This window comes from Jatrophihabitans sp. GAS493, from assembly GCF_900230215.1.
Lineage (GTDB): Bacteria > Actinomycetota > Actinomycetes > Mycobacteriales > Jatrophihabitantaceae > MT45.
The window spans coordinates 229,251-459,936 of sequence record NZ_LT907982.1; the positions used below are offsets into that span (position 1 = coordinate 229,251).

Below are 230,686 nucleotides of genomic sequence, written 5' to 3' on the forward strand. Positions count from 1 at the left end.
CAGCCCACAGAGATAGATGGACGCCTTGCCGGGTTCGATGGGTTCAAACCGTCGCAGACTCCGGGTGGCGGAGTCGTAGATATGCAGCGTCACCGTGTCAGTTTAGGTGCTCTGCGTACCCGCGGGTCCCGGTTCTTGGCCGATTGACAATCTTCTCCCGGTCAGAACGCCGGCATCGGGACCTGCACGCCGCTGCAGCTAAACGCGTCGGGGGTCAGACCCGAGGTGAGCCAGGCGCCGTTCTGGTAGGTCGCGCTGGCCGACATCGGGCGGATGGCCAGCGGCTGCTTCACCTTTCCGGTCGCGCGATCGCGCGCAAATCCGGCGGTGACCAGGCAGATGCGCAGCGAACGTGCGGTCGGGCTCAGCTCGGTGACCGAGATCGGGGTGAAGGGCATCGGGCCTGGGTAGGTCTTCGATAACTCCGGGCCGAGCACTGCGGGCATCTGCTTCGCGAAGGCGGCCGTCATCAACTCGTCGAGGGCGGGGGTGGTCACCTTGCCGGCATTGACGGTCTGGGCGGCGGCCAGCGCCCAACTTCGCCAGGCGACGACCGAGGCATCGTCCTCATAGGGCGACGCCGAGTCCGATGCCTCGGTGCCCGGGCTGTTGTCGGCCGCGGTGCCCGCGTCGGCGGCGTCTGGATCGGTGACATCGGTGGCCGATAGGCCGTGCTGGTCCAGCGTCACCGTCTCCGGCCCACCGCCGCTGCAGGAAGTGACGAGGGAGCAGACGGCAAGACCCGCGGCGAGGGTGCTCACTAGTTGCCGACGCATCCGCCCATCGTGCCCGCGCGACGCGATAACGTCGAACCGTGACCCCACTTCACCCGGAATCCATAGCCGTCCACGCCGGGCGGCCGGCGCCCACCGCGAAGGCGCCGCTGAATGTCGGCATCGAGCTCTCGGCGACGTTCCATCACGGTCCTGATGACAACTACTACCTCCGTCACGAGACGCATGCCGGCATCCGGGCGTTGGAGCAGGCCCTCGGCGAGCTGGAGGGTGGAGACGCGCTGGTCTTTAGCTCAGGGATGGCAGCGACCACCGCGGTGATCGAGGGCTTGCTGCCGGTTGGATCGGTGGTGGTGACCGGCTGGACGCAGTACACGGGCTCGACCGTGCTGCTGGGCGAGCAGGAGCGGTTGGGGCGACTGACGGTGCGCTCGGTCGCGACCGACGACACGGCCGCCGTCCTCGCCGCCCTCGACGGGGCATCGCTGCTCTGGCTTGAGACCCCGAGCAACCCGATGCTCGCCATCGTCGACCTCCCGGTGCTGGTGGAGGCGGCGCATGCGGCCGGGGCGATCGTGGTGGTCGACTCGACGTTCAACACGCCGCTGGTGCTGCGGCCGCTGGACTACGGCGCGGACATCGTGATGCACTCGGCGACGAAGTATCTCGCCGGCCACTCGGACCTGCTGATGGGCGCGCTGATCACCCGCGGCGGCGAATTGGGGACAGCGCTGCGTGCGCGGCGGGACCTGACCGGCGCGCTCCCCGGCGGCCTGGAGACCTACCTTGCGCTGCGCGGCCTGCGCACCCTTCCCCTTCGGATGGAGCGGGCCCAGTCCAATGCGATGGAGTTGGCGACCCGGTTGAGCTCCCATCCGGCGGTGTCCCGGGTGCGCTACCCGGGGCTGGAGAGCGATCCGTTCCATGCCCGTGCGTCGCAGTTGCACGCCGGTTTCGGCGCGATGATTTCGTTCGACGTGCGTGGCGGCGCCGACGCCGCGACCCGCGTCTGTGAATCGGTCCGGCTGATCTCACATGCGACCAGCCTCGGCGGAGTCGAGTCACTGATCGAGCGGCGGGCGATGCATGCGATGGATGCCGCCCGCGATGTGCCCGCTTCGTTGCTGCGGTTCTCGGTCGGGATCGAGCACGTCGAAGATCTCTGGGACGACCTCAGTCAGGCGCTACGGCAGGTCTGACGAATTGGCGCGGGCCGCCCGCTACGAGTTCGCCGCCAACGCCTTGAGCTCGGCCAGTGTGGAGACCTGTGGAGTAGAACCGATGACCTTGCCCAGTCGCACAGCATCGATCTTTGCGGCCCAGACGAGCACGGCTTCCGAGGGTTTCAGGCCCGCTTCGCGCGCTTCGAGCAACACGGCAGCCCAACCCACCGAAGCCTGCGCCGCAGCCAGACCCCCACTTGCCTGCTGAAGATAGTGAGCAGCATCGTCGTCGTCGCAGTACCAGAGGAACCCGAAAGGGACGCTTCCTATCACTGGCACATAACACACCGGCTTGTCGGTGGCGGCCTGGTATCGATTTGGCCCAGACACGACCCTGAGCTGCATGTCGTCGGAGAGCTGCCTTGAAACTCGCCTCGCCTGCTCAACCATTTCCCAGTACCTCCCCGAAGATCTGCCATTGATTGTTGTCGTCCAGGAATGTGCGTGTCACGCGATACGACAGTCCTCGCTCAAGAATCATCTCTCGCTCCCCACTAAACGCCGAGAGCCGATCGACGTAGATCCCGTGCGTGCCGACGGGCAGTCGAAGGTGCAGGATTCCCTCGGCGAATCCGAAGGCCGGCGTGCCAAGTGAGACAGACGTGTAGCCACGATCGGTGACGAGCTTACCCACGAGGTCCGCCGGCTCGGCTGGAAGATGACCCAGTCGCATGCCCCGAGTTACCACGATTGGCTCGTGCACCTCGGTTCCTTGAAGTGCACGGTCGATCTCGTGAATCGAGGCGTCCACTCCCTCTTTCGGTCGCTCCAGGCCACGTAACGCCGCGTTGATATCTACCGAGGTCAGCCGGTGCGGCGGCTGATGTGTGTAGAACGCCAATGCCCTCTTCTCAGCCGGGCTGAGGGACTTTACGTATTCATCCCAGTGCTCACGTCCGTACGCTGCCGCAGTTGTGTCACTGTCGAGATGCGCGGCGCCCTGCTGAAGCTCCAGCTTCGCCACGTGGGCCTTCTCATCGTTCGGCAGGGCCCCGAAGTCGACGTCGGATATCCGGTCCTGTTGGCCCAGCATCTGGCTATCGGGAGCACCTACGTGCCGTGTCGATATCTCGTGGTCGATGGCCGATGGCAGCGCCGGATGGAAGTCCCTCGCGTCGCCGGCCGCAGCCGGACTGGAATCGCCGGCCTGATGTCCACCTGCCTCTGGTGACCCGCGACCGCCCTCGTCAGGCACGTGAGCCGGCGGTTCGTGGGCCGGAACCTCAAGATGGGAGTGTGAGACGGTCAGCTCGCCCGGCTTCGCGTGGGCGAGTTTCTCCATCAGCGCCGTCAGCTCGGCAGTGGTGGGCACCTTCATCCCAAGCTGGGCGGCCCGGCGGGCCATCATCAGATCAGTCAGCTGATCGAGCGTTGGGAGTGACACGAACTTTGTCGCCGACAGGGGATCGACCGTCAGCCGGACCGCGGTCCGGGCCAGATCAGCGGCAATATCCGCGGAGCGCGCAGCCTTCCCCACCGACTCGGCCGAGTCGGTGGCCTCCCCGGCGATGCGAGCGACCTTCGCGGCATCCGCTGCCGCCGATGCCTCACCGGCACCTGGCGCGAGGAGACTGGCCACATTGAAGGCGGCGCCACCAGCGGCCCGCGACGGGTCAGTTCTCCACAGGTCGTAGGCGACCACGCCCTTCCCGAGCGAGGCCAATCGGTCCCGTTCACCATGATCGCCATAGATCGCTGAGCCGAGAATCGGCGAGGCCACCAACGACAACTGCGCGAGACCCTCCCACGAGGACTTGAACTTCGCCCAGTCGAACGGGTTCAGCAGACCAGCCACACCGCTCAGCGTTCCAACGAAGCCGTCGACGGCGAATCCCTTGGCGAACCGGCCCAGGTCGGTCAGCGCCGCCTTCGGGCAGGAGTCCTTGCGGGAGACCTTGGAACCCCACGGCGTCGGCGCGCTGTCGGGGATGATCGCGTATCCGTAAGAATCACAGTCCTGGCCTCCATCATTCGCGTGCCAGCGTCGACAGCTGAAGAGCGCCTCTATCGCGTTCGCACAGCGACGCTCAGCGGCCTCCAACAGCACGACGGCCGCATTCACTCCATGAACAAGGCGATTGTTCTCATCGACATTCGCCTGATCGTGATTCCACTCTGCGTCTTTGGACGTGCGCCCCTCGAACGCCTCGGCCTGTCGGCGCAGCGATACGAGGGTGCCCGCGATCGGGCGCACCTCATCTGCATAGTTCTGCAGAGCTCGACCGACGATCGCCAGATCCGCGCCGAACGCCTCGGTCCCGGCCACGACCGGCACCATCGCCGCGAGCAGCGTGGCACTGTCAGGACCCAGGTAAAACTCGGCGAGCCCACGCCAACTGGCGCGTACATCCTGACCAGCCCGGCGGATATGCCCGCTATCAATCGTCACCGCCGAAGCCGAGGACTCCAGGGTCGCCAACTGCCCCGAAAATTCAGGAATTGCCGCTGCGGCAATTCTCGATACCACCACGTTCCCCCCAAGCATTGCCTGATCACTCCCATGCGCCGGCATCGTCAGCCAAATCGCTGAGTCGTCTAGCCGCTCGCAGTGTTGGCGATGAGCGAGTGCGCATCTGCGGCCATCTGATGATCACCGAGTTCGTACGCTCTCGTCGCCGCCACCGCGCCGTTCACCGCCCCGTTGATCCGTCTCGTCGCCTCCGTCAGTTCCGGAGCGCGCGCGGCGAGGAAATCCGACAGCGCCTGTACCACGATCTGGCTACCGCTCGACGACGCGGCTCTCTCCAGGTCTCCCCACATGGAATTGATTGATGTGGACAAATCACCGGCACGCTGACAGACCAGGTTCAACACGGATTCAACCCCGCCCGGATCGATCCTCCATGAAGTCATCTCAGATTGACTCGACGGCGATCTTCGCCTGGGCGATCGTCTGCGCCGCGGTTGTGTCGTTACGTTGCATGGTCGTTCGTAGCAGCGAGACGATCTGCCTGGTCTGGGCGGCGGCCCGTCGCCATTGGAGTTCCTTCCCCTGATACAGCTCCGACACACCGTCGGCCTGAAAGTCCGCCATCGCGGCCTGCACCTGCCGGTCGCGGGCGTCGAGCACCGTCTCCAGTCTCGAGATCACGGCCGTCAAATTCGCTTGCGTCTGGGCCGAAGCCGCTGTGTCGTAACTGCGTCGATCAGTAGTGCTCATCACAACTCTCCGATTAATGTTGGTGATCCCTGCTCATCCATCAGCGGTTACCGAAACGCGCCGCGTCGAAATCAGTCGTCAGCTGGACTGTCCGAGCATCTTCAGCCATCTGTTGATCGCCCTGGCTGAAGCTTCTCGCCGCTCCCGTCTGGCCGTGAAGAATCCCGCTGAGCGACGTGTTCAGCTCCCGAGCAATCTGGTCGGCGTGCAGCTTGAATGCGTCGAAGCCGGCCCGTCCGGCACCATTGAACCGACCCTCCAGCGGCTCACCGGCCACCACCAGCGCGCGGACCAACGTGCCCAGGTCCTGACTCGCCCCGGCCGTCTGCTGCCGCAGTGAGGAGAGCGTCTGGGCCCCCATGTCGAACTTCATTTACCCCTCCAAATACAGGTGATACGCGATCTGTTGGTCGACCGTCTGAAGGTCGATGCCGCGCTGTGTGGACGAGTATTGCACCGATCACCGACATCTCTGGAAGTTATCCACAGGTGGTACCGGAAGGCGTTCGCGAGGGCTGAGAATAGTGCTCAGCAACGCACGCGCCGATGGCATGCGCGGAGAAGTAGCAATGATTGGAGGCGGATTCCATGCCCGGGTTCACGCGAATACATAGAGTCGAGTCTGATCGGCGGATTCAGCCGCTGTCTTCCGAACTCCTGGCCGCGGCCGTTCACAGTGCAGACTCGGGCGCCGACCTGCACCTGGTCACCGGTCCTCGGACGCGACTCACGGAGGCAGCATTCCGTATCGTCACCGATGCCGGCCGCTGGGTCATACGCGACGACGCCACTGCATTTGACGGAGGAACCGGTGAATCATTGCGCTGGACGGGTACGCATTTCGAGGGCGCCAACGCAATCGCAATGAACTGGCTGCAGCCGCTGGATCCACAGATCCGGGTGGGAACTCAGGTGATTCTGTCGGTCTCCCTGCAGTATCGGTTCCGCGCGAAGACACGAATAGGGGCCGCCGCCGACTCGCTGACGACCAAACTCACCGGATCGGGGCTTCTCGGCTGGGGGGCCTGTGAACCAGTCACGGAGCCCTGGAGTGAGGAGAGGCTGACGTCTTACGCGCAGTTGCGGATCCCGGACCTGACTGAAGTAACTGCAGTCGGAGCCGACGCGACCACGACCATCTCGATCACCGGTGATGACCAGGGTCTGTCGGAGAATGCCTCGCTTTTGTTGGGGCTATCGGAGAGAGGCAACGTGCGCAGCCGTGTGCGCGCAGCGATGGTCGATCTGGTAGACGGCTATCCGGTTTCGTTCGCCATCGCCCATCGACGATTGGGTCCATGCGATCTACTCACCAGCGGCCGCCTAGCGACGGCGCCGGAGCCGATCTGCATCGCATTCGGTCCGCGAGCCGTCCACACCATCGGCGCGGAAGCACTCGAGACGGCAGCGATGCAGCCACCGGCTCGGGTTGGTCGCGCACGGGTGCCCGGTCTCGTCTTCGGCCTCGGTGGCAGCGGACGTTCCGGTTGGGATGCGCTCGCCGCGTTGATCGAAGGTCTTGGTGCTGAACGCATCGCCGTCGCCGCTCCAGACCTGGCAGCTATGCCAGCGAGGGAGCCCGTCCATGACCGCTGAAGCCGACCGTCCGCTGCTGGAGGCGATCCGCATACGACGCGGACGCCTGGAGCACACCTTTCTGCATGGGGCCGCCCCAACGAACCGGGCCGGATCCCGATGGCTGCGTCAACTCGTGAGCTCGTTGACGCTGGTCGCGGTGATCTGCTCTGGCTGCGTGGCGACGTCCTACGTCCGCCAGCACGGCCACCGCCTGACGTCGTTGTCGCCGCACACCACCACCGGGCAGCGCGAAGAGGTGTTGGCCTGATGCTGACCTGGTCGCGAGTCACCGTCCGGTCGCAGGCCCGACGCGCTAACGTTGCCATCCCAGCGGACGAGCCGATAGACGCGTTTCTGCCCCAACTGGCCGAGCTGCTCGACGAGACCACGGCCTCGCCGGAAGAGACTCCGATGGACGGAGTCCGACGGCTGGTACTGACGACCTCCCTGGGGCACCGATTGGACTCGGAGTCCACGCTCAGCTCGTCTCAGGTGTCCGACGGCGACCTGCTCTACCTGATCGCCGAGCAGAAAGCACCTCCGGTGCCTACGGTCTGGGACGTCTCCGAGGCGGTCGGACTTGACCGGCTGGAGCGGACCGATCTCTGGAGCGCGGCCCATGCGGCGCGAGCCGTGGTGCTCCTAACAGGCGTCGCCGCCGCGGGTCTGGCGTTCCAGGTGACCCTGCGCGCGTCACTGGTCACGACCGGCGCGGTTGGTTTCGCGGCGCTGATCGCGTGGGGTCTCGTGCCGATAGCCACTCGTCGCGGACAGCCGGTGAGTGCCTCGGCGCTCGCGCTGGTCGGTGGGATCTTCGCGATCGCCGCGGTCATCGCCCTCGATTTGTGGCACCGGGCCGGATGGCCCGCTGAGCTCGGCGCCGCGGGGCTCGCAGCGACGCTCAGCGGCTGCGTGGTGAGCGCCCTGCTCAAGTTCGGTCGCGTCCCGCTGTTCGGCGGCCTGCTGGCCTCGACCCTCTGCGGCGGTTGGCTGGCCGCCTGCCTCAGCGGGTTGGGCTACGCACGAGCATCGGCGCTGCTCGTCTGCGCCTCCGCGCTGCTGCTCCCTTTCCTGCCCGGGTGGGCCATGCACCTCACCGGCCTTCATCGTCTCGACGATCGGCGGCGGGCTGGGGCAGGCGCACCGGCGGACGACGAGGCTGCGCTATTCACTTCACTCGGTGAGGCACACGCGCTATTGGCGGTCTTCGTGCTGCTCTGCTCGGCGGCGATGCTGGCCGGAGGTATCTCGCTGGTTGTATGGGGTCGTCCGTGGGCACTCGTTCTGGTAGCCGCAACGGGGGCCAGCGCCGCGCTGCGGGCGAGAATGTTCCCTTCGGCGATAGAGGTCGCGGCGCTGATCGGGGTTGCGGTGTCGGCGGCTGCGTCCCTCCTCGTCGCGTGGGCCCTTCGCAATGCCGCCCCGCCGCTTGTTCCAAGCCTTGCCTCGACGACTGTGCTGTTCGCGACGCTCGGCTGCTCCCTCTGGTCACCCACTCCCCAGAGCCGAGCTCGTATCCGCCTGGTATGCGACCGGTTGGAACGACTGGCGCCACTGGCTCTACTGCCGGCGGCCGTCGGCGTCTTCGACCTGTACGCACGACTGCTGAAGGTGTTCTGATGTCGACTCACCGCGCCGAATCACGTAGAGCCCAGCCTGTGCCGCTCTGCGATTGGTCGCAACTCCGCGCACCACGTTCGGCACACCTCTTGCTCGACGCCGCACGCCGTTCGGGTCGGCGGCCCAGTCTCGGAACGACGGATGCGACGCAGTTGGTCGACCTGCACAGCTGCCTTGTCACGAGACTCCCCACCGCGCGCCGGATCGTCCTCGCCGGTACCGAACCCGGCTGCGGGGTCTCCACGGTCGCTGCGGTCATCACCTCGCTTCTCGGCGTGGTCCGCTCTGCGCCCCTGCTCACTGTCGACGCCAGCGCCCACTCCGATCACGTTCGGCTTGATGTTCTGCTTGCCGGCGATCCCTGGCCGGCGCTCACCCTTCAGCGCTTCGTGTCGGACGGTGCGCCGGCCAACGCCGCTGATGCTCACCAACGGCTCATCAGGATCGGCCACCATTCCTGGCTGCTCCCGCAGTCGACGGCCGCCCCCGGCCCGGTGCTGGACGCCGAGACAATTGAACGTGCGATCAGCCCGATCGAGGATCGCTTCGACCTGACCATCCTTGATCTGGGCCGGGCGACAACGCGGGAGCTTGCGGCCGGCCGGCTAGCAAACCTGCTCCCGAGTGCCGACGTGGTCGGTCTCGTGGTCGGCGCTGACGCAGCGGCGTCGACACGGGTTCTTCTCGACGCGCAGGCCGGCCGGGACCCCGGCTCGTGGGCGGCCCGCACCATCCTGGTGACCAACCAGGTGCGTCCGGGTCGCCGCCTCGGACCGGGGCGCGAGCAGCTCACCCTCCGACACGACCCAGCGCTACGTTCTACGTCTACGGTCCCGTCCGATCTCAAGGCGGGCACTCGCGCGTCCGCGGTGCGGATCGCCGCAGCTCTGCTCAGACGGGCCGCAACGACAACCCGCGGCGCCGCGGCCGGAGGTAACGGAGATGAGGCAGGTGCCGCGGTCGTCAGGCCTACGACGGCCTTGGAAAGCGGATGGTCAATGGCCGGGTGCAACTCGTGACATCGCGAATCGTAAGTCGACCGGCTCGTAGGGTGCCTCCAACGCAGACGCGCGCCGCCGTGACCATTGCGGCGCCACCGACGCTGCCTGAGGCCCGGGCCGGCTCCCCGGCGATTCAGCTGCTGCTGCCGATCGTCGGTGCCGTCTCGTCGATGACGATGATGATCACGCTGCGCCGAAGCCCGCTGATGGTCGCGGCCGGGGTGCTGATGATGAGCGCCGCCGTCCTCGGAGCGGGCGCGATGCTGGCCAGCCAACGCGGGCAGGCAGCGCGCACCTGCCGCACGCTTCGCAGCCGCTACCTCGACTACCTGGACGAGGTGCGCGCCCAGCTTCAAGACGAGGAGTCGCAGCATCGAGCCGCCGCACTGACGTCGCACCCCGACCCGTCCGTCCTGGCCGAGTTGATCCGCTCCCCCTCCCGGCTCTGGGAGCGACGGCGCGCCGATCCAGATTTCCTCCGCCTCCGCATCGGCGTCGGAGAGGTGCCCTGGCGCGATATTGAGGTACGTGACGAGTCATCGCCACTTCAGCCGACCGACCCCTTCATGACCGGGGAGGCACGCACTCTCGCCGAACGATTCCACCGACGCGCCGGGATGCCGATCGCGATCGACCTCGACTCCGCCGGCGACGTTGCACTTGTCGGTAGCCGACGGGCGACGCTTCGAGCCGCACGCGGCCTGGCCAGCCAGCTGATGAGCCTCCACTCGCCGCACGACGTGAGCATCGCGCTCGCCTGTCCCCCTGAACACGCTCAGGATTGGGGGTGGCTGCTCTGGGCGCCGCATGCCGCAGCGACGTGCGTGGCGAACCCGGTCAGCGAACCCCGAACATCTGAGAGTCTCAGGGAGTTGGCGCAACTTCTCGACGACGATCTGAAGCGGCGAGCCGAGCTGGTCGAGCAGACCCGTTACAGCCTCTCCTCGATCGAGCCGGCGGTCATCGGTCAGCGGCTACTCATCTTCGCCGACCGGCCGCGCGCTGCGAACAACTCCGCGACGCTCGATGACGTCGCGGAGTTCGCACGACTTCCGCTCCCCGACGCCACCCTCGACCTTCCCACGGCTGGGATCACCTTGATTCACCTACTCCCCGACCATCTGGGGGAACCAGAGACCGTGCGAGTTCGCATAACGGTCGGCGACGATGGATCGGTCGTCGTCGAGGACCTACGCGCCAAGCCGGCCAAGCACAGCCCAGTGAGCGGCGCGGCCGGACCCGGCTACGAGCGCGTGACCGGAGTACTGGACGACGTATCGCCCGCCCGGGCCGAGGCGTTGGCTCGCTACCTGGCTCCACTGCGACCCGACTCGGCGAACTTGGGGGTGGCGAATCCATTGATCGACCCGCCGGACAACGCAGCGATACTCGGCGTTGACGACCTGAGCCTGCCGAATGCCTGGAAGCCGCGAAGCCCTCGTGATTTCTTGCGAGTTCCGATTGGCACAGACGACAGCGGCGGCGCCGTCATGCTCGATCTGAAGGAGTCCGCCCAGCTGGGAATGGGACCGCACGGCCTCTGCGTCGGGGCCACCGGCTCCGGCAAGAGCGAGCTGTTGCGCACCCTGATCGCCGCTCTCGCCGTCACACATCCACCCGACGATCTCGCCCTGTTGCTGGTGGACTACAAGGGCGGCGCGGCATTCGCGCCACTGGCGCGGTTACCGCACGTCTGCGGGCTGATCACCAACCTCTCCGATGACCAGGGCCTGATCGAGCGAGCTCACGCCAGTCTGGCCGGCGAGGTGCTACGACGCCAGACCGCCCTTAAGCGGGCCGGCGACCTCGCCGACATCGGCCAGTACCGACAACTTCGAGCGGCATCACGCCCCGACCTACCGTCGCTGCCCCACCTGCTCGTGGTGATCGACGAATTCGCGGAACTCCTCGCCGCGCAGGAGGAGTTCGTCGACCTCTTCCTGACGATCGGTCGGATCGGACGTTCGATCGGTATCCACCTACTGCTGGCCAGCCAGCGGATCGAGACGGGGCGGCTTCGCGGCCTCGAGACGTACCTCTCCTACCGACTCGCCCTACGTACCTTCTCCGAGGCAGAGTCCACCATGGTCCTCGACTCCCCGGACGCGTACCGACTCCCGCCCGTTCCGGGCTTCGGCTGGCTGAAGGTCGACAGCAGCGTCTACACCCGATTCCGCGCCGCCTACGTCTCCGGCCGGGCCGCAGAACGAGCCTCGCCGCAGCCCGCGGCTGACCCCGCGGCTGCTCGCCCCATCCTGCACCTGCCCTTCTACGCCGGACTTGCGACGGGCAACGGCACTTCGCACGACGACGTCGCGATCGTCGAACGGCGCACCGTCGAAGCGACGCTGCTGGACTCGGTGGCCGAAGCGATCGAGAGGCTAGGCGGCCAGCCGGTCGATCCAATCTGGCTGCCTCCGCTGCCGGGCATGCTGACTCTTGATCAGGTGATCGGGCGGCCGGCCGCCGTACCAGGACGTGGCCTTCAGACCACCGGCCTCGCCCGACCCGCTCCGTCCGAACTCAGAGCGGTGATCGGGCTGGTGGACGACCCGCGTCAGCAGCGGCAGTACCCGTGGAGTCTCGACCTCACGGCTGCCGGTGGCCACGTGGCCATCGTCGGCGGCCCACAATCGGGCAAGTCGAACCTGCTGCGCGCCATCGCCGTCTCACTCGCCCTGACATACACGCCGGAGGAGGTTTCGCTCTATGGCTTGGATCTCGGCAGCGGCGGGCTCTCCAGACTCCGCCAGCTGCCCCATGTCGGCGGTGTCGCAACCCGCAACGATCGCGAGCGACTCAACAGAACGGTGGCCGAACTGCGCCGCATGATCGACGAACGGCAGGAGATCTTCCGGGTGCACTCGATCGACTCGGTGGAGCAGTTGCGCGCCGAGCGGGCGGCCGGACGGCCACCGAGTCTGCCGGCGTCCGACCTGGTGCTGCTCATCGACGACGCCGGCGCCCTGCGCAGCGACCTGGAGTCGCTCGAGCCCGCAGTCACCGATCTGATCACCCGGGGCTCCGGCGTCGGGCTTCACGTGATCGCAGCGGTGACCCGCTGGAACGAGCTGCGGATGGGCGACCAGGCCGCGTATGGCACCCGAATCGAACTGCGCTTGAACGAGCCGGGCGACTCAGTCGTCAGTCGCCGCCTGGCCGATGCGATCCGCCCCGACCAACGCGGCCGGGTTGTCACCGAGCAACATCGCGGCGCCACCGATTTCGGCCACCCGACGACCGCACAGCCCCTCTACGCGCAGGCCGCACTGGCCCGAACCGACGCCCAGGCGTCGGCGACGGGCCTCCTCCAAGCGCTTGAGGAGGCAGGGCGGGCCAGCGCCGCTGCCTGGCCCGGACGTCGAGCTGAGCAGATCCGGGTGCTGCCACCGATGGTTCGCCCGGAGGAGCTTCCGGACTTCATCGACGAACCTGACCTGATTCCGATCGGAGTCAGCGAGACGACGCTCGAGCCGGCGCTGCTGGACCTCTTCGATGTGGATCAGCATCTGCTGGTGCTCGGCGATACCCGATCGGGGAAGACGACACTGCTGCGAGCGATCGCCGGCGCCGTTACCGATCGCAGATCGGAGCAGGAGCTGGTTGTCGCCGTCGTCAACCAGCGCCGGGGGTTGTCGGGCGCCGTCTCCGAGGCCCACCTCGGCGGGTACGCAAGCTCCGCGGCCCAAGCTGAGGGGCTCGCCCACTCGATCGCCGCCGAATTGGCCCGGCGCTCGGCCAACCTCGACGACCCTACATCCGGCGGCGCCCCGGGCACGGATCGCGGCGCTCCACTGATCGTGCTCATCGTCGACGACTACGAGCTGCTCACCGCGGCCGGCAGCCAGCCGCTGGGCCCACTGCTGCCTTACCTGCCGGCGGCGCGTGATCTTGGTCTGCACGTCGTACTCGCCCGGCCGGTGGCCGGGGCGTCGCGGGGTATCTGGGATGGCTTCGTACAGGGCCTGCGCGACGGTGGAGCCGTTGGTCTGCTGATGGACGGCGACCGATCCGAAGGGCAGCTCTTCCCCGGGACCTACCCATCGCGCCAACCGCCCGGACGGGGCCTGCTGGTGCGCCGGGGTGAGGCACCACAGCTGGTGCAGACCGCCCTCCATCCGTCTGCGCGACCGGTGGGGCGCGCGCGATGAGCGAGATCGTTCTCCTCACCGACACCGCACCACAGCCGGAGCACATCGTGTCGGCCCTGCGTGCGGTGAACGGGGCGTACCCCGGGCTGCGGGCCGGCGTCGAGCCGCTACCGGGACAGTTGCACGGCCTGTTGCATCTCGTCACCCCGGACGGGGATAAGGCGGTGACAATCGATGCCGCCCGCTTCGTCCCGGTGCCGGGCGAGGCGAAACGCCTACTCGGCGTGGAATGCTCAGAACCCGCGTGGTGGACCGAGGTCCGCGCCGGCGCAGGGCCTGAGTCCGGCGCCATCCAACAGCTCTTCGCCACCACCCTGGCCGAGGCGCTCGGGGGCGACGCCGTGATCGCGTAAGAATCCCCCCGGCCGGAGGATCAGGGCGACTGGGAGATGAGAGCGTTCGCGATTGCCGCGATCCCCTCGCCGCGCCCCGTCAATCCCAGCCCGTCCGTGGTCGTCGCGCTGAGCGACACCGCGGCCCCGTCCAGGGCGTCGCTCAATGCGCGCTGCGCCTCGTCTCGGCGCGGACCGATCTTCGGACGGTTCCCGATCACCTGCACAGCCACATTGCCGATGCTCCAGCCGCCCGCCTGCAGCAGGCGAAGCACCTCGGCCAGCAGCGTCGCCCCGGATGCGCCCGCGAACTCCGGGCGGTCCACCCCGAATATGGAGCCCAGGTCGCCGAGCCCGGCCGCCGAGAGGAGCGCGTCGCAGATCGCGTGCGCGGCTACGTCACCGTCGGAGTGCCCGGCACACCCATCCACCCCCGGCCACAGGACGCCGGCGATCCAACACGGACGCCCAACCTCGGTCGGGTGGACGTCCACGCCGACTCCGACTCGAAACGGCACGCTCATCGGACCCCCCGCGGCGAACCAGAGCGCTGTGGGGAATCAACGCGCGGCTGCGAATCAACGCGCGGCGGCGAATCGCCGTGCGGCGGCGCATCGCCGTGCGGCGGCGCATCAACGCGCTGCGATGTCGGCCCAAGGCCAGCCCGTCGGGCCACCAACGCCTCAGCGACGAAGAGGTCCCACGGATGGGTGATCTTGAACGCCTCGTCGGAGCCGTCGACGACCACAACCCGGCCGCCGTCGGCCTCCACGAGGGCCGCGTCATCGGTGACGGTGACCGCATGCAGGTGAGCGGCGGCCAGCGCGCTCCGGCTGAAACCCTGAGGGGTCTGGACCGCCCGCAGGTCGGCCCGGTCAACGGTGGCGACGACCTCGCTACCGCGGACCCGCTTGATGGTGTCGGAGACCGGCCGCACCGGAATCACCGCCTCCGCACCGTCCCGTAGCTCACTCAGCACCCGATCGATCACCGCCGTCGGCACGAACGGCCGGGCCACGTCGTGCACCAGCACGACATCGACATCCGGCTGCAGGGCGGCGAGCCCCGCCTGCACCGAATCCTGCCTGGCCTCGCCGCCGGCCACCACCGTCGCTGCCGGGCTCAGCCGCGCGACCTCGGCGAGACGATCAGCGGGGGCGACCACAACGAGGTCACGCACCGCAACGTGCCCGACGAAGGGCACCAGCGCATGCTCGATCAGGGTCTGGCCGCCCACCCGGGCGAAGGCCTTCGGCTCGGCCGCCCCGAGGCGACGTCCAGCGCCGGCGGCAACGAAAATGGCGGCAACGATCATCAGATCGTCACCGCCATCTTCGTAAGTGCTTCGGTCGAAACTAAACCGCTTCGGCTACGGCCTCGGCCAGTACCTCGTCGAGCACCAGCTCGGCCTTGTCTTCGTTGGTGCCTTCGGCCAGTGCCAGCTCGCTCACCAGGATCTGGCGCGCCTTGGCCAGCATGCGCTTCTCACCGGCGGAGAGGCCGCGGTCCTTGTCACGGCGCCACAGGTCACGAACGACCTCGGCGACCTTGTTGACGTCACCGGAGGCGAGCTTCTCGCCGTTGGCCTTGTACCGGCGCGACCAGTTGGTCGGCTCCTCGGTGTGCGGCGCGCGAAGCACCTCGAACACCCGGTCCAGACCCTCCTGGCCTACTACGTCACGCACACCGACAATCTCGGCATTGTCTGCAGGAACGAGAACTGTCAGATCACCCTGGGCCACTTTGAGTACCAGGTAAATCTTCACCTCGCCCTTGATCGTTCGCTCTTCGATTGCCTCGATTTTCGCTGCCCCGTGATGCGGGTAGACAACGGTCTCGCCGACTTTATACGTCATGTGCGCGTGCCCCTTTCAAGACTTCAAGGGTAACACGCGCCACATAACTACTGGGGCTGAACGAATTACACCCCAGTCATGCCGGTGCCTCACCCGCGGTCGGGGACGCGTCCGGGTGCGGGCAATGCAACGCTGATCAGAGCCGGACGATGGGGCGTCACAGCGAGTCGCTACTCTGTCAACGTCGCAACATTGAAGATGGATTGCACTGGATGCCCCGGTCAGGTCCCAAGTCGGATCCTGGGTTCACCAGTTCGCACGTTTCAGGAGGCCGCAAGATGAGTGCTCTGCCGAGTGGTCCGCGCCGACTAGGCTTCGCGGCCGCACTCAGCGCGGTCGTGCTGTTGAGCGGATGTGCCGCCGGACAGCGCAGCGGCACCGCGCAGGAGGTCCCGGTAGTCGACGGAACGGGCTCAAGCATCGGTGACTGCACCAACCTCACCAAGAGTTGCATCACGCTCAGCGCGGTCTCCATCGTGGCTCCTGAGAGCAAGAGCTACGCCAAGGGTTCATCCGCCGAGATCCAGCTCATCATCGCCAACTCCGGCCACCAGGATGACACGCTAACCAGCGTCACCTCTGACTCCGCCGCCACCGTTTACCTGTACAAGAACGCGGCCACGGCGAGCGCCGCGGCCGGCCTGGCCGCGCTGCAGTCCGGCGCGACCGACTCGGCCACCCCGACCAGCTCGGCACCAACCAGCTCAGCACCAGCCGAGAGCTCGGCCAGCGACTCGGCAGGCTCCTCCGCGGCCTCCGGTTCAGCGTCGGGGTCGGCCACCGGTTCGCCCAGTGTTGACTCGGCCGCCGCCCAGTCCGCCGCCGCGGCCAAGCTCTCCGAGGCAGTTGCGGCGGCCGCACCGCTGAGCTCGCTGGACATCGCGGCCGGAAGTCGAGTCAGCATCGGCTATGGCGGGGACGCCTCCAACGTCCTGATCGCCGGCGGGCTCAAGGAAGAGCTCTTCCCGGCTCAGGCGATCAAGGTCACCTTCACGTTCGCCAGCGCGGGGACGTTGACCCTGTCGGTCCCAGTTCACCTCATTGAGGTCCCGGCGACGCCGCCGACGGTGAACGTCGCCCCGAGCGGCGAGTAGCCGTCCGGTCGACCACCCGCAGTCCGGTCGGTGGACAGCGATCCCGCCGATCTCGACACACCCACCGGCCAGACCGGCACTGAAGCGAATTGTCAGACCCTCGCCGTAGGTTGAGCGCGTGACCAAGCCAGCCAGCCAGCGCCGCCCCACTGCCCCGGGTTTCCACTGCACCGAGTGCGGCGCGACCTCGCTACGCTGGCTCGGCCGCTGTGGTGAATGCCAGGCCTGGGGCACCGTCATCGAGGTTGGCGCCTCCAGCAAAGCTCCAGCCACCCAGCGCAGCGCCGTGCAGCGTCCGGCCCAACCGATCGGCGACCTCGATCCCGAGCAGGCTCGGGCCCGCCCGACCGGCGTCGACGAGCTCGATCGGGTGCTCGGCGGCGGGCTCGTTCCGGGCTCGGTCGTGCTCTTGGCCGGTGAGCCCGGAGTCGGGAAGTCCACCCTGCTGCTCGAAGTGGCCCACCAGTACGCGGCTGCGGGTGGCAAGCCCGCGCTGATCGTCACCGGGGAGGAGTCACCGGCTCAGGTGCGACTGCGGGCCGAGCGCACCGGCGCCGTCCACCCAGCGCTCTTCCTGGCCGCTGAGAACGACCTCGGCGCTCTGCTCACCCACGTAGACCAGGTCGATCCGGGCTTGCTCGTGGTCGACTCGGTGCAGACGATCTCCACCGACACCGTCGACAGTGCGGCCGGCGGCGTGCCGCAGATCCGCGCCGTCACGGCCGGGCTCATCGCCGTAGCCAAGTCTCGCGGGATCGCCACCATCATCGTCGGCCACGTGACCAAGGACGGATCGATTGCCGGGCCCCGGGTCCTCGAGCACCTGGTCGACGTCGTACTGCACTTCGAAGGTGACCGGCACTCGGCCCTTCGGTTGATCCGCGCCACCAAGAATCGCTTCGGCGCGGCCGATGAGGTCGGCTGCTTCGAGATGCAGGAGAGCGGCGTAGTGGGGCTGGCCGACCCATCCGGCCTCTTCCTCTCCGACCGCTCCCACTCGGTCGCCGGAACCTGTGTCACCGTCAGCATCGAGGGTCGACGACCAATGGTCACCGAGGTCCAGGCCCTGGTTACGCGGGCCCTTCAGAACCCGAAGCGAGCCGTGACGAATCTGGATTCCAGCCGGGTCGGCATGCTGGTCGCCGTGCTCGGCAAACACGGAAACGTGCCCATCCACGACCACGACGTCTACGCCTCCACCGTCGGCGGTATCAGCGCCACCGAGCCCGCCGCCGACCTCGCGATTGCCATGGCGATCGCCTCGGCCTCCCGGATGCTGCCGCTGCCGGCCACCTTCTGCGCGATGGGTGAGGTCTCCCTCTCCGGCGATGTGCGACGCGTGGCCGGCATCGAACAGCGGTTGAGCGAGGCGTCCCGGCTCGGCTTCACCACGGCGCTGGTGCCGCTCGGGCACAATTCGGACGTCGTCGCGCCGTCCTCGGTCAAGGGCATCCGCACGCTGGCCGTCGCCACCATCGCCGACGCGTTGCGCGCGCTGGAGCGGCATGGCGGCCGTCAGCACACCGCCCGAACCCCGGTGCTGCGTCCGATACGTGGGGGCGCCTAGGCGACGAATCAGCGCGCAACCGGTGTGCCCGGGCCGATTTTCAGGTGCGCGCCTAGCTACACTCTGTACTAACCCCCGAACCTGCTCGCACCGACGGAAGCGATGCACTCGGGGCAGGAATCGAACGGGGAGTCGTTGACAACAACTGAGCAGGACGTTGCGCTGCGCGCTGTCCTCTCCACCGTGGCCCCGGGCACCTCGCTGCGCGACGGGCTGGAACGCATCCTGCGCGGCAATACCGGCGCGCTCATCGTGCTGGGTTGGGACCGCACCGTCGAGTCGCTCTGCACCGGCGGGTTCCCGCTCGACGTCGACTTCTCCGCCACCCGCCTGCGTGAACTCTGCAAGATGGACGGCGCGGTGGTTCTCACCGGCGATGGGCAGCGAATCACCCAGGCCGCCACGCACCTGATGCCCGACCCGGCGGTGCACACCGAAGAGTCCGGCACCCGGCACCGCACCGCGCAGCGAGTGGCCGTCCAGACTGGGTACCCGGTCATCTCGGTCTCCCAGTCGATGCGGATCATCAGCCTCTACCTCGGCTACCGGCGGTACGTGCTGGAGAGCTCCGGCGAACTCCTCACGCGGGCCAACCAGGCGATCGCGACGCTCGAGCGGTACAAATCAAGGCTGGACGAGGTCTCCAACACGCTCTCGGCCCTGGAGATCGAGGACTTGGTCACCGTCCGCGACGCGACCGTCGTCTCGCAGCGCATCGAGATGGTGCGCCGAATCGCCGACGAAATCACCGGCTACGCCGTCGAGCTGGGCACCGACGGGCGCCTGCTCACCCTCCAGCTGGAGGAGCTGATGGCCGGAGTCGAGTCCGACCGCGAGCTCATCGCCCGCGACTACGTCCCGGCGGTCCGCCTGAGCCGGGTCGGCGAGGCGGTCACCAGCGAGCTCGACAGCCTCTCCAGCATTGACCTGCTCGACCTCGGGCTGGTCGCCCGCGCCCTCGGCTTCGGATCGAGCTCCGAGATGCTGGACTCTCCCGCCACCCCGCGGGGTTACCGACTACTGGCCCGCGTGCCCCGGCTCCCCTCGGCCGTCGTCGACCGGGTGGTCGAGAAGTTCGGGGACCTGCAGAAGCTGCTCGCGGCCACCGTCGAAGATCTGCAGACCGTCGACGGCGTTGGCGAGGCACGGGCCCGCAGCGTCCGCGAAGCAATTTCACGGCTGGCCGATGCGTCGATCATCGACCGCTACCAGTAGCGACATACTCCCGGCCCCACCAGCAACAGACGCCACGAAGCCCGCTGACGCCTGCCTCAGACGAGCTTGAACGTCGCTGGGGTGCCCTGAACGCCGCCCAGCGAGGCCCGCAGCGTGTACGTGCCGGCCGCGACATGCTGCCGGACCCCGACACACCCCGGCTGCGATGACAGGCCGGTCCAGGTGATCGACCGGGCAATCGGCATGTTCACGGCCAGCGTCTGCACGCTGCTCCCCGGGATGATCTGGCAGTCGTGGCTGCCCCAGACCCGCGACGCCCCGTTGTAGACGACCAGCTCGATCTGGGTGTCGGAGAGATCCTTGCTGCAGGGCACCGGTCCGATGTTGGTCACCTGCATGTAGAGCACCGGCTGGGCCGAGACCGGGTAGGAGGGCGCGCCGGTGCCGGCCCGGATCGTGAGCGAGCTCTGCGGGCACGGAGCCACCACCGCCACCGTGGACGCCTTCGGCGACGGTGAGGCGTTCGGCGCGCTTGAGGACGGCCCGCTTGAGGACGGCTCGGTTGAGGACGGGGCGACCGCCGCCCCCGTGGAGGCCGCCGGCGTCGACGTCTTGGACGCCGTCGAGGAGGAGTCGGAGCCGCGGAGGGAGAGGACCAGAAACACCGTCACGAGGGCGAGGACGACGATCGACAGCAGGATCAGACGACGCCGCCAGTAGATGGCTGATGGGCGCGAGCCGACGGGATGAAACATTTGCCGGTCACGCTATCGCACCTTTATGGGCATGCGAGCATCGACATGTCATGGACTTCGCCACCGCCGTCACCGCATGGTTCAAACAAGCGGCCCGGGACCTGCCGTGGCGCTCGCCGGACGCCTCGGCGTGGGGCGTGCTGGTGAGTGAGGTCATGCTGCAGCAGACGCCGGTGAATCGGGTCCTTCCCGCCTATCAGGCGTGGTTGACCCGCTGGCCGGAACCGGCCGCGCTGGCCGCCGACTCACCGGGTGAGGCGGTGCGTATGTGGGCCAAGCTCGGCTACCCGCGACGCGCCCTGCGGCTGCATGCGTGTGCCGTCGAGCTGGTGGAGCGCTTCGGCGGGCAGGTCCCCGACGACGTCGACGCGCTGCTGAGCCTGCCCGGGGTCGGGGAGTACACGGCACGGGCAGTCGCTACCTTCGCCTTCGGCCAGCGCCACCCCGTGGTGGACACGAACGTGCGGCGGGTGGTGGCCCGTGCGGTGAGCGGGCAGGGTGAGGCGGGTTCGCCCTCGACCCGGCGCGACCTGGCCGCGGTCGAGGCGTTGCTGCCGGCGACGCTGCCCGCCGCGGCCCAGTTCAGCGCCGGGGCCATGGAGCTCGGGGCGCTGGTCTGCACGGCCCGCACGCCGCGCTGCAGCGAGTGTCCGGTCGCCACCCAGTGCCGGTGGCGGCTGGCCGGGTATCCGAGCTACACGGGGCCGCAGCGGCGGGCTCAGCGCTTCGCCGGCACCGACCGGCAGGTGCGCGGGCTGCTCCTCGACGTGCTCCGTGGCGCCGACGGGCCGGTGCCGGCGAGCGCGCTGGACATCAGCTGGCCCGACTCAGCCCAGCGGGCCCGCGCTCTGGACACGCTGATCGTCGACGGCCTGGTGGATCCGCTTCCGGACGGGCGCTTCGGCCTCCCCGGCCACCGCTGACGCCAGCCGCGCCGCCGCTACCCGCGAAGCTCCTGCACATTGCGTACCCAGGCCCCCAAACTGCAGGACCTTCACCCGCCACCCCGAAATGCAGAACGGTCCTGCCCTTCAGGCGCCTGAGCGCCCGACTGGCAGGACCGTTCTTGCGGCATTGCGCCGTCGTAGTCTGGTCTATCGCGCTACGGCTCCGCGATGACCTCGCCCATGGGCGGGATGTCGGGCAGGATCGACGGCTTCAGCTCGCCCCGGAAGGTGAACTTGGCCTCCTTGCCCTCGCCCTCGGCGTCGACGACCACGATCTGTCCCGCGGTCAGCTCGCCGAAGAGGATCCGCTCGCTGAGCGCGTCCTCGATCTCGCGCTGGATGGTGCGACGCAGCGGCCGCGCACCCAACACCGGGTCGTAGCCCTTCTCAGCCAGCAGTTCCTTCGCCGCCGGCGTGAGCTCCAGGCCCATGTCCTTGTTCTTCAGCTGCGCGTCCAGACGGTTCAGCATCAGGTCGACGATCTTGATGATCTCGTCCTTGCTGAGCTGGTGGAAGACGATGATGTCGTCGATGCGGTTGAGGAACTCAGGACGGAAGTGCTGCTTGAGCTCGTCGTTCACCTTCAACTTCATCCGCTCGTAGCTGGAGGCGTCACCGTGGTCACCGGCGAAGCCGAGCGAGACCGCCTTCGAGACGTCGCGCGTCCCGAGGTTGGTGGTCAGGATCAGCACCGTGTTCTTGAAGTCCACGATCCGTCCCTGGCCATCGGTCAGGCGGCCGTCCTCGAGCACCTGCAGCAGCGTGTTGAAGACGTCCGGGTGAGCCTTCTCGACCTCGTCGAAGAGAACCACCGAGAACGGCTTGCGGCGCACCTTCTCCGTCAGCTGGCCACCCTCGTCGTAGCCGACGTAGCCGGGAGGCGCACCGACCAGGCGGGACACCGTGTACCGGTCGTGGAACTCGGACATGTCGAGCTGGATGAGGGCGTCGGCGTCGCCGAAGAGGAACTCGGCCAGCGTCTTGGAGAGCTCGGTCTTACCGACACCCGACGGGCCGGCGAAGATGAACGAGCCACCGGGACGCTTCGGGTCCTTCAGGCCGGCCCGGGTACGCCGGATGGCCTGCGAGACGGCCTTGATGGCCTGCTCCTGGCCGATGACCCGCTTGTGCAGCTCATCCTCCATGCGCAGCAGCCGGGCGGTCTCCTCCTCGGTGAGCTTGAAGACCGGGATGCCGGTCCAGAGCGCCAGCACTTCGGCGATCTGCTCGTCATCGACCTCGGAGACGACGTCGAGGTCACCGGCCTTCCACTCAGCTTCGCGCTGAGCCTTCTCGCCGATGAGCGTCTTCTCGTTGTCCCGCAGTGAGGCCGCCTTCTCGAAGTCCTGCGAATCGATCGCGGACTCCTTCTCGCGGCGCACGTCGGCGATCCGCTCGTCGAACTCGCGCAGGTCCGGCGGCGCGGTCATCCGGCGGATTCGCATCCGGGAGCCGGCCTCGTCGATCAGGTCGATCGCCTTGTCGGGCAGGAACCGGTCGCTGATGTAGCGATCGGCCAGACCGGCGGCGGCGACCAGAGCGGCGTCGGTGATGGAGACCCGGTGGTGGGCCTCGTAGCGGTCCCGCAGGCCCTTGAGGATCTCGATGGTGTGGGCCACCGTCGGCTCACCGACCTGCACCGGCTGGAAGCGGCGCTCCAGCGCGGCATCCTTCTCGAAGTGCTTGCGGTACTCATCCAGCGTGGTCGCACCGATGGTCTGCAGCTCGCCCCGAGCCAGCATCGGCTTGAGGATGGAGGCGGCGTCGATGGCGCCTTCGGCCGCACCGGCCCCGACCAGCGTGTGGATCTCGTCGATGAACATGACGATGTCACCGCGGGTGCGGATCTCCTTGAGGACCTTCTTCAGGCGCTCTTCGAAGTCACCGCGGTAGCGGGAACCGGCGACCAGCGAACCGAGGTCGAGGGTGTAGAGCTGCTTGTCCTTCAGCGTCTCCGGAACCTCGCCCTTGACGATCGCCTGGGCCAGGCCCTCGACGACCGCGGTCTTGCCGACGCCGGGCTCGCCGATGAGCACCGGGTTGTTCTTGGTGCGGCGGCTGAGCACCTGCATGACGCGCTCGATCTCCTTGCCGCGACCGATCACCGGGTCGAGCTTCCCCTCGCGGGCAGCCTGGGTGAGGTTGCGGCCGAACTGGTCGAGCACCAGTGACGTTGACGGGGTGGCCTCGGCGGCGGTGCCGGCTGGCTCCTTGCTCTGGTAGCCGTTGAGGAGCTGGATGACCTGCTGGCGGACCCGGTTGAGGTCAGCCCCCAGCTTCACCAGGACCTGAGCGGCGACGCCCTCGCCCTCGCGGATGAGGCCGAGCAGGATGTGCTCGGTGCCGATGTAGTTGTGGCCCAGCTGCAGCGCCTCGCGCAGGGAAAGTTCAAGAACCTTCTTGGCGCGCGGCGTGAACGGGATGTGCCCGCTGGGCGCCTGCTGGCCCTGGCCAATGATCTCTTCAACCTGCTGGCGGACGGCCTCAAGCGAGATGCCGAGTGACTCGAGAGCCTTGGCGGCTACGCCCTCGCCCTCGTGAATCAGGCCGAGCAGGATGTGCTCGGTGCCGATGTAGTTGTGATTGAGCATCCGGGCTTCTTCTTGAGCCAGGACGACAACCCGCCGCGCGCGGTCAGTGAACCTCTCGAACATGTACAGCTCCTTCCGCGCTGTGAGGTACGGACCGCCAAACACCCCGGCAGCCCGGCAGTGGAGAACCACTTACCTTGACTCTAGCGCCGTCGTCGGACGCTTTGGCGTCCAGGCGGCAAGTCGTTACCTAATGCCGGTGGGCTGTACACGCTGGTGCGGTTGTCGTATCCGTGAAGCCGACCGCACGAAAGGTCGGCTTCGTAGTGGACAACGATCCCACGCTCGGATTGTTTCCGAAGCTCAGTCCGCTGCCAGCGAACGTATCGGCAGGACGGCCGGCAAACTTAGCCCGCAGCTCAGGCCGGGAGGGTGCCCGGATAGGACAGATCGTCACCGAGGTGCTTGATCCGGTTCTGCTCGTCGACGTGCACGACCTTGGGCACGTAGGCCTTCGCCTCGACATCCTCGAGCACCGCGTAGCTGATCAGGATCACCAGGTCACCGGGATGTACCAGGTGGGCCGCGGCGCCGTTGATGCCGATGACACCCGAACCGCGCTCACCCTCGATCGTGTACGTCTCCAGCCGGGCGCCGTTGGTGATGTCGACGATCGTGACCTGCTCGCCCGGCAGCAGGTCGGCGGCATCCAGCAGATCGGCGTCGACCGTCACCGAGCCCACGTAATGCAGGTCGGCCTGGGTCACCGTCGCGCGGTGGATCTTGCTCTTCAACATTGTTCGAAACATCGTCAACCTCCGCCGAACACGCTAGGCGGCATAGCGGCGAAGGCCTATGGGAGATTGATCACGGACGTGCATCGGCAACGCCAAACTCACCCGACAGCCCCCGCGATCGACTGACCGGCGACCCGGCCAGCAAGTGAAGAGGAAAGCCATGACCACCATCTCGCTCGCCGATGTCCCCGGCGCTCCCAGCGGCTCCCCCAGCCTGCCGGCCTACCTGGCCACGCCACCGGGCGCCGGACCGTGGCCCGGGGTGGTGGCGATCCACGAGGCGTTCGGGCTGGACGACGTGATGCGGCGACAGGCCGATCGGATGGCCGCCGCCGGCTACCTCACCGTCGCTCCGGACCTCTTCACCGCAGGCAACAGAGCCCTCTGCGTGGCCCGCACGATGGCCGCGATCCGCAAGCACGAGAGCCCCGCCCTGGCTGACATCGAGGCGGCCCGGGCGTGGCTAGCCGGCCAGCGTGACTGCACCGGGAAGATCGGCGTCATCGGGTTCTGCATGGGCGGCGCCTTCGCTCTGGTCGTGGCGACCCGCGGTTTCGACGTGGCCAGTGACAACTACGGTGCCCTGCCCAAGAATCCAGCCCGGGCCCTGACCGGTGCCTGCCCGATCATCGGCAGCTATGGGAGCCGGGACGCGCTGGCCGGGCAGGCCAAGAAGCTGGAGTCGGCGCTGACCGAAGCCGGGGTCGAGCATCGGGTGGACCTCTACCCAGGCGCCGGGCACTCATTCCTCAACGACGCACCGAACGGCCCCCAGCTGCTGCGTCCGATGCTCAAGGTGCTGAACATCGGCCCGCACCCGGAATCGTCGACGCTGGCCTGGAGCCGAATCGACGAGTTCTTCGCCCGGCATCTCAAGGTTCAGGCACCCGAGGATGACCCGCTCGGCGGCTAGTGCTCAGTGAGCGGCGTTGTAGGCCTCGAAGACACTAGCCGGGATCCGTCCGCGGTCACTCACCGTGTGCCCGTTGGCCCGGGCCCAGACCCGAACCGCCTGCGTCTGCTCCCGGTCGACCTGAGCCGGTCCGCGGCCATTGCGACTCGGCGCGACGGCGGGACGGGCGCTGCGCCCGGCGCGCCGCGCGTGCCCGACAAAGTTAGCGAGCGCGTCGCGCAGCAGCGCGGAATTCTCCGCCGATAAATCAATCTCGTAGGCCGAACCGTCGAGACCGAAAGATACCGTCTCGACCGCATCACTTCCGTCGATGTCATCGACGAGGGTGACGTTCACTCTTCGCGCCATTTCCGGTCCTCTCCTTGATGCCTGAAATTCACCTTAGCCGAGCATTCCGGAAATGAGCAAACGCTACAAATTGGCTAACGGTTTGAGCAATGGAAAGAGAATCGTCTCCCGGATGCCGCGCCCGGTGAGCAGCATTACCAGCCTATCTACGCCCATTCCCATTCCCCCGGTCGGCGGCATGCCGTATTCCAAGGCCCGCAGGAAATCCTCGTCCAGCTCCATCGCCTCGGGATCGCCATTGGCCGCCGCAAGCGACTGTTCGACGAGACGGCGGCGCTGCTCCACCGGGTCGGCGAGCTCCGAGTAGGCCGGGGCCACCTCCATGCCGCCGATAATCAGGTCCCAGGCCTCAGCCAGGCGCGGGTCGCTGCGGTGCGGCCGAGCCAGTGGGCGCACCGAGGCGGGATAGTCACGCACAAACGTCGGCTGGATGAGTGTGTGTTCAACTAATTTCTCGTACAGTTCCAAAACTATTTCCCCGGCGTCCCACTCCGGCTTCAATGCAACGGACAACCGCTCGGCGTGAGAACGCAGTACAGCCGCTTCGGTGTCAACGTCTACGGAGTCTTGGACCGCATCTGACACCAATTCGTGAATCGTGACGGTGCGCCATGCACCGGCGAGATCGATCTCGACGCCGTCGGCGGTCACCGGAACCGCCACGTCCGCCGCCGCCGCGGCATTTTGAATGAGCGTGCGGGTCAACTCGGCCATCGTGTCGTAGTCGCCGTACGCCTCATACGCTTCTAACATTGTGAACTCAGGAGAATGGGTGGAGTCGACTCCCTCATTTCGGAAAGTCCGGCCAATCTCATAGACGCGGTCGATCCCGCCGACCACGCAACGCTTCAAGAATAGCTCGGTCGCGATTCGCAGTGACATATCAAGATCGAACGCGTTGAGGTGGGTGTGGAACGGACGAGCCGCCGCTCCCCCGTGCACGCTCTGCAGGATCGGCGTCTCGACCTCGAGGTACTGCCGCTCGTGCAGCGTCTCGCGGATGGAACGGATGACCGCGGCCCGGGTCGAGACGATCTGGCGGGCCTCCGGGCGCACGATGAGATCCACGTAGCGCTGCCGAACCCGGGTCTCCTCCGACAGCGGCTTGTGGGCGACGGGCAGCGGACGCAATGCCTTGGCGGTGATCCGCCACTCGTCGGCCAGTACCGAAAGCTCGCCGCTACGGGAGGTGATCACCTCGCCGTGGACGAAGAGCAGGTCACCGAGGTCGACGTCGGCCTTGAAGTCGGCCAGTCGCTGCTCGCCGACGTTGGCCAGCGAGAACATCACCTGCAGTTCGACCCCACCCTCGCGCAGCGTCGCGAAGCAGAGCTTCCCCCCGGTGCGTACGAAGATGACCCGGCCGGTGACCCCGACCTGCTCGCCGGTGGCCGTGTCCGGCGGCAGCTCCGGATGCGCGGCCCGTACCGCGGCCAGCGATGTCGTCCGGGCGACGTTCACCGGGTAGGGGGCGTGCTGCGGATCGGCGATCAGCCGGTCGTACTTCTCCCGTCGGACCCGCACCTGCTCCGGCGCGTCGTCCAGCACGTCGTCGATGGCGGGCGAATCAGAGGAGGGCGAATCGGAGAAGCGGGCATCAGAGGAGCGGGAACTGTCGGCTGGCGGCGTCGCGGCGGTCACGGGCCTAAGCCTATCGAGCGGTCGGAAGCCGATATGCCAGACGAGCGTGGGCCGGGTACCGGCCGAGCGGAGGCTGACGAATGTCACGTCCGATACTGCGGCCCCGACACTGGCCCCGTAGCGGCGGAGCCGACAATCTTGAGCTATGACGACCCCAACGGCCGATCGGCTGTCCTCTGGCATCGAACTCACCGGATTGGTGAAGTCCTTCAAGTCCCCGCAGGGACCGGTCCACGCGGTTCGGGGGGTGGATCTGCAGATCGCGCCCGGCGAGACGGTGGCGCTGCTCGGCCCGAACGGGGCCGGCAAGTCGACCACCATCGACATGCTGCTCGGACTGCTCCCCCCGGATTCGGGAACGGTGACCCTCTTCGGGATGACGCCGGCCGCTGCGATCAAGGCCGGAGCGATCGGGGCGATGCTGCAGAGCGGCGCCGTGCTGAACGACCTCTCGGTACGGGAACTCATCGACATGATGGCCTCGCTCTACCCGAATCCGCTCCCGCTGAAGGAGACCCTGGAACTGGCCAACATCACCGACATCGCCGACCGCAAGACGAACAAGCTCTCGGGCGGGCAGACCCAGCGCGTCCGCTTCGCCGTCGCCCTGGTCAGCAACCCGGACCTCCTCGTCCTCGACGAGCCGACGGTCGCCCTGGACGTCGAGGCCCGACGTGACTTCTGGGCGACGATGCGTGGCTTCACCGAACGCGGCAAGACCGTCGTCTTCGCCACTCACTACCTGGAGGAGGCCGACGCCTACGCCGACCGGATCGTGCTGATGGCCCGCGGTCAGATCGTCGCCGACGGCGCAGCCACCGAACTCAAGGCCAAGGTCGGATCCCGCACCATCCGGGTCACCCTCCCGGACGCCGATCTGACCGCGCTCCGCACACTCCCCGGTGTGAGCAGCGCCGAACAGCATGGTGACGCGGTGCTGCTCAGCTGCGCCGACTCCGACAGCGCACTGCGGGCACTCCTCAGCGGCTACCCGGCCGCCCGAGACATCGAGGTGACCGGCGCCGGCCTGGAGCAGGCCTTCCTGCAGCTCACCGGCGACGAGGAAACCGACGTCCAGCCCGGCATCGAATCGAGTGGAGCAGCCCGATGAACACGACCTACGCGAAGTACGAGTTCCTCCGCCTCTTCCGCAACAAGCGGTTCTTCATCTTCTCCATCGGGATCCCGCTCGCGCTCTTCCTCACCATCGGCGGCTCCAACAAGGACCAGTCGCTGGATCAGGGGGCGTTCAGCATCAGCTTTCTCCTTTATTACATGGTCGGAATGGCCGGCTACGGCGCCACCATCGCCGCGCTCGCCGGGGGCGCCCGAATTGCGGCTGAACGCAGCGTCGGCTGGAACCGGCAGCTGCGGCTAACTCCCTTGACACCGCGCAACTACTTCCAGGTCAAGGTGCTCACCGGCTACTTCATGGCCCTGCTGAGCATCCTGCTGGTCTACATCGCCGGCATCGCCCTCGGCGTGCGGATCACCCCGGTCGGGGATTGGTTTCAGATGACCGGGCTGATGCTGGTCGCGCTGATTCCCTTTCTGGCTATGGGGATCGTCTTCGGACATCTGCTCACCGTCGACTCGATCGGGCCGGCCCTGGGGGGTAGCTCCGCGCTCTTCGGCTTCCTGGGCGGGCAGTGGACCCCGTTGCCGACCAGCGGTCCGCTGCACGTGATCGCCGAATGCATCCCCTCGTACTGGATGACCCAGGCCAGCCACGTCGGCATCGGCGGTGCCGGCTGGCCGGCCAAGGGCTGGTTGGTGGTCGCCATCTGGGCCGTGGCGATGACCGCGGTCGCCGTGCAGGTCTACCGACGCGACACGCAGCGCGTCTGAGGCGGATTGACCTAGGCTCACAGGACGATGACGAGAATGACGAAGGCGGCGCCCCAGCCGGAGACGCTGCGCCCCGGTCTGGCCGAAGAGGAACACCAGATCACCAGCAAAATGTGGCGATCCGGTTGGCAGCGTTTCGTCTTTCCGTCGTTCTGGCTGGTCTACCTGGCGCAGGTGGCGAGCGGGATCAACAAGCATTCGACGGGGGCCGCGGCCTTCCTCGGCTACGTGCTGATCTTCGCCTTCGCCGCCTGCTACCTGCTGGCGATGACCTCGGGCTGGAGCGGGCAGACCCGCCGCTTCTGGATCCTGTACCTGATCGCGGTCATCATCGCCGTCATCGAGTTGCCACTGGCGCACGAGGATGCCTTCGTCTGTGTGGTCTATCTGGCCGTGCTGGCGGTGGCCAGCGCCCATCGTTATGCGCTGGGCATCGTGGCTGCCCTCACCGTCGCCACCATCGTGGCGCCGGCGCTGGTGCCGTCCTGGAACGCCGGGCTCAACTTCTCCACCGGCGTGATCGTGGGGCTCGTGTCGATGGCGATGTTCGGGTTCTTCAACATCGTGCGGGCGAACATCGCCTTGAGTGAGGCCCGCGCCGAGGTGGCGCGCCTCGCGGCCGAGAACGAACGCTCGCGAATTGCCCGGGATCTGCATGATCTTCTCGGTCATTCGCTCACCACCATCACCGTCAAGGCCAGCCTGGCCCGCCGGCTCTCCAGCATCGATCCGGCCCGCGCCGCCCAGGAGATCAAAGAGGTCGAGGAGCTCTCCCGGCGCGCGCTGGCCGACGTCCGCACCGCTGTGTCGGGCTACCACGACGTCACCCTGATCGGCGAGATCGCCAGTGCCCGGGAGGTGCTTCGGGCGGCCGGCGTCGACGCGACGCTCCCCGGCGCGGTCGACGTGGTCGACCCGTCGCTACAGGAGCTCTTCGGCTGGGTGACCCGGGAAGGCGTGACGAACATCGTGCGGCACTCCCGGGCCGAGCGCTGTGAGATCTCGCTCGGCCCGAACTGGATCGACATCTGCGATAACGGCAAGGGCGGGCTGTCCGGCGCCGGGAACGGACTCAGCGGGCTGCGCGAACGGGTCGAGGCGGCCGGTGGGTTCGTCACGATCGGCAGCGCGACCGCGCTCGTCGGCTTCAGGCTGCGCGTCGATGTCCCACTGGACTCTGAATTGGTACCCAGTTGATCAGACTTCTCGTCGCCGATGACCAGGGAATGATCCGGGCCGCACTGGTGGCACTACTGGAGTTGGAGGAGGACTTCGTCGTCGTCGTCCAGGTCGGCCGCGGTGACGAAGTCGTGGCCGCCGCCCGCAGCAGCGCGGCTGACGTGGCCCTGCTCGACATCGAGATGCCCGGACTCGATGGGCTGGCGGCGGCCGCCGCGCTGGCTCAGCAGCTGCCTGACTGTCGGGTCCTGATCCTCACCACCTTCGGCCGCCCTGGCTACCTGCGCCGGGCGATGGAGGCCGGCGTTCTCGGCTTCCTCGTGAAGGACGCCCCGGCCGAGCAGCTGGCCGATGCGGTCCGCCGGGTGTCGAATGGGGAGCGGGTGGTTGACCCGGCGCTCGCCGCGGCGACCCTGGCCGGCGGCGCCTCACCGCTGACCGGACGCGAACGGGACGTCCTGGTGGCGGCCCGGGACGGGGCCACCGTGGCCGATATTGCGGCGAAGCTCTTCCTCTCGCAGGGCACCGTGCGCAACTATCTGTCGGCGGCGATCGCCAAGACGGATACCCGAAACCGGGTGGAGGCGGTCAGACGGGCTGAGCAGCGGGGTTGGTTGTGAGACGACCCGCCAAACCGGGCGATTTCACGCTGCCAATTTCTTCGCCGAGCGTGTACGTTGCGTACAGCACGAGCCTCTTGAGCTAAGACAGGCTGGATATCGAGGCTGGATGTGCCAGAACGGTTGGGGGATCGATCTGATGAAGTCTTTTTCTGCTGCCCGAATTCTGCCGGCGGATCGTAGGGCGAATCGCCCACGGGTTGACCCGGGCCGACCGAGCGCGCGATCGGTTGCCTCGCGGGCAGTCGGGCTGGTCACCACCTCGGCCGTGATCGCCGGGCTCGGCGCCGCCTACGCGGCCCCGGCCAGCGCGGCGGCGACGCCGCCGGCCTTCGTCCAGCAGGTGAGCACCCACCTGACGAACAAGACCAGCGTGACAATGACCCCGACCGCCACCCTGGGGGACGGGAATCGACTCATCGTCGAGGTCGGCGTGTGGAGCGCCGCCAACGCGACGGCCAGCACCATCACCGACAGCGCGGGGAACGTCTACCGCGAACTGGTGCACACCACCGCTGCCGACCACACCGAGATGAGCGTCTGGACGGCACCGATCACCGCCGGCGCCGGCACGAAGCCGGTGATCACCGTCAAGGCGACCGGCACGGCCGATATCGGAGCGGTGGCCCTCGAGTACTCCGGCCTGGCCGCCGCCGGGGCGACTGCGGTCGATCAGTCGGCGACCAAGAACGGCCTCACCACCGCGGCCGCCACGGTGAGCTCCAGCGCGACCCCGGCCGTCACCGGAAGCAACGAATTCGCCCTTGGTTTCTATGTTGATTCCGGCTTCGGCGCCACCCTTGGAGCCGGTGCCGGTTTCACCCAGCGGGCCAACGTCTCGCCCAACGGCGACATGCAGATGCTGGTCGAGGACGCCCCGGTGGCGATCGCCAGCACCCCGGCCGCAGCGACCGCCGCCGGCAAGAACACCTACTGGCAGATGGCGACCATCGTCTTCAACCCGGCCCAGACCGGGCCGGCGACGGCGCCGTCGGCCCCCACCGGCCTGATCGCCACGGCGGGCGACAGCTCGGCCAGCCTCAGCTGGGGCGCGCCGAACAACGGTGGCAGCCCGATAACCTCGTACACCGTCACGCCGAAACAGGGCACCACGGCGCTGACCCCGATCAGCATCACCGGCACCCCGACCACGGCGACCATCCCCGGGCTCACCAACGGCCAGCAGTACTCCTTCGACGTCACCGCCACCAACAGCGTCGGCACCGGCCCGGCCGCGACGTCGAACGCGGTCACTCCGGTGGCCGCCCCGGGCGGTAGCTGGGCCCCGCTGCGGACCTGGCCGATCATGCCGCTGGCCACTCACCTGCTCTACAACGGCAAGACGATCTCCTGGGACGGCTGGCAGCAGCCGCAGCCGAGCGTCGTCTGGGACCCGGCCAACCCGACGGTCTTCACCACCATCAACCCACCGGACAGCATCTTCTGCGACGGAGCCGCCTCCCTTCCGGACGGGCGGCTGCTGGTGATCGGCGGCTACGGAGGCCTGTCGACCGGCCAGCTCGGCATCGTCGACACGAACATCTTCGATCCGGCGTCCAACACCTGGTCACGGGTGGCCGACATGAACTATCCGCGCTGGTACCCGACGGTCACCGAACTCGCTGATGGTCGTTACCTCGCGGTCAGCGGCAACAGCAGCGACACGATGACCTGGGCCGATACACCCGAGGTGTACGACCCGGCGAGCAACACCTGGACGCTCCTGCCGGGCGTCAACACCTCCTCCGTGCACGAGGAGGAGTACCCGTTCAGCTACGAGGTGCCCAGCGGTGACGTCTTCGTGATGGGTCCGGAGGAGGACAACTCGCACCTGCTCAACGTCGCCAACCAGACCTGGACCAACGTCGGGTCCAGTGGACTCTTCAACGGCTCGTCAGTGATGTACCGCCCGGGCAAGATCCTCTACAGCGGCGGCGCACCGCTGATCGACGCGCAGGTCGGCTCGAAGAACAACACCGCGGTGGTCGACCTGAACGCGGCCACGCCGACCTGGCGCCAGACGGCTCCGATGGCCTACAACCGGATCTACCACAACCTGACGATGCTGGCCGACGGGACAGTCCTGGCCGTCGGTGGCTCGGCGACCAGCGATCAGACGGTGATCACCACCGGTGTGCTGCCGACCGAGATCTGGAACCCGACCACCGAGACGTGGACCACCGGCGCGTCGATGGCCGCGGCCCGCAACTACCACTCGACGTCGGTGCTGCTGCCCGACGCGACGGTCCTGGTCAGTGGCGGCGGCCACTCCGAAGGCCTGCAGAACCCGGGGCAGTACTCGTCGCAGATCTACTCACCGGCCTACCTGTCCCAAGGCCCCCGGCCGACGATCACCTCGGCTTCGGCCTCGGCCACCTACGGCGATCCGATCACGGTGAACACGCCGGACGCGGCGTCGATCACCGCGGTGAACCTGGTGTCGCTGGGGGCGGACACCCACCAGATCGACATGAACCAGCACTTCGTCCCGCTCAACTTCACCGCCGGTAGCGGCTCCCTGAACGTCACCGCGCCGGCCTCGGGCACCATCGCCCCGCCCGGCTACTACATGCTCTTCATCCTGAAGAACGGCGTGCCCTCGATAGCGAAGTTCGTGCATATCGGCGCCGCCACCGCACAGACGGTCCCCGGCACCGTCACCGGCACCGTCGCCGTCGCCGGCAACAAGACGGCCAGCGTGCAGTGGAACGCCCCGACCGACGGGGGCGCCCCGATCACCTCCTACCAGGTCACGCCGTACATCGGGACGACCGCCCAGGACCCGGTCCTGGTCAGCGGCGGAAACCCGGTCGCCACCTCGACGACGGTCACCGGCCTGAGCAACGGCACCACGTACACCTTCAAGGTGGCGGCGACCAACGCCGTCGGAACCGGCCCCAGCTCGACGGCCTCCAACGCCGTCACCCCGGCGAGCGCGCCGGCCGCGGCCTTCGTCCAGAAGGCCACCGGCAGTACCGGCGCCGCCACCAGCGTCTCGGTCACACCGGGGGCCAATGTTGCCGTCGGCGATCGGATGCTGGTGCAGGTCTCGGTCTGGAACGCCGCGCACACCACCGCCTCCGGAGTGACCGACTCTGCTGGGAACGTCTATACCGAGTTGACTCATAAGGTCGCCTCCGACGGCACCGAGATGAGCGTGTGGAGCGCGCCGGTCACCGCTGGCGGGGTGAGACCCTCGATCACCGCCACCGTCGGCTCGACGGCCGACATCGGGATCACCGCGCTGGAGTACTCCGGGCTCTCGACTGCGGCCGGTAGCGGCTCGCTCGACACCAGCGCGCAGGCGACGGGCACGACCTCGGGTGCCGCTTCGGTGAGCTCCGGGGCGACCGCCGCCGCGTCCTCCAGCGGCGAGCTAGCGGTCGGCTTCTACGCCGACTCCGGGTTCGGCTCGACCCTGGTCGCGGGCTCCGGCTGGACCCAGCGGGCCAACGTCTCGCCGAACAACAGCATGCAGCTGCTGGCTCAGGATCAGAGCGTGGCGGCCGGGGCGACCGCGAACTCGACGTCGACCACCGGCGCCAACACGATCTGGCTGGCGGCGACGCTGGTCTTCAAGTCCGCCGTCTCCACGCCGCCGACCGCTCCGGCGGCGCCGACGGCGGTCTCCGCGATCCCCGGGAACAGCCGGGCCACGGTGAGCTGGACCGCCCCGAACAACGGCGGCAGCCCGATCACCGGCTATACGGTCACGCCCTACATCGCTTCGGCCGCGCAGCCCTCGACACCCGTCGCGGCGGGGAGCACGTCGACGACGATCAACTCCCTCATCAACGGGACGTCGTACACCTTCCGGGTCACCGCGACCAACGCCATCGGCACGTCACTGCCGTCGTCGGCCTCGAACTCGGTGGTCCCGACCGCGGTCGTGGCGCCGGCTTTCGTCCAGCAGACGAGCGCCCAGTCAGCCGCTAAGACATCGCTGACGGTGACGCCGTCGAGCAGCATCTCGGCCGGCAATCGGCTCATCGTCCAGGTCGGCGTGTGGAGTGCCGACGGCGCCACCACCTCCGCAGTCAAGGATGCCGCCGGCAACACCTACTCCGAACTGCTCCACTTCACGGCCTCGGACGGGACCGAGATGAGTGTCTGGAGCGCTCCGGTGACGGCGGGCAGCGGCACCAAGCCGGTGATCACCGCGACCACCACCAAGAAGGCGGACATCGGCGTCGGCTTCTCCGAGTACTCCGGATTGGCTGCGACGAGCCCCGTGGACGTGACCGCGCAGGCCGCCGGAACCACCACGGCGAACCAGGCGGTGAGCTCCGGCGCGACGCCGGCGACCACCCAGAACGGGCTGGCCATCGGCTTCTACGCCGACTCCGGGTTCTCGACCACGCCGACGGCTGACCCCGGCTACACGGCTCGGGTGAATCTGGCCAAGAATGGCAACATGGACCTACTCACCGAGGATGCCTCGGTCGCCGCGGGGGCGACCCCGGGCGCGAGCGCCGGTACGCAGGCCAAGACGATCTGGCTGATGGCCACCATCGTCTTCAAGAGCGCCTGAGCCCGCCGGTTGGAGTCGATCGCTGCGGCCTATCGAGGTCGACAGAACAGCCTTAATTTCCTGCGCCTTCTGCTGGCCGTGACCGTGCTTCTCGCCCACCAGGTCGAGCTCGGCGGGTTCGGGTCGGATCAGGCCTCACCCGAGATTCGAGCCGGGCGTTGGGCGGTGGCCGGCTTCTTCGCGATCTCCGGCTTCCTCATCACCAACAGCCGTCGCCGGCGGTCGTTCGGGTCCTACCTGCGCCACCGGTTCCTCCGGATCTATCCGGCGTTCCTGGTCTGCCTCATCCTCACTGCGGTCATCTTCGCGCCGCTGGCCCAGGTGATCGGGCCGGGTCGGGTCGAGTGGGGATCGGCCGGGCACTACGTGCTGGACAACCTGGCCCTGAACATCAACCAGTACGACATCCGGCACACTCTGGACTCGGTGCCGTTCCCGCAGGCCTGGGACGGCTCGCTCTGGACGCTCTACTTCGAGTTCGCCTGCTACCTGATGATCGGCCTGCTCCTCTTCGCCCCGCTGCGGCTGCACCGGCACCTGGTGCTGGTCGCCTTCGTCCTGCTGCTGATTGTGGCCAGCGCTCACGTAGCCGGTGGCCGGTTCATCAACTACACGGAGCTGGCGACCCTGGGTACGGCGTTCTTCGCCGGGGCGCTGGCCGCGCTGTGGAGTGACCGGCTGCGGCTGGGCTGGCCGATCGCCGCTGTGGCGGCGGTGGCCTGCGGGGTGGCGATGGCTGTCGATCGCCTCGACACCCTCGGTGCCATCCCGCTGACCTATCTGCTGCTCTGGCTCGGCGCCCGGCTGCGGCTGGACCGGGTGGGTGCGCGCAACGACATCTCCTACGGCATCTACATCTATGCCTTTCCGCTGCAGCAACTGCTGGTGCTGCTCACCGTGCAGCATCTCGGCTACCCGATCTCCAGCCTGCTGGCGATGCTACTCACCGTCCCGGTTGCCGCCGCCAGTTGGTTCGCAGTGGAGCGTCCGGCGCTGCGGCTGGCGCAGCGGTCCGACCGCTGGTTCGCCGGCCGCGCCGGGTGGGATGGTGAACCAGCGGAGGACCGAGGACGGACTTCGGGGCGTGTTCAGACGTTCCGGCACGAGCAGACGCCGAGCGCTACGTTGGAGGCGTGACCTTCCCGGGAGTGCCGCATGCGCGGCTGGCCGCGGCCGATCGCCACCGCTTGGCGGCCACCTTCGATGACGCCGCCGATGTCTACGACCGGGCCCGCCCCGGATTTCCGGCGGTGGCGCTGGATTGGATCCTCCCGGCCGGAGCAGGCGAGGTGCTGGACCTGGGGGCCGGCACCGGGAAGCTGACCCGCTCGCTGGTGGCCCGGGGACTCACGGTGACCGCGATCGACCCGTCGCCGAACATGCTGGCCCGACTGCGCGAACACCTGCCGACCATCGACTCACGGTTGGGCAGTGCGGAGGCGATCGATCTGCCCGATGCCAGCATGGACGCGGTGCTGGTCGGGTCGGCCTTCCACTGGTTCGACCGCCCGGCGGCCGACGCCGAGATCGCGAGGGTGCTGCGTCCCGGCGGCGTCGCCGGATTGCTGTGGAACCGTCGCGACCCGGCCTCGTCGAGCTTCAACGCCTTCGACGCGGCGAGCGTGGCGGCCAGCCACAGCATGGGACGGGCGGTGGAGCACCTGCGGCCGGAGCGCAACAGCTCAGTCGAACTGGATCGTCACTTCTTCGGCCCCACCGAGCGGGGCGACTTCGAGCACAGCCAGGAACTGAGCATCGACGGGGTACTGGAACTCATCAGTTCCCGCTCCTACGTCATCGCGATGCACGACGATGATCGCCGTGACCTGCTGGCGACCATCCGCCGCCGCATCGAGGCCGAGGTGCCGGCCGGGGAACTGATCGAGGTCGGATACACGACGATCGCGCTGCGCGCCGAGCGGGCGATCCCAGCCGGCTGAGCCGCCGGCGCGGTTGGTACCTCAGGCGTTGCGTTCGTAGATGAGCCGCAGGCCGAGCAGGGTCAGGTCGGGCTCGAAGCGGGTGATCGTCTCGGAATTGTCGGTCATCAGCGGGGCCAGCCCTCCGGTCGCGATCACCTCGACCGACTCCGGGGCGTCGGGCACCAACTCGCGGCTCAGCCGACGCACCAATCCGTCGACCTGACCGGCGAATCCATAGAGAATTCCGGACTGAAGTGCCTCGACGGTGCTCTTGCCGATCGGCGAGCGGGGCAGCACCAGCTCCACCTTGCGCAGCTGCGCGGCGCGGGCGGCCAGCGCGTCCAGGGAGATCTCGATGCCGGGGGCCAGCGCCCCACCCATGAACTCGCCCTTGGCACTGACCACGTCGAAGTTGGTGGTGGTGCCGAAGTCGACGACGATCGCCGGGCCGTGCACGAGGTGGAATGCCGCCAGCGTGTTGACGATCCGGTCGGCGCCGACCTCCTTGGGGTTCTCGTACTGCAGGCTGACGCCGGTGCGCACGCCAGGCTCGACGAGTACCGTGGGCAGGCCCGGGTAGTAGCGCTCCAGCATGACGCGTAGTTCGCGCATGGCGGCTGGGACCGTGGAGCAGGCCGCGACCCCGTCAACGGTGTGCTCGGCCAGCAGACCGCGGAAGGTGAGGGCAAGCTCGTCGGCGGTGCTGCGGGCATCGGTCTTGATGCGCCAGGAGTGGTCGAGCTTCTCCCCGTCGAAGATGCCGAGCACCGTGTTGGTGTTGCCGATGTCAATCGCAAGCAGCATGTGCCGCACCGTTCTCTCTGCGCTCGTGGCCGGTTCTGGTCGTTGAAGACCCGAAGCAGCCAGGACCGGAAGGGGTTAGCTCAGGTCAGGCCGATGTCTAGGCCGATGTCTAGGCCGATGTCTAGGCCGATGTCGAGGCCGATGTCGAGGACCGGCGCGGAGTGCGTCAGTGCCCCGACGGCAAGATAGTCGACGCCGGTCTCGGCCACTTCGCGGGCCCCGGCCAGAGTGAGGCCACCCGACGCTTCCAGCTTCACGTCCGGGAATTCGGTGGCGAAGCGAACCACCTCGCGCAGCTGGGCCGGCGGCATGTTGTCCAGCAGCACCAGCTGGGCGCCCGCCGCGATGGCCTCCCGGGCCTGCTCGACGGTGTCCACCTCGACCTCGATCGAGAGCTCCGGGTAGGCCTCCCGGACGAGCTCGAAGGCCGCCACGACGCCACCGGCGGCCGCGACGTGGTTGTCCTTGACCAGCGCCGCGTCCGATAGCGACATGCGGTGGTTGACCCCGCCGCCGCAGCGCACCGCGTACTTCTCCAGAGCCCGCAGGCCCGGCATCGTCTTGCGGGTGTCGCGGATCTGCGCCCCGGTGCCGGCCACCGCGTCGACCCACTGCCGGGTCAGCGACGCCACGCCCGAGAGGTGGCAGAGCAGATTGAGGGCGGTCCGCTCCGCGGTGAGGATGTCACGCACCGGCCCACTCACCGTGGCCAGCACCTCGCCCGCGGTGACGCTGCTGCCATCGACGGTGCCGAACTCCACCCGCAGCCGCCCCTCACCGACGACGTCGAAGGCCCAGGCCGCGACCGGAAGACCGGCCACCACACCGGCCGATCGGGGCACCAGATCGGCTGAGGCCACCTGCGTCGGCGCAATGATCGAGTTGGTCGTCACATCGCCGTCGGCGCCGATGTCCTCCTCCAGCGCCCGGGTGATCACCTCGTCGACTCGCCACGGTTCAAGGCCGGCCGACTCGACGACGGCACGGACGCTGGGATCGACGAACGTCATCGGGTGAACTCCGTAGTAAGGGTCGGGGTGGGCTGGGGGTCGGCGAGCATCTCCGGGAAGATGTTGCCGCCCCCGGTCGCGGTGGCTTCGGTGCGGTCGACGAGCGTGGTGTCCAGGTGACCGCGCCAATGCTCGTCATCGCGCTCGGCGAAGTCCTCGCGCCAGTGCGAACCGCGGGTCTCCTCGCGCAGCTGGGCCGCCTCGACCAGCGCGGTGGCGACGGTGAAGAGGTTCGTCGCCTCCCAATGCTCGGTGCCCGGCTCGTCGCAGCTGTGCGCACCCAGCTCGGCCAAGCCCCGCGCCGCCGCGTCGAGGCCCTTGGCGTCACGTAGCACCCCGGCGTGCTCGCTCATGATCTGCTGCAGCGCCGGGCGAACTTCGGCCGCCAGTACCGCCGCCGGCGCGCCGGCGGCCACGGTCTCCGGGGCCGGCGCCGGCTCGACCAGCGTCTCAACCAGCGTGGCCGCGATCCGCCGCCCGAAGACCAGCCCCTCGAGCAGGGAGTTCGAGGCCAGCCGGTTCGCCCCATGCACGCCGGTGCAGGCCGTCTCTCCGCAGGCGTAGAGGCCGGGCACGGTCGAGCGTCCGAGCAGGTCGGTGTGCACGCCGCCGGAGGCGTAATGGGCCGCCGGCACCACCGGGATCAGGTCCTGCGCCGGGTCGATGCCCAGCGATCCGAGGGTGGCATAGATGGTCGGGAAACGGACTCGCCACTTCTCGGTACCGAAGTGCCGCGCGTCCAGCCACATGTGGTCGGCGCCGGTCTCATGCATCCGTCGCAGGATCGCCTTGGCCACCACGTCGCGGGGCGCCAGATCAGCCAGTTCGTGCTGCCCCTGCATGAAGCGCACTCCAGCGTCGTCGACCAGGAAGGCGCCCTCGCCGCGGACCGCCTCGCTGACCAGCGGCTGCTGCCCCCGTGACCGGGCGCCGAGCCAGGCGACCGTGGGATGGAACTGAACGAACTCCAGGTCGCGGACGACGGCGCCGGCGCGGATGGCAGCGGCGACCCCGTCACCGGTCGCGACACTCGGGTTGGTGGTGGACGCGTAGACCTGCCCGAAGCCGCCGGTGGCGAGGACGACAGCCCGGGCCCGTACCGAGCCGACACCGTCACGCTGCCCCTCCCCCATCACGTGCAGGGTGACACCGGCCACCGAACCATCCGAGGTTTTCAGCAGATCCAGCACCAGCGCATGCTCGATGGCCTCGACGCCCGAGGCGCCCAGGACGCGGGCGACCAGCGCCCGTTCGATCTCGGCGCCGGTCGCATCCCCGCCGGCATGGACGATCCGGTCGCGGTGGTGGCCGCCTTCCCGGGTCAGCGAGATGGCACCATCCTGGGCCAGGTCGAAGCGGGCGCCGAGCGCGGCCAGGTCCCGCACCGCCGCCGGCCCTTCCCGCACCAGGACGCGCACCGCGTCCTCGTCACAGATGCCCGCCCCCGCGACCAGCGTGTCGGTGAGGTGCTGCTCCGGAGTGTCGCCGGTGCCGAGCGCCGCGGCGATTCCCCCCTGGGCCCAGCGGGTCGATCCGGCGGAGAGCACATCCTTGGTGACCAGCATGATCCGAAGGCTCGAATGGCGGGCGATCTGCAGGGCGGTGGTGAGCCCGGCAATTCCGGAGCCGACGATGACGACGTCGGTCTCAGCAGTCCAACCCTGCTCGGCCGAAGCCAGCCGGCGCGGCACGCCGACCGACGAGGTGGCGCTCCTCATGACTGAGCCTGCTCAGCACCGCTCGCTGCGGCCTCGACCCGCAGCCCGTCGATCTGGATGTTGTCGATGAGGCGGGTGGCCCCCAGTTTGGCCGCGACCAGCAATCGGGCCGCCTCGCCGGCCCGTGGCTGGCCGAGGTCACTGCCGCGCAGCGCAAGGTAGTCGGGGGTGACGCCGGCCGCAGCGAGGACGCGCTGAGCGGCGGAGACGACGGCTCGTTCGCCGGCGGCCGCCGCGTCACGTCCGGCCTCCAGCGCGCCGCAGAGGGCGAGCGACTGCGCGCGCTCGGCGGCGGAGAGGAAGACGTTGCGGCTGGAGAGGGCCAGCCCGTCCGCCTCCCTGACCGTCGGGACACCGACGATCCGCGGGCCGAGGTCCAGGTCGGCCACCATGCGGCGGATCAGCGTCAGTTGCTGGTAGTCCTTCTCCCCGAAATAGGCCCGATCGGGGCGAATGACGCTGAGGAACTTGGCGACGACCGTCAGCATGCCGTCGAAGTGGCCGGGGCGGGCGGCTCCCTCCAGCACCTGACCGAGGGGTCCGGAGTTGATCGTGACCTCGACCTCACCGGCGGTGTAGACATCGGTGAGCCCGGGGGCCCACAGCAGGTCGACGCCATGTGCCTGGGCGATCGCGACGTCGGCGTCGAGCGTGCGCGGGTAGCGGTTGAGGTCGGCCGGGTCACCGAACTGGAGCGGGTTGATGAAGACGGTGGCCACCACCGAGTCACACTCGGCGCGGGCGGCGTCCATCAGCGCGGCGTGCCCGTCGTGCAGTGCGCCCATGGTGAGCACCACGCCGACGGTGCCGCTCTCGCCGTACTGCTGGGCGCCCGACCGCTGGGCACCCGGGAGCTTGGCGCGGGCGGCGAGGAAGTCGGCCCGGCTGCGGACAAAGTTCACTGGTTCGCTCATGACTCGTCCAGTATCGCGGTTACCGCCGTGAACGCGTCGCCCCGTAGCTGTCCGGCGGCGCTGGCCCGTTCCGCCGTACGCCGGGCCATTGCGATGTAGGCCGCGACGGTCTGCGGAGCCTGGGCGCGCAGCGTGGTCAGATGGGTGGCGACGGTGGCCACGTCGCCCCGGGACACCGGACCGGTGAGGGCACCATCGCGCAGCCGCAGCACGTTATCCAGTGCGGCGCTGAGCAGCGGAGCGAGCAACCGGGGTGACTGCTCCACTCCAGCTGCGTCGAGAAGATCCAGCGAATCATTGACGATGGTGACCAGATAATTGGCGCCGATGCTAAGCGCGGCGTGGTACATCGGCCGGGCGAGTTCCGGGACCCAGACCGGTTCGCCGCCGATCTGAACGACGAGGGCTTCGGCGACCGGGCGCATCTCCTCGGCCGAAGTGACACCGAAGGCGGCTCCCTCCAGGCGGTCCAGGTCCTCCGGGCGGCCGGCGAACGTCATCACCGGATGCAGGGCCAGCGGCACGACACCCCGGGCGGCGGCGGCGTCGAGCACGCTGATGCCGTAGGCACCGGAGGTATGCGCGACCAGCGCTCCCGGGCGCCAGGCGTTGGTGGTAGCGAGCCCGGTGACGAGCGGACGGAGCGCGTCGTCGGGGACAGCGAGCAGGACAAGGTCGGCGTCGGCCACGACCTCGTCCGGGGGCAGTATCGGCACTCCGGGCAGTAGCCGACGAGCGTAGGCCTGTGAGCGGTCGGAGACGCCGCTGGCCGCAACCACCTCGTGGCCGGCCCGGATCAGCGCGGCCCCGAGCACCGACCCCACCCGGCCGGTGCCGACGACGCCGACCCGCAGACGTGGTGGCGCAGAAGTCACTGTTCGAACGTCCTCAGTAGTAGCAGTTCAATGCTCGGTGTGGTGCTGGAGTCACGCTGGTGGAGATGCCGCGTCCGGGTGTTGCGATGTTGATCGGCGGCAGCCTCGCGCGACACGGCTGATCGCCTCAATGCAGTGGTCGAGCCTACGCGGCCAGCCTCGGCGCGGCGCGTTGACCGCGATGCCACCCGCGCTCGATGCTCCCAAACGCCGCGGGGAAACGCCGGAACTCTGTGGCGCACCTAACTCGCTCCAGCCTCGTGTTCGGTGGCGCACCCGTCAGTTGGCCGGCCGTCGCCGCCAGCACCGACGGGCTCGGTGCCGATCGGTATGGGGGGTGGGTGGTGTTGGGTGTTTCGGACGGGTTGTTGGGTCGGGTCGATCCAGGGTGGTGGGATCCACCAGGGGACGCCGTCGTTGATGTAGACCTGCCAGCCCATCATCTGGAACGTCCGGTGGTGGAATCCGCAGAGCAGGCAGGTGTTGGCGACTGCGGTGATGCCGCCGTCTTGCCAGGGTGTGACGTGGTGGGCCTGCGTCCAGGTCGCGGGCATGGTGCAGCCGGGGAAACAACAACCACGGTCTCGGGCGAACAACGCCAGCCGCATCGTGGGGGTGGCGCAGCGTTTCGTTCGTCCGACGTCCAGCACTCCACCGGTGCGGCTCAGGGTCGTGGTGATGATTTCGGTCTGATCAGCTAAGCCCAGCGCCTCGTCCACCGAGATCAGGTCCCCGTGCGGGGTGCACGCGTAACCCTCGCCGGTCCGCAGTTGCTCGTCGCTCATAGTGATCAGCAGCGTCGTCGGCACCCCGCCGCTGGGTGGGAGTCCACCGTCGGCCAGCAGCCGGAGGGAGGAGTCCAGCAACGCGTCATGACGGCGTTGCGCCGGGGTCCGGGAGTCACGTTCCACCACCCCGTCACCGACACCGCCGCTGTCGCCGGCCGCGCCGCCCGTCGTGCCGGTCTGGCCGGCACCGGCATCGGTGTCGCTGGCCGGGGCGGGGGTCGCGGGGGTGGGTGCGCTGAGACAGTCGAGGACAGCTTCCAACGCAGCGCCGCAGGCCGGGGTCAGTGCCCCGGTCGGGATGACCATCCCATCCGGGCGCCGGGCCAACGTGAACCCCCGGTTCTGCTGCTGCCGGGTGTCAGACGGTTCGGTGCCGTCAGGGTCGAGATGGGCCACGATCCGGGTGGCGAGTTTCGCGAGGTCTCGGGGGGTGAACCAGCGGGCCTGGGCCACCAGCTCGGCCTGGACCCGGGCCCCGTGGGCGAAGTCCAGGTCCTCGCTCAACCCGTCCAGCGTGGTGGTGATGACCTTCGCATGCCCGGCCGAGATCACCCCCGTCTTCTGCGCGGCCGCGGTCTCACCGAACACCGGTTCCAGTTGTTCCCCGGTCAGACCGGTCCGCGGACCGAGGTCCTGCGCCGCTCTGACCCGGGCCTTCGCCTCCCCTGGATCGACCCGCAACACCCCCACCAACAACGCCTGCGGGGACGCGAACCCATATTCGCCGGCGAGTCCTCGTCCCATCACCGCCGACAGCAGCAGATGCTCCACCGCGACCTCCCGGCGGCGGTGCGTCTCCCACCCCTGCACCAGTTCCAGCAGCTCGGTGGAGGTCAGCGACGGCAACGGGGCGTCGAGCAGGGTGTCGACCGCCGCCGTGACCGCCTCCAACAGGGCAGCCACTTTCGGTGATGCGTCGACTTCAGGCCCTCCAACCATGCCCCCGACACTACTCGAACACGTGAGCGATGACAACCCGAATCATCAACAAAACTAAGGTGATTCGAGCCGCTCGGGATGGCTGGAGTGGTCCCGCCGCGAACCTACAACACCCCACCGACAATCTCAGACCTCTATCCACAGGCTCCGACCACGATCTTCACGCCGGAGCCCGTCGGTCGAATCGCCGGGGCTCGGCCAAGTATTGGTCGTCGCGCCAATTCGTCACCGACGGTGACGGTCGGCTAAGTTCGTGGCGTGATTACAGACCTTCGCCCGGTCAGCGAATAGGCCCAGAGATGACCTCACCTGCGCAGGTGGTCGCGGCCAGCTCCGACGCCGCAGACCTACACGCAACCGCCACCGCGCTGCTGCTCGAACTGCAGACTCAGCTCGGCGCTCTCGCCGCCACGGCGACCGTCGCCACCGAGCGCGGGCGACGTCCCTTCCGACCCCCAGCCGATTGGGGGCCCCGGCTCGGCGAATTGGCCTACGGCCTGTATCTGCTCGCGGATCAGACCGGCGTCGACGTCGAGGCGGAGATCCGCCTCACCGCCGATGCCCTCGTCCGTCGCGCGCAGCGCAGCGGTCCCGAGACCGGCTGGCCCTTCACATCCGCGTAGCGCTGCCCGCGCAGGACTGCCCGCGCAGGACTACGCGGGAGCGATCTCCGGCGAGACGATCGCCGCCAGCAACCGTGCGCACCGCTGGATCATCGCATCGGCCGATTCTCGCGGGTGGTCGATCCACCACGTGATCAATGCATGGATGATGTTGATCCACGCGCCGGTGAGCGCTGAGGCGTCCAGTGAACTGCGGTTGCCCCTCGCCCGCAGGAACCGTTCGGTCCCGATGGCCGCCAGCGCCGCCGTCCGAGCCTGGTACGCCCGAGCTCGGCTCTGGAGCAGGCCGCCCGCCGGCAGCGACGGATCGAAGACCAGACGCCACGCGCTCGGGTAGGGCTCGAGCGCCTCGAAGATCGCCCGCATGGTCCCCAGCAGCGAGCTGATCGACGGATCCTCGCGCTTCATGGTCTGCTCGATGCGCTCGATCAAATCGTCGGAGACCTGGGCCAGACAGCGCAGGTAGAGCTGGTCCTTCGAACCGAAGTACTGGTAAATGAGCGGCTTCGAGATGCCGGCCCGATCGGCGATATCTACGATCGCCGCGGCCGCGTACCCATTGGCGGCGAAGACGTCGATCGCCGCGAGCAGGATCTGCGCTTCGCGTTCGGCCCGCGGAACGCCCTTCGTCCCGATCGAGTTGGTTCGCGTTGCGCGTGCGACGATGATCGCCGAACTCCGCGCAGTCTCCCGGGCACCAGGACCGGACCCAATGCCGCTGACCGTGGACACGAAACGCAGCTTACCGTAGGTTAACTGACCATAGAGTCAGTTCCCGGCGACCCCGAAGCGCACCCGAGAGGAAGACGACCTGCATGCCTGAGCAGCTGCGCGACCCACTCGTCTTCGCCATCCCATTCTTCATACTTTTCATGGTCATCGAGGTCGTCTCGATGCGCTTTCTGGATGACGAGGATGATCGCTTCGTCGGCTATGAACGGCGTGACAGCCGCACCAACATCGCGATCGGACTCGGCTCCCTGGTGATCAATGGCGCCGCTCGATTCGCCGCGCTGCTGCTCTATTCAGTGCTCTATGCGATCACGCCGCTGCGGATCGATCCGCACAACTGGTGGAGCTGGGTGGTCGTCCTGCTCGGGGTGGACCTCATCTGGTACAGCTACCACCGGGCCTCCCATCGGGTCCGGCTGCTCTGGGCCGGCCACCAGGTGCATCACAACAGCCAGCGCTTCAACCTGTCGACGGCGGTCCGACAGAAGTGGAACCCATGGTTCGAGCTGCTCTGCTGGGTACCCCTCCCGCTGCTCGGCGTCCCGCCGTGGATGATCTTCTTCAGCTTCTCGATCAACCTGATCTTCCAGTTCTTCGTCCATACCGAACGGATCGGACGGCTACCCAAGCCGGTTGAGTACGTCTTCAACACGCCGTCGCACCACCGGGTGCATCACGCCAGCGACCCCGAGTATCTGGATCGGAACTACGGCGGCATCCTGATCGTCTGGGACCGGATGTTCGGCAGCTACGCCGAGGAGCAGCGCCGGCCGACCTACGGCCTCACCAAGAACATCGATAGTTTCAACCCACTGCGACTGCAGTATTACGAATACGGCGCGATCGTCTCCGACGTTCGGCGGGCCCAAAGCTGGCGCGAGCGAATCGGTTACGTCGTCGCGCCGCCCGGCTGGACGCCCGCCGCGACAACCGCGCCGGAGGCTACCGTCGACCCGGCCGACGGGCGGGTGGCACCTCCGATGTCGAGCAGCGCACCCAAGTAGGCGCGCAGGCTGTCGGCATCCGGCAGCTCCAGCGTCGACGGTGAGATGACCAGCGAGATGGCCAACCGGAACGTCCACTCGGTGATTACTCGGGCATCTGTGCGCGCCGGCAGCTCGCCGACACTCACCAGCAGTTCGATGTGTGGGGTGAGCGCGTTGAGACAGAGGTTGATCATCGGTCCGGAGTTAACGGTGAACCACGGAAGAACAACCTCCGGATTCTCGCGCAGCCCTTTCTGCAGCAGCGGGTGCTGCCGGCCGAACTGAACGCTGAAGACCACCGCATCGACGAATCGCTCCCGCGGGCTTCCCGGCGTGGTGAGCACCGACTGGGCGATCGCGAAGTAGCGGCTGAGTTCGCGGTGCACGAGGGCACCGATGATGGCCTGCTGGTCACCGAGGTACTTGTACACGGTGGGGCGCGAGTAACCCGAACGCTCAGCGATCGCGGCGTGCAGCCGGGTGCTGTAGCCGCTGTCCATCAGGCATTGGTAGGCGGCATCGAGGATGCGAGCCCGAATCTGGTCATCAGCGCTCGCCGACTCCGCACGACCCCGCGCTGGCGATGCAGCTGCACTCGGCGTGGGCGCACCACCTTGAACAACCACTCGCCCACCCCTGTAGCTCAAAACTTCCCCCGGTTGCCTGACTCTACCGTTCAGCGCGACACGGCGGTCGGCTCTCGATACCGTTGTTCGCCACACTCTATTTACCCTTGACGCTCCGTCTCACATAGGTTTACGGTTCGGTGGTAAACGAAAATTTCCCCCGCTTCAACGTGGTCCCCCGGCCCCGCTGGCGCGTCAAATCACTCGGCCCCGGCGGGCCAACGGAGGACGAGTTCACTGATGAGTGCGCCAGCGAAGAGCTCCGCGAAGCTCACCGACAAGCAGGTCGTCGCCTCCCGCCTGCTCGGCGGATCGGTCAAGCGTTCCTACGATCCGGCGATCGACATCGACTGGAAGGCGCCGCTGGATCCGGAACGCTTCTTCCTGCCGCCAGGCATGAGCACCCTCTACGGCACGCCGCTGTGGGACGGGATGAGCCAGCAGCAGCGCATCGAGCTGACCCGCCAGGAGCTGGCCAACATCCTGAGCGTCGGGATCTGGTTCGAGAACATCCTGATCCAGGGCCTGGCTCGGATGATCCTGCACAACGACCCGACCGCCCCCCATGTTCACTACGCCCTCACCGAGATGGGCGACGAGACCCGGCACATGGTGATGTTCGGCCGCGTCATCGAGACCATCGGGGCGAAGCCGTACCCGCTCTCGAAGCCGCAACTGGCCGTGGTGAGCCAAATGCCCCGGGGCCTGCGCGGCACCATGCTGTGGGTCGCGGCGCTGGTTGGCGAGGAGATCTTCGACACCCTGCAGCGCGAGATGGTCGCCGACCCGCAGCTGCAGCCGATCGTCTCCCAACTAATGCGCATTCACGTCACGGAGGAGGCGCGCCACATCCGATACGCCCGGGAGGGTGTAATGCGGCGCCTCAACGAGGCCAGCCGCTTCGATCGGGCCACAGTGGCCCGGATGAGCGGTCTCGGTGGCCCGTTGATGGCCTACGCCTTCACCAACCCGGAGATCTACCGGCGGGTCGGCCTCGACCCCAAGGTCGCCCGGGCGCAGGCGCTGGCCAACCCGCTGCACATCGCGAACAAGAAGCGCGGCTTCGCCAGCCTCGGCAAATTCCTGATGGAGAACGGGGTGCTCTCCCCTATCGCCCAGCGTTCCTGGCGACGTAGCGGCTTCCTCGACTGACCGGAGCGCGGCTCTTCAGCCCCCCGCTCGACTCAGCTCAGGAGTCGTGGCCCAGGACGCGGTTCAAGACCTCGCTGTCTTCGCCGTCGGCGCGGCGGCGGCGACCGGCGGCCGGCTTCGGCGCCGCGGCGATCTCCTCAGCGTTCGGACGACGGCGCCCCACGTAGCTGCTCGCGGGCGGCTCATCCGGCAGCAGGTCGGGGCTGGAGAAGACGCCGATGCGTGGCATATCGGCGAACGGATCCCAGCTCGCGCTCGGCTTGACCGGCTCAGGCCCAGTGGATTCGGGCCTGCCTGATTCGGGCTTACTCGATTCGGGCCTGCCTGATTCGAGCCTGCCTGATTCGGGTCGAGTCGCCTGCGGGTCAACGCTTCCGAGGGTTGAAGAGTCGGGTTTGGTGGCCTCAGCTCCGTTACTCACCGTCTTGGCCCCCGCAGTCGGCGAGACCGCGGTGCCGTTCGGCCAGGTGATCCCGCTGAACGCAGACGACGCGGCGGCCGGCGCCGGACTCGGGTTCGGGCTGCTCGTCGCGGGCGCCGGAGCTGCCGGACGGTAGAGCGGGGCGGCCGGCGGCACAGGAGCCGGAGCCGGAGCCGGAGAGACAGGGGCTGGCGGCGCATAGGCGGTCGGTGGCTCGGCGGCGGACGGATCGTTCGTCACGACTGGTGGTCGCTTCGCCGCGTCATAGGCCGGTAGCCAGGTCGTCGCGTTCGAGGCGGCGGAGAGCGGCTGATCCGTCGCCGAAGCCACTTCAGCCGCCGGTTGGGCCGGCTGGCTCTGCGGGGCCTGCGTGATCGCGGCTGGCTTGGCCCAGTCGGCCGCCGGGGCCCCGAACGGATCATCGCGGGCGACGGCCAGGCGACGCACCTCTTCGTGCAGCGATTGGATATCCGAGCCGATCACCCGCGTGGTCTCGATGCGCTCCAGCCGCAGCTGCCCGTCGAACTTCTCGTTCATCTCGCCCCGGAGACCGGAGACCTCGCCGCGCAGATCGGCCAATTCCGAGCGGAGCACTCGTTCGATCTCCCGGCGCAGCATCACCTCGAGCTGCATCTCGTAGCGTTCGCGGAAATCGTCGATCATGGCCAACTGCGCACTCGGATCAGTGCCGTCGGCGTCATCATGTGCGTCCGAGTGGTGGCGGGGGTCCATCGTGGCGATGTAGCCGGTGGCGATACCCCAGAGCCCGATTACGATGCCGATCGACATCATCTTCTGCGACTTCCCGAGCACCACCAGGGCCAGGCCGACGGCGCCCAGCAGCAGCGCGACCGCCATGCCTACCGTGCGCAGAGTCCGCCGCGAGCGCGAGATCGGAGCGGCCGGCATGGGTCGATCCTACCGGCAGCAGCGACCCCACCAGAAGCCGCGAAATCAGCCCCAGCTCAGCTTTTGGGGTCGTTCGGGATAATCGCCGACCGCTCGAGGAGGAGTCCAGCACCCAGCAGGAGCGCCGAGGCGGCCAGGCCGAAGGCGCTCACCGTCGCGTCGTGACGCGCCGCCGACACCGTCGAGACGATCGGCAGCACCCGCAGCAGCATGGCCGCAAAGGCGCCGCCGACCGCGGCTGCCCCCAGCGCTGAGGCCTTTCCCAGGGCGGCGCAGCGAGCGATCGCGATGGCCGTCATCACCTTGGCGTCGGCCTCGTGATTGATCACGTCCCGCACCCGCTTGGCGATGGCGAACTCGACGATCGCCAGCGCGATGAGCGGGATCGGCACGAAGTAGCTCAACGGAGCCAGCGACCCGTAGGTACCGCGCAGCGCGAGTCGGACAACGCCCAAGACCAGCACGAACGGGATAGCCAGATCGAGCACCGAAGTACGGCGGATCACGGCGCACCGACCAGGAGATCCAGTTCGGGACGCGGCCGCACGCCGCGGACCTCATCGACATCCAGATCGTCCAGCAGGCGGGCAACCGGCCCTTCGGGCAACTGGGCGTCGGCGTCGGCGTCCAGCCAGGGCACCAGCACGAAGGCACGCTGGGCGGCAAACGGATGCGGCAGCCGCAGTTGCGGGTCGTCGCTGCGCACCTCGTCGACCGCGATCACGTCGACGTCCAGTGTGCGCGGCCCCCAGTGCACTTCCCGGCTGCGGTCAGCGGCCCGCTCGCAGTCCTGCGCCCGGCGCAGCCATTCCTGCGCATCAGCCCGCGAATCATCAACGATTACCACCGCGTTCAGGAAATTCTGCTGCTCGACGCCACCCCAGGCCGGGGTCTCATAGACGCCGGAGGTGGCGACGATCCACTCCGCCAGCGCAGCGACCGCGCCACGCAGATACCCGAGGCTGTCACCGATGTTCGACCCGATCGAGAGTACGGCCCGACTCAAATCCGACCCTCCCGTCGAGGCGGCACGCCCGTCATCGAACACGCCGAATGGTCACCGAAACATCAGCAAAAGTAAGCGGGATCGGCGCCTGCGGCTTGTGCACGGTGACGGTCGCCGCCTCGACTCGCGGATCGGCCAGGCAGACGTCGGCCAGCCGCTGGGCCAGCCGCTCCAGCAGGTTCACCGGCTCGCCGGAGATCACTGCGGCCAGACCCTCGGCCAACTCCCCGTAGTGCACGGTGTCGCCCACTTCGTCGCTCGTCGCGGCGGGCGCGGTGTCGAGTTCGAGGACGACATCCACCACAAAATCCTGCCCGTCGCGTCGCTCGAAATCGAAGACGCCGTGGTGTCCACGCACTCGCAGCCCGGTCAGCGTGATCAGATCAGCCATCTCGTCACTTCCCCGCTCGTTCAATCGCCGCCACCACGGTGGCCGCGTCCACGGCGGCCCGAACCTGATGCACCCGGACGGCCCAGGCACCGCGCAGAGCGGCGTACGCGGTGATAGCTGTGGTGGCGTCCTCCCGCTCCGCGACGGGACGCGATCGGCTGGCGCCGGCGGGATCCGGCCGACCATCGCCGAGCAGAGACCCGAGGAAGGACTTGCGGGAGGCGCCGACGAGCACCGGGAATCCGAGCGCCTGCAGCTGCCCGAGCTCGGCCAGCAGCCGCCAATCGTGCTCGGGCTTCTTGGCGAAACCGAGGCCGGGGTCGAGGATCAGTTGAGTGGCGTCGACGCCTGCGGCCAGGGCGGCATCGATGCGCTGCCCGAGTTCGCTCAGCACATCGGCGACCACGTCGTCATAACTGGCCAGCGTGCGCATCACGGTGCTGTGCCCGCGCCAGTGCATGAGAATCCACGGGCAGCCCGAGTCGCGAACTACCCGAGCCATATCGGGATCGCCGAGCCCCCCGGAGACGTCGTTGACCACCAGGGCGCCGGCGGCCAACGCCGCCTGGGCCACCGAAGCCCGCATCGTGTCGATGGAGACCGCGATGCCTCGTTCGGCCAGCGCTCGGATCACCGGTACCACCCGCTCGGTCTCAGCCTCGACGGCAACCCGCTCCGCGCCCGGGCGGGTGGACTCGCCGCCGACATCGATCAGCTCAGCGCCGTCGCGCCACATCTGCTCGGCCCAGCTGATGGCGTCGTCAATGGTGCGGTACCGACCGCCGTCGCTGAAGGAATCCGGGGTGACGTTCAGGACGCCGAGCACCGCCATCCGGTCGGCACGACGAGGCAGCACTGCGTTCATTCCAGCAACCGGTCCGTCCAGTTCGGTGTCGGGCGAGAGTGTCGGGCGAGAGTGTCGGGCGAGAGTTCAAAGCGGGCGAGTCGAGCGGGTGAGGCGAGCGGGTGAGGCGAGCGGGGCAGGCGAATCGGTGATGCGAGCGATCAGCGTCCGAGAATCAGGCTCATGGCTTCGGCGCGGGTGCGCGAGTCGCTCTGAAATATGCCACGCACGGCGGAGGTCAGCGTCCGTGCCCCCGGTTTGCGCACGCCCCGCATGGCCATGCAGAGGTGCTCGGCCTCCAGCACGACGATGACCCCACGTGGCTGCAGCCGGGACATCACCGCGTCCGCGACCTGCGAGGTGAGGCGCTCCTGCACCTGCGGGCGTTTGGCGTAGAGATCGACGACCCGGGCCAGCTTGGAGAGACCGGTGATCCGGCCGGAGGCCCCCGGGATGTACCCGACGGCGGCGGTGCCGTGCCAGGGCACCAGATGGTGCTCACAGGTCGAGTAGAGCGGGATGTCCTTCACCAGGACCAGCTCGTCGTGGTGCTCGTCGAACTGCGTCTCCAGCACATCGTCCGGATTCAGATGCAGTCCGCCGTAGATCTCGGTGAACGACCGGGCGACTCGCTCGGGCGTGCGCTCCAGACCGGGACGGTCCGGATTCTCGCCGATCGCGAGCAGCAACTCGCGGACAGCCGCCTCAGCCCGGGCCAGGTCGATGCCGCCGGGCTCACCATCGGGTTCGGTCATTTCGACTCGGCGGAGCCGCCATCGGGGTTCTGAGCCGGCGGATCCGGGAAGGCCGTCGGCGGGTGCCATTCGTACGGGTTCGGCGGCGGCAGCGGGGCCGAATTCGGCGGCGGGTAAGCGCCGGCCGGGTAGCCGGCGGGCGGCGGGTAGCCCGCCGGAGACGGCGCCACCTCGGGGGCCTGATGCGCCCCCGGAGTGCGTGAACCGTTGGCTCCGTGGGCCCGCGTTCCGTTGGCGGTGGCCTTGGCCAGCAGCACCTCGCGGGTCGGGATCTCGACCGGCGGCTTGTCACTCGGCGTGCGCTTGCCGAAGGCGGTGAAGGAGTTGTGCGGCGGACGCTTGCGGACCGGGGCGAGGATGCGGTCGAGATCTTCCTTGTTCAGCGTCTCCCGCTCGACCAGTTCCAGCACCATCTGGTCGAGGAGGTCGCGGTACTGAACCAGGATCTCCCACGCCTCGTCGTGCGCCGCCTCGATGATGTCGCGCACCTCGACGTCGATCTCTGAGGCGATCTCCTCGGAGTAGTCGCGCTGGTGACCGTAGTCGCGCCCCATGAACGGCTCGGCATCGCCGGTGCCGTACTTCACGGCACCGAGCTTAGAGCTCATGCCGTACTCGGTGACCATGGCCCGGGCCAGCGCGGTCGCCTTTTCGATGTCGTTGGAGGCGCCGGTGGTCGGCTCGTGGAAGACGAGCTCCTCAGCGGCCCGACCGCCGAGACCGTAGACGAGCTGGTCGAGCATCTCCGAGCGCGTCTGGGTGAAGCGGTCCTCCAGTGGGAGCACCAGCGTGTGCCCGAGGGAGCGTCCGCGCGGCAGGATGGTCAGCTTGTGAACCGGGTCGAGGTTCGGCATCGCCCAGGCGGTGAGCGCGTGGCCGGCCTCGTGGTAGGCCGTCACCCGCTTCTCCTTGTCGCTCATAGCCCGGGTCTTGCGCTCCGGGCCGGCGATGACGCGGTCGATCGCCTCTTCCAGGGATGCGGTGGTGATCAGCCGGTCGTTGGTGCGCGCGGTGAGCAGCGCCGACTCGTTGATTACGTTGGCCAGGTCGGCCCCGGTGAAGCCCGGGGTACGCCGGGCGATGACCGAGAGGTCGACGTCCGGGGCGAACGGCTTGCCCTTGGCGTGCACCGCGAGAACGGCCTTGCGCCCCTCGATGTCCGGGGCGCCGACGGCGATCTGGCGGTCGAAGCGGCCCGGACGCAGGAGCGCCGGGTCGAGGATGTCGGGGCGGTTGGTGGCCGCGATCATGATGACGCCGCCCTTGACGTCGAAGCCGTCCATCTCGACCAGCATCTGGTTGAGGGTCTGCTCACGCTCGTCATGGCCGCCGCCCATGCCGGCGCCACGGTGGCGCCCGACCGCGTCGATCTCGTCGACGAAGATGATGGCCGGCGCGTTGGTCTTGGCCTGTTCGAAGAGGTCACGCACCCGCGAGGCGCCGACGCCGACGAACATCTCGACGAAGTCCGACCCGGAGATGGAGTAGAAGGGCACCCCGGCCTCGCCGGCGACTGCGCGGGCCAGCAGCGTCTTGCCGGTTCCGGGCGGGCCGTAGAGGAGCACACCCTTCGGGATCTTGGCCCCGAGGGCCTGGTAGCGCGCCGGGTTCTGCAGGAAGTCCTTGATCTCGTCGAGCTCTTCGATCGCCTCATCGGCGCCGGCTACATCGGCGAAGGTGGTCTTCGGGGTGTCCTTGCTGACCAGCTTCGCCTTGCTCTTGCCGAAACTCATCACCCGGTTGCCGCCGCCCTGGACCTGGCTCATCACCCAGAACAGGATGCCGCCGATCAGCAGGATGGGAAGGAAGCTGCCGAGCAGGCTCAACCAGATGTTGCTCTGGCTCACCTTGGTCGTGTAGCCGCCACTCGGCCCGCTGGCCGGGACGTGCTTGAGCAGCGCGTCATAGACCGAGGCCGAGGCGTCGGACGGGTAGTACGCCTGCACCTTGCTGTGGCCGTCGATCGGGGTCTTCAGATCGAGGTCGATGTACTGCTCTTTGTCGTGCTGGGTGGCCTTGACGACTTGATCGGTGTTGATCGCGTTCAAGGCCTGGGCGGTGGTGACCGACTTGTAGTCGTCGCCGCTGGATAGCGCGGAGGACAGCACGAAGTAAGCGATGACGGCTAGCGGAATCCACAGCCAGAAGGACCTGACCAGTCGCTTACGGTTCATTTGCAAACACCCATATACCTAGTCGGGAGTCTGGCCTCCCGCGCTCCTCCTGCTCAAGCCTGGATTTCCCGCGAATTCACCTGTCGACGGTACACGGCAGGGGTCTACGTCCGTGATCTGCGCTTACCGACGCCTTACCATCTGTCGTCCAAACGCTTCGCTCTGTCGCACAGTTCCTGCTAATTGTGCCCTGGGGCCGCGTTACGCGCTGGGCGAACGGGTCAGCCGCCGTAGACCGACGGCGCGAGCCGACCGATGTAGGGCAGATCCCGGTAGCGCTCGTTGTAGTCCAGGCCGTAGCCGACCACGAAATCGTTGGGGATGTCGAAGCCGACATAGCGCACCGGCACCTCGACCTTGATGGCGTCCGGTTTACGGAGCAGGGTGACGATCTCCACCGACGCCGGGTTGCGGCTGTGCAGGTTCTTCAGAAGCCAGGAGAGGGTCAGCCCGGAGTCGATGATGTCCTCGACGATGAGCACATGCTGGCCCGAGATGTCGCGGTCGAGGTCCTTGAGGATGCGCACGACGCCCGAGGAAGTGGTCGACGAGCCGTAGGAGCTCACCGCCATGAACTCCATCGTCGAAGGCCGTTGCAGAGCCCGGGCCAGATCGGACATGAACATGACCGCGCCCTTCAGCACGCCCACCAGTAGTGGCTCCCGATCGCTGTAGTCAGCGTCGATCTCGGCCGCCAACTCCGCGATCTTGGCCGATATGGCGTCGGCGCTGAGCAGTTCGGCCTCGACGTCGTCATCCAGAACGGACACTGGTCACTCTTCTCTCGGCATCAGCCGTCGGGTTCCGTCGGAGCCGGTCGAGGCCCGACGTCACCGTGCGGGGGAATCAGCTCCAGCCTGCCAGACGACCGAACGACCGCGAATCCGCCCGGCAGATCCACCGCGCCCTGCCCGCGCCAGTTCGACACGAGCGCCTCGACGTCAGCCGTCTGGGCGGCACTGAGCGCGGCGGCCGGGCTCGCGTTGGCCACCCAGAGTCGGATCACCCGGGTCCGGATCGCCTTCGGCAGCACGCGCAGCTCGGGCACCTCCAGCGACGAGGCACGCTCGCCGGACGCTCGCGCTCCGCCGGCGGTGGCGGCAAGGGCCGACTCGGCGAGCTCGTCGAGGGCGTCCAGGTCGTCCTGCAGCAGGGTGGCCGTGCGGGCCAGCGCTTCGGCTACGCCACCCTGCAGCGCCTCCTCCAGCTGCGGCAGAAGCCGGCGCAGCCGCACCCGCTGGTAGGCCAGGTCGTCGTTGTGCGGATCCTGCCAGGGCGTCAGTCCGAGCGCCTCGCAGGCGGCCTGGGTCACCTCACGGCGCAACCCGAGCAGCGGGCGCAGGTACTCACCCCGCGCCTCCCGCATGCCGGCGATCGAACGCGGCCCTGAGCCGCGACCGAGGCCCAGCAGCACCGTCTCGGCCTGATCGTCGAGGGTGTGGCCGAGCAGGATCTTGGCCCCATGCGCCGCGGCGACGCCGTCCAGTGCCCGGTATCGGGCGCTGCGTGCATCGGCCTCCGGTCCGTGTCGGCGGGCGACCCGAACCGGGAGCACCACCACCGGGTCCAATCCGAGGTCGTAGCCGAACTGGGCGACCCGTGCCGCCTGCTCGCCGGATCCCGGCTGCAATCCGTGATCCACCGTCACCAGCCCGGCGTTGCCCCGCCGGCGCGTTTCGAAGGCGAGTGCGGCGGCCAGGCTGAGCGAATCGGATCCACCGGAACAGGCAACAAAAACCGGCTGATTCTCACTCGAGAGATCAATTCGTCGCAGCGTCGCCCGGACGGCTAGACGCACCTTGGCCACGGCCACCGCGGGACCCATCAGCCGTGGACGCGAGCGATCCAGTCGGCCGGAACGGCGATCTCGGCCTTGGTCGGCAGCGTCTGCGGCGAGGACCAGATGGCATTGAAATCCTCGATGCCGACCCGATTCACCACCGTCCGGACGAAGGCCGAGCCGTTGACGTACTGGCGGGTCTTCGCGTCCAGGCCCAGCAGCTTGCGCAGCAGTTTGTCGAACGGATTGCCGCCCTTGCGCCGCTGCCCGAAGCGCTCCTCGATCAGGCGCTGGCTGGGGATGACGTCCGGGGAGACGGCGTTCATCACGTATTCGGCATGCCCCTCGACCAAGGACATGAAGCCGGTGACCCGATCGAGCACGGCCCGCTGCTCTGGAGTGGCCAGCAGGCTCATCACACCGGCCCCGTCGCCCTGCCCGCGGGCCATCTTGGAGAGTTCGGTGAGCGCGCTGCTGACCCGCTCCCGCAGCGCGTTCGGGTCGGTGTCGATGGTCTCCGACAGCGCGCTCACCTCGGCCAGCATGTGCTGGCGCATCCATGGCACGGCGGTGAACTGGACCCGATGGGTCACCTCGTGCAGGCAGACCCAGAGCCGGAAATCGCTGGGGTCGACGTTGAGCTGGCGCTCGGTGGCGACCAGGTTCGGCGCCACCAGCATCAGCTGGCCCCCGGGGTCGGCGAAGAACTCGAACTGTCCGAGCACCTTGCTCGACAGGAACGCGACGATTGCCCCCGCCTGCGTGCCGGTGACCCGGGCGCCGATGGCCTGCCCGACCCGTCCGACCGGATTGGCGTCGGTGAGCTTCTCGACCAGCGGGGTCATAACGGTCTGCATGCCGCGGACGTTGACGTCGATCCAGCCGGCCCGGTCGACGACGGTGGTGCGGGCGCTCACCGGTGGCTCGACCAGCCGAGTCAGCTCGGCGACATGGGCCGCGGCCGTGTGGGTGGCCCGGTAGAGCTCGGCCACGGCCGCCTCGGCGGTGGCCCGATCGACGCTCGGCGGGGCGGGGCTGAGGCGCTTGGCCGTCGCGGCGGCGAGGTCCCAGTCGATGAGCGATCCCATGCGGCCACGGTACTCACCCGGCGGCGAGCCTGAACGGCCCCTCGGGGTGCGGTTCACGAGGTTGGACCTATAGGACATTAAGTCCGCTCTGGGCGAAGTAAAGCTCCAGTTGCTGAGGTGCCGATTCGACGAGAGAATCGTTCTCTCAGGGCCGCACAACCCCCCTACGCCGCCCCTGCCAGGAGAAGCCGTGCTCGAACCGCCGATGCCTGAGCCTTCGCTCAAGCCAGCAGTCTCGATTGCGCTCCCGGAAATATCGACCGGAGCTTCACCGACCGCTACCGCGGGCGCACCCGCCGGCGTCCCCGGAACCGAGACGGACTCGGCCTCGCCCCGCTCGCGACTCAAGGGACTGCGCCGCGGACGGGGCCAGTCGGAGGAGGCCGGCAGCGATTCGACGGGCGAAACCACGTCCCGTCTCAGCCTCGGTTCGGCTCGGCAGGGACGCAAGGCGGCCGCTGAGCGTCAGCGCGCGCTGCAGGAGGCGTGGGACCGCGAAACGCGGGTTCGCGAAATGGTGGAGGCTGAGACGGCGGAGCGTCAGGCCGCCCTGGCCGCCGGCGCCACCCGACCGCCGGCCCAGCATCGAGCACCCGAGCCGGAGCCGGAACCGGTCGTCGCCCGCGCACAGAAGTCCCCGGCTGACTTGGAGAAGGCGGCGGCGCGGGCCCGCCGGCTCGCCGAGCTGGACGCACTGGCCGCCGGACGCTCGGCCGGCGCAACGATCGAGGTGTCTCCCGCTCCACTGACCCCTCCGGCCGCACTGACCCCTCCGGCCGCACTGACCCCTCCGGCCCCGCTGGCCGCTGTGACCCCTCCGGCTCCACTGACCCCTCCGGCTCCGTCTGTGCCGCCAGCTCCGTCCCCGGCCACCAAGGGGCACGACGCCCTCCTGCAGGAGGCGCTCGCCCAGGACGCCGCCCGCCGCGCGGCACCGGCCGACGCTGCCCTGGCCGATCGCTCAGCGCGGGAGGCTGAGCGTGCGGCCGGGGCGGCGCGGGAGATCGCCCAGCAGGAACAGGCCGAGCAGGAACGCGCCGCGGTGCTGCAGGCCGAGCGAGCGGCTGAGGTCCTCCTCGAGGAGCAGCGGATGGCGCACGCCCGCGAAGTAGCCGAGCGCGAAGCCGCAGCGGCGGCCCAACTAGCGGCCGAGGCGGCGGCCCGACTGCGGGCCGAGGCGCAGGCCAGACTAGAGGCCGAATCCCGCGAAGCCGAAGCTCGGGCTCGTGAGCTGGCCGAAGTGCAGGCCCGGGAAGCCGAGGCCCGCGAAGCACTGGCCCGCGAAGCACAGGCCCGCGAACTGGCCGCCCAGGAGTCCGCGCGCCGGGAGGCGGAGGCTCGCCACGAGGAAGCCGAGCGCGAGGAAGCCCAGCGGCAGGAGCTCCAGCGCCAACGCGAGGCTGAGCTGGCCCGCGAGGCGGCACGAGAAGCCGAAGCGCGGGCGGAAGCCGAAGCCCGGGCAGAAGCCGAAGCCCGCGCAGAAGAGGCGGCCCGCGCGGCAGAGGTGGTAGCGGCCCAGCTCGAGACATCCGGCAGTGCCGAGACACTGGCCCTGCAGGCCGCGATCCAAGAGGCCGAAGCGCGCGCCGCGGCCGCCGTCGAGGCTGCCCGAGCCGAGGCCGCCGAGCGCGAAGCCGCCGGCATTGAGGCGGCACTGGCCGAGGCGGCGGCCCGCGTCTGGGGCGCTCGTGAGGCGGCGCTGCGGGAATCCGAGGGACGACGGGGCGCCGAACTGAACGCAGAGGCGCTGCGGGACGAGATGTCCCACGAGCGCCGGGCCCGGGAAGCCGCCGAGCAGGAGGCCGTCTGGGCCCGCCGCTCGGCCGAACTGGAGATCCGTGCCCGCCAACTGGCCGAACGGGAGGCGGAGGCCGCGCTGAAGGAGGGCGGACGCCGAGTCGACGTCGCGCCCAACGTCTATGGGAGCCAGGCCTTCGACGAGCCGACCTGGCGCGAGTCGGTTCAGGCCCGCTCCGAGGCGAACACCGCCCACTCCTCGCTGCCGCGCGAGGAGTCGATCGCCACCAAGTTCGCGCAGTCCAAGCTGGCCGCCGCCGGCGGCTACACGCTGCCCAGCGTCACCAGCACGATCGCCGGGCGCCGCTCCACCGAGGACGGCGGCGCGCACGCGGCTGTGACCGCAGGCGGTCAGCACGCGAGCCAGAGCGATCCGGTCGCCGCACTGGTGGCGGCCGCTCCCCCGGCGGTGGTGAACTCAGTTCCCGTTGCCTACGGGCCGCCGGTCAATCCACCGCCGCCCATCGGTGCCGAGCCGGCCGCGTCGACGTACTCCACCTCCGGTGCGATGCCGGAGCCCAGCTACGAGCCCCCCGGCTACGGAACGGTGAGCCGCTCGGGCGCCACGCCGATCGAGGCGGATCCGGTGCGTGAGTCGGGAGAATCGTGGGGCGATTACGACGCCCGCCGCCGCACCACGCCGTACGCCACCCCGGTGCGCCCCGTCTCGGGGAAGGCAATCGCCGCGCTGCTGCTGGCAATACCGGGAATCTTCCTACTTTCCCTGCCCTTCGCTCGCTCAGCCTCGAAGGAGATACGCCGCGGTGCCCGCCGCGGACGAGTCCTGGCCCAGGCTGCCACACTCCTCTCGCTGGTCTGGATCGGCGTCGCCGGCTACGCCGGTTACACCTACTACCAGCAGAACTACGCGAACGGGCTCCGCAGCGCGGACGGCGAGATCATCCGATCCGGGGCGATGGATCCGAAGCAACTGCGAGCCGGCGACTGCCTGAACCTCGCCCCCTCGATCACCGTGGCCAAGACGGTTCCCGCAGTGCCCTGCAGTGAGGCCCACAACGCCCAGGTGTTCGCGCTGACGCCGCTTCCGGCTACCACGAACTTCGCCGGTTCGGCCGCGGTGAATCAGGTCGCCGTCAAGGCCTGCGCGCCGAAGCGGGCCGGCTACGTCGGAAAGCGCAAGACGCCGCTCACCCTTTCGGCGCTCTCGCCGGACGCGCTGCAGTGGACGGCCGGCTGGCACGCAGCGGCGTGCGTGCTGATTTCCGGGCACACTGTGACTGGCGACGTACGTAACGCCCGCTGAGTTAGCCCGGCCGGGAGGTAGCTTTGCCCAGACGCAGGGACGGCCTCACCCCCGCAACGGCACCGGATTCACCGCTCGCCGCGCCGCTGCTCACGTCCCGAGACGTCGAGATCTTCGAGCTTGCGCCCTATGACGCTTACGAGGCCTTGCCACAGACGCCCGAACGTCTGGATGTCGGGACCAGCGTGCCGCGACGGCGGACCTACCTCGCAGTCGCAGCCCTGGCCGTCGCCGTGCTGGTCGCGGGGAGTCTCTACGCCGCACTGCACCGGCCGGCGGCGCAACTGACGCTGCAGCACAAACTCATCACCAACGCCTCAGGGGTGCTGGAACAGGCTGAGAAGCTCACCACCACCCAGGTCGCGCTCCGCCATGGGGTCTCGTCGGCCGACACCCGCTGCTACCTGGCCCATTCGACGCAGCCCGGCCAGGGGAGCAGTGAGATCGACCCATACGCCTACTGCGGGCCGGTGCTCTTCATCCAGGGCAACGCCGGGTCGGAGTACCTGACCTACCGGCTTGAGTCGAGTCCGTCCGGTAGCGGGGTGGGCCTCAACGTCACCGCGGCAGATCTGACCTCCTCCCAGCCACAAGCGCTGCCTTCCTCGGTGCAGCGCCCGGACCATCGGCGCCCACCCGATGGGGACGGTGGTCTGAAGCCGCCGCCCACACCGTTCGCGGAGAACGGCAGCCTGGCCATCGGGGTCGATCAGCTGACCCTGCCGGAGGTGGCTGGACAGCCGACGATGGGTGGACGCTCCGGCGCCTACACGCTGGCTCGGGCCGGCTACGTGTCGAGCTATGGCAGTGGCGACTTCGCCCGGCAGGCGGCCCCCGGTCAGCGGTTGCTCGGATTCGAGATCGACAGCCTCGGCCTGCTCGACGGCTACGCCGGCGACGAACTCACACCCGATCGGATCGGCATCTCCATCGACGGCAGCCCGATCATGGCCATCGCCAGCGACCAGCAGACGACCTTCGGCGTGGTGTCGGTGCCCAGCGGTGCCACCGATGTGGAGCTCGTCCTCACCGGTGACGACCTCATCCAGACCATCTCGCTACCGGACGGAAAGTTAGGCGCGAGCAACGTCGCCGTCCTCGGCCGGCGCAATCGCGTGCAGGCCTTCGGGGTGGACTCGACGGTGCCGGTCTCGATTCTGCGAAACGGCCGAACCACTCAGGTTCCATTGCGGATTCTCGAGCTGCAGACCGAGTTGGCCTACACCGGGGTCGGTGGCCGGCGCGCCGCGCCCGGGATGGCCGAGTTGGACGTCTACGTGCAGTACAGCCTCCCCGATCTCCCCGATCCGACCGGCACGACGACACTGCCACCAGACCTGCTCAGCCTCACCCTCCCCGGCGGGAAGGTGCAGCACGCGCCGACCCAGGTACACAATCCCTACGACGTCGCGGTCGGCGCCTTCCAGGTGCCGGCCGACGTCACCTCGGCCACCCTGGCCATCTCCGGCCACGCAGCGGCTCCCGGCGGCGGCACGATGAGCCTGGCCCGCCCCCTGACGATTCCGCTGACCTTCCCGCCCGGATAGGGGGCGTCAGCTGCAGCCGCAGCCCGCGAGAGCCGCCGCGACCGCGTCCAGCGCCGCCTCAGCCGACACCGTGTCGGCCGCCGTCGGGCCGACCTGATCGGCCATCAAGGCGAAGATGAGCTGCCGCCCGCTGGCATCGTGAACCACCCCAGCCAGCGCCGACACCGACGTGAGCGTGCCCGTCTTGGCCCGCACGACCCCGGCACCGGACTGCGACGAGGTGAGGTACCGATCGGCCAGCGTCCCGTCCCACCCGGCGACCGGCAGCCCGGCCAGCACATCATGCAGCGCGGCCCGGGCCGGATCGGGCGACGTCGTCACCTGCAGGATCGCCGTCAGTTGAGCCGGGGAGAGACGGTCGCTGCGGGCGAGCCCGCTCCCATCGCGCAGCGCGCCGGTGATGTTCACCCCGAGCTGGCCCAGCACCCGGGCCACCGCGACGGCGGCTCCGGCGAAGGAGGCCGGTTTGTCGGTGGCCAGGGCGACCTGGCGCGCCAGCTGTTCGGCGATGACGTTGTCGGAGTCGATGAGGGCCTGCTCGACCAGCTCGCTCAGGGGTGGCGACTGCACGGTGGCCAGGGTCCGGGCACCGGCTGGGGCCACGCCGCTGGTCACGGCGCTGGCCGGCAATCCGAGCGCGCTGGCCAGCGCCTTACCGGCCGCGGCCGCGGGGTCTGCGCTGCGGATGACTGACGTCGGAGTGTCGCGCCCACCGTCCACCATCAACGCGGTGATGGGGGCGCCGTAGCTGGTCGGCACGTCACTGGCGTCCCAGTCCGGCGAGACGGCCGGTCCGCTGAACAGCGACGTGTCGTCGATGATCGAGGTGACGTTCAAGTCGATCTGCGCCTTCAGCTGGGCCGCCAGGTCGCTGATCCGCGCTGCGTCCGGGTAGGCACTCGCCGCGCCCCCCTTCGCCCCGCTGAGCGTCGGGTCGCCCGCACCGACCAGCACCACACTCCCGGGCCGGGGCCCGGCCACGACCCGGGTGATGATCCGGGCGTTGGGATCCTTCACCGACAGCAGCGCGGTCGTGGTCGCCAGCTTCGCCGTCGAGGCCGGCGAGGTCGAGGTGGCCGCGCCCTTGCTGAGGAGCACGGCCCCGGTGCCGGCGTCGCGCACCTGCGCCAGCACCCGGGTGCCCAGCCGCGGGTCGGCGAGCGGGGCGGCCAGCACGGCGGCGACCCCCCGCAGCGTTGCCGGCGGGGCCGGGACCGGCGTCGCGGTGGGGGCCGGCGCGGTTCCGGCGGCCACCACCTCGGCGGGTAGGGGCGGCGCGGTGGCGACCACGGTGACGGCGCTCAGCCGGGCGGCCACGAAATAGCCGGCTACGCCCAGTACGCAGGCAGAGAGCATGATGAGAAGCACACCGAGCCCGGTCCGGGTTCTGCCAGCTCGCATAATGGGCCAGACTAATGGTCGATGCCGCAACGCCGCGGCCCGCCTCGACCCGCCGAGGCCTGTCTCAGGGAGTACACACGTGGAGTTCGACGTCCTTATCGAAATTCCCAAGGGAAGCCGGAACAAGTACGAGGTAGACCACGAGACCGGCCGCATCCGTCTGGACCGCACCCTCTTCACCTCGACCCAGTACCCGGCCGACTACGGCTACATCGAGGACACCCTCGGCCAGGACGGCGATCCGCTGGACGCGCTGGTCATCCTGCAGGGTGACCCGCTCTTCCCGGGCACGCTGGTGAAGTGCCGGGCGATCGGGATGTTCCGGATGACCGATGAGAAGGGCCCGGACGACAAGGTGCTGGCGGTGCCGTCGAGCGACCCGCGTCTGGAGCACCTGCGCGACATCCACCACGTGCCGGAGTTCGACCGCCTGGAGATCCAGCACTTCTTCGAGGTCTACAAGGACCTGGAGCCGGGCAAGAGCGTCGAGGGCGCCTCCTGGGTCGGGCGCAAGGAGGCCGAGGACGAGATCGCGCTGTCGATCAAGCGGCTGAAGGACAACCCCGACGCGATCGCGCACTGACCCCATTTACCACCACGCTTTTGGCACAGCGGCCGGGATAATCCCTGCAGGTGTGCCAAAAGCGAGGGGTTACTCGACGGCCGTCGCGCTGATCGCCCGGTAGGACAGGTAGGCGCCCGGTCCGCTCTTGGCGCAGGTCAGGCCGTCGCCGGAGCGGCGTTCGACCCGCACCGTGATGTCGATGAGCCCGTGCGGTCCGGCGACCCGGGCCACCGCGGCCCCCTCCCGCACCGGCGTGGCGCTGATCAGTCGTAACTGATCGATCTCGCGCAGCGCCAGGTGCTCGTAGGCGAAGGCCATCGCGGCCTGGGCTTGTGGGGTGAAGCCGACGCGGCCGCGCAGCAGCGCTCCGATCACCTCACCGCTGTCGGCGGCATCGGCGAACTCGGCTGCGGCGAAGGGGAGCACCCGGCCGTAGAGCATCCCGGACGGGAGCACCAGCACGTTGGCCGCGAAACGCTCGCCACCGACATGGCTGCACTCCCAGACGCGCCCCGGACGGGCAGCGGCCAGCGCCGCGGCGACCGGCCGCCCCCGCAGGGCGCAGCAGGCATCGTGCTTGCTGTGCGCACAGACGAGGTAGATGGGACTGGGATCGGCGACTCCGCCGGAGCCGTCGAGGGGCACCTCCAGCATCTCGCGATCGTCGGCGAACTCGCCCCAGCGCAGCACCTCCCGGCCCGGTCGGGCGTCGACGTAGGCCCATTTGCGCGGCCCGCCGGCCGGCGTACGTCCGGGACGGCGGATCGCCAGCAGGCGGGCCCCGGCGGCGTCGGTGCGGCGGTACAGCGACTGGGCCAAGTCGCGGTCGAAGTGTGACTCGGTCAAGCCCGAGTGCCCCCACGGGCCGGGCTGCTCAACCAGCAGCAGTCGGTAGGCCGGAAACGCGGTCCCAAGCATCGGGTCGCCCCGGAGCTGGGCCCGCAGCGCGCAGCGGTCGAGCGTCTCCCGAGGTCGGGGCGCAGTGTGATGAGCGGCGGTCATGCCCGCGGTGCAGGCTGGCCCGGCGCCGGTACGACCACTGCTTCACGGAGCAGGCGCCGAGCCACCACCAACTGCTCGTCGGCATCCAGACCGGGCAGTTCAGCCGGGGTGAAGGCATTGCCGGTGAGGACCCACTTCACCGCCGCCTCGGCCGACAGGGGGAGCGAGATGCTCCGATCGATGAGCTGCAGCCGGACCGCATCGGCCTCGCTGCTGGCCCGGGCCCGCAGGGCTGGGCGCAGCTGCAGGGGGGTTTCGGCGGTGAGGGCGTCGGCGGCGGCGAGTTGGGCCAGCGGCGCCAGCGGCGCCGGACGCATCGCCCGGGTCAGGTCAGCGTCCAGCACCTTCGCCACGTCGGCGGCATCGGCCCCTTCGAGCCACTGCTGGAGGGCGAGCACCGTCGCCCGCAACGGCGGGGCCAGTGTCTCCGGGTCACCGAGGTCGCGGCCCATCGGCAGTGAGGCCCGCAGCGACTCCTCGCGCCGAGCAGCGGCGAGCAACGCCGTTACGAGCGAGGCTCGAGTCACCGGGTGCACGCCCACCGTCAAGTGGATCGAGGTGTCTCCGAGGGCGCTCGCCGAATGCAGGAAACCCCGTGGAAGATAAAGGGAATCCCCCGGTTCCAGCACCGTGTCGATGATCGGTTCCTCGCGACTGCGCTCGGCGACCGCGTCCTTGCGCTGCTCCCAGGGCTGATCCGGCAGCGGGTCGCGGAGCACCGGCTCGTGGATACGCCAGCGCTTGCGGCCACTGATCTGCAGCACGAAGACGTCATGGACGTCGTAGTGGGCGGCGAAGCCCTGGTTCTGCGGCGGGGTGATGTAGGCGTTGATCTGCACCGGATGCCCGAGTTCCGCGGCCAGCGACGAGCCGAAGTCGACCAGCGGCGGCCAGGTGCGGTGCAGCGCCTGCAGGACCAGGGTGGCACCGCCGGCCAGCTGCTCCAAGACCCGGTCATCGGCCACCTGATCCGGGGCGGTGGCCCCGGCTCCCCCACTACGCGTAAAGCGCTTCGAGTCGAGCACAGAGCCGTCCTTGGCCATCCGCAGGAACGGCGTGCGCAGCCCACGTCGGGAGACGAGCTCGTCCACCGCGGCGGCGTCGAAGAGGTCCCCGAAGCTGCGGGGCAACTCCCGGCCGAGGGTGAGCAGCGGACGGTTTCCCCAATGATTTTCGGCGAATTCGTCGTTGCTCAGGGCAATGCAGCGGGCCAGCATGTTGGGCGAACCCGAACCGACGAGGTCGGTCGCCGCCTGCGCGGCCGACCCGTCGGCGTGGGCATTCTCAGTCACCTGCGGCAGGTCAGATCGGCTCAGGAGTCGGCGCCACCGTCAGCGCCACCATCGCCACCGGCCGCGCCACCATCGGCCCCACCGTCGTGGAATCCGGCGCCGCCGTCACCGCCCGCGTCGGCCGCACCATCCGCGCCACCGTCGCCGGAGTCGGCGCCACCGTCAGCGCCACCATCGCCACCGGCCGCGCCACCATCGGCCCCACCGTCGTGGAATCCGGCGCCGCCGTCACCGCCCGCGTCGGCCGCACCATCTGCGCCACCGTCGCCGCCTGCCCCGCCGTCCGCTCCGCCGTCGGCCGTGGTGATGTCGTCGTCGTTGATGCTCATCTGCGCTCCTGGGAGAGAGTCCGGGCCGGCGAGATCCGGCCGCACCTTCCAACTTAGTGCGCCGTCAACCCGCCGCACAGGCACCCCCTCCGACGGCTCCGCCGAGCTCGACCGGTCACCGCACCGGTTCAACGCAGAAGTCAACGCCGCAGGAGTTCCTCGACGTCCCGGCGATCAGGACGCGATCGGACGCGCAGCCCGATGCAGGGCGACGATGCCGCCGGTGAGGTTGCGCCACTGCACCTCGCCCCAGCCGGCGGCCGCCACCTTCTGGGCCAGTGCCGTCTGGTCGGGCCAGCTGCGGATCGACTCGGCCAGGTACACGTAGGCGTCCGGATTGGAGGAGACACGGCGGGCGATCGCGGGGAGTGATCGCATCAGATAGTTCATGTAAATATGACGAAACGGCGAGAAGACGGGGCGACTGAACTCGCAGATCACCAGCCGCCCACCCGGACGAACCACCCGCGCCAGCTCCCGCAGTGCCTGATCGACGTCGGCGACATTGCGCAGTCCGAAGGAGATCGTGGCGGCGTCGAAGACTTCGTCGGCGAATGGGAGATGCAGCGCGTCACCGGCGATGAAGGGCACCGAATCCCGGCGTGAGCGCCCGGCCATCAGCATCCCGATCGAGAAGTCGCAGGCGATCGCGGTGGCCCCGGAGCGGGCCAGCTCGACTGTCGAGACCCCGGTTCCGGCGGCGAGATCGAGGACCCGGTTCTCCGGTCGCAGATCCAGCGCCTGCCGGGTGCGGCGGCGCCAGTAGCGATCCAGGCCGCCCGACAGCACGGTGTTGGTGATGTCGTAGCGGCGGGCGACGCCGTCGAACATCGTCGCCACTTCATGGGGCTGCTTATCCAGGGTTGCGCGCGTCATCGTGCCATCTATTCTGCCCGACGCCCCTGGGCCTGCCCCAGCCGGACGGTCCCGAAGACCACCAGCGCGAAGCAGAGCAGATAGGTCACGATGTGCACCACGCCCGTCGGGACGGCCTGGTGCAGCAGTAGCACCCCGAGCAGCACGGCCACCACCGGTGCGGTCGACTCATTGGCCGGGAAGCTCGCGGCCAGCGGCCCGACCTGGAACGCGATCTGTAGCACGATCATCGACAGCACGCCGACCAACATGACACCGAAGAGCGGCACCAGCCCGCGGGGCGAGAAGAGCTCGTCCCGCCCGCCGTCGTGGTAGACGCTGGTGGTGGCATTGAGCAGCACGCCCACCAGGCCGTAGCCAGCCCCGGAGACGCCCCCGTAGACACCCGCCCGCACCACAGCGCTGCGACCACGGGCCACGAGGAAGGCGATCGCCCCCAGCGCCAGCGCAATCAGAATGGTGACCAGCGCCAGCCCGGTGGGCAGGGGTCGGCCGATTCCCGGGTCACCGACCAGGGCGGTGAAGACGCCGAGACCGATGAGGATGGCCAGGCAGGAACGGTAATCCGCTCGCGTCGGCCGCGGACCGCCGAGCAGCCACCCCACCGGCAGCGAGACGGGCACGGCGAGCACCAGCAGCGGCGAGATCAGCACCACCGGCCCGGTGGCCAGCGCGATGATCTGCAGCAGCAGCCCGCAGGTGTCACCCCCGACCGAGGCGAGCCAGCGCGGGTTTCGCAGCAGACCGACCAGGCGACGGGCGTCTATCTCACCGGCGCCGGTGTTGACGGCGGAGTGCTGGACGGCGTTGGAGGCACCGTAGGCCAGGGCAGCGCCGATCGCGCAGGGAACAGCTACGGCCAGCGACACCCGGCAACGTTATCGTTAGCTGGCGGCGCTGACCGGGAGCAGCGTGCGCTCGGCGGGATTGAGCGCGGTCGAGGCGAAGTGCGAGTGCACCCGGCTGTCCACCGGGTCATCGGCCGGGTCGGTGTGCACCACCAGGTGGCGGTACAGCGTGTCCCGCTGGGCCGGAATGCGCCCGGCGCTTCGGATCAGATCGATCAGCTCGTTGAGGTTCGAGCGGTGCCGGGCACCGGCCGAGGAGACGACGTTCTCCTCCAGCATCACCGAACCGAGGTCGTCGGCGCCGTAATGCAGCGTCAACTGCCCGATGTCCTTGCCGGTGGTCAGCCAGGAACCCTGCAGGTGATTGACATTGTCGAAGAAGAGGCGGGCCACCGCGATCATCCGCAGATACTCCAGCGACGTGGCTTGGGTGCGTCCCTTGAGGTGGTTGTTCTCGGCCTGGTAGGTCCAGGGGATGAAGGAACGGAAGCCACCGGTGCGGTCCTGCACATCGCGGATCATCCGCAGGTGCTCGATGCGCTCGGCGTTCGTCTCGCCGGTGCCCATCATGAAGGTCGCGGTGGACTCGACACCGAGACCGTGCGCGGTCTCCATAACCTCGAGCCACTTCTCGCCTGACTCCTTCAGCGGCGCGATGGCGGTGCGGGGACGGGCGACCAGGATCTCGGCCCCGGCGCCGGCGAAGGAGGCCAACCCGGCGGCGTGCAGCCGGGTGATCACCTCATCGATCGGCAGGTTCGAGGTACGCGAGATGTGCATGACCTCGGACGCGCCCAGCGAGTGCAGGGTAAGCGTCGGGTATTCGCGGGCGATGGCCGAGAAGGTCTCCTCGTACCACTCCATACCCAGCTCCGGTGAGTGGCCGCCCTGCAGCATGATCTGGGTGGCGCCCAGGTCGACCGCCTCGCCGCAGCGGCGCAGGATCTCCTCCTGCGGGTGGGTCCACCCCTCGGCGTGCTTGGGTGCGCGGTAGAAGGCGCAGAACTTGCAGGCAGTCAGGCATACGTTCGTGTAGTTGATGTTGCGATCGATGATGTACGTCGCGATGTTGTCCGGGTAGCGCCGCCGGCGAACGGCGTCGGCCGCCTCACCGAGGGCGTGCAGCGGCGCATCGGTGTAGAGGTACAGGGCCTCCTCCGGGCTGATCCGCCCGCCGTCGGCACCACGCTGCAGGAGCTCAGATATCTCACGCGTCATGGGCGTCAGCTTACTTTGCCGCCCGCACCGAAACCGAGGGCGGACTCCAGAGGTAGGGCGTGGTCGTGGTGACCGCCTCGAAGCCCAACCGCAGCAGGATCGGCCGGCTGTCGTCGGAGGCATCGACCTGCAGGTATCGCAGCCCGTCGGCCTGGGCCAGCTGCGCCCGGCGGCCCACCAGGGCCCGGTAGATTCCACGCCCGCGCCAGGCGGCCAGCGTCGACCCACCCCAGAGCGCACCGAAGGCCGTCCCCGGGTTACGCACCAGCCAGGCGGCGCTGACCAGCTCGGCCGAGTCCGTCTCGGCGACCAGGACGGTGATGAGCTCGGGGTCGCTGCGGACCCGGCTGATGAGGTCGTCGGCCAGCCAGCTCCAGTCGGCCGCCCAGACCTCGGACTCCATCGCGGCGATGCGGCGCAGGTCCTGGTCGGAGTCGACCTCGCGCAGGCGCACGCCGCTCGGCAGGACGGGCTCGGTCGCGATCTGCGCGACCGAGCCGATCACCACGGTCTCGCGCGGTTCGGCGACGAACCCGGAGCGGGTCAGGCGCTGCGCCAGATCCGGTGGCCAGTCGTGGCCGTGGGTCTTCCACTCGAACTTCTCGCCCCGTTCGGCATAGAACGCGACCGTCCGCCCGATCAGCGCGTCCAGCTCGTCGGAGCTCAGCGACGACAGTGACCGGTAGCTGACGAAGCCGGCGTGCGGGGTCGTGCAACGAAGCAGCGGACCGTCCCAGCTGGCGCTCCAGCCGGCCGGGAGCCGGCGGGCCAGGGAGAGACGTACCTCGGCGTCGTAGGCGGCCAGCATTACTGCAGGCTAGCGGCCGAGGCTAGAGGCTGTGTCGGGGACGACGAGCTTCGGCGCCACGGCGACGGCGCCCGGCTAGGGTCAGCGCGGTGCCACCGATGAGCAGCGCTGCGGCGACCAGCGAGAGCCTGCTGGTCGGACTACCGGTGCTGGCCAGGGTGGTGTCGGTGGCGACGCCGTCGGTGTCGGTGATGGAGAGCGCGTCGACGTCCTGGGTCGGATCGGCCGAGGCGGAGTCCGTCGGGTCGGTTGAAGCCGGGTCAGTTGTCGTCGGGTCACTTGTCGTCGGGTCGGTTGAAGCCGGGTCGCTGGACGGGGCACCCGTGGTCGGGTCGGCCGAGGTCGGACCGCCCGTGGTCGGGTCGGCCGAGGTCGGGTCGCTCGAAGTGATCGGTGCTCCGCCGGCCGGGTCTGACGCCGGAGACGTGCTCGGTGCCGTCGTCGGCGCTGGGCTGGTGCTCCCTCCGGCCGTCGCCTTCAGCAGCACGGTGCCGATGCAGGAGTCGTCCTCGCCGTCACAGACGCCGTCGATCCCGTCGGCGATCGTGTAGTAGCTCAGCTCGGACGCCTGCGCGGGCTGCAGCGCCTTCACCGTGATCTGCAGCGTCACGCTGCCGCCGGCCGGGATGGTGGCCGGGTACCAGACGAAGTAGCTGGGATCCTCGAGATCGACATCGTGCGGCGCGCTGGAGTCGGTGACGAGGAAGCTGTCGGGGTCGCCCAGGAAGAACGCCATCACGGCATTGGTGGCTGGATCCGGACCATCGTTGCGGAGCGTTGCGGTAAGCGTGGTCGTCGAGCCAACGGCCACCGTCGCCGAGCTCGGTGTCACGCTCTGGTGCAGCGTGGCGTTGCCGACTACCTCGTAGGGTGCGTTGACGGTGTTGTCGGCCGGCTTGGGGTCGCTGCCACCGACCGGCGCTACCACCGCGTGGATCGAACCGGTGGCGCCGATGGCGGCTGACGCGGCGACTTGCAGCCCGACATCGATGTCGGTGCTGCCGTGCAGCGTGCCAAGGGTGCAGGTATAGACGTTGGCCGCCTTCGTGCAGGTGGCGGCGTCGCCGTTGGTATCGACTTCGTAGATGGCTGCGCCGGCCTGGACAGTGAGCGTGAGCGTCGCACCGTAGCTGCTAGGGCCGTCCAGCTGCAAGGAAACGTCGGCGATCGCGCCGCCGCGCTGAACCAACGCCGAACTCGAGCCGCCACCGGCGGGAATGCTCAGCTTCAGGTCCGGTGTCGCCGCGTCGGCCGGGGCGGCCGCGGCCAGCCCGCCAGCGAGAGAAAGACCCACGAAAGACGCAGCGATGACCGACTTGATCAAGTTATGCTCCCCAGCATTCTGAAATGACTGGGCGAACATTAACACCGTTCTTACCGGACACCTACGAGATCAGCGTCACGGCGAGCCGTCTGTAGTCACACGCAGTCACACGGTCGCGATCCGCGGAATTTACGCCGAATAAGCCGCAGTTCAGACGCTTACATGCAGTACGGAATTTAGGTCTTCCGCGGCCTGCGCCGCGGCGCTGTTCGCGACCGCGGAGACGCCGCCCAGACCGAAGTACGAGTGGTTCAACGTCGGGAATTCCCGGCTGATGACCTCGACACCGTCACGCCGGAGTGCGTCGGCGTAGAAGTTGCCTTCGGTTCGCAGGACGTCCAGCGTTGCCGTGTGAATGACGGCCGGGGCGACCCCGGAGAGGTCGGCACAGCGGATCGGCGAGACCCGCCAGTCAGCGGCCGAGGCCGCGTCGACGTAGTGCGTCGCGAAGTTGGCCATCCCCTGCAGGGTGAGGCCGGAGCCGCTGCGAACGGTGCGGCGTGACATGTACTGCTGGTTGATCGCGGCGTCGCCGTAGCGACCGGCGGCGTCGGTCACCGGGTAGAGCAGCAACTGGGCGTCCAGGCGCTGACCGGCATCGCGGCGGGCGATCGCCACCGATGCCGCCAGCTGTCCACCGGCACTGTCTCCGGCCACGATCAGCGGCGCACCTTCGCCGCCGAGCTCACCCTGGTGCGCGGCGGCCCATTCGGTCGCGGCGACCGCATCGTCGAAGGCCGCCGGGAAGGGGTTCTCCGGGGCCAGGCGGTAGCCGACCGAGACGACGACCGCGTCGACCTGCGCACAGATCCGGCGGGCGTGGCCGAGGTGGGTGTCGATGTCGCCGATGACCCAGCCGCCACCGTGGAAGTAGACGACCGTCGGCCGAACACCGGCGTGCTCCGGCGTGCTCACCGGGCGCAGCACCCGGATCGACAATGGGCCACCCGGTCCATCGATCTGCTGGTCGGTCTCCGAGGCCGGCAGCAGGGCCGCCCCCATCTCGCTCAGGGCCAGCGCGTTGTTGCGGCGGCTGCGCTCCCGTACCTCGGCCACCGTCGTCGGCTCGGCCTCGGACTCGGTGCGCAGCAGCCACCCGGCGATATCCGGGTCGACAACGAGGGCGGGGTCACGGGCTTCGGTCAAGGTAGGGCCTTTCATAGTGCCGTCAGTGTGGTTACTGGAGCGGCCGTCGTCGTCGTGCAGTTGGGGCGTAACGGGATCTCCGTCGCACCTTCGGGGCTAGGCCATATTTGGCTATGCCCTATTTTCGGTCAATTTAGATCTCGGCGAAAGTCGGAGTGACCGGAGCGTCGATGGCACCCGCCAGCGCGGCGCGCCGGGCGAACTCGATCACTCCGTCGATCTGACGATCACCCAGCGAGAAGTCCAAGGTTCGGAAGTAATGGGAAAGCGTATCGGCATCGAATACCTCCCAGCGAGCCGCTTGTGCGGCGATCTGTGCCACATGCCGCAGCGCTTCGTCACGACTGGCAACAAAACTGGCGTGTACGTCCTTCACCAGACCCGGGTTGGAGTCAGCAAAATCACGTCGCGCCGCCCAGACTGCGAAGACCATGGGCAGCCCGGTCCACTCCCGCCAGGCACTCCCCAGGTCGTGTACGGCCAGCCCGCGACGGGGCGCGTCATAGGTCGCCCTCAGCGCCGTGTCACCGATCAGGACGGCGGCGTCGGCCTCGAGCAGCATCGTCGTCAGGTCGGGTGGGCAGACGAAATACTCGGGGTTCACGCCGTACACCTCGCGCAGCCACATCTGGGCCAGCAGCACCGAGGTTCGGGAGGTCGAGCCGAGGGCCACCCGGCGGCCGTCCAGGTGCTCCAGCGGCACCTGCGAGACCAGGTTCACCGAGAGCACCGGCCCGTCCGAGCCGACCGCGAGGTCGGGGAGCAGGACCAACTCGTCGGCGTGGCGCAGATACTCGACCAGCGAGATGGGGCCGATATCCAACTGGCCGCCAACCAGCAGCTCGTTCAGGTGATCGGGGGTGTCTTTCGTCAGCTCGACGTCGAGCAGGGCACCGGACTGGACCAGACCCCAGTAGATGGGCAGGCAGTTCAGAAACTGAATGTGCCCGACCCGCGGTCGCCCTCCGTTGGTGCTCTCGTGGCCAGTCACGCTTTCCGAGCCTACTCGGGCCAGGTAACGCATCGACTCGCTTACGCCCGCTCCAGCAGGCGCCGCTGCACCTCGAGCCGGGCGCTGCGGCCCCCCAGCCGCCTCCGCTGAGCCAACAGCGCGGGCAACCAGCGCAGAAACGAGAGGTAGGCCCTGACCCGCCGGGCCGCCTTGGGCCGGGACTCGAAGAGCCCCACCGACAGGGTCGTCAGCGGATAGCGCGCGATCGCCCGCACCGCCATGCCGGCCGACCCGCAGCGCACCAGCGTGGCCAGCCGGTTCCGCTCCGTATAGAAGGTGTGCAGCAGCGATCCGGAGCCCGCGGTCGCCGAATGCTGGTGAACCACCACCGCCCTCGGGACGTAGCGCACCGACCAACCGGCCAGGTGCAGACGCCAGGAGAGATCGACATCCTCGTAGTACATGAAGAATCGCGGGTCGATGCCGCCGACCGCCCGCACCGCCTCGACCCGTAGCGCCAAGGCCGCTCCGCAGCCGTACATGAGCTCCACCGGCTCGTCCCAGCGGCCGTCGTCGGGCTGGCCGAAGGCCCGGTCATGGGCATAGCCGGCCGCCGTCACCAGACCGCCGGCGCTGTTCATCCGGCCGTCGGGGAGCAGCAATTTGCTCGACGTCGCCGCCACTCTCGGCTCTGCGTACAGAGGCGCCAGCAAGGCCGGCAGCCACCCGGGGCGCACGGCGGCATCGTTGTTGAGCAGCACCACATAGGGCGTGCTGATCAGGGTCAGGGCGTGCGCCACCCCGCCGGCGAATCCGGTGTTGGTGGGCAGCCGCACACTCTGCACCTGGGGGTAGTCGGAAGCCAGTAGATCAGTGGTCGAGTCGATCGATGCGTTGTCGACGACCAGGATCTTCGCGCCGCAATCAAGCACCGAGTCCAGGCATTCGGCCAGTAGGTGGGCGCCGTTCCACGTGACGATCACCACGGTCGCGTCGCTGGGCCGGACGGGCGGAGCGGCAGAGGCGTCGCTACTCAGGGGGCACCGCCGACCGGGGTGGGTCAGGGTCCGGCCCCCGTCGCTGGGACTCCCCCGCCAGCTGCATGAGCTGGGTGCGCTCCTCGAGGGCCACGTACTCCCAGTAGCGGCGCCCCCGCCGGGCGGCCGAGAAGAATCGGCGCCGCAGGAAGGAGCTCACCGGCGATGCACCGGTACGCCACGGGTCGTCCACCCCGGGGACGAATCGCAGTGAGCCGGCCTCCAGATCGAAGTTGTACCAGCGCTGAATCTTCTGAAACGCCTGCTGCTGGGGGTTCGTCACCGCCAATTGGGTCGCGATGCCGGCGAAGAGGCCACCCGGTGTGTAGAGCTCGGGGTGGAAATTCTCGAACGTCAGCTCCTCCGGGCGCCGCCAGAACGGCCACTCGTGCGGGTAACGCGGCCAGCACATGGTGCGGAAAGTGCGCGGCGCATGAAAGCGTTCGGGCGCCACCAGTCGACCGTGGTTCAGCGGCAGCGACCACTCACAGAAGGCGGCCGAGGGGTCAAGGGCCAGCGCAGCATCGAAGGCCTGCAGGTACAGGCGGCGGTCGATCGCCTGCGGCATGTGCGAGGCGTAGAGCAGGTGCGGGGCGCCCAGGTAGTTCAGGGCCAGGTAGCTGGCGTGCTGCGCCTCGTCGAAGGTGCTGCTGTTTCGGCGCCAGAGGGCCAGGTCATGGCAGGCATAGGAGTGCAGGCGGCCACCCTCGACGAAGGTCTCCGGGGGCACCGGCCGCAGCGGGCGATAGTCGTCGTCGGACTGGATGAAGACGTCGGCCAGCGGCCCGCGGCTGACGAAGGCGCGACGCAGATACGCATTGCGGGCCGAGTGGGCGGCCGGCAGCCGGTCGCGCTCGGCGTCGGAGAGGAGTTCGGTCTCATCGACGATCGACACCGACGGCCCGCCGACTCCAGCCACCGCCCGGCGCAGCAGCGGAACGGACGTCGACGGGCTGAGGACCACCGCCTCCCGAACCCAGGGCATGAAATGCCCCACATAGCTGAGGGTCTCGGCCAGGATCTCCGGCCGGTTGGAGAGGTAGGCGATCTGATCCGGCTGATCGGGGCGATCGGGGATGGCCGCTGGCTCCATGGCATCCGACCCTAGCCGATTGGCGGCACCCTTCGGCTTCGGCTCGTCTGGCTCGTTCGGCACAGCTGGCTCGTTCGGCACAGCTGGGGCAGCCATCAGTCGCGCCGGCCGCGGAGCATCTTGCCGAGCCGGTTGAAGCCTCGGCGCAGCAGCAGCCCGACCCCGCCGGCCCGCACGTACTCGCGGGCCAGTGCCACCTCGCCCCGCCACCCGCCCGGACCCGGTGTCGGCGCCCGAACCGTGTCGAAGGGTCGGGCCAGATAGCCGCGGATCTGCCCGTCAAGCAGATCGGAGGCCCGCTTGGGGCAGCGACAGAACTCGACCAACGGCGCCAGTGCGGTCTCCCACACGTATCCGCGTCCGACCGATCGAGAGGCCTCAGCGCACACCGCTCGCCGGGCTGGGTCCGCGATCAGCTCGCTCAGCGCCGTGGCCAGCGCCTCGACGTCCCGGGGCGGCACCGCCGCGCCCAGCCCCCGAGCGGCGATCAGCTCAGCGAAGACGTCGCCCTCGGTCGAGACGATCGGCAGCCCCGCCCACAGGTAGTCGAGGATCCGGGTGCGGAAGGAGAACGCCGTCTCGACGTGGTCGAGATGGGTCGAGACCCCGATATCCGCCTCGAGCAGGAAACTGCCGCGCTCGTCGTAGGGGATCCACTCCTCGACGAAGAAGACGTACTTGCCAACGAGATCGAGACGCTCGGCCAGCGCCCGGGCCTCGGTTGCGGTCCGCAGCGACGGGTTGCCAGGGCTTGGATGCTTCACCCCCAGAAAGACCAGCCGCACCGTGTCGTGCTCGTGCCGGATGCGATCCACCGCTTCGATGAGCGTCTGCGGATCGAACCAGTTGTAGAGCCCACCGCCCCAGAGCAGCACGACGTCATCCGGGCCGATGCCGTCGATCACACCACGCAGCGCCGGCCGCTGGCGCTGCGGTGGCTGCGGGCTGATGCCGAACGGAACCACCCCGACCAGCGAGGTGAGCGCCAGGTCGTCGTCGTAGGAGCGCGGGTTGATCCGTCCGAGCGAGGCCAGGGCGCCGAGCCAGAAGTCGCGTTGACGGGAACTCGCAGCCAGGAAGAAGTCCCCCCGGACGAGCAACTGGTTGAGTTTGGCGGTCGCGTTGTGCACCATCGCGCCCCGTTCGGCCAGGGTGTGGCCGCGAGAACTCTCCAGATTCTCCAGGTGATACGGGTCGTAGAGGTCGGCCACCACGATGGCGTCGGAGGCGGCGATGGCACCGAAGGAGTCGAGGAGATTGCCCTGGGTGATCCAGATGTCGGTGCGGGTCGCCAGCTCGGAGATCCCACCGGCATCGACTCCCCGGACGGCGAATCGCCGGTCGGATTCGCGAGTGCAGCCGGCGACGGTCACCAGTTCGACATCGTGCTCGGCCGATAGCGCCCCGGCGATGTTCCAGGCCCGGATCGCCGGTCCAGCCATCCGCTGGCCGAGGACGTCGGCGGTGGCGACGACGACGCGCTGCCGGGCTCCTCCGCTTGGGCCGGGCTCGCTCCGCTGGGTCGAATCAGGCACAGGAAACCCTAGCCCACCGGTCATCGTCAGGACCCGAAGACGCGACGGAGGCGGGCCAGCGTTCGGCCCGCGACCAGACCCAGGCCGCCCTCGTGGCGCAGGGTGGAGGCTCGCATCAGTTGACGCCCGAGCGCGCTGGTCGGGATCACCGGCTGTCGGGCCAGCCGGCGCAGATCTCCGTCGGCGTCGGCCGCGCGCTTGGCTTCGGCGCAGAAGCGCACCAGTGGGGCCAGCGCGACCGGCCAGGTGAAGCGCTCGCGCATCGCGACCGCGTTGGCGGCGGCGGTGGCGGCGAACTCGGGGTCGTAGAGCACTCGGCTGATGGCGTCCGCGAGACCCGCGACGTCACCGGCCTCGACCCGCACCCCGAGTTCGGCGGTGGCGACCAGCTCTCCGAAACTGTCGCCGCCGGTCGAGACGATCGGCAGACCGGCCCAGAGGTAGTCGAGGATCCGGGTGCGGAAGGAGAAGGAGGTCTCCACGTGCATCAGGTGAGTGCTCACGCCGGCGTCGGCGTCGAGCAGGAAGTTGGCCCGCTCGTCGTAGGGCACCCACCCTTCGTTGAAGAAGACGTGCCGGTCGGTGAGGCCGAGGGAATCGGAGAGCTCGCGCGCATCCCAGGCCATCTGCATCTGCGGCACCCCCGGATTCGGATGCTTCATACCGAGGAAGAAGAGGCGTACATCCGCATGCTGGTGACTCACCTGCTGGACCGCCCGGATGAGGGTGAGCGGGTCGAACCAGTTGTAGACACCGCCGGCCCAGAGCAGCACCTTGTCGTGCTCGCCGATCCCGGCAACCCCCCGGATTCCGGGTCCGGTGCGCGCCGGTGGCTCCTCGGCCAGCCCGAACGGGCAGATCGCGAGGAGCGATTCCAGGGTGGCGTCCCGGTCGTAGTTGGCCGGGTTGATCCGCCCCATGGCCGCCAGCTGCCCGAGCCAGAGGTGCCGCTGCTGCTCGCTGGCGCAGAGGAAGAAGTCGCCCCGGACGAGCTGATCGTTGAAGATCCGGGTTGTCAGGTCCAGCGCGGCGGTGCGCGCCAGCCGGGGCAGCTCAGCCGTCTGCTCCAGTTGCTCGAACTGCATCGGGTCGTAGAGGTCGATGACGAGGATCTGCTCCGAACGCAGCAGCCAGGGCGCGTCACGGGTTACGAAGCCCTGGACGATGAGGATCTCAGCCTCGGCCACCCCGGCCTGCAGCTCGTCCCAGCCGAACCTTCGGCAGCGGAACTCGGCCCGCTCGATCTCGCAGGTGGAGGTGGAGACGAGCGTCACGTCGTGTCCCTCGGCGGCGAGAACGGCCGCCACGTTCACCGCCCGGATCGCCGGGCCGGCCATCGTCGCGGTGAGCACATCGGAGGTGATGATGGCGATGCGTCGTCCTACGGTCACGCCTGAAACCCTAGTATCTAAAGGCGTGCCATCCCCCACAGATTCGCTGACCGACCTGGAACTTGCCGCGGAGTTGGTCCGCGAGGCCGGCGCTCTGGCCGCGCAGATGCGTCGTGAGGGACTGGTCACCGAACACAAGACCTCCATCTCCGACGTCGTCTCGGCCGCCGATATCGCCGCTGAGAAGCTCGTGGTGAAGCGCTTGCGCGATGAACGCCCGCAGGACGGCATCGTCGGCGAGGAGGGGGCCAACCACCCGGGTGAGCGGACCTGGTTCATCGACCCGGTGGACGGAACGTACAACTTTTTATGGGGTCTTCCGTACTGGTGCTCGGCGCTGGCGCTGGCGGACTCCGGCGATGCGCTGCTCGGCGCGGTCTATCACCCGACCGCCGATGAACTGTGGCTGGGCGGCGTGGATCATCCGACGACGCTGAACGGGCAGCCGTTGCCCAAGTTGCGCAACCAGCCGCTGGCGGCGATCTCGGTGGCCAGTTACATCCACCCCGAGACCCTGCCCAACGACCGCACCCGGCTGCCGCTGCTGCGAGCCATCGGCGGCGCGGCGACGATGCGTTCGCTCGGCTCAGGCTCGGTGGAACTGGCGTCGGTGGCCGCTGGGCGCCTTGGGGCCTGGGTCCAGCACGACTCGAAGGACTGGGACTGGCTGCCCGGCGTGGCGTTGGTTCAGGCGGCCGGCGGGGCGACGAACGTCGTGGAACTGGACGGGCACCGCTGGCACATCGCCGGGTCCCGGCAGGCCGTGGACGAGATCACCGGCCTGATTCTGGGTTGAGCCGCTCGCTCCCGGCATCGCCGTCAGCATCGTCGTGAGCATCGTCGTAAGCACCGCCGTCTTGGGCCGGCTCATCTTCGCTGCTCTCGAATTCGCCGGTGTCGAATTCGCCGCTCTCGGCGTCGGGGTCGAGTTCAACGGCGCGCGCCTGCTTCTTCTCCAGCCTGGTCTGGATGTTCTCCTCGATCGTCGCCGCGAACATGGCCCGGGGCCGGGCGAGCAGTACGAATGAGACCGGGATGGAGAGCACGGCGGCGATGAGCGCGCCGAGTAGCCCCTTCACACCGACTAGCCAGAGCAGACCGAAGAGCACGGCGAAGATCAGCACCCGAAGCAGGGTGTAGAGCCACATCGCTCCCAGGCGCTTCACCGGTGCGTCACGCCCAGATGGCCTGCGGCGCGGCGCGGCGCTCGGCCAGCGACACCGGCCCGTCGTATTCGCGGATGACCTCGTAGCGGGTGTTGCGCTCCTTGGGCGTGAAACCCGCGTCACGGATGAGGTCGAGCAGGTCGTCGCGGGTGAGCTTGTCGGGCGTGCCGAAGTTGTCGGCGTCGTGGGTGATCTTGTACTCGACCACCGAACCGTCCATGTCATCGGCGCCGTAGTTCAGAGCCAGCTGCGACGTGGAGAGGCCGTGCATCACCCAGAAAACCTTGACGTGCGGGAAGTTGTCGAGCATCAGCCGGGAGACGGCGAACGTCTTCAGCACGTCGGCCGGCTGGGCCATCGACAGGTGGCTGAGGCGGTTGTTGTCATTGTGGAAGCGCAACGGGATGAAGACCTGGAAGCCGCCGGTCTCATCCTGCAGTTCGCGCAGCCGCAGCACGTGGTCGACCCGGTGCCGGGGCTCCTCGATGTGGCCGTAGAGCATCGTGGCCGGCGTCTTCAAACCCTTTTGGTGGGCCAGACGGTGAATGCGCGACCAGTCTTCCCAGTGCGTGTTGTGGTCGACGACCTGTTTGCGCACCTCCCAGTCGAAGATCTCCGCGCCGCCACCGGTGAGCGACTCCAGACCGGCGTCGATGAGTTCGTCGAGGATCTCGTCGGCACTCAGGCCCGAGATCGACTCGAAGTAGTGCACCTCGGTGGCGGTGAAGGCCTTCAGCGCGACGTCCGGCAGCGCGGCCTTCAGCTCCCGAAGCACCCGCGGGTAGTACTTCCACGGCAGCGTCGGGTGCAGCCCGTTGACGATGTGCAGTTCGGTGAGCCCGTCGCCCTGCATGGCGACGGCCTTCTCGACGGCCTCCTCGACGCGCATCGTGTAGGCGTCCTTCTGCCCGGGCTTGCGCTCGAAGCTGCAGTAGGCGCAGGAGGCGGTACAGACGTTGGTGAGATTCAGATGGCGGTTGACGTTGAAGAAGGTGACGTCACCGTTCTTCTGCTGCCGTACCTGGTGGGCTAATCCACCTAGCCACGCCAGATCATCGCTGTCGTAGAGGTCCTCGCCGTCCTGCCGGGTGAGTCGCTCGCCGTTGTTCACCTTGTCGGTGAGTTCATCCTTGCGCAGTTGCGTCATCGCCATGGGTCGAGGGTACGCGACCGGCGAAAGCCGGCCCCGGGGCGACGAGACCGCTGAGAGCCCCGTCGCTCCCGCGAATCTAGGCCGCGACCAGCGGCGTGACCTGGAGCGCACAGGCCCGAAGCACGAAGGGCGCGGCGAGTGACGTCTGCTGGTTGGGCGGCGTCACCTTGATGGTGTCTGAGAGGGGTGCGTTGCAGGACGTGGCGTCGGTCAACTTCGAGGTTGCGGCAGCGTTCGGAGCCAGAAGAACCGGGGCATCGACGGCACCCGAACCCTCGGACTTCGTTCCGATCTGAGATCCGGCCGCATAAGGTGAGACATCCGGGAAGCCGACGAGCGAGCAGGTCGAGGTCGAGACGTTCGTGAGCGTGATCGCCGCGAAGACCTGCTGACCACCGCCGCCGAGGTCATCCACCGAGAGCTTCAGCGCCGAAGTCGCGCAGGCCGCCGCTACCGGGGCACTCGGGGTGGCGGGCACATCGGTCGGCGAAACGGTTGAGGTGGGCGTACCAGGGGACGTGGGCGAACCGGTGGCGGTCGCCGGCGCAGACGCGGTGGCCGTGGCCGTCGGGCTGTTCACGATCGAGGTCGCCGAGAGGTCGTCCGAGGAGGATTCTCCGGCCCCGGCGGTCGAGGTCGCGTCCGCGCACCCCACGGCGCCGACCAGTACGATGCTCAGCGCGGCCAGCGTAGGCAGGAGCCGGCGGCGGGCGGCGTTCATCAGTCTCATGTGGCTGTCCACTTCACTAGTTGATTCGCAGATCGGTCGACCACGGCATGCTCGACAGCGATGAGCGTGGATCCGAGCTCAGCTGGGACCACAGGCTCCTCCAGGCCGAGACGCCGGGCATTGAGTAACAGCTTCCACCGGCCTGGGCGCAGGCTGTGAGCTCGGTGAGGACGCCGCCGAAGGAGACCTTCGGGTGGCCGCCGACCACACCGGTCAGCGAGATATACTTCCATTGCGCCGCCATCGTGGTGTTGTAGATCTGCGGCAGGGCACGCATCCTGGTCGGGCTGAGGCCGCCGCTCATCTGATACAACCCAGCCGCGGTCCAGCCGTTGTTGCACTTGCCGTTGATCACGGTCCAGTTGCAGCCGTCCGCAGACCCATTGAAGACGAATGGTGCACTTCCACCGGCGAGGAATCCCTGCACCCAGGCCAGCGAGTTGGCCGGCGTGCCCCGAAACCCGGGTTCGATGTCATCGGCCCCGGCGATGGTCAACCGGCTGTAGCCGGCGGCGTGCGCCGCGACCGGGGCGATGACCTTCTGAGCCCACTCGACGCCCATGGCGTAGCTGACCGAGACATCGTTGTTCGTGCCGATCGCGATCGTCGCCGGTGCCGAATACTGCTGGGCGCTGGCGTACCCGTCGACGTACGCATTCATCGCGGTGACCAATTGGGCGTAGGTCACGCGGATGCTGGTAGCTGAGAGGCCGACAATGCCGCCTCCGCGTTGGCCGCCGATGTCTAGGAGAGTTGTGTACTCGTGGCCGCCCGGATTGTGCTGCGCATCAGTTATTCCGGCGGCCTGCCAGAATGCCACGTCCGACGCAGAACCGGTGAGATTGCGTACGTATCGACTGGTCGAGACCGGTGGCGAGGTGGTCTGAACCGGCGGCAGCGCGTTCACACAGGCCAGTAGTTTGTTGGGTGCTCCCGGTCCCACATTGATGGCGTAAACACAGACGTTCGGCAGGCCCGTCACCGCGATGATCCCGTTGAAGCCATGGGCGGCACTGAAACCTGGGAACGTCACGGCAAGATCAGGTCGGCTGACGTTGGCCACCAGAGCCTTACCGACGGGTCCGGCGTAAGCGGCGATTGTCAACGGAGTGTCGGCGTTGGGGTCGATCGCCCATCCGGTGACCTGGATTCCGCCAGTTACCTGGCGAACGGAATCGACCGACCCGAACGGGAGGTCCGAAAGCACGACACGAATGCACCTGATCTGCACAGGCTTATAGATCGGATTGAGCGGTATTGCATACGCACAGACGTTGTAGGTACCGGCGGTTGCTGGCACGGTCGCACTGAACCCGTGCATTGACCCAACGTTGAAGGCCGAGGCGACGTCCGGTCGCGCTGCTCCGGTGGTAAGTCTCCGACCGCTGCTGTTGACGTAAATGTCGACGTGGGTAGCCGCATCAGAACTGAAGTCGTACGCCCAGCCGGAGACGTAGATGCCGCCTGGCGTCATCCTTGCAATATCAAGCGAAGCTCGCCCGAAGGGCACTACGACCGTCTGACAGGTGAGCGTGGTATGAGCAGCTGGATTTCGGACGCCGATGGCGTACGCGCAGACGGAGTAGGTGCCGGGCGTCGCGGCAAAGGTGGCCCCGAACCCGTGGGCACCGGCGATCCGAAACGCCGCATTCACATCGGCGCGGAGATTGTTGGCCGTAATGCGATGCCCTGCACCGTTGATGTAGACGTCCACGAATATCGACGAGGAGGGCGCCGCCGGATCGAAGGCCCAGCCGCCTATGCGGATTCCGTTGCCCTGCCCGGCGTCAAGGACGTCAACACGTCCCGCCGGAACTGAAGCCGCTGAGGCCGGCGTGGCCAGCACTGCGGTGAGGCCGGCAATGAGCAACACGATGCAGGTGCCGATGGACAGACGGCGACCTAGTCGCCAATTCTTGGTGTTCAGGGGGATTGCCTCGCAGATCTGTTTAAAATTCGAACCTGGCCGCCGCGGCGCGTGGCCGAGCGGCGGTGCTCCTGGTGCTCGTGTGACTAAAGTGAATTGTGATCCCTACTGGTACGTACGGCAAACCGAAGAGTCGGCGTCTGACCCCGTAGCCAGGTTGCGGCTGGATTAAGTATCCGTACTTCGACCCGAAGTCGGCAAAACCGGGAGGTTCGTTCGATAGCTGAGCGACGCCAGGCGATGACCCACAGCGAGGCCCAACCTCCTACCCATCGGCGCTCGGACCAGCGATCTGAGCGCACATGTCGCTTCATTTCACCTCGCGCCAAGCACGCGAGCGTCGATCTCAAACCGCCGATCGCGCGGCCTGGGGTCAGGTCCGCTCACGCGCGGTCCCGCACACGGAATGAGCTGCCGACGGCGCGGGGGCCTACGCCTTGTCGACGCCGGACTTGGCCAACCGCCGAGCCTTGGCGACCCCGAAGTTCACCATCCCGCGAACCCCGCCCTCGCTGTACCGCTGGCGGGCGTAATGGAGGTTGCGAGCCACAGGACCTGCGGAACTCAGCGACGGCGATCGGGTGAGCCCCCGTCGTTTGGCTGCAACAATCCCGAAGTCCGCTGCACGACTGGCTTGACGGCAGAACTGTACGAGCGGTGCGAGCGTGCGGTCCCAGTGGAAGTTCACCCGCACGCGAGCCACATTTGCTCGGCAGGCAGCCACAAACTCCTCGTCGAAGAGCGCCCGTTCCAGCGCCTCCGCCAAGCCGTCTACGTCTCGCTCGTCCACAGCGACACCGAGACCTTCGGCCACAATCATCCGCCCGAAGGCATCGCCACCCGTAGCCACCATCGGCAGGCCAGCCCAGAGGTAGTCGAGCATTCGGGTGCGGAATGAGAAGGTCGTCTCGACGTGCAACATGTGCGTACTGACGCCCACATCAGCTTCCAGAAGGTAGTTCTGGCGGTCGTCGTAATCGACCCAGTCCTCATTGAAGAATACAAACTTCCCGGTCAGACCCAAATCATCCGAGAGCGTGCGGGCGTCCCAGGCCATGCTCATCTCCGGCACGTTCGGGTTCGGGTGCTTCATCCCGAGGAAGAAGAGCCGGACGTCGGCGTGCTCGTGTCGAAGCCGATCGACGGCCTTGATGAGGGTGATTGGGTCGAACCAGTTGTAGACCCCACCCGCCCAGATGATGACCTTGTCGGTAACCGAGATCCCGGGCACCACGCCGCGCAGCGCCGGGCGCGTATGAATCGGGTCGGTGGCCGATAGCCCGAACGGGCAGACCGCTAGCAGCGACGCAAGACTCGAGTCACGGTCGTAATTGCGTGGATTCAGACGTCCGACTCCAGCAAGCTGCCCCAGCCAGAAGTGCCTCTGCTCCTCGCTTGCGCACATGAAGAAGTCACCTCGCGCAAGATCGCGATTGATAACGTTCGTGGTTCCCTCGATCACCGCATCACGATCACCCGGCTCGTTCTTGGTTTGTTCGAGCTGCTCTAGATGCATCGGGTCGTAGATGTCCACGACAAGGACCTTGTCGGTATCCGCAATCCACGGTGCCACGGCGACGACAAAGCCCTGATAGACGACGATGTCGCACCAGTCGACGATCTGGCGGAGCTGCATATCATTCGCGAAGAGGCACTCGATTCCTTCGCGAGTCAGATCGCAGCGGGTCGTCGACACCAGCTTTACGTCGTTCTCGTGAGACAGCTCCTCCGCGATGTGAAGCGCGCGAATCGCCGGGCCGGCCATCCGATCAGCCAGGGTGTCCGCCGTCACGATGGCGACCCGCCGACGGCGGGCCCACATGTCGTTGAGACCGAAGATCTCAGTCGCGGCCAGCCAGCGTCGGTGGAAGCCGGGCAGCCCATAGGTGGATTGCAACAACCCGCTCACCAGACCCGGAATGGCCATGTCGCTAACCACTCGTCGGCTCTGGATCTCAACGCGCTCGGCCTCGATCTCCTCAAGATTGGTGGCGAGGTAGTCGATCGCGTGTACGGCGCTCATGGTGAGCTTGTTGACCGAGAGGTTCGGCTCGTCATCGCCTACCGGATTGACCTCAAGATCCAGGGCGGAGTTGTCCTCACCCCCGAGCAGCATCGCATTGTGCAGGGTCATCAACAGCGCCGGCGCGAGGGCCCGTTCAAGCCCTGGGCCATCCAGGTTCTTGTAAACCATGAGCAGTCCATTGCGCTCCAACAGGTAGCGCTCACGATAGTTCGCAAACTTCGCGATTGCCGCATGGTGCTTGTGGTAGACGAGCGAGGTGGGTACATACCGAACTCGATAACCGAGCATATTCAGGCGCCAGCCCAGATCTACGTCCTCGAAGAACATGAAGAAGCGTTCATCGAAGCCACCGACCTCACGAAAGACCGATGTCCGGAAAACGGTCGCCGAGCCAGTCGAGAAGAGCACATCCCGCGGGGTGTTGTACGCCTGCGAGTCCGGCTCCTCCGCCTCCAGCTTGTAACCCTGACCAAGGAAGTTGACGTTCCCGCCCACGTAGTCGACGTGGGTTCCGTCCCAGTCCAGAACCTTGCACGCGACAGCACCGACCGTCTGGTCCAGGGAGAGGGTCCGCACCGCCTCGCTTAACCAGTCGCGATCGGGTTTGGCGTCACTGTTAATCAGCGCGACGAACTCACCGGACGCATGCTTGATGCCGAGATTGCAGCCGCCGGCGAATCCGGTGTTCTTCTCAGACTCGATGAGCAGAATGTCCGGGTGCGCCGAACGAATCAGCGGCACGCTGTCATCGCCGGAGTTGTTATCCACGACGATGACTTCGAGCCGTTCCGTCGGCCAATTGAGGTCGCCCAGACGGCTAAGGCACTCGTTCGTGTCCGCCGGACCGCGATAATTCACGATGACGACGGAGACCACGCCCGTGCGAACGGCGGGGGACGACGAGGCCGGAATGCTCATAATGTCTGCTTTGGTCCTTCGTATCGGGGCTGCTGCCAATGGCCGCCCAACTCAACCAGACCGCCGGATTCGTGCGGTGCGCGCATGAGGACGTCGAATCGCTTCGCGCCGCGGAGAAAGTCATAGGTGTGCGTCGTTGTGTAGTCGGCGACCGAGACGTTCAGGTCGAAGGTCCCCGCTTGCAATCGCAACGAATCGAAGACCAGGTCCACATAGCCTTCGCCCTCAAGCCTATCCGGCACCATATTGCCGTCGCGACTGTGGTGGGCCCACACGTAGACGCCCTCGAGTGTCTCGATGGAAAATCCGAAGACCGGCTTGTCGATCGGCTCTGTCGTTGAGAAATGAGTTCGCAGGGTCACTTTGTCCCCCGGGTAGAATCGAGTAGTCGCGCGACCCTCTGCGTCGAGTAGTTCGGTGTTGGTAAGAACCACCTCGCCACTGCCCCAGCGCGTCGCACCCGTCTCGAGTTCGACGCGTTCTTCATGGCCGTCATCGACGTACTTGTCGACGATCGCGCCGGCGTCTCCGACGTCCAGCAACCGGCCATGCTCGAGCCAGGCGACCTTGTCACAGAGAGTGCGCATCGAACCCATCGCGTGGCTCACGATGACAACCGTCTTTCCGGCCCGGCGAAATTCGGCGAACTTCTCCATACATTTCTCTTGGAACATTTGATCGCCGACGGCCAATACCTCATCGACCAACAAAACGTCCGGATCAATGTTGATCGCGACCGAGAACCCAAGACGGACATACATGCCCGAGGAGTAGTTCTTGACTGGTTGATCGATGAAGGTCTCAATTCCGGCGAAATCGACGATCGCGTCGAACTTGCGTTCGATCTCGGACTTCCGCATACCGAGGATTGCGCCGTTGAGATAGACGTTCTCTCGTCCGGACATCTCGGGATGGAACCCGGATCCGAGTTCCAGCAACGCCGCCAGACTCCCGACCGAACGGATTGATCCGGTGTCGGGAGTGAGGATCTTCGCTATGCACTTCAGTAGCGTGGATTTACCAGACCCGTTCTCCCCGACCAGGCCGAAGGTCGAACCTGTCGGTATCTCGAACGAAACATCCTTCAGCGCCCAGAACTCGTCGAAGCGGGCCCGCTTACCACGCATGAGTGCGGCCTTCAGCGATTGGTTGCGCTCCCGATACAGGCGGAACCGTTTGGAAACGTCTTCGACCACGATTGCGTTGTCGTTCGTCATGGGACTAGAGCTCCTCGGCCATGCGAGCGGTGTGGCGTCGGAAGAACATGTAGCCGGCGACGAACAGGATCACGGACACCGTGATGATGTAGCCGAGGGTCTCGACCGCCGGCATGCGGCCGTCGTAGATCGTGTTCCGGAACGCCTCGGCGAACTTGGTGATCGGGTTCCACTCGATCACTCCGACGAGAATCGGGTGTTCTGCGCGGTGCGCTTGCGCCAGCGTGATGCTGTAAACGATCGGGGCCGCGTAGAACAGGAGGTTCAGAAGGATCGCGACAAAATGCTGCGTATCACGGAAGAACACATTGGCCACAGCCAAGAAGAATGCGATACCGGTGGCGAACAGGAAGAGCAGACCCATGAGGACGATGGTTACGGGCAGGAACAGAAACGGCTCGCCACCGAAGAGGAAAGTGGCGACCACCAACACGGTCATCTCGAAGCAGAAGGTGAACAGCAGCGCGAGTGAATTCGAGAGAACCAGCGCTTCGCGCGGGAAGTAAACCTTTTGAATCAGGTTGGCGTTGCCGACGATCGAGCCCATTCCAGACATCAGTACGTTCAGAACGAAGATCCAGGGGAGCAATCCGCAGGAGAGCCAGAGGAAAAAATAGTCCAGCCCGGACGGGTCGCCAGGTAGGGGACGATTGCCCCGCATGATGGTGCCGAAGACGATCGAATAGGTGAACATCAAGGCGATCGGATTGACGAGCGACCAAACCTGCCCAAGCGCCGTGCGCTTGTACTTCCCCTTGATCTCGCGTTGGGTCAAATTGCGGATGAGATCGCCAGAGGACTTCAGATCCGTCAGAGCAGTCACGAAGCGAGCCCTCGGACAACGTAGCTGGTCACGACTGTGCAGCCTACCTTGGATGACGACGCGATCGGGTCGGTCTGCTTGGGTCGTCCACAGGAACTGTTGCGCACAGGTACCTAATAACCACGAATCTTGCGGCGCAGGGATCGCACTGCCCGACTCGTCACACTCGTGCTGGCCAATCGCTTGTTGGCCGCACGGAGCTGCTGGCGCACCTCGTCCCGCTCCGCGACGGCTTGATCGTGGGCGCGCTGGACCTCGGTCCGCACCGCCTGCAACGAGAGCAGCTCCGATCGGGCCAGCGCCTCCTGCTCGCTGAGTTCAGCGAAGGCCGCACGCAACGCCACCAGTTCCTTCTTGGCACTGTGCAGTTCGGTCGACAGGTCGTCGATACGCAGCGCCTGTTCGGTGTCAAGGCGAGTTGCGTCATCCGGCACTGCCCGCAACACGAACTGATAGGTGGTTGCCTCCGGATCGCCACGCAGCTTCGCCACGACGGCCGGATCTATCTCGGACTCGACGATCGCGACCTCGGTCTCGAAGAGCTCAGCCTGAGTGCGGCGCAGTTCGGTGAGGACGAACCCGGCGTCGGTGAGGAACTGGACCAGCGTCTTCCGGGTGAAGAATCGGGTATGTGTGTCGTCAAGGATGCCCACCCGCGTGTAGTCGAACTTCCCCTGCAGCAGCGCCATCCGGATATCGCCGTGCGCAATATTCGGGGTCGATATGATGACGCTGCCACCGGGAGCCAACAACGGTCTTGCCTGTCGTAGCACCGGCAGCGGGTCGCGCAGATGCTCCAAAACATCTCCGAAGATGACGACGTCGAAGCTACCGGCGCCGAACTCCTCGACCAGGTCTGTCCGCTCTAGGTCACCGATCACAACCCGATCCAGATGCTTCGCGGCCTCTTCTCCCGTCACCGGGTCGACCTCGAATCCGGAGACCCTGTTGCCCAACGCCTGAAGCACGGTCCCTAGGTAGCCCGTGTCACAGCCCACATCGAGCACACGCTTGTTCGACCCGACCAGTTCGACCATGAAAGTGTGACTCGAACCGGGCCACTTCACGAGCTCCTCATCGATGTCGTACTTGGACAGTGCCACTGGCTTGTCTCTTCTCGCTAAGTCGTCGTCGTGCTAATCCCGGAATAACTCGATTCTAATCGCTGGAACGGGCGGAGCTAGCTCCGGCGCAACCGAGCCGTCAGACGGCGCAGGCGCAGCAGGGCAGCCCGCTTACCTTCGATCAGACGCTGCTCCTTGTTACTGACCAAGAAGAGGTCATGACCGTCCGGAACCGAACTCTCCCCGAGTTCAGTGGGCTCGTCATTCTCGGCAGCCAGTTGCTCCTCGGAGATCACGTTCTCTTCCGGTTCGGGGAAGCCTTCAGCGAAGAGCGCCCGGCGGCCCGGTTCATCCAGATTGCGGGGAACGCGACGAAGAGTAACGAAGAACTCCATGTCATCGACGGCCGTAGGGGTGATCGACTCGATCGTGTAGTCGAACAGGCCGAGGTCGGCCAACGTCCGCATCTGCTGAACGAAGGTGATGGGCGTGAAGAGCCAGACATGGCAGTCGACGTAGGACTCGTCCTTCGTCGACCGGTCTAGCATCATTCGCGCGTAGGCCAGATCATGAATCGTCGCTTCCGGGCCGGGCGGCCCGTGACGCCAGGTGTCCCGAGGGGTGACCGTCACTGCGGAACTGTAGTGGTCGAACACCGCCCGCACCGATGGACGGGCATCACCGTGGTGGCGGGCGAGCATCATGTCACCGACAGTGGTCGGCGGCCGACGGGCATCGAAGCAGTAGCGGCGGTCAGGTACGGCGAGTGAGATGATTCCGTCATCACGGAGGATCTCGCTCACGTCGGCGAGCCAGCCGATGACGTCAGGCACGTGCTCGATGACATGCGAGGCCACGACCCAGTCGAAGGGCGCGGCATCGCCGACGGCCTCGGATATCTTGCGCGTCTTGCCCTCTTCGATCAGCGCAAAGTCAACATCGACGATCTCGTCAAGCGGCACGCCACCGCACGATTCGTAGTAGTCACGTAGTCCCTGGGCCAGATGCACGTCCACATAGAGAACGTTGGTCTTGTCTTTGGTGGCGATAGGCGTGTGAAGCGGCCCGATCTCCAGGCCACGACCAGTTTCGGTGTTCAGACTGCGGAGGACTCGGGTACGTCGATCGGTCATCGGCACCCATCTCAGGTCGTAGGTAGCTCGCGCAAGGTAGGTGGTCCGTGCAAGTCAGTCACCATCCAATACATGTCAGCAGAGCGTACACACTCGATCCGGTTCCGCAACGGTCCCGACCCGTGCGACCTGACTTTGCGCCGGCCACCAAGGTTCTTCGCCCCTCCAGCTCCAATCCGGCAGTCCGTCGCACCACGCACTAAGATGTAGTTGGGTGCGCGCCCATTGACATGCCGGTCGATACACTCGTGCGCATGACCCTCGACACCGACCTTGAACGAGAGGTCCGTGAACTCAGACACACGATCCTGACGCTCCGCGATCATGCCATCGGGGCCGAGGCACAGGTTGCCCAAAGCGAGAAGCGGACGCAGGAAGCCACGCGGCTCCAGTCGGCGGCCGAGGCCCGAGCTGCCGAGGCCGAGCTGCGACGCGCCGAGGCCGAGGCCGCTGTCCGGGCGGACGCGCGACGCGCGGCGGAGGCAGAAGTGCAGCGCGATGAAGCAGAACGTGGGCGGCGAGAAGCGCAGCTGGAAAGGGACGGCTTCCAGCGGGAGTTAACGCAGATTCGGGCGTCGAGGAGTTGGCGGCTGGCTAGATTCGCGTCGAGCGCGGCGGCGAAGTTACGGGGCACTCCCGGTTCAACGAAATGAACGAACCGCAGCAATCGCCGGATTCCCCGCTTTTCTCGCTGATCGTGGTCGCGGACTGCTTCGATTCGCAAGCACGCGCCGCCTTGATCAAGTCTCTACGCGATCAGGACTTCGCGGAATGGGAACTGATCGTCGTGGCTGGCGCGGACGACTCGCGATCGAATTTTGATCCGGAGTTCTCTGGGGACAACCGTGTCGTCGTGATCGACCACCCCGGCGACTCGAGCACACTCCGAGCCGCCAACCTGGGTATCGCGGCGGCGTCTGGCGAGTTCGTGATCATCCTCGACCGCGCAGGCGCGCTGGCCCCGGGGACTCTCGCCTGCCTAGCCTCCGCGGTGACCGTCGACGCCACTATCGACCTTCTGTACACCGACGAGGACTATCAGGGCCCCGAGGGAACGCTAACCTTCAAGAAGCCGGAGTGGTCGCCTGAGCGTCTCAGGTCGCAGTGGTACTGCGGCGAGCTGTCGGCTCTGCGGAGCAGCCTGGTGCGCGATCTGGGAGGTCTGCGTGACGAATTCCAAGGCGCGGAGCTCTACGACCTAACCCTGCGGGTTAGCGAAAAGGCACGAACGGTGCATCACGTTCAGCGAGCACTCTTCCATCACTCGTCCGAGCGGCACGCCCCAACGCCCGACCAGTGGTACGCCGGTCGAAGGGCGGTTCAGGCTCAGCTAGACCGAGCGGGCATCGACGCTACCGTCGAGCTCAATCAGTTGCCGGGTACCTACCGGGTGGATCGCAGATTCCCGGCGGCGCGCCGAGTCAGCATCATCATCCCGACGATCGGGGTCAGCGCACTGGTGTGGGGAGAACGCCGGACGTTCGTTGTGGAGGCAGTGCGGTCGGTTCTAGCTAAGACTGACCACGACAACATCGAGATCGTAGTCGTCCACGATGCACCGACCCCCGCGCCGGTGCTCGCGGAGCTGCGTGACGTTGCGGGCGACCGCCTGGTTCTCGTCCCCTTCGATGCTCCGTTCAATTTCAGTCGCAAGATCAATGCCGGTTTCGTCGCCTCCACCGGTGACCGCATCGTGCTTCTCAATGACGATGTCCAGGTCCGCTCAGATCGATGGTTGGAGGCGCTGCTTGCCCCGTTGGAATCCGACGACGTTGGTATGACGGGAGCGAAGCTCTATTTCGCGAACAATCAGATCCAACACGTCGGACACCATTATCTGGGCGGAAACTACGGTCACCCCTTCATTCTCGACGACGCCGACACCGTAGGACCGTTCGCCGAGACCATCATCGACCGCGAGGCCTCTGGGGTCACTGCGGCCTGCGCCGGCCTTCGGCGGGAGGTATTCGAAGAAGTCGGCGGTCTCACCGAACTCCTGCCGCTCAACTACAACGATGTCGATCTGTCGTACAAGATCCGTCATCAGGGATACCGGATTCTCTACATAGCCCAGGTGGAGCTCTACCATTTCGAATCCCAGACACGCGAATCCGCGATCCAACAACGGGAGCGCGAGTTGGTGCATTCCCGTTGGGGAACAGCATCCGACGATCCGTACCTTCCGGCCGCACCGTAGATGGCCGGTCGAGGGGCGCTCCGCTCGATACAACTTCGAGAAGTGTCCGGTAAACATGGGCGCAGGCCGGCCAGAATCACTTGATACTGGGCTGGCGCCGACTAGGCCTAGCCGCTCGAATCAGGTACTCCAGCGGGTATTCTCGCTCGTAGCCTGAGTCGACGATCGCGCCGTGGCCGCGACCAGGCAGCGAAGGAGTGACCCGTGACCACCAGTGCAGTGATTGAGAATCCACGCGCGAAGCGTCTGCTTTCGATGATCGACGTGACCAGCGGAGACGGTCTCGAGATCGGACCACTGTTCCAGCCATTGGTTCCACGGGAGTTCCCGAACATCCGATTCGTAGACATCTACGACGGCGACGAGCTTCGCAGTCGCTACAAGCACGACCCGAACGTCCGCGAGGACGACATCGTCGACCCCGACTTCGTCATCATGACCGAGAATGGTCCGCAGACGCTCGTGGAGGCGGTCGGGGACGCGGGGCCGTTCGACTGGGCAGTCGCCTCGCATGTTGCTGAACACGTCCCCGACCTGATCGGCTGGCTCGGCGAGATCGGCGAGCTACTCGTCGACAACGGGCTGCTGCTGCTCGTCGTGCCGGATTGCCGGTTCACCTTCGATGCCTGTAGGCCGCGAACCACGGTCGGCCAGATGCTTCAGGCGCATCACGACCGTGACCAGATACCCTCCGTGCGCGCTGTGTTCGACCATTTCAGTTCGGTTGTGACTGTGAACGCGGCCGCGATCTGGCAGGGCACGCCTCCTGATCCCGAAGCCGTCTGTTCAGAGGAGGAGTTCGCGCAAGCACAGGCCAACTTGAGCTTGACCGGTCAGTACGTCGACAGCCACGTCTGGCTCTTCACACCCGAGACGATCGTGCGTCAACTCGCGACCTTGAGCCGCCTCGGCGACATGCCGTTCGTGGTCGAGAGTGTGGCCAACACGGAATTCTGCGATCACGAGTTCCCGGTTTTGCTTCGGCGAATCCCCCGCGCACTGAGCCCACAAGAGATGATCTCGGCGCGGAAGGCCGGCGTCCAGACGTGGACGGATCTGGATCCGGCCGAAGTTGCCCGCGCACACGGCTTCGGCCTTGAGGACGACAGCACGCCTGAAGGTTCAGCGGCCGCCGAACCTTTGGCGGACGACAGCCAGATGGAGGTCAGCGACAAGGAGAGGCGGCTGATTGAGCGGAAGAGAAGCGTCCTGCTTGCTCTGCGTCGCGCCAAGGGACTGCTCCGCCGGCACTGACCGGGCCGCCTCCAGTTCGTCGCCTACTGACCGTTCGCCGTGTCGGCCGACTGCACGCGTCCCTCGAACTTCGTCTCGATCACGACGGTGGTCTTGGTACTGCGGACACCAGGGACGTCATTGACCGCCCGCATCGCCACCCCGAGGCCGCCGATGTCGGCTACCCGCACCTTGGCGATGTAGGACTCGTCGCCGGCCACGAGCCAGAGGTCCTCGACCTGAACCACATCGGAGAGGGCGCTGGCGATGGCATCGACGTTCGCGTTGTCCGACATGTTCACCCCGATGAGCGCGCTCATCGAATAGCCGAGCGACTCCGGCGCGACGGCGGCGTGGTAGCCGGTGATCACCCCGTTGCTCTCCAGCTTCGAGACCCGCTCGTGCACCGCCGGTGCGGAGAGACCGACGACCCGGGCCAGCTCGGCGTAGGTCGCGCGGGCATTGCTGCGCAGCGCGTCCAGGAGTTGCCGGTCGGTCGTATCCACAACCGTGAGCCTATTTCCTCGCCCCGGCCGACGCTGAATCCCCGTGATCCCGGCGCGCCGCGCCGAGTTCACCGGACCAGCGGGTGATCAGATCGTGCTCCACCCCGATGGCGTCGAGGACCTTCGCCGCGATGAAGTCGACCAGCTGCTGGACGCTCTGCGGGGCGCCGTAGAAGCCGGGGCTGGCCGGGAGCAGGATGGCACCGGCGTCGTGCAGGGTGAGCAGGTGCTGCAGCGTCGACCGGGTGTACGGGGTCTCCCGGGGCACGATCACCAGCGGGCGCCGCTCCTTCAGCGTGACGTCCGCGGCCCGCTGCAGCAGGTCCTTGGAGAGACCGATGGCGATCCCGGCGACGGCGGCGGTGCTGGCCGGAACCACCACCATCCCCCGGGTCAGGTACGACCCGCTGGCCGGACCCGCCCCCAGGTCGGCGGCCGACCAGTAGCGCACGCCCTGGGTGTCACGCCCCAGCCAGCTGCCCAGATCGTCCTGCCAGTAGGCGTCACGGAAGCTCAGCCCGACCTCGTCGATGAGGGTGAGGCGGGCGGCCCGGGAGACCACCAGGTCGACCTCCTCGCCGGCGTCGAGCAGCCCGGTGAGTACGGCCCTGGCGTAAGGCGTCCCGGACGCCCCGGAGACGCCGACGACCCAAGGACGCCGCGGGCTCTCAGACGACATGGCTAAACACCTAAGCCATTGACGATCAGATCGGCGAGGGCGAAGACGAACAGGCCGATACCGATGACCCCGTTGGCGGTGAAGAACGCTCGATTCACCCGGGACAGGTCGGCGGCCTTCACGATCGCGTGCTCGTAGATCAAGATGCCCGCGGTGATCGCCACCCCGACGTACCAGAGCACGCCCATCCCGGCCGCCGCCCCGAACCAGACGAAACCGGCCACGGTGAAGACGTGCACCACCGACGAGGCGGCCAGCGCCGTACCGACGCCGAAGCGGGCCGGCACCGAGCGAACTCCACTGCGCAGGTCGGACTCGACGTCCTGGCAGGCGTAGATCAGGTCGAAGCCGCCGATCCAGGTGCCGACCGCGATTCCCAGCGCGCACGCGGCCCAGGAGGCCGAACCGGTGACCGCGATCCAGGCCCCGACCGGCGCCACGAATTGGGCCAGCGCCAGCAGCGCCTGCGGATAGTCGGTGAAGCGCTTTCCGAACGAGTAGAGCACCAGCAGGAAGATGGCCACCGGCGCCAGCAGCAGACAGAGCCAGGAGAGGGCCGCCGCGCTGGCCAGGAAGACCACGAGAGCGATCACGCTGCCGGTCCAGGCGGTGCGCACGCTCACCACTCCGGTGACCAGTTCCCGCTTGGCGGTACGGGGATTGAGCGCGTCGTAGTGCCGGTCCAGGATGCGGTTGGCGCTCATCGCCACCGTGCGGGCCGAGACCATCGCGATGGTGATCAGCACCAGCTCGCCCCAGTGCACGGTGCCGGTCTCCTGCCACATCGCGGTGAGCGCGGCGATGTAGGCGAAGGGCAGCGCGAAGACCGAATGCTCGATCATCACAAGCCGGAGGAAGTCCTTTATTTTATTGCGGTTCTCCGGCTCCGGAGTCTGCGCGAGCTCCACCTGCGAGTCGCTCATCGAGTGCTCTCCCCGACGCCCTGCTCCCCGACGCCCCGCCCGATCCGCAGCGACGCCCAGCGTGCCTCGACCGCGGTGAGGGTGTCGGCGTCGAGCACGCACTCGTCAGGCCATCCCCCATCGCGCCGGTACCCCTCGGTGGCGAGTTTGCGGGTGGCGTCGATCCCCAGCTTTCCGCCGAAGAACTGCTCGTAGGCGGCATGGTCGAGGTGATCCACCGGGCCCACACTGTGCAGCACGTCGTGGGCGTAGTCGACGTTGCCGAAGGCCCGCCAGGCCACCTCGTTGTAGTCGTGCACGTCGCAGTCGGCGTCCACCACCACGATCAGCTTCGACAGTGACAGCAGCCCGGCCCCCCAGATCGCATTCATCACCTTCTGCGCGTGCTTGGGGAAGCGCTTGTCGATCGAGACGATGCAGCAGTTGTGGAAGACCCCAGCCACCGGTAGGTCGTAGTCGACGATCTCGGGGACGGTCATCTTGATCAGCGGCAGGAAGATGCGCTCGGTGGCCTTCCCCATCGGCCCGTCCTCCTGCGGCGGCCGGCCGACGATGATCGACTGGTAGATCGGCTTGCTGCGCATCGTCATAGTCTCGACGTGCATGAACGGAAACGGCTCGACCGGGGTGTAGAAACCGGTGTGGTCGCCGAAGGGCCCCTCGGGCAGCCTCTTGCCGGGCTCGACCCACCCCTCCAGCACCACCTGGGACGCCGCCGGCACCTGCAGCGGGACGTCCAGGCAGTCCACCAGCTCGACCCGCTGCTGGCCGAGGAAGCCGGCGAAGAGGTACTCGTCGATATCCGACGGCAGCGGCGCGGAGGCGGCGTAGGTCACCGCGGGCGGGCAGCCGAAGGCGATCGCCACCGGCAGTCGCTCGCCCCGCCGCTCGGCGATCGCCGCGTGCGAGGTGGAGTCTTTGTGGATCTGCCAGTGCAGCCCGACGGTCTGGGCATCGTGCTGCTGCAGCCGGTACATGCCGAGGTTGCGGGCGCCGGTCTCCGGGTGCTTGGTGTGGGTGAGCCCGAGGTTGAGAAAGACCCCGCCGTCATCGGGCCAGGAGAGAATCCCGGGGAGCATGTTCAGATCGACGTCCTTGCCGCGCAGCACGATCTCCTGCGCCGGGGCGGCCTTGACCCGCCGCGGCGGAGCGGCCCGTAGCTGGCCGACCTTCCCCAGCGCGTCGCGCAGCCCGCTGATGCCGTGGGGCAGCTCGGGCTTCAGCAGTTCAGCGATCCGCTGCCCCAGCTCGTCCAGGGAGTCGACGCCGAGCGCCTTGGCCATTCGACGGTGCGTGCCGAAGAGGTTGATCGCCAGCGGCATGCTGCCCCGGGTCGGATTTTCGAAGAGCAGCGCCGGCCCCTGCTCGCGGACGACCCGCTGCACAATCGCCGTCACCTCCAGGTGCGGATCGACCGGAGTCGACACCCGGGCCAGGTCGGAGTCACGTTCCAGGGCGGTCAGGAAGTCCTGCAGATCAGCGAAGCTCACCGGGTTGATTATCCTCACCCGCAAAAAGTCCTACTCTTGACGCATGCTCGTACGCCTCGGTGGCATCTTCAGCCTCATCGGTCTGCTCATCTGGATCTATGCGGTGATCGACTCGATCACGGCCCCGGCCGAGCGAATCCGGCTCCTGCCCAAGGCCGTCTGGGTCTTGATCGTGCTCCTCTTCTCGGTGGTCGGCTCGGTGCTCTGGTTCGTCTTCGGGCGCCCGTACTCGGTAGCCGGCGTCGGTGGCGCGACCCGAGGCCGCGGGGGTGCGGCGACCGCAGCCGGCCCGAGCCCCGCCTCCTTCGTGCCGCCGACGCTGCGTAAGCGCAGCTCACCGATGGACTCACCGCGTGGCATCGCCCCGGACGACGACGTCGATTTCCTGCGCAAGATCGATGAGGACCTGCGCCGTGGCGACGGTAACCCAGGCTCGGCGGGCGGCTCGGCGAGCAGCGAGTAGCGCCCTGTGTCGCAGATCCTGCTGGTCGAGGACGACTTTGCCATTCGCACCGCCCTGGTGCGCGCGCTGCGCGAGCTGGGGCACGCGGTGACCGCCGTCGACACCGGCATCGCCGCCCTCTCGGCCACCGTCGAACAGCGCCCCGAGGTGGTGCTGCTGGACCTCGGGCTGCCCGACGTGGACGGTGCCGACGTCCTCTCCATGCTCCGCGCGGTGAGCGACGTGCCCGTCATCATCGCCACCGCCCGCGACGACGAGAACGAGATCGTCCGGCTGCTGGACCTCGGCGCCGATGACTACGTGATCAAGCCCTTCACCGCGAGCCAGATCACCGCGCGGGTGCGGGCGGTACTTCGCCGAAGCGGAAAGACCGAAGAGGATTCGGTGCTGCAGCTGGGTGATCTGGTGATCGACACGCTCAGCCACGAGGTCAGCGTCGACGGCAAGGTGGTGGACCTGGCCCGCAAGGAGTACGACCTGCTGCTGGTGCTGGCCCGCCGCCCGGGCGAGGTGGTGACCAAGCGGGAACTCCTCTCCGAGGTGTGGCAGCTGGCCTGGGGCGGGTCGGACCGGACGGTGGACGTGCATCTCTCCTGGCTGCGCCGCAAGCTCGGCGAGACGGCTGCGCAGCCCCGCTTCATCCACAGTGTGCGGGGCGTCGGGGTCCGTCTGGTCGCCGCCGGACCCGACAGCTCGCCGTGACCGGCTCCACCATGCGGCGGCGCATCCTGCTGCTCGTCGTCGGCGTGATCGCGCTGGTGCTGGTCTGCGCCGCGGTGCCGCTGGCCATTCTCATCCGCTCCTCGGTCGGCGCCCGGGCCGGGCAGGCGGCGGTTACCCAGGCCAACGACGTGGCCCGCAACATTCGTTTCAGTTCCCGCAATACCGCGACCTTGCAGAGTTATCTGGACAATCTCAACGCCCAGAACCCGTCGTTGAAGACGTCGGTGACCCTCCCTGACGGCACCGTGCTCGGCGAGGCTCCGCCGGCCGGGGCGGAGCTGGGCCCGCCGGTCGCGGCCAACTCGACGCTCAGCGCAACCCCGAGCGGTTCCCCGGGCTCGGCGACCGCGACCCCCTCCGGCGGCTATGGCAACTTCCCCGGCGGCCCCCCGGTCAATCGCGACCCGGGCGGCGGAGGTGACGGGCAGGCTCAGCTGCGCCCGGCCGGCGCCGGGCAGGTGGCGACGACGGTGGTGGCGACCACCGACGGCCGCTACCTGGTGCAGGTCTATATCTCCGACGCCGACCGCTACAACGGCTTCTACCGATGGTGGGCCCTGCTGGCCGGGGTCGGCGTCCTGCTACTGCTGGTCGGCGCCGGAGTGGCCGAGCTCTTCACCCGGCGCATCGTGCGCCCACTCACCGACACCGCGCAGACGGCCAACCGCATCGGGGCCGGCGACCTCACCGCGCGCGCCCCCACCGACGGGCCGCGCGAGATCGCCGCGGTCGGGGTGGCGCTGAATGCCCTGGCCGACCGGATCGACGCCCTCATCGCCGAGGAGCGCGAGACGGTGGCCGACCTCTCACATCGGCTGCGAACCCCGCTGACCGCGCTGCGTCTGGACGCCGAATCGCTGCAGAATCCAGCGGAGGCCGACCGGATCGGCGAGGATGTCAGCGCCTTCGAACGCACCCTCACGGCGGTCATCCGGGCGGCCCGGCGGCCCCAGCGCGAGGGGCGGATAGCCTCGGCGAACCTCACCCCGGTGGTGGCCGAGCGGGTCGAGTTCTGGTCGGCCCTGGCCGAGGACCAGGGACGCACGCACGTCGTCGACATCCCAGAACAGCCCGTCTTTGTCAGGGCATCCACCGAGGACCTGGCCGCGGCGGTGGATGCGCTGCTGGAGAACGTCATCGCCCACACGCCGGAGGGCACCTCCTTCTCGGTGCAGCTGATCATCAGCGCCGACGAGGCCGCGCTGGTGATCGCCGACGACGGGCCGGGACTGCCGGCCGACGCTCCCGTCCGCGGCCGCAGTGACCGCGGCTCGACCGGCCTCGGCCTGGATATCGCACGGCGCTCGGCGGAGGCCGGTGGCGGGTCGATGGAGATCGGCCGCTCGCCCAGCGGGGGCGCGTCGATCACCCTGCACTACGTCCGCGCCGCCACCGCCTGAACGGTGTCACTCCCGGATAGCGCGGTCGAGCTTCGGCCGGAGAGCTTCGGCCAAGCCGCGGGAGAAGTAGCTCGACATATGAGAGCCATCGATCCAGAGCAGAATGCCGTCAATCTCGGGCTGGCATATCGAATGCGGGCAGAAGTATTCCGACAGGTCGATAGTACTGGTGCCGGGTACGGCCTCGGCGGCACTCGGTACGAGATCGTGACTGAGACCGTCAGCCTCAGTGAACTGGCAGGCCTTGAACGACGCCTTGGTCGTCACGCAGATAGGGAGGTCACCGGCGCCGCCGAAGTGGGGTTGCGGGATGTCGCGGAACGCGATGATCTTCGGCCCGAGCGCGGCGACCGCCTGCCACCCGCGAATCAGCGACTCACCTGAACTGTTGGCTGATCCGTCGCTGACGGTGCTCTGGGCGGAAGTCAGTACGTACGCAGGTTTGATATCGCGGATCTGGTCCAAGACCTGCTTATTCCAATCCTCACACACCGGCCCGGCATATCCGCCCTGGATGAGCGGGCAACCCGAGCGCAAGAAGGTGATGAGTGTCATATGGTGTTCGCTGGCCCACGGCAGGATTGCCGGGAGCCATTGAGTGGTGTGAGAGTCTCCTGCTGCAACGATCACCGGCCCAGAGCCCTTAAGTAGGTCGCAGCGCGTCATGCCAGCCGAAGTGGGGTGCTGGCAACTGCGATAGGGCCAGTCCTGAGACGCGGTCAACGGACTGGGTACGGCGGCAAGCACCGTCGAATCAATTACCTGAGGACAAGCCGCGCTGGCTCGTTGCTCCGAAATCGCGGCGAAACAGGCCGCCTGCGCGGTAGTCGACTCCAGAAATCGCTGACTCGACTGCCCGCTCCGGGCGATCACCTGGTCGTAGTGCCGAAGCCCACCGCTGGCTACGAGCAGCACAGCGACCTGCGCCGCGACGATGAACATGAGAGTTCGGCGGCGCCGCATCCACACCCTGGCCGGTGCGAGCGACAGGCGCCGATGCCCGCCGCGGGTCCGCGCGGCATTCGATCGTCGGAACCGGTCCTCCACGAAGCGCTTCATCAGCCAGGACAGCCCGAGAATCACCAGCAGCAACAGTACTTTCGCCGCGCCGCTGAGCTCCGATCCGTTCACGAAGACGCCGGTGGTGAGGATCAGCAACGGCCAGTGGATGAGATACATCGAATAGGAGATGTCGCCGATCCATTGCACGGGTCCCGCAGCGAGATAACGGATCGGACTCCACGCCGCGGAGGAGGACGACGCGAGGATGACAAGCGCCGCTCCACCGACCGGTATCAAGGCCCGCCAGCCGGGGAATAGGGTCACGGCATTGAAGGTGGCGAGCGTGTAGGCGATCAAGGCCAGCCCGATCCACCCCGCGATCGCCTGAGCGGCGCGGTTCATCGTCATCTGCCGGCCGACGACGAAGGTCAATGCCCCGCAGGACAACTCCCAGAAGCGAGTGCCAGTGTTGAAATAGGCGACGCTGGCATTCACGTCCGTCTCGTGGATCGAGTACACCAGGCTCAAGGTGGTCAACGCGCCAAAGCAGACGAGCAATCGCACCGTGCGCCCGCGTGGGGTCAGCCTCGGACTGCCGCCGGCTGCAAAGAACACCACCAATGGCCAGACGGCGTAGAACTGTTCCTCAACGGACAGTGACCAGAAGTGCTGCACTGCACTGCCGGTGGTCGAGCCGAGATAATCGGTGGAGTTGGCCGCCAACTGCCAGTTCTCGACGAACAACGCGCTGGCCAGGATGTCCTTGAGGTTCTTGGTCCAGACGACCAGCGTCAACGTTGCCATGACCATGACCGCGCAAAGCAGGAGGACGACCAGCGCCGCCGGCAGGATGCGCGTCAGCCTGCGGGCGTAGAACTCGCGCATGGTCGCACCTAGTCGAGCACCGCTGTCTTCTCGGATCCGCAGAATCGACTTGGTCATCAGATAACCGGAGATCACGAAGAAGACATCCACGCCTGCGTATCCACCAGGCATGCTGTGCGGCCAGAAATGGTAGAAGATCACCGACAGGACGGCGATCGCGCGCAGCGCTTGTATCTGTGGCTGACGGCCACCGGACGGGGCGACTACGGCTTCAGAAGCAGACGGTGCAACCCGTGGACGGTGCCGCTGAACCACTCACGCTCCTACTACATCCAATCGAAGATCTCTCGACGCTGAGCCGGCGACTCACCCGAAGAACGATCTGGGGCGGTGCAAGTCCAGAGGAACAATACCGGAGGCACCGCGGTCATGCCTGCCGACGGCGCCGATGGCCACAGTCGGAATCTCGTCTGGGCGCCCAGCGGGCGCATCTGCACTCTTAAGAGAGGCTTGACCTTGGGCTGAGGCTGGCGTGAGCCTGGCGACGGCATTGTCATTGCTATGAACCAGCCGACCAGCAACTCCACCAGCTCACGCACTGCCACCACGCAGACTTCGAGCCTGCTGCGCCGCTCAGCTCTGGCCGTCGGCGGGGTGACCGTCGCCGGCGTCTCGCTCACCGTCGCCCTGATCAGCGGGGTCGCCGCCGGGGCAACCCCCAGCTCGACGACGGTCCCCACACTGAGCACCGCGACGACATCCTCCAGCTCCTCGACCTCGACGAGCTCGGCGGCGACCACGTCGGCCGGCACCACCGCCGCCGCCACTCCGGCCGTCAACTCCGCCACCGCCACTCCAACGACGACCGCCACTCCAACGCCGACCGCCACCCCGACTCCCGTTGCCACGGTGGCCCCGGCCACCGCGGCGCCAGTCGCCCGGTCGAACGGGTCGTGAACAGGATGACGACCACGGAGCCGGGAATCATCCGCGAGTTTCAGGGAAACACCTACCGCACCCGGGCCTGGAGCTGCGACGTCCGGGTCGTCGTCGAAGACCCGTCGGTGCTGCACCGGGTGGCCGAAGACGTCGATGCCCTGCTGAACCGGGTGGATCTCGCCGCCAGTCGTTTCCGTAGCGACTCGGCGCTGACCGTCGCCAACGCGCAGGCCGGCCGCCCCACCTTCGTCCCGCGGCTGCTGTCGGACCTGATCGGCATCGCCCTGCATGCCTCACTCGCCACCGACGGCGCCGTTGACCCGACCGTGCACGCAGGGCTGCTCGACATCGGCTATGACCGCGACATCACCGAGCTCCCGACCGCTCGTGACGCGCTCAGCGGCCGGATCGAGCCGGTGGCCACCCCGCCGGCACCGGCCGCCCGGCCCACCGATTGCGGGAGCTCGCGCCTTCACGACTGGCGCAACGTCAACCTGAACCGGGAAGTCGGCCTACTGCGGATGCCGGCCGATGTCGCCCTTGATCTCGGGGCCACCGCCAAGGCGCGCACCGCCGACCTGGCCGCCGGGGATGCCGCCATCCGTTATCGCACCGGCGTTCTGGTCGAGATCGGCGGCGACATCGCCGTCGCCGGCGACCGGGACGGCGGCTGGGTCGTCGAGGTGAGCGAGACCGGCGCCGCCGGTGACCGCGATGGCAGGCAGACTTCGCAGGCCATCACCCTGCACCGCGGCGCAGTGGCCACCTCGACGACCATGCGGCGCCGCTGGCTGCACCACGGGGTGCCGGTGCACCACATCATCGACCCACGGACCGGCGCTCCGGCCGACGGGCCGTGGCGGACAGTGACCGTGGTCGCCGAGTCCGCGCTGGAGGCCAACACCGCGAGCACCGCGGCGATCGTCAAGGGCAGCGACGCCTTGGGGTGGCTCGTCGCCAATGGCTACGCCGCTCGTCTGGTCGATCGCATCGGCGGCGTGCAGACGACTCCGGGCTGGCCGCTGGAGTCGAGCGCACTCACCGATGACGACCGCCGGGTGGCGTCATGACGATCTGGTACACCGCTCGCGGGGCGGGGCTGGCCGCCCTCGTGATGCTCACCCTCGCAACTGCCGCCGGGGCCCTCGTCTCGGCCCCGATCCGGACGGCCTCGACGCGGGTGCTGGTGCAGTACCTGCATCGCGCGGCCGCGACCACCGGGCTCGCCCTGATCGCCGTGCACATCGGGGCGATCCTCGCCGACTCCTACGCCGGTGTCGGGTGGCTGGGCGCGCTGATCCCGTTCGCCTCCAGCTACCGGCCCGGTCTGGTCGGGCTGGGGTCAATCGCCGGCTACCTCTTCGTGCTGGTCGCGGCGACCGGGGCTGCCCGCGGGCGATTGACTCGATCTCCGGCCGCAATCCGGCGCTGGCGCGCAGTCCACGTCACCGCGTACCTGGCCTGGGCGGTGAGTGCCCTGCACGGCTTCACCATCGGCAGTGACTCCGACCTGGCGTGGACCCGCTGGCTCTACCTCGGCTGCGTCAGCGCCGTCGGCCTCTGCCTCGCCGCCCGGCTCGCCTACCGCACCCGTCCCCGCCGCCCCGCTGCGTCGCGCCTCGTCGTTTCCCCCACAAAAGTAAAGGAGTTCGCATCATGACGCTGCTCGCATCCCGGCCGGAGACGGCCGCTTCAGTGATACCGGTGAGCTCGATCGGCGCGCCGCGGCTGCTTCGCGGCCTCGACCGCTTCGAGAGCATCTCACTCGCCGACCACGCCGCGCTGCACGGGCCGCTGCCGATGCTGGACCGGATCCAGCTCGTCTCCGCCTGCCGCCAGGTCAACCTCACCGGACGCGGCGGGGCTGGATTCCCCTTTGCCGATAAGGTGAATTCGCTGCGCACCGGGGCGGCCGCAGTCGTTGTGGTGAACGGCAGCGAGAGTGAGCCGGCCAGCTGGAAGGACCGCGCGCTGATGCGCCGCACGCCTCATCTGGTGCTCGACGGCGCCGTCGTCACCGCTCACGCCATCGGGGCGCGGGAGATCATCGTCGCCTGCCACGACGCCCTGGCCGCCCAGCGACTCAACGCCGCGATCGCGGAGCGGCGGGCGATGACCGGCCGGCACGGTCGTGCGGCCTCGATCCGCGTGCAGACCACCCGCAGTGGCTTCGTCGGTGGCGAGGCCGGTGCCCTGATGCAGACGCTCAACGCCGCCCCGGGCATCCCGACCGGCCGCAGGGTGCTGCCCACGATGGCCGGCGTGGCCGGAGCGCCGACGCTGGCCAGCAACGTCGAGACCTTCGCCCAGATTGCCATCCTGGCCCGGATGGGCTCCCACCACTTCGGCGAGACCGGGGCCCAGAGCGAGCCCGGAACGATGCTGCTCACCGTCGGAGGCTCAGTAGCCCACTCCGGCGTGCTGGAGGTCCCGACCGGGACGCCGCTATCCATCGTGCTGGCCGCCAGCGGTGCGAGCCAGCACCTGCAGGGCGTGATCCTCGGCGGCTACCACGGCAGCTGGCACCAGCCGATCGGCTCCATTCGACTCTCCCGTGCAGGCGTGCACGCCGCCGGCGGCTCCCTCGGCGCCGGCGTCGTGCTCGCCGTCGACGACACGACCTGCGCCCTCGGCGAACTGCAGCGAGTCACCAACTGGCTGGCCGAGCAGTCGGCCCGTCAGTGCGGCCCCTGCCGGTTCGGCCTGCCCGCTCTGGCCGCCGACGTCGCCGCCATCGCTCACGGCGACCAGCGGGGGGCCGAGGCGGCGCTGCGGCACGCCCGGGGCGTCACCGGCCGCGGCGCCTGCGCCCATCCCGACGGCACCGCTCGCTTCGTCGTCTCGGCCCTGCACGCCCTCCACGACGAGAGCGACGCGCATCTGCGAAACGGTGGCTGCGGCCGTCCGGTGACCGGGGTGCTGCCGCTATGAACCCGGCTAACGGCGCAGGCCGGCGCCTCGTCATCGACTGGACGCGCTGCGACGGACACGGTCTCTGCGCCGCACTGTCGGGCGGCGCCATCACCCTCGACGAGTGGGGTTACCCAATGCTGCCCATTCACAGCTTGAACCCAGCCGGCGGCCATGCCGGAGCAATCATCCAGCGGGATGCTAGGACGCTGCGCAGAATCGTTTCGCTCTGTCCGTCGCTGGCCCTGCGTCTGGAGACCGACGACGCCACAAGGAGATACCGATGAAGCCAGCCGCCCGCCGTTCCCCAGGGGGACCACGATGACCACGCTGCAGAGCTATCCGGCAGCCGTCTGCGCCCCCACCCGGACGGTGGACGTCGAGATCGTCGTTCCGGTCTACAACGAGGAGTCGAGCCTGCCGAGCAGCGTTCGCCGCCTGGCGGCCTACCTGGCTACCGACGCCTTCCCGTTCAGCTGGCAGATCACCATCGCCGACAACGCCAGCACCGACTCGACCTGGCAGTGCGCGATCGACCTCACCTACGAGCTGGACCACGTGCAGGCCGTGCACCTCGAACAGAAGGGTCGGGGCCGTGCGCTCAAGCAGACCTGGTCGGCCAGCACGGCCCGAGTCGTGGCCTACATGGATGTCGACCTCTCCACCGACCTGGACGGCCTGCTGCCGCTCGTCGCCCCGCTGCTGTCCGGACACAGCGACATGGCGATCGGCAGCCGGCTGGCCCGCTCAGCCCGGGTCATCCGCGGCCCGAAGCGGGAGTTCATCTCGCGCAGCTACAACCTGATCCTGCGCACCACCCTGCAGGCTCAGTTCAGTGACGCCCAGTGCGGCTTCAAAGCATTGCGGACCGAGGCCGCCCAGGCGCTGCTGCCGCACGTCGAGGACACCGCCTGGTTCTTCGACACCGAACTGCTCGTGCTCGCCGAGCGCAGCGGGCTGCGGATCGCCGAGGTGCCGGTGGACTGGGTCGACGATCCGGATAGCCGGGTCGACATCGTCGCCACCGCCGCCGCCGACCTCAAGGGCGTGGCCCGGATGGCGCGGGGAATCGGTCGCGGCACACTGCCGCTGCGTGATCTGCGTCAGCAGCTCGGACGCAATCCCCTTCCCGTTGCCGGTGTTCCCGCCTCACTGGCTACCCAGACGGTGCGCTTCGCCGCCGTCGGGGTGGCATCGACGCTGGCCTACCTGCTGCTCTTTCTCGTGCTGCGGGGCCCGCTGGGAGCGCAGCCGGCCAACCTGCTCGCCCTGCTGGTGACCGCGATCGCCAACACCTCGGCCAACCGGCGCTTCACCTTCGGCGTCCGCGGCTCCGGTGCGGCCCGGCACCAACTTCAGGGGCTGCTCGTCTTCGCGCTCGGTCTAGCTCTGACCAGCGGCTGCCTGCACCTGCTCTCCGTCGTCGCTCCGAACGCCGGACGCGCGACCGAACTCTTCGTCCTGCTTATGGCCAACCTGGCCGCGACCGTGCTGCGATTCGTGCTGTTTCGCATGTGGGTCTTCACCCGAAAGGAAATGGCGTGACCACACTTCTCGACTCCTCCTCTGACGTGGTCATACCACCACCCGGGGATGAGAACTCGCCGACAATCAAGGCTGAATCGCCGGTTCGGCGCCGCCTCGGGGTCGCCGCCCTGCTGATCGCCACCGCCGTCCTGTACATCTGGAACCTCGGCGCCTCCGGCTACGCGAACGAGTTCTACGCCTCAGCCGTCCAGGCCGGCACCAAGAGCTGGAAGGCGTTCCTCTTCGGATCCTCCGACTGGGGCAACTCGATCACCGTCGACAAGCCCCCGGCATCACTCTGGCCGATGGAGCTCGCCGGACGCATCTTCGGCTTCAATTCCTGGAGCATGCTGGTTCCCGAAGCGCTGATGGGTGTGGCTGCGGTGGGATTGCTCTACCTCACCGTCAAGCGTTGGTTCGGGACCACCGCCGGCTTCATCGCCGGGACGCTCTTCGCGCTCACCCCGGTGGCGGTGCTGATGTTCCGCTTCAACAACCCGGACGCCATGCTCACCCTGCTGATCGTCGCCGCGGCCTACTGCGTCACCCGGGCGATGGATTCGACTCGCACCCGCTGGCTGCTGCTCTGCGGCGTGGCTCTGGGTTTCGCCTTCCTCACCAAGAGCCTGCAGGGTTTTACGGTGATTCCGGGCTTCGCCGTCATGTATCTGGTAGCCGCCCCGACGTCACTGCGACGGCGTCTGCTGCAGCTGCTGGCCGCCGGTGGGGCGCTGTTGGCCAGCGCCGGGTGGTGGATCGCCATCGTGGCCTTCTGGCCGGCCGGTAGTCGCCCCTACATCGGCGGTTCGACCAACAACAGCGCGCTGGAACTCGCCTTCGGTTACAACGGCCTGGGACGCATCACCGGCGGATCCGCCGGCAACGGTGGCGGCGCCAACTTCAGCGGCAGCACCGGGCTCTTCCGTCTCTTCAACAGCGAGATGGGGACGCAGATCTCGTGGTTGCTCCCGGCGGCGCTGATCGGATTGGTCGCAGTCTCGGCACTCTCCCGACGAGCTCCGCGCACCGACCACAGCCGGGCCGCGATGATTCTCTGGGGCGGCTGGCTGCTGGTGACCGGCATCGTGCTCAGCTTCGCCAGTGGCACGATCCACTCGTACTACACGATCGAGCTCGCTCCGGCGATCGCGGCGCTCGTCGCCATCGCGTCGGTGACGCTCTGGCGGTTGAGGGCGGAGCTGAACGCCCGGCTGACGATGGCGATCGGTGTCCTGGCCACCGGCATCTGGGGCTACGAACTACTGCAGCGTGACGCCAGCTGGCACCCTTGGATCTCCTACCTACTGGTGGTGGCAACCGTCGTCGCCGTAGCGGCGCTGCTGATCCCGGTGCAGCGGTGGAGCCGAGCGCTGGTCGTCGGATTGGTGGCCGGCCTGATCGTCCTCGGTGGCGGATCGGCGGCCTACGCAGTATCGACCGCCAGCACCGCGCATACCGGCTCCACGCCGAGTGCGGGACCGGCCGCAAGTGGTGGGTTCGGTGGCGGTGCTTCCGGGGGCGGTGGCTTCGGCGGACGGGGCGGTGGCGCCCCGACCGGCGGCACCGGCGGCGGCGGTTTCGGTGGCGGCACGGGTGGACCTGCCGGCAACGGTGGCACCCCACCGAGCGGCGCGCCGGGCGCTACCAGTGGCTCGACCGCCGGCGGCACCGCGACCGGGGGCGGCACGGGTGCGGCGAGCAGCTCGAACTCGGCGCTCGTCGCGCTGCTGAAGGCGGCCGGCACCAAGTGGTCGGCGGCGACCATCGGCTCGCAGACCGCGGCGACGCTGCAACTCAACAGTGACACCGACGTGATGCCGATCGGTGGCTTCACCGGAAGCGACAACTCACCCACCCTGGAGCAGTTCAAGGCACTCGTGGCCCAGGGCGAGATCCGCTACTTCATCGCCGGCGGCGGTGGTGGCGGTGGCTTCGGTGGCGGTCAGAGCGGAAGCAGCAGCATCACCAGCTGGGTCGAGTCGAACTTCAGCTCGAGCACGGTGGGCGGCAGCACGGTCTACGACCTGACCAAGGCGGTCACGTCGTGACCGGTCTCATCGACCATCAACCGGCCGAATACAGCGCGGAGAGCGGCACGTTCGGCCATCTGAGAGGGACGGGAGCCTCGGCGAAGGTGGGCACATCGTCGCCGAGGCCCTCCGGCCGGCTCCGCGACCGGTTCAACCCGCGGCGGCACGCCGCGCTGATCACCCTGCTCGCGGGTACCGCACTGCTCTACCTCTGGGGGCTGTCGAAGTCGGGCTGGGCCAACGAGTTCTACGCCGCGGCCGCCCAGTCGGGCAGCAAGAGCATCACCGCGTTCCTCTTCGGCTCGCTGGACCAATCCAACTTCATCACCGTCGACAAGCCCCCGGCCGCCCTCTGGGTCATGGACATCTCGGTGAAGCTCTTCGGCGTCAACTCCTGGTCGCTGCTGGTTCCCCAGGCGCTGGAGGGAGTGGCCGCGGTCGGGCTGCTCTACGCGGCAGTGAGCCGGGTCTGCGGGCGTAGGGCCGGGCTGTTGGCCGGCGCCGTACTGGCCTGCACCCCGGTGGCCACCCTGATGTTCCGCTTCAACAACCCCGACGCCCTGCTCGTCCTGCTGATGACGGCGGCCGCCTATGCAACCGTGCGAGCCATCGAGAAGGCCAGCCTGCGCTGGTTACTGCTGGTGGGGTCGCTTATCGGTTTCGCGTTCCTGACCAAGATGCTCCAAGGATTACTGGTCGTTCCGGGCTTCGCCGCCGCCTATCTGGTGGTCGCCCCGACATCGCTGCGGCGCCGTGTGCTGCACTTGCTGGCCGCCGCCGGGGCGCTGGTCATGTCAGCCGGTTGGTGGATCGTCCTGGTCCAACTCTGGCCGTCGGGGTCGCGTCCCTACATCGGTGGTACCAACACCAACTCGATCCTGGAACTCACCTTCGGCTACAACGGCATCGGCCGGCTCACCGGATCGAGCAACAACGGCAGCGTGAGCGGAACCGGTACCGGCTTCTCATCCAGCGAGACCGGTCTGACCCGCCTCTTCGGCTCGGAGATGGGGACGCAGATCAGCTGGCTCATCCCGGCCGCCCTGCTCAGCCTGGCCGCCGTCGGCTACCTCACCGCTCGACGCCGGCGCACCGACCTGCTCCGGGGCAGTCTCATCCTCTGGGGCGGCTGGCTGCTGGTCACCGGCCTGGTGCTCAGCTTCGCCAGCGGCATCATCCATCCGTACTACACGGTGGCCCTGTCGCCGTCGATCGCGGCGCTGGTCGGAATCGGGGTGACCACGCTCTGGCGCACCCGCCGCCTGGAGTTCTCCCGCTGGGCGTTGACCGCCGTCATCGCCGCCGGCGCCTGGTGGACCTTCGAGTTGCTCGGACGGGCCAGTTGGAACCCGTGGCTGCGCTGGATCGTGCTGCTCGCCGGCGCGGTGGCGGTCGCGGGCATCTTCGTCCCGCGCAGCCTGCTGGCCCGTCCGGGGCTGGTGGTGGCTCCGGCGGTGGCCGTCGCGCTGCTGGCCGGTCCACTGGCCTATTCGATTCAGACCGCTTCGACCTCGCATACCGGAGCGATCCCGTCAGCCGGCCCATCGAGCAACACCGGGTTCGGCGGCGGCTTCGGTGGCGGTCGTCCGGGTGGCGGATTCGGCGGTGCAGGCGGTGCTGGGAATGCAGGTGGTACTGGCGGTACAGGCGGTACTGGCTTTGGCGGCCAGAACGGCGGCGCCGCAGGCGGTGGCTTCGGTGGCCGCGGAATTGGTGGCGGCACCGGCGGCGGGATGGGCGGCGGATTGGGTGGTGCGACCACCGTCAGTTCGGCCCTCACCAGTGCGCTGAAGACCAACGCCGCCGACTACAAGTGGGCCGCCGCGACGACCGGCGACAACGAGGCCGCGTCCCTGGAGCTGGCCAGCGGGGAGGCGGTGATGGCCCTCGGTGGCTACAACGGGACCGACCCGGCCATCACATTGAGCGCGTTCAAGCAGTTGGTGGCCACGGGCCAGGTTCACTACTACGTGGCCGACAGCTCCGGCTTCATCGGATCGACCGACAAGTCGACCTCAACCGCCTACGCGATCCAGCAGTGGGTCACCTCGACCTACACGGCGACCACCGTCGGCGGCACCACCGTCTACGACCTCTCGCCGACCAGCTAAATCCCCCCGACCCCGACGTGGGGAGTTAAGTTCCCGGATTCCGGGAATTTAACTCCCCAAGATCGGCAGGAACGGGGCTAGTTCAGACCGGCGTAGGAGTGCAGGCCGGAGATGACGACGTTCACCACGAAGAAGTTGAAGGTCATCGCTCCGAAGCCGAGCAGGTTGATCCAGGCCGCACGCGAACCCTTCCACCCCGCGGTGGCCCGGGCGTGCAGGTAGCAGGCGTAGATGACCCAGGCGATGAAGGCCCAGGTCTCCTTCGGGTCCCAGCCCCAGTAGCGACCCCAGGCCGCCTCGGCCCAGATCGCTCCGGCGATGACGCCGCAGGTGTAGAGCGGGAAGGCGAAGGCGACCGTACGGTAGGCGACTCGATCGAGGGTCTCGGGAGCCGGCATCCGGGCACCGAGGGAGACCGGAAAGCGCACCTTCATCGGCTCTGTCGCATCGCTGAGGGCGTGAGCCGCGGCCAGCTTGTCGTAGCGATTGCGGATCAGGAAGAGGCTGGTGAGCACCGCACTGGTCAGCAGGATTCCCTCGGATGTCGCGGCGAGGGTGACGTGGATGGCCAGCCAGTACGACTGCAGGGCCGGCACCAGCGGGGCGTCCTTGGCGTACCAGACGGTGCCGGCCAGGAACATCACCAGGATCACCGGCAGCATCACGAAGAGGCCGAGGTAGCGGATCTGCGGGGCACGAGCAAGCACAGCCAGGAAGGCGAGCACCGCGATGAGCCCGGCCAGGGTGGCGAACTCGTACATGTTGCCCCACGGGATCCGGTCCGCGGCCACTCCGCGCAGGATCACCGAGCAGGCATGCAGCATCGCCCCGAGGATGGTGACCAGCACCGCGAGCTGCCCGAACCGGTCACCGGCGGAGCCGTGCCGCACTCCCGAGGCGGTGATCGAGTTCTCCGGCGGCACGACGACCGAGATACCGCGAGCAGCTGGTGTCCCGCCGGCACTCCCCGCACCGCTGGAGTCGGCACCGACCAGGCTGCGGGCGGCCATCACATTCGGCGTGGTCGAGGCGACCCGTCCACGTCGGCCGAAGGCGTACTCGGCGGCATACAGGATCATCGCCACGGAGTAGGTGGCGATCGCCGTCGTGAATAGCACGTTCGACAGGCTTGCGTAGTGTTCGTTGACCGCCACGGTCACGTCCTCTCGTCGCTCTGCGTTGCGTTAACCAGGTCGCTGCCGTCGGTGGCAGGAATCCTCTCGCCGGCCGGGCCGGAGCTCGCGCCGGTCTTCTGAGCCAGCTTGGCCAGCAGGCTGGCGAACTCGGCCGAGAAGTTGCCCGCGTCGCTGCGCGCGAGCCCACCGATGGAGATAACGGTAGGCGAGCCTGTCGATCCGCTCGCTGCGGGGGTGATCCGCAGCCAGATCCGGCGCCGGCGCACCGACAGCGAGCCGACCAGGCCGATCACCATGGCCCCGGCTGCGAAGAGCAGGTAGGTCTGCGACGGATCGTGGGAGACCTGCAGCGTCACCCAGGGCACCCAGCCGTCGAAGGTCACCTTGACGCCCTTGGCCGTGGTCGATTCACCGATTCGCAGGTTGGCCTGCCCGGTCTTGGTCAGGTCGGTCTTGTCGAGCGAACTCGTCGAGTGCGGCAGCCCGTCCGGGTGCAGGGTGCCTGTGTAGACGAAGATGCCGAGCATCGGGTCCTTCACCGTCGGCGACGCCGAGGTGTAGACGCCGGACGAGGTCTCGACCGGCGTCGGGGCGAAGAACCCCTCGACGCCGACCTCATTGGTGCCCGACTTCTGGGTCACCTCGAACGCGCCCTCCGACAGCAGGGTGGCGGCGTCGGTCGGGACGAAGTCCGCGGTGCGGTGGTAAACCGTCCCGTCCGGCATCGTCACCGTGATCGAAGGTGAGAAGCCGTGCCCGACCAGGTAGACCCGGTCGCCCTCCAGCCGTAGGGGATGGTTCACCGAGATTGCGGTGGCCTTCACCTGGGTCGAGTTGACGTTGGGCTGGTAGGTGACCGAGGCAAGGAACTTCGACGGCTGCCCGTCGGCCAGGTACTGCGCGTCGAACTTGGTGACGTTGACGCAGAACGGCGGCGGCGTCACCTTCCCCTCCGCGGCCAGCCGGCCCGGACGCGAGGAGTCGGCGAAGGCGCCGTTGCAGAACCCGGCACCCTGTTCGACCAGGTAGGAACTCTCGTAGCTGAAGAGGCGTCCGATCGCGATCAGCACCAGCGCGCAGAGCAGGGCGACGTGGAAGACGAGGTTGCCGGTCTCGCGGGTGTAGCCCTTCTCGGCCGAGAGGGTGACGACACCGCCCGGCTCCTCGCGACGCTCCACCCGCCAGCGGCGGCCAAGTGTGCGCCGGGCAGCAACGGCATACTCCTCAACCGGCAGCGCGGCCTGCAACCGGGCCGACTCGGGGAGGCGGTCGAGGTTCTTCGGCGCCTTCAACGGCCGGCTCGTCGCGTTACGCAGGTGCAGCCGAATTCGCGGGATGAGACAGCCGACCAGCGAGATGAACAGCAGCAGGTAGATCGCGGCGAACCATGGAGTGCCGAAGACGTCGAACATGCCGATACGGTCGAGGAAGGTTCCCCACGCCCCGTGGCTGGCCAGGTAGGCCTGGACTTTGACCGGGTTCAGCGGCCGCTGCGGCAGCAACGACCCCGGCACCGCGGCGACGGCGAGCAGGAAGAGCAGGATCAGCGCGGTGCGCATGCTGATCAGTCGCCGCCAGGCTCGGCGGATCACGCGGATCGGGTTCACAGGTCAGCTCCGAGCCCGGTGTTGCCGTAGGTCGCCAGCACGCTCATCCAGTGATCCCAGAGTCCGGTGACCAGCAGAATGCCCATGAGAATAAGGGCAGCCCCGCCGATCCGGCTGACGACACCGGCGTGCCGGCGGACGAAACCCAGGGCCGAGGTGGCCCAACCGAAGCCGAAGGCCACCAGCAGAAAGGGGATCCCGAGACCCACGCAGTACGCGGCGGTGAGGAAGGCACCGCGGGCCGCCGATCCCTGGCTCAGGGCCATCGACGTCACCGCGCTCAGGGTGGGGGTGAGGCAGGGCGTCCAGGCCAGACCGAAGGTGATCCCCAGTAGCGGCGCGCCGATCAGCCCGGCCCGCGGACGGGCGTGGATCTTCACCTCGCGCTGCAGGAAGGGAATCCCACCCAGGAAGACGATCCCGAGCAGGATGGTGATCGAGCCGAAGATGCGCTCGAGGGTCTGCTTGTGTACCTGGATCGACTCACCGAGCGTGCCGAAGAGCAGCCCGCCGGCCACGAACACGGCGCTGAAACCAAGGATGAATAGCGACGTTCCGATGATTGTGCGGCGGCGGACGTGCGCCTCATCGGCTCCGGTGATCCCGGCGACGTAGGCCAGGTAGCCGGGCACCAGGGGCAGCACGCAGGGTGACAGGAAACCGACCAGCCCGACGAGCGCGGCGACTCCGGCCGCGACCATCACCGGTCCGGTGTTGATCGTGTCGACGAACGTGCCGCTGGCCAGGTTCGTCACGACTCGGCTTGCAATGCGGTCAGTGTCGGCTTCAGGTCGGCCGGGAGCACGCGGACGGCGTACACGGCGGCGACCCGGTGCTGCTTGTCCAGCAGCACGGTCATGGGCAGGGCAAGGACCGGGATGTGCCCCATCTGCAGCGGCACCTTGGCCGACTGGTCGTAGACGACGGGGTAGGTGACGCCCTCGTCCTTGGCGAACTCCGTCGCGGTCGAGGTCGAGGCCTCCTTGGTGGCCACCCCGACGAAGGCGACACCGCTGGGCGCCAGCTCTTTGTAGAGGTTCGCCAGCTGCGGGGTCTCACTCTGACACGGGACGCACCAGGAAGCGTAGAAGTTGATGAGGGTGACCTTGCCGTCGGTGCTGGCCAGGTTGAAGGCGGAGCCGTCGAGCAGCTTGGCCGAGACCGCGCCGACCGGCTTACGGTCCTTCTCCGGGATGACCTGACCCTTGCTGGTGACGCCGACGAACTGGTAGCCCTTGGTCGAAGAGTCGGCCACCGCGTCCTTCCCGGTGCAGCCGGCCAGCGTGAGCGCGGTCACCAGGACAGCGGCTAGGGCGAGCAGACGGCGGGAAGGCACCTGACCAGTGTGCAAGAAGGCACGACGGATTGCGAAACCGCCCCGAAATACTGTGCTCCAGGTTGCTCTAGGCGTGTGAGAAGACTGAACGGGGGCTGTTCGCCCGGTGTGCGTGCCGGGTGCACGCGGCCGCTCTGGCTCTAGGCGCCGGCCCCGACGCCGGCCGGGAGAACCGCGGCCGGTTCGGCGTAGTCGACCTTCACGATGAGCTCGTCCATGAAGGTCAACGTCGTCACCGAGGCCAGCGAGCACTGCCGAGACCGCGGGTCGTGGGCCAGCCGCAGCCCCTCGGCATAACGGCGGGCGGCGACCACGGGCAGCTGGTGAGTCACGCAGACGGCCTCCTTGCCGTCGGCACGATCGCGAGCGGTCCGGGCCGCGGCGAGGACCCGCAGCGCCACCTGCTGGTACGGCTCACCCCAGGACGGGCGGAGCGGATTCACGAAGAGGCGCCAGTTACGGGGGTCACCGAAGAGCGAACCGAGGTTCTGACCACCGGCGACCCGGCGACCTTGCAGGGCGTTGTCGGCCTCGATGAGACGCTCGTCGATGGCCACCGGCAGCTCCAGGGCCGCAGCCAGCGGAGCGGCCGTCTGCCGGGCCCGCTCCAGCGGTGAGGAGACTAGGTAGCCGACGTCCCGTTCGGCCAGATACGCCCCGGCTAGCTTGGCCTGCGCCTGCCCGAGGTCGGAGAGTCGGAAACCCGGCAGCCGCCCGTAGAGGACCTTCTCCGGGTTGTAGACCTCGCCGTGGCGAAGCAGGTGAACGACCGCCTTAGCCATCGGCGTTGCCGCCACCCGAACCCGCGGCCGGGGCGACGAAAGGATCCAGCGCCGGGTCCAGCTCAGCTGGGTCCAGCGCAGCCGGCGCCTCGAGCGCGGTGCCTGCCGGCTGACCGGCGGCGGTGGCGTCCTGATTGCGAATGGGGGGTGCGCTCAGATGCGGGAGTTCGAGCTGTTTCAATGCTCTCCGCGCGATTACCTGCTGGTGGGTTACGGTGCGCTCCGAACGTCCACGGCCGATGAAGCTGACCGCCCAGTGCAGCAGCGTGGTGATCCGGTTCTTGAAGCCGACCAGGTACATCAGGTGGATCACCAACCAGAGCACCCACGCGATGAAGCCGGAGAACCGGAACTTACCGACGTCGGCCACCGCACGGAAGCGCGAGATGGTAGCCAAGCTGCCCTTGTCGAAGTAGTGGAACGGCTCCTTCGGCGCCTTCCCGGTGACCTTGCGGTCGATCTGCTGGGCCGCGTACTTGCCGCCCTGCATCGCCACCTGGGCCACGCCCGGATACCCCTTCAGCGACATCATGTCGCCGATGATGTAGACGTCCGGGTGGCCCGGCAGGGTGAGATCGGGCTGGACCTCGATGCGCCCGGAGCGGTCGATCGGCGCGCCTGACTGCTCGGCCAGCGTCTTGCCGAGCGATGAGGCCCGCACTCCGGCGGCCCAGACCATGCAGCGGCTCTGGATGCGGTGGTGGTCACCGTGGTCGTCGGCGATCTCGAGGCCGAGGTGGTCGACGTCGACGACCCGGGCGTTCAGCCAGACGTCGATACCCATCTTGCCGAGCTGGGAGGCGGCGGTGGCCGAGAGCTTGCTGCCGAAGGTGCTGAGCACCGAGCCCATCGCGTCGACCAGGACTACCCGGGCCGCTTTCGGATCGATGCTGCGGAAGTTGTGCTTGAGGGTGCGGTGAGCGAGTTCGGCGATCTGGCCGGCCATCTCCACGCCGGTCGGGCCGGCGCCGACGACGACGAACGTCAGCCACTCCTTACGGATCTCGGGGTCTTCTTCGAGTTCGGCCATCTCGAAGGCGTTGAAGATACGGCCGCGCACCTCGAGGGCGTCGTCGATGCTCTTCAGGCCGGGGGCGTCGTGGCTGAACTCGTCCTTGCCGAAGTAGGAGGTGAAGGCGCCTGCTGCGACGATCAGGCTGTCGTAGTCGGTGAGCCGATCCTCGCCGAAGGCCGTCGAGGTCACCGTCTTCTTGTCGATATCGATATCGGTCACGTAGCCCAGCAGCACCCGGATGTTCTTCTGCTTCGACAGGATCTCGCGAGTGGCCGGGGCAATCTCGCCCTCGGAGAGGATGCCGGTGGCTACTTGGTATAGCAACGGCTGGAAAAGATGGTGACTGGTCCGGCTGATCAGCGTCACATCCACGTTGGACTTGGCCAGTTTCTTGGCGGCGAAGAGGCCACCGAACCCAGACCCGATGATGACGACGTGGTGCCGCTTTCCGACGACTGGCTGCGCAGTGCTCATAGCTCCAGCATAAGTACCGCTGGGTGGCGGAGACGTTTCCGCGCTGTGACGTTGCAGCCAGTGAGGCTCTGAACACCGCAATGGACCGGTTGTCCAGAGGTTTCGAAGATTCTCGAATCGGGCGCGGTGACGGTGTGACCTTCGGCGCGGACAGCTCTCGCAGACCGTGGGCATCGCTACTATTCGCCTGATCGGCGTGAGGGGGTCAGATCGATTTGGCTACGCTAACAGTGCGCTTTCCAGCCGGTCGTCCGATGGCTCTAGCGGTTGCGTTCGACCCGCTCGCGACGGTCCAAACAAGCTTGGTGGAACTGTTCGGCCCACTCCGACAGGGCACCGACGACTCTACGCTCGGAAGCCAACCGCCTTGCCAAGGCCGTAGACATGCCGACGTTGCTTTCAACCATTCAGTTTGCCAACAAGCCGGGGCTTGAAAAGTTTCTTTGGCCTGACGCCGATACCGCCGGAATGCAATCACTGCACGAGCAAATCGAGCAATTGGCGATCAACGGAGATTTCGACGGCGAGTTCGGTCCTCAACTGGTCGGGTTCGCGACCCGAAACCTTGCGGTGCGAGGCCGCTCGACCTCGGACACAGTCGATCCTGACGCCCTTGCGCTACTCGTTGGAGATGTCCGGGCAAAGATTCTTCGCAGGGCAATTACCCCTTCGACTACAACCGAACTGGCGAACGATCTGGGCTACAGCCCGAGCACGATCTCCCACCATCTCAAGGCATTGACGAACGCCGAAGCTGTCGAGAGCCATCGCAGTCAATGGTTCGTGTACTACCGCCTCACCGACGTCGGCTGGCAGCTCTTGAGCCTGTACACCTGACACCCGACCGCAGCCGTCTGGCGCCGCCGCTTCTAGCCTTGCGGCGGCGCCATTCGGAGCTGATGGTCCCTCCCGCAACCCATCTGCGGCCCATCCCCGCAACAAGGAAAGCCCATCGATTGCCCGGAGTAAATGCCATTCGACGATCTTCGAATCACCCGTTCGACTACCGGAAGCGATTTCCACCAACAAAGACAAGGAATCTCCGAAACGTTGCAGGTCGTGCGAAAGATCACAGATCTAAGGTCAATCGCCGCGACAGGTAACCCGAACGCAACCCAGTGTCACGGGTGGGCATGAAGCAATGCATTCGGATGCGCCTCCGTCGGCCACGGTGACGCGCATTCGCGATACTCTTTCGAAGCGATTGGAGGACAACGAGTGGCACTAAGCATCGCAGTGGATCACCGAACTCGGGTCCACGTCGCGACGGACCTCATTGGGACCGTACAGACCAGCCTGGTAGAGCTCTTCGGACCACTTCGCGGGCGATTGCCGGAGAGCGTTCAGGAGGATGCCAGACGCCGAGCACGCCACCTCAACCTGGACGTACTGGTCTCTGCCGTCTGTTGCAATCGCAGTTCCGGCCTCGAGGAATTCCTTTGGCCTGCAGTATCGACCAAGCGCTCGAACACGCTCTCGGACCTGATCGATGAGATGGAAGCCACGCCGGCTGATGCCGTGGTGCGGGAGTTTGTCGCCCATTCAAGTGGTCGCGTGACGGCACGCGAACGTCCTTGGCTGGATTCCCCAGATGCCACCCTGCGCACCTACATATTGACGCTGCGCCGGTACGTGGCGGAGGTTCTTGAGAGCGTGTACCCGCGATTCGAAGCCCGCGTCGTCGCCGAAGCCGCCTACCTCACCGACCTCGTCCATCGAGCCGACATCGACACGAATCTGCTGGGCCTGCACCCAGATCTGGTAATTCGCAACGGTGCCGTGCGGCTCCCATCGTCAACCGTCGACGAGGAACGTACGCAATGCCCGGTCATTCTGCTGACCCCGATGATCTGCTCCGCCGCGACCTTCACCTTCAACGGTGTGGGGGACGATGACACGGGTGGTGTCCAGATGATCGGGTTTGCCACTCAGGCGCTGCAGGTCACCGGCCCCTCGCCGGCAACGCCTAGGCCGGACCCTCTCGCGACCCTGCTCGGCGACGCACGCGCCCGGATCCTGCGGGCACTCTTCGTCCCGGCCACGACCACCGAACTCGCCAACGACCTGAACTACAGCCCAAGCACCGTGTCGCATCATCTCAAAGCGCTCACCAAAGCTGGCGCGATCGAGAACCATCGGAGTCACTGGTTCGTCTACTACCGGCTCACCGACATTGGGCGGCAACTGCTCCTGCTTTACAGCTAGGGGATTCTGCGGGCGGCCGCCGGGACCGCGATACCGACCAGTCCCCGCAGCGTGCCGATCGTGAAATCCACCCAGTCGAAGGAGTCCCGCCACACCGCGATCTGCCCGTCGGCCACCACGAAGCGGCCATAGACCCAGAACCGGATGTGCAGCCGCCCAAAGGTCAGTTCGTCGTAACGGTCGGTCAACACGACACTTCCGTCGGCCGCGATGTGATGCACACGCACCGCGAAACTCATCCGCCCCGGCCGCAGCAGGAGTCGCGCCAGCCGAGCCAAGGCAGCCCGTCCATGCACGGTGGGCAGCGAGACGTTGATGTACTCGAGATCGTCGGCGACCAGGCCAAGCGCCGCGTCTACGTCGCTGCGTTCCAGCGCGTCCAGGAAGGATTGGACGACAGCGATCGCCGTCGTGCTGGTTGCCGGATCAGCGGTCACGACGGGTTGTTCGCCGCCTGGGCTGCGGCGGTGGCGGCCAGCGGCAGCGCTTCGGCGATCCGGTCGATCACATTCGCGTCATGGGCCGCCGAGACGAACCAGGCCTCGAAGGCACTCGGCGGCAGGTACACTCCGGCATCCAGCATCGCGTGAAAGAAGGCCTTGTAAATAAGGGGATTCGCATTCTGGGCGCGCTGCGCGCCGGCGAAGTCACGCACCGGTTCGTCGGTGAAGAAGATCGAGAAGAGGCTCCCCGCGTGCTGCACGCGATGCACCACCCCGGCGTCGCTGAGCGCGGCCGAGGCGAGCTTGCCGATCTGGTCGGCGGCGGCGTCGAGCTTGGCGTAGACGTCCGGGGTGCAGTTGCGCAGCGTCGCCAATCCGGAGGCGACCGCGACCGGATTGCCCGACAGCGTGCCGGCCTGGTAAACCGACCCGCTCGGCGCCAGGTGCGACATGATGCTCGCTTTGCCGCCGAAGGCCGCCGCCGGCAATCCGCCGCTCATGACCTTGCCGAAGGTGAAGAGGTCGGCCTCGACCGGGTCCAACCCGTACCAACCGGCAGCCGAGACGCGAAACCCGGTCATCACCTCGTCCGAGATGAGCAGGGCTCCATGGCGGGCAGTGATCTCCCGTAACCCGGCGTTGAAACCCGGGTCGGGGGCAACCGCGCCCATGTTCCCGGCGGCTGCCTCGGTGATGATGCAGGCGATATCGGCTCCGCCGGCGGCGAAGGCGGCCTCGACCGCGGCCAGATCGTTGTAGGGGAGCACGATCGTCTCGGCCGTCTGTGCACCGGTGACGCCGTCGGTGTCGGGCTGGGCGAAGGTCACCACGCCGGAGCCCGCCGCGGCCAGCAGCGCGTCGACGTGGCCGTGATAGCAGCCGGCGAACTTCACCACCTTGTGCCGCCCGGTGACGCCACGGGCGAGGCGGATCGCACTCATGGTCGCCTCGGTGCCGGAGTTCACCAGACGCACCTGCTCCAACGCACCTCCCGAGCCGACCGCATTTACCCGGTTGATCAACTCCTCGGCCAGCTCCACTTCGCCGAGGGTGGGAGCGCCGAAGGAGAGACCGGTGACGGCCGCCTCCCGCACCGCCTCGACGACGGCTGGATGGGCGTGCCCGAGCACCATCGGACCCCAGGAGGAGACGAGGTCGACGTAGGTCCGTCCGTCGGCGTCGGTGAGGTACGCCCCCTGCCCGCGAACCATGAAACGGGGCGTGCCGCCGACCGCTTTGAAGGCACGGACGGGCGAGTTGACTCCACCGGGGATGACCCGCTGGGCACGGTCGAAGAGTTGGGCGGAGATGGGTGCGTCGGTCACGCTGCCTACTCTGCCACCGGGGTGGCGAGCGTACGCACCATGACCACCCGATCAGCTATGTGATCCAGTCCGACCGCCCGCTCAGCCGTCCGGATCGACTCCAGGCCGGGGCTCAGCTTGCCGGCCCGCACGAAGCCGCGGGCTGCGAAGAATGGCCCGTTCCAGGCAACGTCGGCATAGGTGGTGAGGGTGAGAGCCTGGTAGCCGCAGTCCGCGGCCCAGACGCAGACGCTCTCGAGCAACGCTGAGCCGATCCCGTGGCGCATGTTCGCCGGCAGCACGGCCAGAGCCGACAGGTGCGCCCGCCCGTCAACCACTCTGAGCCGGGCAACACCGACGAGCGGGTCGCCGGCGCCCATCGTGACCAGCTCCTGGAAGGCGGCGTCGGCCGGCTCCCCGGATGGCTGCGGCAGGTAGCCGGCGACGGTGAAGAGGGCGCCCGATCGCTCGACGATCTCATCCACGGTGTCTGCGTCGTCGGCGGGGAGCACCCGGATCGGGTGATCGGCTCCCGGGCGGACGCGGAGCACGTCGATGAGACGCTCCGGATCGCGGGTCGGCACGATGATGGTGCTGTCGTCCACCAGCAGCAGGGTCACATCCTGAAAGCCACGCGGCGACCCTTCGCCGACCATTCGGCCGAGCACCCGGTAGGTGGTGGCGTCCTCCTCGGCCAGCCCGACAATGCTCGAACGCTCCAGAACGTCGGCGGCAACGCGGACCTGCGTGGTCGTCACGACCAGCGATCGGCGCGCGCTGGCGGCCCGGGTGGCGAGAACGTCCGCGCCTACGACTATCGCGAAGGCGGCGACCCAGAGGAGTACGTGCGCCCATCCGGAGCCGACGACCAGGTCGAAGATCAGCCCGCCGACGAGGAAGGCGGCCAGCACCCAGGCCGTCGCGTACCCGCGGGGGGCCTCGACATACACAACGTCCTCCGGAGCGGGCAGCGGAGGTTGGGCCGGCGACGCTTCAGGAAGCTCCGGCACTTGGGCCGGCTGCCCGTCGGGATTCACCGCAGCAGACGGGCGGCGTCCACGGCCCAGTAGGTCAGGATCGTGGATGCACCGGCGCGCTTGATCGAGGTGAGCGTCTCGAGCATGACTCGCTCGCGCTCCAGCCAGCCCCGCTCGGCGGCGGCCTCGACCATCGCGTACTCGCCGCTGACCTGGTAGGCGGCGACCGGCACCGGAGAGGCGTCAGCGACTACCCGCAGCACGTCCAGGTACGGCAGGGCCGGCTTCACCATCACCATGTCGGCCCCCTCGGCCACGTCGAGGGCAACCTCGGCCAGTGCCTCGCGGGTCGAGCGCTGATTGTCCTGCTGGTAGCTCTTGCGGTCCCCCTGCAGCGAGGAGTCGACCGCCTCACGGAAGGGCCCGTAGAAGGCGGAGGCGTACTTCGGCGCGTAGGCCAGGATTGCGGTGTCGAGGAAGCCCTCGGCGTCGAGTGCAGCTCGGACGGCGGCAACCTGGCCGTCCATCATGCCGCTGGTTCCGACCACGTGAGCGCCGGCCCGGGCCTGGGCGATCCCCATCGACGCGTACCGAAGCAGGGTGGCGTCGTTGTCCACCGCACCCGCCTCGTCGAGGACGCCGCAGTGGCCGTGGTCGGTGAACTCGTCAAGGCAGAGGTCGGCCATCAGCACGGTCTCGTCCCCGAACTCAGCGCGGAGGTTGCGGAACGCAACGTTGAGGACGCCGTCCGGGTCGTCGGCGCCGGAGCCGATCGCATCCTTGCTGGTTGGGACACCGAAGAGCATCAGGCCGCCAACGCCCGCCTCAATGGCATCGTGGGCCGCCTTGATCAGCGACTCCTGGCTGTGTTGAACGACGCCCGGCATCGAGCTGATCGCGATCGGCTCAGTGCTGGCCTCGCGGACGAACATCGGCAGGACGAGGTCGGCTGGACGCACCGAGGTCTCGGCAGTCAGGCGGCGCAGCGCGGCGGTGGCACGCAGACGACGCGGGCGAGAGACGGGAAACCCAGGAAGTACCGGCAGTTCAGTCACCGAATCAGCCTACGCCGGGCGGAGCGGGGCGGATGCTGGTTGTCGCGGACCTAACGTCGGCTCTGCCGGTCAGAACAGGGGCGGCATCGGTCCGGTGACGTGTCGACCGACTCTTTCGTCACCCGATTCGCCGATTGAGCTGACGACAACCTTGTTGCGGCCACTGTTCTTGGCTCGGTAGAGGGCGGTGTCGGCGGCTTGCAACAACTCGTCCATGGTCACACCGTGGTCAGGGAAGCAGGCCAGCCCGATAGACAGCGATAGCGTCGGGGCCGGGAGGTGCTCTGTGTCCAATTGAATGTTCCGCACCTCTTGGCGAATGCGCTCCGCCACGACGAACGCCTCATGCGCAGTAGCGCGCGGGAGTAAGGCAACGAACTCCTCGCCACCGAACCGGCCAACGCTGTCGTAGTCGCGAAGTTCGTCCCTCAATAGGTCGGCGATGGCGAGAATCGCCTGATCGCCTACCAGGTGGCCGTATCCATCATTCACTGCCTTGAAATGATCGAGGTCGAGTAGCAGCACCGCGACCGGCTCACGCTCACGTTCAGCCCGCGCGAGTTCACGGACACCAATCCGATGCCAGGTGGGCGCGTTCAGCAGCCCGGTCTTTGGATCCATAGATGCGTCGTCTTCCAACTGCCGAACCAGCGCAGCCCTCTGCAGAACGATTGTCAGCGGCACGCCGAGCGCGACAAGTGTGGGTTCGCGAAGCGCGGCGAACGCCACCAGCGCGCCGAGACACAGGGTCGCAAGTTCAATGAGGTTGTCTTCTATTGTCCCGACAAAGGTCCCAATTGGTTGCGATCCGACTGCTAGCCGAATCGCCGCAGCCACCAAAGCAGTGTTTACAAACATGAACACCAGGATCGTGGTCCCGAATGCGATCGGAAGCACAATAAACCGCGGTGCATAATCTAGAACTCGCGGGATAAACTCCAAAGTCGATTGCGCTAAGACTAATGCGATCGCAACTGACGCGCACGTGTAAATCTGGCGATACGCTGGCAGTCCGGCAGATTTCAATTGTCTGAACCAAAGGTAAAGGCGAAAAGCAACGAGAAATATTAATGCCAGACCAGGCGACAAAACAACAATGGCCGCCATCATCCAGACCGAAGTCATGTCGATGAACCGCGCGCCTCGCACCCTGTGCAGCAAGCGAGCAGCACTTCGCCCGATCTCCTCGAAGAGGAACGCAAAGACTAGGAAACTCAAGAATCTCAGGAGTTCGAGCGATGTAGGACGCATCGACGCCCAGCTCATCACCGCAAGCGTCAAGGCGATGAGATCCACCCCAACTACGAGAGCAATGACACTGCCCGAATTATTCCGTATGCCGGAATTTTGAGTCGAGGCGCGAGGGAGCCACTTCCGAGTAGCCCCAGCTCGCTTCATAATTAAACTCCACACTGTTCGCGTCGCTAGCCTAGATTAGCCCAGCGTGCGCACACTGTCACTCCCGCCTCTCGCTAAGGCATGGACGACGGAGATCATCAACCGGCGATCTTCGGCCACATGCACGGCGAACGTCGCTAAGCGAGGATCTACTGCCGTCAACACTGGAGCTCATATTCGCAACGATTAAGTGACGCCCGACACATTCACAAGGGAGCTGAATCGTGATTGCCATCTATCAAAAACAGATCACCTAACAGTAATCACACATGCATGCCCAGTCGGAAAGGAAGGTTCACGTCGTGACCGTCGTCAACTGGAGCTAGAGCACCCACCACCAACGAACCACCACACACACGAAGGAGACACCGCAATGACCGTCGTCAACTGGAGCTAGAACACCCACCACCAACGAACCACCACACACACGAAGGAGACACCGCAATGACCGTCGTCAACTGGAGCTAGAACACCCACCACCAACGAACCACCACACACACGAAGGAGACACCGCAATGACCGTCGTCAACTGGAGCTAGAACACCCACCACCAACGAACCACCACACACACGAAGGAGACACCGCAATGACCGTCGTCAACTGGAGCTAGAACACCCACCACCAACGAACCACCACACACACGAAGGAGACACCGCAATGACCGTCGTCAACTGGAGCTAGAACACCCACCACCAACGAACCACCACACACACGAAGGAGACACCGCAATGACCGTCGTCAACTGGAGCTAAGTGCTCACTGTGAGCCGAGCCCACCGTATGGCCAGCCAAATTCCGATGGCTGCTCCGACGCCCCCACTGAGCGCGACCGTTCTGTGGGCGCCGATACTCTCAGAAATTAAGCCAGCGCCCGCGATAGCCGCTCCCTGTAGCGCTATCAGGATCGAAGCCGCAAACCCCACGGCCGCGCCGCGCACCCTGCCAGGAACAGAGACCGTGAATTCCGCCATCGCGACCACGACGTAAGACGCGAGCGCGCCGGCAAGCACCCAGAGGGCGACGCTCACTGACGGATTCGACGTCAATCCGCACGGCACGGTCACGAGACCGACGGCGATGGCAGCGGGACACATCCAGGCGAGTCGTTGAACTTTGGTCAACCACCTTGTGGACAAGAAGGTCCCGACCGCAAGGCCTGTCGGCACAGCTGCCAGAAGCATGCCTACCGCCACGTCTCCCCCCTGCTCTGCCACGGCGTACGGAACCGCTATACCTTCTCGCATGGTTAACGACGCGGTTAGCCACACGAGGCCGGCCAATACACGTAGTCGCGGGTCCCCAAGCACAGCCCGTGCTCCTTGCATCGATGCTGTCAGCAGGTTGGCTCTTTCATTTCCAGCCTTGGTCGACGGATGATGACGCAACCGCGTGCGGGACTGAATAATGGCAGCCGACAGGAGGAAGCTGGCCGCGTCGACGGCGAGGCCCGTGCGGGGGCCGACAACCGCCACCACGACGCCCCCGACGGCGAAGCCCGCGACCTGGCTCAACTGATTTGAAATTGTTCGGAGCGCAGATGCGGCCGGAAAAACCTCGGCTGGCAACATCTCGGGAATCTCGGATAGCTCTGCGGTTGTGAACAATGAGCTCATCGCGGCTTCGATCGCGACGCACACAATTATCGCTGAGTCGGCCAAGCTTGGAATCGCCACGGCCAGCACGAGGACGAATCTGGCGGCGTCGCAGATCACCATTAGCCTGCGTCTCGGGTAGCGATCTGCGAGCCCGGACAGGAATAGCCCTCCTAGCACGGCAGGCAGGTAGGTCATCCCGAAGACCAACGCGGTCAGCGCTGCTGATCCCGTCCGCGAGAAGACGAGCACCGATATGGCGACACGCGTTAGCTGGTCTCCCAGCGCAGACTGCGTGTCGGCGATCCAGAGCCAGCGGAACTCCCGGACGCGCAGTGCGTCCCGAAAGGTCGGATTGCCGGTAGTCACTGTCACTGCGCCGACCTCACTCGACATCCGTCCATCGCGACTCGGGGTGGTCTCTTCCCGGATTCCGGGAAGCAGACACCCCAAGCGGCGAACTGCGACGAAGAGTTACCGGCGGCGGCTGGACTGCTTCTTGGTGGCCACCAGGGCAGCCTTCTCGCGCTCCTCGATGGCTCGCGCGGCGGCGTACTCGGCAAGTGCCTCGACAAGTGCACCGACGGTCGCCTCCTCCGGCTGGACGTCCACACGAAGTCCGAACTCGCGGGCGGTCGCTGCAGTCTGCGGACCGATAGCCGCAACCACAGTCTTCAAATGTGGTTTACCCGCAATACCCACGAGGTTACGCACCGTGGACGAGGAGGTAAAACATACCGCCTGGAAGCCACCGGACTTGATCGCGTCGCGAATCTCAGCCGCCGGCGGAGCAGCCCGGACGGTGCGGTACGCGGTGACGTCGTCGATCTCCCAGCCCCGCTCGCGCAGCCCGGCGGCCAGCGTCTCGGTGGCGATGTCGGCCCGCGGCAGCAGCACCCGGTCGATCGGATCGAGCACGTCGTCATACGGCGGGAAGTCCTGCAACAATCCTTCGCTGGACTGTTCACCGGACGGCAGCAGCTCCGGGTTGATCCCGAAGGCCCGCACCGCATCAGCCGTCGACTCGCCGACGCAGGCGATCTTCACACCGGCGAAGGCGCGCGCGTCGAGGCCGAACTCCTCGAACTTCTCCCGGACGGCCCGCACGGCATTGGTCGAGGTGAAGACGATCCACTCGTAGCGACCGGTGACCAGGCCCTTGATCGCCCGCTCCATCTGGGTCGGCGTCCGCGGCGGCTCGACGGCGATCGTCGGCACCTCGATCGGAACCGCGCCGTGCAGGCGAAGCCGGTCGCTCATGGTCGCCGCCTGCTCCTTGGTGCGCGGCACCAGCACCTTCCAGCTGTAGAGGGGACGCGACTCCCACCAGCCGAGCTTGTCGCGCTGTGCGGTGGCCTTGCCGATCGTCACCACCAGGGTGCCGGCCATCCCAACCGCGGCCAACTCCAGCTCGCCGAGGGTGCCGCTCACCGTCTGCTGACGAGTCCCGGTCGAATCACAACTAACCGTCACCGCGGTGTCCGGCTTCAGTCCGCCGGAGACCAGTCGCTCCCCGACGCTCTGCAGCTGAGCCGACGGGACACTGAGCACCAGGGTGCCCGGCGCGTGGGCCAGCGAGTCGAAGTCGACCGACTCCAGGTCGGTCAGGTCGGCTTCGGTACGTACCGAGCCGCCCGGAATGCCGGCGTAGGCGGCGGTGCCGGCGCCGACCGAGAGGCCCGGCACGATCTCGAACGCGATGCTGCTGCGCGAGACGGCGAGCACCTCCTTGACACCGCTGTCGCTGCCGAAGACGTCCCCGGCGATGAGGCGAACCACGTCGGAGCCGAGCTTCGTCTCGGTGACCACGGCCTTGGCGGCGTCGGCCGCGAGCGTCGACGCGACCCGCACCTCGCCACTGGCCAGACCCGTTATCGCAGCGGCGACGTCAGCGTCGGCGAAGACGACGTCGGCTCTACTCAAGGCGTCCACCGCATTCACGGTGAGTAGACCTGGATCGCCGGGTCCGGCACCTACGAAGGTCACACGGCCAGCAGGCTTACGCTCTCGGGTCATGAGGGGCTCCCCATCAATTTGTCAGCGCCTTCGGCGAGGAGTTCAGCGGCGAGCCGCCGCCCCACGCCATCGGCATCGGTTGCCGGACCGGTCGCAGTGAGTCGGACGGCGTCGCTGCCGTCTATCGCTGTGACCGAACCGCGTAGGAATATTTCAAGCCCGTCATCGCCGTCGACCACTTCGGCCAACGCGCCAACGGGGGACGAGCAACCTGCCTCAAGCGCCGCAAGCAGCGCTCTTTCTGCATCCACTGCCGCACGTGTATCGCTGTCGTCCATTGTCGACACCACGGCGGCCGTGGCCAAATCTCCGGCCCGTACCTCGATCGCCAGCGCGCCCTGGGCGGGGGCCGGGAGAACCTGAATCGGGTCGAGAATCTCGGTCACATCGTCGTGCCGCCCGAGCCGGCGCAGTCCGGCCATCGCCAGCACCACCGCATCGAGGTCACCGTTGGTCACCTTCGCCAGGCGAGTATCGACGTTGCCGCGCAGTCCGACGATCTCCAGACCGAGGCCGAGCGCGCGCAGCTGAGCCGCTCGACGGGGGGAACCGGTGCCGACTCGCGCCCCCGCCGGCAGCTCGCCGAGAGTCAGCCCGTCGCGGGCGACCAGCCCATCCCGAGGATCCTCACGGGACGGCACGGCGGCCACCACGACACCATCCACCGGCGCCGTCGGCAGGTCCTTGTACGAGTGCACCGCAACGTCGATCTCGCCGTTCAACAGGGCTGACCGCAGCGCCGTCACGAAGACACCGGTGCCACCGATCTGGGAGAGCGCAGCGTTGCTCACGTCGCCCTCAGTGACGATGGTGACGATCTCCACCGGCACGCCGAGGCGTTCGACGAAGAGGTTCGTCTGGGTGCGGGCCAGCGCGCTGGCCCGGGTTCCGACCCGGAGCGTCTTGGTCGCGGTCATCGCTTCTTCTCCCGCCCGGCGCGTGGTACCAGCACCGACTCGGCGGTCGCGGCGTCGAGGTCGAAGAGGTCCCGCAGCGCCTGGGCGTACTGGTCCCCGCCCGGCGTGCTGGCCAGCTCCTTGACCCGCACCGTCGGCGCATGCAGCACCTTCTCCACGGCGCGGCGCACGGCGTCACTCACCTCGCGGCGCGTCGCCTCATCCAGCGCAGGCAGCCGGGAGTCCAGCCGGAGCAGCTCCGCGCTGATCACCTCGTTCGCCCGCTCGCGCAGCGCACTCACCGTCGGGGCCACCGCCAGTTGCTGCTGCAACTTCAGGTAGGCGATCAGCTCCTGGGCCACGATGTTGTTGGCCAGCCGCACCTCGCTGTCGCTGACCAGGGCACCGTCGGCGCGCAGTGAATCCAAGTCGACGTAGGTGACGCCGGGCAGCGTCGCCACCTGCGGATCGACGTCGTGGGGTAGCGCGAGATCCAGCACCACCTGCGGATCTGCGGCGCGGGCGGCGAAGTGCTCCAGCTCAACGACGAGCCCGGTCGCCCCGGTGCAGCTGATGATCAGGTCAGCGTCGGCTATCACATCGCTCAGGTGATCGAGCGTGACTGCGCGGCCGCCGAGACTCTGGGCCAGCCGCTGGCCGCCCTCGACCGAGCGATTCGCCACGACGAAGTCGCGGACGCCGAGACGGCTCAGCGTTGCCCCGGCCAGTGCCCCCATGGAGCCGGCGCCGATGATGAGCGCCCGCTTCCCCGAGAGCGGCCCGAGCACCCGCGACGCGTTCTCCAGCGCCACCGAGACGATCGAGGCACCGGCCCGATCGATCCCGGTGTCGGTGTGCACTCGCTTGCCGACCCGCAGCCCCTGCTGCACCAGTTCATGCAGCACGGTGCGAACGGTTCCGGCGGCCGTGCCGTTGGCGTAGGCCAGCCGCAGCTGACCGAGGATCTGCGACTCGCCGACCACCATCGAGTCCAACCCGGAGGCGACCGAGAAGACGTGCTCCACCGCCGCCTCGGCGAAGTGCACGTACAGATGATCGACGAGATCAGTGACCGACAGGCCGGCGTGCCGCGCCAGCACGTTGGTTATCTCGGCCACGGCTGGGTGGAAGCGATCCACATCCGCGTAGACCTCGATGCGATTGCAGGTCGAGAGCAGCAGGACCTCGGAGATCGCCTCCGCCGCCTGCAGCTCACCGAGAATCTTCGGAGTGTCGTCCGCCGAGACGCTCGTCTTCTCCAGCACCGGCACCGGCGCGGTCTGATACGACAGCCCTACCACCAGAACGCTCATTGGCTGGCCTCCCGTCGCGGGCTCTGCTTGCGGGCACTCATAGCCCTCATGGCTAGGTGCCGATGCTCCTTCTGGTTCTCGTGGAAGGAGAGGATCTGCAGCTCAGCGGCGAGGTCGACCTTGCGCACATCGACGTGGGCCGGCACCGAGAGAACGGTGGGGGCGAAGTTGAGGATGCTGCTCACGCCGCAGGCGACGAGCCGGTCGCAGAGCTCCTGCGCGGCCGGCGCCGGGATGGCCAGCACGGCGATGTCTATGTGCTGGGTGACCACGATCTCTTCCAGATAGGCGACATCCTGCACGGTGAGCCCGCCGATCTGGGACCCGATCCGGGTCGGCGCGGCGTCCAGCAGGGCGGCGATCTGAAAGCCACGGGTCGCGAAGCCGGCGTATCCGGCCAGTGCCTGCCCGAGGTTGCCGACGCCGATCAGCGCGACCGCTCGGTGCACGGTGATGCCCAGGGTGCGGGAGATGAGTTCGGTGAGCGTCTCGACGTCATAGCCGACGCCACGGATTCCGAAGGAGCCGAGGAAGGAGAGGTCTTTACGCAGCATCGCCGAGTTCACACCGGTGGCCGTCGCCAGCTCGTCTGAGGAGAGCGTGGTGACGCCCTGTTCCTGGAAGGAGTCGAGCACCCGCAGGTACGTCGCCAACCGGGCCACGGTGGCCTCCGGGATGGAACGATCCTCCGGCGGACACTCCAAATCAGCGGTGATCGCCTCCGGCAGCTCGCCCTCGCCAACGTGCATGCGAGTGCTGCGCAGACTCTCGCGACGGATGGTCATCGACCCCTCTTGGCGGGCCGGTTCTCAGCCTCTCGCCGAGGGGGCGAAGGGGCCTTCAGAACCGGTGTGATAGAAGCAGGTTGGACGCCGGGAACGGTACGCCGCTTGTGAAAGCTTTCCCAAATCGCCGACCACTGTGATATGCGGCGGCACCCCCTCCGGCTGCTCGCGCCGAACCCCTGCCCGGAGCGGCGCCGACGGCCGAATCTCCCGGAAATTCAGGCGAAAAGCCTTAGCGAGCCGAGAGTGCGCAGCGCCACCTCGGCCGGTGTCGGCGCCGTCCCGACAGCGGGACAGTAACGACGATCACTATCAGCGCTTCACAGGTTTCTTAAGCGCCTTGCGGAACCGCTTCTCCTCCAGCCGCCAGTAGCCGTGTTCGCGCCCGTCGATGAGGATCACCGGGACGCGGTCGGAGTACTCGTCGGCCCGCGCCGGGTCGGCGTCCACGTCCAGCTCCTGGTATCCGAAACCGAGCTCGGTGCGCAGCGGCGCCAGCTGGGCACTCGCCTCTTCGCAGAGGTGGCACCCGACCCGGGTGATCAGCGTGACGTGATGATCGGCAGCACCCATTCGAGCAGGCTAGCTCAGTGAGTCGCGTCCTTGAGCAGCCGCCACTTCTGCACCTTGCCGGTGACGGTGTGGGGCAGTGTGTCGACGATCCGGACGCGGGTCGGCAGCTTGTAGCGGGCCAGCGACTTCGCGGACTTGGCGACCAGCTCCTCGACCTCGAGGGTCTCGCCTCGCGCCGGCACCACGAATGCGGCGACCGCCTCCCCCGTCTGCTCGTCCGGGATGCCGACGACGGCCACCTCGGCCACTCCGGCGACCTGACCGAGCACCCGCTCGACCTCGGCGGAGTAGACGTTGAATCCGTTGACGATGATGAGATCGCTGGTCCGCCCGACGAGCAGCAGGGCACCGCTGGACTCGATGATCGCGATGTCTCCGGTGGCGAACCACCCCTCCTCGTCCGGTCCCCCGCGCCCATCCGGCCAGTAGCCGGAGAAGAGATTCGCACCCCGCACGAAGAGCTGTCCGGGGTCCTCATCCTCGGCGTCGATGACCGAGCCGTCTGAGTTGCGCAGTTGCAGCTCCACCCCGGGCAGCGGCTTGCCGACCGATCCGGCACGCGGCGCGCCGCCGGCGTCGATGGCGTTCAGGGCCAGCACGGGGGCCGTCTCGGTGAGGCCGTACCCCTCGTAGAGGGCTATACCTATGTCGGCGTAGAGCTGAACGAGCGTGGGCGAGAGTGGCGCCGCCCCGGAGAGCGCGAACCGCACCGACTCGAAGCCCTCGGCGAAGTTCGGGTGCGCGGCCCACTGGACGAACATGCCCGGCGCCCCGACCACCGCGCTGATCCGCTCGGCCCGCATCGTGGCCAGGGTCGCCGCGGCATCGAAACGCTCGGCCAGCACCACGGTGGCCCCGACGTGCAGCGCTGCACAGAGCGCCGCATTGAGGCCGTAGATGTGAAATAGCGGCAGTGGTACGAGCACCACATCGGAGGCGGTGATCAGCTGCGGTTCGACCTCAGCAATCTGCGCCAGGTTCCCCAGCAGCGCGCGGACCGAGAGCATCGCGCCCTTCGGGTATCCGCTCGTCCCACTGGTGTACAGGACTATCGCGATGGACTCGCCGCTGCGGTCGCTCCGCGGGTCGTCATCCCGCTCGGCCGCCGCCAGAAAAGCCTCGAGCGTCCGAACCCCTCCGGCCGCCCCGTTTCCAGCCTCGGTGGCCCGCCCGGTGAGTATGACCAGTTCCACCGCCGACGTCGCCGCGGAGGCGGCCTCGGGCGACTCGGTGACGAGTAGTCGGGCCCCGGAATCGGCCAGGACGTAGTTCATCTCCACCGACGTGTAGCCCGGGTTTACCGGCACCACGACCAATCCGGCCCGCAGCGCACCGAAGTAGAGCTGCAGAAACTCCACGCGGGCACCGAGCTGCAGCACTACCCGATCACCGGCGCTCAGTCCGGCGGCCAGCATCGCCTGCGCGCAGCGGCTGGTGGCCGCGTCGAGCTCACCCCAGGTGGCTTGAGACCGGCCGTCGGAGACCGCAACCCGCTGCGGATCAATCCCGCCGATCAACCGGACCAGGTCGGAGAGCCCAGTGAATGCGGTGTCCTGGGATCGGGTCGGCGGCATCTGCACAGCCTTCCCGCCGAGCGCAACGCGCGCAAGAGCAACCAAAATTTCATCCGATAAATAAGGCGCGGGAGAGGGTTTCAGGAGACAATCAGCGAGGCCGCAGCCACCGTGCGCGAAACCTGTTCCATTACCGCAACGCCAGGTAGGGTTGCCGAGAGTAATTGACGGACTCGAGGAGGCAGCCCTGAGGGGACGACTCGGTGCCGACGACGCCTGCTGCAGGCCCCCCATTTGGGGGGAGCCGCTCCTTGCGTGATGCGACGACGCCCTTTTCGCTCACCCGCGGCCGCACCGGCACCGGCAATCCCCTCACTGCTCTGCGTTTGGAGCTAGTCCGCGCCCTGTTGTCGTCGCGCCTCGTGCTGGCACTGCCAGGGGCCGGACTCGCCGGAGCCGGCCTCCCCTCCTCCACCCATCCCGCCGCCGACCGTCCCGGCCACGTGCCCGGCCACTGGGGTATGACGGCCCGCGAGATCCGTTCGGCGGTTCCGCGGCTGCCCTTCGGTCAGGCGGCCAGCAGCGGCGCGCACGCCAAGAATGGGATTGGCCCGGACGCCGCGCTCACCGACGTCGGCGGCGGCGTCGAGGGCGTTGAGTACCCCGACCGGCAAGACGACAGCGACGAGTTCGGGCAGCCGATGGACGCCGAGCACGCCGAGACCTGGCTGCTGGTGAAACGGGCCCAGGGCGGCGACGGTGAGGCGTTCGGGGCGCTTTACGACCGCTACGTCGACTCGGTGTTTCGGTTCATCTTCTACCGGGTACATGATCAACAGCTAGCTGAAGACTTCACCAGTGAGACGTTCCTCCGGGCGCTGCGCCGGATCGGTGTCATCACCTATCAGGGTCGCGACATCGGAGCCTGGTTCATGACGATCGCGCGCAACATCGTGCTCGATCACGTCAAGTCAGCCCGCAATCGACTCGAGTTCACCACTGGGGAAATCGTCGAGGACGATCGCTCCGAGCCGAGCCCGGAGACGGCGGTGCTCACGATGCTCAGCAATGACCGGCTGATGGCCGCCGTCAACGCGCTCGGCGATGAGCAGCGCGAGTGCGTGGTACTGCGTTTCATCCAGGGCCTGTCGGTCGCCGAGACGGCGGAGATCATGGGCAAGAAGGAAGGCGCCATCAAGGCGCTGCAGCATCGAGCGGTACGAAAACTGGCCACAGACGTGGCGGGTGAGCTGACATGACATGCCAAATTTCCTGTAACTCGGCGTATCGAAACGGCAAGTACGTCGTTGTTATCAGTGGGGCGTATTTGACGGCACAGACCGTCGGGCCGGTAGGGCCCAGATGAACCAGATGCGAGAAGTGTTCCGGTTGCACCGGGATATCAGCAGATCAGAGATCGGAGGTGACTTTCGGTGCGATCAATACCGCCGTTAGGCCACTTCCCAGATCCTGAGCAGTCCGATGACCCGCAGATCACCGCGCTGCTGAGCCAGCTCCGGGCGCTCCCCCAGGGCCCGGCGATTCGTCCGGAGTTCCGCCAGGAACTCCGGACCCAGCTGGTCGCAATCACCCCTCGCATCATCGCTGAGTCACTCGACGATGCGGCCACCGAACCGCTGGCCGCCGAACCGCTGGCCACCGCGACCTCGACCCTCACCATTGACAGGTCAGCCGCTGAGTCGGCGACGGCCCAGACCGACCTGGTCTCCGACGATGGCGCCGAATCAGCCGACGGGGGCCCGACCGGTGACGGCGAATCCGCCGACGAGCTGGCTGCCCGTCGCGTTCGCCGCCGTCGCCGTTACAACATCCTCGCCGTCGCCGCCATCGTGCTGATGGCGCTCATGGCCACCACCGGTTTCCTGAGCCAGCGGGCGCTTCCGGGCGACACGCTCTACGGTCTCAAGCGGAGCACCGAGAGCCTGCATCTCGCCCTCACTCACGGTGACGAGTCCCGCGGCAAGCTCAAGCTGGAGTTCGCATCGACCCGCCTCGATGAGGTCTCCGGGCTACTCAGCCGCGACAACGCGGAGGCACTCGGCGGGCCGATGCTGTCTGACGGAACCACCCTCAGCGCAGCCGGCGGGGGCATCAGCCAGCACACCGCTCACCTCATCGACACGACGCTCAACGACGCCGACTCCGACACCCGCGAAGGTATCGCGCTGCTCACGCGGGCCGCTCTGAAGAAGAAGTCGGCGGCACCGCTCAGCGGGGTGAAGTCCTGGCTTGCCGGTCAGCTGAACCAACTCGACAAGATCGCCAGCCGCCTGCCGGCCGGAGCGCTGCGTGACCGGGCCGGGCAATCAGTCGCACTGGCCAAGCAGGTCGCCGTCCGCACCCAGCAGATCAGCACGACGGCCGACTGCAGCTGTGCCGAGACCACCGGCACCGACGCCCTCGGCCCGATCCCGTGCGCCGCTCCGGTCCTCTGTTCGACCTCGAGCTCGACTGCGACGCCCACTCCGGCGCCTCCGACCGACGGCGCCTCGCCGACCCCGACGCTGCCCGTGATTCCCGGCCTGACCCTGCCGCCGACGCCGACTCCGACCGATATCCCGGTCGTCGTGCTGCCGCCGCCGAGCGACAACGTTGCCCCGCCCACCGACGGTGCCACACCGGTTCCCAGTCCGGTGCCGACGGACGTTCCGCCGCCGCCACTACCTCCGACACCGGTGCCGACGGACGTCCCGACGCCGATGCCGCAGCCGACTCCGGTGCCGACTGACGTGCCGACGCCGGTACCGACGGACGCACCTACGCCGGAGCCCACCCCGGTGCCCACCGACACTCCGGTTCCGACGCCAGAGCCGACTCCGGTTCCGACGCCGGAGCCGACCCCTGTCGTGACCGCGACGCCGGAGCCGACTCCGGTACCCACCGACGTCCCGACGCCGGAACCGGTGATCACGCCGACGCCGTCCCCAACGGCCGGCCCGACGCCCGCGCCGACCCCGATCCTCACGCCGAGCCCGGCGCCCACACCGGTTCTCACGCCGACCCCGGCGCCCACCCGGTACGGCTACATCACCGCGCAGCTCGCGTCCGACAAGACCTCTTATGTCGTCGGTGACGCGATCACGTACACCTTGAATATCCACAACATCGGATTCGCTCCGGTGACGGTCAACTTCTCGGCCGTCGTGCCCACCAGCGTCTCCATCACCAGCGCGCCGCCCTGTCTGCCCAGCAGCGGCTCCACCTGCGGCACGGGCAGTGGCGTCGACGGGAAGTTCGCGGTCTCCAACCTGACCGTCGCGGTACATGGCACGGTGCAGTTCACCCTCACCGGCGTGGTCGGCGCGCCGGCGGATGTCAAGGCAACCGCCGACCTGGTCCCGAGCGCCGGCAGCTGCCCGGTGGGCTGCGGTGGCGGGCATGTCGCCTCGCAGGGCATCATCGCCACCGCGCCGTCCTCGCCCACCCCGGCCGCGCCCAGTCCGACGCCAACGACGGCACCGGCGCACAGCCCGACGACCGAGCCGTCGATGACGCCGTCGGCGACACCAGCAGCGACCCCGACCATGACGCCGATAGTGACACCCAAGGTGACACCGAAGCCGACGGGCGCGCCCAAGCCCACCCCGGCACCCGCGAAGCCCACGCCCACCGCGAAGCCCGCACCCTCGCCGACGCCTACGGCGAAGGCCCACTGTGTGGTCACACTCCCCGGGGGCATCTTCCGAGTCGATCTGCCCTTCCCCTGCTCGATCCTGACGTCGCTGTTCAAATAGCAGCGCAGAGATAGCCGAGCACTCAAGCCGTCTGGGCCTCGGGGCCGGCGGTGCCTACGGTGACGGCGCAAGCCAGGTTCGTCACACGCGTCACTCTGGTTCACCCATCCGGGACTCGCTAGTCTGATCCCGTGCTGATGCGATCACGGAACGTCTCATGACCGACTCAGAGGTGTTCTCCGCGGCGGCGGAGGTTGAGCAGGCCCTCGCCGTGCCGGCCGATCCGACTGCCGCGGCGTTCTTCGACGTCGACAACACCATGATGGTCGGCGCGTCGATCTTTCACTTCGCCCGGGGCCTGGCCGCTCGGGACTTCTTCGACTGGACCGATCTGCTGCGCTTCGGCCTGCGTCAGGCCCGGCTGCGGGTGCGTGGCGAGTCGAAGGACGACATGGTCTCCACCCGAGAGTCGGCGTTGGCCTTCGTCGCCGGCAAGAGCGTCGAGGAGATCGTGACTCTCGGCGAAGAGATTTACGACGAGAGCATGGCCGACAAGATCTGGTCCGGGACGAGCGCCCTGGCCCAGCTGCACCTCGATTCCGGGCAGCGCGTCTGGCTGGTCACCGCCACCCCGTTGGAGCTCGCCCGTATCATCGCCAGCCGCCTCAAGCTCACCGGTGCGTTGGGGACTGTGGCGGAGACGAAGGACGGTCTCTACACCGGTCACCTGATCGGGGACGTGCTGCACGGTGAGGCCAAGGCGGCCGCCGTCCGGGCGCTGGCGATCCGGGAGGGTCTGGACCTGAGCCGCTGTACCGCCTACTCCGACTCGATCAACGACCTGCCGATGCTCTCCCTCGTCGGCACCGCGGTGGCCGTCAACCCGGACGCCGACCTTCGAGCCGAGGCCCGCCGCCGCGGATGGCAGATCCGGGACTTCCGCACCGGGCGCAAGGCCGCCCGTATCGGTGTCCCCACCGCGCTGGGGGTGGGCGCCGTCGCCGGGGCGGTCGTGGCCGGAGCGGCCGTACGGCGGGCCTACGCCGCACCGCACAGCCCGCTGGCCCGACGCACCACGGCGACCCGGCAGGCCAGCCTGGAGTTGCTCACGGCCAGCCTCGACATGGCGGCGGCCTTGAGTTCGGCTGCGGTGCACACGACCACCCGCGCGGCCACCTCGGCGGCGAACGGGACGGCCGACCTAGCGCGGAAGTATCAGCGCCACACCGACCGGCGCTTCACCAGCAGCCGGTAGAGCGTGCTCTGGATCGTCTCGCGTACCCGGTCGGTCAACTCGAAGACGAGCATCGGATCGTCAGCGCCCTCGGGCCCGTAGTTGGCCGTCTCGATCGGTTCGCCGAACTCGATGTACCACTTGCTGGGGAACGGGATCAGCCCAAGTGGACCCAGCCAGGGGAACGTCGGAGTGATCGGGAAATACGGCAGATTGAGCAGTCGGGCCAGTGTCTTGGCGTTGCCCAGTACCGGGTGAATCTCCTCCGACCCGACGATGGAGATCGGGATGATCGGAACTCCGGCCCGTAGCGCGGCGGTGACGAAGCCGCCGCGTCCGAAGCGCTGCAGCTTGTAGCGCTCACTGAACGGCTTGCCGATGCCCTTGAAACCCTCCGGCCAGACCCCGACCAGCTCACCCTTGGCCAGCAGCCGCTCCGCGTCGGCGTTGCAGGCCAGCGTGGCACCACTCTTACGGGCCAGCGGCGCAAGCCCCGGGGTGGTGAAGATCAGGTCCGCCCCGAGCATCCGCAGGTTGCGGTGCCCGGGCGTCTCAGCGTGTACCGCGACAGTGGTGATGGCTCCGTCCAGGGCCCAGATACCGCCGGCGTGATTGGCGACGAGCAGCGCCCCGCCTTCGGCCGGGATGTTCTCGATACCGAGCACCTCGGTTCGGAACCACTTCTGATAGAGCGGCTGGAACGCCGGAACCAGGACGTTCTCCACCAGCTCGGAGTCGAAGCCGAACTCGTCGACGTCATAGTCGCCGGTGATCCGGCGCCGCAGGAAGGCCAGACCGCCCGCGATCTTGCGCTCCAACGGCGAGGTGGGAGCCTCCGCAGCCACCTCGGTGGGCGTCGGCGGTTGGGCGGAGTCGATTGACGGTGCGTCCGGCGAGAGGGGCGCCGGATCGAGACCAGATGGGTGACGGGCGGCCGAGACCTCCTGCGCCGCATCCAATGGTGCCGCAGCCGTCGGCAGCAGGATCGTCGCGTTGGGCTCAGTGGGAGCAGTGACGGCCGGACGGGCGGTCTCCCGCTCCGGAGCGGGAGCCGGGCGCTTCGCCGCGCGCGCCTTCGGGCGGCCCGGCGTCGGCTGATCGGTTACCGGCTTAGCAGTTACCGGGTTAGCAGTTACCGGGTTAGCGACGGCCGGACGGCTGCGCGCCGGGCGCTGCGGCTGTGGACGTAGCGGACGCGCAGTCGACTCCACCTTCGCCCCGCCCGGCTGGCCGGCCGGATCCGGTGCGTGAAGTTGGATGACTCTTGCCTCAGGCACGCCCGATCACTCCCATTCCTGCATGGACAAACTTGTCGATCGTCAGTTCCGCCTGCCGGACCTTCTCGCGCGAGACGATGGCCGGAACCGGCCGCCCGGTGAGGAAATCGTCGAAGGCCTGGGCGGTGGTGTGCCGGGGCGTGTATCCGAAGGTCTTCTTGAGCCGGGTGATGTCGACCTGGCGCCCGTAGACGAGGAACTGCAGCTGCTCGGGGGAGAAGTCCACCCGGCCACTGCTGCGGACCAGCCGGCTGACGAACTCGACGGCCGGTGAGGGCACCGGCAAGCCGATGCGTCCGGCCCGACGAATCGCCTGCGAAAGCACGAGTGTTCCTTCGCCGGCCACGTTGAAGACCCCCGGCCGATCACTGGTGGCAGCCAGGCGCAGCACCTCGATGGCGTCGTCTTCGTGGAGCAACTGCAGGCGCGGATCAAAACCGAGAGCCGTCGGCACGACCGGCATCGCCAGGTAGCGGGTCAGCGGGGTCTCGATCACCGGCCCGATGAAGTTCGCGAAGCGAAGCACGGTAACGGCGATGTCCGGGCGGCGGCGGCCGAAGCCGCGTACGTACCCCTCGACCTCGACGGCGTCCTTGGAGTATCCGGCGCTGGGCAGCCGGCGGGCCGGTAGATCTTCGGTGAAGACGGCCGGGTCGTGGGCGCTGGAACCGTAGACCGAGGTGGTCGACTTCACCACCAGCCGCCGCACGGTCTCCGACTTCTGGCAGGCGGCCAGCAGCTGCATCGTGCCGATGACGTTCATTTCCTTCATCGACGTGCGGCCGCCGGCCAGGTGCGGAGTCGCGGTGACCGAGGCATGCACGACCGTCTCGACCCCGGCTTGCGCGATCACCTTGGCGATCAGCGGATTGCGGATGTCGGCCCGCATGAACTCAGTGCGTCCGAGCATCGCCAGGTCAGCCTTGGATGGCGGCGTCGTATCGACGCCGATGACCCGAACGATCGAAGGATCAGCGGAGAGTTGCGCAGCCAATCGGCTGCCCAGATATCTACTGACGCCTGTTACGAGGACGACACTCGGCATGCGCTGTCTCCTGACTGAGCAGAGCGATCGAGGGCTCGTTCATATTAGGACGACACTGTTACAGGCGCGCTACGCTCAGCCATCATCGAGTGGGGGGTCACAGGCAATTGCCAGCAAGCCACCCGCTCGGCGAGAGGGCGTCGCGGTCGGAGGACGACCGCGACCGCGCACCGCCTGATTACTTCTTGTTGCGACGCTGAATGCGAGTCTTCTTCAGCAGCTTGCGGTGCTTCTTCTTGGCCATCCGCTTGCGCCGCTTCTTGATAACTGAACCCATGGAAAACCCTAACCGCGCTGAATTTCTCAGCAGTGTCGTCACCGATAGTTGATCGGCTACAGCTGGTGATAGCGGCACCGGTGAGTGCCTGCTCGCATTGATGCTCGGCTCAGCTTACCCGCCAGGCGGTGACGGGCGAACCAGTCACATTCCGGCCGCCGATGCCAAGCTCAGCCCGCTTCGATGAAGGCGGCCTGTAGGTAGTCGTGCACCGCGGCCTCGGTGACCCGGAACGAACGTCCCACTCGTACCGCGGGCAGTTCACCGCCGTGGACCATGCGGTAGACCGTCATCTTGGACACCCGCATCACGGCGGCGACCTCGGCCACGGTCAGGAACCGCACATCCGAGAGACCGTCACTGATGACTCGAGCCGAGTCTGCCTTGCGCATCTCGGAGGGCGGCGCGCCGATCTCCTGTTCCGCGCCGGAGGACTTGCGCGTTTTGGGCGCGCCGGAACCGGCCACCTTCCGCGCACCGGCACCGGTGGCAGCCTTGTGAGCTGGTGGGGTCGTGCTCATAGTTCACCTAGACCTTCGGCACGCGTCAGTGCGCTGGCTTCCCCACCAGCGAACGGGACACGCACGTGCTGGGAGAAGATTAGCGGTACTGGAGTGACTATGCGATACCTGTGAGACACCAGTTTCTCAAAACCGCACAATTCGTCACCTATCCGCGACCTAATTCACGACTGCGCAGGCAGGCGGCCTCGATCGCCGAAAGCAACGCCGCCCGCACCCCGTGGTTCTCCAGTTCGCGAATTGCGGCGATCGTCGTGCCGCCCGGGCTGGTTACCGCCTCCCGTAGCTGCACCGGGTGCTCGCCGGAGTCGCGCAGCATCACCGCCGAGCCGATCGCGGTCTGCACGATGAGCTGCGCGGAGAGCGCCCGCGGCAGGCCGAGCAGAATCCCGGCATCGATCATCGCCTCGACCAGGAAGAAGAAGTAGGCCGGTCCACTGCCGGAGAGGGCGGTGACGGCATCCAGTTGGCTCTCCGGCACGTGCACGACCTGGCCAACGGCGAGGAGCAACGCCTCAGCGACGGCCAGGTGGTCGGCATCGGCATGCGCGCCCGGGGAGATGGCGGTGATCGCCTCGTCGACGAGGGCCGGCGTGTTCGGCATACAGCGCACCACGGCGACCCCGGCGGGGAGCCCGGCCTCGAGCTTGGCCGTGGTGATACCGGCCGCCACCGAGACGATGATGTGTCGGGGTTCGGCGTACTGGTGGATATCGGCGAGGAGCGTCTCGATGTCCTGCGGCTTCACCGCCAGCACGATGGTGTCGGCGAAGGCGAACACCTCCGCGTAGTCGGTTACCTCGATGCCGTACGTGCGGGCCAGGTAGACGGCTCGCTCCGGGTACTTCTCGACGACCTGCAGCCGATCTGGCGTCAGCGTCTCGCGCAGCAGCCCGGACAGCAGCGCCTCGCCGATCTTCCCGCCCCCGAGGATGGCGACGTTGCCGCGAAGTACCGGTTTGACAGTGGACATGCTGCGACCTCCGACCGTGGCTGCCGACGGAGCGCGCGACAGCGGAATTGACGTTAGCCTGAGCCTAATCAGCAGCCGCTGCGGCGCCCGGCACTGCGATATATTCGCCAGTACGGCAGGGCGAGCGGCGAACTGGAGGAGCAAGATTAGGTCGAGCGCACGCGGAGGGCTCAACTCGAGCTGCTCACTCGCCGCATGGCGCACTGCCGGCACGCGCCAGCCGGTTCGTCGCTTCGAGTTCGACGACGCCACCCATCAGCGACACCTGGCTCGCCCGTCGGCACTGCAGCTGGCCGGTTCACCAGCCCGACTTCCGCGGGCCCTGCCCGCACGCTTCGCGGCCGCCGACGCGTCGGCGATTCGCACCGTGAGCCGACCCCGCTCCCCCGCCCGTCCGGGCGGCACGCGCACCGCGGCTCCATCGGCGCGCCGACGTCTGCGACGGCAGGCCGACGCCGCCCAGCGCCGACAACTACCCCCCGATGAGCGCGCCTGGTCGATCGCTGGACAGGTCCGCCGACAGGGCGCCCGACGCGGCGTCCGGCCACTCCCGCCGCGCGCCCGCACCCGCCGCCCGGCCCGGCGCGCGCAGCCGCCGGTAAGCCGGCCGGTCGATACGCCGATCCGGGCAGCCATGCGCTTCACCCGACCCCGGTCAGAGATCGAGGTGGGCCTACCCGGGGCGGCCTTACCGGCGCTCCGCCGTCCGGCCCATGCGCTACCGACCCCGGTCTCGAAGGCGCGGGACGCAATCACCCTGGCCTGGATACCTCGACTCACCGCGGCCACCGGGGCACTCCGGCGGCCCTCCGTGCCGCACCCTACGAACCCGACGGTGGAGACCTCCCCGATGAGCCCGACGGTGGAACCGTCCGTAGAACTTGCCGATGGGGCGGAGACACCACAGCCGGCCCAAGTCGACCGGCCGGCCGCCGCCGCGGCAATGGCCGCCCTCGCCGCCGGCCAGGGAGAGTCGAGCGTCCCGGTGCAGCGCCGGCGGCCGAATCATCGCGCGCCCAGCGGCCGACGGGCCGCGGCAAGGGCCAACAAGTCGGCCGGGTCAGCTGAGGCGACTGTGCCGGTTGAGGGAACGGGGCCGGAGGGAACGGGACCGGTTGAGGTGCTCCCCGACGAGCGGGTGAGCCGCTTCGAACCGATCACCCCGCCTCAGCTCATCGCGCCGGTCATACAACCGGTCGAGGAGCTACCGACCCCGCTGGCTACACCGGCTCTGAGCACAGCCCCGCCCCTCGGAGCTGGGCCGCCGATGCCTGCTCCGACCTACCCGACGCCCAAACCGCTGGCCGACCTGGTGCAGTTCGCCCCCTTCGCCGACCTCCCCGAGACGACCACACCGCCGGCCGCTCCCACGCGACCGCCCGCGCCGCCGGTTGAAGCGCCGCCGGCCGCACCGGAACCCCCTGCGCCGGCAGCTCGGGCGCCGCGGTCCAAGTCCCCGGCGCGCCGCCGGGCGGCCGAGCCCAACGCGTGGCTGCAGCGCCTCGCCCTGGCCGGGCTGGGCCTGGTTGTGCTCGTCCTCGGGGCAGTGCTGGTCGCCGTCGCCTTCCACGCGAACGGCGGGCCGCAGAACGGCATCAGGCCGCCGACGTCCGTGCCGTCGGCTACCACCAGCCCGAGCCCAACCCCGACCCCACCACCGACCTCCGGGCAGTCCGACGCCGCCGACTGGATCACGGCGAACCTCGCCAAGGAAAGCCGTATCACGGCCGAACCGGCCGTGGTGCCGCTACTCACCGACGCGGGCTTCAGCAGCGTCCGCAGCACCACCGACTACGCCGACCGGGGCGTCGGTGAGTACCTCGTCGCCAGCAACGCCGCACGCACGGCCAGCGGCACCGACCCGACTCTCGCCGCCGCGCTCAACGGCTCGGTGGCGCTGGCCCGCTTCGGCGACGGCGATGACCCGACCGATGTCCGGACGGTGCTGAACCGGAGCGCAGGCGCAATCGACGCCCAGCGCTCGGCCGATCAGAGTCAGCGCCGCAGTGTTGGCGCCGAACTGGCGGCCAACCCACAGGTGATCACCTCCGCGACCGTCCACTCGCAGCTGACCGACGGGATCCTCGATATCCGGGCCGCGACCGTGCTGGACCAACTGGCGGCGCAGAATCCGGTGAATCTGCTCAGCATCGACCCGGTGACCGCAGAGACACGCGCCGGTATGCCGGCGCGGCAGATCACCATCTCCACGGCCCAGACCTCAAGCCTGATCGCCGCCGTGCGGGCGCTACCGGCGGCTCTGCAGCCCACTCAGTTCATCGCCAACGCCACCGGCGGTCAGCTGGTCTGGCCGGTTGAATTCGCCCCTCAAGTCTGAGTCGGTCTGAGGCGGCCGCGAACCGAACCCCGGCCTAGGCGGGGGCCTTCACCAGATGCAATCGGCAGAAGGCCAGTGCCTCGGCGAGATCCGTCTCCCGCTCGAAGCGATCCACCGCCTTTCGAGTGTTTACCTCGACGATCACGTGGCCGGTGAAGCTACCGGCCGCGACCCGTTCGAGCACCTGCGCGCAGGGCTGCGTTCCGCGGCCGGGCACCAGATGCTCGTCCTTGTTGAGGCCGGTGCCGTCGGCAATGTGCAGGTGGGCCAGCCGGTCGCCCATCGCGTCCAGCATCGCTATCGCATCCGACTGCGAGACGGCCGAATGTGAGAGGTCCAGGGTGTAGTCGCGGTACGGATCCTCCTCGGCGGCGACGTCCCAGGAGGGCTCGTAGGCACTCATGGTGCGCCCCCGCACCCGCAGCGGAAACATGTTCTCGACCGCGAACCGGACATCCGTCTCGTTGGCCATCTGTTCTATACCGCTGTGGAAGCGCCGCGAGTAGTCACGCTGCCAGCGAAACGGCGGGTGGACGACCACGGTCTGGGCGCCCAGTAGTTCGGCCGCCGCCTTCGCCTTCTGCAGCTTCACCCACGGGTCCGGCGACCAGACCCGTTGGGTGATGATCAGACAAGGTGCGTGCACGGCCAGGATCGGCATCGAATAGTGCTCGGAGAGTCTGCGCAGCGCTGACGGGTCCTGGCTCACCGGATCGGTCCAGACCATCACCTCAACGCCGTCATACCCTAGTTTTGCTGCCAATTCGAAGGCCGCCGCAGTAGTCTCCGGATAGACCGAGGCGGTCGAGAGACCGACGCGGGAGTGTGACACGCGCAGCGCCCGCGACCTCGTCATGTCTGCAAGATTAGTCACGCCGCCCCGCGCCGGCCCAGAGCGGTCAGCCGCGGCGGCATCAGAGTTGATCGATGCGTTGCAGGATCACACCTTCACGCAGCGCCCACGGCGACAGCTTCAGTTGATCCACTCCGAGCGCGTCCATCGCGGCGGCCGCGACGACCGCGCCGGCCAGCGTCTGATGCGAGCGGCTCGCGCTGACGCCGTCCAGTTCGGCCAGGTCGGTTGAGCTCATCCGCGAGATGAAGGAGGTCACCTGACGCAGCCCGTCGCGGGTGATCACCCGTGGCGTGCGCGGTCCCGCCGACGATGGTGCCGCACCGGCCAACCGGGCCAGTGTCCGGAACGTCTTACTGGAGGCCACCACGTGATCGGCTGGCCCGGAGGCCAGCAACCGGGACGACGGCTCAGCCAGCTCGGCATCGACGAACTCACGCAGGGCCGCGATCTTCGACTTGCTGGGCGGATCGGAGGGGAACCATTCGCGGGTCAACCGCCCGGCTCCGAGCGGGACCGAGAGGGCCACGTCCGGTACCTCTCCGGCCCCGGCCCCCAACTCGAAGGAGCCGCCACCGATGTCCAGACAGATGAGTTTCCCGGCGCTCCAACCGACCCAGCGACGCACGGCCAGAAAGGTCAGCCGGGCCTCCTCGTCTCCGGAGAGGACCACCATGTCGATGCCGGCCTCGATGCGGACCCGGTCCAGTACCTCGGCCGAGTTGCGGGCGTCCCGCACGGCCGAGGTGGCGAAGGCGAGCACCTCGTCGCAGTCCAGCTCCTTGGCCTGGCGGAGCGCTCCGAGACTTGCCCCGACCAGCGCGTCCGCTCCCTCACGAACCAGATCGCCGCGTTTGTCGATATGTTCGGCCAGTCGCAGCACGCTCTTGCGGGATAGCTGCGGGGTCGGCTCGGCACCCCGGTGCGCGTCCACGACCAGCAGGTGGACGGTATTGGAGCCGACATCGAGCACGCCAAGTCGCATGCCCCGAGCCTATCCGGTGATAGTTGCCAACGTGTGGCGCCGCCGCTGCGGCAACGAGGTTGACTACTCTCGTCGATGTGCGCACTCAGCTACCCGTGATCTCTCCGGCCGTCACTCCCGAGGTTCCGCTCGACTTCGCGCGGGAGTGGATCGAATTTCAAGACCCGGCCGACGCGGCCCATTGGATCAAGGCCGACCTCACCTGGCTCTGCTCGCGTTGGACCTGCATCTTCGGCCGCGGTTGCCAGGGCGTCATCGAGGGGCGGGCCGACGACGGCTGCTGCAGCCACGGCGCCTTCTTCTCCGACGACGACGACGAGCGCCGGGTCAAGCAGTTCGCCGCGATGCTCACTCCGGACACCTGGGAGTACTACCCAGAGGGGACGAAGAAGAGCGGCAAGCTGGCCATCAGCGAGAAGGACAGCGTCGGAGACGACGAGGGGCGGCGCCGCACGCGCACCGTCGACGGCGCCTGCATCTTCCTGAATCGTCCGGGTTTTGCTGGTGGTGAGGGTTGCTCACTGCACGCCCTGGCGCTTCGGGAGGGGCTGCACCCGCTCGACACCAAACCCGAAGTCTGCTGGCAGCTTCCGGTGCGCCGGGCGCAGGACTGGGTCGACCGGCCGGACGAGACACGCATCCTCGTCTCGACGGTGAGCGAGTTCGACCGCCGCGGCTGGGGCGAGGGCGGCCACGACCTGCACTGGTACTGCACGTCCTCACCGGACGCCCACGTCGGCTCCGAGCCGCTCTACATCTCCTACGGCCCGGAGCTCACCGCGCTGATCGGCGCGCTGGCCTACCGCGAACTGGCCGCGATCTGCGAGCGGCGGTTGGCCATCGGTCTGGTCGCCGAGCACCCGGCCACCAGCAAGGCCCGGGAGCTCGGCCTCAAGGCCCAGCCCTCCCCCTGGGACTGAGCCACCGCACCCCTCAAACCGCCGGCAACCGCAAACGGCCGGCTAGACCTCGAACTTGTAGCCGAGCCCACGAACGGTGACCAGGTGCTTCGGGCTGGCCGGATCCGGTTCGACCTTGCTCCGCAGCCGCTTGACGTGCACATCGAGGGTCTTGGTGTCACCGACGTAGTCGGCACCCCAGACCCGGTCGATGAGCTGCCCGCGGGTCAGCACCCGTCCGGAGTTGCGAATGAGCAGCTCCAGCAGATCGAACTCCTTCAACGGCAGGGACACCTGATTGCCGTCGACGGTGACAGTGTGCCGCTCGATGTCGATGCGCACCGGCCCTGCCTCGAGCGCGGTGCTGACCAATTCGTCCGGCTCGCCGCCGCGGCGCAGCACGGCTCGGATGCGGGCCACCAGCTCCCGCGAGGAGAACGGTTTGGTGACGTAGTCATCGGCGCCGAGTTCGAGGCCGACCACCTTGTCGACCTCGCCGTCGCGGGCGGTCACGATGATGATCGGGACGTTCGAACGCTGCCGGATGGCCCGGCACACCTCGGTGCCCGAGAGCCCCGGAAGCATCAGGTCGAGCAGTACCAGATCGGTCCCGTCGCGCTCGAAGATCGCCAGTGCGTCCGGCCCGTTCTCGGCGACGGCAACCTCATAGCCTTCGCGCCGCAGCATGTATGAGAGCGCGTCGGAGAACGACTCCTCGTCCTCCACGACCAATACCCGCGTCACACAGATCCCTTCGTCATTTGCTCGGTGTTGATGCTGTCAACGGCTGGTTCGCCGCTGTCTTGCAGTGTTGGCAGCCGGATGGTGAAGGTCGAGCCCGCACCCTCCACGCTCCAGACAGAGATGGTGCCGCCGTGGTTGGTGGCGACGTGCTTCACGATGGCCAGCCCGAGGCCGGTACCGCCGGTGGCCCGCGACCGGGCCGGGTCCACCCGGTAGAACCGCTCGAAGACCCGCGCCAGATCGGACTCGGCCAGCCCGATGCCCTGATCGCTCACCGAGATCTCGACGCACGGCTTCGCCTCCGCGTCGCGCCCCAGCCGGGCACTGAGCGCGACCCGGGTGCCACGGGGCGAGTAGGCAATCGCGTTGTCGACCAGGTTGGCGACCGCGGTCGTCAACTGACCCTCGTTGCCCCGGACTTTCAGATCCCCGACGCTGCGCGAGATCACCTCGATGCCGGCCTGATCGGCGACGAGCCGGGTCCGGTCCTGGGCCTCGTCGAGGACGTCGGTGATGTCCACGCAGTCGCCACCGGGTAGCGGCTCGGCTCCCTGCAGCCGGGAGAGCTCGATCAGTTCGCGCACCAGGCGTCCCAGCCGGGCACCCTCGTGCTGCATGCGCCCGGCGAAGCGCTGCACCGCCTCGGGGTCGTCAGCCGCCTCCTGGACCGCCTCGGCCAGCAACGTCAATGCCCCGACCGGCGTCTTGAGCTCATGCGACACGTTCGCCACGAAGTCACGGCGGACGTCCTCCAGGCGCCGGGTCTCGGAGACGTCGTCGAGCAGCAACGCGACCGCGGCGACGCGCTCCGGCGCCTGGGCGTCCGGTAGTGGCACCGCCGTCACGCTCAGCGCAATCGGCTCCCGGCCCAGCCGGTCCAGCGGGAGGTCGATCAGCCCTGTGCTGCTCCTAGCGCCGATCATGCAGTCGCGTACCAACTGGGTGAGCTCGTCGAAGTCCAGCCGGTCGGCGTTGAGCAGCCCCATAGACCGCGCCGCCGGATTGGCCAGGATCACCTGCTCGGACCGGTTCACCACGATCACGGCGTTACTCAGCGCGTTGATCACCAGCGACGGGAGCTGATCGGCTGCGGCCGGCGTCTGGCTCACCTCGGTGACGGAGGCCGCAGTCGCCGCGGGCGCGTGCTTACGGGTCGATGCGAGGGCAAACCCGACAGCACCAACGGCCACGCCCGCTGCAAGAGCGCAGCACACAGCAACGACTACGGTGAGCAGCACACTCCGATCGTACGTCCCGGCCCGGGGCCAAAGCTCAGTCCAAGGGCGTTGTCACGTCCTGTTCATCCAACAGACGACGCTCGTTCACCGAATGTCAGGACGCCCGCGTCCGCTTGCCCCTATTCTGGAGGGGTCCGGGATTACCGAGAGGCTTGCAATGCGCGATATTTACCACGACGAGTTGGATGACATCGGCAAGACGCTGGTCAAGATGTCCCACCTCGTCGCCACCAGCATGGAACGCGCCACCAACGCGCTACTGGACGCCGACCTGGCCGGCGCCGAGCGCGTCATCTCCGACGACCCCGAGATCGACGCGCTGCGTGCCCTGACCGAGGAGCGCACCTTCCGCCTGGTCGCGCAGCAGCAGCCGGTGGCCACCGATCTGCGCGTGCTCGTCTCCGGTCTGCACCTGGTGGCCGACCTCGAGCGGATGGGCGACCTCGCCCTGCACGTGGCGAAGGTGGCCCGGATGCGTTACCCGGAGATCGCCGTGCCGGTCGAACTGCGCGACGTCATCTCGCAGATGGGCTCAGTCGCCCTCTCCCTCGTCGAGAAGGTGGCCGACGTGATCGACGGCCGCGACATCGAGCTGGCGCAGGAGATCGAGAGCGAGGACGACTCGATGGACGCGCTGCACCGCAAGCTCTTCACGCTGCTGCTCTCTCCCAACTGGTCGCACGGGGTTGAGGCGGCTATCGACATGACGCTGCTGGGCCGCTACTACGAGCGGTACGCCGATCACGCGGTGGCGGTGGCCCGGCGGGTCGTCTTCATCGTCACCGGCACCATGCCCGAGCCGCTGCACTCCAGCTCGGCCGTCTAGCCATCCGCTTCTGGCAAGGTCACCGGGAATCGCCGGTCACCTTGCCAACGGCGATTACTTCTTGCCCTGGTTGGCCACCGCTTCGATCGCCGCCGAGGCGGCATCCGGGTCGAGGTACTGCCCCGGGCCGGTCGGCATGAACGTGGTCTCGTCCAGGTCGTAGCGCAGCGGGATGCCGGTGGGCACGTTGAGCCCCACGACCGCCTCATCGGTGAGCCCGTCCAGGTGCTTGATGAGTGCCCGCAGCGAGTTGCCGTGGGCGGCGATGAGCACCGTCCCGTTGCGCAGGTCGGGCACGATCGCGTCATACCAGTAGGGCAGCATCCGGGTGACGACGTCCTTGAGGCACTCGGTGCGCGGAACGGTCTCCAGGAGGTCGCGGTAGCGCCGGTCGAAGACCTGACTGAACTCGTCGTCGTCGGCCAGCGGCGGCGGCGGCACGTCGTAGGAACGGCGCCAGAGCATGAACTGCTCCTCGCCGAACTCATCGCGGACGGCGGCCTTGTCCTTGCCCTGCAGCGCGCCGTAGTGACGCTCGTTCAGCCGCCAGGAGCGGCGCACCGGCAGCCAGTGCAGCTCAGCGGTGTCCAGCGAGATCTGCGCGGTGCGGATCGCCCGGCGCAGCAGCGAGGTGTGCACCACCTCTGGGCGCAGGCTGTGCTCCAGCAGCAGCTCACCGCCCCGCTTCGCCTCAGCCTCCCCCTTGGCGGTGAGGTCGACGTCGACCCAACCGGTGAAGAGGTTCTTCTGGTTCCAGTCGCTCTCGCCGTGGCGGAGCAGGATAAGAGTTGCGCTCATACCGACAATCTTGCCAGCCGCCCGGTTACGTCCGGACACCGCGCGCCCGGCTAGCGGGCGACGCCCCGCAGCACCATGTCGACGTTGAACTCGATCATCGCCCGGGTGACCCGCGGCTGATGGGTGAAGACGGCGAGAACGACCGGGGCGGCCAGGGCCGAGACGATCAAGTCCAGATCCACGGCCGGATCGATGCTGCCCTCGGCCACCCCGCGCTCCAGCACCGCTCGGGTCACCTCCTGCCGGGGGCGGATCAGTCGCTCCCGCATCGTGCGGTAGATCTCCGGCCGCTCGTTGCCGTCGGCCGCGACCCGACGCATGATCTGGCCGTGCAGGCTGTTGACCCAGTGCTTGCGCATCGTCTCCATCAGAAAGACGAGGTCATCCCGGACGCTGCCGCCGGGCGCCTGCACGATCGGCCCCTTGAGGCGATTGATCGCCTCCAGAGCCAGCTCATCCTTCCCCGGCCACCGCCGGTAGACGGTTGTCTTGGCGACCCCGGCCCGGGCGGCCACGCCCTCGACGGTGAGACCCGACCAGCCGATCTCAGCCAGCAGCGCCGTGGTCGCGTCCAGGATCGCCGCGTCAGCCGCCTCGCTCCTCGGCCGGCCCGGCGGCTGAACCGCGGGCACTGCTGCGGGCTTCGCGGCGGACCCTGCCACCGGCCGCGCCGTCGACTCGAGCGTCAATGCGCCACCAGCGGTTCAGCGCTCTCGCTGGGCGCAGAGCGGTGCTCGGCGAACTCGGCCCGGCTCGGGAAGAACATGAAGGCGACGGCCGCCCCGAGTAGTCCGGCCAGTCCGGCGAAGAACGAGGCGAAGTGCATCCCGTCGACGAAGGCGCTCTTGACATCGGCGACGAAGGCGCCGATCAGCGACTCGTCGTGCTGCTTCAACTCGGCGACGTCCGCCGGCGCGGATCCGGCCAGTTGGGCCCGATTCTGTAGAGCTGCGCCGGCGCTGCCGGCGAACTCGAGAGCCCCACCGATCGATTCGCTGGTGTCCTTGCGGACCAACGGGGTGACCTGCGCCGACTCGGGCAGCGTAGAGACGATCGAGACCGGCTGGTCGAGCTGGCTGGCCAGCGTGGCCGGAGTCGTCTCGCCCAGGTGGGTGCGGAACGAGACGGCCAGCAGCGAGCCGAGGAAGGCCACCCCGAGCGCTCCGGCGACCTGCCGCACGGTGTTGTTCACCGCCGAGCCGGCGCCGGCCTTCTCCCGCGGCACCGCGCTCATGATCGCGTTGGTGGCCGGCGTCATGGTCAGGCCCATCCCGGCTCCCATCGCGAACATAGCCATCTCAATGACCCACTGGGGCATCGTCTCGGTGGCGAATGAGTAGGAAATCATTGCACATCCGAAGAGCGTCAGTCCGAATCCGGTGACCAGTCTCGGTCCGAAACGGGCCGACAGGCGCGGAGCCAGCACGGAGGCGATCATCACCGCCGCCGCTACCGCGATCAGCGCCACACCGGCCGCCAGCGGGGTGTAACCGCGTACCGCCTGCAGGAAGTAGGCGAGATAGAAGGTGGAGCCCATCAGCGCGAAGAAGGTCATCGCCAGGGCGAAGGAGCCGGCCGCGAAGTGCCGGTTGGTGAAGAGCGTGACATCGATGGTCGGATGCGTGCTCCGCTTCTCCAGGTAGACGAAGAGGCCGAGTAGGGCGAGGCCGAGCAGAATCGCGCCGGAGGACTTCCAGCTCGTCCAGTCGTTGGTGTTGCCCCCCTCGATGACGCCGTAGACGAGGATCACCAGCGCCGCGATCGACAGCAGCACACCGAAGGGGTCGACCCGCTGCGGGCGGGGGTCTCGTGACTCGGGGACCAGGAAGAAGATGGCGACGACCCCGATGAGCACGATCGGCACGTTCACCAGAAAGACCGAACCCCACCAGAAGTACTTGAGCAGCGCCCCACCAGCGATCGGGCCGAGGGCGATCGCCATGCCCGAGGCCCCGGCCCAGATGCCGATCGCCTTGGGCCGCTCCTTCGGTTCGAAGACGTTCTGGATGATGGAGAGCGTCTGCGGCTGGACCGCCGCCGCGCCCACGCCCATCAGGGCCCGGAAGAGGATCAGCGTGGTCGGGGAGTTCGCGAACGAGCAGAGCGCGGAGGTGAGACCGAAGGCGGTCATGCCGAAGAAGAGCAACTTCTTGCGCCCGAAGCGGTCACCGGCGACGCCCATCGTGATGAGCAGGCCGGCGAAGACGAGTGCGTAGCTGTCCACCGCCCACTGCATCTGACTCTGCGAGGCGTCGAGATCGCCTTGGATGGTCCGTAGCGCCACATTGAGGATGGTGTTGTCCAGGATCACCACCAGCAGGCAGATGACGAGTACGGAGAGAATCAACCATCTACGTCGCTGAATTGTCTCGGCATTCACGGGGGATTCCTTCGTTCGTACCAGTGCGGTGGTATCGGGAAGAGATGTCGGAAGAGGTGTCGGGAGGAGGTGGCGACGAGGGGAGCGCGAACCGCAATTACGCTCCGGTAACGTATCGCAATTGACCAGCCTAACAGAGCCTTCCCGGCTAGTGGAGCTCGCTCTCGGCCTCGTCCCGATTCGCCTCGGCCAGCGCTCGCAGCTCCCGCACCTGGCCGAAGGCCAGCTCGCGGCCGGCCAGGTCGTGCAGCGACGTGATCGTGTCCAGCTGCTGCAGGCACTCCGGCGCCCGCCCGAGCAACCCGAATGCCTGGGCCTTCAGCCAGCTCGAGTACTCATCGGCCAGCTCCGTGGCCGCGAGCTCGTCGGCCAGTCGCAGCACCTCCTGCGGGTCGCCGGTGCGCAGGGCCAGCCGGGCCAGGAAGTCGGTGGCCCAGGCCCACTCCATCAGCTCTTCGGGCTGGGCACGCGCCATCCGCAGCGCCCCGGCCGCTGCTTCGAACTGGCCGGCGCCGAGTTCGCTGCGCCCCAGATCCAGCGCGGCCCGGGCCACGTCGGCCGGCTGCGGGTCGGGGTCGGCGAGGAGTTCGTCCAACTCCAGTCGGGCGAGCCGGGCATTGCGCACCGCCTTGGCCGTGGCCACGGCAGCGTCCTGGTAACCGGAGTGCTGGTAGCGCAGCGTCTGCGGCGGCAGCAGCCGAACCGTCAGCGGCTTCGCGTCGGCTCGCTCCAGGCGTTCATGCACCCGGCCGCGGTAGCGCAGCCCACCCCGACGGAATAGCTTCACCTCCGCCCGCGCGTCCAGGCCCCGGCTGTCCGCTCCGCCGCGGCTGCGGATCTCGACGGCGAAGGCGTCGACCTCGTCGGCCACCTGCAGCGCCGCCGTCAACGCAGCCGGGTCGACCTGCAGCGTCTCATCCGCATCGACGGCGAGAATCCACTCGGCCGTGGCGGCGTCGAGGGCGACGTTGCGCGCCCGGGCGAAGTCGTCCAGCCAGCGACCGGCGATCACGGTCGCACCGCAACCGGCCGCCACCTCCCGTGACGAATCCCGGGAGCCGGTGTCATGCACGATCACCTCGTCCACCACCCCGTGCAGCGAGGCCAGGCAGGCCGGTAGGCGCTCGGCCTCGTCGCGGACGATGAGACAGGCCGCGATCCTGGGCTCGGCCCGGCCGGCGGCCTCTCGGCCCGACCCCATCCGGTTACGCCTCGGTCGTCGGCGGCTCGTCCGCCGGGGCGCGCTGGGCGAAGTCGGCAAAAGCCTGCAGGTTGGCCAGCGACTCGCCGTTCTTGACCCGCCAGGCCCACTCGCGGCGGATCGAGGAACCGAACCCGATCTTGAGCAGGGTATTGAAGTTGTTGTCGGCGTACTCCAGCACGCTGCCCAGGATCCGGTCGATCTCCTCGGCGGTGACCGAATGCAGCGGGACGCGACCGGTTAGATACACGTCCCCGGTGTCGTCGATCGACCAGGAGACGGCATACAAACGCGCATTGTGACGCAGCAGAAAGCCATAGAACTGCTCCCGGTTCTCGTCCGGCTTGCGAACCACGAAGGCCTCGATGGAGAGCGCATGCTCGCCCACCGTGAGGATGCAGGCCGTCTTCAGCCGACGCTCGCCGGGGAGGTTGACCGCGAACTCAAGGTCGCTGATCCGCTCGAACTGCAGGCCGCCCTCGATCAGGGCCGCCTCGATGGTGGCGGCCACGGCCGACCGCTCCGCGGCCCGTCCGCCGGCCTTGGCTGAAGAGTCGCTCATCGCCGGCCGCTCATCCGATTCGCTGCGTGCGGGAGGCGAAGGAGTCGATCGCCTCGTGGTAGGCGCTCATCAGTTCGGCGGTGGTCCGCTCCCAGGAGAAGTGCTTGGCGTGCGGCCGCGATCCGGCGGCGAGTGCCGCCAACCGCGCCGGGTTGTCCAGCAGCCCGGAGAGGGCAGTGGCCCACTCCAGCGGGTCGTGACCGTCGACCAGCAGCCCCGACACACCGTGGTGTACGGCCGTGGGTAGGCCGCCGACCTCGGCCGCCAGCACCGGCGTTCCGCAGGCCTGCGACTCGAGGGCAACCAGACCGAAGGATTCGTTGTAACTGGGGACGACGGTGAGGTCGGCCGCCCGGTAGAGGTCGGCCAGCTCCTCACGTCCAGCCGGCGGGCGGAATTCGACGATGTCGGCGATGCCGAGGTCGGCGGCGAGTTTGGGGAGCCACTTCGGGTGGGCCAGTCCGGAGCCACTGGGTGCGCCGACGATCAGCGTCTTCACCGGCCGTTCGCGGTGCCGGGCGTCGAGCTGGGCCACCGCCCGTAGCAGCACGTCCGGGGCCTTCAACGGCTGGATGCGACCCACGAAGAGCAGCACCTGGGCCCGCGGATCAATTCCGAGGCGGCTCCGCGCTCCGGCCGCGCCACCGCCGGTGTCGGGGGTGAAGACCTCCAGATCCACCCCCGGCGGGACGATCGAGACCCGGGTCGGGTCGGCGTCGTACAACTCGACGAGGGCCTTCGCCTCGTCGGTGGTCGATGCGATGAGACGGTCGGACTCGGCGACCACCTGCTCCTCGCCGATGATCCGGGCCCGTGGCTCGGGCGGATCCCCTTCGGCCAGCGCCATGTTCTTGACCTTGCCCAGGGTGTGCGCGGAGTGCACGAGCGGCACGCCCCAGCGATCGCGGGCCAGCCAGCCGACCTGACCGCTGAGCCAGTAGTGCGAGTGGATCAGGTCGTACCAGCCGGAGTCGTGGAAGGCCTCGGCCCGCTGAACGGCCGCGGCGAAGGCGCACATCTGGGCCGGCAGGTCGTCCTTCCCCAGTCCCTCGAAGGGGCCGGCGACGACGTGACGGACGAGTACCCCGGGGCACATCTCCACGACCGGGAGCTGGTTGCTGGCGGTGGCCCGGGTGAAGATCTCGACCTGCACACCGGCCGCGGCCAGGCGGCGGGCCGTCTCGACGATGTAGACGTTCATGCCGCCGGCGTCGCCGCCGCCGGGGATGTCCAGCGGCGAGGTATGCACGCTGAGCATGGCAACTCGCCGCACACCGCCACCCTTCATCGGGCCCAGCGTCGATGCCGGACCCTTTGATCATGCCCGAGACCGGGTGAGTCCCGCCTGACGGATACCGGAGAATGTCCGCATGAGCAGGATTGCAGTGGTTACCGGGGCAAGCAGCGGCATCGGAGCGGCGACCGCCAAGAGGCTGGCCGCCGAGGGGTTTCAAGTCATCGCGGCGGCCCGTCGGCGGGAGCGCCTGGAGGAGCTGGCCGCCCAGAATCCCGGCATCGAAGCGGTCACGTTGGACGTGACGTCGACCGATTCGGTGGCGGCCCTGGCCGCTCGACTGGATGACGTCAGCGTGCTGGTGAACAACGCCGGCGGCGCGCTCGGCGTCGATACCGTGGCCGAGGCCGACCCGGCCGATTGGCAGCAGATGTATGAGACGAACGTCATCGGGGCACTGCGGGTGACGCAGGCCCTCATCCCGGCGCTGGAGCGTGGCGCGGGCGGCCACATCGTGCTCACCGGCTCGATCGCGGGGCACCTGGTCTACGAGGGCGGCGGCGGGTACACGGCGGCCAAGCACGCCGCATCGGCGATGGTGCAGACGCTGCGGCTGGAGCTGAACGGACGGCCGATCCGGGTCACCGAGATCGCGCCGGGGATGGTGGCGACGGAGGAGTTCTCGCTGGTCCGGCTGCGCGGGGACGCCGCCGCGGCCGCCCGGGTCTACGCCGGGGTGGACGCGCCGCTGACGGCCGACGACATCGCCGACTGCATCAGCTTCGCGGTAACCCGCCCGCCGCACGTCAACGTCGACCTGCTCGTAGTGAAGCCGATCGCCCAGGCCGCCCCGCACAAGGTCGCCCGGCGCAACTGAGTCAGAGGCCGGCCGCGGCAATGGTCCTGCACTATGTGCGCTGCGGTACCGAAGGTGCAGGAGCTTCGCCGATTAGGCTCAGGCCCGTGGCGAAATCCCCCAGGTTGGCGGCCGGACGGGCCCGCGCTCTCGGGGTCGCGACGCGGGGAACGACCAACCCGAACCGGCTGCGCCGGATGGATCGCTGGATCGGCGCCACCCTCGGCCCGTCGCTGCGTCAGCGAACCGACCCGCTGGTGATCGACCTCGGCTACGGCGCCACCCCGATCACCACCATCGAGTTGGCGGCCCGCCTGCCCGGCACGCGGGTGCTGGGCCTGGAGATCGACCCCGAGCGGGTGGCCGCAGCCCAGGCCAGTGCCGCACCGCCGGCGCTGGAGTTCGCCCGCGGCGGCTTCGAACTCGCCGGCCGCCGGCCCGATCTGGTGCGGGTGGCCAACGTGCTGCGCCAATACGACGAGCAGGCCGTCGCCGGGGCGTGGGCGGCGATGCAGGCGGCGCTGGCTCCGGGCGGGACGATCGTTGAGGGCACCTGCGACGAGATCGGCCGGTTGGCCAGCTGGGTCCGTCTGGACGCGACCGGCCCGCTCAGCCTGACCCTGGCCGCCAGCCTGGAGCATCTGGGACGGCCGAGCGATCTGGCGCCCCGGCTACCCAAGGCCCTGATCCACCGCAATGTCTCCGGCGAGGCCGTCAACGCCCTGCTCCACGAAGCGGACGCCGCCTGGGACGCCGCGGCACCGCTGGCGGTCTTCGGCGCTCGTCAGCGCTGGGTCGCGATGGCCGAGTCACTGGCCGAACGCTGGCCGCTGCTGGACCGCAGGCCCCGCTGGCGCCACGGGGAACTCACCGTCGCCTGGAGCGCGGTCGCTCCCCGTGGCACCGGCTCCGGAGGCGGCTAGCCGGTTCGCTCAGCTGGCCAGCCGCTCGCGCACCGCGCCCAGTCCGAGCGCCGCCGACTCCGGCAGGTAGGTGTGCAGGTGCGGACGCTGCCGGTCGTTCACGACGCGGGTCGAGCCGATCTCCAGCAGCAGGCGCTGTGCGTCGGCGGCGGAGGTCGCGGTGTAGGTGATCAGTTCCGAGTAACCGTGCACGAGCGCGGCACCGGCCAGATGGCTCAGCAGTTCCCGCCCGATTCCCTTGCCCTGCCACTTGTCCTCGACCAGGACGCCGGCATCGGCGGCGTCACCGGAGTGAAGGCGATCGGGTTCGGCGACGGCCATCGCCACGATGTCGCCCCGGGAGGTGACGGCCACGAAGCTGAGGCTGCTGCGAACCATCTGGTCCATCGCCAGCACCGACGGGCCCTTGCCGCCGGCCCGGAACCGGTCGAGCAGCGTGCTCGGCGAGCAGCGGGAGTGCATCGCGGCGACTGAGGAGAGCTCACGGGGGTGAACGGGGCGGATCGTCAGGGTGGTCCGCTCGACCCGAAGCAGCCACGGGTGCGGCACCAGGTCGACCAGTCCGGCGTGACGGCGAGCCGCCATGGCTGGACGCGCGAAACGATTGACCGCTACGGGGGCATTGGCTAGGCAAGTTGAGCGCATGAACAAACGCTCTCAGCGTCGCGTTACGGCGTTGTGTCCTCAGCCCAACTCTGCGTTACCGCAGCGAAAATTGAAGATGTCCAGAGGCGATGCGTGATCGGCTCGGCACGGTGCGTCTAGCGTGCGTCTAGCGATCCAATTGCAGCAGTACGCGATCATCCTCACCGAGCACCTGGACCCGGGCGATCTGCGCGATCGGCAGCTTCACGCTGGCCGTCGGGTCAGCAGTTGACTCCCCGGAGCGCTCGCTCCACCAGGCGGCCGAGAAACTGTGTCCGCTCCGGTCGGTGATGCGCAGCGTGTAGTCATACACCTCACCCGCCCTAGGGTCGGTCTCCGGCGCCGAGTTCGGCGGCGCTGGACGGTCGTAGTGGCACATCACCTCCACCCGGGTACCCCAATGCTCGGAGACCAGCCGGATCTGGGCGTGCACCGGACTGGCGACGACCTGGTCGAGGGCAACCGGGCGCGGCGCCGAAGCCCGCGGGGTCCACGGGGCGATCACGAGCACGGCGACCGCAGCCGCCGCCACGGCGAGCGCGCCGACCGCCACGGCAATCCTGCGCCGCCGACGCCGCGTTCGCTGCACCTGCCCGATCAGCGAGGCAAGCATGGTGTCGGGCAGCGGCGGCAGCTCGGGGCGTCCGGACGGGCGATCGGTGCTGGGCACCGTGTCGGCCGGCAGCCGCCCCAGCAGGCTGGGCATACCGGCCAACTCGGTGACCGCGGCCGAGCAGCGCGCACAACCACGCAGGTGCGTCTCGAAGTCACGGCGCTCCTGCGGCGAGAGAGCGCCCAGCACGTAGGCGGCATCCCAATCGGCGAAACGGTCGAAACCGCTGTCAGCTACGTCGCTCACCTAACTGGTCACCCCCATCTCCTGTAGTACGAGCCGCATCGCCCGCAGGCCATAGTGCAGCCGCGATTTCACGGTGCCCGCGGGTATCCCGGTCGCCGCCGCCACCTCGGCCGCCGTCTTACCGCGGTAATAGCACTCGACGATGACCTCACGGTGTTCGGCCGAGAGCCCGTCCAGCGCGTCGGCCACCAACCAGCGGTCCAGCGCGGCGTCGGCGTGATCTGCGGTCGGCTGCTCGGGCGGGGCGTCGGTGCTGACCTCGCGGCGCATTCGCGCGCTGCGCTGATCGTCGATCACGATGTTGCGGGCGACGGTGTAGAGCCAGGCCCCGACCGGACCGTCGCTCTGCTCCAGCACCTCCGGGCGCTTCCAGGCCCGCAGCAGCGTCTCCTGAACCACGTCCTGGGCTCGGATCGGGTCACTGGTCAGGCGGAGCGCGTAGCGCCACAGGGCGTCGGAGTACTCAGCGTGCAGCGCCCGCATCTGCTCGGCCTGCCGGTCGGCCACTCCAACTCCCGTCGCTGGCTCGCGCATGGTTGTGCTCCTCATTCCCTCCCGAATACGAGATGCGCCCGCATTTGGTTCAACCGCCGGCCGAATTGGCGGAATTCGGCTCAACCGGCCGCTGCGCCTGTGAGCTGGTGAGGAGACGCTCGCCAATTCGAACTCGGCTGAACCGTCGGCTGGGTGAACTCGTATGACCGGTGAAGGAGTACCTCATGTGTACTCCTTCGTCCGCATGCGAACACAGCACCGTTCGTCACCCCGACCCGATGGAGGACCAGCTTGACTGCCACCGAGATCAGCCGCCGAACCGTTCTACGTACCGGCGCCGCCGGTGCCCTAGGCCTCGGCGCCACCGCCGTGGTCGCCGCCTGCAGTTCCTCCGGTTCGGCGGCGGCCCCCTCCTCGGCCTCCTCTTCGGCCGCCGCTTCGACCTCCGCTTCAGACTCCGCTTCAGACTCCGCTTCAGCGTCAGCGCCGACCAGCGACGACTCCACGGCGGCCGCCTCCTCGGCCGGTGGCGGCACGCCCAGCGGGACGAAGGTCGCGGCGCTGTCGGCCGTGCCGGTGGGCGGGTCGGCCGCAGCGACGCTGGACGGAGCCCCGATCGTGCTCTGCCAGAAGACCGCCGGGACGGTGGTCGGGTTCAGCGCGATCTGCACTCACCAGGGCTGCACCGTGGCACCGAGCGGCACCAAGTACGACTGCCCTTGCCACGGATCGAGTTTCGACGCGGCCACCGGTCAGGTGCTGGGTGGTCCGGCTCAGAGTCCGCTACCCGCCCTCAAGGTGACCGTCGCCGACGGCGCGATCTACGCCGAGAAGGCCTGACGGTGGGGCCGACCGAGATCGGCGGCCTGCCGGCGCACATCCTGATCGTGCATGTCGTGATCGTCATGGTCCCGCTGGCGGCACTGCTGACCGTACTGAGCGCGGCCTGGCCGGCGGCGCGGCGCAAGCTGGGCATCCTGACCCTCATCGCTGCCCTCGCCGCGCTCATCTCGGTACCGCTCGCCACGCACGCCGGTGAGTGGCTGAAGGCCCGCGTCGGGGCGACGCCGCTGGTCGAGCGGCACGCCGACCTGGCCGATGGGCTGCTCCCGTGGGTGATCGGACTCTTCGTGGTGGCGGCCGGACAGTGGGCCTATCACCGCTTCTACGCCAACGCCCCGGCGGCGAGCAGGCGAGGAGCCGGAACCGCGATCACGGTGACGATCGCCGCGCTGGCGGTGATCGCTTCGGTGGGGGCGGTGGTCGAGGTCTATCGAATCGGTGAGTCAGGTTCGAAGGCGGTCTGGACCGGGTCCTTCAGCGCCGATCCGAAGTCGGGTAGCTAAGAGCCGAAGCCGACGACCCGCGGAGAAAACGGCGGGTCATTGCTCAGTGGCGTAGTGTGATTGCCTACGAAATCGGGGAGAGATCTCGGGAGCCGAGCCGCGCGGCGCGACCGGGGTCGGCGCGACGCGCGGTGACCGAACGCAAGACCTGACATCGAGCTCTAGCTAGTGTTATTAGCTTAATTTCGATCAGCGGTCCGCCCCCAGCCGATGTCCTCGGCCCTTATGAGATGACGGATCCCCCGTCCGTCCGTCCGAATCGAGAACTTCACAGTGAAGACATCTGTCCCCCGCAGATCAATGAGATTCCTCGTCGCGAGCGCGACCGTGCTCGTGTCCGTCGGCGCGCTCGGCTGCGCCGCCACCACCGCCACCGCCAGCACGGCCAGCACCGCCACCGCCACCGCCACCGCCACCGCCACCGCCACCGCCACCGCCACCGCCACCGCCACCGCCAGCCAGCGCTGTGCCACCGCTACCGTCTTCGTCGCCCGCGGCACCTACGAACCAGGCCTGCTCGGCAGCGTCGTCGGGGACCGCCTCGCGGCCACACTCAACTCGCGCCGAGACGGGTTCGCGTTTGAACCCGTCGACTACCCGGCCAGCTACTTCTTCGCCTCGTCGACGTTGATCGGCGCCACGGCCCTGGTCAGGGAGATCACCTCGGCCCTCACCGCCTGTCCCCACCAGCAGGTCGTCCTCTCCGGCTACTCGCAGGGCGCGGTGGTGGTCGACGACGTGCTCGGCTGGGACTTCACGCAGGCCCTCTTCGGCGGCCCGGCCTCGAGCCGACTGCCGGCTTGGGCCGCGTCTCACATCTCCGCCGTGGTGACCTTCGGCAACCCAATGGCGCTCTTCGACCGGCACATCGGCGGCCGGTACGCCAGCCGGGCCAAGGAGTACTGCGCCTCCGGCGATCCGATCTGTCAGCCATTCGGACTGAATCTGGCGGCCCACGTCTCCTATGGCAGCGACACCGGCGACGCCGCTTCGTTCATCCTGGCCCGCACCTCGATCTGACGGCGCGAACCCTGACGAGACTGCTACGAAGCGCTGCGACTGAGCAGGGCCTTGGTCACCGACGCCGAATGCGGGTCGAGCACGGTCGCCAACTCCACGTCCGATTGCTGGCTGAACGCGTTGAGGACGCTGCGCAGGCTCCGGGCCTGCTCACCGGATGCCGGCGTCTCGCTCTTCGCGGCCCAGAGAGTCATCGCGGCCAGCACCTGCATGGTGTTCGCGTCCTGAACCCGCTGAGCCCGCTCGTGCGCATCGCGCACGCCACGAGCGTAGGCACCGGGGACAGCCGTCGAGATGAGGAATCGGGCCAGCCGACCGGGCGGGAGGTTCATCGCCCCTGAGACAGTGCCGCCAATCAGCGCCCGACCAGCTGAGGCCACCGAATTACCGCCCATCAGACGCCGTGGCCGACGCCGTGGCCGACGAGCGGACTGGCGAGTGGCCTGATGAGCGGCGCCGGAAGTTCGGGGGTGAGTTCCTGCAGCCGCAGCCGGGCCAGCCTCTCCACCAACTCCGGGAGTGCGGGGGCGGGTGAACAGCAGAGCTGGACCCGGCACTCGTGCACCACATCGACGACGGCCAGTCGCGGAAGCGAGTTGTCGAATTCGGCGGTGAGCCGATCGATCACGTAGATGAAGGATTCGTCAGACACGGAAATTCATCACCTTGCTCAAAGAGGACGGGGGGACGGCGTCCTGGTCACGTTGATCCGACGAGATCGTTGCGTGCCTTCGCGGGAAGAACATACCTCCCCTGAGGCCGCGGTGGAAGCACTAAACCCCGGCCTATTCACGACAAACGGTGTTAGATCCAGGCCAATCGCCTGGACGCCACCGACCGCTCCGATGACGCATTCTGACGATCCCTTCAAGCCTGTGATACCCGCCACATTTTCGAAATTCCGTGGACTTCTAAAGCTTTCCAGGGAAACATTGTTTAGGCGGTACCTGGGGGTACAGCAAAGCAGCGCAGGGGCGGCAGCACCAGCCAGTTGTTTCGGGGGATTCGACTGGTTGACGCAGCGGTTGGTTGTTTCGGGGGATTCGACCAGCAGTTCAGGTTTCCAAACCTCGCGCGCTAGCAGCGCAAGACGCGGCCTGCGATCGACGAATGCCGATCGCAGGCCGCGTTCTGCTGTTCAGGGCCATTCTTCCGTCAGTTATTTGTTCATCGATTGAACTAGACATTCGAAGTAGAGGTCGCCGCGCTAGGGGCGGGACACCAATTCGCGAGATCGATAATTTGTCTAGTCAATGTTTTGACAGCCGTATTTTTTGACCGCCGCGACATTCGGTGATCGCAGGCTTCCGGTGGGTGCCACCCGGAGAAGTTGAAGGATTCACAGCGGCTATCGGCAATCGGCAAGCGGCTCACCCTCGACGAATGATGACCCTTTTCGACCCACGGGTGACGGTGGAGGAGGCCGCAGAGTCTGAGCTGCGGGAGAATCGGACCACCAGAGAGAGAAGCCAACATGCCGATGGTGCGGGTGCGGCGGGGCACCGTGAAGCGGTTGGTCAGTGGCAGCGTCGTCGTGACGATCGCTGTGCTCGGACTGGTAGCGATACCGCAATCCGCCGACGCCGCCGCCGCACCGATCACCCTGAGCAAGTCCGGCCCGGGCAGCGTCGTCGAGGGGGGCACCGCGACCTACCGCTTCACCGCCAGCAACCCAACGGCAGCAGCCGGCGGGGTGAACCAGTTCAATCTCTCCTTCACCGACGTGCTCGCGCCGGGCACCACCTACATCGGCGGTTCAACCACCCCAGCCCAGGAGGGCGACCCGACGATCAGCACCGATCCGGGCAGCGGCGCCCAGACGCTGACCTGGGTCAACCTCTTCGACCTGGCGCCGGCCGGCTCGGCCTCCTTCGGCTTCAGCGTGGCGATCGACAATTCAGTCTGGCCGGTCGACAGCACCTTCAGCGACACCGGAACGGCCTACGCCAGCAGCGACCCACGCGTCATCCCGTCCTTCGCGACCGGCGATCCGACGAGCGACCCTGCGGTCACCGCCTCGTCGCCGAGCACCGCCACCACCACCGTCACGGCGCTCGACGTGACCAAGGACGAGCCCAGTCCAGAGGCAAAGCTGCTGCGCGGCGTTCACGATCATCCCACCGTCTACACGCTGCAGTTCACCAACAGCAAGCTGGCCGCCACCGACAACGTCGTGGTGACCGACTATCTGCCCGCCTCACTGGAGTTCCTCGGTTGTGGCGGCGTGGACAACACCACCACCGGCCCGGAGTACCCAGGTTCCGGTGACCTGACCAGCACGCCGGCCGTCCCGTCGGACTGCCGCACAGCGACATCCGTCGAGACGGTGAGCGCGCCCGAGGGTTACCCGCCGGGCGTCTATACCAAGGTGTCCTGGAGCATCGGGGCGCTCACCCCCAATGAGGTCCTGACGATCAAGTACGCGGCCGGCATTCCGCTGCAGCAGAACACCACGGACTTCCCGGGCCCGGTGCCGTCGCCGGAGTCTCTCGGTCAGACCGCCAACCTGGACAACAACACCGGCCCGAGTACTCGCCAGAACGGCACCGCCGTCGGCCTCACCAACTATGTGAACGTCACCGGAGACTACGAGGGCACAGTGGCTGCGGGCGGCACGCCGGCGATCGACGTCACTCGAAGCCACACGGTAACCGCCAATGATTTACGGGTCATCAAGACGGTGACGCCGACCCAGTTCACCGCCGGCGGGCTGGCCACCTACGCCCTGAAGATCGACGGTAGCGAGTACACCAACAGCAGCATCGTCGTCACCGACACGCTGCCGAACGGGCTCTGCCCGCTGGACACCACCCGCAACTATGTGACCGGAGCTCCGGCCGAGTGCGCCGCCGGTGCGGTCGCGCCGTCTGTGCCGTACCAGTCGGTGACCCAGAATCCGGACGGGACCTTCACGGTCGTCTTCGATCCGATCACGGTGAATCACAACGCCAGCACCTCGATCACGTACCAGGCTCGTATGCGGTCGGTCTATACCGGTGGCTCCGCAGCCGGCCAACCAACGGTCGCCGGTGACTCATTCACCAACACTGCCACCGAGAGCGCCACCTCAACCCCGATCCTGGGCACGTCCGAGAGCGGTGAGGCCACCATCACCGACTCCAGCAGCGCAACCCTCTCCAGCCAGGGTGGGGTACTGACGAAGCTGATCCAGCCCCGCACCGCCGCACAGGACTGTTCGACCAATAGTTACGCGGACTCCGACACCCTCACCGACGCCCAGACCACCTTCATGAAGGGCGACCGGGTCTGCTTCCAGATCGAACTCGCCTACTCGACCGAGAACCCGACCCGGAACTCGATCATCAGCGACATCCTCCCGCTGGACCTGGCCTACGAGGCAGCCTCCTTCACGATTGGCCCGGGCAACAACATCCCGGCCGGCCAGATCAACTTCAGCAACGCGCCCAATGAACTCACCTGGCAACTTGGGGCGAACCAGCCCGACGGGTCGAAGGTGCTCGTCCCGGGCTCGGTCTTCGTCGCCCGGTTCAGTGCCATCGTCACCGCATCTGCCCCGGGCACAACGCTGCTGCGCACCCACAACGACGCCAAGTCACGGGCCAACAACACCGCCGGAGCGGCCGGCGCGCAGCGAGCCTCGGTCGACTTCGATATCGCCCCGGCCTCGCCCGTCGCCATCAGCAAGGGCGTCGACTCGGTCAACGGAGCCACCGCGGGTGGCGGCGGTCCGAACGTCGACCACGTGCTCGTTCAGGAGGAGGACCAGGTCGTCTTCCGGGTCGACGTGACCAACAATTCGCCGACCAGCGAACCCGGCGGTGGTGCGATTCAGAGCGTCAATGCCTGGGATGTGCTGCCGGTTGGGATCAGCTGCGCCCAGGTCAGCGCGATCACGGACGGCGGCGCGTGTACCGACCCCGGTGCGGGCGGACAACCGATTTTCGCCGACTCGGCCACCCGCAGCGCCATCGTCTGGGTCCGGCCGCCGAGCGAGGTACTCCCCCCGGGCGCCAGCGCGACTTACCGCTACACCATCACCATCCCGGACGGCATCGGAGCCGACGAGGACCTCGTCAACACCGCCTACCTGCGCTCCTACGACGCCGTGACGAACGTCCCCGGGTCGACCTCGACCTACTACCCGAAGAGCAATATCGACACCAGCGTCCCGGCGGCCGATCAGCAGGCGCCGGCGGCCAGCGACCCGTCCGATGTGTACCTGGCCCCGGTCGCGCAGACCAAGACGGTTACCTCCGCCGTCGATGAGGCCGGCAACGTCGGCGGCGAAGCGGCTCCTGGTGGCGCCTCAACCCAGGCGACCATCGGCGAACTCGTCACCTTCACGGTGAACACCGACGTTCCGGCGCACAGCACGGTCTACAACGGCATCGTGACCGACCCGCTCCCGACCGGGCTGGCCCTGGTGTCGGCGACCGCCGCCTACTCCCCCGACGCCGGGAATGTGCCGGCAAACCAAGCGCTTCCGGCCGGCGTCACCTTCAACTCGGCCACGGCCACGCTCACCCTGCCGCCCGTCTACGACAACACCGGCAGCACCGCCCGGCGGTACGCGATCACGATCCTGGCCCGCGTCACGAACGCCCCCACAGACGCCGCCGGGGCGTCCCTGACCAACACCTCCGCCTTCAGCAGCACCGCACCGCCCGGCGGCAGCGCCCCGGCTGACGTGGCGGCCAGCGCCAACGTCGTCATCGTGGAGCCGTCACCGAACATCACCAAGTCCGCGAACCCGACGAGGGTGATCGGCGGCCAGCGGGTCACCTACACCCTCACCGCGTCGAACCCCGCCGGGAGCTCGGTGCTGCACGACGGCTGGGTCGTCGACTGTCTGCCGGTCGGGCTCACCTTCGTCGCCTACGGAACGCCCGGGCAGGGCAGCACCGTTGCGGCCACCGCCGGCGATGGCGCGAACTGCGCGAGCAACACCACCCAGATCGAGTGGAACGTCGGCGATCTCGCGCCCGGCGCCTCGAGCACGCTGCCCTACACCGCGACGGTGACCGCCGACGCGACCGGCCTACAGACCTTCACCAACACAGCGACGATCACCGGCAATTCGCTGGCCGGCACCCGCCCGACCCCGGCGAACCCGGGTAACCCCGACGGACGCCCGTACAGCAAGTCGACCACCAGCAAGGTCACCGTGCTCGGGGCCGACATCACCAAATCGGTCACGCCGACCATCGCCACGATCGGCCAGACGGTGACCTACACCGTCACCCTCATCGCCAGCCCGAACATCAGCTACTTCAACGCCTCCGTGCTGGATACACTCCCGGCGGGTATCGACGGCTCCTCGGTGCAGTTGCAGACGATCCAGTGCGGCTCCTCCGACGGAACGCCGTGTGATCTCACCTCGGCCGCACCGTTGCCGGCGGTCGCGCAGAGCAACGGCACGACCAAGATCGGTTTCTACTTCGGTGATGTCATCGGTGCTCCCCGGGCCCGGGCGGTGACGATCACCTATACCGCCCGAGTCGCCGACGTCGCCGCCGCCAAGGCCGGAGCGACCCTGGTCAACAGCGCGACGGTGGCCTGGAACAGCAGCCACCAGACCCCGCCGGCCAACGCCGCCGCGACCTTCAACAAGCGGTCGGCCGCGGTGGCCACGGCCCCGGTGACGGTGGTCGAGCCGAGCATGACGATCAGCAAGACGGTGAGTGACAGCACCGTCGAGCCGGGACAGAGCGTCGACTATTCGGTGACCGCCCGAAACGCCACCGGCACCTTCGTCAGCGACGCGTACAACGTCAAGGTGGTCGATACGATCCCGGCCGGAGTTGTGGTCACCCCGGCCACCATCTCCGGCGGCGGTGTTCTGGCCGGGACGACGGCCGGGGCCGGGGGCACCATCACCTGGAGCGTCCCCGGACCCCTGGCACCCGGAGCCTCGACGTCCTTCACCTACAGCGCCGTGCTGGCTCCCTCGGCCGGGCTGAGCACCGCCGCGCAGGTCAACTCAGCGGCCGTCACCTCCTACGCCTCGCTGCCCAGCGGCGGCCGGGTCTACCCGGCCAGTCCGGCGGCGACGGCCAGCATCACCCCGGCCTTCCCGCACATCGTGGCGGCGAAGACGACTCCCGGCGGTGGCACGGCGTACATCGGTGAGCCCTTCAACTGGCAGGTGACCCTCACCAACAGCGGCGCCGGCACGGCGTACCACGTCAGCGCCGTCGACGTGATGCCGCCGAACTGGACCTACGACAACGACAGCGCCCGGGTCTCGGTCAACGGCGCCGCCGCCACCATGGTCGAACCGACCCTCAGCGGTGACCCGCAGACCCTGACCTGGAGCGATCTCGGGACGCTTGCCCCGGGCGGGTCTCTCACCATCAACTACTCCGCCGTTCCCGGCGATGACGTCGTGCTCAACCCGGGCGTCGGCTTCAACGTGAGCGACATCAACGAGGCCACTCCCGGCGCGCAGGACGCGACGGGCGCGTCCGGCAACCGGACCGCCTCCTACGGCGGCCCGTCGGTGAATGCGGTGGGGCGCATCGCCTCGGCCGATGTGACGATGACCAAGACCGCCGGGGCCAGCCCGATCGCCGGCCAGTCGGGGAGTTGGACACTGGTCGTGAAGAACGTCGGACCGGACGTCGCGGTCGGACCGTTCACCGTCACCGATCCGTTCAACTCCCCGCCACCGGCCGGCGTCAGCGCAGTCACCGCCTCCGGTGCCGGCTGGAGCTGCACCGGCGCCCCGCCGGCCAACTGTGTCCGCAGCGACCCGTCGGAGACCCTGGCCGTCGGCGCCAGCTTCCCGCCCATTACGGTCGGCTACCACGTCGCGCCGAGCGTGGCCGACGACACCGAGTTCACCAACTCGGCCACCGTGGTCAACCGCACCTACGATCCGCAGTTGGTGAACAACACCGACGAGGCGACCACCACCGTCACCGCCTCGGCTGACCTCGCGATCAGCAAGACACTGAGCGGCAGCGGGATCGTGCCGGGCGAGACGGCCACCTACAACATCGCCGTGACCAACCTCGGGCCCTCACAGTCGGCCGGGCCGTTCGTCATCACCGACACGCTGCCGACGGGCACAACGTTCGTTTCGGCCGCCGGAATCGGCTGGAACTGCGACCCGATCGCCGCAGGAACCGTCGGGGCGACCCTCACCTGTACCCACGCGACGAGCCTGCCGGTCGGTATCTCGACGCGCGGTATCTCGGTCACCGTCGGGGTCCCGGCGGCCCAGACCGGTGCCGTCACCAACACCGCCCGGATCAGCTCCACCACGACCACCGACCCGAACCCGGCCAACGACACGGCGACGGTGACGACCACGCCGACCCCCCTCGACGACCTGACGATCCAGAAGAGTCACGACGGAACGTTCGTCGACGGGACCGACCAGAGCTACACGCTCACCGTGGCCAACTTCGGCCCGTCGGATGCCGCCGATGCGACGATCATCGACACGCTGCCGGCCGGGCTGGCGTTCCTGCCGTCGGGCAACGCGGACTGGAGCTGCTCGGCGGCCGGGCAGCGGGTCACCTGTGTCCATGCCGCGCCGCTGCCCGCGGACGCTACGAGCTCGGTGACCCTCAACGTTCGCGTCGATGCCTCCGCCGTGCTGCCGATCATCAACCTGGCCGTGGTCAGCGGAACCACCCCGGACTCCAACCCGACGAACAACGCCGACGACGACAACACCGACATCACCCGCGAGGCCGACCTGGCCATCGACAAGCACCACACCGGCAGCGCGACGGCCGGGGGTGCGTTCAGCTACCTGCTGACCGTCACCAATAACGGGCCCTCGACGATCCCGGGGACGGTGACGGCCAGCGACCCGATTCCGTCCGGGATGACCTACGACGCCGCCAACCCGGCCACCGGCACCGGCTGGGTCTGCGCCTACGGAGCGGTCACCAAGGTCGTCACCTGCACGCTGGCGAGCGGCCTGGCGGCGGGAGACACGGCCCCTGACATCACGGTGAACGTCATCGTCGACCACGCCAACGGCTCCGGCACGATCGTCAACTCGGCCAGCGTCCGCAGCGACACCGACGACTCGGATCTGACCAACAACTCCGACGACGACCCGACGACGATCGTCGTGGATACCAATGTTGCATTGACGAAGACGTTGGAGACGGCGACTCCGGTACTGGCCGGCAGCGACGTCACCTTCACCCTTCAGGCCAGTAATGCCGGCCCGAGCGATGCCCGCGTGGTGGTGGTCACCGACGTGCTCCCCGACCACCTCAGCTACGTCTCGGCGACCGGCAGCGGCTGGGGCTGCGTGGCCCACGGCCAGGACGTCATCTGTACCCGGGCCGTCCTCACGGCGGACCCACCCGGCCCGACCGCACCACCGATCACGCTGGTGGCCAAGGTCGACCCCGCGACCCCGTTCGATCCGCCGGGCAGCACCACCGTGCTGGTGAACAACGCGTTCGTGAACACCGTGTCGCCGGGGACGCCGACGAACCCGGCGCCGGTACCGGTTCCGGTGATCGCGCAGGCCAATCTGGAGCTGACCAAGACTCCGAGCACCGCGACACCGGTCGCCGGTACGACCTTCCGTTGGACGCTGAGCGCCAAGAACAATGGGCCGAGCGATGCCGCCGGGCCACTCACCATCACCGACACCCTTCCGGCTTACCAGTCCTACGTCGCCAACATCGGCGGCTGGACCTGCGACGCGGGTGCGGCCCCGGCGACGCCGACCGATCGGCAGACGGTGACCTGCACGATCCCGTCCGGGCTCGCAGTCGGCGGCACGGCTCCGTCACTGGTGCTGCTGGTCCGCCTCGACGCGTCGTCACCGGCCGGGACCGTGGTCAACACCGCCGACGTCTCGTCGCCGACCCCGGATGCCAACGGCGCCCCGAGCCACGCGACGGGAACGGGAACGATCGACGTCAAGCGGACGGCGAACCTGACGATCGTCAAGTCACACTCCGGCCACGGCGTCGTCGGCGCTCCGCTCGGCTTCCTGATCCAGGTGCACAACGACGGCCCGTCGGACGCCGACCGGATCGTCGTCACCGATCCCCTGCCGGATGGTCTCTCCTACGTCTCCGGAGTCGGCACCGGGTGGACGTGTATCGGCCCGCAGGACAACGTCGTCTGCGCCCTGGCCGGGACGCTGGCCAGCGGTGAGGACGCGCCACCGCTGACCGTCACCGCGACGGTCGGCGCCGCGGCCTATGCCAGCACGACCAACATCGCGACGGTCTCCTCCGCCGACCCGGACGTGCCCGGCTCGGCGCGTGACGACGACACGGTGATCGTCGACCCGGACGCCGACCTGGCGTTGGCCAAGCGGCACACCAACGCCTTCGTCTCCGGTTCGAACGGCACGTACCAGTTGGTCGTCTCCAACGGTGGCCCGACGGCGGCGCCGGGGCCGATCACGCTGACCGACCCGCTACCGCCCGGCCTCAGCTATGTCTCGGCGACCGGGATCGGCTGGACCTGCGCCGCCCCCGGTAACACGGTGACCTGCAGGCACGCCGATCCGATCCCGGCCGGCGGTTCGTCGAGCATCACGTTGACCGTGAAGATCGACGACGCGGCGATCCCGTCCGTGCTGAACACGGCGACGGTGAGTGGCCCCGGCAGTCCGGATGCATCGGCCAGCGACACGGCTCCGGTCGCCGGCGCGGCGGTGGACGCGACCTCGACCAGCGACAACCCGGGTGGTGCGGAGTTGGCGGCCACCGGGGACCCGGTGCTCACCCAGTTGCTAGCCGCGCTGGGTCTGCTGGCTCTGGGCCTGCTGGCCGTCTGGACCGCCCGGCGCCGGACCGACTGACCGGCTGACCGGCTGACCGGCTGACCGGCTGACCGGCTGGGTCAGCCGACCGCTGCCAGTTTGCGGTGGCGCACGCCGCGGTACTCGTCGAAGAGCGTGATGATCAGCGACAACAGCAGCAGCACGAAGAGCGCCGCCGCGACGTTGACGTGCCGATCGCGCCCGAGCCAGTAGAGCAACTCGAAGATCACGGCGTTGACGACAACGATCGCGGCGAACCGTTTGATCAGCGACAGCGGTAGCCGGCCCGTCGAGGCCAGCAGTTCGGTGACCACCCCGTTGAGCACCACTACGACCACCACGACGATGGCCAGATCGATCGAGCGCAGCGACGTCGGCACGATGTTGGCGAAGATCACCAGGATCATGCTGATGAGCACGGCCTTCTCACCGGTTGCCAGGAGCCAGTCGCGCCGGTCTTCGGGGACGTTCTCCGACGGCGGTGCGTCCACCCGGACGCGGGGTCGCCAGTCGGGTGCCGGAGCCCGGCGGCGCACCTCTACGACGAAGACGGTGAGCACCACCGCGAGCAGCGCGAAGAGCACGGTGGCCAGAACGGGGTGCGCGGCGATCTCGTCGGTGGCGTCCAGCTTGGCGATGTGGATCCACCACTCCTGGGGCAACTTGATGACGACCCAGATGAAGGCGGCACCCCAGAGCAGCTGGCGATGCGACAGGCGACGCGGGTCCCAGAAGACGCGTACCGCTTCGTAGGCGATGAAGAAGTACTCGAACGTGTTGGGGAATACGAACAGCAGCCAGTTCTGGCCGGAGAGTTCGAAGGCGAGCACCCCGACGAGGCGGTAGTACCAGAGGAACTGAGCGATGCGGAAGGCGAACGGGTCGTCCCAGTTGCGCATCGTGGCGGTGTAGGCGATGACCAGGTAGTAGATGTCCAGGGCCTTGTCGTAGCTCTGGTACACGCCGAGCACCTGGGTGACGTGAAACGCCTGGAAGATCGTCTGGTCGACGCCGTCGATGATCAGGGCGGCCACGATGGCCGGCAACGGGTAGCGCGGGATGAACAGCGGCACAACCAGCCGGGCCAGCACCACCGCCAGGAATACGAGGTGCTGCGTCGAGGTCATCCGGTGAATCTAGCGGGAGGCCGCGCGTGGCTGGGCGCAGCCGGGCCCGCAGCAGCGCAACTGCGGCCGCATGACTGCGGACCGGACGTGCGCGACGACGGGCGGCGATCAGCCGTGCCGGGCCGAACTCGAGCCGGCGCACAGGTAGGCTACGACCTGCAAGTAGGGGCCCCTAGCTCAGTTGGTAGAGCAGCGGACTTTTAATCCGCGGGTCGTCGGTTCGAGCCCGACGGGGCCCACCCACCCGATAACTCAGGCCCATGTGTAGTTCTCAAGGTCGATTCTGCTGAGGCGAATCATCCGATTCGTCCCCCGCAGGGCACCGAAGGGGCACAAGCGGATCCAGCGCAGCCGCAACCGCGTGCAAGTCGTCAGCGAAGAGCCCCGCGTACACATCCAGCGTCATCGCCGCCGACGTATGCCCCAGCATCTGCTGATGCCTGTCCCGTTTCGGGTCATGCTCGGTGTCGTCCAGCTTTCGTTTCGTCGACGCCGGCGCGCATCGGTTTGTTCCTGTGGTCTTCGGGCCACAGGAGTACCTGAACCGGAATCTTCCTCGTTGCGCGGTCGGTCTTCTCCTGCGAGATGCGACTGGCTTTTGCCGCGTACGCGATGCATATTCCTGCAACGAGCAGAAACACAACGACGGCCGCCGCCACGAGCAGCGCGCGCGGCAGCGTTGATTGACGAGAGGACAGGTGAATCAGGCCCAGTCCGCCGCCGGCCATGAAAGCGACAGGGAGCAGGAAGAACAGTCCGGCCAGGGCCGGCCGAGCGTAGGTGTCAGCAACATACTTCTCGCCTAGTAGCGCAATACGCGGCGGGATGCGCACCAGGCCCATGCCGCAAAGTGTGGCATGACGGCGGATCTTCGCGCACCGCCTGGGTGATCGGCCACCCAACATTTGCTTCGGGACGAAGAGGTAGTTGGCCGAGGCGTTGCCTTTTCGCCGATAAGTCGTGCGGACGCGGCTGGTACGGCATACTCCCCGCATGACATCCACGCGACGAGCGGACTGGTCTCGTTTTGTGGCGTGGTCGCGTCGCTACTTTCTGTTCGAGGACTGGACGTGGATGGATCCCGACGTGGCCCTTCGCACGAGAGCGACTTGGCCTCGTTGGCGACGGGCGGTTCGACCGACTGGTGCAGTCGCGTTCTGGACCGCGATCGCAATCGGGTACTCGACCCAAGCGACGTGGAGGACCGCGAATCTTCCGACCCGTGCGGTGCTCCTGACCCTGGCTGCCATAGCAGGAAGTAGCGTCGTCTTCGGAATTATCGACGGATTCGTTAGACGGCACGAAGACCGAAGCCGAGCGCGGCGCCGGACAAGAGTCGTCTCCAGTGGCGTGCGCGCGGCGGATGAATAGCGAGCAACGCGAAGAAGCCCAGGATGCCGTCCCGTCATCGTCATCGTCACTCTTCGGATGGTTTGCGACTCTCGGCATCGAAGGTGCTGCGCGTAAGGGTAACGGCGTCCATCAATCTGGCATCGGAGTCACCCCACCCACCCGAAATTTGGCCGCGGGAGAGGCTCACACATGAGTGACGACGTTGGCCAGCTGCCCCGCAAGGCCTCGCACCGGCGTGCGCTGGCCAACGCGATGACGAATGTCCGCTGCCCGACCTGCCACCACGCCCGCATGGACGCGGTCAGCGAGACGGTCGCGCTCTGCGGCTGCGGCGCGCAGGCCGACCTGTCCGTCCGCTACGAGACGAAGAAGACGACCAGCGGCGTGCGGGTGCTGGCCCGGATCGAGTCCGCGACGGCACGCCGCTGAGTCGACGCCGGCGGGCTCGGCTCGCCGCGTGCTTTTCACGCGAAATTGCCGATTTTCGCGCAGAAACCGGCAATTCCCAGCGAAAAGCTGGCGGACAAGACCGGTAGCAGGCAAACGAGACAGGCCGCCGCGAGCGCGTCAGGTTGTGCTGGCCAGCCCGATCGTCGACACCGAGTGGCCCGGGAAGACGCTGCTCAGCCCACCGACGCCCAACCGCTTCTGCGCCACCTCACCGAGCACGTCGAAGGCGTTGTTCAGCCCGGGCACGTCGCCCTGATCGAGCACCGACGACGACAGCGGGGTCCACTTGCCGTGCACCTGACCACCGACGATGCCGCCGCCGAGCAGCCACATCACGCTGCCGTGACCGTGGTCGGTTCCGCCGCTGGCGTTCATCGCCACCCGCCGGCCGAACTCAGTCATCACCACGACGGTGACCTTCTTGCGCAGCGTCGGGCCGAGGTCGGTCATGAATGCGGCCAGCGTCTTCGCCGCCGACGTGAGCGACAGATCCAGCTCGTAGGCCTCGTTGGTGTGGGTGTCCCAGCCGCCGACGTCGACCGTCGCAACCTGCAGCCCGACGTTGCCGCGGATCACCGTCGCCAGGTCGGCCATCGCCGCGCCGAAGTTTCCGGACGGGTAGACCGCGCCGTTCTTGGCCCCGGCCGCCGCCTTCAGTTTGGCCGCTGTCCCGAGCGCCGAGAAAGCCATCGGCACGTCGACCCCGAGCGGCCCGCTGATACCGCGGTAGAGCCCGGCCAGGGCGGTCTCCGACTGCGTCGCAATGCCATCCCAGCCGGGGAATGAGAAGTTCTTCAGGGCGCCGAGCCCCAGGGCGGTCTCCGGACCGGCCAGCGACGCCGGAACCGAACTGCCCTCGGCCACCGCGCGAAAGGTGGTGCCCGGACCGAGCAGGGTCAGCGTGCGGTCCAGCCAACCGGTGGAGGAGGTGGCCGAACCGCCCCGGTCCAGGGTCTGCTGGGCCTGGAAGTGGCTGCGAGTGACACCCTCGGCCGACACCGCCGGGACGAAGGCCAGCTCCTTGGACGTCCAGAACGGCAGCAGCGGAGCCATCACGCTGTTGAGCGCCCAGCCGGCGCTTCCCGGCAGCGGCAGCAGCTTGGCATCAGCCGGCACCAGCGACGAGCGGACGCTGCGCAGGTAGTCAACACCGAGCGACGAGCTGGCCGGCACCAGGATCCGCAGTCCGTCGGCGGCACCGCGGAGGAAGACGTTGATCACCGTGTTGCCGTTGCTGGTGGCAGCCTCGGCGAAGGAGACCCGGGTGGTGACGAGCTGTTCGGCCAGCGCCGCGACTGAGACCAGACCGACCCCGGCCAGGAACTTGCGCCGGGTGAAGCCCTTGTCCCACAGGGCCTCCAGCGCCCGCAGGTCCTCCTTGACGGTGGCCGCCTGGCACTGCAGGTCAGCCGCGACGTGGGCGGGGTTGATGTCTGCGGCGTCAGCGGAGTGCATGGTGAGGTCCGTCCAGGATCAGCGGGATGAGGTGGATGAGGTACCAGCGCAGGTTCGACTTGGCGATCGGGGTGGAGGCCGGTTCAGCCAGGAAGGTCTGCAGCACAGCCTTGTGCGCGGCGGAGAACGTCTGGTTCGTCAGTCGCTTGGTGAGCAGATCGATGGCGGCGCCGCTGGTGGCCGGCGAGCCGCCGTAGAGCGAGGCCGGAGTCAGCTTGTTGAAGCCGTCGTACCAGGCGCCGACGAATCCGCGGTGGTAGCCCCACAGGTCCAGCAGCGATCCCGACGAGCGCCAAGCGGCGGCGACGTCGGGGTAGCCATTCGGCGGAACCCAGTCGAGCGGGACGTTGCCGACCAGGTTGCACATCCAGTGCAGCGAGTTGAGCGCGGTGCTCAGCGTGCTGGGCGTCGTGCCGAGAATCCTCAGCGTGGCAACGAGATTCTCGGTCGGCCGCCGCACCTTAGCCCCCCGGCTCGACCAGAATTCGGTCGAGCAGAAGATGGTCTTGAGCGTCGGCAGGATCTGCGTGTCGTTGGCCAGGTAGGCGGCGGCGACGGCGTTCACCAGCGCTGTCGACGGGTTGTCGGAGACGTAGCGGATGCAGAGCTTCTGGGCCAGGTGAGCCGCCGTCGCCGGGTGATGGGCCAGGTAGGTCAAGTAGGCATCGCCGGCTGCTTCGCCGCCGGCGGCCGACGTGTTGGCATGCGTGAAGTCCATGACCTTGATCGCACCGGTCCAGTGGATCGTCGATTTGTACAGGTAGTTGTTGTCTTTGTCGACGGTGCGGCCGGTGAGAATGCGGGCCGAGTTGACCACGTCCGACTCGCTGTAGTTGCCGACACCGACGGTGTGCAGTTCGAGCAACTCCCGGCCGTAGTTCTCGTTGACGATCGTCTTGTTGGACTCGGCCAGGTTGAGGTACGTGAGCATCGCGCCGTTCTTGGCCGAGGCGAGCAGCATGTCGGTGAAGGATCCGAACGCATACTTGCGCACCACGTCACGGTCCATGGTGTGCCGGCTGATCCACACCGAGTCGGAGTGGTTGGCGACGTTCAGATGATTGGCGAAGAAGTCGACCACGGTCTCGTAGAGCTGGGCCTTGCTCCAGACCTGCAGGCCGAGGGTGACCTTGCTCAGCTGGTCCATCAGGTTCCAGCCGTACTCGTTGCCGTTGCTCTTCAGCCAGGCCCGAACCTGGGTCGGATTCAGTCCGAGCAGCGTGCCCTGCGCCTGTACCGCGCCGTTACCGGCGTAGCCGGACGCGCTCTTCCCGAGGGCCACCTGGCTGCTCCACCAGGCGTCGGCCCCGGTCGCGGTGACCGTGTTGCGGGAGGCCAGGTCCGGGCCGAAGGCGAAGCGTGAGAGCAGGTGCGAGGCCGGATCCCAGACCAGCGGCGCCACCGCGGTCTTCTGGGCACCGGCGATGGCAGCAGCGGCGGTCGGGTAGACCTTCAGCGGCACCGGGGTCGCCGCGGCCTTGGCGTCGGCTGCCTTCTTCGCCGCCGCGGCCTTGTCGGCGGCGGCCTTGGCTGCCGCGGCTTTGGCAGCTGCTGCTTTCTTGGCGGCTGCAGCCTTGGCGGCGGCGGCCTTTGCTGCGGCAGCTTTCTTCGCCGCGGCCTGCGCGGCGGCCTTCTTCGCGGCAGCTTTCTTGGCGGCGGCCTTCTTGGCCGCGGCCTTCTTCGCGGCGGCTCGTCTCGCGGCTGCGGTCGTGCGGGTCGATGAGATCAGGCCAGGCATGAGTGGCGGTCACGCTTCCTTCCATGGAATGCACCCGTGAGTCCCCGTTGGTTCCCCGACCGCCAAGCGCATCCTGCGCAGCGACAGTCGTTACCTTCCCTAGTCGGCCGACGTCATCCGATCTTTAGCCACTCACCCGCCCCGGCGCTTCAGAGCGAGACGCGCTCGGACGGTAGCCGGGACCGCCCGAAGGCTCCGGCCACCAGCGCGGCGATAACCGGAATGCCGATCACCGCCAGGGTTACCGGCAGCCAGGGCACCACCAGACGCAGCTGCGGAGAGGGCGACGTCACTGCCGTATAGAAGTCAGCCGAGCCGGTCGGCGTCGGGTGACCAGCTGAACGAACCCAGGCCACTGCGGTGACGAGTCCGGCCACCGCGCCCAGCAGCGAACCGATACCGGCGATCACCCCGGCGCGCGCCATCGAGAGCACCCGCCGAGTCCGCGGACTCGCACCGATGGCCGCCAGGGTGAACAGGTCGGGCTTACTGTCCACGTTCGCCAGCGCAGTCGAGATGAGCGCAGCCCCGACCGCGAGCACCGCGGCCACCCCAACCAACGCGTAGACCAGCCAGGCGTCCGAATTCTGGAATCCGTCCTCTACCTGCAGATCGAGCCCATCAGCCTGATTGGCCAGTGCGCCCCGCGCCGCCTGCACCTCGTGGTCGGTGGCCGGGCGTGTCATCGAGGCGAGCACTCCGTACGGGATCGCGTTGATTCCCAGGGACTTGGCCATTGACGGCGGAAGCACAATATAGGACGGGTCAAACCGGGGCGTGACGGCGATCGCGGACAACTGCTTCCTATGAGTCTTCTGTTCCCCGAGGATCTGGCCCGATTGCGCGACCATCGTCGCGGTGTCAATTTCCAGCTGCGCCTTCCCGTCATGCAACAGACGCGGGCTCGTCACGACGGCTTGACCGGCGGCGAGCGCGCGTACGGCGTCCGGGTAGTCACCACCGAAGAGTGTGTCTACCCCTGAGCCGTCGTCGATGAGCACCTTGGGAAAAGACGTCGGCCCGTTCACGGCGCCACCCGGATCGTCCGGGCCCAGCGAAAACTACAGGACGGAGCACTGGGTCGCGGTCGGGGCACCGACGCTGGGGCAGCTCATATCCGGTTGAAGCACCGTCATCACTTGCCGGACGGGCAGGGTCGAGCGCAGCGTGGCGGCGATGGTCGTCGGATCGATCTGCACCTCCTTAGCGTCCGTTGCCGAGTACGCCGAGGCGTACGTGAACACGTCGTGCAGCGGGAGCCCAGCTGTATAGCTGCGACGGTTCTGGTCCTCGGTGCTGACTACGCCGATCGTCACCGCGATTGCGCCGATCATCGACGCCATCACGGCGGCCACTGCCGGCGCGGCCGACGAGCGGTTCCGCCCGGCGTCGCGTAGAGCGATCCGGGGCGACAGCGGAAGCCGACGGCCGAGCCCGGCGATGACCGCCAGCATCGCCGGCGTACAGCAGATCAGACCGAGCTCGGCCAGGCCCACCCCACTGAGGATTGCCACCGGCCCGGCCTCGGTCGAGGTGAAGCCGCCGAGCGCCAGAGCGGCTCCCAACCCGGCCAGCGCGCAGCCCAGGATCACGCTCCACTTCGAGGTGTGCAGTGCACCCCGGCGGCCGGCCAGGGTGGCGACGACGTCAGTCCGGGCCGCCGCCCGAGCGGGAAAGACAGCCGCCAGCAGCGCCGTCAACACGGCTAGAAGGGCCAACCCGGCCAGCTCATCCGGGCGAAGGTCGAAGTGACCCGGAACCCGGGACGGCAGGCCGGCGAACAATCGCAGCGCCAGCCTGCTCAATGTCACGGCCACCACCAAAGACACCACACCGGCGACCGCTCCAAGAACGATCCCGTTGGATAGAACGACATTTCGCAGCTGGCCCCGGCGTCCGCCGTTCGCCGCGATGAGGGCCAGGTCGCGTCGCTGCCGTCGGGCACCGACGGCGAACGCCGGGCCGGCCAGCAGTACCACCTCCAGCAGCGCGAGGCCGACGACGAGCGCGGCCGTTGTCGGCACGGTCCGGTCAGTGGAGGAGTCCTGAATGAGCGGGACCTGCGACTTCGGGGGCGGGTTCAGATAGACCTCGCGGGATAGCACCGCAAAACCCAACTTGTTCAGGGCCAGCACGTCGCTCCACGTCACCGGTGTCGGCGAGGCGACGAGCCAACTCGTCGGAGGGATGCGGCCCATTGAATGCGGCATCGCCGACGCGACAGCATCCGGAAGCAGATAGGCGGCTTCGGCGTGATTTGCCGTGGTGTCCTCCACGATCCCGACGACACTGAATGATTTGGCGAGGCCGGTGAGGACCATCTGCTCGCCGAGGTGCAGCCCGGTCGACTTGGCCAGCGCGACGGTGAGCGCCACTTCAGAGTCGCCGCGCGGTGCTCGTCCGCTCACCTGCCGGACGAGTCCGCGGGCCATCGGATCGGCATAGTCCATGCCGTTCACCAACGCGGTTTTGATCCCCGCGGCCGTTTTGATCTCGAGCGTGCCGGTCGTCGTCGCGATGAGCCGGCGCCCCGGGAGGTGCTGGACGAGAGTCGGGGTCTGGTCCACGAACGGCTGGCCGCCGGCCAATTGCGGGGATGACGAGACGGCGGGACTTTCGACTTCGAACCCGCTCAGCCAAGCCTGTGGACCCTGCATCACACGCCCGTCCGACCATTGGATCGCCGCTTGCGCTGAGCCGAGCTCCCGGGCAATCTTCTCAGTCGGATCTAGCTGATAGGTGCGATAGGCGATGTCGGCCATGCTCAGTGCCAGCACTGGAAGTCCGATAAGCGTCACCACCAGGGCGGTCCTCCGCTTGGAACGGGAGGCCTCCCTTCGCGCGATCCGCAGGGTGGCGCGCCAAGAGGCGACGCTCATGAACGCTCTTCGGCGAGCAACGACTCGACGCTCGGTAGCGCCGGGGTCTCATCGACGGCGATCCCGTCACGCAGAAAGACCACGCGATCGGCCCACCCGGCCAGCCGCGCGTCGTGGGTCACCAACACCCCGGCCGCTCCGGCGTCACAGCGCGCCCGGAGCAGCCGCAGCACGTCCTCACCGGTATGTGAGTCCAGCGCCCCGGTCGGTTCGTCGGCGAGAATGAGCCGTCTTTCACCCACAATTGCCCGGGCGATGGCTACTCGCTGCTGCTGCCCGCCGGACATGTCATCCGGGAATCGATCGGCCAGTTCAGCCAGGCCAACCTCACGCAGCGCGGCGACCGCCTCACGTCGGGAGCGGCGCGTCGACACCCCGTCCAACTCGCGGGGCAGCATCACATTCTCGGCCGCGGTCAGCGAAGGGATGAGGTTGAGGCTCTGAAAGACGTACCCGATCGAGCGCCGGCGCAGCGAAGCCAGCGACGACCGGCTGAGCCCGGCCAGCACCTCCCCCTCTACGATCACCTCGCCAGACGTGGGGGAATCGAGTCCACCGCAGAGGTTCAGCAGCGTCGATTTCCCCGAGCCGGACGGCCCCATCACCGCCACCAGTTCGCCGGCGAAGATGCTCAGGCTCACATCGTGCAGCGCCTTGACGACCGCATCTCCGTGACCGTGCACCCGACTCGCCGAGCGCAGCTCCAAGACCGGCGCGCTCATCGACGACCACCCTTCCGGGCCGTCGATGAGACCTGTGTCCTGGCCGACTCGCCCGGATGGGATGCCTTCGCCGCATCATTCTGCGGTCCACTCGAGGCCGCGCTCCCGGCGGAGTGACGCAGCAGCGTCGCCTCGCAGTGATCCAGCCAGCGGACCTCGGCTTCGGCCGCAAAAATAAGGGACTCAGCCACCAGCAGCCAAGAGAGGTCACCTCCGGCCGCCTCCCGCGAACGGGTGTACTCCTGTAGCGCCCGAATCGTCGAGATGCGCTGGGTCTGGATCACTGAGCGGACGTCCATACCCGGGATCCGCACGGCCAGCGCAAGCTTGATCGCCAACTCATCCCGCGGCGGCGCCTGATGGCGAACCGGGGTGGCGAACCAGTGCTGCACTTCGACCCGACCGCGGTCGGTTATTGCATAGATTCGCTGGGGATCGTCCGTATCCGACTCTGAGGAAGGCTCTGACGTCTCGACCAGCCCGTCCCGCTCAAGGCGCTGCAGGGTCGTGTAAACCTGCCCGACATTGAGCGGCCAAGTCGATGCGGTGCTCGACTCGAACTCCTGGCGAAGCTGGTAGCCGTACATCGGCTGCCGCTCGAGCAGTGTGAGCAGGGCGTAGCGAACTGACATGTTCCCCCTCCCAAGGATTTCGCACGAGAGTTCCGGACGAAGGGTCGCCCCGCGTGCATACTGAGTATGCATACCGAGTATGCGGTTCGCAAGACCCTACCGCTGACCAAGTTGCCTGCGACGTGGTCAGCGGGCGGCGAGAGTTGGCTCGGTGGAGGCCGCAGCGTCGCGCGCGGTACGGCCCCCACCGCAGTCTGGGGTGGTCTACTCCGGCTTCCGGAGCAGCTAGGGAGCGACCAGTCTGGTCTGGCCCGGTGCCACGCCGAAGCGGGCGAGGCTCACACAGGCGTTCCAACGTTCAGGGTCGAGGGCACAGAGGTCGACGTTGCGCTCCGGGCCGATGAGCTCGGCGGTGACGTCATAGCCGTTCGCGTGGCGCGAGATCTGCAGCCCGTCGCCACCGAAGTTCTGCACGCAGTGCCGCGCGATGAGCAGTAGCCGTAATTCGATATCGACGATCCGCTCGGCGGTGTCCAGCAGCTGCCGGTTCCGCGCACGACGAGCGAAGTAGTCCAGTGACCGGGGTACCCGGATCGCCATGCCCATCACGTCTCCTCACTGCCGTGACCGTGCCGCGCTACCTCTGGAAGCGGGCCTCAGATCTTTTATCGGCAGAGCATTCGGAGAGATAAGGGGATACGCCACAGCTGGCGATGACGCAGCGCAGAAACGTCGGTACCCGCAGTTAAGGTAGGGACATGAACGCGCTGTGGGGGGTGATCGTCGGGAGCCTCCTCACGGTGATGGGCCAGGGTGCGGCGGAGCTGGTCAAGGCCAGGGTCGCCACCAAGGGACGCGAGGAGGGGCGGGACCGAATCCGGCGCCGCTTCCACCTCGACGCGCTGGAGGAGCTCGAAGGCGCCGCCCTGCGGCTGCACGACGTGCTCATCGAGTATCAGTCGGTCGATGTCCCGGACGAGCTACTCGAGAAGGCGTTACGTGAATCGATGAGTGTCTTCGACGCCTGTGTACCGCGGGTCGAGTCGGACCTGGTGCGCAGCAAGATGCACATCTGGAAGAACACCGCAGTGCGCTGGGTGAATGACGACGACTCGGCGGCGGCCGAACAGCGCGCCTGGCAGGCGGCACTCACCGCCTGCGGCGAGGGGATGCGGGCGGAGCTCTGAGCTAGAACTCCGGACTAGAAACGGTCGACGACCAGGCGACGCGATACGGAGTGGGTCTTGGCGGCCTGCTCCAGGAAGAGCGCGAAATCATCGGAGACATTGATGACGTTCAGCGTCTCGGCCTTACGGTCGAGCAGCAGGATCTTCACCAGCTCGTCCGCGAAGGACTCGGTTCCGGCCAGCAGTTGGCGCGCGTCGATGGTGACGGAGGCATCACTGAGATCATCAGGTAGGTGCCCGGCGTCGACCAGCGCAGCCGCCCGGCGACGTCCACCACTGAGCTGCGGAAGTTCCAGCATTGCTGTCATTGGCTCTACTGACATCATCAACCCCCTACTCTCTGGCTATTCTAGCCTGCACGACGGTTCCGTGAAATGAAGCGACGTGTCGCTTGAGCTTCGGCACTATGCGCCCGCCGCGGAAGACTCCGCTGGCCCGCCCGCTCCACAGCTGCAGGCGCCCGCCGCGGTGGGTCCGCCGCACCAGCCCGTTCAGCCCCACCCCGCGCCCCCACTCTCCGGTCGAGGTGACATGCCGTCGCACGGCCAGCGCGATGGCGTGCCCGTCATCGCGGACGCTGGTGGCCCGCTGCAGGGCCTCCCGCAGCCCGCAACCCGCGTCAGAGACCGCGAAGATCACCTCGGCTGAGCGCTCGAACTGCTGCAGCGCGAGATATCCACCGGACTCACCACTGTGCTCCAGCACGTTGTTGGCCAGTTCGGAGACGGAGTTGTAGAGCTCGCGGGCCGTCGCCGGCTCGTCGGCGGCGAAGATGCGGAAGACCTGTTCGGCCAGCAGATCGGCGGCCTCCGCGTCCGCGCCGAACCGCTGCAGTTCGAAGAGCCGGTCACCGAGGTCGTTACGGCGCACGGCGGGGAGCCGGTGGGCGACCCCGAAGCCGTCGAATAGGTCGGCCACTCCCATCCGATGCAGGTAATGGGCGCAGCTCGCATCCAGCGGGGCGAGAAACTTCACGTCGACACCGGCCCGTACCGCGTCGTCGGTGAGCGCAGCCAGCGCAACCAACCCGAACGGATCGACGAAACGCGCCTGCCTCAGGTCGAGGAGCAACCCCGGGCCAGACGGGCGCAGATGCTGATCGAAGTCGACGTCGGTGAGGCAGCCGCCCGCACCCACCACCACATCCATCACGCCGCCAGCTCCATCACAGCTATACCCTCCCATCCACCTACGACAGAAAGGCCGCCAGCGGCAACTGTCGGTACGAACTGCTAGACAGAGCAGATGACGACGAGCACCACCGACCCACCGGCCACGGCCGGTGCCCCGCGCGAGAGCGCCGACGGACTGCGGGTGCGTGCCGAGGGTGTCCTGCGCGCGCTCGCGGGCGACTCGGCCGTCCTGCGCGACGACCAGTGGACGGCCATCGAGGCGCTGGTCCGCCACCGCCGGCGGGCACTGGTCGTGCAGCGCACCGGCTGGGGTAAGTCGGCCGTCTACTTCGTCGCCACGGCGCTGCTGCGCGCGGAGGGGGCGGGGCCGACGGTGATCGTGTCGCCGCTACTCGCGCTGATGCGCAACCAGATCGCGGCCGCCGAGCGGGCCGGCATCCGTGCGGCCACCATCAACTCAACGAACCTCGAGGATTGGGACCAGACCTACGAGGCGGTCCGACGGGGCGAGGTGGACGTCCTGCTGCTCTCCCCCGAACGGCTCAACAACCCGGATTTCCGGGACAATGTGATGCCCCAGCTGGCCACCTCCTGCGGACTGCTGGTGGTTGACGAGGCGCACTGCATCAGCGACTGGGGGCATGACTTCCGCCCTGACTTCCGGCGGCTGCGCACCCTGCTGCCCGAGCTACCGCCGGCGATCCCGGTGCTGGCCACCACGGCCACCGCTAACTCACGGGTGGTGGCCGACATCGCCGACGTCCTCGGTCTCGGCGAGGAGAGCCCGGACGTGCTGGTGCTACGGGGCAGTCTCGATCGCGAGTCGCTACACCTCGGGGTGCTTCAACTGCCCTCGACGCCGCACCGGTTGGCCTGGCTGGCCGAGCACCTGGACGAGCTCCCCGGCTCGGGGATCATCTACACGCTCACCGTGGCCGGCAGCGAGGAGGTGGCTGACTACCTTCGCGAACGCGGATTCCCCGTCGCCGCCTACTCGGGCAAGACGGAGCAGGGCGAAAGGCTGGAGGCCGAGGAGAACCTGATCGGCAATCGGGTGAAGGCCCTGGTCGCCACCTCAGCCCTCGGGATGGGCTTCGACAAACCTGATCTCGGGTTCGTCATCCATTTCGGAGCGCCGAACTCGCCGATCGCCTACTACCAGCAGGTCGGGCGAGCCGGTCGCGGCGTCGACAACGCGCAGGTGATCCTGCTGCCCGGCAGCGAGGACCGGGCAATCTGGGAGTACTTCGCCTCGGTCGGCTTCCCGCGCGAAGCGCAGGTACGCACGGTGCTCGAGACGCTGGCCGAGAACGGTGGCGCGATGAGCACGGCGGCCCTGGAGACTCGCGTCGACCTCTCCCGGTCCCGGCTGGAGACGATGCTCAAGGTGCTCGACGTGGACGGGGCGGTGCGGCGCGTCAAGGGCGGCTGGAGCGCGACCGGCCAGGTCTGGGCCTACGACGAAGAGCGCTACGCGAAGGTCAGCGCAGTGCGGCGGGACGAGCAGCAGGCGATGCTCGACTACATCGCGACGAGCGACTGCCGGCTGCAGTTCCTGCGCCACCAGCTAGACGACGAGTCGGCGACCCGCTGTGGACGCTGCGACAACTGCGGCGGCCTCACGCTCTCGGCCGAGGTAAGCGAAGCGGGCACCCAGAAGGCGAACGAGACGCTCTCCCGGCCCGGCGTGCCCATCGAACCTCGGCGGATGTGGCCCTCGGCGATGCCGACGCTCGGTATCGACCTGAAGGGAAAGATCCCAGCCGCCGAGGTGAGTGAGACCGGGCGGGCGGTCGCGCGGTACACCGACCTCGGACTCGGCCAGCGCGTCCGGGCGCTGCTGCGCGAGCCCGCGAGCGGCGAGCCGGCCGCCACCGAGGTGCCGGCCGATGTGGTGAGTGCCTGCGTGCAGGTGCTGTCGGCCTGGGACTGGTCCGAGCGCCCGCAGGCGGTGGTGCACATCGGATCGCACCGCCGATCGCAGCTGATCGCCGATCTGGCCGGCCAGCTGAGCAGAATCGGACGGCTGACCCAGCTCGGGGGCGTCGCTCATCTAGGTGAGTCGGCGACCGGCCGCTCGAACAGCGCCCAGCGGCTGAGGGCCGTCTGCGGCGCATACCAACTCAGCGAGGAGCTAGTCGATCAGCTCGCAGGCCCGCTCAACGGGGCGCCGCTACTGCTGGTGGATGACTTCACCGACACTGGCTGGACGATCACGGTCGTCACCCGGCTGCTGCGCCGGGCCGGGGCGGGAGCGGTGTATCCGCTGGTACTCGGCAGCGTCAGCTGATCGGCTTAGCTAAGCCGGCAAAAGCGCGACCAGCGCCGATGACCGGCCTGCTGGCGGCTTACCAGCGCTTCCCGCCGGTGATCTCCTTGATCGCCGGTCGCACGTCAGCCAGGTATACGGAGGCGGCGACGGCCGCGATCATCGCGATGATGTTGACCGCGGAGCCGACGAGCACCGTCAGGGCCGCCGCCACGATGAGGATCGCCAGCCAGCTCGGCTTGGTGAGCCGATCAACCGCGGGGAAGGCTGCTGCCTTACGGCTGGCACAGTCAGCAATGGCCCACGCTTGCAGCGCGAGAAGACCGATCCAGAGGACGCGGTCTAGCCAGAGCTGGATGTTGTACACGATCAGCATCGCTCCAGCGTAGCGATAAACAACTGCCCCGCATGGCGTAGGAGCCGTGCGGGGCAGTCTGGGAATCGCTGGCGGGCGGTGTTAGCCCTCCGGGGTAGCCGGAACAGCCTTGGCCGGAGCCTTCTTAGCCGGTGCCTTCTTCGCCGGTGTGACCTTTGCGGTGGCCTTCGGAGTCGTCTTGGCCGCAGTCTTCGCCGGAGCGCTCTTCTTGGCCGCCGGGGTCGTCTTCGTCGCGGTCGCCTTGGCCGGAGTGGCCTTGGCCGGGGTCGGGGTCGTCGGGGTCGTCGGGACGGCCTTCACCGGCGCCGGCGGCACGACCTCGTCACTGCGGCCGGTGAACGCGAGCACCGGGGTGATGACTTTCTCGGTCACGGTCCCGAGGAGGCTCACGGCCAGCGCCTGGCCGGCGTCGATCAGCTTCGCGACGTGTGGCTCCTGCTGCACGTCGGCCAGGATCTTCTCGGCCTGTGCGCTGATCTTGCCGGTGAACGAAGCGCCGAAGGCCTTCACCTGGTCGACGTACGGCTCGACCGTTGCCGACGCGGTGGCGGCCAGCGCCTTGGCCTGGTCGACATACGGCTCGGCGGTCGTCGTGGCCGTGGCGGCCAGCGCCTTGGACTGCTCCTTGGCCCGATCAACGTAGGGCTCGACGGTTCCGGTGGCAGTGGCGGCCAGCGCCTTGGCCTGCTCCTTCGCCTGGCCGACGTAGGGCTCAACGGTGGTCGAGGCGGTCGAGACCACGGTCGGCAGCGGCGTCGCCGCGATCAGCGACTCGCCCTTGGTGCGGGCATCGGCCAGTGCACCATTCGCCTTTCCGACGTAGCCCAGCGCCTCCCCCTGAGCCTTTCCGGCTGCCCCAACGATGCGGGACTGCGTGGTCTGGGCCGTCTGCGTGGCCGACCCGGCGTAGCTCTTCGCCGTGCTGGTGGCCGAGTCGGCGTAGGTCTTCGCGGTCTGGGTAGCGGCGTCGGCGTACGTCTTGGCCGTCTGGGCCGCGGCGTCGGCGTAGGCCTTCAGATCAGTAGCGATGGACATGTAGCTCTCCTCAATTCGGTGTGGCTGGTCGGTACGTACGGTTACGCGCTGGCCTTTTCGGCTGCGCCGTCAGGAAATCCGTGGTGCGGCAAATCGGTGTCGGGCGCTGCGGTGGTCTGTGCTGGGCGCCCGTCGGGCTCATCGTCGAGCGGCGCGTGCGCTGTGTTTGCGGCGTTCTCGCGTCGGAACGACTCGTAGATCTCCACGAGAACCTGCTTCTGACGCTCGGTCAGCCCCTCGTCGGCCAGCAGCGCGGCGACGATCTCAGGGTCGCCGTAGCGGGCCTCGAGAATGCCGGCCCGGACGTAGAGCTGCTCGGCCGAGATTCGAAGACCCTTGGCGATCTGCTGCAGAATCTCCGCGCTCGGCTTGCGCAGGCCTCGTTCGATCTGAGACAGGTACGGGTTCGAGACCCCGGTCAGACGGGCGAGCTGCCGCATGGACACCTGCGCGAGCTCGCGCTGCTCACGGATGAAGTCACCGATGGCGACTCCCCGCTTCGCCTGTTCGCGCAGGCCGTCGACGTTCATGACCCCATTGTGCTTGCAGGGTGCTAACTCTTGCAAGCGCTGCGCTAGGGTATAGGTCACAGGCGCGTCACCCTCTGTAAAAATGAGGTGCACACCTGATGAGAAGCTGAGAATAATGAAAGCGGCGAAACACGCCAGGTAGAGGCTTCAGTCGCGCTGCTAGTTTTACTCCCGCCATACCCCCCAGTCGCAGAGAACGCCGAAAGAATCTCGGAGAACAACAGATGGATAAGCTCGCCCGTTTCGCGGTAAGCAAGCGGTGGTGGATCGTCGTGGCCTGGGTCGGGCTCATCGTGGTGTTGCAGGCGCTCGCCTCAGCCGCCGGCGGATCTGACTTCAAGAACGATTTCAAACTCCCCCACACGGAGACTGCGACCGTCTCCAATCTGCTGGCCAAGGCAAACCTCGGCACCCAGAACGGCGCGAGCGGCACCGTCGTGCTGCACGCCAAGAGCGGCAAGGTCAGCGACTTCGAGTCGGCCGTGCAGCCCGCACTGCAGAAGCTCTGCACTGAGGACTACGGCGTAGCCACCATCGTCTCCCCCTTCGGCTCGATCAACTGCGCGGCGCCGACGACGGCCAGCACGCCACCGACCGCCGTCGACAAGGCGCGCGAAGCGGCGCTGACCAGCCAGGACGGAACCATCGGCCTGGTCAACATCACCTGGACTTCGCAGGATCCCGACCCGAAGAAGGTCAGCGCCCTCGCCGACGAGCTGACGAAGCTGGAGACGGCGAATCCGCAGCTGCAGGTGGAGTTCACCGGCAACGCCTTCCAGGCGCTCTCCTTCGCCAAGGCCAGTTTCCTGCCTGAGCTCGTCGGCTTCGCGGCGGCCCTCATCATCTTGGCGATCGTCTTCCGCACCGTCGGCGCGACCGTGCTACCGCTGGCCAGCGCCGTCGCCGCCCTCGGCAGCGGAACCGCGATCACCAGCCTGCTCACCCATTCGATGGCCGTGGCCGACTTCGCTACCCAGCTGCAGACGCTGATGGTGCTTGGTGTCGGCATCGACTACGCCTTATTCATCGTGACCCGACATCGACGCAACCTGACCCGCGGCATGTCGGTCGAGGATTCCATCGCCGCCTCGATCAACACCTCGGGCCGGGCTGTGCTCTTCGCCGGCACCACCGTCTGCATCGCCATCCTCGGCCTGCTGCTGCTCGGTGTCAGCTTCCTCTACGGAGTCGCGCTGGCCACCGCGATCGGTGTCGCGCTCACCATGATCGCGTCGCTCACCCTGCTGCCGGCCCTGCTCGGATTCCTCGGGCTCAAGGTGCTGCCGCGCAAGGCTCGACAGGCGGTGCGGGACGGCAACTTCCAGGAGGGGCCGCACGAGGGCTTCTGGCACCGCTGGTCGGGCATCGTCGAGCGCAACCCGCTCAAACTCGGTCTGGCCGCCTTCGTCCTGATGGCGGTGCTGGCCATTCCGTTCTTCTCGATGCAGCTGGGCAACTCCGACCAGGGCAGCGACCCGGCCGGCTCGACCACCCGCGTCGGCTATGACCTCATCGCGCAGGGCTTCGGCCCGGGATACAACTCCGTGCTGGAATTGGTGGTCAGCGGCCCCGACGCCGACAACCCGGCGTATCTGGCCAAGGTCACCACCACCCTCAAGACTCAGCCCTATGTCGCGCCAGCCAGCGTGCAGACCGTCCCGCTGGGATCTGACATCGCACTGATCAGCTTCAAGACAACCACGTCGCCGCAGGACGTGAAGACGACCGATCTGGTGAAGCATCTGCGTAGCGAGGTGCTGCCACCGCTCTACGAGGGCACCGACAACCATATCTACGTCTACGGGATCACTGCGATCTTCGTGGACTTCGCGAAGGTACTGGCCTCGAAGATGCCGCTCTTCTTCGCCGCGGTCATCGGGTTGTCGTTCCTGCTGCTGATGGTCGCCTTCCGCAGCCTCGTCGTGCCACTCACCGCGGCGGCGATGAACCTGCTGGCCGCAGCAGCCTCCTTCGGTATCGTCGTGGCGATCTTCCAGTGGGGATGGTTCTCCGACGCTCTGGCCGTGGGCAAGGGCGGTCCAATCGAACCCTTCCTACCGGTGATGTTCTTCGCCATCCTCTTCGGATTGTCCATGGACTATCAGGTGTTCCTGGTCAGTCGGATGCATGAGGAGTGGGTACACACCAAGGACAACCGGCGGGCCATCTCCGTCGGCCAGGCCGAGACCGGCGGCATCATCACCGCCGCCGCACTCATCATGATGGCCGTCTTCGGTGGCTTCATCCTGGGCGATGGCCGCATCATCAAGCTCTTCGGCTTCGGTCTGGCCTCAGCGGTCTTCCTCGATGCCTTCGTGCTGCGGACGGTGCTGGTGCCGTCGCTGATGCACATGCTGGGTCGCTCGAACTGGTACTTCCCGAAGTGGCTGGACCGGATCGTCCCGCAGCTTTCGGTGGAGCCGCCGGAGGAGCCGGTCACCGATTCCGAGAAGGAGCCGGTGTCGGTCTAACCGCCCGCTAGGCTCAGCGGTATCGAAGCCTCAGAGACAGCAACGAGCTCGCCCCCGGCACCCCGCGTGCCGGGGGCGAGCCTCGTCGTGGCACTCGGCGGCGGAGTGGGGAGCCTGGCTCGCTACGGGCTGGCCCAGAATGTGCACTCGGCCGCCGACGCGATTCCGCTGGCCACCCTGCTGACGAACCTGCTCGGCTCACTGTTGCTCGGCGTGCTCGTCGTCGCCGTGACCGAGATCTGGAGCCCGCATCCGCTGCTGCGCCCGGCACTGGGTACCGGTGTGCTCGGCGGCTTCACCACCTACTCCACGTTCGCCGTGCAGTCCCGGGGGCTACCGCTGGCGACCAGCGTCGGGTACGTCGCGGCCAGCGTTCTCGGCGGTCTGGGCTGCGCCTACCTCGGGATGTGGACGGTCCGGAGTTGCTTCGGCGCACGTCCGGAACCCGCGCCGCACGCCTCGATCCAGGACGACGTCGATCCGGACCTGCCGTGACGCTCACCCTGATCTTCCTCGGCGGTGCGCTCGGATCGGTGCTGCGCTACCTCACCGATCGTTCGGTGACCGGTTGGCGGGAGCGCGTTCGTCCGGGCGATCTCTTTCCCTACGGCACGCTGCTGGTGAATGTGATCGGGTGCTTCATCCTCGGCGTCGTCACGGCCGGATCAGTCGACGCTCACTGGGGTGGGCGCGTGGTGGCCCTGGTCGGTACCGGCCTCTGCGGCGGACTCACGACCTTCTCGACGTTCGCCGTGGAGTCGGTGCAGCTACGGCGTCACCGCCGAGCCGGCGTGATGCTGGCCTACCTGGCCGCGAGCCTGCTGCTGGGAATCGGCGCGGCCCAACTCGGCTGGCTGGTCGGCTAGTCCCGATTCAATCGCGGCCCACCTCGCAAACATCCTGCATCCTGAGCGCCATAGCCCCCGAAATGCAGGAGATTCGCGAAGCAGGGGCGGGCGCGCAGGAGACGGGCGTTAGGTCAGTGGTCAATGGCGGCGGCGAACCCGCCCACGTTCAACTCGGACTCGTCCGGGGTCGAGCGCTTCACCACGGCCAGTGCGATCGGTCCGAGTTCGTAGTGCTGGGCCGCCGTGCCGAGAAACCCGACACTGCGCCCGGCTAGCTCCACCGGAGTGCCCGGTGGCGGCAGCGTGTCCGACTCGCCGGAGAGATGCAGCAGCACCAGCCGGCGCGGCGGCCGTCCGAGGTTCTGCACCCGGGCCACCGTCTCCTGCCCGCGGTAGCAGCCCTTGTCCAGGTGCACGGCTGAGCCGATCCACCCGACCTCATGGGCGAGCGTTCGGTGATCGGTGTCGAAGCGGAGCCTGGGCTGCCGGTGCTCCACCCGCCACGCCTCCAGCGCCCAGCTACCGGCCCGCTCCCCGCCCGCCGACAGCAGGGCGTCGATCGTCTCGGCCCGGTGCACGAGCGGGACAATGACGTCATAGCGACCCTCGGCCACCTGGCGGATGAAGCCACCCTCCGGCAGCGGACGGGCGTCTGTGGTCGGCCCGACCACGTCGGGCACCGGATTCATCTTCGAGCTGGGGGCGGTCTTGGAGTCGGCCGGTGTGACCGGGACCGCGGCCACCGTGACCGGCAGCGGCAAGCCGGAGCCCGCCAGCACTACGGCGGCGTTCGGACCGATGATCGTCAGGACGCCGTAGGAGTCGGAGACGTCGGTCGGCTCGACGCGCTTCATGAAGCGCATCTTCTCCAGGTACTCCAGCGCCTCGCCGTTCATGCCGGGCTCCACGTCGAGCCAGAGCTGTTCGCCCAGCTCGGTGATCTGCCAGTGCTGCTCGACGTGTCCGTTCGGCGAGAGGATAAGCGTCTGGGTGGACTCGCCGTCGCGCAGTTGCGAGACGTGCTGGGAGCAGATCGAGTGCAACCAGCTCAGCCGGTCCGAACCCGGGATGACCAGGACACCGCGGTTGGAGCGATCGATGATGGCCGCCCCCTCGGCCAACGCGCGCTGTTCGCGCAGCGGCTCGCCGAAGTGCCACGGCACCCCAGCGTCCAGACCGGGGCTGTCGGCGGCTGAACCGGTGGGGCTGCTGACTGGAATGCTGGAAACGGTGCTCACCTAGTGTGAATCCCCCTCGTGGCTGTGTTTGTTCCCGTGCGAGTGGCCTTGGGGCGTCGAAGCTGATGGCGGGAGCGCCGGCGAGGCGTTCGGTGCGGGCTCGGAGGACTGGCAGTTGCGGCACTGGCCGAAGACCGTGAAATGCGCCCGATCGAGGGCGAATCCCTGCTCGGACTGCAGCCGCCGGGCCAGAGCGTCAACCAGATCGGCCGGCGCGTCCAGCACCGCACCACAGCTATGACAGACGACGTGGATGTGGTCGTCCTCGGCCGGACGGTAGGAGGCCGGGCCGTGTCCAAGATGGGTGTGACGAACCAACCCAATCTCTTCCAGCAGTTCCAGCGTGCGGTAGACGGTGGCCAGATCGACGTCGGGCAGGGTTTCGCTGAGCTGGTCGGGAGTGGCGTGCTCCAGCCGCCGCACCGTCTCCAGCACCTGAGCCCGCTGCTCGGTCATCCGCAGGCCGCGGGCGCGCAGCCGGCGACTCAACTCGTCGTCGGCGACCGGAGGCTGGTCGTCGTGCGGATGGGCATCGGTGCTCACCCGGCAATCTTCCCACCCAGACCGGCCCCGCCGCCCACTTCCCCGACCCACGACGTCCTGGGGAGTTAAGTTCCCGGATTCCGGGAACTTAACTCCCCAAGACGCGAGAACGGGAGATTCAGCGACGGGTCAGTTCCATCACCGGGATGACCCTGCTCGTCTTGGCCTCGTACTCGGCGAAGCCGGGGTAGAGCTTGGCCTGGCGGGCGTAGATCTCGTCGCGCGCGGGTCCCGTCACCTCGGCCGCGGTGACGTCCACCTTGTCGGTGCCGACCTCGATCGACGCCTCCGGGTGCGCCGTCAGGTTGTGGTACCAGTCGGGGTTGGTGTCGGCCCCGGCCTTGGATGCGAAGACGTAGAACTTGTCACCGTCCGCCAGGTACATCATCGGATTGAGCCTGGCCTCACCCGTCCGGGCGCCGGTGCTGTGCAGGATGAGCAGCGGGGCACCCGCGAAATTGCCGCCCACCCGTCCGCTGTTGGCTCGGAACTCGGCAATGATCGAAGTGTTGTAGTCGGCCATGTACCCATTGTGGGCGGGCCCGGAGCGGTGTCAACGCTCGTCGCGGCTGACCAGTGCACGTCGGCGGCGGTATCGGCGGACCTGCGCCAGCCCCAACGGAACCACGATCCAGACCAGCCAGGCATCCCGGAAGACCAGAAAGAGCGGGATCGACGCGCCGAAGGCGATCAAGACGCCAGCCAGCTCCCAGCACTGGTCCGGGAAGATATCGGCCGGAATGTCGTCGGAGCCGAGACCGGCCGAGGCGATGCGGTGCACCATCAACAGGAATACGGCGCTGGCCACGACCTGCAGCCCGGCGTAGAAGCCGAAGCGAATGGCGTGCGCGCCGAGGCTGTCGTGCCCCTCGGAGGTCAGCAGCCGGGTGGCGAAGGGATTGAGCACCATCACCAGCAGCCAGGTCATGTTCAGCGTGCGTAGACGCTGGTCGGTGCGCTCGGCGTACCGGAAGACGTAGTGGTGACGGCTCCAGGTCGCGGCAATCACCGTGAAGCTGATGACGAAGGCCAGGTAGTTGTCCGCGAAGCCGTGGATCGACTTCCAGAGTTGGGCCGCCGTCGCGCCGGTGGGCACCGGCAGGTCGAGGGCGAGCAGCGTCATGGCGATCGCGACGACGGCATCGGAGAAGAAGATGAGGCGATCGGCCGCCCGCTCCTCGGATCGGAGCTGCTCGCCCGGGTGCTCCGTCATTCGCCGCGGGTCGACAATCAGACGCGCCGCAGGGAGGCGTTCAGGTGCGGCGCGAAGGCCCCGGCCAACCCGGTTGACGCGTCGATCGGGGCAAGTTCGGTGGCGTAGAAGAGGTCCTCGCCGCGGAGTGCGTAGAAACGGCGTTCGCCACCGACCCGCTCGGCCGTGGGGGTGCTGGCAGAGCTCACCGACTCCAACTCCCAGTGCAGATCACCGGCCCGGCCGGCGTGCAGCAGGCTCACCCCCACGATCGTGGTGATCAGCGCCTCGATGTCGTCCTCACCCGGCCCGCAGCGCCAGAAGCCGGTCTCCCGCTGCGCCTGCCGGATCACTTCGTTGTTGTTGTCCAGCAGCCAGCTTCGTGACTGATAGGCCAGGAACGGGCGGCCGTCATGGGAGAAGGTGACCTCCTGCCCGTAGTGGAACTCGACTCCGGTCGAGGGGACGACGCCTTGGCCCGCCCCTCGCCACTGCCCGACCAACGGGAGCACGGCCAGCAGCCGGTCATGCAGCGGAGCCCCGGTGCGCAGATCGGTGGTGTCCGGGGTCGGATTCGTCGGCTCCGGCGAGTCGGCCTCGCTCATCGGCTAGCGCTGGCCGGCGAAGAGCTTGAAGAGGATGTAGAGCGACATCGCGCCGATCGCCAGGAAGGCGACGATGAGCAGGACGAGATAGGTGGCTTCCATAGTCAGTCACCTTAAAGCAAAAGGGTGCTGTGCTGATCAGGAGGTGATCAGCACAGCACCCGATTGGGAAACTGCGCAGGGACGGCCCGCTACTAGGAGAGGACCAGTACCGCCGGCACCAGGCCGGGCTCATTCGCCTCGACGTCCTGGCGAACCGAACCGTCACGGTGCAGCACCGAGAGGGTCCACTGGCCGGGGGCGGCGAAGAAGCGGAAGTCACCGGTGGCGCTGGTGACGACCTCGGCCGTGAACTCGCCGGTGCCGTCCAGCAGCCGCACGTAGGCCCCGGCCACCGGGGCGTCGTCCTTGGAGACGGTGCCGTAGATGACCGTCTCCTTGTTCAGGTCAACGTGGGCCGGCAGGGCCGGCGTCTGCGGAGGCGCGCCACACATGTCAGGCTCCCAGTTCGATCGGAACGCCGACGAGGGAGCCATACTCGGTCCACGAACCGTCGTAGTTCTTGACGTTCTCGTGGCCGAGCAACTCGTGCAGGGCGAACCAGCTGTGGCTGGAGCGCTCACCGATGCGGCAGTAGGCGATGGTCTCCTTCGAGTCGTCCAGGCCGACCTCGGCGTAGATGGCCTTGATCTGCTCGTCGGTCTTGAAGGTGCCGTCCTCGTTGGCGGTCTTGCTCCACGGGACGTTCAGTGCGGTCGGGATGTGACCGCCGCGCTGCGACTGCTCCTGCGGCAGGTGCGCGGGGGCGAGCAGCTTGCCGGAGAACTCGTCGGGCGAGCGGACGTCGATGAGGTTCTTGACGCCGATCGCGGCGACCGTCTCGTCACGGAAGGCCCGGATGGAGAGGTCCTGCTCCTGGGCCTTGTATTCGGTGGCCGGGCGGGTGACCTCGTCCTTGCTCAGCTCGCGGCCGTCCAGTTCCCACTTCTTGCGGCCACCGTCGAGCAGCTTCACGTCGTTGTGACCGTAGAGCTTGAAGTACCAGTAGGCGTAGGCGGCGAACCAGTTGTTGTTTCCGCCGTAGAGGACGACGGTGTCGTCGTTGCTGATGCCCTTGGCCGACAGCAGCGCCTCGAACTGCTCCTTGCTGACGAAGTCGCGGCGGACCTGGTCCTGCAGGTCGGTCTTCCAGTCGAGCTTCACGGCGCCGGGGATGTGCCCGCCATCGTAGGCCGAGGTGTCTTCGTCGACCTCGACGAGGACAACTCCTGCGGTGTTCAGGTTCTCTTCGGCCCAGTCGGCCGAGACGAGCGCGTCTGCGCGGCTCATGCGTTTCTCCTAGTTCGTGGTGGTTCTCAGGCTTGAGATGGATTTTTGATTGGCGTCTGTGTGGGCTGGCTGGCTGGCCCGGACGCGGTCTGGGCGACGGGCAGACCGCTGGGTGGGATCGGCTACGAGCAGAACGCTCGGGGCAATCGCGTCAGTTGGCGCGACACAGGCAGCTGCCCACGCGGCACAGGTCGACCGCGCGGCGTGAGGTGAGCATGATGCTCAGAGGGCCCATACCGAGCAGGGTAGCCGTAGCAGGGCGCATCTAGCTAATTCACGCCCGATCAGGGCTGCTGCTTCAACACCACGTCGGTGCCGGCGCCATTGAGCTGAAGCCCGTTCGGAGTCGGCGTCGTCGACGTCAGGTGCAGCCCGTAGGGCAGCGGCGGGATCTCGATGGTGCTGTTCAGCGCAGATGTGGCCAGCGGCAGAACCGCGGACGGTACATCGAGGCCACCGACCTTGAGCGAGTGCACGTCCAGTTTCAGGGTGCCGTTGACCACGTCGAAGCCGCCGGTGGCGTTGATGGTGACGCTGCCGAGCACCGGCACCGTCACCGGTGCCTGCACGACCAATTCGCTGCCCTGGGCCGACAACTTCAACCCGTTCACCTTGCTGAGTCGCTCCAGTTCGGCGTACGGCGCCACCACGTAGCCCTCCACCTCGTCGACCGGGACCTCGGTGATGCTATTGCTGCGCAGTTGGCTCAGCGGCAGCTTCGCGCCCTTGAGGTGGGCGTCCATGGAAGCACCCCTGATCTCACCCACCGTCACCGAATTGCTGGTGATCTCGATGTCCTTGTAGTCACCGCTGATGGCCTGGGTCAGGAACGGGAAGCCGTGCAGCGTGACGTCCGGGGTGTCCTGGAACTGCGAGAAGGTGGCCAGCGATTTGGAGGCGTTGTCCTGCAGAACGCTCTTGCCGACAAAATCGGCGGCCACCAGTAACAGGCCCAGTACGACGACGATGCCGATGAGCCATTTGAGTCCTCGATGCACTGCGTTAGCTCCTGATCGCCAAGAAGAGTAGGTAGCCGATCGGGCTGACGAAGCAGATCGGGATGAGCACACCGTAGACAGGACGCAGCCGCGCGTTCAGCTCGGAGGCCGGCGCACTGGCCAGCTGTATGAATCCGGTTCCGACCGCGAGCAGGCTGACCAGCAACCCCACGGCGAAGCCGAGGAACGCTCCGCGGCCACCCTGGAAATCGACCAGCGAGCGCAGCATCAGAAAGGCCAGCGCCGCGCCGGCCACCGCCCCGGTCAGCACCGCCACGAATCCGCGGGGCACCTCCGGGTCGAAGCGGGCGATCGGAAAGGTCATGTCGGTGAGGTAGCCGACGACCAGCGCGATCGCGGCGGCACCGGCCACGGCCGCGCTGACGCTGCCTCCGGAGCTCTCGTGGCGCAGCTGAATCAGCGCGACGATCGCCACCACGGCGGCGACCAGCACCGCGACGTTGGCCAGCGACTCCACCACTCGATTGCGCGCGATCCCCCGCATCAACTGGTGCGCGAAGAGCGCCGGCACGGCCAGGCCGAGGACCGGAAGCAGCGCGCCGAGCTGTCCGTGCGGCGAGACCGAGACGGCGACGTCGGCCCCGATCGCCGCGGCCGAGCCGATTATCAGGGCGCCGATGCGCCCCGGGGTGCGGGTGCCGAAGACCCAGGAGACGATCAACGCGGCCTGGGCCAGGGCGACCCCGACGAGCAGGGCGACCGCCCCGATCTCGGCCGTGACGACGAGCAGCAGGCCGAAGACCGCCGCGACGATGGCACCGGTGAGCAGCGGCAGCTCGCCCGGCCCGGCCGGCTTCGACGGGTCGAGCGCCTCCAGGTCCTTGCCCGGGGCCGTCTCCAGTTCCTTGCCGGGAGCCGTCGCCACCTCCCTGCCGGGTTCGGTCGCTGGTTTCGGCGCGATGGCGGATTCCTCACTCACGTCGGACATCGTCGCAGACGGCACCTGAGACGCCGCTCAACTTCGGCGATCGCCCCCTCAGCCGCCACCCAGCGTCTGACGGGCCCAGGCATCTATCCGGTCGACCAACTGGGCATCGGTCGCGTGCTCACCGTGCCCCATCTGCGGCTCCAGCCAGAAGTCGGCCGCGGCTGCGGCGTCAGCCAGTGCCTGGGCGTGACGTATCGGAAAGTAATGGTCATTCTCCCCGTGGACGAGTAACACCGGGCGCGGCGCGATGGCGGCGACGACGTCCACCGGCTGCTCCGGCTCATAGACCCAGCCGGAGCCGACCCGGGTCCGGCGGGTGAGCCGGGTGGCCAGCCGGCCGGTCCTGGTCATCACCGCCCAGTGCACCAGCCGCATCGGGCGGGTACCGCGCTCCCACCAGAAACCGGGCGAGCTCACCGAGACGACGGCATCCGCGTCACCGCCGAGACCAGCGTGCCGGAGCACCGACGAGGCCCCCATCGACCAGCCGATCAGCACCACCGGACTGTCCGGGCGACGCTCCCGCAGAAACTCCACGGCGGCCGCGACGTCGTGAATCTCCCGCTCACCGAGGGTCGAGTAGCCGCCCGAGCGGCCGTGGCCGCGAGCGTCGAAGGCGAGCACCGAGTTTCCCGCCCGGCCCAGCTGCTCGGCGACGGCGGTGATCTGGCGGGAGGACGAGGACCCGGTGAAACCGTGGGCCAGCACGTAGCTCAGCCCCCCGGGCGGGCCCGGACGGAAGGCCCCGGAGAGCCTCACGCCATCAGTTGTGTTGAGGCTAACGGTTTCGACTGGACCCACATTGCTATTCTGCTACTAGCTTCGCCGGGCCGGTGCCCGAGCGGAGCCGGACTCACCCAGGTTGGGTCCGCCCGGGTCGGTCAACGTTGCCCCATCCGGATCGCTCGCAGACTCGTCCGACTTCAGGAGATTCGCGTGGATCTGGTACTCCTTACCGCCGCCTCCCAGCCGACCACCGAGGTGCTTCCGGCCCTCGGCCTCCTCCCGCACGCGGTGACAGTGCTGTCGCTCGACGCCGGAGCCCTGCTGAACCAGCCTGTGGGTGATGTGATCCTGGTCGACGCCCGCCGTGACCTGGCCGCCGCCCGCGCCTTCACCCGCGTACTCACCGCGATGGGGATGAACGTCCCGGTCGTCGCCGTCCTCACCGAGGGTGGCCTCATCGCCATCTCGGCTGAGTGGGCCGTCGATGACATCGTCCTCGACACCTGCGGGCCGGCCGAGCTCGATGCCCGGCTGCGTCTGGTCGCCGACCGCAACGCACAGCTGGTGGACGCCCCGCCGGAGCACGTCAACGTCGGTGACCTGACGATCGACGAGACGACCTACACCGCCCGGCTGGCCGGACGCGCACTCGACCTCACGTACAAGGAGTTCGAGCTGCTGAAGTTCCTGGCCCAGCACCCGGGTCGCGTCTTCTCCCGTTCGCACCTGGTCCAGGAGGTGTGGGGCTACGACTACTTCGGCGGTACCCGCACCGTGGACGTCCACGTCCGCCGCCTGCGGGCCAAGCTCGGACCCGAGCACGAAGCGATGATCGGCACGGTTCGCAACGTCGGCTACAAGTTCGTCCGACCGAGTGCGGCTGGAACCGAATCCCGTAGTGCGGAGCTGGATCTATCTGAGGAGGCCGACTCAGTCGCCTTCGGAGCGATGCACCGGGCCTGACCACCGTCTGTGACCTGCGAGATGATGGTCGGCGTGATCCATGTGCAGCGCCGACCGGGGCTCGATGAACAGTTGCGCCACAGTGTCGAGAAGCTGGCCGCCGCGGTCGAGCGACGGGATGGGGCGCCACCGCTCTCCGATGACGCGCTGATGCACCTCGGTGATCCGGAGCGCGTCCATCTGATCAGTACCGACGGCAGCGCCAGCCTCACCGGCTATGCCCAGCTAAGCAGCTCTGCGCAGCTAAACAGTTCCACGCAACTAAGCAGCTCTGCGCAGCTCAACGGTGCCGCAGCCGAGGTTCTCGGCGACCGGGCCACCGTAGATGCACTGCTGGGCGAGGTGGAGTCGCTTGCGCCCAAGCTCACGGTCTGGTCGCACGGCACCCTCAGCCCGGTGGCCCCGGCGGCCGGCGAGCGGGGTTACCGCACCACGCGAATCCTCTGGCAGCTGCGCTCACCCAACGCTGAGCCGGGCCCGTCCGGACGGGTCGAGGTGCCGGCGGGAGTTGTGATCCGCCCGTTCGTCCTCGGCCAGGACGAGGAGGCACTGCTGGCGATCAACCGGGCCGCCTTCGCCGAACTACCCGATCAGGGCGGCTGGACCCTGGACGATCTCGCCGATCGCTTCGGCGCCAGCTGGTTCGACGTGAACGGATTGCTGGTCGCTGAACAGGCAGCCACGGCGGAACTGCTCGGTTTTCACTGGACGAAGGTCCACCCGGACGATGTGGGCGAGGTGTACGTCCTCGCGGTGGCCCCAGCGGCCCAGGGGATGCAACTGGGGCGGGTGCTCCTGCAGGCCGGCCTCGATCACCTTCGCCAGCGAGGTACCGACGGCGTACTGCTCTACGTCGACGACTCCAACCGCAACGCGCTGCACCTCTACGAACGCAATGGATTCAGCCGCTACAACCAGGACGTTCAGCTCCAGAAGGACTGAGCACGGGTCACCGTTGCCCGCGTTACATCGCCACTACCCGTAATGGGGGCGTCACTCAATAGTGGTCACCTGATGTTCGTCCTCTCTTCAGGCCAGGGTCTCAATAGCGGCACTCGCTGTTCACTCCTCGTTCACCTCCTCCATGCCAGCAGGTCACCTGCGGCACCTAGCGTCCGTCTCGTAAGAGATTCTCTACGAGAGGCACACACGTGAAGCTGTACCGGACTGGCGCGATCGCCGGCCTGATCGCTGGCTCGACCGCTCTCGCGGTCCTCCTGACCGCATGTAGCTCCAGCAAGAGCGACTCATCGACTGACGCCGCGGCGAACACCGCGGCCGCATCCGGTCTGCCGATCACTTGCGCGAGCGGCACCCTCAAGGGCGACGGATCGAGCGCGCAGAAGAACGCTGTGCAGGAGTGGACGGCCGACTTCAAGTCCAAGTGCTCCGGCATCACCATCAACTACCAGGGCTCGGGCTCGGGCGCCGGAATCAACGGATTCCAGTCCAAGCAGCTCGACTGGGCCGGCTCCGACGCCGCCATCAAGGGCGACGACGTCACCAAGGCCAACGCCAACTGCGCCTCCGGCGGCACCGCGATCAACATCCCGATGGTGGTCGGCCCGATCTCGATGGCCTACAACGTCTCGGGTGTCGACAAGCTGACGCTGACCCCGAAGCTGCTCGGCGAGATCTTCACCGGCAAGATCACCAGCTGGGACAACGCCGACATCAAGGCGGCCAACTCCGGCGTCTCACTGCCGAGCACCCCGATCAAGGTCATCACCCGCTCGGACAGCTCGGGCACCTCGTTCAACTTCTCCAGCTACCTCAGCCAGGTCGACCCGGCGGACTTCACCGAGGCCCCGGCCAAGCAGTGGCCGGTCAAGATCGGTGCCGGAGCCAAGGGCAGCGCCGGCGTCGCCGGTGCGGTCAAGGCCAGTGACGGCTCGATCGGTTACGTCGAGCTCTCCGCCGCTCAGGATGCCGGCGTCAAGATGGCCGCGATCGACAGCGGCGACGGCGCGGTGGAGATCAGCTCCGATGCGGCCAGCAAGTTCATGACGGCCGGCGCCACGGTGACGGGCACTGCCCCTGACCTGACGCTGAAGCTGGACTACACCCAGCACGGCGCGGGCGTCTACCCGATCGTCCTGGTGACCTACGAGATCGTCTGCACCAAGTACAACGACTCGAACATCGGGGCGATGGTGAAGGCCTTCTTCAGCTACACCTCGGGCGCGGGACAGGGTTCCCTCAACGACCTGGGCTACGCACCGCTCCCGTCGGACCTGGTCACCAAGGTCCAGTCCTCGGTATCGGCCATCAGCTAACTCCGACCGGCCGGAAGTCTCCGGCCGCCGGTACTTGCAGAACAGGTAGTTGAAGACCAACGATGTAGCAGTCCCACCGGTGACCGGTCGAGACCCTCGACACGCCGGTGGGACTGCTCATTGCGAGCCACCAGCTTCGCCGGCTCGCACGAGCCCCAAGAGGAACAGATGGTAGAGCGGGAAACAGTGACTGAGAGCGCAGACGACAAGTCTGATGACGCCGGCAGCTCCGCCAGCGGCGGCGGCGCGCACCGATCTGCTCGTCCGGAGCCCGGTCCGGTCTTCCCGCCGCGAGTCGGTGGGGAGTCAGTCATGAGCACGGGACCAATCGGCGATGAGCTGGGCGATGGCGACGAAGCCACGGCCGTCCGTTACTCGGCCGACCCGGGGCCGACTCGGCTCGCCCCGGACATCGAGGAGAGCCACCTCGAAGCGGTGCTCATCGGCGCCGAAGGCACGGCGAACACCCTCCAGGCGACCGGCGTCACCCTGGGCGGCGACGGCCGGAGCAAGGTGCGCCTCGGTGATCGGCTCTTCTCCGGTCTCGCGGCCGGCAGCGGCCTCTTCGTCGTCCTGCTGATCGGCCTGGTCGCAGCCTTTCTCATCGTCAAGGCCGTCCCGGCCATCGCGGCCGACAAGGCCAACTTCCTCACCTCCACGAAGTGGGACCTCAGCACGCCCGGCCACTTCGAGTTCGGCATCGCCTCGCTGCTCTGGGTCACCATCATCATCTCGCTCGAGGCGATGGTCATCGCGGTGCCGATCGCCGTCTGCATCGCGCTCTACGTCTCGCACTACGCCCCGAAGCGGATAGCCAGCGGCGTCGCCTTCGTGGTGAACCTGCTGGCCGCGGTTCCCTCGATCATCTACGGCCTCTGGGGCTTCACCGTCTTCGCTCCGGCCATGGAGCCGGTGCAGCGGGCGTTCTACCACCTGGGCGGTGTCATCCCGCTCTTCAAGTACGCCTCCGGTGACCCGTTCACCATCTTCATCGGCGGAATCGTGCTGGCGATCATGATCCTGCCGATCATCACCGCGGTCAGCCGGGACGTCTTCGAACGCACCCCGCGGGCCAACATCGAGGCCGCCCTGGCGCTGGGGGCCACCCGCTGGGAGATGATCCGGATGGCCGTGCTCCCCTACGGTCGGGCCGGCGTCACCAGCGGCGCCATGCTCGGCCTCGGCCGCGCGCTCGGCGAGACCATCGCGGTGCTGCTCATCCTGCACGTCCCGTCGACCTTCTCCTTCTCGATCATGCAGGGTGGACTCACCTTCGCCTCCCGCATCGCCCTGGACGCCGGCGAGATGAGCGCCGCGCAGGCCCCGGCCTACATAGCCGCCGGCCTGGTGCTCTTCGTGCTGACCTTTGTCGTCAACGCGGCCGCCCGGGCCATCGTCAACCGTAAGAAGGACTTCGTATGACCACGGCAACCGTCTCGTCACTGCAGTCAGCGCCCGGGCTGGGGCGTCGCAAGGCGAAGAACAACATCGCCACCGCGGTGATCACCGGCTCCTTCCTGCTCGCCCTGATCCCGCTGGTCTGGCTGCTCTGGACGGTTATCAGCAAGGGCTACTCGGTGATCATCCAGCAGGGCTGGTTCACCGAGGATCAGTCCGGCATCACCAACCGCCGCGCGGGGGGCGGCGTCCTGCACGCCGTCATCGGCACCCTGCAGCAGGTCGCGGTCGCCTCGATCATCGCCATCCCGATCTCGATCATGGTCGCGATCTACCTGATCGAGTACGGCAGCAACAGCCGGCTGGCGACCTGGGCCAGCTTCATGATCGACATCCTCACCGGTATTCCGTCGATCGTGGCGGCGCTGTTCATCTACGCCGTCTTCGTCACCAGCTTCGGCGGGGTGCAGCAGGGCTTCTACGTCTCGCTGGCCCTGGTGATGCTGATGATCCCGGTGGTGGTCCGCTCCACCGAGGAGATGCTGAAGCTCGTCCCCAATGAGCTGCGGGAGGCCTCCTACGCGCTCGGGGTGCCGAAGTGGAAGACGATCGTTCGGATCGTGCTGCCGACCGCGCTGTCGGGCATCGTCACCGGCGTCATGCTCGGTGTCGCCCGGATCGCCGGTGAGACCGCACCACTGCTCGTGCTCGTCGGGTACTCCCAGACCACCAACTGGGACCTCTTCTCCGGCTCGCAGGGATCGCTGCCCGGCATGATCAACGACCAAGCCCCGAACTACACCCTCCCGCACCCGGCCGACCGGATGTGGGGTGCGGCCCTGACGCTCATCCTCATCGTGATGGGCCTCAACCTGCTCGCTCGCTTCTTCACCCGCTTCAGCAAGATCACCAACTAAATGCCGCACGTCCGGCCCCTTAACTCGACCCCGATTTCCCACTCGCACAGGAGTAATCACTGATGGCCAAGCGCATCGACGCCAAGAACCTGAACATCTACTACGGCAAGTTCCTGGCCGTCAGCGACGTCAACTTCACCATCGCGCCCCGTTCGGTCACCGCCTTCATCGGGCCGTCCGGCTGTGGCAAGTCGACGGTGCTGCGCACCATCAACCGGATGCACGAAGTGATCTCCGGGGCCCGGGTCGAGGGCGAGATCCTGCTCGACGGCGACAACATGTACGCCTCCTCGGTCGACCCGGTGGACGTGCGCCGCACCATCGGGATGGTCTTCCAGCGCCCGAACCCGTTCCCGACCATGTCCATCGCCGACAACGTCGTCGCCGGGCTGAAGCTGCAGAGCGGGCGGATGAAGAAGTCCGACCTGGAGAACGTGGTGGAGAAGTCGCTGCGTGGAGCGAACCTCTGGGAAGAGGTGAAGGACCGGCTCAACAAGCCCGGCGCCGGCCTCTCCGGTGGTCAGCAGCAGCGCCTGTGCATCGCCCGGGCCATCGCCGTCGAGCCGCAGGTGCTGCTCATGGACGAGCCCTGCTCGGCGCTGGACCCGATCTCGACGCTGGCCATCGAGGACCTGATTCAGACGCTGAAGGAGAAGTACACGATCGTCATCGTCACCCACAACATGCAGCAGGCGGCTCGGGTGAGCGAGCGCACCGCCTTCTTCAACCTCTCGGCGGTGGGCAAGCCCGGGCAGTTGGTGGAGATGGACGACACCGAGAAGATCTTCGCCAACCCCTCCGATCAGCGCACCGAGGACTACATCTCCGGTCGCTTCGGCTGAGTTCGCTGCTCAGTTGGGCCCGTCGGGTTGGTTGAGCCCGTCTGGTTGTTCGACCCCGACTGGGCGGCGGCCACCAGCCAACCCGCCTTGGCGGCCTGCCAGCCGAGCTGAACGCGTGACTGCGCGCCCACCTCGTCCATCATGCGTCGGACGTGGCGCTGGATACTCCGCTCGGACGTCTTCAGAATGCCGGCGATCGCCCGGTCGGTGAAGCCCGCGACGAGCAGGTTCATCACCCGGTTCTCGATGGCGCTGATGCCGCTGCCGGGCGGTATCGAGTGATTCACCGGCAGCGCCACGGCCCAGAGCATGTCGAAGAGCCCGACCATCGCGTCCAGCAGACCGCTCGGATGCACGATGAGCGCGGCGCCGACCTGATTCAGATGTCGATCGTCCAGGGCGACCAGCCCCAGCCGATGATCGGCGATCATCATCCGCGCCGGCACCGACCCGAAGACCCGGATATCGGAGTTGCTCTCGGCCACTTGGCGGATGCCCCAGCTCAGTTCGGAGGGGTCCAGGCCGTCTCCCTCGAAGATCATCCGGTTCAGTACGCCGCGTTTTGAGGCGTCCACGTGATTGGCCGCCAGCTCACGTGATCCGCGCAGCATCGGGTTCTTGAACGTGGTGCTGATCTGCTGCTCGGCCGCCTCGTTGACCTGATAGCCGCGGCGCTGTACCTCCTCCCAGCCGGAGACCACGTCGATGACATCGGTGGTGACTCGACTGGCGCCGCCCAGGTGATAGATACGGGCCAACGCCGCCACCTCGGCCTCCGCGCGGTGCAGATCGGCCTGACGGGCCACCAGGGCCCCACGCAGGGCCAGATCAGGCGCCACAGCGACGTAGGCCCCGGGGTAGGTGAGCGACGGGCTGGCCAGACCGCGGGCCTCCAGCTGCTGCAGCAGCTGCGCGCATTCGGCCTGAGTGGTTTCGAGGACCGCCGCCAGCTGCTCCACCTCGGCCACCGGGATGGCTACCAGCTCGCGGTAGAGCGCGGACTCCTCCTGGGTCAGACCAATGGCTGTCAGCATTGTTTACGGATCTTTTCTATTCGTAATGCTCTTGAGTAGTCGCGTTGATACACGTGGTGACGCATAAGCGTCATGTCGTATACCCGCCATGTTACTTCGTCTATTGCTGTGCCATATTTACGTCATCACCAATAGAGCACGGCGTGTCGTAATCGATCCGCCAGAGCCAGGGTGATTGTGCGGCGCTAACCCCCGAGCGCCGCCCTGCGCGTGGCTCGCCCCGGCTCCCCTGCCGGGGCGAGCACCGCCACTTTCTCATCACCCGTACGCGAAGGCCCTGTTAAATCCGGCCGATCCACTTTTAACGCCTGGATCAACCGGTGGGCGATCGACGGGACCAACGGTCCGTCGATCGATCTGCGTTTGGCAACCACGAACCAGGTACCGCAGCCGGGGGCGCAGTCACATTGACCCAACTCCCCACAGCCCATACCCTTTCCTTCGTTGACTCTTTGTCAATAGTCTGATTTCTCCGCAACGGGGCCGCGGACACAACGATTTGGCGAGGTGGATGCCGCGGTGGGCGACTATGACGTACTGGTCATCGGTTCGGGATTCGGCGGCAGCGTCACCGCGCTGCGACTGACCGAGAAGGGCTACCGGGTCGGCGTAATCGAGGCCGGTCAGCGCTTCACCCCGCACACCCTCCCCAAGACGTCCTGGGACCTGCGCAACTTCCTCTGGGCACCGAAGCTCGGTATGCGCGGCATCCAGCGCCTACACCTGCTCAAGGACGTCGTGGTGATGGCCGGCGCCGGCGTCGGCGGCGGTTCGCTGAACTACGCGAACACCCTCTACGAACCGCCCCAGCCCTTCTACGACGACCCGCAGTGGCGTGACATCACCGACTGGCGCTCCGAGCTCGCCCCGTTCTACGCCCAGGCCCGCAAGATGCTCGGCGTCACCGTCAACCCGAGCACCACCCGCTCCGACGTGCAGATGCTCCGCCTGGCCGAGCAGTTCGGTAAGGGCGACACCTTCCACATGACCCCGGTGGGCGTCTTCTTCGGCCGGGACGGCCAGAAGGAGCCCGGAAAGCGGGTCCCGGACCCGTTCTTCGGCGGCGCCGGCCCGGAGCGCACCGGCTGCATCGAGTGCGGCTCGTGCATGACCGGCTGCCGCTTCGGCGCCAAGAACACCCTCAACGAGAACTACCTCGGCCTGGCTGAACGAGCCGGCGCGCAGGTACACCCGCTCACCACGGTGACCAACGTGCGTCCGCTGCGCGGCGGCGGCTACGCGGTCGACACGGTACGCACCGGACGCTGGTTCACCCGGCGCCCCGACCGCACCTTCACCGCCGATCACGTGGTCTTCGCGGCCGGCTCCTTCGGCACCCAGACGCTGCTGCACAAGCTGAAGGCGACGACTCTGCCGAAGATCTCCGGCCGTCTGGGCTACCTGACCCGCACCAACTCCGAGGCACTGCTCGGAGCCCGAAGCAGCGAGAAGGCGGCTGACTACACCCAGGGCGTGGCCATCACCTCCTCCTGGCACCCGGACGAGAACACCCACATCGAGCCGGTGCGCTACGGCAAGGGCAGCAATCTGATGGCCCTGCTCAACACCGGACTGACGGACGGCGGCTCGCGCCCGCAGCGACTGGCCGCACTGGTCAAGCAGTTGGTCACGAGGCCGAAGATGATCCTGGCGCTGCGGCCACGGAAGTGGTCCGAGCAGGTGATCATCCTGCTGGTGATGCAGTCGCTGAACAACTCGATCACCGTGATGCGGCGCAAGTCGCGCTTCGGCTTCGGCGGCCTCACCTCGACCCAGGGCGACGGCGAGCCGAACCCGACCTGGATTCCGGTGGCGAATGAGGCGGCCCGCACCCTGGCCAAGAACATCGACGGTGAGCCCGGCGGTCTCTGGAGCGATCTGCTCAACATCCCGATGACGGCCCACTTCATCGGTGGCTGCACGATCGGGGCCTCGGCCGCGGACGGCGTCATCGATCCGTATCACCGCGTCTACGGCTACGAAGGCCTGCACGTGGTGGACGGCTCGGCACTGTCGGCCAACCTCGGCGTGAACCCGTCACTCTCGATCACCGCCCAGGCCGAGCGGGCCATGAGTCTCTGGCCCAACGCCGGCGAGCGGGATGAGCGGCCACCGCTGGGTTCGGCCTACACCCGGATCACGCCGACCTTCCCGAAGAATCCCGCGGTTCCGGCTCACGCTCCAGCCGCGCTGCGCTTCGACGCGACACCGAACCTGGCCATCGTCACCCCGACCGCCGCCAAGTCCTGAGGTCGGCTCGCGACTGGCGGCTGACGGCAGGCCCCCCGGGCATATGCTGACCGCATGAGTGAATCCGACACGAACACGTCCGAGTCCGGATCCGCGGCGGACGACGCCAAGGCGAAGTTCCGCGAAGCCCTGGACCGCAAGCGGGGCAAGCAGGCCGACCGGCAGTCGCATGCCGACGCCGAGTCGAAGGTGCACGGCGAGCACGCCGCCGCCGCCACCCAGCGCAACTTCCGTCGCAAGAGCGGCGGCTGACCGGCACCGCTCAGGCCGATTGGCCGCGGCGGGTTCGCGGTCGCCCGTCAGCTCTGCCCCGCGCTTCGTCGATATGTTCCGGCGGGGCGACGCTTCGCGGGACATGGGCACGGTTCACCGATGCGCAGCGGGACATAGAAGTGCTTCCCGCGCGAGCGGCCCGCCATCGGTTACTGAATCCTTAACTGCGGAGTGCAGCGAACAATACGACCGTAGCTGCGGGATATAGTTCGCGCATGCCGACCTACCGGATACGCCACGCCGCTGACCTCCTCGGGGTCAGCGACGACACGCTGCGACGCTGGATAGACGCCGGGCGCATCGCCACGATCGTCGTCGACGGCCGTCAGGCCATCGACGGTGCCACGCTGGCCGGATTCGCGGTTGAGCAGAACACCGCGCCGCCCCACCCCGACATCTCGGCCGCCATTCCGGCGGTGCGCGAATCGGCCCGCAACCGGTTCCTCGGCCTGGTCACCAAGGTCACCCGTGACACCGTGATGGCCCAGGTGGAGATCCAGTCCGGCGCCAATCGCATCGTGTCGTTGATGAGCCGAGAGGCGGCCGACGAGTTGGCCCTGGAACCAGGGGTCCTGGCCTACGCCAGTGTCAAGGCCACCAACGTCGTCGTAGAACTCGCCCAACTCACCACCAAAGCCGGAAAGGCCGAATAGATGCGCACCTCCGTCACCACCGTTGTCTTGCTGAGCGCCGCAACCCTGACGCTGGCCGGGTGCAGCTCCTCCTCGACCAGCAGCGGGTCGAGTGCGACCACCGCGGGCACGAGCTCGTCACCCGCGGTCACCGGCACCGTGACGGTGCTGGCCGCCGCGTCGCTCACCGAGGCCTTCACCACGCTCGGCAAGCAGTTCGAGGCCGCTCACCCCGGCACCACCGTGAAGCTCAGCTTCGGCGGTAGTTCGGCCCTGGCACTGCAGATCAACGAGGGAGCGCCGGCCGACGTCTTCGCCTCGGCCGCCACCAAGAACATGACCCAGGTCGTGACGAAGGGCGGCGCCGCGGAGGCGGACGTGAAGAACTTCGCCTCCAACGTGCTCGAGATCGCCACTCCCCCGTCGAACCCACAGAACGTCACCGGCGTCAACGACCTGGCCAAGACGAGCGTCAAGGTCGCGGTCTGCCTGCCGGCCGTCCCCTGCGGAGCGGCGGCGGTCACGCTCTTCAAGAACGCCGGGATCACCGTCAAGCCGGTCACCCAGGAGGCCGACGTGAAAGCCACGCTGGCCAAGGTCGAGTCGAACGAGGTTGACGCCGGAGTCGTCTACGTCACCGACGTACTGGCCGCCGGTACGAAGGTGAAGGGCGTCGCCATCGACCCGTCGGTGAACGTCTCCACCGAGTACCCGATCGCACCGCTGACCAAGGCGTCCAACGCCGCCGGCGCCGACGCCTTCGTCGCCTACGTCCTCTCCGACGCCGGACAGAAGGTGTTGGCCGACGGCGGATTCGCCAAGCCGTAGCCTGAAACGGATGGAGACCCTCCGCCGTCAGCTGTCGGGCCGACGCGCCGGGCGGCGCGCGGGCCCACACACGGCTCGGCGCGGTACGGCGCGGCGCAGCACTGCCCCGCCGCTGCCGCTGGGGATCGGCGCCGCGATCGCGCTGCTCTTCCTGCTGCTGCCGCTGGTTGCGATCCTCATCCGGGCGCCGTGGTCGTCACTGACCACGCTCTGGCGCAGCAGCGATGTACTCACCGCTCTGCGCCTCTCGCTGATCTGCGCCACCGCGGCCACCGGCATCTCGCTACTGCTCGGCGTGCCGCTGGCCTGGGTGCTGGCCCGGGTGCGATTTCCGGGGATCCGGCTGGTGCGCGCGCTGGTGCTGCTACCGCTGATCCTGCCGCCGGTGGTCGGCGGGGTGGCGCTGCTCTACGGGTTCGGACGAAACGGTGTCTTCGGCCGCTACCTCGACCAGTGGTTCGGGGTAACTCTGCCCTTCACCACGGCCGGCGTGATCGTCGCCGAGACGTTCGTGGCGATGCCGTTCCTGGTCGTCGCGGTGGAGGGGGCGCTGCGCTCGGCCGACGTCGGGCTGGAGGAGGCCGCGGCCACCCTCGGCGCCTCCCGGATGCGGATCTTCCGCACCGTGACGCTGCCGTTGATCGCGCCGTCGCTGCTGGCCGGGTCGGTGCTCTGCTGGGCTCGGGCCCTCGGCGAGTTCGGCGCGACCATCACCTTCGCCGGCAACTACCCCGGCACCACCCAGACGATGCCGCTGGCCGTCTACAACGCGTTGGAGTCTGACCCGGAGGCGGCGATCGCGATCAGCCTGGTGCTGCTGGCGGTGGCCGTGGCCGTGCTGGTGGCTCTGCGCGAACGCTGGCTGCATCCGGGGCTCACCTCATGAGCCTGCGGGCGGAGGTGGTCGTGCGTCGCGGACCGTTCGAGCTCGACGTCGAACTCTCAATAGAAGACGGGGAGATCCTGGCCGTGCTCGGTCCGAACGGCGCCGGGAAGACGACCCTGCTCCGCGCGCTGGCTGGTCTGGAGCCGCTACAGGCCGGGCGGATCGTCGTCGGCGCGAGCACCTACGCCGGGCCCGGCCCGGCCGACGAACGGGTCGATCTCGCGCCGGAGGATCGGCGAATAGCCTACGTTTTCCAGGACTATCGCCTCTTTCCACACCTCAATGCCCGCGACAACGTTGCCTACGGGGCGCGCTCACGGGGTGCCTCCCGGCCGCAGGCCCGCGCCGATGCCGACGGTTGGCTGCAGCGCCTGGGGATCGCTGAGGTCGCCGGCAACCGGCCGGCGAAGCTCTCCGGCGGTCAGGCACAGCGGGTGGCGCTGGCTCGGGCCCTGGCCACCGATCCCGCCCTGGTGCTACTCGACGAGCCGCTGGCCGCCCTCGATGCCCGCACCCGGGGCGAGGTGCGGGCGCTGCTCAAGTCGCAGCTACGGGCAGTCGGTGCGCCCACCGTGCTGGTGACCCACGAAGCTTTGGAGGCGATGGTGCTGGCCGATCGGCTGCTGGTGCTGGAGAACGGGCGGGTGGTTCAGCAGGGCACGCCGAGCGAGGTGGCGCGCCGCCCGGCTACCGCCTACGTCGCCAAGTTGATGGGGCTCAACCTCTACGCCGGCACCCGCTCGCCGCTCGGGCAGATCACGGTGGACGGCGGCGGCACATTCATCTGCGCCGAGGCGGGTCCCAACTCCAGTGCCGCGTCGAGCGGGCGGGTGCTGGTCGCGCTTCGTCCCAGTGCGATCACCGTGCACGCGGGGCAGCCGGTCAACGCCAGCCCGCGAAACGTCTGGCCGGCCCGGATCGGTGGCCTCGAACTGCTCGGCGACCGGGTGCGGCTGGAGACCTTCGGGTCCCCGAACGCGCTGGTCGACATCACCAGCGACGCGGTGGCCGAACTCGATGTGGCGCCCGGGCGGCAGGTCTGGCTCTCGGTGAAGGCGACGGAACTGGACGTCTACCCCGAGGCCGGCTGAGGCCTGCGACGGCGAACCTCCACCCTTTTCTGCTCTGTGGGTCACAGCGCGGAGCAGGCCCGACGGGGATCATGGTTTCAGTGACCGCAGTGCCCACCCGACACAGCCAGCTAGCCTCACCGGGGCTGCGGGTCGGTGACCCTGGCTTCCGCCGGATCGTGGTGGCCCTCTTCGTCGCCGGGGTCGCCACCTTCGCGTTGCTCTACGCGCCGCAGCCGCTCCTCCCGCTGCTGGCGGCCGACTTCGACGTCACCCCGGCCGCCGCCACCCTCACCCTCTCGCTCAGCACGCTGGCCCTCGGGATCAGCATGATCGCGGCGGCGGCCATCTCCGACCGGACCGGGCGGACCAAGTTGATGTTCGGATCACTGCTGAGCGCGTCGGCGATCGGGCTGGCCACCGCGGCCGCGCCGACGTGGGACACCCTGCTGGCGCTGCGACTGCTGGAGGGGGTCGCGCTGGCCGGGTTGCCGGCGGTGGCGATGGCCTACCTGCGCGATGAGATCCACCCGGAGGCGCACGCCCGGGCGACCGGGCTGTACATCGGCGGGACCGCACTGGGTGGCATGCTCGGACGAATTCTCTCCGGCCTGCTGGCCGACCTCGGTGGCTGGCGGCTGGCCACGGCTGGGATCGGGCTGCTCGGACTGGCCTGCGCCGTGACGGTGATCGCCCTGCTGCCACCGTCGCAGAACTTCGTCCCGCAGGCCGGGTGGAGCGCCGGCCAGTTGGGGGTGCTGCTGAGCGCGCCGATGCTCCCGCTGTATGCCGTCGGCGGGTTGATGATGGGCAGCTTCGTCGCCGTCTACAACGCCATGTCCTTCCGCCTGGCCGCCGCTCCCTACCTGCTCTCGGCGGGCGTGGCCGGGCTCGTCTTCTTCGTCTATCCGATCGGCAGCATCGGTTCGGCCCTCGCCGGCCGGGTCGCCGATCGGGTCGGCCGGGCCCAGGTGGTGCTGGCCGGGATCGGTATCACTGCGCTCGGCGTGCTGCTCACCGTCGAGTCGAGCCTGGTCTGGGTGGTGATCGGATTGGGCGTGATGACCGGCGGGTTCTTCGCCGCCCACGGGGTGGCCAGCGGCTGGGTGACGGCGCGGGCCCATCGGATCGGAGCGCCGGTCGGGATGGCGGCCTCGCTGTACCTCTTCTCCTACTACCTGGGCTCCTCGATCTTCGGCTCACTGGCCGGCGCGCGGTGGGCGGCCCAGGGCTGGTCAGGGGTGGTGGTGATGTCACTGCTGCTCATCGCGGCGAGTGCCGGCCTCGCGCTGGTGGCCGGTCGGCACTCACCGGCCAGCTAGCTGGAGACCGAGTGTTTTGCTCGTAGTTCTCCCTTGAGCACCTTGCCGCTGGCGTTGCGGGGTAGCTGGTCGACCAGCACCACGTCGCGGGGTCGTTTGTAGCGGGCCAGCTTCCCACCGCACCAGAGATCGAGGTCGGCGGTGGTCATGGCGCCAGTGGCGACGACGATCGCGATCGGCACCTCACCCCAGCGTTGGTCCGGACGCCCGATGATCGCCACGTCGTCCACCAGCGGGTGGCTGGCGATGATGTCCTCCACCTCGGCGCAGTAGATGTTCTCCCCGCCCGAGATGAGCATGTCCTTCTTGCGATCGACGACGTAGACGAAGCCCTCCTCGTCGCGGCGCACCAGGTCTCCGGAGTGGAACCAGCCGCCGTGGAAGGACTCGGCCGTCGCCACCGGATTGCGCCAGTAGCCGGCCATCAGGGTGGGGCCTCGGTAGACGATCTCCCCGACCTCGCCGGTGGGCACGTCGTTCATCTCGTCGTCCACCACCCGGATCGAGAGGGTGGAGATGGGCTTGCCGACCGAGCCGATCTTGCGGATCGCGTCGGCCCCGTCCAGGACGCAGGTCACCGGCGACATCTCGGTCTGCCCGAAGAGGGCGACGTTCTCGGCGTCCGGGAAGACCTCGGCCATCCGCTGCAGCAGCGCCGTGGTGGCCGGCGCCGCGCCCCAGGACATCGTGCGGATGCGCAGCTTGCGGGAGGTGATGTCAGGCAGCGCGCAGACGGCCTGCCACTGGGTGGGCACCAGGAAGACGCTGGTGACCCCCTCGCTCTCCAACGCATCGACCAGCACTACCGGGTCGAAGTTGCCGCTGGGCATCAGCACCGTCGGCGCGCCGGCCAGCAGGCTCGGCCCGAAGAGCCCGATGCCGGCGATGTGGAAGAGCGGTGCCGCGCAGATGTTCAGGTCGTCGTCGTGGATGAGCCCCAGCGATCGCACCAGGGTGATCGTCTGCATCTGCATGTTGAGGTGGGTGAGGACCGCTCCCTTCGGGCGGCCGGTCGTGCCGGAGGTGTACAGCAGCAGGGACGGCGAGTCATCGGGGACGTCGACCAGCGGGTGCGGCGGTGGGTTCGCCGCTATCTCCTCGTCGAGGCTGGGCAGGTGAACCCCGGACGGGACGTCGCCGACGATGAGGGTGGCCGGCGGCGCGGCCAGGTTGGCGGTGGCGGCGATCGCCACCGAGGCCAGCGACGAGTCGACGGCCAGCACGGCCGGTTCGCAGTCACTGAGGATGAACTCGATCTCGGTCGCGGTGAGGCGGAAGTTGACCGGCACCGCCATCGCCCCGAGGGTATGCGCGGCGAAGACAATCTCCAGGAATTCAGGGCGATTCAGCATCAGGATGGCCACCCGCGAACCCGGCATGACGCCGTTGCGGGCGAGCACGTCGGCGGTGCGTTCCACTCGTTCGTGCAACCGCCGCCAGGTGATGTCGGCACCGAGGAAGCGCAGCGCCACGCCGTCTGGATTCTGGTGGGCGTGCCGGGCGATCTGGTTGGGCCAGTTGTTTCGCCTGGCAATCATGGGCTGTTCGGTCGCGTTGAGCTGTCCAACACCGATGTCGGTCATGGGGAGATACTTGCACCGAAGTGGAACCGGCACCAGAGACGACCGGATCCGGTCGGATCAGTACGAACCCCAGCGGTGTGTGGCACTGATCCGACCGGACGTCGGGTGGCGATCGCGGTCTGACGAACCCGCGAGACCGCGATCGCAATAATTCCAGCAAATACAAGCTCTCTACTGCCTCTTTGCACCAGCTACGGTACTCGGAACACCACCCCCGCTACCGCGCGTAAGCGCGACACGCCGCAGATCAATCCATATCCACAGGCGTGCGTCCGGCGAGTTGAGGAGTCAGCTCGCCGCCGCCGACCGCCGGCTCCGGCTCGGGCTCTGGCTCGGATGATTGCGGATGGCGCAGGCTGCCGACGACGGCGATCGTGAGGGCAGCGACGATGACGCCGAGGCTGACCAGCGTCGGGATCTCCGGGATGGAGGTGCTGATCGTCTTGTGGGCCGCCTGCAGGAAGAGTTTGGCTCCGATGAAGGCCAGGATGAAGGCCAGCGCCTTATCCAGCAGGTAGAACTTCTCGAGCATTCCGGCCAGCAGGAAGTACAGCGCCCGCAGCCCCAGGATCGCGAATGCGTTGCTGGTGTAGACGATGAAGGCACTGTCGCTGACGGCCAGCACGGCCGGCACGCTGTCGACGGCGAAGATCAGATCGGCCGCCTCGACGGCGACGACGACCGCGAGCAGCGGAGTGCCGATGCGCTTGCCGGCCTCGACGAAGAAGAACTTGGCCCCGTGGTACTCGTCGCTGATCGGGATGACCCGCCGCAGCAGCCGGACCGCGACGCTCTTACCCGGATCGACCGCATCGTCCTCGCCACCGCGGATGAGCTTGAACGCGCTCCAGAGCAGGATGGCGCCGAAGACGAAGAGGATGGCGGTGAACTGGCTGACCACCGCGACCCCGGCGCCGAGGAAGATGCCACGGAAGACGAGCGCGCCGATGACGCCGAAGAAGAGGACGCGGTGCTGGAACTCGCGGGGCACCTTGAAGTAGCCGAAGATCAGCGCGAAGACGAAGAGATTGTCGACCGACAGGCTCTTCTCAAGCAGGTAGGCGGTGGTGAAGTCGACGGCGGGCCCGGCCCCGAGGGTGAGGCCGACGACGAGGGCGAAGATCATCGAGACGCCGACCCAGATGGCGCTCCAGATCGCGGCCTCCTTGAACTTGATCGTGTGCGCCCCGCGATGGGCGAGCAGGTCGATCGCGAGCATGACTACGACAACTGCGGCGAATGCCACCCAGGCCCAGAGCGGGACGCTCATAGCTCCTCCTACTGATCTTGGGTCGATATGGTCCGACCCGCTGTCTCCATTCTGATGTGGCGATACTGGCCCGGCCAGGGCGATTCTGGACGTTGTCGGGGGGTTAAAACTGCCGGATACCGGCAATCTGAGCCGGCGGGCTGCGCTCGCTGCTCTGTCCCGGGAAGCGTCGATCCGGCGGCAGATTCCGACGTCCGGCGGGGCAGAGCCGATCAACCCAGAGAGTGTCAGGGCAGCGGGGTGGCCGGCCAATCCAGCAGTTGAGCTCCGAGCACCGCGGCCTGCAACGCGAAGCGCTGCGTCGAACGGGTGGGGTCCTGCCCGGTCAGCTCCCGCACCCGCTCCAGCCGGTAGGTCACCGCCCGCACCGACAGGTGCAGCCGGCGGGCCGTCTGCGCGGAGTTTCCGCCCTCCTCGAAGTAGGCGGCGAGCGTCTGCAGCAGCGGCTCGGCCCCGCCCCGGGCGCTCTGCAGCGGCTCCAGCAGCGTCAGCACCAGATCCACCATCGCGGCCCGATCACGCAGAAGTACCCGAAAAACAAGGAGATCCGCCGCTGGCACGACCTTCGAGCGCAGCCCCAGCCGGGCCGCCAGCTGCAGCGATTCACGGGCCTCGTCGAAGGAGTTCAGCACCCCGGCGCCGCCCCGGCCGGGCCGTCCGACACCGATCTGCCACTGATCGAGTTCGACCCCGAGGACACGATCGACGCGCTCCAGCACCTCATCCACGGCAGCCTGGTCGGGGACGGCGAAGATGACGACGAGCTGCCCCTCCTTGCTGGCCACCATCGTCCCGGCGTCGCCCTTCGAGCCCTGCACTGCCCGCTCGACGGCCGACAGCATCCGCGACCCGTCGGTGAAGATCCGCTCCGCTCGCACCAGGGCGACCGCATGCGGGGCGGCCAGATCCAGCCCGAAACCGCTCGCCCGCTGCAGCAACCCGGCCACGTCGCCCCGTCCGGAGAGCAGGTCGTCGATGAACTCCCGGCGCTGCGCCTCCTGCTCGCGGACCAGCCCGCGCCGGGCCAGCTGGTACCCCTCAGCCAGTTCGGCGACGGCATCGTCCACGGCGTGCAGCATCACCTCGCCGGCGGTGACGACGGCAGCCGGGTCGGCAGCGGCATTGGCCACGGCCGGCAGGTGCCGCCACAGCCGCCACCCGGCCGAGAGGTACAGGTCCAGGAGCGCTCGCAGCGCCACGCCCTGACGGGCGGCCGACTCCCCGACCGGGCGGAAGCGGCTCACTTCGGCCGCGCTCAGCCGGTCGCCGCCGGCCACCGCGGCCGAGACGACCTCGAGGAAGTCACCCAGCAGCTCGACCGGCAGGCCACCGGCGTCCGCCGCCGCACCGGCGGCGACGTCGCCCAGTACGCGGGGATCGACGCTCATACCTGGCAACTCGCTCCCCGGTGGTTGTTGGCGCGTGAATCGGTCCCCATATCGGTCCCCGTATCGGTCGCCGTATGGGTCTCTGTGCCCCATTCTCGCGTCTGCGCGGCTGGTTGGCCCCAAATTTCGTACTCGAAGGCATGAATTACCTGGAAATCTGGATTTCAGTCCGATGTTTAGCGCGAGTGAGTGCAGAATCAGTCAGGTGAGCCCAGACCCCACGACGGACGATGACGCAGCGACGGCTGCCGATGCTCCGGCGACCTATCACCGCGCGGACGCCGCGGGTGCTGGTGTCGAGAGCGAATCTGTGAAGGCGGAGCGCCGCGAACTGACGGCGACCCGGGCATTTCAGGTGTACAGCGAGCGCGTGACCGCCACGGCCCGAGCGCTGCAGGAGACACCGACCGAAGAGCTGCATCGCAAGCATGAGGAGGCGGCGCACAACCGGCGCGGCCTTGAGGGTGGGCATACCCTCCGTTAAGCCCTGATCACGCTGGTTCGTGATCGTCTGCACATTGCCGACAAGTGACGGCAGGTGACGCTGAGCGCCGCTTTGTGACATGGTGCGTTCATGACCGAAGACGATGAGGTGCGCGCGGCTGACCTCCTCGAATCCATGCCGGCCGCCTTCGTCTCGGTCGATCGCGAGTGGCGGCTGACCTACCTCAACGCCGAGGCCGAGAAGTTGAGTGGGGCCGTCCGCAGCGATGTCATCGGTCATTCGCTGTGGGAGATGTTCCCGACCGCGCTCGGCACGGCATATGAGACGAGCTTCCGGCGGGCGATGGAGTCGGGGAGCCCCGAGACGTTCGAGGCGATGGGCCCGGGTAACTCCTGGTTCGAGATCCGGGCCTGGCCGACGGCATCGACCCTCTCCATCTACCTCCACGACGTCACCGAGCGGCATCGGGCTGAGGCGCTGGTCCAGCTGACGGCGCACGCCGGTGAACTGGCCAGCTACCTCGACACGGAGGCGGCGGTCACCGAACTGGCCCGGATCGTGGTGCCGAGCCTGGCCGACTGGTCGATCGTCTCCGTCATCGACTCCAATGGGGTGCTCCGCGACGTGGCCAGTTGGCACGTCGACCCGCTACTGCGCGAGGCGGTCGAGGTCTTCGCCAGCAGCCGATTCGACGGCCGAGACGAGCAGGGCCCGATGGGCCTGGCCGCGGCGTCGACGACGCCGGTCATCTCCGACGGCGGCGTGCTCGCGCTCGCGCTGGCCGCGGTTCGCTCGCCACAGGCCCGGGACGCGATCACCGCACTCGCCCCGGAATCCTCGGCCGCGCTGCCGCTGATCGCCAATGGGCGGGTGGCGGGTGTGCTGAGCATCTGCCGCGGCGCTGACCGGCCACCGCTGTCGGCCCAGGAGCTCAGCATCGCCACGAGTATCACCGCCCGCGCGGGGATGGCCCTGGACAACGCCCGCCTCTACACCGAGCAGCGGGAAACGGCCGAACGGCTGCACGAGGCCAACCGCCGGCTGCTGGAACTGGCCCGCCACGAACACACGGTGGCCCGCTCGCTGCAGGACGCCATGCTCACCCGGCTGCCCGAACCCGACCATCTGCACCTGGTCGCGCGTTACCTCACCGCCAGTGAGGGCGATCAGGTCGGCGGCGACTGGTACGACGCAGTGATCCTGCCCAGCGGCCGGACGGTGCTGATGATCGGCGATGTCGTCGGCCACGACATCGGCGCCGCCGCGATGATGGGACAGCTGCGCAACATGCTGCGCGCGCTGGCCTGGGACCGGGACGAGCCGCCCTCGCAGATCGTCAAACGCCTGGACCGGGCCATTCGCGATCTCAAGGTCTCGACACTGGCCACCATGGCGATGGTGCGGGTCGAGCAGGACGCGGAGGACGAGGCGACCGGCAACCGGACGCTGCGCTGGAGCAACGCCGGGCACCCACCGCCGGTCCTCGTACACGACGATGGCACGGTGATCGTCCTCGACGGCGCACCTGATGTGCTGCTGGGCGTCGACCCAAGACGACCCCGCCACGACCATCTCCATTCGGCGCCGCCGGATTCGACGCTGCTGCTCTACACCGACGGCCTCACCGAGCGACGCGACCGCGACCTCGACACCGGGCAGGCCGCACTGGTCACGGCACTGAAACGCCACCACCAACTCGAGCTGGACGAGATGCTCGACGCGACGATCTACGACATGGTGGGCACTCAGCCGGCCGATGACGTGGCGGTGCTGGCCGTACGCTTCCACGACCAGGATGAGCCGCGGCCCGCCGAAGCCGGCCCGTCCCACCGGTGAGAGCCGGGGCTAAGCCCGACGACGCTTGAACGTCAGAGCGCCGGCACCCGCGGCGACACCGGCCACGATGAGGAGCAGGGCCAGCATCAGCGGCAACCGCAGGTCGGTGCCGGTCAGCGCGAGACCTTCACCCCCACCGATCGGTGCGACCGCGAACTGCTGGTTCACCGGAGTCGAGGTGGCACACGCCGGATTGGCCGCAGTTGCCGGGCAATCCCCGCCGGAGCCGACCGGTGTCACCGCCGCGTTGGTCAGGAGTTGATCCCCCGGATCGGGCGCCAGGACAGTGACTGAGTACGTCACGGTGACCACGCCGCCGACCGGCAGGGCGCCGGACCAGTGCAGCTGCGGCGCTGAGTACGTCGCCCCGTGATCGGCATCGTCGTTGTAACTGGCGTCATCGAGTACAGCGGTCAGATCATCAGTAAAAGACGCGGGATCGGCTTCGGTGTAGGCGACCTGGCCGGAGTTCTTGACCGTGATCGTGTAGCTGACCGAGTCACCCACGTTGGCCGAGGTGACGGTGGTGGTCTTGGTGACGTCGTAACTCTGGACGAGCTTACTGACCAGGCAGGTCGCCGAGACCGTTCCGACCGGGCAGTTGGGTCCGACCACCGCGTTGCCGAGCTGGTGATCGCCCCGGTCGGGTGCGTTCACGGTGACGGAGTAGGCGACGACGACGCTCGCCCCGACCGGTACCGCCCCGGCCCAGCTCAGCACCGGCGCGGCATAGCGTGCCCCGTGATCGGCGTCGTTGTCGTAGGTCGCGTCATCCAGCACACCACTGAGATCATCCGTGAAAGTAGCGGGATCGGCCGCCGTGTAGGGCGCCCCGCCCGTGTTCGTCACGGTCACCTGATACGTCACCCGACCGCCGGCGCGGGCGGTCGTGCCGGGTGAGGACTTGGCGACGGTGTAGCTGCGGACCGGTATCGCCGCGGGGTGGCAGCTGGTGACCAGTACCGCCGGCGCGAGCTGAACGTTCGGCGTGGTCGGCGGTCCGGGGCAGCCGCCGAGGCGGGTCGGGGTGACGAGCGCATTGTCCAGCAGCTTGTCACCGGTGTCGGGATTGTTCACCGTGACGCTGTAGGTCACGGTGACGGTCGCCCCGACGGCGAGCGGGCCGGACCAGGAGAGCAGCGGCGCGGCATAGGTCGGGGCCGCAGCACCGCCGGAGGCGCTCGCGTCGTCGTTGTACGTGGCATCGTCGAGGACGCCGCTCAGCGAGTCGAGGAAGCCCACCGGGTCGACCGAGGTGAACTCAACCTGACCGGTGTTGCGCACGACGACGGTGTACCTGATCGTGTCGCCGAGGTCGGCCACCAGATGATCGTCGGTCTTCACCACGCTGAAGTCCTGCACCTTCACCGGCGGTGGTGCGCAGTCGGCGCCGGCCGTGGCGGACGGGCAGTTGCCGCCTGACCCGGGCGGCGTCAGCACCCCGTTCGACAGCAGGTGATCACCGGCATCCGGCGAGGCGATCCGCACCGAATAGGTCACCGTCACGCTTGCCCCGACGCCGAGCGGACCCGACCAGGAGAGGACGGGCGCGGTGTAGGTCGGGGCCGGTCCGGAGGTCGCGGTCGCGTCTTCGTTGTACTGGGCGTCATCCAGCACGCCGGTCAGATCATCAGTAAAACTAGCCGGGTTCGTCGATGGGTAGGCCTTCGTGCCGGTGTTCGTGACGGCGATCGTGTAGGTGACGGTGTCGCCCGGATCGGCCGTCGTGGTCGAGGCGGACTTCACCACCGAGAAGGTCCGCACCGGAACGCTGCTCGAGCAGCGCGGATCCACCGAGGCGGCCGGGCAGCTCCCGCCCGACGCGGGCGGGGTGACGACGCGATTCTGCAGCGACCCGTCACCGGCGTCCGGGTTCTGCACAGTGACCGAGTAGGTGACGGTCACGGTGGCTGCGACCGGCAGCGGCCCCGACCACGACAGGGTGGGAGAGGCGAATGTCGGGCTCGGGCCGGCACTGGCGGTGGCGTCGTTGTTGAACGTCGCGTCGTCGAGGACGCTGGTCAGGTCGTCGGTGAAGGAGGCCGGAGCGGCGCCCGTGTAGGCCACCTGCCCGGTGTTGGCGACGGTGACCGTGTAGGTGATCTTGGAGCCGGGAGCGGCGTTCGTGGTCGAGGCCGACTTCCGCACCGAGTACGACTTCACCGCCACCGTGGAGGTGCAGGTCGGCGCTGCGGCACCGAACGGGCAGTCGCCGCCGCTGTCCGGAGGCGTGATCACCGTGTTGACCAGGGACTGGTCGCCGTTGTCGGGGTCATCCACGGTCACCGAATAGGTCACCGTGACACTCCCGCCGATCGCGAGGGGGCCCGACCAGGTCAGGATCGGCCCGGCGAAGACAGCGGCCGGGCCACTGGAGACGGCAATGTCGTTGTCGTAGGACGCGTCGTCCAGCACGCCCGCGACATTGCCGGTGATCGAGGCCGGGTTGAGCGCGGTGTAGGCAACGGTTCCGGTGTTCGTGATGGTGACCGTGTAGCCGACGACGCTGGCCGGACCGGTTGCACTCACCGACGAGGCGATGACCGCCGAGTAGGTCTGCCCGGCGACGGCGGCCTGCGGTGCCACTGGAGCCGCCGCGGCCGGGTTCAGCGGGAGGGCCGAGGCGACCGCGGTTAGCGCGGCCAGCAGGGCAGCCGTGACGCCACGACCAGGCAGCCGGGTCTGGCGATGTCCCGCCGATGGACGGCTGGGACGACCGCTCGCCCACCGCGCCAGGTCGAACCGCACAAGCCCGAACGTAGCCCGTTACCCAAGCGTTTGGCTATCGAACCCGGAAAATCCGCGGACGTCAGTGGGGTGCAACCCCCACCGCCGCCAGGTCGGTGACGGGCAACGGGGGCCACGAACTGGGCCCCGGCGGGACAACCCGCCCGCCGCGCAGTACCAGCGTCGGGCTGATGGACTCGGCGACGATCTCGGCCACCGCGGTGGCGTCGAAGACGTTGAGGTCGCCGCGGCAGCCGACCTCCAACCCATGGCCATCCACGCCGACCACCCGGGAACCGTGAATCGAGACGATGTCGGCGACGAGTTCGAAGTCGGCGTCGTCATACATTCTCGACTGGTACGCCAGTTGGGTGGCGATCGGCGCCATCGCCGGCACGCCGTAGGGCGACCAGGCATCGCGGATGCCGTCCGAGCCGGAGATCACCGGCACCCCGGCCGCATGAAGACGCAGCACCGGTGGCGTCATCCCGACCGGACCGTCGGTCATGATGCAGATGCCGGCCTCAGCCAACCGGGCGATCACCGGAGCCACCGCGTCGCTCGTCGCGGAACCGAGTGCGTAGGCGTGACTGATCGTCACATTCCCCTGCATTCCCGAGACAATCGTGCGTTCACAGATCTGCGCTATCTCAGCCAGGCCGTCGGGTCCCTCGTCGTGGAGGTGGATGTCGATGGGTGCGTGATACTTCTCGGCCAGCCCGAAGACGACGTCCAGGTGCCCGTCGACGTCACCGTCGATGCCGTGCGGATCCAGGCCACCGACGACGTCGACCCCGCTGCGCATCGCCTCGTCCATCAAGTCGGCCACTCCCGGGTCGGCCCGGATGCCACTCTGCGGGAAGGCCACCAGTTGCAGATCGACCAGCCCGGCCAGCTTCTCGCGCACCTGCACCAGGGTCTCGACACCGCCCAGCCCAACCAGCGTGTCGACGTCGATGTGCGAGCGAATGACACCGACGCCCGCCTCGATCATCCGGGTCGCCAGGGCCAGTGAGCGGGGTAGTTGCGGCTCGGTGGCGGCAGCGCGGATCGAGCGTTCGCGGTCAATGCACTGGCGAATCGTGGCGCCGGGGAGGTGCGGCTGCCAGGGCATGCTCCAGAACGTCTTGTCCAGGTGGGCGTGCGCGTTGACGAAGGGTGGCCGCACCACGCGGCCGGCGAGGTCGAGGGTGGCCGCCGATGCGGGCACGTCCCGGGAGTCATCGAGATCGCTGGCTGGCTCGATTGCGGTGATCATCCCGTCCGTGATGTGGACGTGTCGCAGCGCTCCGTCGATGCGGGCGTTGCGAAGCACCAGATACTCGGTCATGGGTGAACTCCTTGCAGGATAAGGTCATCGGCTCGAGCGAACGGTTGCGCGGAGTAGGTCAGCATCCCGCCGGAGATGGTAGCCAGCACCGCCGGTCCGTCGTGAATGGCCCGCCGCGGATCGGTGGTATCGAGCACCGCGAGGTGGGCGGCGTGCCCGACCTCTGGACCGTGTGGAGCGCGCCCCAGGATGGCCGCCGGAGCCGTCGTGATCGCATCCAGCAGCAACGCTCGGGCCGGCGGCCCCGGCAACCGTCCGATGATCCCGGCCAGCCATGCCGCCTGGATCAGGCTGCCATTGCCATAGGGGGCGAAGTCGTTGGCGATGTTGTTATTGGTCACCGCGGTGCGCACCCCGGCCGCCGCGGCCTCGGCGATTGGGGCCAGGCTGCGGCTACCCAGTGACGCTGACTCCTCGTGCGCACCGCCCAGGTAGAGGTCGGTGGCCGGCATGACCACCAGCGCGACCCCGGCATCGGCCAGCTCGGCGAAGGCGCGCGCCCGGTCGTCGCTGCTCATCGCCGCCAGCTTGGTGACGTGACCGATGGTGACCAGTCCCTGCATCCCCAGCGTGCGCGTCCGGTCGGCCACGGCTGCGATGAGGGAGCCGGACGGGTCGTCGTCGAAGTCGAGGTGCAGGTCGACCGGCAGTCCATGCTGGTCGGCCAGGCCGAAGACCGCATCGAGGTGGGCCAGTGGATCATCCTCGACGTACGGACAGCCGGCGATGACCTGCACCGCTGCGCCGGCGGCGGCAGCGGCCATGTCGGCCCGGACGCCTCCGGAGAGTCCGTACTGCGGGAAGGCGGTGATCTGCAGATCGAGGACGTCGGCGAACTCCTGCCGGAGCCGCTGATGGAGCTCGACCAGGGCCAGGCCGCCGTCACGGTCGATCTCGGCGTGCGCCCGCACGGCGACAACCCCCTTGCGAACAAGGGTATTGACGGCTCGCCGCGCGCCGTCGAGCACCGTCTGTGCGTCGATTCGCTGCCGGACCTCGGCCATCGCGGCGATGGCACCCGCGACCCCGGCACCGGCCCCAACCCCACCGCGAGCCGACTCACCGGCGTCGAGGAGATAGGCCTTGTCCAGATGGACGTGCGCGTCGACCAGGCCGGGAACCAGCACCTGCCCCGCCACGTCCAAGACCCGCCCGGATGCGGGCGAGCCTTGGACGGAGAGGTCCCCAGCGCTGTCGGTCACCGCGGTGACGACGCCGTCGACCACAACGAGATCGACCAGGCGGCCGTTCGTCAGTCGGGCGCCGGTCACCGCGGCGAGCGAGGGGAGGGTGTTACTCACTGGTGGATGGATGGATCAAGGTATTCGTTGGTGGCGATGTCGGACGGCTTGAGTCCATCCTGGATCTTGATGTTCTTGGTGGCGAACATCGTGCCCAGCATGCTGATCGAGTTGGTGAGCCGGGTCGGGTCCATCGAGCCGAGGGTTCCGTCCGTGCCGTTGGCGACGATCTTCTCCGACAGCTGCACCTTCACCGAGTCGGCGTTGCCGTCAGCCGTGATGGGCGGGCCGTCCTTGATCTTGGCTCCGATGTCGAGGAGGGTCTGGTTGGTCGCGGCCGGATCCTTGATGTAGTCGAGCTGGGCCTTCTGCAGCAGCGGGACCAACTGCTTCAAGCAGGGCGAGAGCTTCTCCTTCTCGGCACTGCGGATCGCCACCTGCTGCGGGTAGACGTCCCACCCGGCGTCAGCAACCAGCAGGTACTTCACCGGCTTGTTCCACTGCGGCACGTTGTGCTCCCAACGGTACGGCTCGTTGCTGACGTAGCCCTGCTGCATCTCCTTGCCGCCGGCCGCGACGAAGCGGCTCGGGCTGCCGTCGAAGGAGGCGTCAAGCTGGCTCTTCTTCACGATCCCCTTGGAGACAAGGTAATCCATGTAGGTCAGGCCCTCGGTGTAGAGCACCTTGGCGTTGGTCGGCGCGACGTCGGCCCACGTCTTCACGGTGGTGAGCGTGGCCGGATCCCACATGACGATCTGCGGATCCTTGTCCAGCGGCGCCACCACACCGAGCGTCGGGAACTTGGCGAAGTCACGGACGGCGGAGTCGGTGGAGACGTAGCCGAGGGTGATCGAAGTGTCGGTGTACATCTGCGCGCTCACGGCCTGGTAGCCGATGAAGGGTCCACCGAGGCGGACCTCGACCGAGACACCGGTGTCACCGATCTTGCCCAGGTACGCACCCTTCTTGGCGTCGACCGTGCCACCCGGCCCGGCGAGCTGGTAGGCCGCGGCCCGCTCCGGGGTGGCGTACCAGTCGGTCTGGATGACGACCGTCTTCGGGCAGACCGACGCGAGCGTGCCGGCCGCGGCCGACGAGTTTCCGACCGCCGCCGAGGTGGCAGCACTGCTGCATGCCGTCAGAGCGGTTGCGGCGATCGTGACGGCACCCGCCGTAGCGATCAGTTTCCTTCGTGTGGGCATGCGTTCTCCTAGTTTTGTTGCTGGATTGGCTGGACTTGCTGTGGTCAGCTGCGCGCTGGTGAGCGCCGCGCGGTCACCCAGTGGGTGATGCGGTCGAAGAAGATGTAGAGCAGCACGCCGACGGCTGAGCTGAGCAGCAGCGCGGCGATCATCTTGTCGGTCTCCAGAGATTGCCGGTAGCTGTCGATGAGACGGCCGATGCCGGGCTCCCCCTGCCGGAAGAAGAAGTCGGCGATGATCGAGCCGACCACCGAGAGTCCGGCCGCGATCGTGCAGCCGGTGAGCGCCGTCGGCAGAGCCGCCGGCAGTTGCAGGTGACGAAGTCGCTGCAGCCGGGAGGCACGGAAGAGCGAGAACTGATCGTGCAGCGACGAGTCGACCGAGCGAATGCCGAATAAAGTATTGGTGATCACCGGGAAGATCGAGATCAGCACACAGACGATCACCCGTGCCGTGAACTCGTATCCGAACCAGAAGCCGAGCAGCGGGACGACGGCCAGGATCGGGATCGTCTGCAGAATGACGGCGTAGGGGTAGAGGGAGAGTTCGATCCAGCGGGCCTGGCTCATGAGTACGGCCAGCAGCACACCGAAGATGATCGAGAGACTCAGCCCGACGAGGGCCACCTTGGTGGTGGACCAGAGCGCGTTCAGGATCTCCGCGCGGGTCACGCTGTCGACGATGCCGGCGCGCCATACCTCGAGCGGCGAGGGCAGCAGGAACTGCCTGGTCGGGTCGAGCACGTGGTCGCTGATGAATGTCCAGATGCCGATCACCACGGCCAGGGTGATCAGCGGCGCCAGCCAGCGGCTGAGGCGGGAGCCGGTGCGGCTGGCGTGGGCGATGACCTCGACCGGGTTCAGCGAGTTGGTCGTCGGCTCATCGGGAGCGGCTGCTGCGGGGGTGGCGGCGGTTGGCATGCTGGCTGATCCCGTTGTCCCCGTGGTTCCCGTCGTCCCGATCACGCGGCCTCACCCCGCGCCAGTGAGGATGCGGCGAGCGCGTCGGATAGTTGACGGCAGAGGTCGGCGAACTCGGTCGAGTAGCGCAGCGACGCGGGGCGCGGCCGGGCGAATGGCACGCGAATATCGGCGATAACTGAGCCCGGTCGCGCCGAGAAGACAACCACCCGGTCGGCCAGGAAGACCGCCTCGGTGATGGCATGGGTGACGAAGACACCGCAGAACGGCCGCTGGGCCATCAGCTGGTCCAGCTCTTCGTTGAGCTTCTGCCGGGTGATCTCGTCCAGGGCGCCGAAGGGCTCGTCGA

The 230,686-nt window shown here is 67.8% G+C and carries 208 protein-coding genes, 1 tRNA gene and 3 pseudogenes (2 of these 212 only partly in view); 76 read left to right on the top strand and 136 right to left on the bottom strand.

Annotated features, from left to right (window positions below; translation table 11 throughout):
* Together cysS and CPH63_RS01020 are read right to left on the bottom strand one after the other, a co-directional pair.
* Nucleotides 1–93, bottom strand: the 5' portion of a protein-coding gene (gene cysS / locus CPH63_RS01015; RefSeq protein WP_096301178.1) for a cysteine--tRNA ligase. It extends 1,332 nt beyond the left edge of the window; the window shows 93 of its 1,425 coding nt (coding positions 1–93); it begins with the start codon at nt 91–93; its stop codon lies off the left edge, out of view.
* Nucleotides 94–161: 68 nt separating this feature from the next.
* Entirely contained in the window at nt 162–776 is a 615-nt protein-coding gene (locus tag CPH63_RS01020; RefSeq protein WP_096301179.1) for a hypothetical protein, read from the bottom strand.
* A 38-nt stretch (nt 777–814) separates the two neighbouring features.
* On the opposite strand from CPH63_RS01020, the gene CPH63_RS01025 reads away from it, so the two are divergent.
* Nucleotides 815–1,933, top strand: coding sequence for a PLP-dependent aspartate aminotransferase family protein (locus CPH63_RS01025; RefSeq protein WP_096301180.1), 1,119 nt, complete (start codon nt 815–817; stop codon nt 1,931–1,933).
* 21 nt (nt 1,934–1,954) lie between these two features.
* Here the strand turns inward: CPH63_RS01025 and CPH63_RS01030 are convergent, their stop codons facing one another.
* The 5 genes from CPH63_RS01030 to CPH63_RS01050 form a co-directional block, all read right to left on the bottom strand.
* A complete protein-coding gene (locus tag CPH63_RS01030; protein WP_096301181.1) occupies nt 1,955–2,347 on the bottom strand; it encodes a hypothetical protein in 393 nt (130 codons plus the stop codon).
* Complete coding sequence (locus tag CPH63_RS01035; protein WP_157749187.1) at nt 2,340–4,346, bottom strand: ADP-ribosyltransferase; 2,007 nt, start codon at nt 4,344–4,346, stop codon at nt 2,340–2,342. The genes CPH63_RS01030 and CPH63_RS01035 overlap by 8 nt, the downstream gene beginning before the upstream one ends.
* A 146-nt stretch (nt 4,347–4,492) precedes the next feature.
* The gene (locus tag CPH63_RS01040) at nt 4,493–4,810 is read right to left on the bottom strand and encodes a DUF6507 family protein (protein WP_256385810.1); all 318 of its coding nucleotides are present in this window, start codon (nt 4,808–4,810) and stop codon (nt 4,493–4,495) included.
* Nucleotide 4,811: 1 nt separating this feature from the next.
* Entirely contained in the window at nt 4,812–5,117 is a 306-nt protein-coding gene (locus tag CPH63_RS01045) for a pore-forming ESAT-6 family protein (protein ID WP_172892132.1), read from the bottom strand.
* Between the two features lie 40 nt (nt 5,118–5,157).
* Nucleotides 5,158–5,490 carry a hypothetical protein gene (locus tag CPH63_RS01050; RefSeq protein WP_096301185.1) on the bottom strand — a complete coding sequence of 111 codons (333 nt, stop codon included), beginning with the start codon at nt 5,488–5,490 and terminating at the stop codon, nt 5,158–5,160.
* 215 nt (nt 5,491–5,705) lie between these two features.
* On the opposite strand from CPH63_RS01050, the gene CPH63_RS01055 reads away from it, so the two are divergent.
* From CPH63_RS01055 to CPH63_RS01075, 6 genes are all read left to right on the top strand, one after another.
* Nucleotides 5,706–6,713, top strand: a complete 1,008-nt coding sequence (locus CPH63_RS01055; protein ID WP_096301186.1) for a DUF6177 family protein — start codon at nt 5,706–5,708, stop codon at nt 6,711–6,713.
* Complete coding sequence (locus CPH63_RS22520; protein WP_172892133.1) at nt 6,703–6,963, top strand: hypothetical protein; 261 nt, start codon at nt 6,703–6,705, stop codon at nt 6,961–6,963. The genes CPH63_RS01055 and CPH63_RS22520 overlap by 11 nt, the downstream gene beginning before the upstream one ends.
* Entirely contained in the window at nt 6,963–8,315 is a 1,353-nt protein-coding gene (locus CPH63_RS01060; protein ID WP_172892134.1) for an EsaB/YukD family protein, read from the top strand. The genes CPH63_RS22520 and CPH63_RS01060 overlap by 1 nt, the downstream gene beginning before the upstream one ends.
* 89 nt (nt 8,316–8,404) lie before the next feature.
* Nucleotides 8,405–9,334, top strand: coding sequence for a hypothetical protein (locus CPH63_RS01065; protein ID WP_172892135.1), 930 nt, complete (start codon nt 8,405–8,407; stop codon nt 9,332–9,334).
* Nucleotides 9,335–9,393: 59 nt separating this feature from the next.
* Nucleotides 9,394–13,467 carry a type VII secretion protein EccCa gene (gene eccCa / locus CPH63_RS01070; protein WP_197704515.1) on the top strand — a complete coding sequence of 1,358 codons (4,074 nt, stop codon included), beginning with the start codon at nt 9,394–9,396 and terminating at the stop codon, nt 13,465–13,467.
* A complete protein-coding gene (locus tag CPH63_RS01075; RefSeq protein ID WP_096301189.1) occupies nt 13,464–13,820 on the top strand; it encodes a hypothetical protein in 357 nt (118 codons plus the stop codon). Before eccCa ends, CPH63_RS01075 begins: the two co-directional genes overlap by 4 nt.
* Before the next feature lie 20 nt (nt 13,821–13,840).
* Here the strand turns inward: CPH63_RS01075 and ispF are convergent, their stop codons facing one another.
* The 3 genes and pseudogenes from ispF to CPH63_RS01090 all read right to left on the bottom strand — a co-directional run bounded on the left by ispF (nt 13,841) and on the right by CPH63_RS01090 (nt 15,655).
* Nucleotides 13,841–14,323 carry a 2-C-methyl-D-erythritol 2,4-cyclodiphosphate synthase gene (gene ispF / locus CPH63_RS01080; RefSeq protein WP_096301190.1) on the bottom strand — a complete coding sequence of 161 codons (483 nt, stop codon included), beginning with the start codon at nt 14,321–14,323 and terminating at the stop codon, nt 13,841–13,843.
* A gap of 140 nt (nt 14,324–14,463) precedes the next feature.
* Nucleotides 14,464–15,114: pseudogene (gene ispD / locus CPH63_RS01085) on the bottom strand (2-C-methyl-D-erythritol 4-phosphate cytidylyltransferase); the annotation flags it as partial.
* Between the two features lie 40 nt (nt 15,115–15,154).
* The gene (locus CPH63_RS01090; protein ID WP_091354039.1) at nt 15,155–15,655 is read right to left on the bottom strand and encodes a CarD family transcriptional regulator; all 501 of its coding nucleotides are present in this window, start codon (nt 15,653–15,655) and stop codon (nt 15,155–15,157) included.
* Nucleotides 15,656–15,933: 278 nt separating this feature from the next.
* Between CPH63_RS01090 and CPH63_RS01095 the strand changes: the two genes are divergently transcribed.
* The 3 genes from CPH63_RS01095 to disA all read left to right on the top strand — a co-directional run bounded on the left by CPH63_RS01095 (nt 15,934) and on the right by disA (nt 19,531).
* The gene (locus CPH63_RS01095) at nt 15,934–16,749 is read left to right on the top strand and encodes a hypothetical protein (protein ID WP_096301192.1); all 816 of its coding nucleotides are present in this window, start codon (nt 15,934–15,936) and stop codon (nt 16,747–16,749) included.
* A 118-nt stretch (nt 16,750–16,867) separates the two neighbouring features.
* Entirely contained in the window at nt 16,868–18,316 is a 1,449-nt protein-coding gene (radA, locus tag CPH63_RS01100; protein WP_096301193.1) for a DNA repair protein RadA, read from the top strand.
* A 102-nt stretch (nt 18,317–18,418) separates the two neighbouring features.
* Complete coding sequence (gene disA, locus CPH63_RS01105) at nt 18,419–19,531, top strand: DNA integrity scanning diadenylate cyclase DisA (protein WP_096301194.1); 1,113 nt, start codon at nt 18,419–18,421, stop codon at nt 19,529–19,531.
* A gap of 56 nt (nt 19,532–19,587) precedes the next feature.
* Here the strand turns inward: disA and CPH63_RS21995 are convergent, their stop codons facing one another.
* Nucleotides 19,588–20,247, bottom strand: a complete 660-nt coding sequence (locus CPH63_RS21995) for a hypothetical protein (RefSeq protein WP_157749191.1) — start codon at nt 20,245–20,247, stop codon at nt 19,588–19,590.
* Between the two features lie 50 nt (nt 20,248–20,297).
* Here CPH63_RS21995 and CPH63_RS01120 point away from each other — a divergent pair, with 50 nt between their 5' ends.
* Nucleotides 20,298–21,170, top strand: coding sequence for an A/G-specific adenine glycosylase (locus CPH63_RS01120; RefSeq protein WP_096301196.1), 873 nt, complete (start codon nt 20,298–20,300; stop codon nt 21,168–21,170).
* Between the two features lie 179 nt (nt 21,171–21,349).
* On the opposite strand, the gene CPH63_RS01125 is transcribed toward CPH63_RS01120, so the two are convergent.
* Entirely contained in the window at nt 21,350–23,848 is a 2,499-nt protein-coding gene (locus CPH63_RS01125) for an ATP-dependent Clp protease ATP-binding subunit (RefSeq protein ID WP_091361340.1), read from the bottom strand.
* Between the two features lie 296 nt (nt 23,849–24,144).
* On the bottom strand, nt 24,145–24,534 hold the full coding sequence (gene panD, locus CPH63_RS01130) for an aspartate 1-decarboxylase (protein ID WP_096301197.1): 390 nt from the start codon (nt 24,532–24,534) through the stop codon (nt 24,145–24,147).
* Nucleotides 24,535–24,682: 148 nt separating this feature from the next.
* Between panD and CPH63_RS01135 the strand changes: the two genes are divergently transcribed.
* A complete protein-coding gene (locus CPH63_RS01135) occupies nt 24,683–25,435 on the top strand; it encodes a dienelactone hydrolase family protein (RefSeq protein ID WP_096301198.1) in 753 nt (250 codons plus the stop codon).
* A gap of 3 nt (nt 25,436–25,438) precedes the next feature.
* Here the strand turns inward: CPH63_RS01135 and CPH63_RS01140 are convergent, their stop codons facing one another.
* Entirely contained in the window at nt 25,439–25,783 is a 345-nt protein-coding gene (locus CPH63_RS01140) for an Lsr2 family protein (protein WP_096301199.1), read from the bottom strand.
* Between the two features lie 63 nt (nt 25,784–25,846).
* Nucleotides 25,847–27,340, bottom strand: coding sequence for a lysine--tRNA ligase (lysS, locus tag CPH63_RS01145; RefSeq protein ID WP_371364816.1), 1,494 nt, complete (start codon nt 27,338–27,340; stop codon nt 25,847–25,849).
* A 229-nt stretch (nt 27,341–27,569) separates the two neighbouring features.
* Between lysS and CPH63_RS01150 the strand changes: the two genes are divergently transcribed.
* The 7 genes from CPH63_RS01150 (at nt 27,570) to CPH63_RS01180 (ending at nt 37,542) form a co-directional block, all read left to right on the top strand.
* Nucleotides 27,570–28,535 carry an ABC transporter ATP-binding protein gene (locus CPH63_RS01150; protein WP_096301200.1) on the top strand — a complete coding sequence of 322 codons (966 nt, stop codon included), beginning with the start codon at nt 27,570–27,572 and terminating at the stop codon, nt 28,533–28,535.
* Entirely contained in the window at nt 28,532–29,272 is a 741-nt protein-coding gene (locus tag CPH63_RS01155; protein ID WP_096301201.1) for an ABC transporter permease, read from the top strand. The genes CPH63_RS01150 and CPH63_RS01155 overlap by 4 nt, the downstream gene beginning before the upstream one ends.
* A gap of 27 nt (nt 29,273–29,299) precedes the next feature.
* Entirely contained in the window at nt 29,300–30,469 is a 1,170-nt protein-coding gene (locus CPH63_RS01160; RefSeq protein ID WP_197704516.1) for a sensor histidine kinase, read from the top strand.
* Nucleotides 30,466–31,071: a response regulator gene (locus CPH63_RS01165; RefSeq protein WP_096301202.1), complete on the top strand. Its 606-nt coding sequence runs from the start codon at nt 30,466–30,468 to the stop codon at nt 31,069–31,071. The genes CPH63_RS01160 and CPH63_RS01165 overlap by 4 nt, the downstream gene beginning before the upstream one ends.
* Nucleotides 31,072–31,210: 139 nt before the next feature.
* Nucleotides 31,211–35,602: a fibronectin type III domain-containing protein gene (locus tag CPH63_RS01170; RefSeq protein ID WP_096301203.1), complete on the top strand. Its 4,392-nt coding sequence runs from the start codon at nt 31,211–31,213 to the stop codon at nt 35,600–35,602.
* 9 nt (nt 35,603–35,611) lie between these two features.
* The gene (locus CPH63_RS01175; RefSeq protein WP_096301204.1) at nt 35,612–36,739 is read left to right on the top strand and encodes an acyltransferase; all 1,128 of its coding nucleotides are present in this window, start codon (nt 35,612–35,614) and stop codon (nt 36,737–36,739) included.
* Nucleotides 36,736–37,542 carry a class I SAM-dependent methyltransferase gene (locus CPH63_RS01180; protein ID WP_206745626.1) on the top strand — a complete coding sequence of 269 codons (807 nt, stop codon included), beginning with the start codon at nt 36,736–36,738 and terminating at the stop codon, nt 37,540–37,542. Before CPH63_RS01175 ends, CPH63_RS01180 begins: the two co-directional genes overlap by 4 nt.
* Before the next feature lie 21 nt (nt 37,543–37,563).
* Here CPH63_RS01180 and CPH63_RS01185 read toward each other — a convergent pair whose 3' ends face one another.
* From CPH63_RS01185 to CPH63_RS01210, 6 genes are all read right to left on the bottom strand, one after another.
* Nucleotides 37,564–38,328, bottom strand: a complete 765-nt coding sequence (locus CPH63_RS01185) for a type III pantothenate kinase (RefSeq protein ID WP_096301205.1) — start codon at nt 38,326–38,328, stop codon at nt 37,564–37,566.
* An 80-nt stretch (nt 38,329–38,408) separates the two neighbouring features.
* Entirely contained in the window at nt 38,409–39,338 is a 930-nt protein-coding gene (gene nadC, locus CPH63_RS01190) for a carboxylating nicotinate-nucleotide diphosphorylase (RefSeq protein WP_096301206.1), read from the bottom strand.
* Nucleotides 39,335–41,056, bottom strand: coding sequence for an L-aspartate oxidase (locus CPH63_RS01195; protein ID WP_096301207.1), 1,722 nt, complete (start codon nt 41,054–41,056; stop codon nt 39,335–39,337). The genes nadC and CPH63_RS01195 overlap by 4 nt, the downstream gene beginning before the upstream one ends.
* Nucleotides 41,053–41,970 (bottom strand): pantoate--beta-alanine ligase, encoded by a 918-nt coding sequence (panC, locus tag CPH63_RS01200; protein ID WP_096301208.1) that lies wholly within the window; start codon nt 41,968–41,970, stop codon nt 41,053–41,055. The genes CPH63_RS01195 and panC overlap by 4 nt, the downstream gene beginning before the upstream one ends.
* Nucleotides 41,967–42,845, bottom strand: a complete 879-nt coding sequence (locus tag CPH63_RS01205; RefSeq protein WP_096301209.1) for a Rossmann-like and DUF2520 domain-containing protein — start codon at nt 42,843–42,845, stop codon at nt 41,967–41,969. Before CPH63_RS01205 ends, panC begins: the two co-directional genes overlap by 4 nt.
* A 242-nt stretch (nt 42,846–43,087) precedes the next feature.
* Nucleotides 43,088–44,572 carry an HNH endonuclease signature motif containing protein gene (locus CPH63_RS01210; RefSeq protein WP_096301210.1) on the bottom strand — a complete coding sequence of 495 codons (1,485 nt, stop codon included), beginning with the start codon at nt 44,570–44,572 and terminating at the stop codon, nt 43,088–43,090.
* 299 nt (nt 44,573–44,871) lie between these two features.
* On the opposite strand from CPH63_RS01210, the gene CPH63_RS01215 reads away from it, so the two are divergent.
* The gene (locus CPH63_RS01215; protein ID WP_096301211.1) at nt 44,872–45,195 is read left to right on the top strand and encodes a hypothetical protein; all 324 of its coding nucleotides are present in this window, start codon (nt 44,872–44,874) and stop codon (nt 45,193–45,195) included.
* Nucleotides 45,196–45,225: 30 nt separating this feature from the next.
* Here CPH63_RS01215 and CPH63_RS01220 read toward each other — a convergent pair whose 3' ends face one another.
* The gene (locus tag CPH63_RS01220; RefSeq protein WP_157749193.1) at nt 45,226–45,927 is read right to left on the bottom strand and encodes a TetR/AcrR family transcriptional regulator; all 702 of its coding nucleotides are present in this window, start codon (nt 45,925–45,927) and stop codon (nt 45,226–45,228) included.
* Between the two features lie 83 nt (nt 45,928–46,010).
* Between CPH63_RS01220 and CPH63_RS01225 the strand changes: the two genes are divergently transcribed.
* Nucleotides 46,011–46,931: a sterol desaturase family protein gene (locus CPH63_RS01225; RefSeq protein ID WP_096301213.1), complete on the top strand. Its 921-nt coding sequence runs from the start codon at nt 46,011–46,013 to the stop codon at nt 46,929–46,931.
* On the opposite strand, the gene CPH63_RS01230 is transcribed toward CPH63_RS01225, so the two are convergent.
* Nucleotides 46,817–47,539, bottom strand: coding sequence for a TetR/AcrR family transcriptional regulator (locus tag CPH63_RS01230; protein ID WP_197704517.1), 723 nt, complete (start codon nt 47,537–47,539; stop codon nt 46,817–46,819). The genes CPH63_RS01225 and CPH63_RS01230 overlap by 115 nt on opposite strands.
* A 240-nt stretch (nt 47,540–47,779) precedes the next feature.
* Here CPH63_RS01230 and CPH63_RS01235 point away from each other — a divergent pair, with 240 nt between their 5' ends.
* Complete coding sequence (locus CPH63_RS01235) at nt 47,780–48,691, top strand: diiron oxygenase (protein ID WP_096301215.1); 912 nt, start codon at nt 47,780–47,782, stop codon at nt 48,689–48,691.
* A gap of 37 nt (nt 48,692–48,728) precedes the next feature.
* Here CPH63_RS01235 and CPH63_RS01240 read toward each other — a convergent pair whose 3' ends face one another.
* The 10 genes from CPH63_RS01240 to CPH63_RS01285 form a co-directional block, all read right to left on the bottom strand.
* Nucleotides 48,729–50,021 carry a DUF6779 domain-containing protein gene (locus CPH63_RS01240; RefSeq protein WP_096301216.1) on the bottom strand — a complete coding sequence of 431 codons (1,293 nt, stop codon included), beginning with the start codon at nt 50,019–50,021 and terminating at the stop codon, nt 48,729–48,731.
* A 56-nt stretch (nt 50,022–50,077) separates the two neighbouring features.
* Entirely contained in the window at nt 50,078–50,527 is a 450-nt protein-coding gene (locus CPH63_RS01245; protein WP_096301217.1) for a DUF3180 domain-containing protein, read from the bottom strand.
* Nucleotides 50,524–51,027: a 2-amino-4-hydroxy-6-hydroxymethyldihydropteridine diphosphokinase gene (gene folK / locus CPH63_RS01250; protein WP_096304863.1), complete on the bottom strand. Its 504-nt coding sequence runs from the start codon at nt 51,025–51,027 to the stop codon at nt 50,524–50,526. Before folK ends, CPH63_RS01245 begins: the two co-directional genes overlap by 4 nt.
* Before the next feature lie 31 nt (nt 51,028–51,058).
* Nucleotides 51,059–51,418 carry a dihydroneopterin aldolase gene (gene folB, locus CPH63_RS01255; protein ID WP_096301218.1) on the bottom strand — a complete coding sequence of 120 codons (360 nt, stop codon included), beginning with the start codon at nt 51,416–51,418 and terminating at the stop codon, nt 51,059–51,061.
* Between the two features lie 4 nt (nt 51,419–51,422).
* A complete protein-coding gene (folP, locus tag CPH63_RS01260) occupies nt 51,423–52,283 on the bottom strand; it encodes a dihydropteroate synthase (RefSeq protein ID WP_096301219.1) in 861 nt (286 codons plus the stop codon).
* Between the two features lie 140 nt (nt 52,284–52,423).
* Nucleotides 52,424–53,017: a GTP cyclohydrolase I FolE gene (folE, locus tag CPH63_RS01265; protein WP_096301220.1), complete on the bottom strand. Its 594-nt coding sequence runs from the start codon at nt 53,015–53,017 to the stop codon at nt 52,424–52,426.
* A complete protein-coding gene (ftsH, locus tag CPH63_RS01270) occupies nt 53,014–55,191 on the bottom strand; it encodes an ATP-dependent zinc metalloprotease FtsH (RefSeq protein ID WP_096301221.1) in 2,178 nt (725 codons plus the stop codon). The genes folE and ftsH overlap by 4 nt, the downstream gene beginning before the upstream one ends.
* A 221-nt stretch (nt 55,192–55,412) precedes the next feature.
* Complete coding sequence (gene hpt / locus CPH63_RS01275; protein ID WP_197704673.1) at nt 55,413–55,952, bottom strand: hypoxanthine phosphoribosyltransferase; 540 nt, start codon at nt 55,950–55,952, stop codon at nt 55,413–55,415.
* Between the two features lie 29 nt (nt 55,953–55,981).
* Complete coding sequence (tilS, locus tag CPH63_RS01280) at nt 55,982–57,016, bottom strand: tRNA lysidine(34) synthetase TilS (RefSeq protein WP_172892136.1); 1,035 nt, start codon at nt 57,014–57,016, stop codon at nt 55,982–55,984.
* On the bottom strand, nt 57,016–58,059 hold the full coding sequence (locus CPH63_RS01285) for a zinc-dependent metalloprotease (RefSeq protein WP_096301223.1): 1,044 nt from the start codon (nt 58,057–58,059) through the stop codon (nt 57,016–57,018). The genes tilS and CPH63_RS01285 overlap by 1 nt, the downstream gene beginning before the upstream one ends.
* Before the next feature lie 190 nt (nt 58,060–58,249).
* Between CPH63_RS01285 and CPH63_RS01290 the strand changes: the two genes are divergently transcribed.
* Together CPH63_RS01290 and CPH63_RS01295 are read left to right on the top strand one after the other, a co-directional pair.
* Nucleotides 58,250–61,120, top strand: coding sequence for a DUF4190 domain-containing protein (locus CPH63_RS01290; protein WP_096301224.1), 2,871 nt, complete (start codon nt 58,250–58,252; stop codon nt 61,118–61,120).
* Nucleotides 61,121–61,143: 23 nt separating this feature from the next.
* Nucleotides 61,144–62,667 carry a hypothetical protein gene (locus CPH63_RS01295; protein ID WP_096301225.1) on the top strand — a complete coding sequence of 508 codons (1,524 nt, stop codon included), beginning with the start codon at nt 61,144–61,146 and terminating at the stop codon, nt 62,665–62,667.
* 6 nt (nt 62,668–62,673) lie between these two features.
* On the opposite strand, the gene dacB is transcribed toward CPH63_RS01295, so the two are convergent.
* Nucleotides 62,674–64,068: a D-alanyl-D-alanine carboxypeptidase/D-alanyl-D-alanine-endopeptidase gene (gene dacB / locus CPH63_RS01300; RefSeq protein WP_172892137.1), complete on the bottom strand. Its 1,395-nt coding sequence runs from the start codon at nt 64,066–64,068 to the stop codon at nt 62,674–62,676.
* Between the two features lie 79 nt (nt 64,069–64,147).
* Here dacB and CPH63_RS01305 point away from each other — a divergent pair, with 79 nt between their 5' ends.
* Nucleotides 64,148–64,651: an inorganic diphosphatase gene (locus CPH63_RS01305; protein WP_096304865.1), complete on the top strand. Its 504-nt coding sequence runs from the start codon at nt 64,148–64,150 to the stop codon at nt 64,649–64,651.
* A gap of 69 nt (nt 64,652–64,720) precedes the next feature.
* Here the strand turns inward: CPH63_RS01305 and CPH63_RS01310 are convergent, their stop codons facing one another.
* From CPH63_RS01310 to CPH63_RS01375, 14 genes are all read right to left on the bottom strand, one after another.
* Complete coding sequence (locus CPH63_RS01310; protein WP_096301227.1) at nt 64,721–65,635, bottom strand: sucrase ferredoxin; 915 nt, start codon at nt 65,633–65,635, stop codon at nt 64,721–64,723.
* Nucleotides 65,632–66,852 (bottom strand): JmjC domain-containing protein, encoded by a 1,221-nt coding sequence (locus CPH63_RS01315; protein ID WP_096304866.1) that lies wholly within the window; start codon nt 66,850–66,852, stop codon nt 65,632–65,634. Before CPH63_RS01315 ends, CPH63_RS01310 begins: the two co-directional genes overlap by 4 nt.
* Nucleotides 66,853–66,947: 95 nt before the next feature.
* On the bottom strand, nt 66,948–67,256 hold the full coding sequence (locus CPH63_RS01320; protein ID WP_096301228.1) for a BatC protein: 309 nt from the start codon (nt 67,254–67,256) through the stop codon (nt 66,948–66,950).
* Nucleotides 67,257–67,430: 174 nt separating this feature from the next.
* Nucleotides 67,431–68,132, bottom strand: coding sequence for a demethylmenaquinone methyltransferase (locus CPH63_RS01325; protein WP_096301229.1), 702 nt, complete (start codon nt 68,130–68,132; stop codon nt 67,431–67,433).
* 8 nt (nt 68,133–68,140) lie between these two features.
* Nucleotides 68,141–69,001 (bottom strand): DMT family transporter, encoded by an 861-nt coding sequence (locus tag CPH63_RS01330; RefSeq protein ID WP_096301230.1) that lies wholly within the window; start codon nt 68,999–69,001, stop codon nt 68,141–68,143.
* 15 nt (nt 69,002–69,016) lie between these two features.
* On the bottom strand, nt 69,017–70,198 hold the full coding sequence (mqnC, locus tag CPH63_RS01335; RefSeq protein WP_096301231.1) for a cyclic dehypoxanthinyl futalosine synthase: 1,182 nt from the start codon (nt 70,196–70,198) through the stop codon (nt 69,017–69,019).
* Between the two features lie 10 nt (nt 70,199–70,208).
* On the bottom strand, nt 70,209–71,006 hold the full coding sequence (locus tag CPH63_RS01340; protein WP_096301232.1) for a GNAT family N-acetyltransferase: 798 nt from the start codon (nt 71,004–71,006) through the stop codon (nt 70,209–70,211).
* Between the two features lie 22 nt (nt 71,007–71,028).
* A complete protein-coding gene (locus CPH63_RS01345; RefSeq protein ID WP_157749194.1) occupies nt 71,029–72,330 on the bottom strand; it encodes a DUF11 domain-containing protein in 1,302 nt (433 codons plus the stop codon).
* Nucleotides 72,331–72,480: 150 nt separating this feature from the next.
* A complete protein-coding gene (locus CPH63_RS01350) occupies nt 72,481–73,491 on the bottom strand; it encodes an alpha/beta hydrolase (protein ID WP_096301234.1) in 1,011 nt (336 codons plus the stop codon).
* Nucleotides 73,492–73,609: 118 nt separating this feature from the next.
* Nucleotides 73,610–74,467, bottom strand: coding sequence for a menaquinone biosynthetic enzyme MqnA/MqnD family protein (locus tag CPH63_RS01355; RefSeq protein WP_241895772.1), 858 nt, complete (start codon nt 74,465–74,467; stop codon nt 73,610–73,612).
* Between the two features lie 41 nt (nt 74,468–74,508).
* On the bottom strand, nt 74,509–75,414 hold the full coding sequence (locus CPH63_RS01360) for a glycosyltransferase family 2 protein (protein ID WP_157749195.1): 906 nt from the start codon (nt 75,412–75,414) through the stop codon (nt 74,509–74,511).
* 43 nt (nt 75,415–75,457) lie between these two features.
* Nucleotides 75,458–76,621, bottom strand: a complete 1,164-nt coding sequence (locus CPH63_RS01365; RefSeq protein WP_096301237.1) for a hypothetical protein — start codon at nt 76,619–76,621, stop codon at nt 75,458–75,460.
* A 32-nt stretch (nt 76,622–76,653) separates the two neighbouring features.
* Entirely contained in the window at nt 76,654–78,093 is a 1,440-nt protein-coding gene (locus CPH63_RS01370) for a glycosyltransferase family 4 protein (protein WP_157749196.1), read from the bottom strand.
* Nucleotides 78,094–78,119: 26 nt separating this feature from the next.
* Nucleotides 78,120–79,484 (bottom strand): glycosyltransferase family 4 protein, encoded by a 1,365-nt coding sequence (locus CPH63_RS01375; RefSeq protein WP_157749197.1) that lies wholly within the window; start codon nt 79,482–79,484, stop codon nt 78,120–78,122.
* A gap of 25 nt (nt 79,485–79,509) precedes the next feature.
* On the opposite strand from CPH63_RS01375, the gene CPH63_RS01380 reads away from it, so the two are divergent.
* Nucleotides 79,510–80,280 carry an inositol monophosphatase family protein gene (locus CPH63_RS01380; protein WP_197704519.1) on the top strand — a complete coding sequence of 257 codons (771 nt, stop codon included), beginning with the start codon at nt 79,510–79,512 and terminating at the stop codon, nt 80,278–80,280.
* On the opposite strand, the gene CPH63_RS01385 is transcribed toward CPH63_RS01380, so the two are convergent.
* From CPH63_RS01385 to CPH63_RS01425, 9 genes are all read right to left on the bottom strand, one after another.
* Nucleotides 80,258–80,650 carry a DUF4229 domain-containing protein gene (locus CPH63_RS01385; RefSeq protein ID WP_157749198.1) on the bottom strand — a complete coding sequence of 131 codons (393 nt, stop codon included), beginning with the start codon at nt 80,648–80,650 and terminating at the stop codon, nt 80,258–80,260. The two genes, CPH63_RS01380 and CPH63_RS01385, sit on opposite strands and share 23 nt — an antisense overlap.
* 7 nt (nt 80,651–80,657) lie before the next feature.
* Nucleotides 80,658–81,797 carry an aminofutalosine synthase MqnE gene (gene mqnE / locus CPH63_RS01390; protein WP_096304868.1) on the bottom strand — a complete coding sequence of 380 codons (1,140 nt, stop codon included), beginning with the start codon at nt 81,795–81,797 and terminating at the stop codon, nt 80,658–80,660.
* A gap of 82 nt (nt 81,798–81,879) precedes the next feature.
* The gene (locus tag CPH63_RS01395; RefSeq protein WP_096301241.1) at nt 81,880–82,533 is read right to left on the bottom strand and encodes a DUF4232 domain-containing protein; all 654 of its coding nucleotides are present in this window, start codon (nt 82,531–82,533) and stop codon (nt 81,880–81,882) included.
* A 16-nt stretch (nt 82,534–82,549) separates the two neighbouring features.
* Nucleotides 82,550–84,406, bottom strand: a complete 1,857-nt coding sequence (locus CPH63_RS01400; RefSeq protein ID WP_096301242.1) for a hypothetical protein — start codon at nt 84,404–84,406, stop codon at nt 82,550–82,552.
* A 484-nt stretch (nt 84,407–84,890) separates the two neighbouring features.
* Nucleotides 84,891–87,404, bottom strand: coding sequence for a glycosyltransferase (locus tag CPH63_RS01405; RefSeq protein WP_096301243.1), 2,514 nt, complete (start codon nt 87,402–87,404; stop codon nt 84,891–84,893).
* Nucleotides 87,401–88,621 (bottom strand): ABC transporter ATP-binding protein, encoded by a 1,221-nt coding sequence (locus tag CPH63_RS01410; RefSeq protein ID WP_096301244.1) that lies wholly within the window; start codon nt 88,619–88,621, stop codon nt 87,401–87,403. The genes CPH63_RS01405 and CPH63_RS01410 overlap by 4 nt, the downstream gene beginning before the upstream one ends.
* Before the next feature lie 4 nt (nt 88,622–88,625).
* A complete protein-coding gene (locus CPH63_RS01415; protein ID WP_096301245.1) occupies nt 88,626–89,444 on the bottom strand; it encodes an ABC transporter permease in 819 nt (272 codons plus the stop codon).
* Nucleotides 89,445–89,557: 113 nt separating this feature from the next.
* Entirely contained in the window at nt 89,558–90,547 is a 990-nt protein-coding gene (locus CPH63_RS01420) for a bifunctional 2-polyprenyl-6-hydroxyphenol methylase/3-demethylubiquinol 3-O-methyltransferase UbiG (RefSeq protein ID WP_096301246.1), read from the bottom strand.
* A gap of 77 nt (nt 90,548–90,624) precedes the next feature.
* Nucleotides 90,625–91,641, bottom strand: a complete 1,017-nt coding sequence (locus CPH63_RS01425) for a methyltransferase domain-containing protein (RefSeq protein ID WP_096301247.1) — start codon at nt 91,639–91,641, stop codon at nt 90,625–90,627.
* 254 nt (nt 91,642–91,895) lie between these two features.
* Here CPH63_RS01425 and CPH63_RS01430 point away from each other — a divergent pair, with 254 nt between their 5' ends.
* The 3 genes from CPH63_RS01430 (at nt 91,896) to CPH63_RS01440 (ending at nt 95,092) form a co-directional block, all read left to right on the top strand.
* On the top strand, nt 91,896–92,294 hold the full coding sequence (locus CPH63_RS01430) for a hypothetical protein (RefSeq protein ID WP_157749199.1): 399 nt from the start codon (nt 91,896–91,898) through the stop codon (nt 92,292–92,294).
* On the top strand, nt 92,291–93,838 hold the full coding sequence (locus CPH63_RS01435) for a glycosyltransferase (protein WP_096301249.1): 1,548 nt from the start codon (nt 92,291–92,293) through the stop codon (nt 93,836–93,838). Before CPH63_RS01430 ends, CPH63_RS01435 begins: the two co-directional genes overlap by 4 nt.
* Before the next feature lie 204 nt (nt 93,839–94,042).
* A complete protein-coding gene (locus tag CPH63_RS01440) occupies nt 94,043–95,092 on the top strand; it encodes a methyltransferase domain-containing protein (protein ID WP_096301250.1) in 1,050 nt (349 codons plus the stop codon).
* A 23-nt stretch (nt 95,093–95,115) separates the two neighbouring features.
* On the opposite strand, the gene CPH63_RS01445 is transcribed toward CPH63_RS01440, so the two are convergent.
* Genes CPH63_RS01445 through CPH63_RS01460 form a run of 4 tightly spaced genes read right to left on the bottom strand, consistent with a single transcriptional unit; the run spans nt 95,116 to nt 98,669 of the window.
* The gene (locus CPH63_RS01445; RefSeq protein WP_096301251.1) at nt 95,116–95,577 is read right to left on the bottom strand and encodes an Lrp/AsnC family transcriptional regulator; all 462 of its coding nucleotides are present in this window, start codon (nt 95,575–95,577) and stop codon (nt 95,116–95,118) included.
* 10 nt (nt 95,578–95,587) lie between these two features.
* Nucleotides 95,588–96,256, bottom strand: coding sequence for a UbiX family flavin prenyltransferase (locus tag CPH63_RS01450; RefSeq protein WP_096301252.1), 669 nt, complete (start codon nt 96,254–96,256; stop codon nt 95,588–95,590).
* A gap of 2 nt (nt 96,257–96,258) precedes the next feature.
* Nucleotides 96,259–97,179, bottom strand: a complete 921-nt coding sequence (gene mqnP, locus CPH63_RS01455) for a menaquinone biosynthesis prenyltransferase MqnP (protein WP_096301253.1) — start codon at nt 97,177–97,179, stop codon at nt 96,259–96,261.
* A complete protein-coding gene (locus CPH63_RS01460; protein WP_096301254.1) occupies nt 97,176–98,669 on the bottom strand; it encodes a menaquinone biosynthesis decarboxylase in 1,494 nt (497 codons plus the stop codon). Before CPH63_RS01460 ends, mqnP begins: the two co-directional genes overlap by 4 nt.
* A gap of 43 nt (nt 98,670–98,712) precedes the next feature.
* Here CPH63_RS01460 and CPH63_RS01465 point away from each other — a divergent pair, with 43 nt between their 5' ends.
* From CPH63_RS01465 to CPH63_RS01475, 3 genes are read left to right on the top strand one after another with little or no spacing between them, the layout of a single operon-like run.
* Complete coding sequence (locus CPH63_RS01465; RefSeq protein ID WP_096301255.1) at nt 98,713–99,132, top strand: PLD nuclease N-terminal domain-containing protein; 420 nt, start codon at nt 98,713–98,715, stop codon at nt 99,130–99,132.
* Between the two features lie 6 nt (nt 99,133–99,138).
* The gene (locus CPH63_RS01470; RefSeq protein ID WP_096301256.1) at nt 99,139–99,834 is read left to right on the top strand and encodes a response regulator transcription factor; all 696 of its coding nucleotides are present in this window, start codon (nt 99,139–99,141) and stop codon (nt 99,832–99,834) included.
* Complete coding sequence (locus tag CPH63_RS01475; protein ID WP_096301257.1) at nt 99,831–101,255, top strand: HAMP domain-containing sensor histidine kinase; 1,425 nt, start codon at nt 99,831–99,833, stop codon at nt 101,253–101,255. The genes CPH63_RS01470 and CPH63_RS01475 overlap by 4 nt, the downstream gene beginning before the upstream one ends.
* Nucleotides 101,256–101,261: 6 nt before the next feature.
* Here the strand turns inward: CPH63_RS01475 and CPH63_RS01480 are convergent, their stop codons facing one another.
* Nucleotides 101,262–103,397 carry an acyltransferase family protein gene (locus CPH63_RS01480; protein WP_096301258.1) on the bottom strand — a complete coding sequence of 712 codons (2,136 nt, stop codon included), beginning with the start codon at nt 103,395–103,397 and terminating at the stop codon, nt 101,262–101,264.
* 246 nt (nt 103,398–103,643) lie between these two features.
* Here CPH63_RS01480 and CPH63_RS01485 point away from each other — a divergent pair, with 246 nt between their 5' ends.
* Genes CPH63_RS01485 through CPH63_RS01520 form a run of 8 tightly spaced genes read left to right on the top strand, consistent with a single transcriptional unit; the run spans nt 103,644 to nt 112,599 of the window.
* Nucleotides 103,644–104,039 carry a hypothetical protein gene (locus CPH63_RS01485; protein ID WP_096301259.1) on the top strand — a complete coding sequence of 132 codons (396 nt, stop codon included), beginning with the start codon at nt 103,644–103,646 and terminating at the stop codon, nt 104,037–104,039.
* A 5-nt stretch (nt 104,040–104,044) separates the two neighbouring features.
* The gene (locus tag CPH63_RS01490; RefSeq protein WP_096301260.1) at nt 104,045–105,091 is read left to right on the top strand and encodes an FAD:protein FMN transferase; all 1,047 of its coding nucleotides are present in this window, start codon (nt 104,045–104,047) and stop codon (nt 105,089–105,091) included.
* A complete protein-coding gene (locus CPH63_RS01495; RefSeq protein ID WP_096301261.1) occupies nt 105,088–105,681 on the top strand; it encodes a hypothetical protein in 594 nt (197 codons plus the stop codon). The genes CPH63_RS01490 and CPH63_RS01495 overlap by 4 nt, the downstream gene beginning before the upstream one ends.
* On the top strand, nt 105,678–106,952 hold the full coding sequence (locus CPH63_RS01500) for an NADH-ubiquinone oxidoreductase-F iron-sulfur binding region domain-containing protein (protein WP_096301262.1): 1,275 nt from the start codon (nt 105,678–105,680) through the stop codon (nt 106,950–106,952). Before CPH63_RS01495 ends, CPH63_RS01500 begins: the two co-directional genes overlap by 4 nt.
* Nucleotides 106,949–107,218 carry a ferredoxin gene (locus CPH63_RS01505; protein ID WP_096301263.1) on the top strand — a complete coding sequence of 90 codons (270 nt, stop codon included), beginning with the start codon at nt 106,949–106,951 and terminating at the stop codon, nt 107,216–107,218. Before CPH63_RS01500 ends, CPH63_RS01505 begins: the two co-directional genes overlap by 4 nt.
* A 34-nt stretch (nt 107,219–107,252) precedes the next feature.
* Entirely contained in the window at nt 107,253–108,476 is a 1,224-nt protein-coding gene (locus CPH63_RS01510) for a bifunctional glycosyltransferase family 2/GtrA family protein (RefSeq protein WP_096301264.1), read from the top strand.
* Nucleotides 108,473–110,506 carry a glycosyltransferase family 39 protein gene (locus CPH63_RS01515; protein WP_172892138.1) on the top strand — a complete coding sequence of 678 codons (2,034 nt, stop codon included), beginning with the start codon at nt 108,473–108,475 and terminating at the stop codon, nt 110,504–110,506. The genes CPH63_RS01510 and CPH63_RS01515 overlap by 4 nt, the downstream gene beginning before the upstream one ends.
* A 59-nt stretch (nt 110,507–110,565) precedes the next feature.
* On the top strand, nt 110,566–112,599 hold the full coding sequence (locus tag CPH63_RS01520) for an ArnT family glycosyltransferase (protein ID WP_371364820.1): 2,034 nt from the start codon (nt 110,566–110,568) through the stop codon (nt 112,597–112,599).
* Between the two features lie 77 nt (nt 112,600–112,676).
* Here CPH63_RS01520 and ccsB read toward each other — a convergent pair whose 3' ends face one another.
* From ccsB to CPH63_RS01550, 6 genes are all read right to left on the bottom strand, one after another.
* The gene (ccsB, locus tag CPH63_RS01525; RefSeq protein ID WP_096304871.1) at nt 112,677–113,753 is read right to left on the bottom strand and encodes a c-type cytochrome biogenesis protein CcsB; all 1,077 of its coding nucleotides are present in this window, start codon (nt 113,751–113,753) and stop codon (nt 112,677–112,679) included.
* 2 nt (nt 113,754–113,755) lie between these two features.
* Nucleotides 113,756–115,342 carry a cytochrome c biogenesis protein ResB gene (locus tag CPH63_RS01530; RefSeq protein ID WP_096301265.1) on the bottom strand — a complete coding sequence of 529 codons (1,587 nt, stop codon included), beginning with the start codon at nt 115,340–115,342 and terminating at the stop codon, nt 113,756–113,758.
* Nucleotides 115,339–116,097, bottom strand: a complete 759-nt coding sequence (locus CPH63_RS01535) for a cytochrome c biogenesis CcdA family protein (protein WP_241895774.1) — start codon at nt 116,095–116,097, stop codon at nt 115,339–115,341. Before CPH63_RS01535 ends, CPH63_RS01530 begins: the two co-directional genes overlap by 4 nt.
* On the bottom strand, nt 116,094–116,678 hold the full coding sequence (locus CPH63_RS01540; RefSeq protein WP_157749200.1) for a TlpA disulfide reductase family protein: 585 nt from the start codon (nt 116,676–116,678) through the stop codon (nt 116,094–116,096). The genes CPH63_RS01535 and CPH63_RS01540 overlap by 4 nt, the downstream gene beginning before the upstream one ends.
* Before the next feature lie 140 nt (nt 116,679–116,818).
* A complete protein-coding gene (locus CPH63_RS01545) occupies nt 116,819–117,460 on the bottom strand; it encodes a histidine phosphatase family protein (protein ID WP_096304873.1) in 642 nt (213 codons plus the stop codon).
* On the bottom strand, nt 117,453–118,949 hold the full coding sequence (locus tag CPH63_RS01550; RefSeq protein WP_096301267.1) for an NAD(P)/FAD-dependent oxidoreductase: 1,497 nt from the start codon (nt 118,947–118,949) through the stop codon (nt 117,453–117,455). The genes CPH63_RS01545 and CPH63_RS01550 overlap by 8 nt, the downstream gene beginning before the upstream one ends.
* Before the next feature lie 384 nt (nt 118,950–119,333).
* Here CPH63_RS01550 and CPH63_RS01555 point away from each other — a divergent pair, with 384 nt between their 5' ends.
* Together CPH63_RS01555 and CPH63_RS01560 are read left to right on the top strand one after the other, a co-directional pair.
* Nucleotides 119,334–119,786 (top strand): helix-turn-helix transcriptional regulator, encoded by a 453-nt coding sequence (locus CPH63_RS01555; protein ID WP_096301268.1) that lies wholly within the window; start codon nt 119,334–119,336, stop codon nt 119,784–119,786.
* Nucleotides 119,787–120,503: 717 nt separating this feature from the next.
* A complete protein-coding gene (locus tag CPH63_RS01560) occupies nt 120,504–121,154 on the top strand; it encodes a winged helix-turn-helix domain-containing protein (protein WP_157749201.1) in 651 nt (216 codons plus the stop codon).
* Here CPH63_RS01560 and CPH63_RS01565 read toward each other — a convergent pair.
* The 12 genes from CPH63_RS01565 to CPH63_RS01620 all read right to left on the bottom strand — a co-directional run bounded on the left by CPH63_RS01565 (nt 121,151) and on the right by CPH63_RS01620 (nt 135,079).
* Nucleotides 121,151–121,591 (bottom strand): limonene-1,2-epoxide hydrolase family protein, encoded by a 441-nt coding sequence (locus CPH63_RS01565; RefSeq protein WP_172892139.1) that lies wholly within the window; start codon nt 121,589–121,591, stop codon nt 121,151–121,153. The two genes, CPH63_RS01560 and CPH63_RS01565, sit on opposite strands and share 4 nt — an antisense overlap.
* Nucleotides 121,588–122,922, bottom strand: coding sequence for a glutamate-1-semialdehyde 2,1-aminomutase (gene hemL, locus CPH63_RS01570; protein WP_096301270.1), 1,335 nt, complete (start codon nt 122,920–122,922; stop codon nt 121,588–121,590). The genes CPH63_RS01565 and hemL overlap by 4 nt, the downstream gene beginning before the upstream one ends.
* A 5-nt stretch (nt 122,923–122,927) precedes the next feature.
* Nucleotides 122,928–123,911: a GNAT family N-acetyltransferase gene (locus CPH63_RS01575; protein WP_157749202.1), complete on the bottom strand. Its 984-nt coding sequence runs from the start codon at nt 123,909–123,911 to the stop codon at nt 122,928–122,930.
* A 23-nt stretch (nt 123,912–123,934) separates the two neighbouring features.
* Nucleotides 123,935–124,933, bottom strand: a complete 999-nt coding sequence (hemB, locus tag CPH63_RS01580) for a porphobilinogen synthase (RefSeq protein ID WP_096301272.1) — start codon at nt 124,931–124,933, stop codon at nt 123,935–123,937.
* Between the two features lie 69 nt (nt 124,934–125,002).
* Nucleotides 125,003–126,229 (bottom strand): GGDEF domain-containing protein, encoded by a 1,227-nt coding sequence (locus tag CPH63_RS01585; RefSeq protein WP_157749203.1) that lies wholly within the window; start codon nt 126,227–126,229, stop codon nt 125,003–125,005.
* 850 nt (nt 126,230–127,079) lie between these two features.
* A complete protein-coding gene (locus CPH63_RS01590) occupies nt 127,080–128,297 on the bottom strand; it encodes an MFS transporter (RefSeq protein ID WP_157749204.1) in 1,218 nt (405 codons plus the stop codon).
* Nucleotides 128,298–128,396: 99 nt separating this feature from the next.
* On the bottom strand, nt 128,397–129,938 hold the full coding sequence (locus CPH63_RS01595; RefSeq protein ID WP_096301275.1) for a uroporphyrinogen-III synthase: 1,542 nt from the start codon (nt 129,936–129,938) through the stop codon (nt 128,397–128,399).
* On the bottom strand, nt 129,935–130,855 hold the full coding sequence (gene hemC / locus CPH63_RS01600) for a hydroxymethylbilane synthase (protein ID WP_096301276.1): 921 nt from the start codon (nt 130,853–130,855) through the stop codon (nt 129,935–129,937). The genes CPH63_RS01595 and hemC overlap by 4 nt, the downstream gene beginning before the upstream one ends.
* The gene (locus CPH63_RS01605; protein ID WP_096301277.1) at nt 130,852–132,147 is read right to left on the bottom strand and encodes a glutamyl-tRNA reductase; all 1,296 of its coding nucleotides are present in this window, start codon (nt 132,145–132,147) and stop codon (nt 130,852–130,854) included. Before CPH63_RS01605 ends, hemC begins: the two co-directional genes overlap by 4 nt.
* Nucleotides 132,144–132,932 carry a redox-sensing transcriptional repressor Rex gene (locus tag CPH63_RS01610; protein ID WP_241895778.1) on the bottom strand — a complete coding sequence of 263 codons (789 nt, stop codon included), beginning with the start codon at nt 132,930–132,932 and terminating at the stop codon, nt 132,144–132,146. Before CPH63_RS01610 ends, CPH63_RS01605 begins: the two co-directional genes overlap by 4 nt.
* Before the next feature lie 312 nt (nt 132,933–133,244).
* Entirely contained in the window at nt 133,245–133,505 is a 261-nt protein-coding gene (locus CPH63_RS01615; protein WP_096301278.1) for a glutaredoxin family protein, read from the bottom strand.
* A 14-nt stretch (nt 133,506–133,519) separates the two neighbouring features.
* Nucleotides 133,520–135,079 (bottom strand): class I adenylate-forming enzyme family protein, encoded by a 1,560-nt coding sequence (locus CPH63_RS01620; protein WP_172892140.1) that lies wholly within the window; start codon nt 135,077–135,079, stop codon nt 133,520–133,522.
* Between the two features lie 251 nt (nt 135,080–135,330).
* Between CPH63_RS01620 and CPH63_RS01625 the strand changes: the two genes are divergently transcribed.
* The 3 genes and pseudogenes from CPH63_RS01625 to CPH63_RS01645 form a co-directional block, all read left to right on the top strand.
* Nucleotides 135,331–136,278, top strand: a complete 948-nt coding sequence (locus CPH63_RS01625; protein ID WP_241895779.1) for a sigma-70 family RNA polymerase sigma factor — start codon at nt 135,331–135,333, stop codon at nt 136,276–136,278.
* Nucleotides 136,279–136,452: 174 nt separating this feature from the next.
* On the top strand, nt 136,453–138,774 hold the full coding sequence (locus CPH63_RS22000) for a DUF5667 domain-containing protein (protein WP_157749205.1): 2,322 nt from the start codon (nt 136,453–136,455) through the stop codon (nt 138,772–138,774).
* Nucleotides 138,775–138,931: 157 nt separating this feature from the next.
* Nucleotides 138,932–139,750: pseudogene (locus tag CPH63_RS01645) on the top strand (HAD family hydrolase); the annotation flags it as partial.
* Between the two features lie 179 nt (nt 139,751–139,929).
* Here CPH63_RS01645 and CPH63_RS01650 read toward each other — a convergent pair.
* The 5 genes from CPH63_RS01650 to proC form a co-directional block, all read right to left on the bottom strand.
* Complete coding sequence (locus tag CPH63_RS01650; protein ID WP_241895780.1) at nt 139,930–141,225, bottom strand: lysophospholipid acyltransferase family protein; 1,296 nt, start codon at nt 141,223–141,225, stop codon at nt 139,930–139,932.
* The gene (locus tag CPH63_RS01655) at nt 141,218–142,270 is read right to left on the bottom strand and encodes an NAD-dependent epimerase/dehydratase family protein (RefSeq protein ID WP_096301284.1); all 1,053 of its coding nucleotides are present in this window, start codon (nt 142,268–142,270) and stop codon (nt 141,218–141,220) included. Before CPH63_RS01655 ends, CPH63_RS01650 begins: the two co-directional genes overlap by 8 nt.
* Nucleotides 142,271–142,448: 178 nt before the next feature.
* Nucleotides 142,449–142,547, bottom strand: coding sequence for a 30S ribosomal protein bS22 (locus CPH63_RS01660; RefSeq protein ID WP_018654693.1), 99 nt, complete (start codon nt 142,545–142,547; stop codon nt 142,449–142,451).
* A gap of 170 nt (nt 142,548–142,717) precedes the next feature.
* The gene (locus CPH63_RS23580; protein WP_096304877.1) at nt 142,718–142,939 is read right to left on the bottom strand and encodes a helix-turn-helix domain-containing protein; all 222 of its coding nucleotides are present in this window, start codon (nt 142,937–142,939) and stop codon (nt 142,718–142,720) included.
* A gap of 277 nt (nt 142,940–143,216) precedes the next feature.
* Nucleotides 143,217–144,041 (bottom strand): pyrroline-5-carboxylate reductase, encoded by an 825-nt coding sequence (gene proC / locus CPH63_RS01670; RefSeq protein ID WP_096301285.1) that lies wholly within the window; start codon nt 144,039–144,041, stop codon nt 143,217–143,219.
* A gap of 367 nt (nt 144,042–144,408) precedes the next feature.
* On the opposite strand from proC, the gene CPH63_RS01675 reads away from it, so the two are divergent.
* Nucleotides 144,409–146,379 carry a hypothetical protein gene (locus tag CPH63_RS01675; RefSeq protein WP_157749206.1) on the top strand — a complete coding sequence of 657 codons (1,971 nt, stop codon included), beginning with the start codon at nt 144,409–144,411 and terminating at the stop codon, nt 146,377–146,379.
* 34 nt (nt 146,380–146,413) lie between these two features.
* Here CPH63_RS01675 and CPH63_RS01680 read toward each other — a convergent pair whose 3' ends face one another.
* Both CPH63_RS01680 and CPH63_RS01685 read right to left on the bottom strand, forming a co-directional pair.
* Nucleotides 146,414–147,235 (bottom strand): sugar phosphate isomerase/epimerase, encoded by an 822-nt coding sequence (locus tag CPH63_RS01680; RefSeq protein ID WP_197704520.1) that lies wholly within the window; start codon nt 147,233–147,235, stop codon nt 146,414–146,416.
* A gap of 58 nt (nt 147,236–147,293) precedes the next feature.
* Nucleotides 147,294–148,217: a hypothetical protein gene (locus tag CPH63_RS01685; protein WP_096301287.1), complete on the bottom strand. Its 924-nt coding sequence runs from the start codon at nt 148,215–148,217 to the stop codon at nt 147,294–147,296.
* A gap of 77 nt (nt 148,218–148,294) precedes the next feature.
* Between CPH63_RS01685 and CPH63_RS01690 the strand changes: the two genes are divergently transcribed.
* Nucleotides 148,295–149,137, top strand: coding sequence for a hypothetical protein (locus tag CPH63_RS01690; RefSeq protein ID WP_096301288.1), 843 nt, complete (start codon nt 148,295–148,297; stop codon nt 149,135–149,137).
* Nucleotides 149,138–149,179: 42 nt separating this feature from the next.
* Here the strand turns inward: CPH63_RS01690 and CPH63_RS01695 are convergent, their stop codons facing one another.
* Nucleotides 149,180–149,860, bottom strand: coding sequence for a response regulator transcription factor (locus CPH63_RS01695; RefSeq protein WP_096301289.1), 681 nt, complete (start codon nt 149,858–149,860; stop codon nt 149,180–149,182).
* A complete protein-coding gene (locus tag CPH63_RS01700) occupies nt 149,857–151,050 on the bottom strand; it encodes a cell wall metabolism sensor histidine kinase WalK (protein ID WP_206745628.1) in 1,194 nt (397 codons plus the stop codon). The genes CPH63_RS01695 and CPH63_RS01700 overlap by 4 nt, the downstream gene beginning before the upstream one ends.
* Before the next feature lie 205 nt (nt 151,051–151,255).
* Between CPH63_RS01700 and phoU the strand changes: the two genes are divergently transcribed.
* Nucleotides 151,256–151,924: a phosphate signaling complex protein PhoU gene (gene phoU, locus CPH63_RS01705; protein WP_096301290.1), complete on the top strand. Its 669-nt coding sequence runs from the start codon at nt 151,256–151,258 to the stop codon at nt 151,922–151,924.
* Nucleotides 151,925–151,978: 54 nt separating this feature from the next.
* Here the strand turns inward: phoU and CPH63_RS01710 are convergent, their stop codons facing one another.
* The 6 genes from CPH63_RS01710 to mshA form a co-directional block, all read right to left on the bottom strand.
* Nucleotides 151,979–152,722, bottom strand: a complete 744-nt coding sequence (locus CPH63_RS01710; RefSeq protein ID WP_096301291.1) for a phosphoglyceromutase — start codon at nt 152,720–152,722, stop codon at nt 151,979–151,981.
* Between the two features lie 50 nt (nt 152,723–152,772).
* Nucleotides 152,773–153,354, bottom strand: coding sequence for a TetR/AcrR family transcriptional regulator (locus tag CPH63_RS01715; RefSeq protein ID WP_172892141.1), 582 nt, complete (start codon nt 153,352–153,354; stop codon nt 152,773–152,775).
* Between the two features lie 53 nt (nt 153,355–153,407).
* Nucleotides 153,408–155,069 carry an MFS transporter gene (locus CPH63_RS01720; RefSeq protein ID WP_157749207.1) on the bottom strand — a complete coding sequence of 554 codons (1,662 nt, stop codon included), beginning with the start codon at nt 155,067–155,069 and terminating at the stop codon, nt 153,408–153,410.
* 181 nt (nt 155,070–155,250) lie between these two features.
* On the bottom strand, nt 155,251–156,303 hold the full coding sequence (locus CPH63_RS01725; RefSeq protein WP_096301294.1) for a glycosyltransferase: 1,053 nt from the start codon (nt 156,301–156,303) through the stop codon (nt 155,251–155,253).
* A gap of 4 nt (nt 156,304–156,307) precedes the next feature.
* Entirely contained in the window at nt 156,308–156,865 is a 558-nt protein-coding gene (locus CPH63_RS01730) for a YbjN domain-containing protein (RefSeq protein ID WP_096301295.1), read from the bottom strand.
* Between the two features lie 10 nt (nt 156,866–156,875).
* On the bottom strand, nt 156,876–158,153 hold the full coding sequence (mshA, locus tag CPH63_RS01735; RefSeq protein ID WP_096301296.1) for a D-inositol-3-phosphate glycosyltransferase: 1,278 nt from the start codon (nt 158,151–158,153) through the stop codon (nt 156,876–156,878).
* 82 nt (nt 158,154–158,235) lie between these two features.
* On the opposite strand from mshA, the gene CPH63_RS01740 reads away from it, so the two are divergent.
* Together CPH63_RS01740 and CPH63_RS01745 are read left to right on the top strand one after the other, a co-directional pair.
* Complete coding sequence (locus tag CPH63_RS01740; RefSeq protein WP_096301297.1) at nt 158,236–158,976, top strand: SDR family NAD(P)-dependent oxidoreductase; 741 nt, start codon at nt 158,236–158,238, stop codon at nt 158,974–158,976.
* A 104-nt stretch (nt 158,977–159,080) separates the two neighbouring features.
* Nucleotides 159,081–159,878: a class I SAM-dependent methyltransferase gene (locus CPH63_RS01745; RefSeq protein ID WP_206745684.1), complete on the top strand. Its 798-nt coding sequence runs from the start codon at nt 159,081–159,083 to the stop codon at nt 159,876–159,878.
* A 9-nt stretch (nt 159,879–159,887) separates the two neighbouring features.
* Here the strand turns inward: CPH63_RS01745 and CPH63_RS01750 are convergent, their stop codons facing one another.
* The 3 genes from CPH63_RS01750 to CPH63_RS01760 all read right to left on the bottom strand — a co-directional run bounded on the left by CPH63_RS01750 (nt 159,888) and on the right by CPH63_RS01760 (nt 161,889).
* Complete coding sequence (locus tag CPH63_RS01750) at nt 159,888–160,463, bottom strand: GNAT family N-acetyltransferase (RefSeq protein ID WP_157749208.1); 576 nt, start codon at nt 160,461–160,463, stop codon at nt 159,888–159,890.
* 187 nt (nt 160,464–160,650) lie between these two features.
* Nucleotides 160,651–161,382 carry an anti-sigma factor gene (locus CPH63_RS01755; RefSeq protein ID WP_096301300.1) on the bottom strand — a complete coding sequence of 244 codons (732 nt, stop codon included), beginning with the start codon at nt 161,380–161,382 and terminating at the stop codon, nt 160,651–160,653.
* Nucleotides 161,383–161,889: a sigma-70 family RNA polymerase sigma factor gene (locus tag CPH63_RS01760; protein ID WP_371364823.1), complete on the bottom strand. Its 507-nt coding sequence runs from the start codon at nt 161,887–161,889 to the stop codon at nt 161,383–161,385.
* Nucleotides 161,890–162,168: 279 nt separating this feature from the next.
* Here CPH63_RS01760 and CPH63_RS01765 point away from each other — a divergent pair, with 279 nt between their 5' ends.
* The 3 genes from CPH63_RS01765 to CPH63_RS01775 all read left to right on the top strand — a co-directional run bounded on the left by CPH63_RS01765 (nt 162,169) and on the right by CPH63_RS01775 (nt 164,243).
* Nucleotides 162,169–162,717: a Rieske (2Fe-2S) protein gene (locus tag CPH63_RS01765; protein ID WP_206745629.1), complete on the top strand. Its 549-nt coding sequence runs from the start codon at nt 162,169–162,171 to the stop codon at nt 162,715–162,717.
* A gap of 2 nt (nt 162,718–162,719) precedes the next feature.
* The gene (locus CPH63_RS01770) at nt 162,720–163,223 is read left to right on the top strand and encodes a DUF2231 domain-containing protein (RefSeq protein WP_172892143.1); all 504 of its coding nucleotides are present in this window, start codon (nt 162,720–162,722) and stop codon (nt 163,221–163,223) included.
* A 300-nt stretch (nt 163,224–163,523) separates the two neighbouring features.
* Nucleotides 163,524–164,243: a cutinase family protein gene (locus tag CPH63_RS01775; RefSeq protein WP_096301302.1), complete on the top strand. Its 720-nt coding sequence runs from the start codon at nt 163,524–163,526 to the stop codon at nt 164,241–164,243.
* A gap of 23 nt (nt 164,244–164,266) precedes the next feature.
* Here the strand turns inward: CPH63_RS01775 and CPH63_RS01780 are convergent, their stop codons facing one another.
* Nucleotides 164,267–164,575: a hypothetical protein gene (locus CPH63_RS01780; RefSeq protein ID WP_096301303.1), complete on the bottom strand. Its 309-nt coding sequence runs from the start codon at nt 164,573–164,575 to the stop codon at nt 164,267–164,269.
* A gap of 62 nt (nt 164,576–164,637) precedes the next feature.
* Nucleotides 164,638–164,895 carry a hypothetical protein gene (locus tag CPH63_RS01785; protein WP_096301304.1) on the bottom strand — a complete coding sequence of 86 codons (258 nt, stop codon included), beginning with the start codon at nt 164,893–164,895 and terminating at the stop codon, nt 164,638–164,640.
* Nucleotides 164,896–165,717: 822 nt separating this feature from the next.
* Here CPH63_RS01785 and CPH63_RS01790 point away from each other — a divergent pair.
* The gene (locus CPH63_RS01790) at nt 165,718–174,018 is read left to right on the top strand and encodes a DUF11 domain-containing protein (RefSeq protein WP_096301305.1); all 8,301 of its coding nucleotides are present in this window, start codon (nt 165,718–165,720) and stop codon (nt 174,016–174,018) included.
* A gap of 41 nt (nt 174,019–174,059) precedes the next feature.
* Here the strand turns inward: CPH63_RS01790 and CPH63_RS01795 are convergent, their stop codons facing one another.
* The gene (locus CPH63_RS01795; protein ID WP_096301306.1) at nt 174,060–175,106 is read right to left on the bottom strand and encodes a hypothetical protein; all 1,047 of its coding nucleotides are present in this window, start codon (nt 175,104–175,106) and stop codon (nt 174,060–174,062) included.
* A gap of 166 nt (nt 175,107–175,272) precedes the next feature.
* Between CPH63_RS01795 and CPH63_RS01800 the strand changes: the two genes are divergently transcribed.
* Nucleotides 175,273–175,345 (top strand) — tRNA-Lys (locus tag CPH63_RS01800).
* Nucleotides 175,346–175,377: 32 nt separating this feature from the next.
* On the opposite strand, the pseudogene CPH63_RS23585 reads toward CPH63_RS01800, so the two are convergent.
* Together CPH63_RS23585 and CPH63_RS22005 are read right to left on the bottom strand one after the other, a co-directional pair.
* A pseudogene (locus CPH63_RS23585) lies at nt 175,378–175,539 on the bottom strand (site-specific integrase); the annotation flags it as partial.
* Between the two features lie 22 nt (nt 175,540–175,561).
* Entirely contained in the window at nt 175,562–175,948 is a 387-nt protein-coding gene (locus CPH63_RS22005) for a hypothetical protein (RefSeq protein ID WP_157749209.1), read from the bottom strand.
* A gap of 700 nt (nt 175,949–176,648) precedes the next feature.
* Here CPH63_RS22005 and CPH63_RS01810 point away from each other — a divergent pair.
* A complete protein-coding gene (locus CPH63_RS01810) occupies nt 176,649–176,888 on the top strand; it encodes a hypothetical protein (protein ID WP_096301307.1) in 240 nt (79 codons plus the stop codon).
* A 138-nt stretch (nt 176,889–177,026) separates the two neighbouring features.
* Here the strand turns inward: CPH63_RS01810 and CPH63_RS01815 are convergent, their stop codons facing one another.
* From CPH63_RS01815 to CPH63_RS01850, 7 genes are all read right to left on the bottom strand, one after another.
* Nucleotides 177,027–178,364: a DUF1501 domain-containing protein gene (locus tag CPH63_RS01815; protein ID WP_096301308.1), complete on the bottom strand. Its 1,338-nt coding sequence runs from the start codon at nt 178,362–178,364 to the stop codon at nt 177,027–177,029.
* Entirely contained in the window at nt 178,351–180,102 is a 1,752-nt protein-coding gene (locus CPH63_RS01820; RefSeq protein WP_157749210.1) for a DUF1800 domain-containing protein, read from the bottom strand. Before CPH63_RS01820 ends, CPH63_RS01815 begins: the two co-directional genes overlap by 14 nt.
* 149 nt (nt 180,103–180,251) lie before the next feature.
* A complete protein-coding gene (locus CPH63_RS01830; RefSeq protein WP_157749211.1) occupies nt 180,252–181,130 on the bottom strand; it encodes a hypothetical protein in 879 nt (292 codons plus the stop codon).
* Between the two features lie 33 nt (nt 181,131–181,163).
* Nucleotides 181,164–182,981, bottom strand: a complete 1,818-nt coding sequence (locus tag CPH63_RS01835) for an FtsX-like permease family protein (protein WP_096301311.1) — start codon at nt 182,979–182,981, stop codon at nt 181,164–181,166.
* On the bottom strand, nt 182,978–183,703 hold the full coding sequence (locus tag CPH63_RS01840) for an ABC transporter ATP-binding protein (RefSeq protein WP_096301312.1): 726 nt from the start codon (nt 183,701–183,703) through the stop codon (nt 182,978–182,980). The genes CPH63_RS01835 and CPH63_RS01840 overlap by 4 nt, the downstream gene beginning before the upstream one ends.
* A complete protein-coding gene (locus CPH63_RS01845; RefSeq protein ID WP_096301313.1) occupies nt 183,700–184,335 on the bottom strand; it encodes a PadR family transcriptional regulator in 636 nt (211 codons plus the stop codon). Before CPH63_RS01845 ends, CPH63_RS01840 begins: the two co-directional genes overlap by 4 nt.
* Before the next feature lie 225 nt (nt 184,336–184,560).
* Complete coding sequence (locus CPH63_RS01850; protein WP_157749212.1) at nt 184,561–184,875, bottom strand: hypothetical protein; 315 nt, start codon at nt 184,873–184,875, stop codon at nt 184,561–184,563.
* A 158-nt stretch (nt 184,876–185,033) separates the two neighbouring features.
* Between CPH63_RS01850 and CPH63_RS01855 the strand changes: the two genes are divergently transcribed.
* Nucleotides 185,034–185,462 (top strand): hypothetical protein, encoded by a 429-nt coding sequence (locus tag CPH63_RS01855; protein WP_096301315.1) that lies wholly within the window; start codon nt 185,034–185,036, stop codon nt 185,460–185,462.
* 14 nt (nt 185,463–185,476) lie between these two features.
* On the opposite strand, the gene CPH63_RS01860 is transcribed toward CPH63_RS01855, so the two are convergent.
* A complete protein-coding gene (locus CPH63_RS01860) occupies nt 185,477–185,770 on the bottom strand; it encodes a hypothetical protein (protein WP_197704521.1) in 294 nt (97 codons plus the stop codon).
* 25 nt (nt 185,771–185,795) lie between these two features.
* Nucleotides 185,796–186,611 (bottom strand): ATP-binding protein, encoded by an 816-nt coding sequence (locus CPH63_RS01865; protein WP_096301317.1) that lies wholly within the window; start codon nt 186,609–186,611, stop codon nt 185,796–185,798.
* 96 nt (nt 186,612–186,707) lie between these two features.
* Here CPH63_RS01865 and CPH63_RS01870 point away from each other — a divergent pair, with 96 nt between their 5' ends.
* Complete coding sequence (locus CPH63_RS01870) at nt 186,708–188,885, top strand: RecQ family ATP-dependent DNA helicase (RefSeq protein ID WP_096301318.1); 2,178 nt, start codon at nt 186,708–186,710, stop codon at nt 188,883–188,885.
* A gap of 58 nt (nt 188,886–188,943) precedes the next feature.
* On the opposite strand, the gene CPH63_RS01875 is transcribed toward CPH63_RS01870, so the two are convergent.
* From CPH63_RS01875 to CPH63_RS01885, 3 genes are all read right to left on the bottom strand, one after another.
* On the bottom strand, nt 188,944–189,240 hold the full coding sequence (locus CPH63_RS01875) for a DUF2516 family protein (protein ID WP_091353630.1): 297 nt from the start codon (nt 189,238–189,240) through the stop codon (nt 188,944–188,946).
* A gap of 81 nt (nt 189,241–189,321) precedes the next feature.
* A complete protein-coding gene (locus CPH63_RS22680; RefSeq protein ID WP_096301319.1) occupies nt 189,322–190,275 on the bottom strand; it encodes a hypothetical protein in 954 nt (317 codons plus the stop codon).
* 41 nt (nt 190,276–190,316) lie between these two features.
* Nucleotides 190,317–190,805, bottom strand: coding sequence for a helix-turn-helix domain-containing protein (locus tag CPH63_RS01885; RefSeq protein ID WP_096301320.1), 489 nt, complete (start codon nt 190,803–190,805; stop codon nt 190,317–190,319).
* Nucleotides 190,806–191,029: 224 nt separating this feature from the next.
* On the opposite strand from CPH63_RS01885, the gene CPH63_RS01890 reads away from it, so the two are divergent.
* The 3 genes from CPH63_RS01890 (at nt 191,030) to crcB (ending at nt 194,142) form a co-directional block, all read left to right on the top strand.
* Nucleotides 191,030–193,276: an MMPL family transporter gene (locus CPH63_RS01890; protein WP_096301321.1), complete on the top strand. Its 2,247-nt coding sequence runs from the start codon at nt 191,030–191,032 to the stop codon at nt 193,274–193,276.
* Nucleotides 193,277–193,363: 87 nt separating this feature from the next.
* Entirely contained in the window at nt 193,364–193,771 is a 408-nt protein-coding gene (locus tag CPH63_RS01895) for a CrcB family protein (RefSeq protein WP_197704522.1), read from the top strand.
* Nucleotides 193,768–194,142 carry a fluoride efflux transporter CrcB gene (crcB, locus tag CPH63_RS01900; protein WP_096301323.1) on the top strand — a complete coding sequence of 125 codons (375 nt, stop codon included), beginning with the start codon at nt 193,768–193,770 and terminating at the stop codon, nt 194,140–194,142. Before CPH63_RS01895 ends, crcB begins: the two co-directional genes overlap by 4 nt.
* Nucleotides 194,143–194,255: 113 nt before the next feature.
* Here crcB and CPH63_RS01905 read toward each other — a convergent pair whose 3' ends face one another.
* The 11 genes from CPH63_RS01905 to CPH63_RS01950 all read right to left on the bottom strand — a co-directional run bounded on the left by CPH63_RS01905 (nt 194,256) and on the right by CPH63_RS01950 (nt 201,737).
* Nucleotides 194,256–195,362, bottom strand: a complete 1,107-nt coding sequence (locus CPH63_RS01905; RefSeq protein ID WP_197704523.1) for a folate-binding protein YgfZ — start codon at nt 195,360–195,362, stop codon at nt 194,256–194,258.
* A complete protein-coding gene (locus CPH63_RS01910) occupies nt 195,363–195,905 on the bottom strand; it encodes a Fur family transcriptional regulator (protein ID WP_241895784.1) in 543 nt (180 codons plus the stop codon).
* Between the two features lie 118 nt (nt 195,906–196,023).
* Entirely contained in the window at nt 196,024–196,428 is a 405-nt protein-coding gene (locus CPH63_RS01915; protein ID WP_096301324.1) for a nitroreductase family deazaflavin-dependent oxidoreductase, read from the bottom strand.
* Between the two features lie 30 nt (nt 196,429–196,458).
* Nucleotides 196,459–197,118, bottom strand: a complete 660-nt coding sequence (locus tag CPH63_RS01920; RefSeq protein ID WP_096301325.1) for a TMEM175 family protein — start codon at nt 197,116–197,118, stop codon at nt 196,459–196,461.
* 17 nt (nt 197,119–197,135) lie between these two features.
* Complete coding sequence (locus CPH63_RS01925) at nt 197,136–197,702, bottom strand: FABP family protein (protein WP_096301326.1); 567 nt, start codon at nt 197,700–197,702, stop codon at nt 197,136–197,138.
* Between the two features lie 194 nt (nt 197,703–197,896).
* Nucleotides 197,897–198,196 carry a DUF1416 domain-containing protein gene (locus tag CPH63_RS01930; RefSeq protein WP_096301327.1) on the bottom strand — a complete coding sequence of 100 codons (300 nt, stop codon included), beginning with the start codon at nt 198,194–198,196 and terminating at the stop codon, nt 197,897–197,899.
* Nucleotide 198,197: 1 nt separating this feature from the next.
* Entirely contained in the window at nt 198,198–199,031 is an 834-nt protein-coding gene (locus CPH63_RS01935; RefSeq protein WP_096301328.1) for a sulfurtransferase, read from the bottom strand.
* 151 nt (nt 199,032–199,182) lie between these two features.
* Nucleotides 199,183–199,296 carry an Ms5788A family Cys-rich leader peptide gene (locus CPH63_RS23590; RefSeq protein ID WP_371363857.1) on the bottom strand — a complete coding sequence of 38 codons (114 nt, stop codon included), beginning with the start codon at nt 199,294–199,296 and terminating at the stop codon, nt 199,183–199,185.
* A 19-nt stretch (nt 199,297–199,315) separates the two neighbouring features.
* Nucleotides 199,316–200,029: a DUF2993 domain-containing protein gene (locus tag CPH63_RS01940; RefSeq protein ID WP_157749213.1), complete on the bottom strand. Its 714-nt coding sequence runs from the start codon at nt 200,027–200,029 to the stop codon at nt 199,316–199,318.
* 4 nt (nt 200,030–200,033) lie between these two features.
* Entirely contained in the window at nt 200,034–200,969 is a 936-nt protein-coding gene (locus CPH63_RS01945; RefSeq protein WP_157749214.1) for a hypothetical protein, read from the bottom strand.
* Between the two features lie 57 nt (nt 200,970–201,026).
* Nucleotides 201,027–201,737, bottom strand: a complete 711-nt coding sequence (locus CPH63_RS01950) for an alpha/beta hydrolase (RefSeq protein ID WP_172892144.1) — start codon at nt 201,735–201,737, stop codon at nt 201,027–201,029.
* A 171-nt stretch (nt 201,738–201,908) separates the two neighbouring features.
* Here CPH63_RS01950 and CPH63_RS01955 point away from each other — a divergent pair, with 171 nt between their 5' ends.
* From CPH63_RS01955 to pstB, 6 genes are all read left to right on the top strand, one after another.
* Entirely contained in the window at nt 201,909–202,667 is a 759-nt protein-coding gene (locus CPH63_RS01955; RefSeq protein ID WP_096304884.1) for a response regulator transcription factor, read from the top strand.
* A 33-nt stretch (nt 202,668–202,700) separates the two neighbouring features.
* Nucleotides 202,701–203,609, top strand: a complete 909-nt coding sequence (gene mshD, locus CPH63_RS01960; RefSeq protein WP_157749216.1) for a mycothiol synthase — start codon at nt 202,701–202,703, stop codon at nt 203,607–203,609.
* Between the two features lie 209 nt (nt 203,610–203,818).
* On the top strand, nt 203,819–204,943 hold the full coding sequence (gene pstS, locus CPH63_RS01965) for a phosphate ABC transporter substrate-binding protein PstS (protein WP_096301333.1): 1,125 nt from the start codon (nt 203,819–203,821) through the stop codon (nt 204,941–204,943).
* Between the two features lie 513 nt (nt 204,944–205,456).
* Nucleotides 205,457–206,365 (top strand): phosphate ABC transporter permease subunit PstC, encoded by a 909-nt coding sequence (gene pstC / locus CPH63_RS01970; protein ID WP_096304885.1) that lies wholly within the window; start codon nt 205,457–205,459, stop codon nt 206,363–206,365.
* Complete coding sequence (pstA, locus tag CPH63_RS01975) at nt 206,362–207,258, top strand: phosphate ABC transporter permease PstA (protein ID WP_096301334.1); 897 nt, start codon at nt 206,362–206,364, stop codon at nt 207,256–207,258. Before pstC ends, pstA begins: the two co-directional genes overlap by 4 nt.
* A 62-nt stretch (nt 207,259–207,320) precedes the next feature.
* On the top strand, nt 207,321–208,100 hold the full coding sequence (gene pstB, locus CPH63_RS01980; protein WP_091353581.1) for a phosphate ABC transporter ATP-binding protein PstB: 780 nt from the start codon (nt 207,321–207,323) through the stop codon (nt 208,098–208,100).
* Here pstB and CPH63_RS01985 read toward each other — a convergent pair.
* On the bottom strand, nt 208,076–209,134 hold the full coding sequence (locus tag CPH63_RS01985; protein WP_096301335.1) for a LuxR family transcriptional regulator: 1,059 nt from the start codon (nt 209,132–209,134) through the stop codon (nt 208,076–208,078). The two genes, pstB and CPH63_RS01985, sit on opposite strands and share 25 nt — an antisense overlap.
* A 507-nt stretch (nt 209,135–209,641) precedes the next feature.
* Here CPH63_RS01985 and CPH63_RS01990 point away from each other — a divergent pair.
* The 7 genes from CPH63_RS01990 to CPH63_RS02020 all read left to right on the top strand — a co-directional run bounded on the left by CPH63_RS01990 (nt 209,642) and on the right by CPH63_RS02020 (nt 216,395).
* The gene (locus tag CPH63_RS01990; RefSeq protein ID WP_096301336.1) at nt 209,642–211,384 is read left to right on the top strand and encodes a GMC family oxidoreductase; all 1,743 of its coding nucleotides are present in this window, start codon (nt 209,642–209,644) and stop codon (nt 211,382–211,384) included.
* Between the two features lie 54 nt (nt 211,385–211,438).
* Nucleotides 211,439–211,636 (top strand): DUF5302 domain-containing protein, encoded by a 198-nt coding sequence (locus CPH63_RS01995; RefSeq protein WP_096301337.1) that lies wholly within the window; start codon nt 211,439–211,441, stop codon nt 211,634–211,636.
* Nucleotides 211,637–211,872: 236 nt separating this feature from the next.
* Nucleotides 211,873–212,310 (top strand): molybdopterin-binding protein, encoded by a 438-nt coding sequence (locus tag CPH63_RS02000; protein WP_096301338.1) that lies wholly within the window; start codon nt 211,873–211,875, stop codon nt 212,308–212,310.
* A complete protein-coding gene (modA, locus tag CPH63_RS02005) occupies nt 212,311–213,117 on the top strand; it encodes a molybdate ABC transporter substrate-binding protein (protein WP_096301339.1) in 807 nt (268 codons plus the stop codon). It begins immediately after the preceding gene.
* Between the two features lie 10 nt (nt 213,118–213,127).
* Nucleotides 213,128–214,003, top strand: coding sequence for an ABC transporter permease (locus CPH63_RS02010; protein WP_096301340.1), 876 nt, complete (start codon nt 213,128–213,130; stop codon nt 214,001–214,003).
* Nucleotides 214,000–215,094: an ABC transporter ATP-binding protein gene (locus CPH63_RS02015; RefSeq protein WP_096301341.1), complete on the top strand. Its 1,095-nt coding sequence runs from the start codon at nt 214,000–214,002 to the stop codon at nt 215,092–215,094. Before CPH63_RS02010 ends, CPH63_RS02015 begins: the two co-directional genes overlap by 4 nt.
* Before the next feature lie 71 nt (nt 215,095–215,165).
* Complete coding sequence (locus CPH63_RS02020; protein ID WP_096301342.1) at nt 215,166–216,395, top strand: MFS transporter; 1,230 nt, start codon at nt 215,166–215,168, stop codon at nt 216,393–216,395.
* On the opposite strand, the gene CPH63_RS02025 is transcribed toward CPH63_RS02020, so the two are convergent.
* The 3 genes from CPH63_RS02025 to CPH63_RS02035 form a co-directional block, all read right to left on the bottom strand.
* Complete coding sequence (locus tag CPH63_RS02025) at nt 216,392–217,978, bottom strand: AMP-binding protein (protein ID WP_096301343.1); 1,587 nt, start codon at nt 217,976–217,978, stop codon at nt 216,392–216,394. The genes CPH63_RS02020 and CPH63_RS02025 overlap by 4 nt on opposite strands.
* Nucleotides 217,979–218,225: 247 nt before the next feature.
* Nucleotides 218,226–219,248, bottom strand: coding sequence for a TerC family protein (locus CPH63_RS02030; RefSeq protein ID WP_096301344.1), 1,023 nt, complete (start codon nt 219,246–219,248; stop codon nt 218,226–218,228).
* A 227-nt stretch (nt 219,249–219,475) separates the two neighbouring features.
* Nucleotides 219,476–220,636 carry a CdaR family transcriptional regulator gene (locus CPH63_RS02035; protein WP_096301345.1) on the bottom strand — a complete coding sequence of 387 codons (1,161 nt, stop codon included), beginning with the start codon at nt 220,634–220,636 and terminating at the stop codon, nt 219,476–219,478.
* A 205-nt stretch (nt 220,637–220,841) separates the two neighbouring features.
* Here CPH63_RS02035 and CPH63_RS02040 point away from each other — a divergent pair, with 205 nt between their 5' ends.
* Together CPH63_RS02040 and CPH63_RS02045 are read left to right on the top strand one after the other, a co-directional pair.
* Nucleotides 220,842–221,120: a hypothetical protein gene (locus CPH63_RS02040; RefSeq protein ID WP_096301346.1), complete on the top strand. Its 279-nt coding sequence runs from the start codon at nt 220,842–220,844 to the stop codon at nt 221,118–221,120.
* Nucleotides 221,121–221,210: 90 nt separating this feature from the next.
* The gene (locus CPH63_RS02045) at nt 221,211–222,917 is read left to right on the top strand and encodes a SpoIIE family protein phosphatase (protein WP_096301347.1); all 1,707 of its coding nucleotides are present in this window, start codon (nt 221,211–221,213) and stop codon (nt 222,915–222,917) included.
* 9 nt (nt 222,918–222,926) lie between these two features.
* Here CPH63_RS02045 and CPH63_RS02050 read toward each other — a convergent pair whose 3' ends face one another.
* The 6 genes from CPH63_RS02050 to CPH63_RS02075 all read right to left on the bottom strand — a co-directional run.
* On the bottom strand, nt 222,927–225,665 hold the full coding sequence (locus CPH63_RS02050) for a DUF11 domain-containing protein (protein ID WP_096301348.1): 2,739 nt from the start codon (nt 225,663–225,665) through the stop codon (nt 222,927–222,929).
* Nucleotides 225,666–225,726: 61 nt separating this feature from the next.
* Nucleotides 225,727–226,974: an amidohydrolase gene (locus CPH63_RS02055; RefSeq protein ID WP_096301349.1), complete on the bottom strand. Its 1,248-nt coding sequence runs from the start codon at nt 226,972–226,974 to the stop codon at nt 225,727–225,729.
* Nucleotides 226,971–228,275: an amidohydrolase family protein gene (locus CPH63_RS02060; protein ID WP_096301350.1), complete on the bottom strand. Its 1,305-nt coding sequence runs from the start codon at nt 228,273–228,275 to the stop codon at nt 226,971–226,973. Before CPH63_RS02060 ends, CPH63_RS02055 begins: the two co-directional genes overlap by 4 nt.
* On the bottom strand, nt 228,272–229,417 hold the full coding sequence (locus CPH63_RS02065; RefSeq protein WP_096301351.1) for a nitrate ABC transporter substrate-binding protein: 1,146 nt from the start codon (nt 229,415–229,417) through the stop codon (nt 228,272–228,274). The genes CPH63_RS02060 and CPH63_RS02065 overlap by 4 nt, the downstream gene beginning before the upstream one ends.
* Before the next feature lie 44 nt (nt 229,418–229,461).
* Nucleotides 229,462–230,337, bottom strand: coding sequence for an ABC transporter permease (locus tag CPH63_RS02070; protein ID WP_096301352.1), 876 nt, complete (start codon nt 230,335–230,337; stop codon nt 229,462–229,464).
* 41 nt (nt 230,338–230,378) lie between these two features.
* A protein-coding gene (locus CPH63_RS02075) for an ABC transporter ATP-binding protein (protein ID WP_096301353.1) crosses the window boundary here: on the bottom strand, nt 230,379–230,686 show its 3' end. The gene runs 460 nt beyond the window's last position; only the last 308 of its 768 coding nucleotides appear in the window; its start codon lies beyond the right edge, outside the window; it ends in the stop codon at nt 230,379–230,381.

What these genes read in the sequence shown, in the direction of transcription:
- CPH63_RS02055 (WP_096301349.1), bottom strand. Translation starts at nt 226,974, where the DNA reads ATGACCGAGTATCTGGTGCTTCGCAACGCCCGCATCGACGGAGCGCTG.
- CPH63_RS01915 (WP_096301324.1), bottom strand. Translation starts at nt 196,428, where the DNA reads ATGGCCGACTACAACACTTCGATCATTGCCGAGTTCCGAGCCAACAGC.
- CPH63_RS01195 (WP_096301207.1), bottom strand. Translation starts at nt 41,056, where the DNA reads ATGAGGAGCGCCACCTCGTCGGTCGGCGTGCCGCGCCGGCTGGCTTCG.
- CPH63_RS02070 (WP_096301352.1), bottom strand. Translation starts at nt 230,337, where the DNA reads ATGCCAACCGCCGCCACCCCCGCAGCAGCCGCTCCCGATGAGCCGACG.
- mqnC (WP_096301231.1), bottom strand. Translation starts at nt 70,198, where the DNA reads ATGACGCGTGAGATATCTGAGCTCCTGCAGCGTGGTGCCGACGGCGGG.
- CPH63_RS02000 (WP_096301338.1), top strand. Translation starts at nt 211,873, where the DNA reads ATGCCGACCTACCGGATACGCCACGCCGCTGACCTCCTCGGGGTCAGC.
- CPH63_RS01450 (WP_096301252.1), bottom strand. Translation starts at nt 96,256, where the DNA reads ATGTCGTCTGAGAGCCCGCGGCGTCCTTGGGTCGTCGGCGTCTCCGGG.
- mqnP (WP_096301253.1), bottom strand. Translation starts at nt 97,179, where the DNA reads ATGAGCGACTCGCAGGTGGAGCTCGCGCAGACTCCGGAGCCGGAGAAC.
- hemC (WP_096301276.1), bottom strand. Translation starts at nt 130,855, where the DNA reads ATGACCGCGACCAAGACGCTCCGGGTCGGAACCCGGGCCAGCGCGCTG.
- CPH63_RS01215 (WP_096301211.1), top strand. Translation starts at nt 44,872, where the DNA reads ATGACCTCACCTGCGCAGGTGGTCGCGGCCAGCTCCGACGCCGCAGAC.
- CPH63_RS01780 (WP_096301303.1), bottom strand. Translation starts at nt 164,575, where the DNA reads ATGAACCTCCCGCCCGGTCGGCTGGCCCGATTCCTCATCTCGACGGCT.
- CPH63_RS01555 (WP_096301268.1), top strand. Translation starts at nt 119,334, where the DNA reads ATGCCGACGTTGCTTTCAACCATTCAGTTTGCCAACAAGCCGGGGCTT.
- CPH63_RS02025 (WP_096301343.1), bottom strand. Translation starts at nt 217,978, where the DNA reads ATGACCGACATCGGTGTTGGACAGCTCAACGCGACCGAACAGCCCATG.
- CPH63_RS22680 (WP_096301319.1), bottom strand. Translation starts at nt 190,275, where the DNA reads ATGTCCATCGCTACTGATCTGAAGGCCTACGCCGACGCCGCGGCCCAG.
- CPH63_RS01055 (WP_096301186.1), top strand. Translation starts at nt 5,706, where the DNA reads ATGCCCGGGTTCACGCGAATACATAGAGTCGAGTCTGATCGGCGGATT.
- CPH63_RS01885 (WP_096301320.1), bottom strand. Translation starts at nt 190,805, where the DNA reads ATGAACGTCGACGGCCTGCGCGAACAGGCGAAGCGGGGAGTCGCCATC.
- CPH63_RS01545 (WP_096304873.1), bottom strand. Translation starts at nt 117,460, where the DNA reads ATGGCTAAGGCGGTCGTTCACCTGCTTCGCCACGGCGAGGTCTACAAC.
- CPH63_RS01155 (WP_096301201.1), top strand. Translation starts at nt 28,532, where the DNA reads ATGAACACGACCTACGCGAAGTACGAGTTCCTCCGCCTCTTCCGCAAC.
- CPH63_RS01615 (WP_096301278.1), bottom strand. Translation starts at nt 133,505, where the DNA reads ATGGGTGCTGCCGATCATCACGTCACGCTGATCACCCGGGTCGGGTGC.
- CPH63_RS01870 (WP_096301318.1), top strand. Translation starts at nt 186,708, where the DNA reads ATGACGACGAGCACCACCGACCCACCGGCCACGGCCGGTGCCCCGCGC.
- CPH63_RS01875 (WP_091353630.1), bottom strand. Translation starts at nt 189,240, where the DNA reads ATGCTGATCGTGTACAACATCCAGCTCTGGCTAGACCGCGTCCTCTGG.
- nadC (WP_096301206.1), bottom strand. Translation starts at nt 39,338, where the DNA reads ATGACGTTCGTCGATCCCAGCGTCCGTGCCGTCGTCGAGTCGGCCGGC.
- dacB (WP_172892137.1), bottom strand. Translation starts at nt 64,068, where the DNA reads ATGCGAGCTGGCAGAACCCGGACCGGGCTCGGTGTGCTTCTCATCATG.
- CPH63_RS01430 (WP_157749199.1), top strand. Translation starts at nt 91,896, where the DNA reads ATGACCCTCGACACCGACCTTGAACGAGAGGTCCGTGAACTCAGACAC.
- CPH63_RS01930 (WP_096301327.1), bottom strand. Translation starts at nt 198,196, where the DNA reads ATGTGTGGCGCGCCTCCGCAGACGCCGGCCCTGCCGGCCCACGTTGAC.
- CPH63_RS01225 (WP_096301213.1), top strand. Translation starts at nt 46,011, where the DNA reads ATGCCTGAGCAGCTGCGCGACCCACTCGTCTTCGCCATCCCATTCTTC.
- CPH63_RS01075 (WP_096301189.1), top strand. Translation starts at nt 13,464, where the DNA reads ATGAGCGAGATCGTTCTCCTCACCGACACCGCACCACAGCCGGAGCAC.
- CPH63_RS01740 (WP_096301297.1), top strand. Translation starts at nt 158,236, where the DNA reads ATGAGCAGGATTGCAGTGGTTACCGGGGCAAGCAGCGGCATCGGAGCG.
- CPH63_RS01210 (WP_096301210.1), bottom strand. Translation starts at nt 44,572, where the DNA reads ATGGTTGGAGGGCCTGAAGTCGACGCATCACCGAAAGTGGCTGCCCTG.
- CPH63_RS01855 (WP_096301315.1), top strand. Translation starts at nt 185,034, where the DNA reads ATGAACGCGCTGTGGGGGGTGATCGTCGGGAGCCTCCTCACGGTGATG.
- CPH63_RS01340 (WP_096301232.1), bottom strand. Translation starts at nt 71,006, where the DNA reads ATGCTGGCCGCCTACGACGCCGAGGTACGTCTCTCCCTGGCCCGCCGG.
- folB (WP_096301218.1), bottom strand. Translation starts at nt 51,418, where the DNA reads ATGGCTGATCTGATCACGCTGACCGGGCTGCGAGTGCGTGGACACCAC.
- CPH63_RS01405 (WP_096301243.1), bottom strand. Translation starts at nt 87,404, where the DNA reads ATGAGCATTCCGGCCTCGTCGTCCCCCGCCGTTCGCACGGGCGTGGTC.
- CPH63_RS02065 (WP_096301351.1), bottom strand. Translation starts at nt 229,417, where the DNA reads ATGCCCACACGAAGGAAACTGATCGCTACGGCGGGTGCCGTCACGATC.
- pstB (WP_091353581.1), top strand. Translation starts at nt 207,321, where the DNA reads ATGGCCAAGCGCATCGACGCCAAGAACCTGAACATCTACTACGGCAAG.
- CPH63_RS02010 (WP_096301340.1), top strand. Translation starts at nt 213,128, where the DNA reads ATGGAGACCCTCCGCCGTCAGCTGTCGGGCCGACGCGCCGGGCGGCGC.
- CPH63_RS23580 (WP_096304877.1), bottom strand. Translation starts at nt 142,939, where the DNA reads ATGCGCAAGGCAGACTCGGCTCGAGTCATCAGTGACGGTCTCTCGGAT.
- CPH63_RS01235 (WP_096301215.1), top strand. Translation starts at nt 47,780, where the DNA reads ATGAGTGCGCCAGCGAAGAGCTCCGCGAAGCTCACCGACAAGCAGGTC.
- CPH63_RS01655 (WP_096301284.1), bottom strand. Translation starts at nt 142,270, where the DNA reads ATGCCGAGTGTCGTCCTCGTAACAGGCGTCAGTAGATATCTGGGCAGC.
- folE (WP_096301220.1), bottom strand. Translation starts at nt 53,017, where the DNA reads ATGACCGAACCCGATGGTGAGCCCGGCGGCATCGACCTGGCCCGGGCT.
- folP (WP_096301219.1), bottom strand. Translation starts at nt 52,283, where the DNA reads ATGAACGCAGTGCTGCCTCGTCGTGCCGACCGGATGGCGGTGCTCGGC.
- CPH63_RS01790 (WP_096301305.1), top strand. Translation starts at nt 165,718, where the DNA reads ATGCCGATGGTGCGGGTGCGGCGGGGCACCGTGAAGCGGTTGGTCAGT.
- CPH63_RS01710 (WP_096301291.1), bottom strand. Translation starts at nt 152,722, where the DNA reads ATGAGCGCAACTCTTATCCTGCTCCGCCACGGCGAGAGCGACTGGAAC.
- CPH63_RS01285 (WP_096301223.1), bottom strand. Translation starts at nt 58,059, where the DNA reads ATGGGATCGCTCATCGACTGGGACCTCGCCGCCGCGACGGCCAAGCGC.
- tilS (WP_172892136.1), bottom strand. Translation starts at nt 57,016, where the DNA reads ATGGGTCCCGCGGTGGCCGTGGCCAAGGTGCGTCTAGCCGTCCGGGCG.
- CPH63_RS01510 (WP_096301264.1), top strand. Translation starts at nt 107,253, where the DNA reads ATGACCACGCTGCAGAGCTATCCGGCAGCCGTCTGCGCCCCCACCCGG.
- CPH63_RS01120 (WP_096301196.1), top strand. Translation starts at nt 20,298, where the DNA reads ATGGACTTCGCCACCGCCGTCACCGCATGGTTCAAACAAGCGGCCCGG.
- CPH63_RS01925 (WP_096301326.1), bottom strand. Translation starts at nt 197,702, where the DNA reads ATGAGCGAGGCCGACTCGCCGGAGCCGACGAATCCGACCCCGGACACC.
- mqnE (WP_096304868.1), bottom strand. Translation starts at nt 81,797, where the DNA reads ATGACGCAACTGCGCAAGGATGAACTCACCGACAAGGTGAACAACGGC.
- CPH63_RS01240 (WP_096301216.1), bottom strand. Translation starts at nt 50,021, where the DNA reads ATGCCGGCCGCTCCGATCTCGCGCTCGCGGCGGACTCTGCGCACGGTA.
- CPH63_RS01820 (WP_157749210.1), bottom strand. Translation starts at nt 180,102, where the DNA reads ATGCCTGGCCTGATCTCATCGACCCGCACGACCGCAGCCGCGAGACGA.
- CPH63_RS01920 (WP_096301325.1), bottom strand. Translation starts at nt 197,118, where the DNA reads ATGACGGAGCACCCGGGCGAGCAGCTCCGATCCGAGGAGCGGGCGGCC.
- CPH63_RS02015 (WP_096301341.1), top strand. Translation starts at nt 214,000, where the DNA reads ATGAGCCTGCGGGCGGAGGTGGTCGTGCGTCGCGGACCGTTCGAGCTC.
- CPH63_RS01310 (WP_096301227.1), bottom strand. Translation starts at nt 65,635, where the DNA reads ATGACCGCCGCTCATCACACTGCGCCCCGACCTCGGGAGACGCTCGAC.
- CPH63_RS01865 (WP_096301317.1), bottom strand. Translation starts at nt 186,611, where the DNA reads ATGGATGTGGTGGTGGGTGCGGGCGGCTGCCTCACCGACGTCGACTTC.
- pstA (WP_096301334.1), top strand. Translation starts at nt 206,362, where the DNA reads ATGACCACGGCAACCGTCTCGTCACTGCAGTCAGCGCCCGGGCTGGGG.
- CPH63_RS01030 (WP_096301181.1), bottom strand. Translation starts at nt 2,347, where the DNA reads ATGGTTGAGCAGGCGAGGCGAGTTTCAAGGCAGCTCTCCGACGACATG.
- CPH63_RS01935 (WP_096301328.1), bottom strand. Translation starts at nt 199,031, where the DNA reads ATGAGCCGCGCAGACGCGCTCGTCTCGGCCGACTGGGCCGAAGAGAAC.
- CPH63_RS01125 (WP_091361340.1), bottom strand. Translation starts at nt 23,848, where the DNA reads ATGTTCGAGAGGTTCACTGACCGCGCGCGGCGGGTTGTCGTCCTGGCT.
- CPH63_RS01315 (WP_096304866.1), bottom strand. Translation starts at nt 66,852, where the DNA reads ATGCTGGCCCGCTGCATTGCCCTGAGCAACGACGAATTCGCCGAAAAT.
- CPH63_RS01150 (WP_096301200.1), top strand. Translation starts at nt 27,570, where the DNA reads ATGACGACCCCAACGGCCGATCGGCTGTCCTCTGGCATCGAACTCACC.
- CPH63_RS01810 (WP_096301307.1), top strand. Translation starts at nt 176,649, where the DNA reads ATGAGTGACGACGTTGGCCAGCTGCCCCGCAAGGCCTCGCACCGGCGT.
- CPH63_RS01815 (WP_096301308.1), bottom strand. Translation starts at nt 178,364, where the DNA reads ATGCACTCCGCTGACGCCGCAGACATCAACCCCGCCCACGTCGCGGCT.
- mshA (WP_096301296.1), bottom strand. Translation starts at nt 158,153, where the DNA reads ATGAAGGGTGGCGGTGTGCGGCGAGTTGCCATGCTCAGCGTGCATACC.
- CPH63_RS01320 (WP_096301228.1), bottom strand. Translation starts at nt 67,256, where the DNA reads ATGAGCATCAACGACGACGACATCACCACGGCCGACGGCGGAGCGGAC.
- CPH63_RS01435 (WP_096301249.1), top strand. Translation starts at nt 92,291, where the DNA reads ATGAACGAACCGCAGCAATCGCCGGATTCCCCGCTTTTCTCGCTGATC.
- CPH63_RS01725 (WP_096301294.1), bottom strand. Translation starts at nt 156,303, where the DNA reads ATGGGGTCGGGCCGAGAGGCCGCCGGCCGGGCCGAGCCCAGGATCGCG.
- CPH63_RS01350 (WP_096301234.1), bottom strand. Translation starts at nt 73,491, where the DNA reads ATGAAAGGCCCTACCTTGACCGAAGCCCGTGACCCCGCCCTCGTTGTC.
- CPH63_RS01095 (WP_096301192.1), top strand. Translation starts at nt 15,934, where the DNA reads ATGAGTGCTCTGCCGAGTGGTCCGCGCCGACTAGGCTTCGCGGCCGCA.
- CPH63_RS22005 (WP_157749209.1), bottom strand. Translation starts at nt 175,948, where the DNA reads ATGGGCCTGGTGCGCATCCCGCCGCGTATTGCGCTACTAGGCGAGAAG.
- CPH63_RS01750 (WP_157749208.1), bottom strand. Translation starts at nt 160,463, where the DNA reads ATGGCGGCTCGCCGTCACGCCGGACTGGTCGACCTGGTGCCGCACCCG.
- CPH63_RS01775 (WP_096301302.1), top strand. Translation starts at nt 163,524, where the DNA reads ATGAGATTCCTCGTCGCGAGCGCGACCGTGCTCGTGTCCGTCGGCGCG.
- CPH63_RS01490 (WP_096301260.1), top strand. Translation starts at nt 104,045, where the DNA reads ATGACGACCACGGAGCCGGGAATCATCCGCGAGTTTCAGGGAAACACC.
- CPH63_RS01495 (WP_096301261.1), top strand. Translation starts at nt 105,088, where the DNA reads ATGACGATCTGGTACACCGCTCGCGGGGCGGGGCTGGCCGCCCTCGTG.
- CPH63_RS01170 (WP_096301203.1), top strand. Translation starts at nt 31,211, where the DNA reads ATGAAGTCTTTTTCTGCTGCCCGAATTCTGCCGGCGGATCGTAGGGCG.
- CPH63_RS02030 (WP_096301344.1), bottom strand. Translation starts at nt 219,248, where the DNA reads ATGAGCGTCCCGCTCTGGGCCTGGGTGGCATTCGCCGCAGTTGTCGTA.
- CPH63_RS01425 (WP_096301247.1), bottom strand. Translation starts at nt 91,641, where the DNA reads ATGACCGATCGACGTACCCGAGTCCTCCGCAGTCTGAACACCGAAACT.
- CPH63_RS01660 (WP_018654693.1), bottom strand. Translation starts at nt 142,547, where the DNA reads ATGGGTTCAGTTATCAAGAAGCGGCGCAAGCGGATGGCCAAGAAGAAG.
- ftsH (WP_096301221.1), bottom strand. Translation starts at nt 55,191, where the DNA reads ATGAACCGTAAGCGACTGGTCAGGTCCTTCTGGCTGTGGATTCCGCTA.
- CPH63_RS01605 (WP_096301277.1), bottom strand. Translation starts at nt 132,147, where the DNA reads ATGAGCGTTCTGGTGGTAGGGCTGTCGTATCAGACCGCGCCGGTGCCG.
- panC (WP_096301208.1), bottom strand. Translation starts at nt 41,970, where the DNA reads ATGAGCGAACCAGTGAACTTTGTCCGCAGCCGGGCCGACTTCCTCGCC.
- proC (WP_096301285.1), bottom strand. Translation starts at nt 144,041, where the DNA reads ATGTCCACTGTCAAACCGGTACTTCGCGGCAACGTCGCCATCCTCGGG.
- CPH63_RS02045 (WP_096301347.1), top strand. Translation starts at nt 221,211, where the DNA reads ATGACCGAAGACGATGAGGTGCGCGCGGCTGACCTCCTCGAATCCATG.
- CPH63_RS01140 (WP_096301199.1), bottom strand. Translation starts at nt 25,783, where the DNA reads ATGGCGCGAAGAGTGAACGTCACCCTCGTCGATGACATCGACGGAAGT.
- CPH63_RS01835 (WP_096301311.1), bottom strand. Translation starts at nt 182,981, where the DNA reads ATGAGCGTCGCCTCTTGGCGCGCCACCCTGCGGATCGCGCGAAGGGAG.
- CPH63_RS01840 (WP_096301312.1), bottom strand. Translation starts at nt 183,703, where the DNA reads ATGAGCGCGCCGGTCTTGGAGCTGCGCTCGGCGAGTCGGGTGCACGGT.
- CPH63_RS01850 (WP_157749212.1), bottom strand. Translation starts at nt 184,875, where the DNA reads ATGGCGATCCGGGTACCCCGGTCACTGGACTACTTCGCTCGTCGTGCG.
- phoU (WP_096301290.1), top strand. Translation starts at nt 151,256, where the DNA reads ATGCGCGATATTTACCACGACGAGTTGGATGACATCGGCAAGACGCTG.
- CPH63_RS01685 (WP_096301287.1), bottom strand. Translation starts at nt 148,217, where the DNA reads ATGCGACTTGGCGTGCTCGATGTCGGCTCCAATACCGTCCACCTGCTG.
- CPH63_RS01040 (WP_256385810.1), bottom strand. Translation starts at nt 4,810, where the DNA reads ATGACTTCATGGAGGATCGATCCGGGCGGGGTTGAATCCGTGTTGAAC.
- CPH63_RS01890 (WP_096301321.1), top strand. Translation starts at nt 191,030, where the DNA reads ATGGATAAGCTCGCCCGTTTCGCGGTAAGCAAGCGGTGGTGGATCGTC.
- ispF (WP_096301190.1), bottom strand. Translation starts at nt 14,323, where the DNA reads ATGAGCGTGCCGTTTCGAGTCGGAGTCGGCGTGGACGTCCACCCGACC.
- CPH63_RS01050 (WP_096301185.1), bottom strand. Translation starts at nt 5,490, where the DNA reads ATGAAGTTCGACATGGGGGCCCAGACGCTCTCCTCACTGCGGCAGCAG.
- panD (WP_096301197.1), bottom strand. Translation starts at nt 24,534, where the DNA reads ATGTTTCGAACAATGTTGAAGAGCAAGATCCACCGCGCGACGGTGACC.
- CPH63_RS01730 (WP_096301295.1), bottom strand. Translation starts at nt 156,865, where the DNA reads ATGAGCGACTCTTCAGCCAAGGCCGGCGGACGGGCCGCGGAGCGGTCG.
- CPH63_RS02035 (WP_096301345.1), bottom strand. Translation starts at nt 220,636, where the DNA reads ATGAGCGTCGATCCCCGCGTACTGGGCGACGTCGCCGCCGGTGCGGCG.
- CPH63_RS01410 (WP_096301244.1), bottom strand. Translation starts at nt 88,621, where the DNA reads ATGACGAACGACAACGCAATCGTGGTCGAAGACGTTTCCAAACGGTTC.
- CPH63_RS01090 (WP_091354039.1), bottom strand. Translation starts at nt 15,655, where the DNA reads ATGACGTATAAAGTCGGCGAGACCGTTGTCTACCCGCATCACGGGGCA.
- CPH63_RS01845 (WP_096301313.1), bottom strand. Translation starts at nt 184,335, where the DNA reads ATGTCAGTTCGCTACGCCCTGCTCACACTGCTCGAGCGGCAGCCGATG.
- disA (WP_096301194.1), top strand. Translation starts at nt 18,419, where the DNA reads ATGCACTCGGGGCAGGAATCGAACGGGGAGTCGTTGACAACAACTGAG.
- CPH63_RS01465 (WP_096301255.1), top strand. Translation starts at nt 98,713, where the DNA reads ATGCTCGTACGCCTCGGTGGCATCTTCAGCCTCATCGGTCTGCTCATC.
- CPH63_RS01485 (WP_096301259.1), top strand. Translation starts at nt 103,644, where the DNA reads ATGAACCAGCCGACCAGCAACTCCACCAGCTCACGCACTGCCACCACG.
- CPH63_RS01995 (WP_096301337.1), top strand. Translation starts at nt 211,439, where the DNA reads ATGAGTGAATCCGACACGAACACGTCCGAGTCCGGATCCGCGGCGGAC.
- CPH63_RS01325 (WP_096301229.1), bottom strand. Translation starts at nt 68,132, where the DNA reads ATGACGCGCGCAACCCTGGATAAGCAGCCCCATGAAGTGGCGACGATG.
- CPH63_RS02020 (WP_096301342.1), top strand. Translation starts at nt 215,166, where the DNA reads ATGGTTTCAGTGACCGCAGTGCCCACCCGACACAGCCAGCTAGCCTCA.
- modA (WP_096301339.1), top strand. Translation starts at nt 212,311, where the DNA reads ATGCGCACCTCCGTCACCACCGTTGTCTTGCTGAGCGCCGCAACCCTG.
- CPH63_RS23590 (WP_371363857.1), bottom strand. Translation starts at nt 199,296, where the DNA reads ATGCGCCCTGCTACGGCTACCCTGCTCGGTATGGGCCCTCTGAGCATC.
- CPH63_RS01185 (WP_096301205.1), bottom strand. Translation starts at nt 38,328, where the DNA reads ATGCTGCTTGCGATTGACATCGGCAACACCAACACGGTGCTCGGCATC.
- CPH63_RS01505 (WP_096301263.1), top strand. Translation starts at nt 106,949, where the DNA reads ATGAACCCGGCTAACGGCGCAGGCCGGCGCCTCGTCATCGACTGGACG.
- CPH63_RS01680 (WP_197704520.1), bottom strand. Translation starts at nt 147,235, where the DNA reads ATGACGAGGTCGCGGGCGCTGCGCGTGTCACACTCCCGCGTCGGTCTC.
- CPH63_RS22520 (WP_172892133.1), top strand. Translation starts at nt 6,703, where the DNA reads ATGACCGCTGAAGCCGACCGTCCGCTGCTGGAGGCGATCCGCATACGA.
- CPH63_RS01620 (WP_172892140.1), bottom strand. Translation starts at nt 135,079, where the DNA reads ATGCCGCCGACCCGATCCCAGGACACCGCATTCACTGGGCTCTCCGAC.
- CPH63_RS01135 (WP_096301198.1), top strand. Translation starts at nt 24,683, where the DNA reads ATGACCACCATCTCGCTCGCCGATGTCCCCGGCGCTCCCAGCGGCTCC.
- CPH63_RS01550 (WP_096301267.1), bottom strand. Translation starts at nt 118,949, where the DNA reads ATGAGCACTGCGCAGCCAGTCGTCGGAAAGCGGCACCACGTCGTCATC.
- CPH63_RS01020 (WP_096301179.1), bottom strand. Translation starts at nt 776, where the DNA reads ATGCGTCGGCAACTAGTGAGCACCCTCGCCGCGGGTCTTGCCGTCTGC.
- CPH63_RS01160 (WP_197704516.1), top strand. Translation starts at nt 29,300, where the DNA reads ATGACGAGAATGACGAAGGCGGCGCCCCAGCCGGAGACGCTGCGCCCC.
- CPH63_RS01860 (WP_197704521.1), bottom strand. Translation starts at nt 185,770, where the DNA reads ATGACAGCAATGCTGGAACTTCCGCAGCTCAGTGGTGGACGTCGCCGG.
- CPH63_RS01795 (WP_096301306.1), bottom strand. Translation starts at nt 175,106, where the DNA reads ATGACCTCGACGCAGCACCTCGTATTCCTGGCGGTGGTGCTGGCCCGG.
- CPH63_RS01595 (WP_096301275.1), bottom strand. Translation starts at nt 129,938, where the DNA reads ATGACCCGAGAGCGTAAGCCTGCTGGCCGTGTGACCTTCGTAGGTGCC.
- CPH63_RS01395 (WP_096301241.1), bottom strand. Translation starts at nt 82,533, where the DNA reads ATGAGACTGATGAACGCCGCCCGCCGCCGGCTCCTGCCTACGCTGGCC.
- CPH63_RS01610 (WP_241895778.1), bottom strand. Translation starts at nt 132,932, where the DNA reads ATGACCATCCGTCGCGAGAGTCTGCGCAGCACTCGCATGCACGTTGGC.
- CPH63_RS01045 (WP_172892132.1), bottom strand. Translation starts at nt 5,117, where the DNA reads ATGAGCACTACTGATCGACGCAGTTACGACACAGCGGCTTCGGCCCAG.
- CPH63_RS21995 (WP_157749191.1), bottom strand. Translation starts at nt 20,247, where the DNA reads ATGTTTCATCCCGTCGGCTCGCGCCCATCAGCCATCTACTGGCGGCGT.
- CPH63_RS01060 (WP_172892134.1), top strand. Translation starts at nt 6,963, where the DNA reads ATGCTGACCTGGTCGCGAGTCACCGTCCGGTCGCAGGCCCGACGCGCT.
- CPH63_RS01985 (WP_096301335.1), bottom strand. Translation starts at nt 209,134, where the DNA reads ATGCTGACAGCCATTGGTCTGACCCAGGAGGAGTCCGCGCTCTACCGC.
- CPH63_RS01500 (WP_096301262.1), top strand. Translation starts at nt 105,678, where the DNA reads ATGACGCTGCTCGCATCCCGGCCGGAGACGGCCGCTTCAGTGATACCG.